The following is a 229629-nucleotide window of genomic DNA, read 5'->3' as shown; positions in this document are numbered from 1 at the left end:
CGAAGTCCACGCTCGCCAGCGACGAGTCGAGGAACAGCCCGAGCTTGCTCGTCTCGAAGAGCGCCTTGCGGGTACGCCCGGGGCGCACCAGCCGCGCCCACCGCAACGTCTGCGCCAGTGAGGCGATCTCGGCCGGCGTGCGACCGGCCGCATACAGCGCACCGACCAGCGCGCCCGCGCTCGTCCCGGTGACCACCGAGGGGGACAATCCGGCCCGGTCCAGCGCGTCCAGGACGCCGATGTGGGCGGCCCCGCGGACCGCACCCCCGCCCAGCGCCAGACCGATCCTGATCGGCTCGTCCACGCTCACGCCGGCTTCAGCTCGACCGGGATGCCGTTCAGCACCGAGTTGCCGGACAGCGGGTCCAGGACCAGCTCGTCGGTCAGCACGTTGGAGTTCACCCCGGGATGCGCCGCGGCCACCGCCAGCCGCACCCCGGACAGCGAGTGCCCCCACCCGTGCGGCAGGCTCACCACGCCCGGCATCACCCGGTCGGTCACCTCGACCGGCGCCGCCAGGCTCCCGGCCCGCGACGACACCGCCGCGGACCCGCCGTCGGCCAGCCCCAGCCGGGACGCGTCGGCCGGATGCACCTGCAGTGTGCACCGGTCGCGGCCCTTCACCAGCGCCGGTACGTTGTGCATCCAGCTGTTGTTGGACCGCAGGTGCCGCCGTCCGATCAGCACCATCTCCGGCCGGGGGCGGTCGACCGCGGCCAGCAGCCGGTCCGCCTCGGCGGCCAGCTCCGGCGGGCACAGCTCGACCAGCCCGCTCGGCGTCCGCAGCACCTCCGGGATCCGCGGCCGCAGCGGCCCCAGGTCCACCCCGTGCGGGGACTCGATCAGCCGCCGCAGGGACAGCCCCTCCGGCGCGGCGCCGAACAGGTCGCCGTACGCCCCGGTCCGCAACGCCACATCGAGCAGCCGCTCCGCCGGGCCGTCCCCGGTGACCAACTCCCGCAGTTCGTCCACCGGCCGTCCGGTCGCCTCGGCGACCTTGCCGAGCGCTCCGCTCAGCAGCGCCTCGTGCAGGTCAGCCGGCTCCCCGTCGCGCCCGGAAACGATCAGCGTCAGCTGCGCCAGGATGTCGCACTCGTCCCGCTCGTCGGGCCGCGGCGGCAGCACCGGCGGCGAGTACGCCGCGAAATTGCGCACCGCGAGGGCCAGGAACGAGAAGTCGTAGTGCCCCTTGCGGGTCGCGTCCAGCGGCGGCAGGATCACGTCGGCGTGCCGGGTGGTCTCGTTCAGATACGGGTCGACACTGACCATGAAGTCGAGGCCGGCCAGCGCCCGGTCCAGCCGCTCACTGTTCGGCGTCGACAGCACCGGATTGCCGGCCACCGTCAGCAGCGCCCGCACCTGTCCGTCACCCGGCGTCTCGATCTCGTCGGCCAGCGTCGCCACCGGCAGCTCGCCCTTGACCTCGGGCAGCCCGCGCACCCGGCTGCGCCACCGCCCGGTGCGGAACCCACGCCCGCCGGACGAGCCGCGCCGCAGATGCGCGGCCAGCGGGAACATCACCCCGCCCGGCCGGTCCAGGTTCCCGGTCAGCACGTTCACCACGTCGACCAGCCAGCTGGTCAGCGTCCCGAACTCGACCGTGCAGGTGCCGATCCGCCCGTAGACCGCGGCGGTCGGCGCAGCCGCCAACTCGCGGGCCAGCCCGCGAATCCGCTCCGCGGGAACATCACAGACCGCGGCGACCCGCTCCGGCGGGAAACTCCCGGCCAGGCGGCGCACCTCGTCGACACCATTGACGTACGACGTGAGCCCGCCCAGCTTCGTCAGCCCCTCGGCGAACAACGTGTGCACGATGCCGAACAGCAGGAACGCGTCGGTCCCCGGCCGGATGAACAGGTGCTCGTCGGCGTGCTCGGCGGTCCGCGTCCGCCGCGGATCCACCACCACGAACCGGCCGCCGCGCGCCTGAATGGCCTTGAGCCGCCCCGGGAAGTCGGCCGCCGTGGCCAGGCTGCCGTTCGACTCCCACGGGTTCGCGCCGAGCACCAGCAGGTAGTCGGTACGGTCCAGGTCCGGCACCGGAATGGCCAGCGGGCTGCCGAACAGATAGCCGCACGAGACGTGCTTCGGCATCTGGTCCACGGTGCTGGCCGAGAAGACGTTCCGGGTGCCCAGCGCTTTCAGCAGCGGCGTCACATACAGCCCGCCGGCCATCGTGTGCACGTTCGGGTTTCCCAGGTATGCGGCGACGGCCTGCGGCCCGTACCGCTCGACAATCGGCCGAAGGCCTTCTTGGACCGCGGCGAACGCCTCAGCCCAGGAGACCTCCTCGTGCCGCCCGTTCCGGCGGATCATCGGCCGGCGGAGCCGGTCGGGATCGTCGGTGAGCCGCCCGAAAGTCGCGCCCTTGGGGCAGAGGAAACCGCCGCTGAAAACATGGTCGCGGTCGCCGCGGACCGCGGTCACCGTGCCCTCGTCGACGGTCAGCTCCAGGCCGCAGGCCGCCTCACAGAGCGGACACGTGCGATACGCCGTGTGGCTCACGTCCACCACCTTCCGATCGGGGTTACCGGCCAGTATCCGCCATGGGAGGCGGGTCCGGGTCATCCCATCGGCCCCGGCTCACGTCTTGACCCGCACCCCGGGGTACAGGTTTAGCGTCACCCCGTGACGACGACCGACATCCGGCCATACCTGCGCGGCCTGGCCGTGTTCGCCGGCGACCTGCCCGGCTTCGACCCGGCCGCCGCCCCGCCGCACCCCGAGACCCTGTTCGTCGACTGGCTCGTCGCGGCGGTCGACGCCGGTGTCCGCGAGCCGCACGCCATGACCCTGTCGACGATCGGAGACGACGGCGTCCCCGCGGCCCGGGTCCTGATCCTCAAGAACGTCGACGCCACCGGCTGGCAGTTCGCCGTCCACGCGGCCAGCCCGAAAGGCCGGGATCTGAGCCGGCACCCGGGCGCGGCGCTCACCTTCTACTGGCCGGCGCAGGCCCGTCAGATCCGGGTCCGCGGAACGGTCCGCCCCGAACCGCCCGACCGCAGCGCCGCCGACTTCCTGGCCCGCCCGGCCGGCTCCCGCGCCGAAGCCTCCCTCGGCCGGCAGAGCCGACCCCTCACCGACCGGGAAACCCTGGACTCGGCCGTGCGGGCGGCCCACGAGCGGATCCTCGCCGACCCCGGACACGTCGTTCCGGAGTGGACGCTGCACACCCTGACCGCCGGCACCGTCGAATTCTGGCAGGGCGACCATCAGCGCCGGCACACCCGCCTCCGCTACACCCGCACCGACCCCACCTGGACCCGCGACCTACTCTGGCCCTGACGATGCGGTTGTCGGAGGGCGCTGTGGACGTGGCCGGTGGCCGGGAGCTCACGTGGGACGGGTGTGTCAACGTTCGCGATCTGGGCGGCCTCGGACGGGTGCGGCCCGGCGCGGTGGTCCGGATGGAGGCGCCGACCCGTCTGAGCCGGCACGGGTGGGCGGCGGCCTGGGCGCACGGGGTCCGCACCGTGGTCGATCTGCGCCATGCGAGCGAGTGCCGGCCGGAGGTCGCGTCGAGACCGCCGGGCATCACCACGGTGCGGGTCCCGCTGGAGCCGCCGGGTACACCGTTCTACGAGCGCTGGCAGAGGATCGACAATCTGGCGTCACCGCTGCACTACCCGGCGATGCTGGCCGAGCACCCCGAACTGGTGGTCGCCGCCGTCCAGGCGATCGCGACCGCCGCCCCGGGATGCGTGGTGTTCCACTGTGCCGGCGGAAAGGACCGTACCGGGTTGCTCGCTCTGGTGCTGCTGACCTTGGCCGCGGCGACACCCGGGGAGATCATCGCCGACTATCTGCTGACTTTCGACCGGATGAGGCGGCGGTATGCCGAACTCGGTGCCGGTGACCAGCTCACCGCTGTCAACGAGCTGCTCAACGGCCACGACACCACCATCGCGGCGTCACTGACCGCAACTGTCGAGGCACTGACAATGCCCGACTATCTCCTCGACAACGGTCTGCCCGAGGCCGACCTCGTGGCCCTGTACGCCCGCTTGACAACATGTTGAGCCGGCATCCGACGGCGGTCGTGTCGCGGGTGAGGTGGTCGAGGAATCCGCTGGTTCGGCGACGGCGGGGGCCAGGGCTGCCAGGCGCCTGCCCCTACCGAGCATGCCGATGGCCGGGCATCGCAGATCCTGTGTCCGGACCCCGGCGGTGGGCTCCGCTACCTCGCGGCCGGCGGGGTGAAATCCTTGGCGAGCAGGGCGTATACCGCTACGTCGCGGGGGCCGTCGGGGAAGCGGACCGCGTCGCGCAGCACGCCCTCGCGGAGGAAGCCGAGGCGGTCCGCCAGACGGTGGCTGCGGTGGTTGGTGGTCAGCGTGCGCATCTCGACCCGGTGCAGGCCGAGGTCGCCGAAGGCGTGGTCGAGCACGGCGTGCAGGGTGCGGCTGACGATTCCACGGCCCTCGGCGGCGGCGTCGACCCAGAAGCCGAGCTCGGCGGATGCGGTCGGCGCATCGATGGTCAGGTTCGTCGCGCCGACCAGGTTGTGGCCGTTGCCGGTGGGCACGCCGATGGCGAGGGGCAGGCGTGTGCCGGCGAGCCAGGCGGCCGCGGCGGTCGCCAGGGCGGTGCGGGTGCCTTCCGGGGTCGGTTCACCGAGACCCGGCGACCAGAGCGCCAGGCGGGCATGGTTGGCGGCCAGCAGGGCGTGGTACGCAATGGCGATCGCCGGGGTGCGCGGCATCAGGACCAGGCCGTCGCCGATCGGCCAGACGAACCGGGCACTGGTAATCGGCATTGCACGGATCCTTTGACGTCCGGCGGACAGGTGCCGCGACCGGGCCGAGATTTCGTTGTCGATCGACACCATAGCGTCCGGTCGGATGGCCGGGCCGCCGCGATGTTGCTCGAGTCTTTTCTTCTTCCCGGATTCCCGGCGGTGGCGACCCCGGGGTTGCATCCGGTACCTGGGTACAGGCTTACCGTCGACGGCATGACCCCTCCTGAAGACGATGCGTGGGTGCCGGAAGCGTGCACCCTGCCCACCGCTGACCGGCCGCTGCGGGTGGCCGAGTTCGACAGGCTGTTCGCCACCGCGCTGCGCGGGCAGCGGCGGCTTTCGCCCACGACGCTGTGCTGGGAGCTGGATCCGGCTGCCGAGGCGGAGGCTCGGGAGGCGGCCGGGCGGGAGAGCGGCTGCTGCTCGTTCTTCACCTTCGCCTTCGAGGCGGATGCGGCGGCGCTGCGGGTGCGGGTCACGGTCCCGGCCGGGCAGATCGGTGTCCTGGACGGGCTGCAGCAGCGGGCCGCCGGACAGGCCGGTGCCCGGGGCGGGCTCCGCCGGCAGGCCGGCGGGCGGGTGCGGGCGTGAGCGGGCTGCGGAGCAGCCAGGTGGCCGAGGCGGCCGGGGTGAACCTGCAGACCCTGCGCTACTACGAGCGGCGGGGGCTGATCGCGGAACCGGAGCGCAGCCTCGGCGGGCACCGGCTCTATCCGGCAGAGGCGGTCACCGTCCTCCGGGTGATCAAGGCGGCGCAGCGGCTCGGGTTCACGCTCGACGAGGTGGCCGAGTTGCTCGCGGCCGGTCGGCATCGGCATGGGCGGCCGGACGCCGGGCTTCAGGAGCGGGCGAAGGCGAAGCTTGCCGAGGTGCAGGCGAAGATCGCCGACCTGGAGGTGATCGCCGGGACGTTGCGGGCGGCGGTCGATGCCGGCTGTGACGATCTGGTCGCCTGCGCCGGGCAACCGTGCTGTCCGATTCCGTTCGTCACCATCGCGGGGGCCGCCGGATCAGCGGCCGGGCCGATGCGGGGAGGAGTCGAGGATGTCTCTCGCTGACCGCGTGCGTCGCCTGCTGCCCGCCGGGCTGGTCGGTCTCGCCGGACTGGCGTGCGCCGCCTGCTGTGCCATTCCGGCGCTGCTCGCCGCCGGTGCCGTCTCCGGGGCCGGCTGGGCGGCCGCCGGAGACCGGATGCCGGGGGCGGCTGTCGTGCTCGCCGTGGCCGCCGGCGGCGCCTGGTGGTGGACGGCGCGGCGACGCCACCGCGCCGGATGCGCCGGCGGCGGATGCGCCTGCGCGACACGGTGACCCAGCCGTCCGGCCCCCGCGCCGTCCCCCGTCCGGGTCGTCCGTCCACGCCGGTCACCCAGCCGACACTCATCGGCCACGGGACCGGCGCACACTCGGCCCTATGGGTGTCGACCTCGGTGGTGGAATCGAGTTCTACGCGGGCCCCCCGGTGTTGGGGGCGCCGGACGACCTGGACGCGGTCATCCGCGGGTTCATCGACGGTGCGACCAGCCGGCTGCTGATCGCGGTGCAGGAGCTGGACTCGCGGCTGATCGCGGAGAACATCCTGGCCGCCCGGGCGCGGCGGGTACGGACGCAGATCATCCTGGAGGGCGACTACCTGCGGGAGGAGAAACCGGTCGCCGACCCGTGGGCGGCCACCGGGGAGAACGAGGGCAACCGGGTGATCCACGCGGCGCTGCTGCGCGCCGGGATCGACCTGATCACCGACCTGAACCCGGACATCTTCCATCAGAAGTTCATCGTCCGGGACCCGGGGAAGCCGACCGCGGCGGTGCTGACCGGCTCGGCCAACTTCACCCACACCGACACCGGCACCAACCCGCCGGACATGCTCGACAAGCCGGGCAACAACCTGAACCACGTGGTGGTGTTGCACGGCAGGCAGGCGACCGACCTCTATCTGGCCGAGTTCGAGCGGTTGCGCAGCGGCACGTTCGGGGCGCTGCACGAGCGGGTCGAGCCGCGCCCGAGCGAGTTCCGGCTCGGCGGGCTCCGCGTCAAACCGGTCTTCGCGCCCGATCAGGGGCCGGAGATGGAGATCATGAAGCAGATGCTGAAGGCGACCGAGCGGGTCGACTTCGCGATGTTCACCTTCGCCCAGTCGTCCGGCATCGACGACACGATGGGCTGGATGCTCAAGGCCGGCATCCCGGTCCGCGGCGTCCTCGACCGGGGGCAGGGGTCACAGAAGTGGGCGGCCACGGTGCCGTTGAAGAAGGCCGGGGCGCAGCTGTACGAGAACACGCCGGGCAACGGGGTGCGCAAAGTGCACCACAAGCTGATGGTGATCGATCGGCGGCTGACCATCGTCGGCAGCTTCAACTACACGGCGCCGGCCGCCACCCTCAACGACGAGAACATCGTCGTCCTCGGCGACCTGGAGGAGACCGACCCGGCCGCGATCGCCGCGCAGGAGAGGCTGGCCGGGTACGCGCTGGCCGAGATCGACCGGATCATCACCGAGCTGGCCCGCCCCGCGTGAGTTTGGCGGTGCGGGAAGACCTTCCCTAGAGTGGGCGGTCGGGCGCCGCGGCCGCGGCGTCCCACGGCGGGGAAGGGACGGCACGATGCGCAAGTTCGTGGCCGGAATGGCGGCCATGACGGCGGCGCTCACGCTGGCGGCCTGCGGCAACGGCAAGAGCGACGAGCCGTACTTCGTCGGCGAGGCAAGCTCGGCGGCGCCGGCCAGCGCCGCGCCCGGCCCCGCGGAGTCGGCCACGGCGGAGAGCAGCAGCGCGCCGGTCACGGCGAAGAGCGCGAGCCCCAAGCCCAGCGCCACCACCCCGGTGAACGTCAAGTACGTGTTCCCGGTGGTCGGCAACAACTCGTACGCGCACACGCACCACGACTACCCGGCCAGCGACGTGATCACCAACTGCGGCAACACGTTCCGCGCGGTCACCGGTGGCACCATCCTCGCCGTCACCCGCGTCGACACCTGGAAGGCCTCGGTCAACGCCGGCGCCACCCGCGGCGGCCTGTCGATCTCGCTGCTCGGCGACGACGGCGTCCGCTACTACGGCTCGCACCTGTCGAAGATCGACGCCAAGGTGCAGGTCGGCGCCCGGGTCACCGCCGGTCAGACGATCGGCAAGGTCGGCGATACCGGCGACGCGAGCGCCTGTCACCTGCACTTCGGCATCTCCCCGCCGTGCGCCCGCACCGGCGACTGGTGGAACCAGCGCGGCACCGTCTACCCGTGGCCGTACCTGGACTCGTGGAAGGCCGGGACGAACAAGTCGCCGGTCGACACGGTCAAGAAGTGGAAGGCCGCGCACGGCTGCCCGACCAAGCCGACCGTCGACGGCTGACCCCGGGCCACCCGGTCAGGCGGGTGACGCGACGGGGGCCGGCCGGCGGGACGGCCAGGTGAGCAGGACGGCCAGGATCGCCACGGTCGCCGCCAGGCCGGCGGTGCCGACCACCAGGCTCGGGCGCAGCGACTCGGCGGCCGCGCCCGCCGCCAGCATGGCCAGGCCCTGGATGCCGCACAGGCCGGACATCGCCACGCCGAACGCGCGGGCCCGGTAGGCGGCCGGCACCGCCCGGCCGAACAGCGAGTTCAGCGGGACGCTGAACGCGCCGGCCAGGCCGCTGACGAACAGCAGTGCCAGCACCACCGGCCGCGGCGGGTGGGCGGCCACCGGCAGCAGAGCGGTGGTGGAGAGCACCGCCAGCGGCACCATCAGGCGCGGAAGGCCAGGGCGACCGCGGTCAGCTGATCGCCGATCAGCGACAGCAGGTTCGCGGCGAAGAGGTGGCGGTATTCGCGGACGGCGAAGATCTCGCGGTATCCGGCCGGCTGTCCGGGCAAGCGATCATCCCTGTGGCATGGGTCGACGGCGGGTCGTCCCAGGTCCAGTTGGGACGTCCCGCCGTCGCTGACGGTCAACTCGGTTCAGCTCCAGGTACGACCACGCATCGGGCACCTCCTTAGACCGGCGTCTCGCCGACGCCGATCACCGTACGATTTCTCAATAATTCCGGCATATCGTCTTTTCGTCCGGCAGGGTGGCAACCGGTCGGATTTCCCGATGCCGGACCGGGCGGCCGCGGCATGCCCGGTCGGGCGGGTGCCAGGATGTCCGGGCGGGCGGGGCCTGAAGGATGCCCGGCGGGCGGGGCCTGAAGGATGTCCGGACGGGCGGACCGGAAGGATGTCCGGGTGGCCCGCGCTCAGGTGGCCGGGCGGGAGGCCGATGGAAACGCGCCGGGCACCGCGGGGTGGCCTGCCGAGAACGACCGAGCCGAGAGAGCGGAGAGCGGATGCGCTGGCCCCGAGCCACCGCGCCGGCGTGGATCGTGCACGCCGGCTTCGTGACGTCCGCGCTCGCCGGCGGCGTCGGGTACGCGCTCGGCGGGGCACATGCCCGGGCGGTCGTCTACACGCTGATCGTGCTGCTGTCGATCGGGCTGTTCGGGCAGGCGCTGCTCGCCGGGCACCTGACCCACCGGCGGCCGTGGCTGGTCGCGATCGGCGGTTTGGTGCTGCTGCTCGTCGACCACCTGATCTGGCCGTACTGGATCATCGACGGCCACCTGGGCCGGGCCGAGGGCCGACCGGCCGACCTGGTGCTGGCCGCCGCGCACGGACTGTTCCTGATCGGCGCGTCGATGGCGGTCCGGCACCGGATGAGCGCGGACGCCGGCGGCATCGTCGAAGCCGCGATCTTCGGGGCGTGCACCGGCGGGGCGCTGTGGGCATGCCTGTTCCAGCCGCACCTGGCGGCCACCGCCACCCCGATCGGGGCGGCGCAGGTGCTGACCGACGTGCTGGTGCTCTGCGCCGTCGCCGGCTGCCTGCTCCGGATGGCCGTGGTCGCCACCGGCCCGGCCCGCGGCACCCTGGGATATCTGCTGCTCACCGTGCTGCTGACCGGGTCGGCGCTGGCCGTGGGGTCGGTCGGGGCACCGCACCGCGGCACGTTGTCCGGCCTGTTGATGCTGATCGCCTTCCTGACCATCGGGTTCGGCGCGGTGCACCCGGGCGCACCCGCCACGGTCGAACCCGACACGGTCACCGAACGCCGCCCCGGCCGCTTCCGGCTCAGCTGGCTCGGCGCCGCGCTGAGCGTCAACCCGGCGATCGCCGCGATCCAGGCCGCGCACGGCGTCGCCGCCCCCGACCCGCAGCTGCCCGTCGCCACCCTGCTGGTCATCCCGCTCGTGATGGTCCGTTTCCGCCAGCTCACCGGCCAGCGGGAACGCGCCGAGGAGGTGCTCGCCTACCAGGCCTCGCACGACGAGCTGACCGGCCTGTTCAACCGCCGCCGGATCATGGCCGAGATCGACACCGCGCTGACCGGTCCGCACGACGTGACCGTCCTGCTCTGCGACCTCGACGGCTTCAAACCGGTCAACGACCGGCACGGCCACGCCGCCGGCGACCACGTGCTGCGCACGGTCGGCGAGCGGCTCACCACCCTCACCGGCCCGGCCCACGCCGTCGGCCGCCTCGGCGGCGACGAGTTCCTGGTCCTCTGCCGCGGCGGCACCCCGGACGAGATCGCCGCGCTGCGCGCCACCATCCAGGCCACGGTGCTCGCCCCGATCACCCTGCCCACCGGATCGGTCGCGGTCGGCGTCACGATCGGCACGGCCCAGGCCCCGGCCGGCGGCCGGACCGACCGGGCGACGCTGATCGCCCAGGCCGACGCCCGGATGTACGACGCCAAACCCCGCCGCCGCCATCCCGCCGCCTGATCCTCCTCCTCACCGCCGTCCGCCCGACCGACGCACCCCACCGCGGTCCGTCTGACCGGCCCGCCACGCCCCGCCCGGCCCCGACCGCGCAGGTCGGAGATTTCCGGCGGCGGGAGGCTATTCGGGTTGCCCGGGATGGGTGGGATCGAGCAGGCTGGCCGGCATGGATGCGCCTGAGATGATCAACGCGGGGGAGCTTGTCCTCAAACGCTGGGAGCCGGAGTGGGCCGGCGAGCTGACCGCCGCGGTGCGGGAGTCGCTGCCCGAGCTGACGCCGTTCCTGCCGTGGGCGCACGACGACTACGGTCCGGAGGACAGCCGGTCGTTCATCGCCAGGTCGGTGGAGAACTGGGACGCCGGGACCGAGTTCAACTATGCGATCTTCACGACCGTCGGCGAGGTGATCGGGGCGATCGGGCTGATGACCAGGCTCGGTCCGGGGACGCTGGAGATCGGCTACTGGCTGCGCACCCCGTGGGCCGGGCAGGGGCGGATGACGGTCGCGGTCGGCGCGCTGACCCGGGTGGCGCTGACGCTGCCGGGAGTGCGGCGGGTGGCGATCTGCTACGACGAGGCGAACAAGGCGTCCGCCGCGGTCGCCGCGAAAGCCGGGTTCGTCGAGGTCGGCCGGGAGCACCGGGAGCCGACCGCCCCGGGCGAAACGAACATCCTGGTCACCGCCGAACGCACCGCCGCCTGACCGGCGTGCGGGGAGCGGGTCGCTGACGAGCCGGGTCCGCAGCGACCACCCGGCCCGTCAGCGCGAGGCGCCACCACCGCGGCGCCGCAAACCGGACAGGATGGTGATCCGCCCGTCCCGGCGGATCCGCGACCCGACCGCCGCGCCGGCAGGCCCGCATTTGTCATGATGCGCGTCCCACCGAAAAAAACGCCAATCACTTCATTCAGGAAGATCAAGGTCGGGCCGGCGAAGAACGGGTCGCCATGGCGTAACAACCTGGGGTGATACTGCAAGCACGGACGGGCCGGCAGGGCGGTGGTTCTCGATGCTGCAGCGTTTGATCCACATCGGAGCGGCGGTGATCATCACCGCGGTCGCCACCACGGGATGCGCCGCCCCGAAATACACCTACGTCAAGAACTCCGAGCAGAAGACGTACTTCAAAGTTCCGCACGAGTGGCACGCGACCGCCACCGGCGACCTGGACGACGTTCTCAGCGGCACCAACCCCGACTCGGCCAACGCGGCCGCCCGCCAGCAGATGTGGTGGTCGGTGGCGTACGACGCGGACGCCGACCCGAACGCCGGGCACCTGCTCACCGGGCGGGTCACCGACCAGCCGATCGTGTACGCGCGGGTCGCCGAGCTCACCGAGCACCAGCGGAACGCGATGTCGCTGGACACGCTGCGCGACCTGTTCCTGCCGGTCACCGCCGACGCCCGGGAGTCGGCCGCGCAGACCAGCACGCTCAGCGGCTTCGAGCTGGTCCGCGACGAGGTGCTCACCCCGGCCGCCGGGCTGCACGGGGTGCGGGTGGTCTTCGACTACGAGCTGTCCGACGGGGTGCTGCACACCTTCGACCAGACCGCGCTGGTCAACAACACCGGTGACAAGCTGTATCTGCTGATCATCCGGTGCTCCACCAGCTGCTACAAGGACCGGTCCGGCGAGCTGGACACGATCGCCACCTCCTTCACGGTGAGGAGCAAGTGATGCCACGCGTCACCCGTAAGCGGCTGCCGTTCTGGGACCGGGTCAAATTCCTGCTGCTGTTCGCGATCGCGTTCTTCGCCCTGGTCTGGACGGACATGGCGGACGACCCGCTGCTGCCGTTCCAGGATGCGCTCTACAACCGGCTGCACAGCGGCGTCGGCGTCGGCATCATCGTGCTGGCCGGCCTGGAGGTGTTGCGCCAGCTGCACTACCTGCACTCCGAGCACGCCGCCTGGTATCACCGACTGTGGACGCACGGCATCTTCGGCGGCGTCGAGCGGCTCACCCACCGGGTGTTCTCCGACTGGACCCGGTTCCGGCTGCTGCGGGTGTTCAAGTGGCTGCTGTTCCTCGGCCTGCTCGCGGTGGTGCTCGGCGCGGTGCTGGACACCTCGCCGGCCATGGCCGTCTTCGGTATCCCGGCCCTGCTGTGGCGGGCCGCCCCGATGTTCCTGCAGGTCATCTTCATCCTGTTCATCGCGGTCGGCCAGTTCGCGGCGATCTTCTGGTTCCTGTCCCGGGGCGGCGTCGAGGTCTACTACCCGGACGACGTGAAGACCCGCTTCACCGACGTGTGGGGTCAGGACCACGTGCTGGAACGGGTCAAGGAGAACATCGTCTACCTGGAGCGGCCGGAGGCGATCGAGGGCCAGGGCGGTTACGTGCCCGGCGGCATCCTGCTGTGGGGGCCGCCCGGCACCGGCAAGACGCTGATGGCCGAGGCGGTGGCCGGCGAGACCGGCCGGCCGTACGTGTTCGTCGACCCCGGTGCGTTCATCAACATGTTCTTCGGCGTCGGCGTACTCAAGGTCAAGGGGCTCTTTCGCAAGCTGCGCAAACTCGCCCTCCGCTACGGCGGGGTGATCGTCTTCTTCGACGAGGCGGACTCGCTGGGCAACCGCGGGGCGCTCGCCCAGGGCGGTCCGGGCGGCGGCTTCCCGCGCAGCACCCCGGCCCCGTTCCGGGACGGCTGCCACGGCTTCTCCTACCTCTCCGACCAGTCCCGCTGGAACCTGACCCGCGACTCGGTGATGTACGGCGGCGGGATGGGTGGCGGCGGTGGCGGCATGGGCACCCTGGAGGCGTTGCTCACCGAGCTGTCCGGCCTGAAGAAGCCACGCGGTTTCGTCAACCGGCACGTGCGCCGGGCACTGGGCATGCGGCCGAAGCCGCCGCCGAAATACCGGATCCTGGTGATGATGGCGACCAACCTGCCGGAGGCTCTCGACGAGGCGCTGCTGCGGCCCGGCCGGATCGACCGGATCTACAAGGTGGGTTACCCGTCGAAGGCCGGCCGGGTGCGCACCTATCAGGGCTACCTGGCGAAGGTGAAGCACGAGCTGACCGAGGAGCAGGTCGACAAGCTGGCCACGATCACGCCGTACGCGACCGGCGCCACCATCAAGGACACCGTGAACGAGGCGCTGATCACCGCGATCCGCGACGGCCGGGACACCATCACCTGGCGCGACGTCATCAGGGCCAAGCAGCTCAAGGAGCTCGGCCCGGCGGAGAACGTGGAGTACATCGAGCGGGAACGGCACGCGGTCGCGGTGCACGAGGCGTGCCACGCGGTGGTCGCGTACCGAACCCGGCACCACATGGAGATCGACATCGCCACGATCGAGAAAGGCAGCGGCTACCTCGGCATGGTCGCCAGCATCCCGCCGGAGGACCAGTTCACCACCTGGCGCAGCCACTACGAGTCGGACATCCTGGTCTCGCTCGCCTCGCTGGCCGGGGAACGGATGTTCTTCGACGGGGACAGCTCGTCCGGGGTCTCCGGCGACCTGGAGTCGGCCACCGCGGTCGCCACCAACATGGAGGGCGTCTGGGGCATGGGCTCGACGGTGTCGTCGTACGCCGCCTCCAGCCGGCTCGGCACCGGTACCCCGGGCGCGCTGCCCAAGGGCGACAAGAACGACCTGTCCGCCCGGCGCGCGCTCGCCGACCGGATCGAGGACAGCCTGGGCGAGATGCTGGAACGCGCCGCGACCATCCTCAAGGAGAACCGGCGCGAGGTGCTGGCGCTGGCCCACGCGCTGGAGACGCACAAGACACTGACCGGTGAGGACGTCATCGCGGTGCTCGAGGGCCGGCCGGGCCCGCTGATCGACGGCACCGTCTACGCCGACGACCGGTTCATCGCCGAGGTGGAGAGCTACCACCGGGCCGCGCTGGCAGCGCATCGCGGGCACGGCCGGCTGAGCACCGCGCTGCCGTCGCGGGCCGTCCCGGAGCCGCTGCCGGTCCCGGTCGACGGGCCGGCCGACCTGCCGACCGGCAGTGAGATCTGGCGCCGCCCCGACCCGGTCGACGCCAACGGCGCCACCCCGGAAATCCCGCAGCAACGAGACTCCGGCCCCTCCTGATCCGCCGATTGCGGGGGTACGGCGCGAGCCCGCCCGGCGTCCCGGCCCCGGCCGCGACGCCGGGCGCGATCATGAATGAGGGTGGCGCCCGGTGGGTAGGGTGACCCGCCATGAGTGCTGATGCGATCGTGACCTACCGGACGAGCGCGGACGGCCGCACGCTGCACGCGCTGCTGCTCGCCCCGGAGCTGGACGTCGACGTCGCCGACGAGCTGCGCGACAGCCTGGAGAAGGCGGTCGCCGGCTCACCCTGCCGGGAGCTCGCGCTGGACCTGGCCGAGGTGACCTTCATCGACTCGTACGCGCTCGGCGCCCTGGTCGGCGCCCGCAACTCGGCGGCCGCCGCGGGCCTGACGATGGTGCTGACCCGGCCCTCTCCCCCGGTCCGTCAGGCGATCGCGGTCACCGGCCTGGCCGAGGTGTTCGGCGTCGAGCCGGTCTGACCGCGGCACGCCGAGCGACCGCGGCGGCGGTCCCGCCGCGCCACGGGAACTGACCGGATCTCGGCAGCCGGGGGCGCCACGGGAACCGACCGGGTCGCGGCAGCCGGGCGCGCCACGGGAACCAGCCGGGTCGCGGCGGCCGGGCGCGCCACGGGAACCAGCCGGGTCGCGGCGGCCGGGCGCGCCAGCCGAGTCGCAGCAGCCGGGTCGCAGCGGCCGGGTCAGAGGGCCTGCGACCAGAGATAGACGGCCAGGCCGGCCGCGGCGACGGCGATCGCGATGCGCAGCGGGCGTTCCGGGGAGCGGCGCACGACGGCCGGGCCGAGGCTGCTGCCCAGCATGCAGCCGACGCCGAGCAGCAGCGCGGCCGGCCAGTCGACCGGCCCGGTCAGCGCATAGAGGACGGCGGCGGTCAGGTTCGCGGCGCCCAGCACGATCGTCTTCACCGCGTTGGTGACCGCGAACGGTTCGCTGGCGGCGACCGCCATCGCGGCCAGCAGCAGCACCCCGGCGGCCGCCCCGAAGTAGCCGCCGTAGATGCCGATCAGGAACGTGGCCAGCCACAGCGGCGGCCGCCGGCCGGGCCGCGTGTACCAGTCCTGCAGTCCCTCGCGGAACAGCAGGGCCAGCGCACCCAGCACGATCAGGAACGGCACGATCAGCGCGAACGCCGACGACGGCGTGATCTTGAGCAGCACCCCGCCGGTGATCCCGCCGGCCGCGCACACCACACTCGCCCGGACGATCCGCGGCCCCTGCCCGCGCAGCTCACGCCGGGCGGCGGCCGCGGTGCCGGCCGGGGCGGCCAGCAGCGCGACCGTGTTGGTCATGCTGGCGGCCACCGGCGGCAGGCCCGCGGCCAGCAGCACCGGATAGCTGACCAGCGAAGCCAGCCCGGCGATCGACCCGGTCAGCCCGGAGCCGACGCCGCCGAGCAGCAGCAGCGCGGCATGTTGGAGATCCACGTCGGCCGAGCTTACGGACCCTCCCGGTCAGGCCCGCGACCACTGCCGGGTCGTCGCACCGGTGGCGCAGGTGGCCTGTTCCAGGTCGACCGCGTCGGCCGCCAGGGTCAGGCATCCGCCCGAATGGCGGGCCTTGAGCTGGTAGTAGCCGCCGGTCGGGAGCCACTGCCACCGCTGGTTGCCGCCGGTGCCGCAGGTGTACTGGATGATGTCGGCGCCGTCCGCGATGGAGCCGGACGCCACGTCCAGGCATCTGCCGCTGTTCCGGTTGATCAGCTGGACCCAGCCGCTGCCGGTGCTACGGAAGTCCCACTGCTGGTTGGCGCCGCCGTTAGACACGTACGTCTCGACTCGGCGCTGTCGCCGCCGATCGTGGTGAGCCGCTGGTCGTAACGCTCCCTGCGGCTCGGTAACAGCACGTGTTCGTGAGCGGTCAGGTTCCCGGCCGGGCCGAACGTAGTCGACGTCACTCTCCTCGGCACGATCATCGAGGCGCCGCGGATGGGAAAATCACGCGGTGCGCCGAGCGATCGTCAGTCTGCTGGTCGTCTGTCAGAGCACCCAGGCGTTGATCTTCGGCGGGATCGCGCTGTTCCTGCCGCTGATCCGGACCGATCTGGGGTTGAGCTTCGGCCAGGCCGGGACCCTCGCCGCGGCGAGCAGCCTGACCTACGCGCTGATGCAGGTGCCGTCCGGCTTGCTGGCCGACCGGTTCTCGCCCCGCGTGCTGTTCCTGACCGGGCTGCTCGGGACGAACCTGCTGGCCGCGGCGTTCGCGGTGCTCACGTCGTACGACATGCTGCTGTTGAATCAGGCTTTCTCCGGGTTCTTCCGGGCGCTGGTCTTCGCGCCGGGCCTGCTGCTGATCAGCCGGGAGTTTCCGGATGATCGACGGGCGACCGCGATGGGCCTCTATGTGGCCGGCGGCTTCTCGTCGAACATCCTGCTCAGCTCGACGGGTCCGCTGCTGGTCGGCCCGCTCGGCTGGCGGCTGCTGTTCGTGCTGTTCGCCGGCGCCGGGCTGCTGGCCCTGCTGCTCTACCGGCGGGCCGCCGGCCCGGCCGAGCCGAGGCCGGCGACCGACCACCCGGCCCGGATCGGCGACCTGCCCGGCCTGCTGCGGCACCGGATCGTCTGGCTGACCGCGGTGATCCAGTTCGCCCGGCTCGCGGTGGCCCAGGGCTTCACCTTCTGGCTGCCCACCTGGCTGGTGGTCGACCGCGGACAGTCCCTCGCGGCGGCCGGCCTGGTCGCGGCGGTCGGTGCCGCCCTGACCGCCCCCTCGAACTACCTGGGCGGTTACGTGTCCGACCGGATCGGGCGGCCGCTGCTGGTGATCAGCGGCTCGCTCGCGGTGCTGGCCGTCGGCTTGACGCTGCTCACCTACGTGCCCGGCCTGCCGGCAGTGCTCGCCGTGGTCGGGGTGATCTCGGTGGTCGTGCAGGTCTATTTCGGACCGTTGTTCGCGCTGCCGATCGCGGTGCTCGGCCCGGAGCGGGCCGGCCTGCTCAGCGGTTTCGGCAACTTCTGCGCCAACCTGGGCAGCTTCGCCTTCGTCTACGCGCTCGGCGCGGTCAAGGACGCCACCGGCTCGTTCCGGGCCGGCTTCCTCAGCCTGGCCGCCCTCTGCGTGCTGGCCCTGGTCGCCGCCGCGGTGGCCCGCCGCGTCCCGGCCCCGGCCCGGCAGGTCTGACGCGCTGCCGAAACTCTCGGTGGATCACGAAAGGTGACCGCCAGTTCAGCTGTTGACGTTTATAGATGCATGGCTATACGTTACCGGGAACGATCGGCATGTCACCGAAAGTTTCGGAACGCTTCATCCACCGGAGGCGTACCCCATGCGAAGCCATCTGGCGGGCGCGGTCGCCGTGCTCGCCGTCCTGTCCCCCGTCCCCGCCCACTCCCCCGCCCCCGCCCCCGCCCCCACCGGCTACCTCTCCACGCACGCCGGGCCGGGCCGTTTCCCGCTGGCCGGCGCTCCCCTCCTGACCGGCGCCGGCGATTACCCGGGGGTGCTCCGGGTGGCGGGTGACCTGCGGTCCGACCTGGCCGCCGCCACCGGCGCCACGGAAAAGGGCGGCCGCGACCCGATCATCGTCGGCACGATCGGCCACTCCACCCTCATCGACAAGATGATCAACGCGGGCCGGCTCGACGTCCGCGGCATCGCCGGCAGGTGGGAGACCTCCCTCGAACAGGTCGTCGACCACCCGTTGCCCGGGGTCCGCCGGGCGTTCGTGATCGCCGGCAGCGACCAGCGCGGCACCATCTACGGCGCGTACGACGTGTCCCGGCAGATCGGCGTCTCGCCCTGGCACTTCTGGGACGACGTGCCGGTGCCGCACGCCGACGCCCTGTACGTCCTGCCCGGCCGGCACAGCCAGGGCACCCCGAAGGTCAAGTACCGGGGTTTCTTCATCAACGACGAGAACCCGGACACCGGCACCTGGGCGCCCGGGTTCTTCGGCCCGGGCAAGGCCCCCGGCCATCCGGGCGGGCTGAACGCGAACTACTACGCCAAGGTCTTCGAGACGATGCTCCGGCTCAAGGCCAACTACCTGTGGCCGGCCGTCTGGGGCCGGGCGTTCGCCGAGGACGACCCGGCCAACCACGCCACCGCCAGCTATTACGGCGTGGTGATGGGCACCTCGCACGAGGCGCCGATGATGCGCGGCATCGAGGAGTGGAACCGGCATCCCGCCGGCACCGGCGAGTGGAGTTTCCGCCGCAACCCGGACGCGATCAAGGACTACTGGCGGGCCGGCATCCAGCGGATGCACGATCAGGACATCGAGGGCGTGGTCACGCTCGGGATGCGCGGCAACGGCGACGTGGGCCTGCCCGACGGCGACGGCATCGACCTGATGGACTCGATCATCAGCAGTCAGCGGCGGATCCTCGCCGACGCGGGCATGCTCGGCGTGCCCCAGGTGCAGACCCTCTACAAGGAGGTGCAGCGCTACTGGGATCAGGGTTACCGGCCGCCGGACGACGTGACCGTGGTCTTCTGCGACGACAACTGGGGCAACATGCGCAAGCTGCCCGACCCGTCGCTCCCGGCCCGTGGCGGCGGCTACGGCATGTACTACCACTTCGACTACGTCGGCGACGGCCGCAACTACAAGTGGGCCGACACCGTGAACCTGACCAACACCTGGGAGCAGCTGAACCGCGCCTACACCGCGGGCGTGGACCGGCTCTGGGTGGCCAACGTCGGCGACCTGAAGAACGACGAGGAGCCCACCCAGTTCTTCCTAAACTACGCGTGGGATCCGGACGCGATCCCGGTCACCGGGATCAACGGCTGGGAGCGCCGCTATGCGGCGGAGAACTTCGGCACGTCACTGTCCGCCCCGATCGCCGAGGTGCTTTCCCGGTACGGCGTTCTGCAGTCCCGCCGCAAGCCGGAGCTGCTCAATCGCCGGATCACGGTCGACCCGGCGGTGGACCCGAGGACGGATCCGAGCGCGGTGCGCTACGACGACCAGGGCAATCCGTTCAGCCTCACCGCCTACCGGGAGATGGACCGGGTGGTCGCCGAGTGGCAGACGCTCGCCGCCCGGACCGAGCGGATCCGGGCCCGGGTGCCGGAGGCCCTGCGCGACGCGTTCTTCCAGCTCGTCTACTACCAGATCAAGGCCACCGCGAACCTCTACGAGCTGCGCCGCGCGGAGTTCACCAACATCGCGTACGCGGCGCAGGGCCGGGCCGCGACCAACGACCTGGCCGACGAGGCGGAGGCCCGGTTCGCCGAGGACCAGGCGCTGAACACCTACTACAACACCGTGCTGGCCGGCGGCAAGTGGAAGGACTGGCAGCTGCAGCCGAAGATCGGCTACGGCAACGTGGCCCGGTACGGCCCGAACGCGCCGTGGCAGCAGCCCGAGAAGAACAACGTGGCGCTGCCCGACGAGATCTACCCCTACCTGAAACGGATCGAGGTGCCGGCCGGGGCGTCGCTGGGTGTGGCGCTGGACGGCGGGGACCCGAGCTCGCTGCCCGAGTTCAGTCCGTGGCAGGCGCAGCCGGGACAGTACCTCGACGTCTACAACAGAGGGACGACGCCGTTCGCCTACACGATCACCGCCGGGCAGCCGTGGGTGCACGTCACCCCGGCCGGCGGGACCGTCACCAAGCAGGTGCGGGCCTTCGTCACGGTGGACTGGCGGCGCGCTCCGGCCGGGGTCACCGACGTACCGCTGCGGGTGGAAGGCGCGGGAGGCGCGGTCGTGCTGCGCGCCCCGGTCCGCAAGCCGGTGACCACGCCGCGGGGCTTCGCGGAGGCCAACGGGTACGTGTCGATCCCGGCGACCGGGTTCGATCACCACACCGGCCGGTGGCGGGTGCTGCCCGGGATCGGCAAGAGCGGGGACGGGATCACCCCGCTCGCCGCCTTCCCGGCCGCCGGGCAGCCGGGCAGCGTCGGTGACCGCGGCCAGCTCGACTACACGATGACGCTGACCAGCGCCGGGCCGGTCACCATCGACACGATGCTGATGCCGCGCAACGGGCGGCAGCGGTACGCGATCTCGGTGGACGGCGCACCCCCGCAGACCGTCGACGCGGTCGCCGCGACCGGGGCGAACGACACCACGATGAACCGCCAGTGGGCCCGCAACACCTCGGACAACGTCACCGTCACCGCCACCACCCACCAGATCGCCGCGGCCGGTCCGCACACCGTGTCGTTCCGGGCGCTCGATCCGGGCGTCGTCCTGCAGCGCCTGGTCGTCGACACCGGTGGCGTCAAGGACAGCTATCTCGGCCCGCCGACCAGCCGGAGGTACCGACCATGAAACGACGTGCCCTGCTGGCCGGCTCCGCCGGAGCCCTGGCCGCCGGCGTGCCGCTCGACAGGCACCGGCCGGAACCCGCCTGGGTGCACACCTGGACCGCGATGCCGCAGCTCACCGAGCCGGGTAACCTGCCGCCGGCGCCGTTCACCGGCAGCGCCGCGGTGCTGGTGGACACCACGATCCGGCAGACCGTGCACACCTCGATCGGCGGCCGCCGGCTGCGGGTCCGGTTCTCCAACGCGTTCGGCACCACCGACCTGCCGATCGACGGGGCCGCGGTCGCGCTCCCGGTGGACGGCCGGGCCGGCGTCGCGGCGATCGTCCCGAACAGCTCCCGTCGGCTCACCTTCGGCGGGCAGCCGTCGGTGGTGGTGCCGGCCGGGGCCCAGGTGGTCTCCGACCCGGTGCCGATGCCGATCGCGGCCCGGGCCGACCTGACCGTCTCGGTCTACTCCGGCGCCGGGCAGGCCGGGTTGAATCTGACCTCGCATCCCGGCTCCCGGACCACCTCGTGGCTGGTCAACGGCGACGCGCTGGAGCAGCCCGACCTGACCGGCGGCGCCGCGGTCGACCACTGGTACCTGGTCAGCGGCGTCGAGGTGATCGCGAGCCGGGCGGCCGGCGTGGTGATCATCGGAGATTCGCTGACCGACGGCCGGGGCTCCACCATCAACGGCAACGACCGGTGGCCCGACCAGCTGACCGCCCGGCTCGGCGACCCGCGGCTGGCCGTGCTCAACCAGGCGGCCGGCGGCAACCGGGTGCTGCACGACGGGCTCGGGCCGAACGTGATGGCCCGCTTCGACCGGGACGTGCTCGGTGTCAGCGGGGCCGCCTGGGTGCTGGTGTTCGAGGGGGTCAACGACATCGGGACGGCCGCGGCCACCGAGGCCGAGCAGGGCCGGGTGGTGGCGGCGCTGACCGCGGCGTACCGGCAGATCGTGCAGCGCGCACACGCCCGCAACCTGCGCGTGTACGGGGCGACGATCACGCCGTTCGGCGGCAACACCGGGTACGACGATCCGGGCGGGCTGCGCGAACGGGCCCGGGTGGCGGTCAACGGGGTGATCCGCGGCGGGATCTTCGACTCGCACGTCGACTTCGCCGCCGCGGTCGCCGACCCGGCCGCGCCGTCCCGGCTGCATCCGGCCTACGACGTCGGCGACCACCTGCACCTGAACCCGGCGGGATACGCGGCGCTGGCCGCCGCCATCCCCCGCCGGCTGTTCTGAGGCGCCCGGCCGGGCTCGGGACGGGCCCGGCCGGCACCGGTCAGACGCGGCGGCTGAGGACCGCGGCAACGACGACCGGGATCATGCAGACCGCCTGGACCGCGGCGTACCAGAGCGGGCAGACGCCGGGGATCAGGTCGACCCCGACGATCGCGATCGGCATGATCACGGTGAGCACGCGGATCCGGTCGAGGGCGCGGGGGGACCCGCCGGCCGCCATCCGGTAGAGGACCACCGCGACGATCGGGAGCAGGGCGCCGCGCACCCACATGAAGGTGTTCACCGTGCCGCCGTGCGCGGCCACGGCGACGGTGCCGGCCAGCGCGACCGTGCTGAGGACGGTGGCGACCTTGGTGGCCGTCTCGACCCGGGCGGCGGTGGGCTGGGCGTTCATCGCGATATCCATGCCGATGAACCTACGGAGCGTGACCGGTCGCGACCATCCGTCTGACCGCCCACCCGGGTGGGGGCAGCCCCACCCTATGCCGGGTGTCACGGTGACCGCCCTCAGATGACCCGGCGGCCTGCCGACTCTACGGGCGTGCCGGACCAAGTGTTCCTGCTGGCCAACCTGGTGATCATGGTCGCCTACGCGGCGATCACGGTGGCCATCGTGGTGCCCGTCCGCCGGGCCGGTCAGCTGCGCAGCAACAAGCTGGCCACCGCGACCGCACTGATCTTCTTCAGCTGCGCGGTGGGGCACGGTCTGCACGCGCTGGGCGGCATCCTGGCCCTGGCGCACGGCTCGCCGCACCCGGCCCGGCACCCCGGCTTCAGCGCCCTCTGGGACGCCTTCACCGCCGGGGTGGCCTGTTACTACTGGAGCCTGCGCCGCAGTTACGGGGTGTTGCTGAGCAAAGGCGCGATCTATCTCGACCCGTGGAGCCGGCACCGGCTGGACGAGGCCGGCGCCCGCGAGCGGGCGGCCCGGGACGTGGCCGAGGCGCACCGGGCCACGCTGGCCACCGTGGTCGAGCACAGCGACGACGCGATCGTCGGACTCGACCCGGACGGCCTGATCACCGCGTGGAACCACGGCGCCGAGCGGATTCTCGGCTACGCCGCCGAGGAGGTGCTGGGCCGGCCGATCACGATGATCGCCGACGACGCGACGGGTGCCGCGGAACAGCGCGAGGTGATGGCGCTGATCCGGGGCGGCGCGCGCGGGCACAGCTACGAGGCACGGCGGCTGCGCAAGGACGGCACCCCGGTCGACGTGGCGCTGACCATCACCGCGATCCGCGACCAGACCGGCACGATCACCGGCTTCTCCACGGTGGCCCGGGACATCACCGCCGCCAAGGAGAGCGCTGAGCGGCAGCGGGCCGTGCAGGAGCGCACCCAGCAGGCGCAGCGGATGGAGAGCCTGGGCAATCTGGCCGGCGGGGTGGCGCACGACTTCAACAACATCCTGGCGATCATCGCGAACTACACCGAGTTCGCGATCGAGGAGACCACCGGAAACCCGGCCGTGCAGGCCGACCTGATCCAGGTGCGCTCGGCCGCGGAGCGGGCCGCCAACCTGACCCGGCAGCTGCTCACCTTCACCCGGGGCGACGCGATCCAGCCCCGGGACGTGCCGTTGGACGCCGCCCTGGCCGAGGTGCACGGGATGCTGGAGCGCACCATCGGCGAGCACATCCACCTGGTGGTCACGCCGCCGCGCACGCCGCTGACCGTGCACGCCGACCCGGGCCAGCTCCAGCAGGTGCTGCTGAACCTGGCGATCAACGCGCGGGACGCGATGCCGGAGGGCGGCACCCTGGTGCTCGAGGCGAACACCGCCGACCTGGACGGCAACGAGGTGAACATGCAGCCGCCGCTGCCGGCCGGCCGGTATGCCCGGCTGCTGATCAGCGACACCGGCGAGGGCATGTCGCCGGAGGTGGCCCAGCGGGTGTTCGAGCCGTTCTTCACCACCAAGCCGCGCGGCAAGGGCACCGGTCTGGGCCTGGCCACCGTGTACGGCATCGTCACCGAGGCCGGCGGGAGCATCAACCTGTACTCCGAGCCGGGGGTGGGCACCACGTTCCGGATCTACCTGCCGATGGTGGACGCGCCGGCCGTCGCCGGGCCCGCCGATCGCCCGGACGACCCGCCGCGCGGTGCCGGCCGCACCGTGCTGGTGGTCGAGGACGAGGTCGCGCTGTCACGGATCATCACCCGGATCCTGACCGGAAACGACTATCATGTGGTGGTCGCCTCAGACGGCCGGCAGGCCCTGGAGCTGGCCGCCCAGCACCCGTGCGACGTGCTGCTGACCGACGTGATCATGCCGGGGATGTCCGGTCCGCGGCTGGCCGAGCTGCTCACCGCACGGCATCCGGGGCTGCCGGTGGTCTACATGTCCGGGTACAGCAACGGTCTGCTGGGCAGCACCCACGTGCTCGACGAGGACATCGCGTTCATCGAGAAACCGTTCACCGCCGCCGACCTGTTGCACAAGCTCGGCGCCGCCCTTGACATCCATCAGCACGTATATCGAGACTGATGTTTGCGTAAACAACAGAAGGGTCACGGATGCGGATCCTGACCGCGGCGCTGCCGGGGCGGCAGGCGCGGCGCGGTTTCAACTGCGCCGGGGCGGGCATGCGCGGCGCATGCCCGCCCTGACCGACACGCCGCCGCTGCCCGCCCACCTGCAGGTTGAGGTCACCTCGGCGTGCAACCTGCGCTGCACCATGTGCCTGGTCCGGTACCGGCCGCCGGTGAACAAGCTGGCCGGCGCGATGCGCCCGGAGCTGTTCCACGCCCTGGTAGCCGAGCTCCCACTGCGGCAGCTGACCCTGCAGGGGCTCGGCGAGCCGCTGCTCTCCCCGTACCTGCCCGAGATGATCGCGAGCGCGGTGCGGCGCGGCGTCCGGGTCGGGTTCAACACCAACGGCACGCTGCTCAGCCGGCGCCGGGCCGACGAGCTGGTGGCCAGCCGGGTGGACTGGCTGCACGTGTCGCTGGACGGCGCCGGCCCGGCGGTGTACGAGGCGATCCGCGAGGGCGCGCACTTCGACACGGTGATCGCCAACCTGGCCGGGCTGGTCGCGGCGAAACGGGCCGCGGGCAGCGCCACCCCGTGGATCCGGGTGGTGTTCGTCGCGATGCGGGACAACGTGGCCGAGCTGCCGGCCCTGGTCCGGCTGCTCGCCGGGATCGGCGTGAACGAGCTCCGCGTGCAGAACCTGTCGCACAGTTTCGACGACGCGACGGCCGACTACACCGAGATCCGGGACTTCACCGCGGCCCAGGCGCTGTGGACCGGGGCCGACCTGGACCGGGCCCGGGCCGCCTTCGCCGAGGCGTCCGCCGCCGCCCGGGACAGCGACCTGAACCTGCGCCTGCCGCACCTGGACGAGCGGGAGGCGACGGGTGGCGGCTGCACCTGGCCGTGGGATGCCGCGTACGTCACCAGTACCGGGGTGGTCCAGCCGTGCTGCATGGTGATGGGTGACGACCGGGTCAGCCTCGGCGACCTGAACACGGCGAGCTTCACCGAGATCTGGCACGGCGAGCCGTACCGCGACTTCCGGCGGCGGTTGAACAGCGCGGAGCCACCGGACGTGTGCCGAGGGTGCTCGCTCTACCGCCACACCTTCTGACCTTCTCTTCGTCCATCCAGGCCGGTGGGGAGTCTGATGCACTCTTCGTGAACGGTTTGCCGGAGTGATCTCTTCACTTCGCCGTGAGTTCTCTTTTTGGCACGCGCACGGTCCGCGAAGAGGACCAGGATGCGGTGGTGACGCTTTTCTCCAGCAACCGTCCCACCACCGTGGACGAGTACACCGAGTGGAACGCCAAGGCGCTGGCCCGCGAATCGGTCAGCCGCCGGTCCGCCCTCAAGGCGGTCATGGCCGGCGCCGGCGGCATCGCCGTCGCCCAGTTCAAGCTCGCCGACGCGGCCTTCGCGGCCGGTGGTGGCACCGCCGGCACGGCCGGTGTGGTGGTCTCCGGCCGCCACCTGTCCTTCGTCCCCGGCCGGGACGGCATCCCGCAGGCCGCCATGGCGGTCACCGCGCAGCTGGTCAGCAAGACCGGCAGCCTGCCGAAGAACCTGCGGGCCTTCGTCGAGGTCGGCATTGCCCCGGGCCACTACGGCGCCCGGCACGAGGCCGACATCCAGCACCTAGTCGGGCAGTACGCGATCCCGGGCGGGCCGATCGGCAGCCAGTTCTACCTCAAGGCGAAGATCACCGGCCTGCGCCCGGACCACATCTACCACTACCGGGTGCGGCTCTCCGACGGCACCGTCTCCGGCGACGCGCACTTCACCACCGCGCCGGGCAGCGGCCACCACAGCGGCCACTTCGGGCTGGAGCCGGCCAAGCCGTTCACCTTCACCGCGTTCGGTGACGTCGGCACCAACAACGCGCCGGTCGACCCGGCGTACGCCTGGGGCCAGGACCCGGCCTCGGTCACCGCGAACGGCGGCGCCTGGCCGAAGGGCGTCTTCGACAACAACTACTACAACGCGGCCGACCCGGTCGGCGGCGCCACCGGCACCGATCCGAAGCCGGCCGTCACCCAGACCAACCTGATGGCCTCCCAGCACCCGGTCTTCACCCTGCTGGCCGGCGACATCTGCTACGCCGACCCGTCCGGCTCCGGCCTGCCGGCGGACAACACCAACGCCCTCGCGGGCGGAGCGGCGCCCGGCACGAACCTGTACAACCCGTACGTCTGGGATGTGTTCTTCAACCAGATCGAGGCGCAGGCCGCCTTCACCCCGTGGATGTTCGCCACCGGCAACCACGACATGGAGGCGCTGTACAGCGAGACCGAGTTCCTCGGCGGCAGTGACACGCACGGCTACGCCGGGCACCTGAAGCGGCTCGACATGCCCGGCAACGGCCCGAAGACCTGCCCCTCGGTGTACCGCTTCGTCTACGGCAACGTCGGCGTCATCTCGGTCGACGCCAACGACCTGTCCGCGGAGATCCAGACCAACACCGGATACTCCAAGGGCGCCCAGCTCACGTGGCTGGAGGACACCCTCAAGGCATGGCGCACCGACGGCGGGCTGGCCGACCGGATCGACTTCATCGTCGCGTTCTTCCACCACTGCGCGTACTCCACCACCAACAACCACGCCTCCGACGGCGCGGTCCGCTCGGCGCTCGACCCGCTGTTCAGCAAGTACCAGGTCGACCTGGTCGTGCAGGGCCACAACCACCTGCTGGAGCGCACCGACCCGATCAAGAACGGACGCCGCACCAAGGGCGCCCCGGACGGCTCGACGATCTTTCCGGCCACCGACGGCGTCACCTACATCACCGCCGGCTCCGGCGGCCGCCCGCGCTACCCGTTCCGGCCGGCCCCCAGCGCCGGCGCCCCCGCACCCACCGGGATCACTCCGGAGGGCGTCGAGCTGCTGCCCGAGGGTCAGCGCTACCGCGGATATCAGCCGGCCGGCGGCGTCAACACCACCGAGAACAACACCGAGAACATCGTGAACAGCTACTACTGGTCGACGGAGGGCACGGCGATCAACGCGTCCGGATACCCGTCCGGGACGAAGGTGCCGGAGACCGTCGACTGGTCCCAGGTCCGCTACGACGACTACGCGTTCATCGCGGTCGACGTCGTCCCGGCCCGGCGCGGCCAGCGCACCACGTTCACCATCCGGACGCTGGCGGACGCGCTGCCGGGCAGCGGCCAGCCGTACAGCGAGATCGACCGGATCACCCTGGCCCGGACCGCCGGCCTCAGCCGGATCCGCACCCTGCACCACGGCCACTGACCAGGTCAAAACCCTTGCGGCGGTACGACGTTCCGCCCGCATCCCGCTCCGATGATCCTCGGCCCGGCACGCCTCGCGCGCCGGGCCGCCCCACGCGTGGCGTCGATCAGTACCGATCCGCCGACGTCGAGGACGCAGCTGCTGTGCCCACAGCGGTCTGCCGGCTTCCCACCATCGGATTAGCCGGATCCGGGTGCCCCCAGGACCCATCGGACATCGGCGTCGGACGATCGATGACATTCGGATGGCCGAACGGTCACCATTGAAGTTGATCTCGATCCACAGTGGCCTGGCAGCCGTGAGTGCTGATGGTGGGCAGGGGCTCACCTATGCAGCAGGGGGATTTCATGTTCAGCACCAAGCGTTCCCGGATCCGCGCTCTGGCCCTGACCGGTAGCCTCGCCGCCGCCGGCGTCACCATCGGCGCGGTCACCTTCGACGCCTCGGCCGCCGAGACGGCCGCACCCGCCCCGGTCGCGGCCGACGCCGCCGCAGCCGGCGGGCCCGCGGAAGCCGCCGCCGGCGCGCCCGCGGCGGCTCAGCTCAAGGCCGTGCCGCCACTGGTCACGGCGGTGCCGAAGGACATCCGGCCGCCGGACGGGTCGCAGCCGATCGGGGCATTCGTGGTCACCGCCGGCACCCAGAACTACACCTGCGTGGTGCCGGCCGGGGCGACCACCGGCGGCTACACCGGCAACTCGGTGCCGGAGGCGCAGCTGCTCGGCACCGGCGGCCGGATCCACCACTTCGCCGGCCCGAGCTGGCAGTCGGAGCGGGACGGTTCCCTGGTCACCGCCACCAAGACCGCGGCGCTGCCGCCGCGCGCCGGCGCGATCCCGGAGCTGCTGCTGCAGGTGAAGACCCACTCCGGCAGCGGCATCCTGGACCGGGCCGACTACATCAACCGGCTCTACACCTCGGGCGGCGTGGCCCCGGCCACCGGTTGCACCGCGGGCCAGACGGTCAGCGTCCCCTACAAGGCCCTCTACGTCTTCTGGGACGCCCCGGCCGCCTGACCCCGACCGGACACCGGCCCGGCGGCCACCGCCGCCGGGCCGATCCGGTCAGACGTCGGGGCGCCCGAACTCCTCGATGAGGAATTCCGGCTCCTGCCCCCAGAACAGCGAGATCTCCGTGACGATCTCCCGCAGGTTGCCCGCAATCTCGGGCGGCAGCGGCTCGCCGTTGTCGTCCCAGCGGGGGCGGGCCGGCAGGCGGTACCTGATCCGATGCGTCCCGCGATCCACACCGATCATCAACGAATGCTCACCGAGCCGGAGGAGCATGTCCTCCCGACCGGCTCCGGCCAGCGTCACGCCGCTCTCGACATGGAGCGCCATCTGCGACATCACCGAACGTACTGTCATGTCGGACGCCTCCGGATCACGGGAACGGATCGATCTCATTGATCTTCGTGATGTTCGGGTTCACTTGCAATGCCGGCTTCTCCCTGGTGTACCAGACACTTCCCGACCAAGCCTCATGGGTCCAGGCGGTCGCCTCGCCGGAGGCGTTCTGCGCGTAACGCTCGGACAACCTCTTCCAGACATCCATCGCCTGATCGCCGTTGACCGGTGAGCCGGACTCGAACAGCTTCATGTCGTCGAACCGCTTGCCGCCCGGCGTCATTTCCAAAGTTAGCGAGGTTGTGCCGTTGACCTGCTTCTCCGCATAGGCGCGCATCTTCTCGCCACCGGGTTGCAACCCGGAGTAGAAGTTCGCGCCATGGAGCGGACTGCGCACGTCAGCGTTCTCGACCTCATGCATCAGACCGCGGAAAGCCGTCCTCTGGCCGCGGACGACGGTCTTCTCGGCGAGGGTTCTGGCGCCGGCCTTCTCCATCATCTTCGCGGCCTTGCGGAGCAGCGTGGCGATCTCGCGCTCGATCAGCGCCATCGCCTCGTGGATGAGCTTCCGCACCGCGACCCGGGTCAGCGCGATCCATCCCGGAATCTCCGCGAGCGTCGCCCCCGCGGTCACGGTCGCCGTCGCGACCGCCTGCCCCACCTCGACGGCCAGCGCGGTCAACTGCGCGATGAACGCCATCTTCAGGGCGAGCGTCACCCCGGCCATCGCGACCAGCGCGCCGCCGATCATCTCCGCGGCGGTCGCCGATTCCTGCAGGTGCCTACCGGGGCCGTCGTCGCCGTTCCACCAGCGTTCGAAAGCGTCGACGCCGGCGCCCTCGTTCTCCAGCCACACCTGGCGGGCGGCGGCGGTGGCCTGGTCGGCGTGCGCCCGCATCCGGGTGCCGTGGTCGATCCACGCCTTGCCGGTGGCCTGGAGCTGATCCTCGTCAGCCTCCGGCCATTCCAGCCCGATCCAGCTGAGCGGCTCGGTGAGCTCGTGCGGCAGCGTCAGCGTCATGACCGTTACACCCCGCTCCTGGCAGCCGCGGGTCCGGCCCCGGACGACGCCGGAGCGGAGGTGGGGCCGGATGAGTACGGTGCCGTGAGCCCGGTTGCGGACGGGGCCGGGCCGGGCGATGAGACAGTGCCCGGCGCGGGGGTGAGGACGCCGGGGGCGGGGGCCGGGGCAGGGGCGGGAGCCGGGTGTGCCGACGACCCGCCGGTGTTTTCGCCGGTGACGCCGCCCGGCGCGTTCGGTGCCGGAGCCGGCGTCGGGGTGGTCGGGTCGGCGCCGGGCACCGGCGGGGTCGCCCCGGGCAGGCCGCTGACCGCGTACAGCGAAGAGGCGGCCTCGGCGTCCGCCGCCGCGACCGACCGCGCCTGCATGACCAGCGCCGCCGCCGCGTAGCCGACCTGTTCGGCGTAGGACGCCATGGCGTCCAACGCCGTCTCCGCCACCGCCCGGTAGGCGAGCGCGAACACGCTTGACGTCTCGTCGGCGCCCCACGGGTGCGCGCCGCCGACCGCCGCTTCGAGGGAGGTCACGTCGTCGGCGATCCGGCCGGCGATCGCGGCCAGGTCGCGCCCCGCGTCGGCGACCCGGTCCGGGTCGAGCCGGAGCCGTCCGGTCACCACGGCCGGTCCGCCCGCCGGCTCAGGTCGTACAAGGCGACGGAGACTTCGGCGAACCGGCGTTCCGCGGTGTCCGACGCCTCGGCCAGCGCGGCCTTCAGCCGGTCCGGGACGACCGTCTCGGCGTACCGGGCGGTGGCCGCCTCGGCCCGGTCCCGCACCGCGTCCTGGGCCATGGTGAACGCGGTGACCAGCGCGTCGCGCAGTTCACCGAGCGGCAGGTGGACGACCCGCGGGTCGAGGTACAGCTCGGCGATCCGGCCGTCGCCGCCGAGTTCGAGCCAGACCCGGCCGTCAGCCGCTTCGCCGACCGCCGGAGGCGCGCTGTACGAGCCGCCCACCGAAGGCCCGCCGTACGAGCCCCCCGCCGGAGGCGCGCTGTACGAGCCGCCCACCGAAGGCCCGCCGTACGAGCCCCCCGCCGGAGGCGCGCTGTACGAGCCGCCCACCGAAGGCCCGCTGTACGAACCGCCCGCGGGCCCCCCGCCGTACGAGCCGCCCGCCGCTCCGCCGTACGAGTTGTCGCCCATGACGCCCCTCCACTTCGGCCGTCCCGGGGAACGCCCTGTGAAGCGACGCTCACCCCCTGTGCTGCCGAATACAGCGCGGGGAGTGAACCAGTTCAATGAAAAAGGCCCCGCGGACCGGAACGGTCCGCGGGGCTTTCCCCGACGGGTGGGTTACTCGGCGGCGTCCGGGCCGCTCGTCAGGTCCATGAGCTGCTGGGTGACGTGGTTGGTCAGCGCCTGTTGGTAGCCGGAGGCGAGCTGGCCCAGCTTGTCGATCTCCTCGACCAGGGCGGCCCGCTTCTCCACGAGGCTGTCCATCGCCTCGGCGTGGTTGCGTCGGGCGTCGCTCTCGATGGTGCCGGCCTTCATCTGCGCCTCGGCGGTGAGCTGCTCGGCCTTGGCACGGGCACCCTCCATCACCGACTCGGACTCGCGCTGCGCGTCACGCATGTGCTCGTCGGCGGTGCGCTGGGCCATCATCAGCACCCGGGCGTTGCGGTCGTCGTCGCCGATGGTCGGCATCGCGCCGGACGGGGCGGCGCTGCGGGCGCGCTCGAGCTGCGACTGCACGTTGCGGGCGTTCTGCTCGGCCCGGGCCCGGGCCTCCTGCAGCCGCTCCAGTTGGGCCTGCAGGTCGGCGAACTCGTTGGTGATGACCATGGTGGCGGCCGGGTTGCCGCCGCCGCGCTGGGCCTGGTTGCGCAGCGCGTTGTTCTCCTCGAGCAGGCGGATCAGCTCCTGCTCGACCTCGTCCAGGAACGCGTCGACCTCTTCCTCGTCGTAACCCCGCTTGCCGATCGGCGGCTTCTTGAAGGCCACGTTGTGGATATCAGCTGGGGTGAGCGGCATCGCATTCCTCGGTTCCCGTCGGCGGACGTGGTGCGGCCCGAAATCCTACGCAACAGCGGCACGTTACCGCCCGTGGGCATGATCACGCGGCCCGGAAGTCGCTGACCAGGCTTGATGTGAGCAGGCGCACGCCCGGGTCCCGGCGTGCAAGTCACGGATAGTACCGGCCCGGGCCGTCCGGCGCACGAGTCGATCATCGAAAATCCAGGTCAACCCGGGCGGAGCGGGCGGCACGCGGCATTGCGGAGGTACATGCGAATCTTCGATGCCCGCGAAATCGGGCATCGACCACCCGCAGCCTCCGGCGACCCGCGGCCGGCCACTCCCGGACCCGACAACGCGCCACCGCCGGCCCACCCGCCGACCCGACAACGCGCCACCGCCGGCCCACCCGCCGACCCGGCGACCCGGCGACCCGGCGACCCGGCGACCCGGCGACCCGCCGGAGCCGGCCACCCGGCGACCCGCCACCGCCGCCCACCTTCAGACCTTGGCGACCCGGATCACCCCGGCCCGGTGCTGGAGCACCCCGGTGATCACTCCACCCACCAGGACGGCCGCGCAGGACGCCAGCAGCGCGACCGGGGACAGCCCGGGCAGCAGGGTGAGGATCAGCACCAACGGCACACCGAGGCCGGGCCAGAGCAGGGCGGCCCGGCGCCGGCCGGAGAGGACGGCCTGGATCACCGCGGCGCTGAGCAGGTATCCGGCCAGTCCGGCGCCGAGCACCGCCCGGGTGCCGGCCGGCAGGTGGTCGTCGGCGCCGTGCCGGATGGCGTGTTCCAGCCCGACCGCGACGGCCGCCAGGCTGATCGCGACCGGCAGGTGGGCGTAGACGTAGAAGTCGTGCACCCCGCGCCGGGTGCGTTCGCCGCCCTCCTGGACGAGGCGGCGTTTCGCGGCGCCGCCGGAGAGGTCGAAGTACGACCACCAGAGCGCGGCCGCGGCGAGGAACCCGCAGGCGGCGGCGACCACCACTGGGGCGGCCCACCGGCCGTCGTGCAGGCCGACCACGGCGGCGGCCACCGACTCGCCGAGCACCAGGATGACGAAGAGCCCGAAGCGGTCGGGCAGGTGTTCCATGTGCAGCGGAGGCGCGTCCGGCACCCGGGTGGCCAGGGTGGGGCCGAGCAGGTCGACCAGGACGCCGGCGGCCCACAGGGCGTAGCGCGCCGGGCCGGGCACGGCCAGTGACACCGCCCAGCAGGCGGCGCCCGCGGCGTGACCCCACAGGTACGGCCGGATCCCGGCCCGGGCGTCCGGCAGATTCCACCAGACCCGCAGGTAGCCGAGCACCAGCATGAGGCGCAGCAGCACGTAGCCGGCGGCGAACCAGCGGGCGTGGGCGCCGATCGCCTGTTCGGCGGCGGCCGCCATGGCGATCACGCCGGCCATCCCGGTCAGGGTGAGCAGCCGGAAGATCGCGTCGTCGGTGTCGAACCGGTTGGCGTACAGCGTGGTGCTGGCCCAGGCCCACCAGCCGGCCACCAGGACGGCCACGAACCGGAATCCGCCACTGAGGGTCTGGTGCTCGGCGAGCAGGTCGGCGCAGCGGCCGACGAACAGCACGAAGGCCAGGTCGAAGAAGAGTTCGAGGCGGGTGGCCGAGCGGTTCGCGGCACGGTTGACGTCCGGCGGGCGAACGAGGTCGCGTTCCTCCTCGTCCTCACGGTTCAGCCTGGCCTGGTCGGTCGTGCCGCTGTTGTCCACCCGGTGCGCCTTACCCCGTACGCAATGATCGAAATCAACGCCGCAACCATCAGGAAAGCGCTTGCCTAGGCGCGATCGAGGTGGTCCGCCCCGGCGGAGAGCTGAAACAGCGCGTGAACACCCGGCGAACTCTATAAGTGCCCTATGGATGGTGGCCGCTGAGCGGGTAAACGCCGTTTCGTGACCCAGACAACCGTGGTCCTCATCCTCGTGGTCATCACCGCCCTCGGATTCGACTTCACCAACGGCTTCCACGACACGGCCAACGCGATGGCGACCTCGATCGCCACCGGCGCGCTGCGTCCCAGGGTGGCTGTGCTCCTGTCCGCCGTGCTCAACCTGGTCGGCGCGTTCCTCTCGGTGCAGGTCGCGCTCACCGTCACCAACGCGGTGGTCAGAATCCAGAACAGCGACGGCACCCCGAAGGCGGATCTGCTCGCCGACGGCGGCCAGGCCCTGCTGCTGATCGTGCTGGCCGGCCTGGTCGGCGGCATCGTGTGGAATCTGCTGACCTGGCTGCTCGGCCTGCCGTCCAGCTCGTCGCACGCGCTCTTCGGCGGCCTGATCGGCGCCGCGGTGGCCGGCCTCGGCTGGAGCGGGGTCAAGTGGACCGGCGACGGCACCAAACTGGACGGCGTGCTCGGCAAGGTGATCCTGCCGGCGATCATGTCCCCGGTGATCGCCGGTGCGGTCGCCGCGGTGGGCACCTGGATCATCTACCGGATCACCGTCGGGGTGGCGCAGCGCTTCACCGAGAACGGCTTCCGCTGGGGCCAGATCGGTTCGGCCTCACTGGTCTCGCTCGCGCACGGCACCAACGACGCGCAGAAGACGATGGGGGTCATCACGCTCGCCCTGATCGCCTCCGGCGAGTGGACCGACACCGGGAACATCCCGCTCTGGGTCAAGGTCGCGTGTGCGCTGGCCATCGCCCTCGGCACCTACCTGGGCGGCTGGCGGGTCATCCGGACCCTCGGCAAGGGGCTGGTCGAGATCACCTCGCCGCAGGGCATGGCGGCCGAGACCGCCTCGGCCGCGGTGATCCTCTCCTCCAGCCATCTCGGGTTCGCGCTGTCCACCACGCACGTGGCGACCGGCTCGATCCTGGGCTCCGGGGTCGGCAAGCCGGGCGCGCGGGTGCGCTGGGCGGTGGCCGGCCGGATGGTGGCCGCCTGGTCGATCACGCTGCCCGCGGCGGCCCTGGTCGGCGCGGTCATGTGGTGGCTCGGCGACCTGGTCGGCGGCCTCGGCGGCGCGCTGCTGATCTTCGCGGTCCTGGTCGCACTCTCCGTGTTCATGTATCTCCGGTCGCGCCGCGAACCGGTCGACCAGCACAACGTCAACGACGAGTGGGACACCCCGGCCGCCCGGCCGCGGGAGACCGCCGGCGCGGCGAGCTGAGGGGACGGACACCGTGCACAATCTGACCCTGGCCTTCGAGGGCGCCTGGAAGGTGCTGCTCGCCGGCCTCATTCTGGGCGCCGGGCTGCCGGCCGTCTTCGCCCTGGGCATCCGGTCGCTCGCCTACGGCGCGGGCGGCGACGCCGAGGTGCACGCGGCCGGCGGGAGCGGGCCGAAACCGCACCGGCTCGGCACGGCCGGCGGATACCTGGCGTTCGCCGTGGTGCTGCTCGGCATCGCGCTCGGCATCACCTTCATCGTGGCCACCGGCTTCGGCAAGGCGCTCAGCTTCGAGCACCTCTACCCGACGATCATCGACAGGAAGCACTGAGGCGGTCGTGAACGAGCAACGGTCGAACTTCGTCACCCGCGCCCTCGGGTGGCTGCGCGCCGGCTATCCGGAGGGTGTGCCACGCCGGGACTACGTGGTGCTGCTGGGGCTGCTGCGCCGCAAGCTCTCCGAGGACGAGGTCCGCAGAATCGCCCAGGAGCTGGCCGCGCAGGCACAACCCGGGGACGGGCCGATCACCGGCGCCGACATCGAGGAGATGATCAGCCAGACGATGCTGCAGGAGGCCACCCCGGCCGACGTCGTCCGGGTGTCGGCGCACCTCGCGGCCGGCGGCTGGCCGCTGGCGGATCCCCCACCGGCCGACTGAGCAGAGGCCGGCTGAGCTTCGCGGGGTGCTCCACGGCGTACCGGCATGGGCGATCGCCCTGCTTCGGGCAGACCTGGCTGCCGCCGTGACGCTTCACCCGGTCGGCGACCGTCGGGCCCGCGTGATTCCCGTCTCCTGGGCCCCTGCCACCGCGAACGTCGTCACTAGGGAAGAATCCGTGCCGGATCTTGTGACGCCAGCCGGCGACAGAAAGGAGGACTGACGTGACGCTCACCCAGCATGCTCCCTCGGTCCGCACACAGCCCGGGCCGACCGACAACCAGGCCGTGCTGATCGTCCACGGCCGGGACCGCACCGGAATCGTCGCCGCGATCAGCGCGGTCCTCGGCAAGCACGACGCCAACATCGTGTCCCTGGACCAGTATTCCGACAATCCGCACGGGGGCGCCTTCTTCCAGCGCACCGTCTTCGCCCTGGACCATCTGAAGGCCCGGCTCCCCCAGGTCGAGGCCGACCTGCAGGCGAAACTCGCCGAGGGTTTCGACCTGGAGTACACACTGCGCGACCTGTCCGTCCCGAAACGCGTCGCGATCTTCGCCTCGAAGGATGACCACTGCCTGCTCGACCTGCTCTGGCGACACCGCCGCGGCGAGCTCCCGATCACCGTGTCGATGGTCATCTCGAACCACGCCGACACCGCCAACGAGGTCCGCTTCTTCGGCGTCCCGTTCTTCCACGTGCCGTCCGCCGGCCCGGACAAATCCGCGGCCGAGGCCCAGCACCTGCAGCTCCTGCAGGGCAACGTCGACTTCATCGTGCTGGCCCGCTACATGCAGATCCTGTCCGGGACCTTCATCGAGCGCGTCGGCGTCCCGATCATCAACATCCACCACAGCTTCCTGCCGTCCTTCATCGGCGCCGGCCCCTACGCCAAGGCCAAGCAGCGCGGCGTGAAGCTGGTCGGGGCGACCGCCCACTACGTCACCGAGGATCTGGACGAGGGGCCGATCATCGAGCAGGACGTGATCCGGGTCTCGCACGCCGACACGGTGGCCGATCTGCAGCGCCGGGGCGCGGATGTGGAGCGGGCGGTGCTCTCCCGGGCGGTCCGGTGGCACAGTGAGGACCGGGTCATCCGGCACGAGAACCACACGATCGTCTTCGCTTAGCACCCGATCGCGGTCGTACGAGCGGGGTCGCGGCCCGGCCTCCGCTCACCGGGGTGCCGGGCCTCGCCTGCCGGGCGGCATCCGCTCCGCTCGCGGCCCGACACGCCACCCACCGCAGGCGGCGGGGCGCGGTTGCTCGCCAGGCCACGCCCGCTCGGGTCATGGCCCTGTCGTCGCCCGGGGCAGGCACCGGGTCGCGGCCGACTGAACCGGGTACCGCCCGGACGTCAGGCGGGCTGGATGGCGGGGACCGAGATCCAGTCGGTGTACTTGCCGGTGCGGTCGTCGCCGGAGGACTGGCCGCGCAGGCGGCGCTGGATCCACGGAAGGACGTGTTCGCGGTAGTAGCGGGCCTCGGCGAGCAGGCCGCCGCGAGCGCCCTGGCCGGGATCGATGACGTGGGCCGGGGTGGGGTGGCCGAGGGCGGTGAGGACGGCGCCGGCTACCCGGCGGTGGCCGTTGGCGTTGAGGTGGAGGCGGTCGGCGGACCAGTAGCCGGGCTTCTGGATCTCCCGGTCGTGGAACATGTCGACGAAGGTGAGGTTCTCGAAGCGGCCGGCGAACGGCGCGACGGCGGCGGTCAGCGCCTCGGCCTTGCGGCGCATCGAGGCGCCGAACGGCAGGTGGTGGGACGGGTCGGCGCCGGAGAGCAGCAGGACGTGGATGCCGTTGTCGAGGCAGCGGCGGATCGCGTTCTCGGTCATCGCGACCAGGGTGGTCATGTCACTGCCGGGACGCATCATGTCGTTGCCGCCACCGTTGAGCGACAGCAGGGTCGGTTTCGGATCGAGGGCGAGCGCGGCGTCCAGCTGGTCGGTGACGATCGGCTGCAGGAGGCGGCCGCGGATGGCCAGGTTCGCGTACCGGATCGGCTCGCCGAGCCCGGCGGCGAGGCCGGCGGCGACCAGGTCGGCCCACCCCCGTTCGCTGCCGTCCGGCTGGGTGTCGCCCATGCCCTCGGTGAAGCTGTCCCCGATCGCGACGTACCGCATCCCCGCACTCCCGCCGTCCGCACCCCAGTTGATCAGCCCCAGCGTAACCAGCGCCGATCCGCGCCTCGCAGGCTCGCGCCGACCGGGTGATCAACGACTCGCCGGGGCGCCGCGGTCCCGCACCACCTCACGATCGAGGACTCGCCGGGAGGCGTGCAGTCAGGTGGACCCCCATCAGCCGGTGCCGGCCTTCTCCGGCCGCACCCCTGGACAAAACCCGCTTTTCCGGTACGTCATGAGCCGTCCCGGCCTGCCCCGCCCACCCCTTTCTGGTACGAGGTGGAACGTGACCGCAACCCTGGATTCGCAGCGCTACTGCCCGCCTCCTCCCGTGACCCACGGTGACCGCATCGCGTGGTGGGACGTGACGGTCGCCGAGGTGCCCGGCTACCGCCCACTCACCCTGGACCTGTTCCGCCCCACCGCCGTCGGCCACCCGCTCCCGCTGATCGTCTGGATCCACGGTGGTGGCTGGCTGTTCGGCGGCAACAAGGACGCCGCGCACGGGCGGATCGCCGACCGAATCCTGGCGGCCGGTTTCGCGGTCGCCCGGGTCACCTACCGCCTCAGCGCCGAGGCGCGGTTCCCGGCCCAGCTGCACGACGTCAAGGCGGCCGTCCGCTGGTTGCGCCGCAACGCCGCCGGGCTCGGCCTGGACCCGTCCCGGTTCGGCGTCTGGGGCGAGTCGGCCGGCGGCCACCTGGCCGCGCTCATCGCGCTGACCGGCGACGACCCGGACCCGGCGCTGACCGGCCGCAGCGGCGTGCCGGGCGTCTCCGACGCGGTGCAGTCCGCGGTGCTCTGGTACGCGCCGAGCAACCTGCTCAGCATGGCGGCGCAGAACCATCCGGAGGGCCGGCCGGACCACGACGCGCCCGGCTCGCCGGAGAGCCGGCTGGTCGGCGGCCCGGTGCAGGAGCTGCCGGCCGAGTCGGCGGCGGCCAGCCCGGTCACCTACGTCACCGGGGACGCGCCACCGATGCTGCTGCTGCACGGGGCCGACGACCGGACGGTGCCGGCCGGGCAGAGCGAGGAGCTGCACGACCGACTGGCCGCCCTGTCCGCGCCGGTCTGCCTGCGGCTGATCCCGGGCGCCGGCCACCGCTTCACCGGGGTGGACCTGGATCCCCTGATCAGCGGCTCGCTGCAGCACTTCACGGCCACGCTCTCGTAAGGCCTGGTTGCCGGCCGGGAGCGACTTCGGGGCAGGTCGGGTCGGGAGTCACCGCGGCATCACCCGGCGCTCTACGGTGGTGACTCCCCGTACCGGCAAGCGAAGGATTTTCTCGTGAACCTGCGCCGTTCCGTCTGTCTCGCCGTCTCGGCCGCCGCCGCCACCGTGACCCTGCTGTCGATGTCGGGCGCCGCGCACGCGGCGTCCGCGCAGACCGTGCAGAGGTCCAAACCGGCCGCCACGAAGGACACCGACCGGGACGGCATGCCGGACCGGTGGGAGATCGCGAACGGGCTGAACCCGAAGAAGAACGACGCCCGCGCCGACCGGGACCGCGACGGCCTGAGCAACCGGGCCGAATACCGGGCGGGGACGAACCCGCGCACCGCGGACACCGACCGGGACGGCATGCCGGACGGCTGGGAGGTCACCAACGGCCTCGACCCGCGCGCCGACGACGCCGACGACGACGCCGACTCCGACGGTCTGACCAACACCCAGGAGTACGACCTCGACGACGACCCGCAGTCCGAGGACAGCGACGACAACGGCGTGCTCGACGGCGACGAGGACGCCGACCGGGACGGGCTCACCAACGCGCAGGAGTACACGCTGCCCGGCTACGACCCCACCGACGCGGACAGCGACGGCAACGGGGTGTCCGACGGCGACGAGGACCTCGACGACGACGGGCTGACCAACGCGCAGGAGTTCCAGCTCGGCGACGACCCGCAGGCCGCCGACAGCGACGACGACGGCGTGCTCGACGGCGACGAGGACCACGACGGCGACGGCACCAGTGACCTCGACGAGCTGACCGACGGCTCCGACCCGCTCGGCGGCGACGACAGCGGCTCCCCGGACGACACCACCGACCCGGCCGGCCCGGGCGACGACGCCCCGGCGAACTGAACCGGTCACGCGGCCGGGTCCACCCTGATCCGGCCGCGCCCCACCCGGGCTGCGCGGCTGGGCCTGGCGCACCCGCAGGAGGCGGCCACGCTGCTGCCCGAGACGCTGGCCCGGCGGGCCGACGCGGCGATCCGCGCCCGGCTCGACAACGCGTCGTACCACCTGCAGGACGGTCACCTCGTCGCCGGAACGGCCGGCGCCGCCCAGGCCGCGAGCAGGCGCAGCGCGGTCTCCGACGGCGAACCCGCCTCGACCGTGTGCGCGACCAGCGCCTGACCCGGGTCGTCCGGCAGGCGCAACGCCTCGAAACCCAGCTCCAGGCGGCCCACGACGGGGTGGAGGTAGACGTACGCCCCATGGGTCTTGTCCTTCAGACCGTGCTCCGCCCAGGCCGCCCGGAACTCACGGCTCGCCGCACCCAACTCGTCGACCAGCGCCCGGGTACGCGGGTCGCCCGGGTGCCGTGCCGCGTCGAGCCGTAGATAGCCGGCGACATCCCGCACCTTCGCCGGCCAGTCCGCGTAGAGCCGGCGGATCCCCTCGTCGAGCACCACCAGCCGGGCCATGTTCCGCACCCGCGGGTCCACCGCGCCGAAGTCGGTGAGCAGCGCGGAGGCCATCGGGTTCCAGGCGAGCACGTCGGCGTTGCGCCCGATCACGTAGGCCGGCACGTCGCCGACCGCGTGCAGCAGCCGCAGCAGGCCGGGCCGCACCCGCTGCCCGCCCGCGCCGCCGCCCGCCGGGAACGGGCGGGCCAACCGGTACAGATGCGCCCGCTCGACCGGGTCGAGGCCCAACGCCCGGGCCACCGCGTCCAGCACCGACTCGGAGAAGTGCAGGGTGCGCCCCTGCTCCAGCCGCACATAGTGGTCGACGCTGACCCCGGCCAGCCGCGCCAGCTCCTCGCGCCGCAACCCCGGCACCCGCCGCTGCCCGTGACTGGCCAGGCCCAGCTCGCCCGGGTCGAGCCGGGCCCGCCGGGAACGCAGGAAGTCACCGAGCTCGGCCCGCCGGTCCAGGGTCATGCCCCCAGTATCCCCGGCTGCTACCGGCGCTGCCTGGTCACGCCGTGCCCTGGCAGCGCCGCCACCGGTCGCGCAGAGTCGGCGGCATGAGAACGCGAGAACTCGGCACCACCGGAATGGAGCTGTCCACCACCGGACTGGGCGCGTGGGTGATGGGTGGCGCCGGCTGGCAGTACGCGTGGGGCCCGCAGGACGACGCCGACTCGATCGCCACCGTGCACGCCGCCGTGGCGGCCGGGGTGAACTGGATCGACACCGCCGCCGCGTACGGGCACGGGCATTCCGAGGAGGTGGTCGGCCGCGCGGTCGCCGCGCTGCCGCCGGCCGACCGCCCGTACCTGTTCACCAAGACCGGGCTGGTCTGGGACGACCCGGCCCGCCGGGACACCCCGCCGCGCCGGCTGATGACCGCCGCCTCGGTGCGCCGGGAACTGGAGGCGTCGCTGCGCCGGCTGCGCACCGACCACATCGACCTGTACCAGGTGCACTGGCCGGGCGACGGGCGGCTGCTCAGCTGGGGCCCGCCGGACGGGGCCGCGCCGGTCGGCGCGACCGAACTGGAGGAGTACTGGCAGACCATGGCCGACCTGCGCACCGAGGGCAAGGTGCGGGCGATCGGACTGTCCAATCATGGCGTCGCCGAGCTGGACCGGGCCGCGAGGGTGGCACCCGTCGACGCGATCCAGCCGCCGTTCTCGGCGCTGGTCCGCGAGCCCGCCGACCAGATCGCCTGGAGCGCGGCGCACGGCACCGGGGTGATCGTCTACCAGCCGATGCACTCCGGTCTGCTGACCGGCGCCGTCGACGCGCGGCGGGTGGCCGCCCTGCCGGCCGACGACTGGCGGCGCGGGCATCCCGACTTCACCACCGGCCTGGACCGCAACCTGCGGGTGGTGGACGCGCTGCGCACCGTCGCGGACCGGCACCGGGTGCCGGTCGCCGCCGTCGCGGTGGCCTGGACGCTGGCCTGGCCGGGCGTCACCGGCGCGATCGTCGGTGCCCGCCGCCCCGGGCAGATCGCCGGCTGGCAACCCGGCGCGGACCTCACCCTGACCGGGCGGGACCTGGACGAGGTCGCCGCCGCCATCACCGCGGCCGGCGTGGGCAGCGGGCCGGCCCGGCCCGGGACTACTGTCGGACCGTGACTGACCTCTTTGTCGAGGAGCTCGGCTCGGGCCCGCTGCTCGGCTACTCCCACGGCATCTTCATGAGTACCCGCGGCGAGGACGAGGCCGGCCTGCTCGACTGGTCCCGGATCACCGGGTCGCGCCGGATCGTCCGCTACCACCAGCCCGGCCACGGCCGGTCGCCCGGCGTGCCCGACCCGGAGCGCTACACCTGGCCGCGGCTCGCCGACGACCTGCTGGCGATCGCCGACGAGGTCAGCCCGGAGCAGCCGGTGGACTGGGCCGGATCCTCGATGGGCGCCGGGGCGCTGCTCTGGGCGGCATCCCGGCGGCCGGACCGCTTCCGCCGGCTGGTGCTGATGATCCCGCCGACCGCCCGGGACACCCGGGAGACCGCACGGCAGGCCTACCGCTCCGGCGCGGCCGGGGTGCAAGCCAGGGGCAAACAGTCCTGGGTGGAGATCATGCGCGGCTTCCCTGCCTCGCAGATCTTCGCCGAGCTCCCCGGCTGGCAGTTCGACGCGGACGTGCCGGAGGGGCTGCTGCCGGCCGTGATGCGCGGGGCGGCGCTCACCGACCTGCCGTCCGACGACGAGCTGCGCCGGGTCACCCACCCGGTGCTGATCCTCGCCTGGGAGGGCGACCCGGTCCACCCGCTCACCTCCGCCGAGCTGCTCGCCCGGGTACTGCCCGACGCCCGGCTGCACGTCTCCGCCACCGCGGCCGACGTCCGCACCTGGCCCGCCCGGATCGACGGGTTCCTCGGCCGATGACGGCGGAGGGCGCCGTCCCGGACGGCGCGGCGGTGCGCTTCCGGGACCCGGCGATCCGGCTGCCGGAGCTGGCCGCCGACGAGATCGACGTGGTGTGCCCGCACTGCGGGTGCCGCGCCGTGGTCAGCGCCGACCCCGTCCAGGGCGCCGTCGCGATGCACTCGCCGCGACGGTTCGTCTGCACCCGCTGCGTCACCGTCGCGCAGTGGCCGCCGAAGGTCGGGGTCTCCCGCTGGGGTGGGCCGATCGATCCGTACTTCCACCTGCCGCTGTGGTTCCAGGCGCGATGCTGCGGCGGACGCACGCTGTGGGCCTTCAACGAGGCACATCTCACCCTGCTGGCCGACTACGTCGGGGCGAAACTGCGGGAACGCCACCCGCGGGAGCCCGGCCTGACGATGGTGGCCCGGTTGCCGGGGTGGTTGAAAGCGGCGGACAACCGCACCGAGGTGCTCCGGACGATCGCCCGCCTGCGCCACCGGCCGACGCGCTAGTGACTGCCCTGGCTCGGTGAGGTGCCGGCGGCGATCAGGTCGGGGACGGTGACCATCCGGAAGCCGCGCTTGCGCAGGCCGTCGAACATGGCGGCCAGGCCGTGGACGGTCACCAGGCGTTTGTCGTCGCCCTCGTCGTGGGCCAGGATGATCGACCCGGGGCGGACCGAGTCGACGATGTCCCGGGCCTGGCCCATCGGGTCGTCGTGGAACAGCTGCTCGCGCATCGCCTTGGACCAGAGCACCACGTCGTAGCCGAGTTGGTCGGCGGCCAGCATGGTGGAGCCGCCGATGTGCCCGAACGGCGGCCGCAGCAGGGTCACCTGGCGGTCGAAGTGCCGGCGGATCTCCTGCTCGGTGCGCTGCAGGTTGCGGGTGACCGCGCCCAGGTCCAGGGTGGCCAGGTCGTCGTGCGCCCAGGTGTGGTTGCCGATCGCGTGCCGGTCCATCCGGCCGCGGACCAGGTCGGCGTGGCGCTCCAGGCGGCTGCCGACCATGAAGAAGGTGGCCGGCACGCCCGCGGCGTCCAGCGCGTCGAGGACCATCGGCGTCCAGTGCGGGGCCGGCCCGTCGTCGAAGGTGAACGCGACCAGTGGCTCGGAGGTGTCGACGAAGTAGCGGACCGCGACACCCGGCTGGTGCAGGCCGTCCAGCTGGTCGGCGGCCGCGGCGTAGCCGCCCAGCACCGGCGGGCGGTCCCAGCCCAGCCAGTGCGGGATCTCCCGGGCCCCGGCCGCGCCGACGGCCACCCCGGCGAGGCCGGCCAGGCCGGTGCGCAGCAGGGCGCGGCGGCTCAGCATCGCACCGAACCGCACCCGCGAAGCGGCACCGCCATGCTGACACCCCCGTTGACCCGGCATGGAAAGTCACCGGATTCTGACTGACGCTGTCAAGGTGATCGGGTGGAATCTTCCCCGCATAAGGATTCTCCCGGTACGAAGTGGACACCTTGAGTCGCCGAACTCACTCCCCGGGGCCAGCGCGTGGGACACCCGCCCGGCCGGAGGACGCGGGATCGGGAACCCGCCGGTAGCCTGTCCGGCATGTACCCCTCGCCGCACGTCCGGGTGTCGGACTCCGACCGGGAGGCGGTCGTCGCCCGGCTCAGCACGGCGACCGCCGAGGGCCGACTCACCATCGAGGAGTTCAGCGAGCGCTCCCGGTCCGCGTATGCCGCCCGCACCTGGGGCGAGCTGTCCCGGGTCCTCTACGACCTGCCCGGCGACGAGCTCGTGGCGACACCGGCCGCGGCCGCCGCCGGGAGCCGGCTGCCGCTGCTCGCCCTGATCGCCGGGGCGCTGCCGCTGCCGCTGGCGCTCTGCGCCCAGGTGGTGCTGCCCGCCCCGATCTGCGCGGTCACCGCGGTGGTGCTGGGCATCATGGCGCTGCGCGGCCCGGCGGACACGGTGCGACACGGCCGCCGGATGGCGATCGGCGGGATCGCGCTGGGCGGGCTCGGCGTCCTGGCCATCGTCACGGGCATCGCGCAGTTCCTCTTCGGGGGCTCCCTCGACGCCTAGCGATCGGCCGGGCGCGGCCCGGGTTGACGTTTCCCGTTACGCGACCAGTTCCCGCAGGCGCGCCATCAGCAGGGCCGCGACGCCGCGCACGTCCCGGATCCGCCGGTCGGAGCCGATCCGGGCGGGGTACGCGTTGCGTTCCATCCCGTCGAGGATGTCCCGGGCGGCCTGGTAGGGGCGGCGCGGATCGGTGGGGAACACCATGGCGACGAACAGGGTGGTCTCGGCGCGCAGCTCGTGGGCGAAGGCCTTCGCCGCGGCCCGGTCGGCGGCCGGCGACCGGCTGTCGGCCACGTGCACCAGGTGCGCCTCGGGCCGCAGTCGCAGGGTGGGCAGGAAGGCGCGGGCCACCACCGGCGTCCCGTCGGGCGCACAGTGGATGACGGCATCGACCTGACCCCAGCGGTCGAGCACGGCCCGCGGCAGCGCCTCGATGCCGGTCGGGGCCGGGCCGGGGCTGAGCAGGTGGGTGGAGAGCAACAGCGGGGCGACCACCTGCCGGGCGGTTTCGCGCAGCTCGGCCGGGTCGGTGTCGACCGCGGCCACCCGGGCGCCGCGCCGGGCCGCTTCGAGGGCCACGGCCCGCCCGATCGCGTCGCCGGCACCGGTGACCACCAGGGTTCTGCCCGCCACTCTCACCCGATCACTCCCCTCTATGCGGTGACTAAGATCACGCTACTGCGCGGCGGGCGAAGCTGGCAACGCCACGACGGGGCGACCGGATCTTCCCGCTTTCGGCCGTCCGGACCGGGCCGGCCCCGTACCCCGCCCACGTCCCCACGCCGAGCACCTGGACCAGGCCGGCAGTCCGGCGCCGGGCAGGGGCGGGATCGGACACCGCGTACCTGAAGCCGGGGTCCGGGATGGCATGCTGCGGCGATGAGGTTGTCGCAGCGCGCCCTGTCGGCCGAGCCGTTCCACGCGATGGCGTTCGGGCGGCGCGCCGGTGAGCTGGAGGCGGCCGGGCACGACGTGGTCCGGCTCGGCCTCGGCGAACCGGACTTCGGCGCGCCGCCCGCGGTCCGCGAGGCGATGCGTCGGGTGATGGACGGGCGGCCGCTGCCGTACACCCCGGCCTTCGGGTTGCCGGCGCTGCGCGCGGCGATCGCCGGGTTCTACCGCGAGCGGCACGGGGTGCAGGTCGATCCGGCCCGGATCGCGGTCACCCCCGGAGCGTCCGGAGCGCTGCTGCTGGTCGCGGCCGCGACCACCGACCCGGGCGACGAGGTGATCGTGGCCGACCCGTCATACCCGTGCAACCGCCAGCTGGTGGAGACGTTCGGCGGCACCGTGGTCACCGCCGCCACCACCCCGGAGTCGCGCTATCAGCTGGACACCGCCGCGGTCGACGCGGTCTGGAGCGAGCGGACCCGGGCGGTGATGGTGGCCAGCCCGGCCAACCCGACCGGGACGTCCCTCCCGTTCGCCGACCTGGTCGAGGTCTGCGCCCGGGCCCGGGCGCGGGACGCCTGGCGCATCGTCGACGAGATCTACCTGGACCTGGCCGACCCGGCCGCGGACGGGACGCCGCCGCGCACGATCCTGTCCGCCGACCCGGACGCTCTGGTGATCAACAGTTTCTCCAAGTACTTCGGGATGACCGGCTGGCGGCTCGGCTGGTGCGTGCTGCCCGAGGCGCTCGTGCCGGCGGCCGAACGGCTGGCGATGAACTACTTCCTGTGCGCCTCCACCCCGGCCCAGATCGCGGCGTTGGAGTGCTTCACCCCCGAGTCCCTGGCGGTGTGCGAGCAGCGGCGGCGGGAGTTGCTGGCCCGGCGGGCCATCGCGCTGGAGGGGCTGGCCGGGATCGGGCTGCCGGTGCCGGTGCCGCCGGACGGGGCCTTCTACGTGTATTTCGACGTCAGCGGCACCGGGCTGGGGGCGTGGGAGTTCTGCCGCCGGGCCCTCGAGGAAGCGTTCGTGTCGGTGACCCCGGGCCGGGACTTCGCAGTGGCCACCGCGGAGAGCCACGTCCGGCTCTCCTACGCGGCGTCCCGGGAGGCCCTGCGCGAGGGCCTGGCCCGGCTCAGTCGGTTTGTTCAGCAACTTCGGCGGGAATCGGCTCCGGGTCGCTGAGCTGCTCGCGCAGATAGTTCCAGATCACCGAGACGATCGCGGCGACCGGGACGGCGAGCAGGCTGCCGACGATCCCGGCCAGGTTGCCGCCCAGGGTCACGGCGAGCAGCACCACGGCCGCGTGCAGGCCCAGCCCGCGGCTCTGGATCATCGGCTGGAAGACGTTGCCCTCCAGCTGCTGCACCAGCAGGATGATGCCGAGCACGATCAGCGCCTTTACCCAGCCGTTGAAGACCAGCGCGATCAGCACCGCGACCAGGCCGGCGAAGACCGCGCCGACGATCGGGACGAACGCGGTGACGAAGGTGAGCACGGCCAGCGGCAGCACCAGCGGCACCCCGACGATCCACAGGCCGAGCCCGATGAAGACCGCGTCGAGCAGCCCGACGAACGCCTGCGAGCGGACGAACGCGCTGAGCGTGTTCCAGCTGCGCCCGGCGATCGCCGGGACGTCGTCGCCGAGCCGGCCCGGCAGCTGACGGGACAACCAGGGCAGGAACCGTGGGCCGTCCTTGAGGAAGAAGAACATCAGGAACAGCGCGAGGATCGTGGTGACCAGGCCGTTCACGATCGTGCTCACCCCGGCCAGGGTGGCGTTCGCGATGCTGCCGACGCTGGCCTGCAGCTTGTCGACGGCACTGTTGAGACCGCTGTTGACCTGGTCGTCGCTGATCCGCAGCGGCGGGCCGGACGCCCAGTCACGGACCGTCTGGATGCCGTCGACCACACCCTGGCCCAGCTTGCCGCTCTGCGCCGAGACCGGCACCGCGATCAGCACCACGATGCCGGCGACCAGGGCCAGGAACAGGATCGTGACCAGCGACGCGGCCAGCGCCGGCGGCCACCCCCGGCCGCGCAGCCAGCGCACCGGCGGCCAGGTCAGGGTGGTCAGCAGCAGGGCCACCACCAGCGGCCAGAGCACCGACCAGGCCATCCCGAGCAGCTCCAGGAACACGTACAGGAGCAGCAGGATCAGCAGGGTCTGCGCGGAGACCCGGGCGGCGTCACGCATCGCCGCCCGGGTCTTGCTGGTGCTCAAGGTGGACGCCATGTTGATCACCTTACGGTGAACCACGTCCGCGGGATTTCTTCCATGCGGCGTGGGTCAGGTCTTTCGCCGCCGTACCCGCGCCGTACCGGTCGGCGGCGGCATCGGTCGGCAGTCGGGCGCGGCCCCGCCGGATCCAGGTCGCCGACCTCGACCACCGGCTGATTTCGCCGGTCCACTTGTGCGCCCTGTTACGGCTCCGTAAATTCCGTAGCACACGGAGTCGTGGCCACCACCCCTGGTGACGACCCCATGGTCCTGGACTCGTCCCGGCGTGACCCGCCGGGATGGTCCGCAGGAATGCCCGGGAGGCATTGCGTGACGTTCTACCGCCAGGTCGGCAGCATTCCGCCGAAGCGGCACACCCAGCACCGGCGGCCCGACGGCGGGCTCTACGCCGAGGAGCTGGTCGGCGAGGAGGGGTTCTCCTCCGACTCCGCACTGCTCTACCACCGGGGCATCCCGTCGGCGATCGTCGACGCGCGCCCGTGGCAGCTGCCCGACCAGAGCCTGACCCCGAACACCCCGCTCGTCCCCCGGCACCTGCGCCTGCACGACCTGGAGTACAAGGACGCCGACCCGGTCACCGGCCGGCGGCTGGTCCTCGGCAACGCCGACGTGCGGATCACCTACGCGGTGTCCAGCGAGGCGTCGCCGTACTACAAGAACGCCATCGGCGACGAGTGCGTGTACGTGGAGCGGGGCAGCGCCACCGTCGAGACGGTGTTCGGCGCGCTCACCGTCGGGCGCGGCGACTACGTGATCATTCCGCGCACCACGGTGCACCGGTGGGTGCCGGACGGCGGCGAGCCGCTGCGTACGTACGCCATCGAGGCCAGCTCGCACATCGCGCCGCCCGCGCGCTACCTGAGCCGGTACGGCCAGTTCCTGGAACACGCGCCGTACTGCGAGCGCGACCTGCGCGGCCCGGTCGAGCCGATGCTCGCCGAAGGCACCGACGTCGAGGTCTTTGTCAAGCACCGCGGCGGCGGCAGCATCCACGTCGTGCCCGAGCACCCGTTCGACGTGGTCGGCTGGGACGGCTGCCTCTACCCGTACGCCTTCAACATCGCCGACTTCGAGCCGATCACCGGCCGGGTCCACCAGCCGCCGCCGGTGCACCAGGTCTTCGCCGGGCAGAACTTCGTGATCTGCAACTTCGTCCCGCGCAAGGTCGACTATCACCCGCTGGCCGTCCCGGTGCCGTACTACCACTCGAACGTCGACTCGGACGAGGTGATGTTCTACGTCGACGGCGACTACGAGGCCCGCAAGGGCTCCGGCATCGGCAAGGGCTCGATCTCACTGCACCCGGGTGGTCACTCGCACGGGCCGCAGCCGGGCGCGGTGGAACGCTCCCTCGGTGCGGAGTTCTTCGACGAGCTGGCGGTCATGGTGGACACGTTCCGGCCACTCGACCTCGGCGAGGCGGGGTTGGCCTCGGACGACGGCCGCTACGCGTGGTCCTGGTCCGGCCGCGGTCCGTCCGCATGACCGCGACCCCCGCGCCGCCCCCGTCGCGGGCCGCCGCCGACGTCCCTGCGCACCCCACCGGCATCCCGCCGCACTCCGGTGCCGACCTTCCTCCGCACTCCGGCGCCCGTCACCCGGACCGCTCCGGCGAGCGCGATCCTGAGTCGGTTTTCGATCCTTTCGCCCTTTTCGCCCGGTTCTTTGACGATGCCGCGCTGTTCCCGCCCGGCAACGCACCGATGGCGGCGGCCGTCCCGGCCTTCCTGGATCGCCTCGCCACGCCGCACGCCCCGCTGGTCGGGCCGTTCATCGCGCCCGCGGCCCGCCTGGCCGAGGTCGCCGCGCACCTGCGGCCCGCCGGTCCGCCGCTGGACATCGCCCTGATCGCCGCCCCCGCCGACCTCCCGGCCGCCGTCGACAAGATCGACAAAACGCCAGGAATGCGCCTGGTCGCGGTCGAGGCGCCGGTCGCGGTCGACGCCGCACACACCCGATCGGCGGTACGCGTCATAGCGGACTCGCTTCCCCCCGGCCTTCCGGCCGCGGTCGAGGTGCCACGCACCGCCGCCCGCGACGAGGTCCTGGACGCCCTGGCCGGCACCCGCTGCCGCGCCAAACTCCGCACCGGCGGGGTCCGTGCCGACCTGTTCCCGCCGGTCGAGGAGCTGGCCGCCACCATCCGCGCCTGCATCACCCGGTCCGTCGCGTTCAAGTGCACCGCCGGCCTGCACCACGCCGTCCGCCACACCGACCCGGCGACCGGCTTCGACCACCACGGCTTCCTCAACGTGCTGCTGGCCGCCGCCCACCCGGACGCCGCCGAGACCCACCTGGCCCGCACCGACGCCGCGCGGATCGCCGCCGACCTGCGCGCCTGGTCGCCCGCCACCGCCGTCCGGGCCCGAGCCGCCTTCACCGGCTTCGGCACCTGCGACCTCGCTGATCCCGTCAACGACCTGGCCCACCTCGGCCTGCTCCCGGAGAGATACCCCGCATGACTTGGCTCCACCTGCCCGAAGCCACCGGTTTCGGCCTCACCAACCTGCCCTACGGCATCTTCTCCACCCCGGCCGGCACCGCCGCCGGCTCTCCCACCGCACCCGGCGCCGCGCCACGCCCGGCCGACACGCCCCGGCCGGCCGGTTCGGCGGCCCCCGTGCCCGGCGCGCGGACCGGTGTCGCGATCGGTGACCACGTGCTGGATCTGGCCGGGCTGACCGGTGATCCGGTGCACGCGACCGGTTCGCTGAACGCGTTCATGGCGCAGGGCCCGGACACCTGGGCCGCCCTGCGCTCGATGATCACCACCTGGCTGACCGATCCGGCCCATCAGGAGCGGGTGACTCCGCACCTGGTGCCCCGCGACGGGGTCACCATGCACCTGCCGTTCGAGGTGGCGGACTACGTCGACTTCTACAGTTCCCGGGACCACGCCGAGAACCTGGGCCGCATGTTCCGCCCGGGTTCACCGGCGCTGACCCCGAACTGGACCCACCTGCCGATCGGCTACCACGGCCGGGCCGGAACGGTGCAGCTGTCCGGCACCCCGGTCACCCGCCCGCAGGGCCAGTCGCTGGTCGACGGCACACCCGCCCTCGGCCCGTCCCGCCGCCTCGACATCGAAGCCGAGGTCGGTTTCGTGGTGGGCACCCCGTCTCCGCTGGGCACCCCGGTCCCCTTGTCCGACTTCCCGGCCCACGTCTTCGGCGTCTGCCTGGTCAACGACTGGTCCGCCCGCGATCTGCAGTCCTGGGAGTACGTTCCCCTGGGCCCGTTCCTCGGCAAGTCGTTCCTGACCTCGATCTCGCCGTGGGTCGTCCCGCTGGCCGCCCTGTCCGCCGCCCGGGTCAAGGCTCCCACCCGGGACGAGCCCCTGCTCCCCTACCTGGACGACAGCGCCGAACCGTGGGGCCTGGACCTCACCCTGGAGGTCCGGCTGAACGGCCACGTCATCAGCCGCCCCCCGTTCGCCGGCATGTACTGGACCCCCGCCCAGCAGCTCGCCCACATGACGATCAACGGCGCCTCCCTGCGCACCGGCGACCTGTACGCCTCCGGCACCATCAGCGGCCCCACCCGCGACCAGCGAGGCTCCCTGATCGAACTCTCCTGGAACGCCTCGGACCCGCTGACCCTCCCGGACGGCTCCACCCGCTCGTTCCTCGAGGACGGCGACGAGATCACCATCACCGCGACAGCCCCCTCCCCCGACGGCTCCCGCCTCTCCTTCGGCACCGTCACCGGCCGCGTCCTTCCCGCCCGGTGACCCGCCGCCGACAACCCGCAGCACCGATCAGTTCGCCGCCACGCCGGTACCGCCCACGGTCGGTACCGGCGCCCACGATCTCGCGCCGTCCTCCGGCACGGCATCGCCGCACCCTCGACCCGGGACTGCGGCGGTATCGGACCTGAAGCCGGCGCCTGTGTCTGACGTTCGTCGGAGCGGGCACCTGTTCGGCCGGTGATCGGGGACCGTTTCGTCGCCGCCTTTGTCGCACGATCGGGCGTTGAAACGATTAATGGCCCGGTTCCCGCCGCTCCTCAACGACGGAAACCGGGCTCCCCCCAGGAAAGTCACATGGGTAGAACGGTCACGCTCTCCTGCGACACGTGAATTCACCAGACATTTAAATAGTCGGCGGAATCACCTTGCATCGATCAGGCACATCAAACCGCCAGAATTCTTCCGGCGCAAAGCAACTCACCCCGAACCGGCAAACCGACGCGCGCCCAGCGGCAAACCGACGCGTACCCAGCGGCAAACCCTGGTTTGCGCCCAGCGGTAAACCCTGAAGCGCGCCTGGCGGCAAGCCCGACCACGCCCAGCGACAAGCTCGAAGCACATCCCGGCCGAGAGCGACCTCCGACGGAGCGGGCGACGGACATCCACCCCATGGCACTCCGCCACCCGCGCCGGTCGGCAGCCTCGGCCCGTCAGCGGACCAGAAGCGTGTAGTTGGGGGCGACGCCGGTGCGGCACCGATAGGTGACCCAGACGTGTTTCGCAACGCCGTCCGCACCGACCCGGTCGCACTCGACATCAGGCCGTGCGACCTGGTTGAACAGGGCAGTGTAGACCGCCGTCTCGGTGGCGGCCGCGGTGTAGCGCGGAGTGTAGGTGACGATCAGGTCGTCACCGGCGATCCCGGACCGGGTGCCGGCGACAGTCCAGACACCGGCTGTCTCGCCGGCGGCGCCGATGGTCGCGGCGCGGCCGAACGCATAAGTCCCGAGAACGTCTGTCGTCGGACACGGCGACGCCTGGGCGGCACCGGGGACGAGAACGGCCGGGATGAGGCCGGCGAGCACCATGCTACGCATTTCCGAATCCTTTTCACTAATCGCCGCGAGGGTCTCCCGCGGGCATCGAGAGGCCACCGGATGGTTCTTCATCCAGCCGGCCCGCATCAACCTTTGAATAGAACCTACACCGGAACCCCGTCCAGAAATCGCGCCGCGCAGAGAACAATATGTTAAGTATTAACGTCGGTTAATATCGAGGATTCCGTCGACCGCAACACGACAAATTCGCACAGCAGACAGATCAACAACCGCCGCGCCGCAGGAAAACAACAGTCGCAAGCAACAAACACACCTGCCGACAACCCGGCGTCGCGGTAGTGGGCAGGGGCGGCGACGAACGCGCGACGGTTCAGCCCCGCAGCGCATCGATCACGGCAGCGACAGGCGCCGGACGGGCAGCGCTTCAGCCCCGCAGCGCATCGATCACGGCGGCGACAGGCGCCGGACGGGCGGAGGCGTGGTTGACACCCGCCCACAGGTTGAGGGCGGAGGCGTCACCACGACGGGCGGCGGCGGCCCGGATCGGGGCGGTGAGGTGGTGGATCGCCGGGTAGCCGATCGGGGCGATCGACGAGTAGGTGTCGACGAAGCGGTTGCGCAGGGCTCGGGCCGGCTGCCCGGTGAAAGCCCGGGTCACCACCGTCTCGCGATGGTCGCCGGAGAGCATGGCGGCGCGCTGGGCGGGACGGGTCCCGGCCTCGTCGGACAGCACGAACGCGGTACCGCACTGGACGGCCGCCGCACCGGCGGCCAGCAACGCGGCGACGTCACCACCGCCGGCCGCGATCACCGGAATGTCGGCGGCGGTGCGGGCGACGGCCAGGACCTCGGCGAGGACGTCGCGCGTGGCGCGGGTGCCGGTGTAGGTGGCCGGGCTGAACGTCGACGCGTGGCCACCCGCCGACCCGCCCTGGGCGATCAGCGCGTCCGGCCCGGCGGCGACCGCCTGCCGGGCCTCCGCGCCGCTGGTCACGGTGATCAGGACGGCGCAGCCGGCGGACCGCAGGGCGGTGACGACGGCGGCCGGTGGGATGCCGAAGGTGAAGCTGACCAGTGGGATGCGATGGCTGACGGCCAGGTCGACTTTCGCCGCGAAGTGGTCGTCGTCGCTCAGCCGCAGCGGCGGGAGGTCGATCCCGTAGCGGTCGGCTTCCGGCTGTAGCGCGGCACGGTACCGCTCAAGGGGTGCCACGTCTGCGGGTGGGGACGACGGGACGAAGAGGTTCACCCCGTACGGCACATCGGCTTTTCGTACTTCCTGGACCTCGGCCTCGACCGCTTCCGGGGGCTTGTAGCCGGCGGCGAGGAAGCCGAGCGCGCCGGCGTGGCCGGCGGCGATGACGAGGCCCGGGGTGGAGGGTCCGCCCGCCATCGGGGCGACGACGATCGGCCGCAGCAGCTCGCGCATGCCGCCCAACCTACCGCGCCGGCCAGCCCGAAGGGGACGGGCGCGGAAGGAGACCGCCCCGCCGGTGCACGCACCGGCGGGGCCGTCACGATCGAGTTACTTGACCACGACCGTGCCGACGATCTTGTCGGCGATGGTCTGCTTCTTCTCGTCCCAGAGCGGGAACAGGAAGCCGACATAGCAGATGATGAAGTCCACGAAGTGCGCCACGCCGCGCAGGAACGCCTTGCCGGCACCGATGGGCTGGCCGGTGGCGGCGTCCACCAGGCGGATGCCGAGGGCCTTCTTGCCCCAGCTCTGGCCCTTGCCGTCCAGGAAGACCCGGTTGTAGAACGACACCACCACAGCGAGCAGCAGGATGATGAAGTACATCGGGCTGAAGTGCGTCTGCAGGGTCACCGGGTCGACCGTCGGCCGGAAGAACAGCGCGACGATGGCGAACGGCAGGATGACCAGCATATCGACGAGGTACGCGCCGACCCGCGCGCCCCAGCTGGCGTAGGTCACGGCCGGGCCGTATCCGGGCGCCGGCGCGCCGTAGGGCTGCTGACCGCCGTACGGCTGCTGCGGGATCGGCTGCCCGTAGGCCTGCTGCTGAGGCTGGCCGTAGGGGTCGTTGGGGGGAGGATAAGACATCGAGAATCCTTAATTCAGGCCCAGCTCACGCCGAGCCGGTGCAGTTGAAAGAGCCAGCTCGCTGCCGCCAGCAGTCCGGCCAGCCGTCCCATCCGTCGGCGCCCGGTGGGCGACCACGGTTGCGGTGCTTCCAGCACGCCCGCGGCGCGGAGCGCGACGAGCGGGCCGACGGCGACCGCGAGGGCCGCCAGACCGAAGATCACGGGGTTGGCCTGGAGGGCGGCCCCGACGTGCCCACGCACGAGGGCGACCGCCGCCGTGGTCAGGCCACAGCCCGGGCACGGGATCCCGGTGAGGGTCCGCATCGGGCAGGGCGCGCCGAGGCCGGTGCCGTCGGTGAAGGCGGGCCACACCGCGGCGGCCCCGGCGACGAGCACGCCGAAACCACCGATCCGCTCAGGAACGGAGAAGGCTCTCACCGGCACACACCTCGTGATCAAGGAACAGCGCACCGATGATAAGGGGGCCGTCGATACCTGGCGAGCCGGTTAAGCAGGCAATTTTCCGACTCAATCGGCCATTACGCGGTTGCGGCCGGCTTCCTTTGCCCGGTACAGGGCGTGATCGGCCCGAGCGAGAAGATCGTCCAGTGCGGTGTCGTCGTCACCCAGTCGAGTCAGCCCGATACTGATCGTGACCGGCAGGGGTCCGGCCTGGGTCGCCACCGGTTCGCCGCCGACCGCCATCCGGACCCGCTCGGCGAGTTCCATCGCCTCACCTTCGTGGTCGGGAAGGACGATCGCGAACTCCTCGCCGCCGTAGCGGCCGAGTACGTCGGAGTGCCGCAGCACGGCCCGGATGCGCCGGGCCACGGTGCGGATCACCTCGTCGCCGACGCCATGACCGTACGTGTCATTGACGCTCTTGAATTTGTCGATGTCCAGCATCGCGGCGGCCAGCGGCCGTCCGTTGCGGGCGGCGGCCTGCACCAGCGCTCCGGCGACGGCGTAGAAGTGCCGCCGGTTGTGCTGCCCGGTGAGCTCGTCGGTGGTGGCCAGTTCCTGCACCCGGCTGAACAGCCGCGCGTTGTCGTAGGCGGTCATCCCCTGGGTGGCCAGCGCGGCCGCGACCTGGCGGCTGGTGTCGTCCAGCGCGGCGCCGCCGAGCAGCACCGTCCCGGCGCGCCCGTCCCGGCCGTCGAGGGGCACGGCGAGCGCGACCGGGTCGCCGGCAAGCAGGCGTTCCCGCAGGCCGCCGGTGCCGGCCGGGTCGAGCAGGGCGGGTTCGGTGAGGCCGCCGACGAGCGCCACCTCGTCCGGAGTGAGCCGGCCGCCGGCGATCTCTGCGGGTTCCAGGACTTCGCCGTCCGGGCTGACCAGGCAGCTGGATCCGGCGCCGAGGGTGCTCTGCAGGGTGCCGCTGAGCCGGCGCAGCAGCCGGTCCGGTTCCAGGATCGAGGTCAGTTCGGCGAGGCTGGCACGCAGCGTTTCGGCGAGCGCCTGCTGCTGCTGCGCGGCCTGCACGGCCAGGTGCAGCTGGGCGGCCCGGGCGGTTTCCAGGGAGATCGCGACGTGGCTGCTGACCGCGGTGAGCACGTCGACGTCGTCGTCGGTGAAGATGCCGCGGGCGAGCCGGCTGTCCAGGTAGACGACGCCGATCAGCCGGCCTTTGAACTGCACCGGGGCGACCAGGATGCTGCGCAGGCCGTGCGCCACGGCACTGCGCGAGCCGAGGGCGGCGCCCTGTTCGGTGCCGGTGACCACGACCGCCTCGCCGGTCTCGGCGACCCGGCGGACCAGGGTGGCGCCGTATTCCATGGTGTCGGTGAGCTCGCCCGCGGCGTCCCGGCCGGCGAACCGGACCGGTTCCCCGGCCTCGTCGAGCAGGAAGAACAGTGCCCGTTCGGCGCCCAGGATGCGCAGCGTCTCGTCGAGCGCCACCTGGGCCAGCTGCTGCGGGTCGAGGACGGTGGCGGCCGCCGTGCTGACCTGCTGCAGGGCCTCCAGCCGCCGGTTGCGGCCGGTTGCCGGGCCACGCCGCTCGGCGACCGTACGGCGATGGGTGCTCGCCCCCTCGTCCACCCCGAACTCGGTGCGGGTCTGCCGCCGCCGCTGCTCCCAGCCGTAGAAGGTGGCCAGCGCCAGCGCGGAGCGGGCCTGCCGGTCGGCCTCGTGGTTCAACCCGAGGGCGCGCAGCGCCCGGGCCCGGATCTTGCAGATCTCGTAGTGGGCCATCGGCGCGTCCAGCGCCCGGGCGGTCTTCTCGGCCTCGTCGGCCAGTTTGAGCCCGCGTTCCTGGTCGCCGCTCATCTGCGCGAGCGACGCCTGGGACAGCCGGTAGGAGAGCTTGATCAGCGGTGAGCCGCCGGCCCGCCCGAGTTCCCGGATCGCGGTGACCGCCTCGGCGAGCCGGGCCGGCCGGTCCTCGTCACTGCTGTACCGCAGCCGGATCAGCCGGGCGTGCGCCGCGAACGCGAGGATCCACTTGTGCTGCACCATCAGATCCCGGGTGCGCAGACCGAGGCCGCGGAACTCGGCCATCACCTCGTCGAACGACTCGCCGATCTCACCCTGTTCGAGGAGCACGGCGGCGGCCGCCACGAGGATGTTGGCGTGCTGCACCCGGGTGCCGGTGCCGGGTGGGATGGCGTCGCGCAGCCGCTTCACGGCGGCCGCCGCCTCGCCGAACCGGCCCTGGTAGGCGGGGACCATCGCGCCCAGCATGGACAGCGACGTGCCGTAGGTGAGCGCCGGGTCGGCGACGCCGCGCAGCCCGCGCTCGTACTCGCGCTCGGCGTCCGCCGGGTAGCCGCGCAGCAGCAGCCGCAGCCCCTGCGAGGCGTACCCGGGCAGCAGCTGGGCCGGCTCGTACCAGCGGGCGTTGCGGGTGATCGCCTTCTCCCAGGTGCTGCCGTCGTCGTACCCGCCGAGCAGCATCGAGCAGCCGTTGATCCAATCCACGTACGCGATCAGCACCGGGTCGCCCAGATCGGTGGCGATCCGCATGGCCCGGCGCTGGCAGCGTTGCCCGGTGCTGCGGAGCCGGATCAGCGAACTGACGTAACCGACCAGGGCGTACACCCGGGCGTACTCCGGGCTGGGGCCGAGCCGGTTCACCGCGTACATGGCCCGCATCCCGAGGATGCCGGCTTCGCGCAGGCGCAGGCCGATGATGGCGGCATACCCTCCGGCGTCCAGGACAGCGGTCAGCGCGGCGAGCACTTCGCGCCGCTGGCCTTCGGCCCGACCGAAACCGATCTTGGTACGCCGGACGACGGCACCCGCGAACGCATAGGCCAGCGTCGACAGGATGAGCAGCAGCGGGTGCCGGGGCAGTGGCCGGCCCAGCTCGGTGAGCGCGTCCCGGGCCGCCTCGAGCGCCCGGGTGTCGTCCCAGATGGTGTGGGCGAGCTCGATCCGGGTCAGGTGCATCCGGGCCCGGGCCACCCGGTCCGGTTCGACCGCCAGCGCCCGGTCCAGGGTCGCCTCGGCCTGCGGGAACCGCCCGGCCCGCAGGTAGGCCTCGGCCAGCGAGTGCAGCATCGCCGCGGCCGGCGCAGGGTCGCCGTCGATCGCCTCGACCAGATAGCCGACCGCCTCCTCGGGCGCCTGGTCGGCGAGGGCGCGCAGGCCGGCGGCGGCCGCGGTGCGCCGTCGGTCGGCGATCGGCGCGGCGTCGCCGGCCCGCTGGTAGTGGCGGGCCACCGCGTACGCGTGCGCCTCGTCCCGCAGCTCCTCGGGAAGCCGTTCCAGGGCGGCGGCGGCCGCGGCGTGCCGCTGCCGCAGCTCGTCCGGGCCGAGCCGCTCCAGCAGGGTGTCACGCAGCTGCGGGTGGACGAACGCGTACCACCCGCCGGCCCGCACCTCGAGCACGTGCCGCTCCAGACCTGCCTCCAGCGCGGTCCTCTCGCCGTCGCCGGGCAGCCCCTCGGGCCGGAACCGGACGCCGGCCACCGCGGCCGTGGTGAGCACGTCGAGAACCGGCTCGGACAGCCCGGCCAGGCGGGCGGCAAGCAGGTCCCGGATCCCGGACGCGGACGGCAGCGCGTCCGCGCCGACGGTGTCCAGGTGCCAGGTGCCCCAGAGCGGGCCGAGCAGCCCGGCGTCGAGCAACCGCATCAGGTAGCTGACCACGGCGAGCGGGGTGCCGTCGGTGCGGACCGTGACGTGCCGGGCCAGCTCGGCGGGGACGGCGGCGCCGGGCAGCCGGGAGGCCACCACCTCGCCGACCACCGGCGGCGGCAGCGGGGTACAGGTCAGCTCCAGGGTGCCGGGCACGCCGAGGTCGGCGGCGCCGTCCCCGGTGTCGGTCATCAGCACCAGCAGGGGCAGGCTGGGCAGGTCCGGGGCGAGCGCGGCGAGCAACTGGCGGGTCGCGTTGTCCAGCAGGTGCGCGTCGTCGATCACCAGGAGCATGCCGTCGGCGCGCCGGGCCAGGTCGCCGAGGAAGGCCGCGCCGGCCGCGAAGACGTGTTCGTCACCGGCGGCCGGCTGGCCGCTCACGTCGAGCAGCCCGAGATCGCCGAAGATCTTGATGACCTGGGCGACGCCGGCCGCGGCGGCCGCCTCGGCGATGTTCTTCTCGGCCGCCGCCCGCGGCTCGTCGGCCAGCCGCTGGACCCGCGCCATCGACGCCTGCACCGCCTCGCGCAACACGGCGAGCGGGGCCGGTTCGTCCGGCCGGCAGGTGCCCCACAGCACCGGCATCGCGCTGACGCTCGCCAGTCCGGCGGCGTGCTCGGCCAACCGGGTCCGCCCGGAGCCGGCCGCGCCGTGGATCAGCACCACCCCACCCAGCCCGGCCCGGGCCCGTTCCCAGCGGCGGGCCAGCCGGTCGGCTTCGGCGTCGCGCCCGCACATCGGCCATCGACTCGCCGCGGGCTCCTCGGCCGACGCGCCGCCCGGGCAGTGCCGCAGGGCGCTGAGCAGGCCGGCCGCGTCCGGGTAGCGGTCGTCCGGGTCCTTGGCGAGCAGCCGGTGCACGACCGCGGCCAACGCCGGGTCGACGTCGGGCCGTTTCTCCCGCACGTCCGGGACCGGCGCCGCCAGGTGCAGACGCAGCAGCTCCCCCACGTCGTCGGCCTCGAACGGCAGCCGTCCGGTCAGGCACTCGAACAGCACCACGCCCAGCGAGTAGAGGTCGGACCGCCCGTCCACCGGCCGGCGCAGCATCCCGGACTGCTCCGGCGAGGTGTAGAGGAAGGTCCCGACCGCCTGGTCGGAGTCCGCATCGGTGTCCCGGCCGAGCTGCGCCAGACCGAAGTCGATCAGCTTGGCCCGGCCGTCCCCGGCGATCATGATGTTGTCCGGTTTGATGTCCCGGTGCACCAGGCCCACCCGGTGCGCGGCGGCCAGCCCGCGGGTCAGCTGCGCGGCCAGCTCGACGCACCGCTCCTGGCTGAGGATGCCGTAGACGAGCAGGTCGGAAAGCGCCCCACCGGACAGATGTTCCAGCACCAGCCCGGGTACGCCGTCGATCTCCCCGACCGCGTGCACCCCCACCACGCCCGGGTCGTCGATGCAGGCCAGCAGCGCCGCCTCGCGCTGGAACGCGGTGCGCAGCTCGGGCAGCTCCCCGGCATCCGCGAGGGGCCGCTTCAGCGCGTAGTCGTGCTCCCCGCGCCGCACGTGATGCACCATGGTGAATGCGCCACGACCCAGCTCCTCGACTATCTCGAGGCCGGACAGCTCAGCGGTCTGCGGCCCGCTGGGGCGCACCTGGGGGGTATCCGTCACCGAAAGCACTCATTCCGTATCTGTCTGCACTCCTGCTCATCGACCGCTCGCCGCCGAATCTGAACGTTCCCGGCCACCGGTTGTCGAACCTTTTGATGGACGTACGGGCCATCCGCGCCCGCCGTGCCTCGTCCATGCCGCAACGTCCTGTTCGTGCTCACCCGACTGCTCGCCGCGCTCCTGACGCTCCCGGCCGCCGCCTCCACCGGTTCGGCCGTCGCCGCGCCCGCCGGCCCACCCCGCACAGCGGTGACCCATCCGGCGGCGCACATCGTCCGCCCCGGCGACACCCTGCCCGCGATCGCCGCCCGCTACGGCCTCAAGGCGCGGCAACTGCAGCGATGGAACGACCTGCCGGCGGATTTCGTACCGCACCCGGACAGCGCCCTGCGCCTGTCCGCCTCCTACCGGCCCCGCCCGCCCTGGCACACCCGGGTCGAACCGGTCACCACCCCCACCGCCCCGAACTGCCCCGTCCCCGCCACCGCCCTGCGCCGCGTCTGGGTCACCTACGAGGACTTCAACGGCGACCCGCACGACGGCAGCCTGATCGTCAACGAGTCGATCGTGCCCGCCACCCAGAACGCCTTCGCCCTCCTGTACGCCTGGCACTTCCCGATCATGGCCATGGAGCCGCTCGCGGAGAACATGCCCGACCTGACCGACCGCGCCGCCCTGACCAGCGGCTACGAATGCCGCAACATCGCCGGCACCACCCGGTGGTCGCAGCACGCCTACGGCTTGGCCATCGACGTCAACCCCCGCCAGAACCCGATGATCCGCGGCGACTACCTGGACCCGCCGAACAGCGCCCCCTGGATCCCCCGAGGCCCCTACCTCCCCGGAATGATCCACCCCGGCGGCGCCGAACTGGCCTTCACGAGCAGCGGCTTCCACTGGGGCGGCCGCTGGCACTCCCTGAAGGACTACATGCACTTCAGTCCCAACAACCACTGACCACCTGGCCATCCGCGGAACAACTCCGGTCCCGGGCCGTCGCCGGGACCTCAGCGTGAAGGCCCGGCGACGGCCTTCACGCCCTGCCCCCTCATCGGGTAGCGCAGCGGCTGGAAGCGCCGGAGAGCATGGCGACCGTTGCCCGACTCCTCGTCCCGCGACCGGAACGGCTCGGAATCCGCGGCGCCGGCGGCGACGGCACCAGACCGGTCAGCGGGTCATGGCGCTCCCGCCGAGCCCGTTCTCAGGACTGGGTGATCTCGATCGGGGCGGTGTCGTTCGCCGGATCGCCCTCCGCCTGGCTGATGTGCGCGGTGACGGTGCCCGGGCCGGACACGGTACCGGTGACCTTCAGCGTGCCGCTCCACAGCTCCGACCAGCCCACGGGATACCCGTCCAGGTCGATGACGCCGAGACCACACTCGTACCGCGCGAATCCCGCCGCGCCGGCACGACTCCGGTCGACAGCGCCGTCGACGAACGGGGCGCATCGGGAATCGATCGACTCGACCTCGGTACCGGACGGCGCGGCGAAGTCGACCCAGACCGGCTCCCCGTTGGACGCGGCTCGCCCGCTGGTCGGGTCGATGAACGCCGGGCCGTCGTTGCGGACTCCGAACGCGATCGGGACCGACTCACCGCCGGTTGCGCTCACCTGCGTACCGACCGCCACGATGTCCGTGGGGTTCGGACCGGTGCGGAACGTGATGGTGCCGGCGTTGTTCCGGTCGTCCGCGGGTTTCGCACCCGGTCCTGCGACCAGCACCAGTGAGGGTCCGTCACCCTGCCGGGTGTCCCACGGCGGCTGGTCGTCCTCGCTGCTCATGGCGTGGACCGAGTACAGCACCCGGGCGTTCTCGAGTTCCGGGGTGTCCGGGGCGACCCGGTACGCCAGCGGTGTCTCCGGACTGAGCGCGTATCGATCGCCGGGCGCGACGACGACGCCCGGAAACCGGCAGGTGGTGCTGTAGGCGCCGTACCAACAGTTGTCATGCCGGGTCACGAAGCTGTCGGCGCCGGCCATGATGCTGATCGAAACGCCGTGTGCGGTGGTGCCCTCCTCACCCGCCCGGGCCACGTTGTCCACGATCACCGGGAGGTCGATCGTGCTGCCCGCCTGCACCACGTCGGTGAGCTGGGTGGACTCGGCGCGCAGGTCCGGAGAGGCCGACGCCAGCGCGGCGTGCGGTGTGACGGCAACGGCGAGGGTGACACCCACGGCACCCGCCGCCCAGGTCTTCAGAGAACCGGCGGCACGCCGTCCACGGTGTTCGGTCGAGATCATGCGCCGCATGATAGCCGCGACGCGCTGGGGCGATAGCGGGATGCGTCAATGCCGTCAGCGTTCGGCAGAGAGATGTCGCAGTGCGATCGCGGTCAGTACTCGTTCTTGATGACGAAGTAGGAGCCGCGGATGGTGCCGGCCAGCTTGGACTTCTGGCGGGCGAACTTGAACGCGCCGAGTTCCTCCGGGATGTCCATGCCGTCGGAGAGTTTGAAGCCGACGGCACGCTTGCCGCCCTCGTCGACGGTGTACATCACGTTGATCGACAGGCCGCTCCGGTAGAAGACGTACGCCATCTTGATGTTCTCGACCTGGAACCGGGTGGCTTCCAGGGGCGGGGAGGCGATCACGATGCCGCGCTCCGCTTTCAGGATGTGGCTGACCCAGTCGACGGTCGCCGTGGCTTCGGTCGCCGGCTCGACCGTGAAGACGTGGTCGTACTTGTTCTTGAAGTAGCGGGCCTCATTGGCGCGCAGGCCGGCGAGCGCGTCGGCGACCGGTGACGATTCCAGGCCGGTGGTCGAGACGGTGGTGAAGTCAACGGCGTAGCTCATGGTGGGATCCCCTGCCGAACGACGATGCCGGACCTCCGACTGTAACGGCTCACCCGGCCGGCTATCGGTGGAAGGTGAGGAACAGGGCGACGACCAGGAACCACAGGTTGGTGGTGGCCAGATAGATCCGTTCGGCCAGGCCGAAGAACGGGCGCAGGGCCGGGGCCAGCATGGTGATCACGACCGCGGCCAGGCCGAAGGCGGCCAGCCAGCGCAGGGTGAGCAGCAGCAGCCCGACCGTGTCGCTGGTGAAGCTGGTCAGCGGGGTGGTCAGCTGGGCCACCGAGAGGTAGACGAAGGTGAACGAGAGGATCGCCAGGATCAGGTGGATGCGGCCGGTCCAGGTGGTCCGGGTGCTGTCCATGCCGGCCGGGAAGAAGGCCAGGGCCAGCCGGGTGATCGGGATCAGCAGCAGGATGACGTAGTCGCTGTGGGTGAAGCCGAGCAGGCCGAGCTCGTCGGCGAGGGCGCCGGTCATGGCCAGGATGCCGAGGCTGTTGGCGATCACCGCGATCCGGAACCGGCCGGCGGTGGGCCCGACACCGTAGTCGCTGACCGCGTCGCGCAGCGGGTGGTGCCGGGTGTCCCGCACGTGCAGCGCGACCAGGATCGCGAAGTAGGTGAGCAGCAGGATGACGGCGATGAGGGCCAGCAGGTTCGCGGACAACGGGGGCAGCCTCGAATCAGTAGTGCTCGCTACGACGAGAGCCGATCTTAAGTGCCAGCAGTTGTTCCGCGGCGGCCCGGACGGCGGCGATCTGCGCGGCGTGCGCGGCGGCCAGCCGGTTCAACAGGTCCTGCGGGTCGACGGCGGTGAATCGAATCGGCGGGCCGGGCGCCTGCTCGGCGGCGCCCCGGGCGACCAGGCGGCGCAGCGTCTCGTACACCTTGGGTTGCGGAACGCCGGTGAGTTTCGCGACCGCGTACCCGGTCAGCGGACCGGCGCCGAGCAGGCCGGCGTAGCAGCGCGCCTCGTACGGCGAGAAGCCCAGCTCCCGCAGATGTGCCACCAGGCGCTGGGTCGGCATCCCTCCACAATAGGCAGCCGATGCGGCAGGCATGGCGGATGACCGCTTCCGGATCAGCCGGCGCCGTCTGTTCGTCACCACCGGAGCCGGGGTTGTCCACCCTCGACGTGCGGGCGATCCTGCCCGGGCACGGCGAGCCGCTGCCGGCCGGGGCGAAGGAGATCCTGCAGAAACCGGCGGCGTCGATCTGACGCCGCCGTTCCCTCACGGTCCGCTATCGCTGATGCTGAACCTTGCGGACGGCGGTCCGCGTGATCGTCTCCAGTTCGTGCTGGTCCGGCGGCTCCAGGTTGGCCAGCAGCACGGTGACCACCACGCCGCGCACGGAGACCGCGATCATCTTGCCGTGCACGGTCACCCGCGGGCTGGTCATGTCTACCTCGAAGTGCACGCCCGCCGACCGGTTGCCGAGCTTCGGCACGCTGAGCGGCATCGTCACCATGTGCAGCGCGTCCGGCGTGCCCGGCTTGCCCTCGTCGTAGGAGGGACACCGGCGCGGCGCCTGCGCCACCTGGCCGACGATGTCGCGGGCGGCGCGGTCCCCGGCCGGGTTGATCACCTCGATCAGGACCGGCCCGGCGTCGCCTTTCATGAACGCGGCCCGGACCGTGGGGTCCGCCGGTTTCGCGGGCGGGTTGTCGGCGGGCGGCGGGACCGTCGGCTTCTGCGGCGGCGCGACCGGCTGCTGCGGCGGCGCGACCGGCTGCTGCGCGGGTGTCGCGGTCTGGCCGGGCGGCGGGCTGATCGGGTTGACCGGCGGCGGCGCGACGGCGGCCCGCGGGCCGGGATGCGCCGGCATGCCGGCGCCGGGGCCGACCGGCGGCTTGGTGCCGGTGGGCGGGGTGTCGGCGGGCTTGGTGTCGCCGGGCTTGGTGTCGGCAGGCTTGGTGCCGCAGTCGCCGACCTTGGAGCCGGTGTCGCTGAACGCCTTGAGCGCGTCCGGCACCGGCTGATACCCCTCCGGCAGGTCTTTCCCGGTGAGCAGGGCCTTCTTCAGCCAGCCGGGCACCGGTCCGGCGGGTGACCCGGACGGCAGCAGCCGGGCGCCGGCCACCCCCGCGGGTAGCAGCGTGGTGCCGGTGACCAGGGAGGGCGCCGCCGCGTCGGTCATCAGCTGGGCCAGCGCGGTGTTCTTCACCGGCGTCCAGACGGAGGCGGCGGAGGCCGGTGCGGCGACGGCGAGTCCCATCCCGGCGCTGACCGAGAAGGCGAGTGCCATTTTGAGCGATTTATGCCGAATCATCTGCATTTCCTCACCCTAGCCGCGGCTCCTCCGGACCACCGTGACCTTCGCGGGATTTCGCCGGGAGGGTCGGACCGGGCGGGCGCCCGGCGTCAGCATCCGCACTCGCGAGCGCCCGGTCGCTATGGTCCGAGGATGAGCGCTCTGCCGAAGGAACTCCGCGATCTGATCGAATCCGGACCCATCGCCCATCTGAGCACCACCAACGCGAACGGCAGCCCCCAGGTGTCCGCCATCTGGATCGGGCTGGACGGCGACGACGTCGTCAGCGGCCACCTCGGCTGGCGGACCAAGCTGCGCAACATCGAGCGGGACCCGCGGGTCGTGCTCTCCTTCGACGCCCCGCGCCGGCCCGGCGTCTTCCTGGCCGAGCATGCGGTGCTGCGCTGCCACGCCACGCTCGAACACACCGGCCGGGCATGGGACCTGCTGGATCGGCTGGCCAAGGTCTACCTCGGGCCGGAGCAGACGTTCCCGGCACCACGCGCCGAGGGGTGGATCGCCCGTTACCGGGTCGACCGGGTCGGCGGCGTCGGCCCCTGGACCGCCTGACCGCTTCCGGTCCGCCGGCGTTCCGGCCGCTTCCGATCGGCCGGTACGTCGGTCAGCTCCGCCCGGGGCCGCCATCGTACCGGCGTGGGCGGCGTAGGCTCGTCGACTGCAAGCGGGAGAAGAGGCCCTGGGTATGGACCACGCACACGAGCACGAGCACGAGCACCATGATCACGGCCATGACCATGACCACGGCGGGCACAGTCACGGGGTCGCCGCCGACGCCGACCGGCGCTGGCTGAGCCTCGCCCTCGGCCTGATCGGCGCGTTCATGATCGGCGAGGTGGTGGCCGGTCTCATCGCCCACTCGCTCGCCCTGCTCTCCGACGCCGCCCACATGCTCACCGACGCCGGCGCGATCGTGCTCGCCCTGGTCGCGATGCGGCTGGCGGCCCGCCCGCCGCGAGGCGGCTACACCTTCGGCCTCAAACGCGCCGAGATCCTGTCCGCCCAGGCCAACGGCCTGACCATGCTGATCCTCGCGGTCTGGCTCGGCGTCGAGTCGATCCGCCGCCTGATCGAAGCGCCCCCGGTCGCCGGCCGCCTGGTCCTGATCACCGCGCTGGTCGGGATCGTGGTCAACCTGGGCGCCGCCTGGGCGATGAGCCGGGCCAACCGGTCCAGCCTCAACGTCGAAGGCGCCTTCCAGCACGTCCTCAACGACCTGTTCGCCTTCATCGCCACCGCGATCGCCGGCGTGATCATGGTGACCACCGGTTTCACCCGGGCCGACCCGATCGCCACCCTGATCGTCGTGGTGCTGATGGTCAAGGCCGGGGTGGGCCTGATCCGCGAATCCGGCCGGATCTTCCTGGAGGCCGCGCCCACCGGCATCGACCCGCCCGCCCTCGGCGCCCGCCTGGCCGGCGTCCCCGGCGTCGTCGAACTCCACGACCTGCACGTCTGGCAGATCACCTCCGGCCAGCCGGCGCTCTCCGCGCACGTGCTGGTCGCCGAAGGCCTGGACTGCCACGCCGTCCGCTCCGATATCGAGAGCCTGCTCCGCCGCGACTACAAGATCACCCACAGCACGCTGCAGGTCGACCACGCCGACACCGACCCCACCCGGTCCACCGGCTACGAGGTCGACCTCGCCGACCCGGGCGGGCACTGCGTCGACTCGCACGGCGAGTCGTACCGGGTGTAGCCGCCGGCCGCTACCGTGGACGACCCCGCGCCGAGAAGTGAAGGAACCCGATGGCCGACCCGTTGAATCCGACCCTGATGACCCGGATGCGCGCCACCCTCGGCCGGGAACGCGACGCGTCCCTGCTGGAGGCGTTGCGCACCGCGGGCCGGGTGGCCTACGACGAGCTGATGGCCGCGGAGAAGGTTCGCGAGCAGCTCGGCGCCGACGGGACCTCGGTGTGGAACGCCCCGGTCGCGATCGGCAGCCAGCTGCTGGCCGCATGGAACGGCTTCGTTCTGCAGACCCTCGGCGAAACCTTCCTCGACGCCGACTACGCCGCCAACCCGGGCACGGTCGGCTACGTGCCGCCGGTCACCTACGAGCAGACCGCGCGCTGGTTCAGCGCCGTCGAGGGTTGGGTGTCCCGGGCCCGGCAGGCCCGCGTCAACCCGGACTACGACATCAGCGCCGAGCTGGGCCTGCCCGCCGGACTGCCGATGTGGGCCGAGGTCGAACCGTGCCCGCCGGAACACCTCAGCGCGTTACTGGCCGCCGTCCCCCCGGTCCGCGAACACGTCGACGTCGCCCTGTTCGCCCTGGAGAAGGCCGGCGTCCCGGACAACCGCCGCAAAGCCTTCAACCGGCTCAAGCAGCTCGTCGCCGAAGCCGCCGCGGCCGCCGACTACGCGGTCGGCCTGCGCACCACCCAGCACAACCCCGCCCTGCACGAGCTGATCGAGAACAACCTCAAGCAGGCCCTGGAACTCTGGTTCCACGCCGGCCAGCTGGCCGCCATGCCCGGCCTCCTCGACAGCTACCGCGCGCTGCGCCCCATCGCCCGCCCCGACCCGGCCACCCTCCCCGGCGGCGCCCGCTTCGACCCGTGGTGCCTCACCGACCGCGTCACCCTCCCCCGCTGGCAGCGCGACCACCGGGCGATCCAGGCCATCAGCGAACTCTGGGAATACGACCCGGACCCGGCCGCGACCCTCGCCGTCAAAGCCGACATCGACGCCGCCCTCGCCGCCGGCGACATCACCCCGCTGCGCACCCCCGGCGGCGGCACCTGCTACTACGAATGCCCGTGGTCCGCCCTGTACGTGGTCCGCCGCCCGGTCCGGATCGCCGGTCGCCGCCTGCAGGTCCTGCAGCAGTTCACGATGGAGGCGGCGGCCGACGACATGCCCCGCGGCCTGCCCTTCCGCCGGGGCATCCTGATCGGCCCGTTCTTCCCGACGAACGAGGTCGAATACTGCGACCCCGACGGCCGGCACTGACCCCGGGTGACGCCTTCTTCGGCCTGCTCCCGGACGGTCGAGGAGCAGTACCGGCCGCCGCGGGTCGTGGGGGGGGTGACCCGATGTTGTATCAACTGAGCTGTGGATGTGAACCTGTGGGTCTGCGGTCGCCGTGGACATCTGACGTATGCGCCGGTCGAGGAGGAGTTCCGGGCCCGGCTGCACGCGGAGACGGCGCTCGGCCCGGTGTGGCGGTGTCTGCGCTGCGGGGATTTCGTGCTGGGTGAGCCGCGGCTGTCGGGTCCGGCCGCTGACGCGCCGCTCGTGCCGCGGGGGCGGGCGCTGCGGGATGCGATCGTGTTGCGGCTGCTGGCGGTGGAGCGGTTCGTCAAGGGGATCCTGGTTCTCGCCGCCGGCTGGGGGGTGATCCAGTTCCGGGGCAGCCGGGACGCCGTGCAGCGGGCGTTCCACGAGGATGTTCCGCTGCTCAAGCCGTTCACCGACAAGATCGGCTGGGATCTGCAGCATTCGGCGGTCGTGGACACCATCCGGCGGGTTGTCGAGGCCCGGTCGGACACGCTGTTGTGGGCCGGGATCGCGCTGATCGGGTACGGGGTGTTGCAGCTCGCCGAGGGCACCGGCCTGTGGCTGCTGAAGCGCTGGGGCGAGTATTTCGCGCTGGTGGCCACGTCGCTGGGGCTGCCGATCGAGATCTACGAGCTGACCGAGCGGTTCACCTGGTTCCGGATCGCCACCCTGGTGATCAATGTGGCGGCGGTGGTCTACCTGCTGGTGTCGAAGCGGCTGTTCGGTCTGCGGGGCGGGCACCGGGCCTACGAGGCGGAGCGCCACGAGATGAGCCTGATGGAGGTGGCGGACGCGGCCGGGGACCCGATCCGGGTCGGCGGCTGAGCCCACCACCATGCGGCGACCGGCCACCGCCATGCCTTCGCGTGATTGACTCGTGTCAAATCGCGCTGGTAGGCACGGAGTGTGACCTTTCTGTGGTCGTACACCGAGGCGCTGGCCGGTGGGGATGTGGGCTGGTGGCGCGCGGCGACCCGGCATGCCGCGGATCTGCTGGAGGCGGATCACTGGTGGCTGGATCCGCCGGCGCTGGTGCCGGTGCAGCACCTGCTGGTGGAGACGACCGCGTTGCTGTCCTATGCGCTGGCCCGCAGCGTGGACGGCGATCCGGGGGCGGTGACCGGGGCGCAGCTGGGCGGATGGGCGGCGGCGCGGCCGTTGCCGCTGCTGGACGAGACGGTGCCGGATTCGCTGGAGGGGTCGTTGTCGCTGCTGCAGTGGAGCCGGATCTTCGAGGAGCAGCGGCTGCGCCAGCAGAACGACTTCGCCCGGCTGCTGGTGGCGGCCGGGCACCGGCTGCCGGCGACCGGCGATCCGGTCGCGGACCTCTGGCAGGACCTGGTGGACCGGGAGAATTCGGGCCGGCGGTACGGGTTGGCCGGTCGCCTGCCCGGCCCGGCCCTGGCGCTCGGTCTGGGCGCCGTCAGGCAGCAGTTCGTGAGTGCCGGCGGAGCAGCAGGTGGGCGGTGAGCCCGGCGGGCAGGATCAGCCAGAAGGAGATCAGGCGGTAGATGAGCACCGCCACGGCGGCGGCCGCCTGGGTGGTCCCGGCCGCGATCAGCCCGGCCAGCATGCTGGTCTCGATCAGTCCGATACCGCCCGGGGTGAGCGGGATCTGCCGGACGATCTGCACGGTCAGGTAGATCAGCGCCAGCCGGTCCCATCCGATCCCGGCGTGCGCCGCGTCGGCGGCCAGCAGCAGGCATCCCATATCGAGCAGCCAGTTCACCAGCCCGGCCAGCAGCACGGCGATCCAGGTACGCGGTTCGACGGTGCGCGCGTCCCGCAGCGCCCGGCGGACGGCCGGCCGGCGCAGCAACGGGAGGGCGGTCAGCCGCCGGGACAGGGCCGGGCGGCGGCGGATCCACGGGACGGCGGCGGCCGCGGCGAGCAGGGCCGCGGTCAGCGGCACCGACCAGGTCGCGGCGCAGAGCAGGCCCAGCGACAGCGCCGTGACCACGCTGGAGATCAGGGTGGCGGCGGCGGAGACGGCCGAGGTCGCGCCGTGCCGGCGGTAGATCTGGAAGGCGTAGGCGGCGGACGCCGCGGCGCCGGCGGGCAGCGCCATGCTGAGAGCACTGCGGACGTACGTCATGGCCACCGCGCGCCGCGGCGGGACGTGCACGGCGAAGGCGGCGAGCAGGCGGCGCTGCTGTTCGGCGTAGGCGAGCTGGGACAGCAGGCCGGCGGCGAGCGCGGACACCGCCCACCGCCGATCGGCGCCGCGGAGCGCCCCGAGGATCGACACCGGGTCCGGCAGCCGGGTGCGCAGCATCGCCACGGCGAGCAGGGCGACCGGTGCGAGCAGCGAGTATCGGGCCCATCGCCGCCACGCCCGGTGCGGGCCGGGCGTGGCGGGAGCGGTCGACGTCACCCGTTCAGCGTTCCGGATCGGATCGCCGCCGTCGTCCTCCCCGGGGAGGCCTAGGGGATACTGCGACGGCGGTAGGGGAACGCCGGCGACTCGGGGTCAGAGGTTGATCATGTGCCCGGCCAGGCCGTGGACCGCCTCCTTGACCGCCTCGCCGAGGGTCGGGTGGGCGTGCACGTTGCGGGCCACCTCGGTCACCGTCAGGTCCCACTGCTGGGCCAGGGTCAGCTCGGGCAGCAACTCGGTCACGTCCGGTCCGATCAGATGCGCGCCGAGCAGCTCGCCGTACGCCGCGTCGCTGATGATCTTGACGAAGCCGGCGGCATCACCGAGCCCGTGCGCCTTGCCGTTCGCGGTGAACGGGAACTTCGCGACCTTGACGTCGAAGCCCTGCTCGCGGGCCTGCGCCTCGGTCCATCCGAAGCTCGCGACCTGCGGCTGGCAGTACGTGGCGCGCGGAATCATCCGGTAGTCCAGCGCCATCGTCTCGGCGCCGGCGATCGTCTCGGCGGCCACGATCCCCATCGACTCGGCGGTGTGCGCGAGCATCAGCTTGGCGGTCACGTCGCCGATGGCGTAGATGCCGGGCACATTCGTACGGCAATAGTCGTCGATCTCGACCGCGCCGCGGTCCGAAACCCGGACGCCGGTCGTCTCCAGGCCGTAGCCCCGGGTGTTGGGTTGGAAACCGATCGCCTGGAGCACCCTGTCGGCCTCCAGAATCTCGGTCCGGCCGTCCTTGGAAACGGTGACCCGAACCGATGCGGCGGTCTCCTCGATGCTGTCGACCCGGGTGCCGACCCGCACGTCGACGCCGAGCCGGCGATAGTGCCGGAGCAGTTCCTTGGAGACGTCCTCGTCCTCCAGCGGGAGCATCCTGTCGAGAAATTCCACGATCGTCACGTCAACCCCATAATTGCGGAGTACGTACGCGAACTCGACCCCGATCGCGCCGGCACCGACGATGACGATGCGTTCCGGCAGCTCCGCGTCGAGGATCTGCTCCTCGTAGGTGACGACCCGATCGGTGACGGTCGTGCCCGGGATCAGTCGCGTGCTCGCGCCGGTCGCCAGAATGCAGTTGTCGAAGGTGATCGTGCGGTCACCGGCCCGCAGGGTGTGCGCGTCGACGAATTCGCCGCGGCCCTGGATCTCGGTGATCCCGTTCTTCTTCATCAGGTAGTGCACGCCCTTGACCCGGCCGTCGGCCACGTCCCGGCTCCGGCGGTGCGCCACCCCGAAATCGAAGGTCACTTTTCCGTCGATGCCGAACGTGTCCGCCTGGTGCTGGAAGATGTGCGCCAATTCGGCATTGCGCAGCAGCGCCTTCGACGGGATGCAGCCCACGTTGAGGCAGACGCCACCCCAGTATTTCTCCTCGACGATGGCGGTGGAGAGCCCGAGCTGGGCGCCGCGGACCGCCGCGACGTAGCCACCCGGCCCGGCACCCAGCACGACAAGATCGAAATGTTCACCCATGAGCGAACAGTAATCGTTGCAGAGAGCTCCCGGGGCCGGGCCGAGCTCGCGGCCCGTCACCGGCTACCCGCCGGCGGGTGTGTCGCTTCGCGACTGTCCTTCGAGGGAGGTGCCGACCTCTATGGACAGAGGCGTCCATTCGCCGATCGAATCACTGGAATCGGTCGAATCGACAGGGTAGGCCGCTCCTACCGGAGAGCTTCCCGCGCGCCCGGCCGGTCAATTCCTGTGGAGGAGCCAGATCACGCCGGAGAGCACCAGGCAGCCGGACACGATCTTGATGGCCAGTTCGCCGTGGGGCTCGTGCCGCTTCTTGCCGAAGCCGGCCAGAGCCAGGCCGATGATCGCCGTGAACGGGGCGCCGAGGACCACGGCGAGACCGCCGAAGACGTACGACACAATGGTGTAGACCTGGGACGGCGCCGGGCCGGGACCCGGGTAGGCGGCATAGGGCGGGCCGTACTGCGGCTGGCCGGGCGGGCCGTAAGCGGCCGGCTGGCCCGGACCGGCGGGCTGACCGTAAGCAACCGGCTGGCCCGGACCGGCGGGCTGACCGTAAGCAACCGGCTGGCCCAAACCGGCGGGCTGACCGTAAGCAACCGGCTGGCCTAAACCGGCGGGCTGACCGTAAGCAGCGGGCTGGCCGGGCGGGGCGTAACCGGTGGGCTGGCCCGGCGGGGCGTACGGCGGCGTGGCCGGCGGCGTGGCCGGCGGCGAATACGCCGGCGGAGCGTAGCCCGGCGCGCCGGAGGTGGGGCCGCTGTAGGCGGCGGGCGGGGTGGCGGCGAAGGGGTCGCCGGTGGTGGGGCCGGTGTACGGGTCGACCGGGACGCCGTAGGGCGAGGTGGGCATGGCGCGGGTCGCCGGGTACCGCGGATCGGTCAGGCTCCCGCCGAGCGCGGTGGTGGGCGGGGCGGCCAGCGGGTCGGGGAACATGCCGGCGGCGGGATCCGGGGTGGGCCGGCCGCAGCCCGGGCAGGGGCCGGCCGTGGGCGCCGCGGTGGAACCACAGTTGGTGCAGATCATGGATACCCCTCCGGGTGCTCGCGGCGGCGCCGTCGAGCTCCCGGAACGGGAACCGGTCAGCGGTGGCTGGTCAGCCTAGCGCCTCGTCGTAGAGCCGCTCCAGACCGCGCGTCTGCTCGGTCAGGTCGAAATGCGCGGTCACGTGCTTGCGGCCCTGCTCGCCCAGGCGCTGCCGAAGCTCCTCGTCGGCGAGCAGCCGGCGCAGCGACGCGGCCAGCGCGGCCGGGTCCCCCTCGGGGCTGAGCAGGCCGGTCTCACCGTCGACGACCGCCTCCGGGATGCCGCTGTGCCGGGTGGCGACCACCGGCAGGCCGAGCGCCGCCGCCTCCAGGATCGTGGTGGGCAGACCCTCGGTGTCGCCGTCCGGTGCGGTCTTCGACGGGCAGGCGAGCAGCCGGGACTCCAGCAGGTGACGGCGCACCTCGTCGGGCGGCAGACTGCCGGCGAACGTGACGTCGACGCGCGACTCCCGCGCCCGGTCCCGCATCGCCGGGAGCAGCTCGCCGTCGCCGATCAGCAGCACCCGGGGGCGCGGCTCGTCCAGCATGGACAGTGCGGTGAGCAGGTCGTCGACGCCCTTCTTGGCGACGAACCGGCCGATGAACACGACGTCCCACCGCTTCGGCAGCGGCTCGACGGTCGCCGGCACCGCGATGCCGGTGTAGTGCACCCTGACCTTGGCGGGGTCGGCGCCCCAGCGGATCGCCTGCTGACGGATCACCTCGGAGACCGCGATCACCGTGGTGGCCCGCTGGAAGACGCTGTGCAGGTTGCGGCGGTACCGCACGCCTTTCGCACCGGGGCTGGACGGCTGACGGGTGACGTCGTGCCCGTGCGCGGTCACCACGAGCGGCACCCCGAGCTCCCGGGCGGTGTGGCTGACCAGCCAGCCGTCGCCGCTGAAGTGGGCGTGCACGAGATCGGGTCGTACGCCGGCAAGGGTGTCGCGCAGTTGCGGTGAGGTGCCGGTGAGCCGCAGCCGCAGGAAGCCCTTGCCGCCCGGAAAGGCGATCACGTCGTCGGGGCGGGAGAGCACCGACTCCATCCGGGTGGCCCCGACGTAGGTGGGCCGCCAGCGGGTCAGCGCGTCGCCCTGGTTGCGGATGAAGGTCTCCGACCCGGGCAGCATCGCGCTGCGCCAGATCGCGACCCGGCGCTCAGTTGCCATCGGTGGCGACCGGCTGCTCCGGCGCCTTGCGGCCGACGACGAGGTCACGCAGGCGGTGGCGCATGCTCGGCGGGAGGGCCCAGATCTGCATGTGGGTAAGGTAGTCGACCGCGCCGGGCCGGCCGTGGCCGCGGGCCTCGGCGAGCAGCTCGCGGAACAGCTTGGCGTTGCGGGTCGGCGCGGCCATCGAGCTGAGCACGCTGAGCGTGAAAGCGGCGTACGCCCGGGGGGTGAACAGCTCGCGGTTGGCGCGCAGCCAGTCGAGCTGCTCCTGCCACGGGTTCTCCAGGCTGATCCGCTCGCGGTTCTCGTCCTGGTGCCAGAGGACCAGCGGCTCGGCGGCGTAGACCAGCTCGGTGCCCGGCTCGCGCAGCGCCCGCAGGGTCCAATCCAGCTCCTGCTGGCGGCGCAGGCCGACGGTGAACGGCACCTTCAGCCAGAGCTCGGTGGGGGCCATGATGCAGGAGGTCTGCACGAAACCGTCGCCGTAGAACAGGCCGCGGCGGACCACCAGATACTCGCTGATCGGCTCGCCCGGCTCGGGCAGCCGGCGGGGCATCACGTTGTCGGCGCGCGGGGTGCGGCTGATCATCCGGCAGGCGATCACCGGACGCTCGCTGGTGGCGGCCGTGGCGAGCGCCAGCTGCCGCTCGATCTTGGCGGGCAGCCACTCGTCGTCGTCGTCGAGCATCGCCGTCCAGCGGCCGCGGGCGTTGCGGGCGCCGGTGTTGCGCGCGTTCGGGGCCTTGCCACGCTCGGGCAGAACGATCACCCTGAGACGGGAGTCGCCGATCTCGTCGAGGGCCGCCACGGTCGCCTCGTCCGGGCCGTCGACGACGACGATCACTTCGAGGTTCTGATGGGTCTGGCCGAGCGCGCTGCGGACCGCGCGAACGGCTAGCTCGGGCCGGTTACACGTCGGAATGACGACACTGACATCCGGCTCTGAAGACATGGCGACTCGCTAACGGCGGGGATGGTACGGCCCGTACCGTAGGGTCTCGGGCGGCGCAATGGATAACAGCAGGAAGATAGTCGGTGGGGAACGGGGTAGCAACAACCGTCGCCACAGCGTCACCCAGCGTCACCTTCATCAAAACGTAATCAGGCGCACAGGAAAATTCCATCTCGCGAAGGCAATCTTTCGCCCTGCGGCGCCCGTCTTCAAGGGTGGAACTGCCGTCCTAGATTTCATGGGGCGGAACGACCGCCCGGAGACTAGGAGACCCCTCTTGAGCAAGACCAGCAAACGTCGCAGACGTGCACCCCGCTGGGCCTTCTGGACCGTGGTCTTCGGCACCGTGCTGCTCGTCGGCGGCGGTGGCGGGGCGATCGGCCTCAAGGCGACCGTGGCCGCCGCGACGTCCTCGATCGACCAGACCACCCTGATCGGCTCGGCCGCCCCCGCCGAGGAGAAGGCCAAGGTCTCCCTCGACGGGCCGAAGAACCTGCTCCTCGTCGGCATCGACCAGCGGCCCGACCAGACCAACGGCGAGCCGCTGCGCTCCGACTCGATCATCCTGCTGCACATCAACAAAGACCACACCAGTGGTTACATGATCTCCCTCCCCCGCGACAGCTACGTCAACATCCCGGCGTACGACAACGGCGCGCAGAAGTGGGGCGGCGGCCGGACGAAGATCAACGCCGCGTTCGCCTTCGGCACCCGCGGGCTCAAGGGCGACGACGCGCTCAAGCACGGCTTCGAGCTGCTGACCATGACGGTGAAGGAGCTCACCGGGATCACGCCGGACGCCGGCGCGATCATCGACTTCCAGGGCTTCCGCGACGTGGTCAACGTGCTCGGCCGGGTCTGCATGTACGTGGACACCACCACCAAGTCGATCCACCTGGGCAAGGACGCCAAGGGCAACACCGCGCACCCGTACGCGATCAACCCCAACGGCACGCTGAACCACAAGATCGCCGGAGTCACGCCGAACATCTACAAAAAGGGCAACCAGTGCTTCTCGCCCTCCCAGGCACTCGACTTCGTCCGCCAGCGTGACCTGCTCGAGGACAACTCCGGGGACTACGGGCGCCAGCGGCATCAGCAGCAGTTCTTCCGGGCGATCATCAACCAGGCGATGAAGGACGGGCTCGACTCGCCGACCAAGCTGCCGAAGCTGCTGGGCGCCTTCGGTAAGGCGATGACCGTCGACACCCGCGGCGTCGACCTGGCCGACTGGGCGCTGTCGATGCGCAGCCTCAAGCCGGACAAGCTGATCACCATCAAGAGCAACGAGGGCAAACTGAACTCGCAGACCATCCCGGGCGTCGGCAGTGCCGAGATCCTCTCCCCGGACACGATGGACCTGCTCAAGTCCCTCAAGCGCGACGACGTGGCCACGTTCCTGCTCGGCCACCCGAAGTTCGTCGCCACCAGCTGACCGCAGCCCTTTCCGCACGGCGCCCGCACCCCCTCGGGGGACCGCGGGCGCCGTCGTTTTCAGCCACCCGGCGGCCCGGCCCCCACTCACGTGCGCCCACCCCGGGCACCCCGGCCCACCGCGGCCCGCGGCCCACCCGGCAGCCCCGAGCCACCACAGCCGGCGGCCCACCCAGCGACCTCAACCCACCACAGCCCGCGGCCCACCCAGCGGCCTCGCGCCAATCGTCCGCGGCGCTTCAAGCGATGGCGAGTCACCCACCGCGCGGGATCCATCCATAGATCCTGGGCGATCAGCCGATCGCGACTGAACCGGCGATCGGCGGCACACGCAGCGCTCAGCGCATCGGATCGACGTGCGGCACTATACCGATTTATCCGCTCTTCGCGGGTGATGTCCTCATGCGGTGGCCGGCGGTTCGGGGGTCACCGTGGCGGCGCGGTCGGAGTGGCCGAGGTCGCGGCCCGGAGCCACCCGGTCACGGACCAGGCGCTTGAGTTGCGGCAGGTCGGGGAAGCCGTCGGGTTTGCGGCTCCAGAGCGTTTCGTCGTCGAGGCGTACCTCGAAGACTCCGCCGATGCCGGGCACCAGGGCGACCTCGCCGAGGTCGCGAGGAAACGTGGTGAGCAGCTCCTGCGCCAGCCATGCGGCGCGGAGCAGCCAGCGGCATTGGGTGCAGTATTCGATCTCGAGGCGCGGCGTCCGGTTCGTCACAACACGCGAGTATGCCGGGAGACAACCGGCGCCCACCCGCGGAGCAACCGGTGCGACCCCGAATCGGGCCGACGCCGCAAGGGCGGACCCCAAGCGGGCCGACGCCGCAGCGCGCGGACCCCAAGCGGGCCGACGCCGCAGCGCGCGGACCCCAAGCGGGCCGACGCCGCAGAGCGCGGACCCGAAGCCGACCGAACGACGCGTAGGCCGGCCCGAGGTGGGGCCGGCCTACGCGGTGGGGCGGTGGGTCAGTTCATGCCGGGGGGCTGGGTGGCGGTCATGCCCCGCCAGGAGGCGGTCTCGTACGGCGCGAGGACGAGGGCGCAGACCGGGTCGCCGGTGCAGACGGCGCCGTGGACGACGAAGTCGGGGCCGTCGAACTCGTCCTCGTGACCCTTCACCAGGTCGCCGAGGCTGGCCTTGATCTGTTCGCGGACGAAGGCCTCGCTGGTGCCCTCGTGTTCGACGAACAGGCCGCCGCGGCCGTCGCGGCGCTGGACCCAGCCGATGCCGGCCCAGGCTTCCTCGCCGATCTGGGTGGCGTGCTGCTCGGCGTACACGCAATAGAGCTTGTCGCCCCAGGCGCCGACCGGGACCGGGGCCTTGCCGGATGCGTCGACCGTGGTGGACGGCGGGATGACGCTGGACAGGCGGACCAGGTTGTAGAAACCGCACTCCATGGTCACCAGCGCGTCGTGGAACGCGGCCAGCGAGGTGGTGCCCCGCCCGATGGCGCGAACGACGGGGATCTGGTCGTAGACGACGGAGTCAGCCATGGGTCTCCCTCTGCGGAAAGCACGGAAAGATAATGAGAAATCGCCCGAAGGCGCGAGTGCGTGACAGCTCGACACGGGGCGCCGAGACACCCCGCCATGCACACCGCGACCGGCCCAGTCAGGGCGAACCGGCGTGCTCACTTAGTGTGCCGACTACGCCACGCTCCGCAGATCCCCCGCAGAGACCGTGAGAAATGACCGACCGTTACCTAAAGTCGCGGCGGCTCACGTGTTCCAGCCAGCGTTCGATGACCGCCACCTCGGCCTCGTCGAAGCCCGCGGTGAGCTGCTGGTTCAGGTCGTCGACCAGGTCGCGGGCCCGGGTGACGGACTCCCGGCCGCGAGGCGTCAGGGTGAGCCGTACGGCGCGGGCGTCCGCCGGGTCCGGGGAGCGGCTCACGCACCCACTGCGTTCCAGGCGGTTGACCAGGCCGCTCATCCCGGACGGGGAGGCGCCGAGGGCCGCGGTCACGTCGCCGATCAGGGCGTTCTCGTGGCCGGCCAGGTAGAAGAGCACGCCGGCGCCGGACGCGCCGATGCCGGTGTCGGCAGAGCGGGCGTCGATCCAGCGCCGGACCGCGCGGTCGGCGTTGAAGAGCAGGAAGATCAGGCGAGGCAGGCGCACGCGGTCATCTTGTCAACATCAAGCGAGCCGGCCGTACGCGGTGCACAAGCCCACGCCCCACAAGCCCACCCCCCACAACCCCACGCCCACAAGCCCGACGGCCCACAAGCTGCGCGGCACAGCGGGCCGAGCGCCGAGTGCCCCAGCCAGACGACCCGGCGGCGGCCCGGCGGCGGCCCGGCGGCGGCCCGGCGGCGGCCCGGCGTGGGCCCGGCGGCGGCCCGGCGTGGGCCCGGCGGCGGCCCGGCGTGGGCCCGGCGGCGGCCCGGCGGCGGCCCGGCGGACAGCCATCGCCTCGCCCGGGCCGCGACAGCGGGACAGGCGAGACCCGCGAGACCAGCGAAACCAGCGAGACCGGCGAGAACCGCGAGACCCGCGATCCGCGGGACCGGCGAGACCGAGATGGTGGACGGCGAAGAGGCGGCGGGAGGCAGGCCGGGCGGTCACTTCCTCGCCCGCGCCGCGTGGGCGCGGAGCCAGGCCAGCAGGTCGGGCCAGACCGCTTCGCTGAGGGTGCGGCGCAGCAGCCCGTGGTGGCCGATCATCGGGACGCCGGCGGCGGCCGGCGTGTAGGTGCGGCGTTCGACGTCGGCGCCGGTGAGGTGGGTGGTGAGGACGTCCATCTGTGGCGGGGTGGACCACGGGTCGTCGGCGGCGCCGACCGCCAGGACGGGGCCGGTGAGGGTGGCGGTGCGCTCCCGGGCCCGCATCGACGGATCGTCGAAGAAGTAGTTGCCCATCCGGACCCATCGGCCCCAGTCGGCCATCGCGGCGGCCGGCAGGTCTTCGCCGAGGCCGAGGCGGCTGGCCGGTACGTATCCGAGCAGACGGGCGGAGGCCGGCCCGAGCAGGTGGAGCAGCAGGCGGACCCGGGCGCGCTCGAGGCGGGACGGGATGGTGGTGATGGCCGCGAGGTGGGAGGCGACGATCACCGAGGCGGCCGGGTCGGTGCCGGCGGCGCCGAGGGCGATGGCGTGCCCGCCCAGGCTGTGGCCGACGGCGAGCCGGGGCAGGCCGGGGAAACGGTCGCCGGCCCAGGCGGCGACGGCGGGGGCGTCGACGCCGATCCAGTCGCGCATGCCGACGTCGCGGTGGTCGCGCGGGGACCCGGACCGACCGGTGCCCCGGTAGTCGTAGGTGATCGCGGCGATCCCGTCGGCGGCGAGGTATTCGGCGAAGGCGGCGTAGAAGCCCTGCGGGGTGGCCGTCGCGGAGTGCACGACGAGCACGGCGGCCGGCTCCTCGGGCGTGAACACCGTGGCGGTGATCGCGCCGCCGGTGGTCACCGGAATCCGGACCGTCTCCTTAGTTCGCATGCGAAATAAGATAACCCACCGGCGCGAACCGTGCCGCAGCCCAGGGTGGTGGGCTGCGGCACGCCGCCGGGGGTCAGTTCCGCGATCTCCGGGCGCGGACCAGGTACGTCTGTGCCACCACCACGACGGCCAGGAACGCCCCGCTGATCACCTGCTGCCAGTTGCTGTTGACGTTGCCCACCTGGTTGATCAGGTTCTGGATGACCCCGAGCAGCAGCACCCCGGCCACCGTCCCGGCGACCGATCCGGAGCCCCCGGTCAGCAGCGTCCCGCCGATCACCACGGCGGCGATCGCGTCCAGTTCCATGCCGCTGCCGAGCACGGTGACACCGGAGCCGAGCTTGGCCGCGTTGATCGCGCCAGCCAGGCCGGCGAGCAGGGCGGACAGCACGTACACCGCGACCTTGATCCGGCGGACCGGGAGGCCCATCAGCGCCGCGGCGTCCTCGCTGCCGCCGATCGCGTGCACCGCGTGGCCGAAGCGGGTCCGGTTAAGGACCACGATGCCGGCGCCGACCAGCACGGCCCCCACCCAGACCGGCAGCCCGATGCCGAGCACCGCACCGGTGCCGAGATCGTGGAAGGCGGAGCTCCTGACCAGGTAGGTGGTCGAGCCCTCGTCGCTGATGCTGCGCATCAACCCGCGGGCGCCGAGCAGGGCGGCCAGGGTCACGATGAACGGCGCCATGCCGGTGCGGGAGATCAGGACACCGTTGAGTACGCCGATGGCCCCGCACACCAGCAGTGGAGCCGCCAGCGCCGCGGCGAAACCGTACTGCGACGCCCAGGCGGCGACCACCCCGCCGAGCGCGTAGAGCGAGCCGACCGACAGGTCGATCCCACCCGTGATGATCACGAAGGTCATGCCGAGCGCGATCAGCATCGGCGGTGCCGCGGCGACCAGGATGGTGCCGGCGTTGTCGGCGCTGCGGAATCCGGGGAACGCGGCCAGGCTGATCACCACGACGGCGACCAGCACGGCGAGCGCACCCTGACGCCGGACCACCGCGGCGAGGCGACCGGGTTCGCGGCCGGCCGGCAGGGGGACGGACATGGTCACCGGGTCCTCCTCTCCCGGGCCGCGTACACCGCGACCAGGATGATCACGGCCTGCACCATCTCGGTCGTGGACGGCGGGAGATCGTGTTTGATCATGGTGGCGACCACCAGTTGCATGAGCAGGGCGCCGGCCACGGTGCCCAGCACCCGCACCCGGCCGCCGGTGAGCGGCGTGCCGCCGACCACCACGGCGGTGATCGCGGAGAGCTCGATCAGCAGGCCGACCGCGGACGCGTCACTGGACTGGATCCGGGAGACCGACAACAGTCCGGCGATCGAGGCGAGCACGGCGCAGAAAACGTACACACCGATCAGGACTTTTCTGACCGGCAGTCCGGCGAGCTCGGCGGCCGGCCGGTTGCCGCCGATCGCGAGCAACCGGCGGCCGAAGACGGTGCGCCGGATGACGAAGGCGACGGCCAGCACGAGCAGCGCGGCGATCCAGACCAGGACCGGGATGCCGAGCAGGTCACCGGAGCCGAGGTAGAGGAAGTCGTCGTTGCGGATGTCCTTGAGCCGGCCGCCGGAGACGACCACGGCCAGGCCGCGGCCGCCGACGAACAGTGCCAGGGTGGCGACGATCGGCTGCAGGCCGACCCGGGCGACCAGCACCCCGTTGATCAGTCCGACCGCGACGCCGGCGAGCAGCGACACGAGGATCGCGGCGACCACGCCGTAGCCCAGGTAGAGCGGGATCAGCGCGGCGGCCAGGGCCATCACCGAGCCGACCGACAGGTCGATGCCCTCGGTGCCGATCACCAGGGCCATGCCGAGCGCCACGATCACCACCGGCGCCGCCTGGATCAGCTGGATGCGCAGGTTGCTCAGGGTCAGGAAGTACGGCGTGAACGCGACGTTGTAGGCGGCCAGCAGCAGGATCGCCGCGTACACGCCGTATCGGGGCAGCCAGGCCGCGCTGACGGCGGCCCGGGGGCGGCGGGTCAGGGTCTCAGTGCTCATCCGCGGCCTCCGCGATCGTGGCCATCAGGTCCTCGGTGGTCACCCGGTCGCCGGACAGGATGCCGACGACCGCGCCGTCGCGCAGCACCACCACCCGGTCGGCGCCCTCGACCAGTTCCTCGGCGTCCGAGGAGACCAGCACCACGCCGAGCCCCTCGGCCGCCAGCTCGTCGATCAGCGCCTGCACCTCGGCCTTGGCGCCCACGTCGATGCCCCGGGTCGGCTCGTCGAGCAGCAGCACCTTCGGCCCGGTGGCGAGCAGCCGGGCGAGCAGCACCTTCTGCTGGTTGCCGCCGGAAAGGTCGCCGACCGGCTGGTCGGGGCTGGACGCCTTGATCCGCAGCCGGCTCATGTAGGTCCGCACGACCTCGTCGATCTTCTTGTCGCTGACCAGGCCCATCCTGGTCATCCGGGGCAGGACGGCCAGCGCGATGTTGTCCCGGATGGACAGGCCGGGCACGATCCCCTCGGCCTTGCGGTCCTCGGGCTGGGTGGCCACACCGGCCCGGACCGCGCGGACCGTGCTGGGCCGGCCGAGTTTCGTCCCGCCGACCTCGATGTCGCCGGCGTCGATCGGGTACGCCCCGCCGATCGCCTTGATCGTCTCGCTGCGACCGGCGCCGAGCAGGCCGCCGAGGCCGACCACCTCGCCGGGTCGCACGTCGAAGCTGATGTCGTCGAGCCGCGGCCGACTGGTCAGGCCGCGGACCCGCAGCACCGGCTCGCCGGTCGGCTCGGCGCTCTCGGCCGCGCCGGTGAAGCTGGTGAAGTCGTCGCCGAACTCGCGGCCCAGCATCAGGGAAACCAGCCGGCGCCGGTCCAGATCGGCCATCCGGCCGGTGTGCACGAGTCTGCCGTCGCGCAGGATCGTCACCGCGTCGCACACCTGGTAGAGCTCGTCCAGCCGGTGCGAGACGTAGACGATGCCGATCCCCCGGGCGTGCAGGTCACGGATCACCCCGAACAACGTCTCCACCTCGCGGGGTTCGAGCGACGAGGTGGGCTCGTCCATGATGACCACCTTGGCGTCGATCATCACGGCCCGGGCCAGCGCCACCATCTGCTGCGCGCCGAGCGCCAGGGTGCCGAGACGCCGGCGTACGTCGGTGCGCACCCCGTAGCCGGCCAGCAGCTCACCGGCCTCGCGGACCATCCGCGCCTCGTCGAGCAGACCGAACCGGTTGCGTGGTTCGCGCCCGAGGAACAGGTTGTGCGCCACGCTCATCAGCGGGACGAGGTTGACCTCCTGGTAGATGGTCGAGATGCCGGCCCGCTGGGCGTCCAGCGGGGTGCCGAACCGCGCCGGTTCGCCCTGGTACCGCACCTCGCCGCCGTCCGGCTGGTAGACGCCGGTGAGCACCTTGATCAATGTGGACTTGCCGGCGCCGTTCTCCCCCACCAGGGCGTGCACCTCACCGGGCTGCAGCGTGAACGACACCCCGTCCAGCGCGCGCACTCCGGGGAAGGCCTTCGACACGCCGGCCACTTCCAGCAGCGCCATGCGGCGCCCTCCTCACAAGCCGGTCCGCCGCCCGGGCACGGTTGTCGCCGCGACCGGACGGCGGGCGATCACTCAGTACGCGCTGCCGACATCCGTCTTGGCGTTGCTCTCGTCGTACGCCCGGTCCTGGATCACGATGTCCTGGCCGACCGGCTTGCCGCCGAAGAAGTCGGTGGCGGTCTGGAAGGCCAGCGGGCCGAAGCGCGGGTTGGACTCGATGACCGCGGAGAACCAGCCGTCCACGATGCCCTGCACGGCGCCCTTGGTGCCGTCGATCGAGACGATCTTGACGTCGCCGGCCTTCTTGCCCGCGCCCTTGAGCGCGGTCACCGCGCCCAGGGCCATCTCGTCGTTCTCGCCGTAGATGCCGTTGATGTTCGGCTTGGACTGCAGCAGCTGCTCGGCGACCTTCTGCCCGTCCTCGCGGGAGAAGTTGCCGGTCTGCTCGAACGAGATCTTGATGTCCGGCGCGACCTTCGCGATCTCGTCCTTGAACCCGCTGGTCCGCAGCGTCGTCACGTTGTTGCCGGGCGCGCCCAGCAGGATCGCCACCTCGCCCTTGTTGCCCAGCGCCTTGGCCATCGCGTCCGCGGCCCGCTTGCCCTGCTCGGCGAAGTCGGACCCGATGAACGTCAGGTAGTCCTTGCAGGCCGTCGCGTTGATCTTCCGGTCGATCGTGATGATCGGGATGTGCTTGGCCGAGGCCTTGGCGAACACCGAGTCCCAGCCGTCGGAGTTCAACGGGGCGATGACCAGCAGTTGCACCCCGCCGTCGATCATCTGCTCGACGTCCGCGACCTGCTTGGTGAACTGCGAGTTCGCGTTCGTCGTCTTCAGGTTGGCGATGCCCAGCTTGGCCGCCTCGTCCTTGATGGACTGCGTCTCGGCGATCCGGAACGGGTTCGCCTCCTTCTCCGACTGGGAGAAGCCGACCTGCGCCGTCTTCAGGTCGAGTTTGGCGGCGCCGTACTGCTCCAGGGTGCAGGTGGGGCCGCTCGCGGCGGCGGACTGGACGACCTGGCTGGCGGCCGGACCCGCGCTGGCCGTGCCGGCGGTGCCGGAGTCCTCGGCCTTCGAACAGGCGCCCGCGCCGAGCAGCAGGGCGGCTGCGGCGAAGGTGGCGGCGACGGACCTAGGGCGCACGAAAGCGACGTTTCTGAACATGGGAGCCCCCTCAAAGCCTCACGGCTTCACACGCAAACGCTAGTTGATCAATCACTGGTCCGATCAGGATTGAACACATTCACCCATCGACGCTAATAATCTGTCAAGACCCCGAACGGTAACCCGGGCGAAACGTGACATCACCGCAACGTGAGCGTTCACATACGGACGGCGCGGGCGGCCGGGGCGCTGGCGGGCCGCGCTGCGACAAGAGCGGGGTCGGGTGCGCGGGAGCGAGTGGCGAATGATCCGGCCGCCGATAAACGCGGTGGGCCGCCGTCACATATCGACAGTGGGTCCATCTCCGCTGACCACGACGGATCTTGCGAAAAGCGGCGACGCCCAGGGAAAACGATGAAGGTTGATCAAGGCGCTGCTCACCAGGCCGGCGCGACCCGCGCACCGGCCGGCAGCTCGGCGCGTACGGAGAGCGAGGTCGAAATGAGCCGAGGCGGAAATCGCCCTCCGGAATAGAGCGCTCTCTCACTCATATGGCGATCACAAAATCGCACATCGACGATGTGGTGAGCGTTCAGATCTGAATGTCCGCCGCGCGGTCGACCCCGGCCGGGCCAGGCAGGCTCCCGATGGTTAACGCAACCATGGCGAGTCTCTCGAAGATCGCCATGGCCGGGCCGGGCCGCCGCGGGATCGAGGGAAAAACGGACAAAGCGCTCAGCCGCCTGGCCGGTGACCGGTCAGGCGGCTGAGCGCTTCTTCCCGCGACAGGTGCCGACCGGGCTTCACGGCGACGGCCGGCGAACCGTGATCGGCAGCTTCGGCTCGCGGCCGGCGAGACCCCGTCCGCCACGTCACCGGATCAGCGACGCGGAGCCGTTCCTAGAGCTGGTTGATCCGGATCAGGTTGCCGGCCGGGTCCCGGAAGGCGCAGTCGCGGATCCCGTACGGCTGGTCGGCCGGCTCCTGCACCACGTCGGCGCCGCCGGCCACCAGCCGCTCGAACACCCCGTCGAGGTCCTCGGTGGCCAGCGTGACCGCGGCGTAGCTGCCCTTGGCCATCATCTCGGCGATCACCCGGCGCTCATCGTCGGTGATGCTCGGGTCGGCGGCCGGCGGGTGCAGCACGATCGACACCGGCTGCCCTTTGGCACCGACCGTGATCCACCGCATGTCCTTGAAACCGACGTCCTTGCGCACCTCGAAGCCGAGCACGTCACGGTAGAAGCCGATGGCCGCCTCGGCGTCGTCGTGCGGCAGGAAACTGGCCTGAATCCGAATGTCCATGCGGCCCATGCTAGGAACGACCGGCGGTCCGGGCTTCTCGATTCCTGACCGGTCTGGTGACCTGTTTCGCCACACAGTTCGGCATCCCGTCGGTCGCGTCCGCGGCGGTCCGCCGGTACGCGCTCGGCGAGATCCCGACCAGCTCGGTGAACCGGGTGCTGAACGTTCCCAGCGACGAACACCCCACCGCGAAACAGACCTCGGTCACACTCAGATCGCCGCGCCGCAGCAGCGCCATGGCCCGCTCGATCCGCCGGGTCATCAGATAGCCGTACGGCGACTCCCCGAAGGCGCTCCGGAACTCCCGGCTCAGATGCCCCGCCGACATGTGCGCCCCGCGTGCCAGCGCCTCCACATCGAGCGGCTGAGCATAGTCCCGATCGATCCGATCCCGCACCTGACGCAGCCGTTTGAGATCACGAAGCCGCTGCTCAAGACCGCCCATCCGGCCATGGTGCCATGCCGCGGGGCCGGCGCGGGTCACCCGGCCAGGCCGAGGTCCGCCAGCAGCTCGGTCAGGTCGGCGGCGGTCAGCTCGTCGATCGGCTGGCCGGGCTGCCGGAGCGAGCCGTCGGCGATGAACCCCCGCCGCCGCAGGATCTCCTTACGGACCGCCAGCCCCACCCCGGCCTGCTGCTCGAAGACCAGCAGACGGAGGAATCGGGTGTACGTCGATTTCGCCCGCGCGACGTCCCCATCCGCCCAGGCGCGACAGATGTCGATCAACGCCTCGGTGTAGGCGAAACCGGTCATCGTGCCGGCCGACCCGTGCCGCAGCTCGTCGAGCAGATACATCCCGCCCATGCCGCCGAGGATGGTCCGACCCGGCGGCAGCAGCGCCCGGGTGCGCGCGGTGCGGACCGGTGTCGGCAGACTCTCCAGTTTGATCGTGGTGATCAGCGGGACCGCCGCGACGAGCTCGGCCATCTGCTCCGGGGTGAGATCGACACCGCTGGCCGCCGGGAAGTCCTGCAGCACGATCGGCAGGCCCACGCTGTCGGCCACCTCACGGTAGTGCGCGGTCAGCGCCTCCCCCGCGGTCCAGCCCTTCGGCGGGGCGATCATCAGCCCGGCCGCGCCCAGCTTGCGCGCCTCGGTCCCGGCCTGCACCACCGTGGCCGTGTCGTCGTGGCTGGCTCCGACATAGACCGGCACCCGACCGGCCACCGCCTCGACCGCCGTGGCGACGACCAGGCTCCGTTCCTCGGCGTTCAACCTGTGCGCCTCACCGGCCACGCCGAGCACGGTCACCCCGTCGACCCCGGTCGCCAGCACCCCGTCGACCAGGGTGCCGATGCTCGCGGTGTCGACCCCCAGGTCCGCGGTGAACGGTGTGGCGAGAATGTTGAAGACTCCACGAAGACCGGTCTCGGTCACGACGGCTTCCCTTCCACGACTACTAGATGTCGTCCAACGGATCGAAATCGACCAGCAGCATGTCCCGGACCGCGCCGGGGCCGAGCGCCCGCACCGGGCTCACCTCGTGTTCCACCCGGCGGTCGTCGACGATCAGGGTATCCAGGCGCCCGGTCAGCGTCGTGCTGAACACGGGCTTGTCATCACCTGGCATGAAAACGAGGGAGGACCCGCCGGAGCACGACTCCCGGCCGATCAGGTGCATCGCCACATAGAGATGTCCATCGAAGTGCCGACCTTCGGGGGCCGGATTCTCGGGATGATCCGGGCCGACGGTCACCCGGATGAGGTGGATACCGATGCCGAAGGCGCGCGGCTCGAGCCGGCCGATCACGTCCAGGTCGAATCGGAGCAGCGTGCGCAGGGCGGATGAGCGCAGGAACGACGTACCGACCGGCGCGAACCGGCGAGCCGCACCCCGGTACAGCGGGATCGTCGCGGCCGACTGGGTGAACGGCGCGCCGGGCAGGTCGTCGAGCCGGTATTCGCCGTCCGCGCCGGGCACCGCCGCGATCCGGCCGTACCGCCGGCGGCGGAAGGTCGACCCGCCGGGCAGATAGGCGTCGGGCTCCAGTCTGGACCACGCGGCCAGGAAATCCGGCACTGCCGCCGGCGGCATCAGGGGCAGCAGACCCGTCCCGGCGACCGCCGCCACACCGGTGCCGGCCAGCGCCTCGGCCGCTGCGCCGCGCAGGTCAGCCACTCGCGCTCCCGGCCACCTCGGCCGCGGCCAGCTCCTCCAGATCGACCAGCTCGACCCCGGTGTACCGGTCGAAGGACTCGGAATACTTGAGCTGCTCCTTCTCGATGTCGAGGAACTCGCGGAGCCGGTCCGACGGGTGCCGGTAGATGACCTGGACGCCGGTCGTGTCCACCGCCTCCAGGCTGTCGAAGATGGTCAGGTCGCGCACCAGCTTGCGATGCGGCGGCAGGTTGTCCAGCTCCAGGTCCTCGGCCCAGACGATGCGCACCGCGATGCCGGCCTCGGTCTGCGCCCGCAGCGTGCGCCAGCTGCGCTCGTCCCACCGCCCGTCCGGCGCGATGATCTGTCGGCGGCTGAGGAAGAACGTGCGCGTGAAGGTGACGCCCTCGGCCGAGCGACGCCCGCTGACCTCGACGATCCGGCGGAACCGGGCCAGTGAGTCCCATCGGTAGAGCATCGGCCGGGTCAGGCTGACGTTGGACGCGTACACCGTGGAACGCGCCCGGTCGTAGAGCATCGGGGTGCGGATCGCGGCGATGTGCGACGGCACCTCCCCGATGCTCAGCCTGCGGGCCAGCAGGAACACCTCGGCGCGCAGCTGGGGATCGTCGATCTCGTCGATCATCCGGAAGAGGTCCAGCTTCTCCGCCATCTCGGCGGTGATGTGCGCGCGGAACTCCTTCTGATCGCTGTTCATCCGCTGTTCGATCAGCGCCACCGCCAGCGAGACCACGGCACCGGTGGACACCACGATGAACGTCTCGTTGTTGGACAGCTTGAACACGATGTCGGAGAGCAGGCCGATCACCACCGTCACAGAGGCGCTGATCAGCGACATGGCGTAATTCCGGAACGCTGACATCTGAACCTCAAGCTCGCTCGCGGACGGACCCTGATGGCCGCATGGTAACGGCGCGGCGCTCCCAAACCGTGATCAATTCCCGCAGTATCCCGGGCTGCGCGGCCTCGGTCACGGCGGCGGCGGAGCACAGCTCGGCGACCGTCGAGCGGCCGTCCGCCAGCGACAGCACGCGGTGCAGGCCGGCGGAGACGTCCACCCGCTGCTGGACGAAGTGCGCGCTGGCGGTCGCCTCGATCGAGTGGTGGAAGCCGGACCCGTCCGGGGCCGGGCGGGAGACCAGCTTGCGGCTCAGCGGCACGCCGGGGCACAGTGTCCGGGCCTGCTCCGCCAGATCCAGGCCGGGCCGGCGGCGAACCAGGAAGTCGTCGACCACCAGCAGGTCGATTCCCGTGGTCAGGAAGCAGACGACGCTGTCGTCGACCGAGTCGGCGATCGGCTCCGCATTGTTGTTGAACGACGTGTTCAGCAGCGCCGGCACACCGGTCAACTCGCGGAACGCGTCGATCAGCGCCCAGTACCGCGGCTGCCGGCTCCGGGAGACACTCTGCACCCGGGCGCTGCCGTCGACGTGGGTGACCGCGCCGAGCAGCTCCCGGTGCTCGGCCCGGATGGTCAGCGTGTAGGTCATGAACGACAGGTCGGCCCGGGCGGCGGGCATCTCGACGAGACCGGCCAGGTGTTCCTGCAGCACCGAGGGAGCGAACGGCCGGTAGCCCTCCCGTTTCTTGACCATCTCGTTGATGCGCGATTTGTTCCCGGCCGGCCGCGGATCGGCCAGGATGCTGCGGTTGCCGAGAGCGCGCGGGCCGAACTCGGACCGGCCGTGCACCCAGCCCACGACCGCGCCGCCGGCCAGCTCGCGGGCCGTCGTGCCGATCGGGTCGGTCAGCCGGGTCACCTCGACGAGCCCCGACCACGCCGCGAGCCGATCGGCGATCCGCGATGCCGATGGCAGGTCGGTGCCCAGCGACAGGTGCGGCATCGCCGCCCGGCCGCCGCCGCCCAGCACGTGGTCGGCGTGCAGTGCGGCGCCCAGCGCCCCGCCCGCGTCGTGCGCGGCCGGTTGGACGTAGACCTCGTCGAACAGCCCCTCGTGCAGTAACCGCCCGTTCAGGGTGCAGTTGTGCGCGACACCGCCGGCGTAGACCATCCGGCGCAGTCCGGTGCTCGTCGCGAAATGCCGGATGACGTGCAGCACCACGGTTTCCAGGGCCTCCTGCAGCCCGGCCGCGAAGTCGGAGTGCAGGGTGGTGAACGGCTGGCCGGACCGGCGGGCCAGCGGCAGCAGCCCGGCGTCGTGGATCAGTCCCCAGCGCTCGGCCCGGGTGGCGAGCCGGAACCCGCCCTCCGGCCGCAGCTCGTAGAACTGCTCGAACAGCGACCGGAACCGCCGCGGATCACCGTACGGCGCGAGTCCCATGACCTTGTACTCGTCGAACCGCCGGTAGCCCAGGAGACGGATGCTGTCCGAGTAGAGGTCGCCGAGCGAATGCGGGACCGGCCACTCCCGCAGCACCTCCAGGCCCGCCTCGCCGGCCCGGGCGACCATCCCGGACAGCGCGTCGCCGGACCCGTCGATCGAGACGCCGAGCGCCTCCGGGAATCCGCTCGGCCCCCAGGCGCTCCACAGATGCGCCTGGTGATGGTGGCAGAAGTGCAGACGGTCGGCGACGTCCGTGGCGAAGTGCCGGTCGAAGATCTCCCGCAGGGCGTCCCGCACCGTCGGGGTCCCGCTCGACGGGTCGTCCAGGAAGGCGTTGGGCGACGGCAGACCGGCGTCCGCCGGAAAGATCTCCCGGGTCCGCTCCTGGAAATTCATCGCCACCACGTCGACGTCCGGAAGGCGGACGCCCCCGATCTCCAGGCATCGGGCGATGGCCCGGGCGGGGAAGAAGTTCGAGTGTTTGACCCGGTTGAGGCGTTCCTCCTCGACGGCCGCGACGATCTGCCCGTCCCGTAGCAGCACGGCTGCGCCGTCGTGGGTCGACCAGCCGGGCCCGAGATCGTCCCACTCCGGTCTGATCCCGCCATGCCACCCGAGTATGAGCACCCGGCCTCCCGTCCCGATGTCCGTCCGATCAGGACGGCAGTCGGAACAGGATCGCAGACGCAGGCGGATCGCGACCACCCCCCGGCCGTTCAGCGGCGGCGGCGCCAGCGGGGGTCCCGGCTCCAGCGGGGGCCGACGACGCGCCATTCACGGGCCCAGGATGCGCAGCGGTGGCGGTCCAGCAGGGCGCGGGTGGTGCGGTGCAGGCCGGCCAGGAAGGCGGCCAGGCAGAGGATGGCGCAGAGGGCGACCAGGATGCCCTGCGAGGTGGGGCTGTGCCGCAGGGGTGGCGCCTGCAGGCGGCCGGTGTCGTCGACCCAGATCGCGATCCGGGCGCCGGCGTGGACCTCGGTGGGAGTCTGGACCAGGCCGCTGTGGGCGGTGCCGTCCGGGGCGATCCAGGTGGCGCGGGCGGCCTGCGGGGCGGCGGTGCGGGTGCCGATGGCGCCGTACGTGCCGGAGTCCTCGACCAGGACCGCGTCGACCTGGAAGACGTGCGCGCGTTCCCAGTCGCGGGCCCGCACGTCCGCGCGGTAGCTGGCCGCGCCGGCCCACCAGGCCAGCAGCGGGGCGCCCGCGAGGAACGTGAGGACCAGAACGAACATCACCAGGCTCTCGACCCGGTCCGAGGTGCGGCGCAGGAGGTTCCGTTCCCAGCCGAGCCGGCGCGCGATCATTCCCGAAGCCTCTCCCGGAAACAAGCCCGGACGACGCACATCCTCGCACTGTCCGGCCCGGTGACCGCCGGAAACGAAGCGCCACGCCGGGCGGCGGCGCCGGTCGATCAGGACAGCGTGAGCACGTGGAAACCCCACGCCGGCAGATCGACGTAGAGCCCCTCGGCCGCCAGCTCGCTGCCGGACCGTTCGAAGACCCGCCCGTCCAACCGGTCGACCAGCCGCCACGCCCGCCCGGCCAGCGACGGCCAGGGCAACTCCACCCGGCCCTGCGCCGGCCGCCCGGAATAGTTGACCACCACCAGCGCCGCCTCCCACGCCCAGGCGAGCAGGTCCTGATGGGACTCGTTGTCGGCCCACCCGGACGTGCCGAGCAGCCGCCACCGCCCCCGCCGGACGGCCGGCGCCAGCCGGACCAGCCGGCGGTGAAAGTCGCGCAGGCCCGGGTCGAGATGCTCGTCGCGATAGCGGGCCAGGAACACCGGCAGGTGCGCGCGCCGGCCGTCGAACTGCCCGTCGTGCCACAGCGTCGCCCCGGGCAGGGTGGCCATCGCCACCGCCGCCGCCCGGTTCCGCCCGCCCGGCAGGGTCGCCGCGGCCCGCGGCTCGTCATGGTTCTCCAGGAACCGGATCAGCCGCTCCTGATAGCCCAGCCCGGCCGCCAGGTGCCGGCGCACCGACCCGGCGTCCTCGTGGGCGAGGCGGTCGTAGAGCCGCTTGTCGTAGCAGAAGTCGAAGCCCTGCTGCTGCAGCAGCCACTCGGTCTCCCAGTACACCTCGGCGATCAGCACCACCTCCGGATGCCGGCGCCGCAGCTCACCGATGAGCGCCGGCCAGAACTCGTCGTCCGGGCGCGGACCGGCCCAGCGACCCCAGGTGCCGGCGAAGATGTCGTTGGTGAGCAGCATCGCCATGTCGCAGCGCATCCCGTCGCACTGCTCGGCGATCTGCGACATGACGGCCAGGGTCGCGGCCCGCATCCCGGGGGCGAACGCGTTCAGCTGGGCGACATCCGGCCACGGCGGAAAGTACGGGTCGCGGCCGTGCGCGATCACCCGCCCGCCGGCGTGGAACCAGCCGGTCGGGTCGGCGGCCAGATCGTCCTCGCTGCCCCGGATGAACCAGTCCGGATGCCGGACCACCGCGGGATGGTCCGGCGCGACATGGTTCGGCACGTAGTCCAGGACCAGCTTCAACCCGCGTCTGTTCAGCTCGGCGCGGGCGGCGGCGAGCCCGGCCGGGCCACCGAGGCGATCGTCGGCACGGTAGCGGCGCACACAGTACGGCGAGCCGACCACGTCCTCCGGCGCCAGATCGGGCAGCGCCTGCCGGAACGCCCGCTGCAGCCCGTCGTTGACCCGGGCCACCGCCAGGCCCGCCGGGCTGCGCTCCCAGACACCCATCAGCCAGACCGCGTCCATGCCGGGCGCGGCCACCTCGTCCCAGACCTCGGCCGGCACGTCACCGAGGGTGACCGGACGGCCGAAACGGCGGGTCAGGCCGGTCAGCCACGGCCAGGTGTCGATCTCGTAGATCGCCGGAGCGGCCGGCCAGCCGGTCATCACGCAACTCCTCTACCGGAACGGTCCCTGGCCACCGTATCGTGCCACGCCGTCCGACGACCGACTGATGGCCGCCGCCGGACGGACGGCCCGCGCCTCATCGGCGACGCTCACCGCCCCCAGCACCACGAGGCCGATCAACCCGGTCCTGAAGATCCCCCGCATCCTCATCCTTCCCTTGCACGAACCCCCAGGTAGATCAACGAACGAACCCCCGGAAAATCAGGTTCATGAGGCAGATGTCGTGCGCTGCGGCCGACAACTGACCGTCGCTCATCGGGGGGCGAGCGGGTCCGGCGATGCGGCCGCTGCGCGTGGCGAACAATCGCCAGGCCGTTCCACATCCGCTGTCGGTCACGAAAGAGCTTTCACCAGGCTCTGCGCCGCGGCGAGATCCCGCGCCTCGGCGGCGGCGGGGTCGTTGCCGGCTCGGGGGCCGCGCGGGCGCAGGGCCAGGATCTCGTCGACGGCCCGCGAGTCGACCCGCATCGTGTCGTACGCGGGTGGGTCGGCGAGGAAGGCCAGAGCGGCGGCGGGGAGGACGGCGCGGACGTCGGTCAGCGCGCTGCCGAGGCCCCGGAGCAGCCCGGCCGCGCCGACCTCGGCCCTCGCCACATCCGGATGGGTCAGCACGTCGCGCAGGCTACGGTCGCCCAGGCCGGCGTACCGCGCCGTCGCCATCCGATGGCCCACGGACCCGGCCGGAGAGTCGGTCCGGTCGTCTCCGGCCGCGCCGCGGCAGAGATCGAGCCGGTCGGCGGGCGGCGGATAGGACTCGGCGCCCGCGCCGTCGCCGGCGTCGCGCAGGGCCTCGGCGAGGATCATCGGGTAGGCGGGGCCGCAGGCGACGGTGGCGACGACGTCGGCGAACGCCTCGCCCAGCCAGGGGGTCCACCGCGCGGCGGTGCCGGCGTCCAGACCGGCGAGCGCGGCGGGAAGGTCCGCGGTCAGGCCGCAGTCGTCCTCGACGTGGTGCCCGGCCTCGTGCGCGACCAGCAGCACCCCGGGCAGGTGGCCGGTGAGATACCACGGGATGCCGATCACCGGGACCGGCAGTTCGCGGACCGCCGTCAGCCCGGCGGTCGTGCGCACCCCGCGGGGCAGCAGGTCGCGGTAGCCGGCGCCGCGGGCCGCCGCGAACGGGACCGCGCCGCGGTCGAGGAAGACCAGCGGCGGCTCCTTGCGGCCGGCGGCGACGCCCGCGGCCAGCACCGAGGGCCGGTACACCGCCCAGGCCAGCTCGTCGGCGACGGCCAGGATCCGGCTCAGCGGGCCGACCCGGCGCAGCAGCAGTTTGGCGCGGAAGAAGTCCCAGACGTGGAACAGGTCGAGGACCAGCTCGAAGGTGTCCGCCCGGTCGAGGCCGGCGCCGAGCAGCCGGGTGATCGCCTCGATCTGGCTGGTGTGTTTCGCCATCGGCTCGGTACCGGCCAGCTCCGCCCAGTACGCCCATTCGTCGCGCAGCCCCCGCACCGCGTGCACCAGCTCCGCCTCGCGCAGCACCGCCGGCGAAACCTCCCGCGGGACCGCCGGCGCAGCCTCCCGCGGGACCGCCGGCGCAGCCTCCCGCGGGACCGCCGGCGCAGCCTCCCGGGACATCGCGGGGAAGGCCTCCCCCGGCGTGGTCACAGCAGCGCCGTCGGGGCGGCGAACAGCGTCGTCGACCGGGCCGCCAGCAGCTCGTCGTCGCGTTTGAAGTCCAGCGGCCGGCCATCCGGCACCCCGGCCGGCCGGATCGCCCGCACCAGGTCGAGCGGTGACCGGCCGTGCGCCAGCCCGTCCGCGATGGTCAGCACATAGTCACCGCCGCTGCGGATCAGCCCGGTCGCCAGCACGGCCGGTACGCAGCCCTCGGCGAACACGTGCGCGGCGAACAGGTTGCGCAGCACGATCTGCCACGGCACGTCGTAGGGCGACCCCGGGTACGGCGGGTCGAGCACCAGCACCGGCTCCCGCCCGGGCCGCCCGGACCGCAGCAGCCGGACCACGTCGGAGGGCTCCAGCACGCTGCCCGGCCCGAGCCGGAAGTGCGGCCCGGAGTCCCGGTAGTCGAGCCGGCCGCACACGTGCAGCACCGCCGGCTCGTCGGCGAGCACCTGCTCCAGGCCGGGCACCGAGCGCACCTGATAGCCGCACCGCTGGTACAGATCGGCCACGTGGTAGCCGTAGTCCTCGTGCGAGGTTCCGGCGACGGCCTGCACCACCACCGCGCTCAGCCGCCGGGCGCCCCGGTCGCGGGCCACCGACCCGCGCAGCCGGGCGAGCGGCTCCCCGCGCAGCGGCGGGGTCAGGTCCCGGCAATCGAGCGCCGCCCCGGTCTCCGGGCCGAGCACCCCGTCCACCTCGACGACCGCGCCGAGTGTGGTCAGCGCGTACTGCAGCCAGCGCACGTCGGCCGGCCGGGCCCGGGACGGCATGGCCCGCCACAGCGCCGGGGCGGCGGGCGTGGCCAGTTCCCAGGGCAGGCCGTGAAGGAGCACGTCGTCGGAGTCCAGTCGGTCCGGCGGGACGGGCGCGGCGAGGGCCCGGCCCAGCTCGAGGGTGAGGGCACGCCAGTCCTGCACGAGCCGCACCTGCAGCTCGTAGAAGGTCTGCGGGACCCCGGCCGGCCAGGTCAGCGGGTGCGCCGCCAGGGCCGCGACGGCGACCAGCGACTCCGGTTCGGGGCCGCCGAACATCCGGCCGAGCCGCCAGTCCAGGTCGGTGGCGGCGGCCCGCAGCCGCGGGTCACCCAGGTGCTCCGCGGCCTCGCGGTAGATGTCGATCGCCCAGCGGGACGGCCGGTCGACCGAGCGGCACAGCCGGACCGCCTCGGCGTACCACGCGGCCGCGCCGGTGCCGAGTGCCAGCCGGCGCAGCCCGACCGCCCGCAGCAGCGGGTACGACGGCACCGGGAGCAGCGTCTCGGGCTGAGCCAGCCGCCCGGCCGCGGCGTCCAGCATCCGCGAGCCGAGCAGCGGGTCGGCCCGGCTCACCGGCTGCAGCACCACGGCGGCGCGGTCCGGATCGCCGGCGAGGCGTTCCAGCACGGCCAGCAGAGGCAGTTGGGCGGGCCCGTCGTCCGGGTGGTCGGGCGGCCAGGTGAGCACCTCGCGCAGCCGGGCCACCTCCTCGGCCGGGGCCGGGCCGGGGTGCCGGGCCAGCTCGGCCAGCACCCCGAGCCGGGCCGACGGCGGACTGATCCGGCCCATCGCCTCGGCCAGCGGGCCGAGCAGGTGCCGGTGCGCCGCCCAGTCACGCGCCAGCCGGGCCGCGATCACGACGGCCACCTGCTGCGGTGGGCCGGTGACCGGCTCCGGCCGGTCCTGGTCGAGCCGTTCGGCGACCAGCTCGTCCCACAGCACGCCGATCCGGTCGTCGGCCGGCACCGGCGGCCGCTGCAGCGCGGCCGCCGCCCGCAGGTCACCGACCTGCCGCACCAGGAAACGATGATGGAGGTACGCCGATTCGGGGTGCCCCTCGGTGAACCCGGCCTGGCTCCACAGGGCGGCGGCCAGCTTGAGGTCGTGCTCGGCCTCGTCGAGCAGCAGCAGGTCGCCGAGGACCAGCGCGCGTTCCTGGTGGACCCGGGCGAGCAGGGCGGCCCGGCGGCCGTCGGTCACCTCGCCGGCGGCCTCGACCGCGGAACCGAGGTAGCCGACCGCCGCCTCGCTGATCCCGAGCCGCCCGCAGGCCCGGCCGCACAGCCGGTGCCGTTCCACCCGCTCGGCCGGGGCGTCCGGCCGGACCCGGGCGAGCACCTCCAGCGCGGTCCCCGGCTGGTACGCCGAGATGAGCAGCTCGGCCTCGCGCAGCCGGGCCCGGACACCCCCGGCTCGGCGGCACCAGTCGAGCGCCCGGTCGAACCGACCGGCTTTCTCGGCGTCCCGGGCCAGGGCCAGGGCCAGCGGCTCCACCTGGTCCGGCCGGCGCTGCCCGGCCAGGTCCAGCGCCTCCGCGAAGATCACCCCGGAGGCGTGGCCGGCCGCGTCGGCGAGGACCCGGAGCAGGTCGATCCGGTCGTCGGCGCTCGCCTTCGGCAGGGCGGCGACGACCAGGGAGGCTGCCTCGGTGGATCGGTCACCGACGCAGAGGGTCGCGGCGTACATGGCAACCGCCAGCCCACCAGCCGGCAGCTGGGCCGCGGTCCGGAGCCGGTCGGCGCGGGCCAGGAAACCCTCGGCCTCGTTCCACAGCGGGTCGGCGGCGGGCGCGCCGGCCCGCCGGGCGCGCTCGATCGCCGCGTAGGCGAGCCAGACCAGCGCGTCGGCCCGCTGCCCCGGTTCGATCACGCCGTCCGGGTAGTCGCCGGTGAGTACGTCGCGGGCCAGTCCGGCGAGTCCGTCCAGGTCGCCGGCGGCGCGCCGGGCCCGGATCCGCGCGTCCCAGTACCGTTGCGCGCCGGGGTCACCGAGCTGCACCCGGTGGTAGTAGGCCTCGCGCTCGAACGGCGCGGGAGCCTGCGGGTGCGCCGCGGCCAGGTCGTCGAAGCGCTGCCGGAACGCGGCGTGCAGGTCCAGCGCGACCGGCTGGGCGGCGATCAGCTCGCGCATCGGGGCGCGCACCTTCTGGTGGAAGACGACCAGCCGTCCATCCCGATCCGGTTCGGACACCCAGGAGCGTTGCGCCGCGTAGTCGAGCAGCCGCCGCCAGACCGCCTCCTTGGCCGACACCTCACCGCCGACCGGGAAGACGCCGTCGTCGCCGGCGAGGTGGTGCCGGTCGGCGCGCGGGTCGTCGCGGTCGGTGACGCCGGAGCGGCCGCTGACCAGGAACGGCCACATCATGTGGAGGTCGGCGTAATACAGCCGGCGCGGGACCACCCCGTAGCGGACCAGCCAGCGCACATCCGGATCGGGGATCCGGCGGATCACCCGGTCGATCAGCAGCCGCAGCGCCGGATCCCGGTAGGCGCGCAGGTCGGCCGGGCTGGTCGCCGGCTCCTCCGCGATCAGGTCGGCGAACATGGCGACCAGGAACGGGTGCCCGCCGGTCCGCTCGACCACCGCGGCGACCAGGTCCGGATCGGTGATGTGCCGGATCTCCCGCAGATATCGGCCGGTCTGCTCGGGGGTGAAGTCGCCGAGCGCGACCGGCCGCACGTCGCCGAACGCGGCCAGCGCCGCCCCGGCCCGCTCGCGCAGGTCGTAGCGCCCGGCCAGGATCAGCCGCAGCGACGGGCACTGGGCGACGATCCGGGCCAGCGCGCGCAGCAGGTCGTCGGCGCCCGGGCCGAGCAGCACCTCCTCCATCGTGTCGACGACCAGCAGCACCGGTCCGGCGCCGGCCGCGTCGTTGAACCGGCGGACGAAGATCTCCGAGACGGCCCGTTCCAGCCGCTCCGGGTCCTGCGCGGTGAGTCCCTCGGCGGCCGCCCGGGCCTGTTGCGAATCCTGCCGGTCGAGCAGGCCGCGGTACGAGGCGAAGCGGTCCAGCCGTTCGAAGACCCGCCGGGCCCAGCGGCGTTCCAGCTGCTCGGCGATGTCCAGCAGGAGCAGCCACGGGTAGCGGGCGCTGACCACCGGGTCGACCACGTCGAAGTCGATCCGGGCGCACGGGATGTCGAACTCGGCCGGGACGCAGCGGCGGGCGATCAGCCACTGCAGCTGCACGGTCTTGCCGGTGCCGGTCGGCGCGAACACCTGCCAGACCCGCGGCCCGCGGCCGTCGAGCAGCGCGTCGGCCTGCCCGGCCAGCCCGTCCGGCTCCAGATACTGCGCCGAGCGGCTCCACGTCGCCGACCAGAACAGCCGGGCCCGCAGATAGCCGGCGCGTTCCAGCCGCAGCGCCGCCACCTCCGGCCCGGCGTAGGTGAGCCGCTTCGGGTCGCCGAGCACGTCGATCAGGTCCTGGCAGCGGGCGAAGTCCCGGTTCCGGTCGGCGGCCCGGAACTCCGCCTCGAACAGTGCGATCGCGGCCGCCGGGTCGGCCACCAGCAGGTGCCGCAGCCGCTCGATCTGTGGGCCGCGCCCGGCCAGCCAGGCCGCGATGTCGGCCTCCAGGGCGGCCAGCCGGTCCCGGGCCGGCTGCCACTCGCCCATCCAGGCGACCGCCTCCGACCGGCGGATCCGCCAGCGGTCGTCGCCGGCCCGCTCCAGCAGGCCACGGCCGGTCAACTCGTCGAGGGCCGGGGCGTCCGGGGCGCCGTGCGCGGCCAGGACCGTGTCGTACAGCGCGCGGTCGAAGTCGCCGGCCGCGGCGCAGACCCGCAACGCCCGACGCCAGCTCTCCGGCAGGCAGTCCCGCTGGATGTCCTCCAGGGAACGCCCGGCGGCCAGCAGCCGGACGATCTCGGCGAGCCGCTGGTCGGTCACGGCGCCACCGGCCCGATCACGTCGAGCACCTCGTCGAACCGGGTCACCCAGGCCTGCGGGCTCACCCCGCAGATCGCCCCGAACACCGGCTTGAGCAGCTCGAACGGTAGCCCGCGGCGGCGGCAGTAGTCCCGGGCCAGGCGCATCATCTGGGGTGCCTCGAAATCGCCGATGGTGACCACCGGACCCCAGTAGGCCTGGTCCCGGCCGGGCAGCCGGGCGGCCAGCCAGTCGGCCTTGCCGACCAGCATCAGCCGCAGCCCGCCGCCGGCCGCGGCGACCGGGCGCAGCAGGCTCGGATAGATCGCGCTGTCGAACGACTCGGGCAGCACCTGCTCGGCGTTGTCCAGCGCGATCACGTGCGGCCGGTCACCGGCCGCGGCGGCCAGCGCGGTGCGGAAGCCGTCCAGGATCCGGTCGCGCTGCTCGGCGGCGCGCGGCCGGTTCTCGTCGAACCGCCACCGCTCCCCCGACCAGCCGGCCGGCTCCCCGGCGAGGGTGCCGAACAGCGCGTCGAAGCCGGCGAACGCCGCGGCCGGCAGCGGCTCCGCCTGCCCCGGATCGGTGCACGCCTCGCGCATCATCTGCAGCACGTGCAGCCACGTCTTGGTGAGCGCGTGCTCGCCGTCCGGCCGGGCCAGCGGCACTCCCAGGTCCACATAGGTGACCCGGTAGCCGCGCAGGAAGTAGGTGAGCAGGCTGAACCGGGTGAACCAGGTCTTCCCGGTCGGCTTGTGCGGGTTGCCGGAGCGGCCACCGACCACCAGCAGCGACCGCGGCGGGGTCGCGGTCAGCGGGTCCAGGGCCCACCAGGCGTCCCGCCGGCCGGGCGCGTGGTCCAGGAAGTTGCGGAGCATCTGGTACTCCGGGCGGGCGGTCAGGCCGGCGATCTGCTCGGCCGGCCGGCGGAACCCGGTGCGCACCACATCGGCCGGGTCGGTGCGGCAGGTCAGCACCGGGATCGCCCACTCGCCGGTGTCGCCGGTCGTGCGGGCCAGTTCGGTCCGGGCCGCGGCGACCGCCCGGTCCAGCCCCAGCCCGGCGAAGATGCCCTGATAGAGCAATCCGGCGAAGGTGGCGGCGGCCGGCGACTCGACGTCGGCCTGCATGGCCACCACAGCGCCGGCGCCGGCCCGCAGGAACGCCTCGGCCACGCCGCCGACCTGGTCCAGGGCGTCGGCCGCGGTCCGGCAGGCGTTGACCACGACCAGCCGCGGCGTCCAGTCGTCCGACATCATCAGGCCGACCTCGGTGCTGGCCAGCTCCCACCCGGCGCCCTGTGGCCGCCCGGCGGTCACCCAGTTGAAGGCCAGCGCGGCGGCCCGGCCCGGGACCCGCGGCATGCCGTGGCCGATGAAGTGCAGCACGTGCGGCCGCAGCCGGTCGATCTCCTTGGCCAGCCGGTCCCGGTCCGGCCCGTCGACGATCTCGATGTGCGCGCGGGCCGGGCACTCGGCGGCCGCCCCGGTCAGCCCGGCCAGCTCCTCGTCGCCGAGCACCTGCCGATCGGTCGGGTTGCAGACCACCACCAGCACCCGCAGCGGGCCGTCCACCTCGGCGCCGGCCCGCGGCGGACCGCCCCGCCAGAGGGTGCCGCCGCGGCGCAGCGCCAGCCGGTCCGCCCCGGAGGCGAGCAGCTCCCAGGGCAGGCCACGCAACGGCGGCGGGATCCGCAGGCGCAGCCGCAGCGGGGTGCCGTCCTCGTCGACCTCGTTCCACAGCCGGGCGGTGTCCTCCCGGATCACCGCGTCGAACAGCTCGCGACCCAGCTTGCCGCGGGTCTCGGCCGGGATCCGGCGGTCCAGCGCCCCGTCGAAATGCGCCGGATCGAGCACACCGGTGATCGTCGCGGTGGCCGGCGGGCGACCCGCCACGGTCAGCGTGACGGTCCGCTGGTCGGCGGCGACGGCCAGCTCGGCGTCCACCGTGCTCACAGCGGCTCCAGCACCGCATCCGGGTCGTCGCGGGCCTCGTCGACCAGCAGCGGCGGCACCGCCTCGGGTGCGGCGCCCCGCCCCGGCTGGCGCGGCCCGTAATCCGTCGCCACCCGGTGCAGCCACGTCCGGCGCAGCCGGAACACCCGGTAGAACGGGGTGACCTCGGTGCCGGACCACTCCAGGCCGACCCGGCTGGACCGGGCCACCGCGACGTTCCCGGCCAGGTCGGCCAGTTTCAGCGGGCCGGCGCCGACTGTCGCGTCCACCCGCAGCTCGGCCGAGGCGTCCGTGTCGGAGGCGGCCAGCACGGTACCGGCCGCGGCCGTGACCACGTCGGTGACCCCGGCCAGTTCCGGCGCCCACACGCCGTTCCAGAACTGCTTGACCAGATTGCCGGCGACCGCCCGGGTGTCGGCGAAACGGTCCTGGGTCAGCCCGGTGAACAGCGCCAGCACACTGGTGTCGCCCTTGAAGCTGACCAGCGCACCGGCGTCGGCCTGGGCCAGCGCCGAGAAGCCCGGCGGGGTGGTGCCGGACAGTTTGAACGTGACCTGGGCCGAGCCGTTCGCGTCGTACAGGAAGTCGGCCGGTGGCGCGGCCGCCGCCGCAGCGCCGGCCACCCCGTATTTCGTCAGGTCGCCGGCGGGCCGGATGGTGCCGCCGGACGTGTCCAGCACGTCGCCCACCCGGACCCGCTGCGACAGCGGCCAGTTGATCCACCAGCCGTGCCAGGCATCCCGCATCGCCGACCGGTAGCTGCCGAGAGAATCGCCCATGATCGCCCCCTATGGCACCTCATCGTCCTCCGCGGGGGCGGGCGGGCGGTATTACCGGATCAACCGAGGCCCGGCCGCCGATCATCGGGCTGATACCGCCTCACAGGTTGGTCATCCGCTCCATCTTTTCCGGATAGCGCTCGCCCTGCACCCCGGCCCGGTCCGCGGCCGACCCGATCTCGGCCAGATCTGCCGGGCTGAGCTCCACGTCGAGGGCACCCAGGTTCTCCCGCAGCCGCTCCAGCCGCCGCGTCCCCGGGATCGGCACGATCCACGGCCGCTGCGCGAGCAGCCAGGCCAGCGCGATCTGCGCCGGCGTCGCACCCTTGCCGGCCGCGATCCGGCCGATCAGCTCGACCAGCGCCTGATTCGCCGCCCGCGCCTGAGCCGAGAACCGCGGCAGCCCGTTGCGCATGTCGTTCTCGGCGAACACGGTGTCCGCCCCGATCTTCCCGGTCAGGAAGCCCCGCCCGAGCGGGCTGAACGGCACGAACCCGATGCCCAGCTCACCGAGGGTGTCCAGCAGCTCCTCCTCGGGCCGCCGCCACCACAGCGAATACTCACTCTGCACGGCGCTGACCGGCTGCACCGCGTGCGCCCTGCGCACGGTCGCCGCGGACGCCTCGGACAGCCCGAACGCCCGCACCTTCCCGGCCGCGATCAGCTCCCGCACCGTCCCGGCCACCTCCTCGATCGGCACGTCGGGATCCACCCGGTGCTGGTAGAACAGGTCGATCGTGTCCACCCGCAGCCGCCGCAGCGAGGCGTCGGCCACCCGCCGGATGTTCTCCGGCCGACTGTCCACCCCGGCCCCCTGCCGCCCGTCCGCCCCGATCACGAAGCCGAACTTGGTGGCGATCACCACCTGCTCCCGGACCGGCTGCAGTGCCTCCCCGACCAGCTCCTCGTTGACCCACGGCCCGTAGACCTCGGCGGTGTCGAAGAAGGTCACCCCCCGCTCGACGGCGGCCCGGAGCAGTCCGATGTTCGCTTCCCGGTCCGGACCCGGCCCATAGCCGTGGCTCATCCCCATCGCCCCGAACCCGAGCGCCGAGACGGTCAGTTCCCCCAGTTTCCTCTGCTGCATACCCGGCACGCTACCGATCGCCCCGCCGCCCCCACCTGTGATCTTCACCCTCCCCGGTGCACGCCGTGCCGGCTCCGGATGCCGTCCGCAGCACCGGCCGATCGACTCGATGGGGTGACCACTATCGGTCAGCGGCGCGCGAGCACCTAGGGTGGCGGGATGCGTACGGTGATTCGTGGGATCGTGGTGTTGGCGCTGGTGGCCGGGGGTGGCGCCGGCATGGTGGGGCCCGCCGGAGCGGCGCCGGCGGTGACGTTCAAGAACTGCACTGAGCTGAACAAGAAGTACAAGCACGGGGTCGGCAAGCGGGGCGCCGAGGACAGGGTGAGCGGGTCCACCAAGCCGGTCACCACCTTCTCCGTGAACAACGATCTCTATGCGGCGAACAAGAGGCTGGACCGTGACAAGGACGGGATCGCCTGCGAGAAGCGGTGAGCGGGGTGATCGCGGGGAGTGGCGGCTCGGCCGCTACCTGAGGCCCTCCGAGGCCCGGGCCTCGGTCGGCGCCAGCGCGCTGGTCAAGGTCCGGGCCGTGTCGATCAGCGGGACGTGACTGAAGGCCTGAGGGAAGTTGCCGACCAGGCGGCCGGTGGTGGTGTCGTACTCCTCGGCGAGCAGACCCACGTCGTTGCGCAGGGCCAGCAGGCGGGCGAACGTCTCCCGGGCCTCGTCGTGGCGACCCATCAGCGCGTAGTTGTCGGCCAGCCAGAACGTGCAGGCCAGGAACGCGCCCTCGCCCGGGGGAAGGCCGTCGACGTCGGCGTCCGGATGTTGGGTGTACCGCTGGACGAAACCGTCGACCAGCAGGTGTTGCTCGATGGCGGCGACCGTGCCGGCGACGCGTTCGTCATCCCCGGGGAGGAAGCCGACCAGGGGGACCATCAGCATCGCGGCGTCGAGCTCATCGGAGCCGTAGTACTGGGTGAAGGTCTTGCGGACCGGGTCGTAACCCTTGTCCAGGATGTCCTGACGGATCTCGTCGCGCAGGCGGCGCCAGCGGTCGGCGGGGCCGTCCAGGCCGAACTCCTCGACGGCCTTGACGGCGCGGTCGGCGGCGACCCAGGCCATCAGTTTGGAGTGGGTGAACTGGCGGGGGCCGCCGCGGACCTCCCAGATGCCCTCGTCCGGGTCCTGCCAGTGCTCCTCGACGAACTCCATCAGTTTGACCTGCAGGCCCCAGGACGGGTCGTCGGCTTTGAGGCCGGCCCGGCGGCCCTGATGCAGGGCGTCCATCACCTCGCCGTACACGTCCAACTGGAACTGCTCGGCGGCGGCGTTGCCGATCCGGACCGGGTTGCCGTCGTAGCCGGTGAGCCAGTCGGCCAGATACTCGTCGAGGCGGCGTTCGCCGGCGACGCCGTACATGATCTGCAGCTCGGCGGGGTTGCCGGCGATCGCGCGCAGCAGCCATTTGCGCCAGGCGATCGCCTCACTCTGGAAACCGGAGAAGAGCAGCGACTGCAGGGTGATGGTGGCGTCGCGGAGCCAGCAGAAGCGGTAGTCCCAGTTGCGGACGCCGCCGAGTTTCTCCGGGAGGCTGGTGGTGGCGGCCGCGACAATGCCGCCGGTGGGTGCGTAGGTGAGGGCTTTCAGAGTGAGCAGCGATCGGACGACGGCGTCCCGCCACTCCCCCTCGTACGTGCAGGCGGACACCCAGCCGCGCCAGTAACCCTCGGTCACGCCGAGCTCGTGGGCCGGGTCCAGCGGGGCGGGCGAGGGCAGATGCGACGGGCGCCAGGTCAGGGTGAAGGCGGCGCGTTCCCCCGCCCGTACCCGGAAATCGGCTTTGGTGGTCAGATTCTCGCCCCGGGTCGGCACGTCGGTGCGCAACCAGGCCGCGTCCGGACCGGCGACCGCGACGAGCGCCCCACCCTCGCGGTAGACCCATGGCACGACGTGTCCATAGTCGAAGCGCAGCCGCAGCTCCATGCCGAAGTCCACCTGCCCGCGGACGCCCTCGACGATCCGGATGACGGACGGCGAGTCGGTGCGCGGCGGCATGAAGTCGATCAACCGGGCGACGCCGCCGGCCGTCTCGAACTCCGTCTCCAACACCAGCGTGTCGTCCCGGTAGCGGCGGCGGGTGGTGACCACCTCGCCGGACGGTGCGATGGTCCAGTGGCCGTTCTCCGCCTCGCCGAGCAGCGCCGCGAAGATCGCGCCGGAGTCGAAGCGGGGCACGCAGAGCCAGTCGATCGATCCGTTGCGACCGACCAGGGCCGCGGTCTGGGTGTCGGCGATGATCGCGTAGTCCTCGATCGGCAGGGCCATGCCGAGCCTGTACCCCGACGCGAAACGCGAAAACAAACCGCCGCCGGGGGCAGTGCCCCCGGCGGCGGCGCATCCGATCAGGCTGGTCAGACCCGATCGGCGGCGATCAGAAGGTAGTGGAAACTGCCTTCTGAGTACGCCGTGAGGAAAGCCTGTTCGATCCCGGTCGCCACCTCGGACCGGGCGCGCAGCTCCCAGTACGGGATGGTGGCCGCGGTCAGGTCGGTGACGGCGATCGGCACGAGATCGTGGGCGGCGAGCGCCTTGAAGTAGTCGCTGCGCGGGTGGATGTCACAGGTGTAGTGCTCGTTGATCCTGTTGACCGCCTTGGAGCGCCGGCCGGTCACGTCGTTGGCGCAACCGGTGATGCACACGTAGCGGCCGCCGAAGCCGAGCATCCGGGCGAACTCCGCGTACAGGTCGAACAGGTCGACGTACATCGTCGTCTCGTTCGTCCAGATCGCCTGCCGTGACCCGGTCGCGAATCCGGAGTCCAGCATGTTGCGGAAGTGGAAGCGCACCCTGTCGGCGACGCCGCGCTGAGCGGCCTGCTCGTTGGCGAAACCCACCTGGTATTCCGAGATGGACACCCCGTCGACCCGGCAGCCGAACCGCGCGTTGGCCATGATGCTGGTGCCGCCGCGGCCGGACCCGCCGTCGAGCAGCGCGTCGCCCGGCCGGATCGGGCCGAGGTGGTCGAGCAGCAGGTCGGCCTGGGCGTTCTCCAGCCGGTGCAGCTCGGCGATGATCCGCTGCTCGCGGGTGTCGGCCGGGCCGTCCAGCACGCTGAGGTCGGGCTCGCCGACGCCGTAGTGGTGGTGGTACAGCCCGTCGACCTCGCCGAGGCGCAGGTTGACCGGGTCGGCCCGGTTGGTGTTCCAGTAGCTGGCGACCGAGCGCTCGAAGTCGGTCCGCAGTGGCGAAGCAACAGCACTTGTCATGATGAATCCTGTTCAGTTGGATGAGTGGTAGCGGCCGCTCGTGGCGTGCCACTCGCGACTTCCGCCCAGCCAGGCCCAGGTGTCCGCGAGAAACCGGCGCAGCTGCGGCGAGCCGGACGCGCTCAACGACGCGGCCGAGGTCACGAAGGTGTGCATCAACTCGTTGTGGATCTCCACGGTGCGCCGGACCGCGGCCCGCGGCGTGAGCCGCTCCCCGGACACCAGCACGGTCGGCAGGTTGTGATCGGTCTCGGACTCGTTCCTGCCCGAGTAGAGGTCGTTGACCAGCACGGCGGCGTTGCCTGCGGTGGTGAACGCCGCGCGGACCCGCGGATCGAAGAACTCGGCCGGCGACAGCTCGTACCCGGCCAGCACGTCGACCAGGATCATCGGCGGCAGATAGCTGTTCAGGTGCCGCTGCACCAGATACTCCCAGACCGGCGGGGTGCGCCGGTTGGCGTGCCAGTCGGCCTCCTGCGACCAGGCGACGAACAGGATCGCCATCTGGTGCTGGAACCGGGCCAGTTGGGTGACCGAGGCGTACTCGGCCAGGTGTTCCATCGCGGTGCGGAACGCCACCGAGATCGGCTGCAGGCGGTGATGCTTCTCGAAGTCGGCCTGATAGCGCGGGGTCAGCGAGGCCGGGTCGACCACCGAGTAGAGGTTGGCCAGCCGCGAGCCGACCACCATCGGATCCGCGCCCAGGGACACCTCGTCGACGTAGTAGTCGTCCGCCGCCCACTCGGCGACCAGACACTTCGTCGCGGCGAGCAGCCGGTCGGGATCGCTGGTGGCCGGGTGGGCGAGCATCATGAAGCGGCCGAAGTTCGCCCCGCGCAGCTTGTCCAGCCGGCCGGGGTAGATGCCGGCCTTCTCGGCCCACTGGACCACGGCGTCGTTGACCCGCTCCCCCAGCGCCCGGTCGTCGCGCAGCGGCGCCGGGCAGAAGAGCTCCGGCTCGTCCCGGTCCACCCGACCGAAGAGACGGGCCGCGGAGGTGCCCAGGCCGGTGGGCCCCGAGGCGATCACTGTGCTCACCATGTCAGTGGGACAGCTCGACGTGGTCCAGGATGCCCAGCGCGTCCGGCACCAGCACCGCGGCCGAGTAGTACGCGCTCACCAGGTACGACATGATCGCCTGCTCGCTGATCCCCATGAACCGCACGGACAGGCTCGGCTCGTACTCGTCCGGGATCCCGGTCTGGTGCAGCCCGACCACACCCTGGTCGCTCTCCCCGGTGCGCATCGCCAGGATCGAGGTGGTGTGCGTCTCGGTCACCGGGATCTTGCCGCACGGCAGGATCGGGACCCCGCGCCAGGACAGGAAGGTGCCGCCGTCCTGTTCCAGCATCGGTGGATAGATGCCCCGCTTGGTGCACTCCCGGCCGAACGCGGCGACCGCCTGCGGGTGGGCCACGAACATCCTGGTGCCGCGCCGCATGCTGAGCAGCTCGTCGAGGTCGTCCGGGGTGGGCGGGCCGCCCCGGGTGTGGATGCGCTGCCGCAGGTCGGCGTTGTGCAGCAGGCCGAACTCGCGGTTGTTGATCATTTCGTATTCCTGACGCTCGCGCAGCGCCTCGACGGTCAGCCGGAGCTGCTGCTCCACCTGGTTCATCGGCTCGTTGTAGAGGTCGGCGACCCGGGTGTGCACGCGCAGCACGGTCTGCGCGACGCTCAGCTCGTATTCGCGCGGCGTCAGCTCGTAGTCGACGTACGTGCCGTCCAGCTTCGGTTCGCCGGTGTGCCCGGCGGCCACCGAGATCTCCGCCTCGCCGTGCTTGTTCTGCGGCCGGCGGTTCTTGGCCCGGAACTGCTCGACGTGCGTGCGCAGGTGGTCACTCTGGCCGAGCAGCGCGGTGAACGCCGAGCGCGGCATGGCCAGCAGGGTCACCGCGGTCATCGCCTTGGCGGTGTAGTCCCAGATCCGCTCCTCGTCGGTGAGCGACTTCTCGCCGAACGCCTCCCCGTCGGCGAGCACCCCCAGGTTGACCGGGTCGCCGTAGTTGCCGACGCCGACCTTGTTCACCTTGCCGTGCGCGATCACGTACACGTGGTCGGCGACCGAGCCGAACTCGACGATCACCTGACCGGGCTGGTACTCCTGCTGCACGAACTTGTCGGCCATGGCGGCCAGCACGTCCGCGTCGTCGAACTCGCTGAGCACCGAGAGTTCCCGCAGCTCGGCCGGGACGACCCGGACCTGCGCACCGACGTTGGTGAAGCTCAGCCGGCCGTCGCCGATCCGATAAGTCATCCGCCGGTTCACCCGATACGCCCCACCGGCGACCTGAACCCAGGGAAGCTTACGGAGCAGCCATCGCGAAGTGATCTCCTGCATCTGCGGCGCGGTCTTGGTGGTGGTCGTGAGGTTGCGGGCCGCCGCCGTGCTCAGGCTCTGCCGCTGCTCTTCGTGCTCTTCCTCGCGGATCTCGGACTGCGTGGGAGTCGCCACCGCTCGTACCCCGTTCGTCGGTTCTGATGCGTCGCACTTAAGGCCCGTTCTATCGCATTGCAGGGGCCTTTGTCGGGTTTCACGGAATATGCACACATGCTCTGAGCAGCGTTAATAGCCTCAGCAGCACCATCCACGACAGGAAGGAAAAGCCGGTGCTTCGTCTGTTCACCGCCGCCTCGCTGGCGGCGGGCGTCCTGGTCGCCCCGGGCGCGGCCTGGGCCGCCGACACCACCACGTCACTGACCAGCGCCGAGATGTACGCGGCGCTCAAGAGCGTGGCCGGCACCACCGCACCCGCCGAGATCAACGGTTACGGCGGCGACTTCAGCGTCACGGCCAGCCTGAGCGGTGCGACCCAGACCGGCTCGGCCCTGTTCGCCGCCGACCCGGCGACCGGCCTCGGCTACTACACCACCACCGGCACGGCGGTCGGCGGGACCGGCGGCGGATACGGCGCCGCCGGCAAGGGCGACTACCACTACCTGGACGACCCCACCACGCGGGCCGCCGCCAAGATGGCCGGCTACGCGTCGGCGAAATACGTCTTCGCGGCCGACAGCAAGCTCACCCTCGACTCCTGGGCCGGCGAGAACCTGCCCGCCCCGTCGAGCATGGTGGTGTCCGACCCGCGGCACGCCGGTACCAAGGTGGCCCACGACGACGGGACCACCGACTACAGCTACGTCGACGACGACAAGATGACCTGGACCTTCACCGTCAACACGGCCGGTGCGGTGACCGCCGGCAAGATGAGCGGGAGCGGCCTGGAGGACACCTTCCGGTACAACTACGGACCGCAGACCATCACGCTGCCCGCCGGCGACCAGGTGATCGCCCAGGCCACCCTGATGAAGGCGATGGCCTACCTGACCATGGCCGCCGACGTGAAGCGGGTGGCGACCACGGCGGCCAAGACCACCGAGAAGAAGGCGGCCGGCAAGACCGTCACGGTGTCGGCGGTGCGCAAGTACGCGGCCAGTGAGGCCTCGGCGTACAACCGCAATGCCGAATTCAAGGTCATCGCCGTCACCAACATCAAGGGTGGCGCGCACGTCAGCGCGAAGAACCCGTTCACCAAGGTCTCCGTGAGCTACACGATCAAGGCCGCCGGCAAGCACGCCGTCGTCACCAAGGGCTGAACGGCGACGGCAGCCGCGCGGTGGCGTCCCGGCCCGTACCGGGTGCCACAACGCGGCTGCCGTTCTTCGGCAAACCCTCAGGACACCTCACCGTTGCCCGATGGTCAGGCCATGAGCGACGCCGTCCACGACGAATCCCGGCTCGCCGCGCTCCGCACCTACCAGGTGCTGGACCGGCCCCGGCCCGCGGTGCTCGACGACCTGACCCGGCTGGCCGCCACCATGTTCGACACCCCGATGGCGGCCGTCTCCCTGGTCGACCGGGACCGCCAGTGGTTCGCCGGCAACGTCGGCCTGGCCGACGCCGAGACCCCGCTCGACGTGTCGTTCTGCGCCCGGCTCGTGCCGACCCGCAAACCGCTGATCGTCCCCGACGCCACCCGCGACCCGCACTTCCGGGCCTACCGCAACGTGACCGGGGACCCGCACATCCGGTTCTACGCCGGCGCACCCGTCATCGACGGCGAAGGCCACGTGCTCGGCGCGATGTGCGTCATCGACGACGAGGCCCGGGAGATCGGCGACCGGCAGATCGACGCGCTCACCTCGTTCGCCGGGCAGGCCGCCACCCACCTCACCGCGATCCGCGGCCGGCTGCGCCTCGCCGAACTCGGCGACGAACTGGCCCGCGCCGCCCAGCGCGAGGAGGACCTGGTCGCCACCATCACGCACGAGCTGCGCACCCCGGTCACCAGCATCCAGGGATACCTGGAACTGCTCGCCGAGAACGACGACCTGGAACCGTACCGCCGCCTGATCGAACCGATCCACCGCAACGGGCGCCGCCTGGTGACGATGGTCGACCACATCCTGGCCGGCACCCGGCCGCACGACGCCCCGCTGCCCGCCCCGGTCGGCCCGATCGACCTGAACACCGCCGTCGCCGCGGCCCTCACCGCCTGCCGCGCCCTGACCGGCCTGCGCACCACCCCGGTCACCATCCACCCGGCGTCACCCGCCCCGATCCTGGCCGACCTGGCCCGGCTCGCCGGCGCCATCGAACAGCTGCTGCGCAACGCGCTGCTGTTCACCCCGGCCGACCGGCCGATCACCGTGCGCGTCACCGGCGGCGGCCGGCCGGCCGTCGAGGTGCGGGACAGCGGCGTGGGCATTCCGCAGGACGAGCTGCCGTACGTCTTCGACCGCTTCTACCGCGGTCAGCACGCCCGCGACCAGGCGGTGCCCGGCGTCGGCCTGGGCCTCACCATCGCCCGTGCCACCATCCTGGCCCACCTCGGCACCCTCGAGGTGACCAGCGACCCGCACGGCACCACGGCCCGCATCACCTTCCCCGCCCTGGACTGAACCCCTGCCCGGACTGACCCGCCCGCAGGGCCCCGCCGCGGACCGCGCCCCGATACGGTGGGTGGATGGAGCGGCCGATGTCCCCCGACGACGTCGTCGCGGTGATCATGCAGCGGCTCGCCGACCAGCACCGGGTGGTGCCCGCCTATGTGATCCGGGACGCCGTCGAGGCCGCCCTGCGCCGCCGCTTCCCGGACGGCCCGCTCGCCGAGATCCGGATCCCGCCCGACCTGGCGGCCGACCTGGTCGCCGGCTTCGGCAGCGGCGCGGCCACCGCCGAGGACGACTCCGCCACCATGCCCGCGGTCCTCAGCGGCGACGAGACCGGCCGGCTGCTGGCCGCACTCGGCCTGGCCGTACACGTCGCCGCGTTCAACCTGGACCGCGACCGCCTGCACGTCGCCCAGATCCTCAACGGCGCGGCGGCCGCCCTGGTCGCCCTGGGCGCGGCCTCCCGGGCCGCCCACGCCGACGGCACCTCGGCGGTGCTGCTCTCCCCGGCCACCCTGCGCACCGTGCGCACCGTGATGGTCGCCGTGCTGCAGGGCATCCGCGGCCGCAGCTGGCAGGCCGAACACCTCGACCCGGTCACCACCACGGCCATGTTCACCGACGTGCTGACCATGCTCGGCGCCGTCCCCTGAACCGGGCCGGCCCTTGCCGCTGACGAACATGTTCGCTACGATCACGTTATGAGTCCACGACGCGTACCGGTCAGCCGCCGGGATCGGCCGGCCAAACCGCCGCTGAGCCGGGCGGGCGCGGTCGCCGTGGGCCTGCGGATCATGCGCGAGGAGGGTCTCGAGCGGCTCACCATGCGCCGACTCGCGGCCGAGCTCGACACCGGCCCGGCGTCCCTCTACGTCTACGTGCAGAACACGGCCGAGCTGCACGGCGCGATCCTCGACGAACTGCTCGCCGACCTACCGGTTCCGGCCGCCGGCGACGGCTGGCGCGGCGAGCTGATCGAGCTGCTGTGCGGATACACGCGGACCCTGTTCGCCCATCCGAGCCTGGCGCGCTCGGTGCTGACGCTACGCCCGTCCGGGCCGCACTACCTGCGCCTGGTCGACGCGATCCTGGGCCTGCTGCTCGCCGGCGGCGTGCCGTCCACGCAGGCCGCCTGGGGCGTCGACCTCCTGCTGCAGCTCGGCACGGCCACCGCCGCCGAGCAGGGCACCCGCGACGAGACCGCCGGCGCCGACGACGAGACCGCGCTGTTCACGATGGCCGTGCGGGAGGCCCCGGCCGGCGAGTTCCCGCACCTCGCCCAGACCCGCGACCACCTCTTCACCGGCACCGGCGTGGAGCGCCTGAAGTGGGCATTCTCCGCCCTGATCACCGGCATCGAGACGGTTGCCACGACCGATCCCACCCACCCTGCATGAAACGGCCCGCCCTCGGCGGCGGCCCCGCACACCCTTTACGAACATGTTCGTCACGAATGAGTTCGTCATGATCAGGAGGAACGCCATGACCACCCCCGTCACCATCGTCGGCGCCGGACTCGGCGGGCTGACGCTCGCCCGTGTGCTGCACCTGCACGGCATCGCCGCCACCATCTACGAGCTCGACGCCTCCCCACAGGCCCGGACCCAGGGCGGCATGCTCGACATCCACGACTACAACGGCCAGGTGGCGCTCCGGTCCGCCGGCCTGTTCGACGAGTTCCAGAAGATCATCCACTCGGGCGGGGCGGCGACCCGGATCCTGGACAGGCACGGCGTCGTGCACTCCGACGAGTCCGACGCGGGCGACGGCAGCCGCCCCGAGGTGGACCGCGGGCAGCTGCGGCAGGTGCTGCTGGACTCGCTGCCGGAGGGGACGATCAGGTGGGGCAGCAAGGTCACCGCGGTCACCGGCATCGGCGGTGGGCGGCACGAGCTGACCTTCGCCGACGGTGCGACGGTCCGCACGGACCTGCTGGTCGGGGCCGACGGCGCGTGGTCACGGGTGCGACCGCTGCTGTCCGGCGCGCAACCCTCGTACACCGGAATGTCCTTCGTTGAACTCGATCTCCTCGATGCGGATGTGCGGCACCCCGGGCCGGCCCGAACCGTCGGCGACGGGATGCTGTTCGCGCTCGGGCCCGGCCAGGGTTTCCTGGCGCACCGGGAGACCGACGGCAGCCTGCACGTCTACGTCGCGCTGCGGAAACCCGCGGAGTGGATTGACGGCATCGACTGGGCCGACACCGCGCGGGCCAAGGCGCTGCTGACCGGCGAGTTCCCCGGCTGGGCGCCGGAGTTGCACGCGCTGATCACCGAGGCGGACGGCCCGCTGGTGCCACGCACGATCCATGCGCTGCCGACCGGGCACCGGTGGCAGCGGGTGCCCGGCGTGACCCTGCTCGGCGACGCCGCGCACGTCATGTCCCCGTTCGCCGGCGAGGGCGCGAACCTCGCCATGCTGGACGGCGCGTCGCTCGGCGAGGCGATCGCGGCCCACCCCGGAGACCTCGACAAGGCGCTGGCATCGTACGAGGGTGAGCTCTTCCCGCGCAGTGCCGCAGCCGCCGCGGAGACCGCCCGCAACCTGGTCCTCTGCTTCGACGACAACGCGCCGCAGAGCCTGCTGGACCGGTTCGCCGCCGACCACGACGCCCGGTGACCGCGGGCCGTCACGGCCGCAGCTGTACCATATGGGTGTTTTAGGATATCTCGCGCTCAATTATCGGCCGGGTGTGCCGAACAGCGGGACATGGTGGTCCAGCGGCGGGTCCAGGATCCGGAGCGCGTGGCCGCGGTACGCGCGACCGGGCTGCTGGACGGCGCGGAGTCCGCCGGGCTGCGGCGGCTGACCCGGCTGGCATCCCGGCTGCTGGGTGCGCCGACTGCGCTGGTGTCGCTGGTGCTCGACGATCGGCAGGTGTTCGCCACCCAGCTCGGGTTGCCGCGGCCGTGGGCGGAACAGGGCGGGACGCCGCTGACCCATTCGTTCTGCCGGCACGTGGTGGACGGCGACGAGCCGCTGGTGGTGGCGGATGCTCGGGAGCATCCGCTGGTGCGGGACAACCTGGCGATCGAGGAGATCGGGGTGGTCGCGTACGCCGGGATGCCGATCCGGGTGGACGGGCAGACGCTGGGGGCGTTCTGCGCGATCGACCAGGTGCCGCGGATCTGGTCGGAGAGCGAGCTGGCGATCCTGGAGGATCTGGCGGCCGCGGTGTCGTCGGAGATCGAGCTGGCGCGGGCGGTGCAGCTGGCCGAGGAGACGTCCGCGGTGGTGCGGCGGATCCTGGACGTGTCGCAGGACGCCTACGTGTCGATCGACGCGAACGGTCTGGTCCAGGAGTGGAACCCGGCGGCGGAGCGGCTGTTCGGCTGGGTGCGCGACGAGGCGGTGGGCGCCGACCTGAGCAAGCTCATCGTGCCGGAGGCGCACCGGGAGGCGCATCGGCACGGACTGGACCGGGTGCGCGAGAGCGGGCGGTCGCGACTGGCCGGGCAGCGGCTGGAGCTGCCGGCGGTGGACCGGGAGGGACGGACGTTCCCGGTGGAGTTCACCCTGCAGACGACGAGCATGTCCGGTGGGCGGCCGGTGTTCCACGCGTTCCTGCACGACATCAGCGACCGGCGGGCGGCCGAGGAGCAGTTGCGTCGGCAGGCCGAGCTGATCGACGCGGCGCCGGCGGCGATCATCGTGCGGGATCCGGACGGGACGATCCGGTTCTGGAACCGGGGCGCGGAGCAGATGTACGGGTGGCCGGCGGCCGCCGCGGTGGGGCGCAACATTCACCGGCTGCTGTCCACCGTGTTCCCGAAGCAGGTGGCGGAGGTGGATCAGGCGCTGGAGGAGGTGGGCTTCTGGGAGGGCGAGCTGGTGCACCGGCGCGCCGACGGGCGGACCGTGGTGGTGCTGAGCCGGCACGTGTCGCGGCCGGCCGCGGGCGGCGGCGGCCGGGAGATCATCGAGACGAGCACCGACATCACCGAGCGGCGGCGGGCCGAGCAGGCGCGCGAGGAGAGCGAGCGGCGGTTCCGGGTGCAGTTCCACCAGTCGACGATCGGGCAGGTGATCGTCGGGCTGGACGGGAACATCCTGCACGTCAACGACGCCTACGCGCGGATGGTGGGCCGGTCCGCGGCCGAGCTGACCGGGTACGGCGTGATCCAGCTGACGCACCCGGACGACCGCGACGGCGACACCGAGGCGCTGGCCGGGCTGTTCGCCGGGGAGGGCGACTCGTACGAGCGGATCAAACGGCTGGTGCACGCCGACGGGCACAGCATCGACGTGCAGACCGGGGTACGCCTGATCCGGGACGCCGACGGGCGGCCGCTGCACCTGATCGGGATCGTGCAGGACATCACCGAGCAGGTCCGGGCCGAACGGGAACGGGACGCGGCGCAGGTCGTGCTGGCCGAGCGCAACGACCAGTTGCAGCGCGCCAACCAGCTGAAACTGGACCTTATGGGGATGCTCTCGCACGACATCGGAACCCCGCTGACCGCGATCCTGGGCTATGGCGAGGTGCTCAGCGAGGCGGAGCTGCCGCCGCAGCTGTCGAATCTGACCGCCCGGATCATCACCGGCGCGCACCGGATCGACGAGCTGCGCCACAACGTGCTGGCGATGTGCAAGCTCGACGCCGGGGAGCTGACCACGGTCCGGCAACCCGTGCCGCTGGCCGCCGCGCTGCGCGACGCGGCGGACGGGGCCGACGCCGCGGTCCCGATCGACTGCCCGGCCGATCTGTGCGTGCTGGCCAATCCGGCGCACCTGCGGCAGATCGTGGTCAACTTCCTGACCAACGCCCGCAAGTACGGCGGCGGGGCCACCCGGGTGACGGTGACCGTGGCCGGCGGCGAGGTGGTGGTCGGTGTGCACGACGCCGGCGCCGGCGTGCCGGAGCAGTTGCGGGCACACCTGTTCGAGCGGTACACGCAGGCCGCCGAGAACGCCGCCGAGGGGCACGGCCTGGGCCTGCACATCGTGGCGAGCCTGGCCGAGGCGAACGGCGGCCGGGTGTCGTACGAGCCGGGTGATCCGGCCGGCAGCGTCTTCCGGCTGCACCTGGAAATGGGGTGACGGCCGGCGCCGGATGTGCGAGGGTCCGGCCTCATGGAACCGATCAGCGAGGCCGGGATCCGGGCCTCGTTCGTCAACTGCAGCAAGGGTGAGGCAGGCCGGATCAAGCTGCCGCCCGACTTCCGCGACACCCCCTGGGGCGATCTCGACTTCTACGGCTTCGTCGACCCGTCCGCGCCGCAGCGCGCGGTGATCGTGGTGCCCGGGGGTGATGCCGGCCCGATCGGCATCCTGTTACGCAAGGCGGAGAGCGGCCGGGCCGGCGCCGGCCGCTCCAGCATGTGCCAGGTCTGCCTGACCGATCACGCGGCCGGCGGGGTCAGCCTGTTCACCGCACCCCTGGCGGGGGCGGCCGGCCGCAACGGCAATTCGGTCGGTGAGTACCTCTGCTCCGATCTGGCCTGCTCGCTCTATCTGCGGGGCAAGCGCCAACCGAAGCTGCGCCTGGTCCGCTTCGAGGAGACGCTGACCGTGGCGGAGAAGATCGACCGTGCGCTGCTCAAGTTGATCGCGTTCACCGCGCGGGTGTCGCGCGCCTGAGCCGTTCGAAACCGTCGAGCAGCAGGTCGAGGGCGAACTCGAAGTGGACCTTCCCGCTCGCCGAGGCGGCCGCGGCGATGCGCCACCCGGAGGTGGAGCACGCCCGCGCCAAGGTCGTGCTCACCGTTTAGGGTCGGGTGATGACCGCGGTACGGGATCGTTTCAGGGAATTGCACGAGGCCGGCACGTTCGTCATGCCGAACCCGTGGGACGCCGGGTCGGCGCGGCTGCTGGCCAACCTCGGGTTCGCGGCGCTGGCCACCACCTCGTCCGGATTCGCCGCCACCCTCGGCAAGCTGGATCAGCAGGTCACCCGGGACGAGCTGGTCGCGCACGTGGCGGCGTTGACCGCGGCGGTCCCGCTCCCGCTGAACGTGGACGCCGAACGGTGTTTCGCCGACGACGCCGCCGGCATCGCGGAGACGGTGGACCTGCTGGCCGCGGCCGGGGCGGCCGGCCTGTCGATCGAGGACTACGACCCGGCGGCCGGCCGGGTCGAAACGCTGGAGACCGGCGCCGAGCGGGTGGCCGCGGCGGCGCGGGCCTGCCGCCGGCACGGGATCGTGCTCACCGCCCGCGCGGAGAACCTGCTCTACGGCATCGACGATCTCGACGACACGATCGCCCGGCTGCGGGCCTACCGGGAGGCCGGGGCGGACGTCGTCTACGCCCCCGGCCTGCGAACGGCGGCGGACATCACCCGCGTGGTGACCGACGTGCCGGCACCGGTGAACGTGCTGGCGCTGGCCGGCGCGCCGAGCGTGCCGGAGCTGACCGAGCTCGGGGTCCGCCGCGTATCGACAGGCGGCGCGCTGGCCTGGGCCGCCTACGGCGCCCTCCGCGACGCGGCCCGCGAGCTGCTCACCTCCGGAACCACGGCCTTCCGCGACCGCGCCCTGCTCGAGGCTGAGCGGGAGGCCGCATTCCAGGACTGAGCGGTGCGGTGACTCGGGCGGTCCCGCTCGCCCCCCGGCCCGGACGAGGCGGATTCCGGCAATGCCGACGCGGGTGGCCGCGGGATCAGGACGGCGCCGCGCGTCAGAGTTCCGGGTAGGGGCCGGCGGCCGGCAGCGACAGGGCGATCGTGGTGCCCTGGCCCGGGCTGCTCACGATGGTGACCTCACCCTCGTGTCCCTCGGTGATCGCCTTGACGATGCTCAGCCCGAGGCCGAGTCCCTGGACCTCGGCCCGTTCCGCGTCCGCCGACCGCCGGAACGGTGCCAGCACCCGGGCCTGGTCGGCCGGGCTGATGCCGATTCCGGTGTCCTGGACCAGCAGCATCGACCGCCCGTCCCGGCTGGCCGCGGTGACCGTGATGGTTCCGGTGGCGGTGAACTTGATCGCGTTCAGGATGAGGCGTTCCAGGGCCTGGCCCATCCGCCGCGGGTCCACGTCGGCGAAGACCGGGGCGGCCGCGTCCGCGACGATGCTGAGGCCCTTGGCCTCGGCCAGCGGTCGGTTCGCCGCGGCCGAGGTGCGGGCCAGCACGGCCAGGTCGGCCGGCACCCGGTGGAACTCCCGGCTCTCCGCGTTCACCTGTGCGGCCAGCAGCATGTCGTCGACCAGGGCGAGCAGCCGGTCGGAGTTGCGCTGGACGCGCTGCAGGAAGCCGTCCCGGTTGGCCGTGGGCAGCTCCGGGTCGCCGAGCATCTCGAGGTAGCCGTGGATCGAGGTGAGCGGGGTGCGGAACTCGTGGTTGACCCGGGCGATGAACTCGTCCTTGATCTGCTCGGCGGTCTGCACCCGCTGGTGCAGGGCGTGCACGTCCCGGGCGTATTTGCGCAGCTCCAGCTGGGTGACCACGTGCCGGGCCAGGACCCGCAGGCCGTGCCGCTGGGCGTCGGTGAGCCGGCCGGGCTCGGGGTCGGCGACGCAGAGCGTGCCGAGCGGTTTGCCGAGCGGGCTGATCAGCGGCGCGCCGGCGTAGAACCGGATGTGCGGCGCGCCGGTCACCGTCGGGCAGGCGGCGAAGCGGGGGTCCCGGCGGGCGTCGCAGACCTGCAGAACGTCCTCGTCGTACATGGCGTGCGAGCAGATGGAGCCGGCCCGCGGGCCCTCGCACAGATCGGTGCCGTACCGGGCCTTGAACCACTGCCGGTCGGCGTCGATCAGGCTGATCAGGGCGATCGGTTTGTCGCAGAGCTGGGCGGCCAGCATCACGATGTCGTCGAAGTCGTGCTCGGCCTCGGTGTCCAGCACCTCGTAGGCTTGCAGGGCGGCGAGGCGGTCCCGCTCGATGTCGCCGACGTACTGCGTGGCCGCCATGAGACTCCCCCTCGAGACACACTTCCCTTACCGCTATCAGTCGGTCGGCCGGCCCGGCTGATGAGTCCTACCTCGGGTGCAGGGCGGTCGCGCCGGGCTGCTGCGCCCGCGGCGACTGCGTCTGCTGCCACTGGTTCTCCAGGGTGCGGGCGTACGCGGAGCGCCCGGCCGGCAGCGTGAACGTCATCCGGGTGCCGCTGCCGTACGGGTTGGGAATCGCCTCGATGGTGCCGCCGTGCCGCTCCACGATCCGTTTGCAGACGGCCAGCTCCAGTCCGGAGCCGCCGGTGCCCTCGCCGCGGTGGAAGTTGGTGAAGACCGCCTGGCTCAGCCCGGCCGGGATGCCGCGGCCGTTGTCCAGGATGTCGATGCGCAGCATGCCGTTCGGCGCGGGCTGGGCGGAGACGCCGATCTGCGGCGGGACGCCGGGCATCGCCGTCTCCAGGGCATGGTCGATCAGATTCTCCAGCAGTTGCCGGGTGAGCACCGGGTCGGCCTCGACCGCGTCCAGCGGGCCGAAGGCGAACTGCGGTGGCGTGGTGCCGTTGCTCTCCGCCTGGTCGTACCGGCTGTTGGCGATGTCGGTGAGCAGCAACTGCAGGTTGATCGTGGTGGGCATCAGCTTGCCGTCGCGGGCGGCGGTGTAGGCGAGCAGCCCGTTGAGGAAGGTGCGCATCCGGGCCGCGGCCCGCTGGATCCGGCTGACCCGCTCGGCCGGCTTGTATCCGGCGAGTTCCGCCTCCAGCACCTCGGCCCAGCCCTCGATCGTGGTCAGCGGGTTGAGCAGGTCGTGCGCGACCACTCCGGCGAACGACATCAGCTCGTCGCGGTGCCGACGGTCCGCGGTGACGTCGTGGAAGACCACCACCACGTGCTGCGGGCCGCCGGAGCCGGCCAGCCGGGCCACATTGAACCGGACGATCCGGCCCTCCGGGACGGCGGCGTTGCGGATCAGCACGTCCATCGGCTGCACGTCCTCGCCGGCCAGCGCCCGCTGGTAGGGCAGCTCGGCGTCGGCCAGCGGGGCGCCGTCCGGGTGGAAGAAGCCGTAGTCGCTGCCCAGCGCCGAGCCCGCGGTGACCTGGCTGGTGCTGCCCAGCAGGCGGCCGGCGGCCGGGTTGCGCAGCACCAGGTGGCCGGTCTGGTCGAGGATGGCCAGGCCCTCGGTCATCGAGTTGACGATCGTGGTCATCAGGCCGGCCTTCTCGGTGGCCTCGTGCTCGCTGGCGCGCAGCCGTTCGATCAGCGCGGTCCGCTCGTCCCGGCTGAACGCCAGGGCCAGCCCGACCAGGGCCAGCACGGCGATGTAGAGCTGGACGATCAGGCCGGGCACGCCCGGGTCGGTGGTCCGCATCAGCGCGTACGGGCCGTGGCCGTGCAGGGTGAACACCGCGGCCGTGGTGCCGAAGAGCATGACGTGCCCGATCACCAGCACGGTGGGCAGCCGCAGCGCCACCCAGACGGTGATGGCCATCAGCGCGAAGCCAATCGGCAGGGTCTCGTTGACCGAGAAGACGTAGAAGTAGGCGCCCGCCGAGAGCGCGCAGACGATCACCGTCTCCGGCCAGGCGTCCCGGTCGAGCCGCAGGTCGGCCAGCCGGCGCGCGGCCGCGCCGAAGAGCAGCACGCTGACCACGTCGCGGACCAGCCACATCGCGATCGAGGTGGGCGCGTAGTCGTGGGTGAGGAACTGCTCGCCGAGGCCGCCGATCGCCGCACCGGCGAGGCCGGCGAACACCGCCATGATCAGCACCCGCAGCAGATCGCGCAGCGTGGTCATGGGCCGGGCGCCGCCGCGCTCGGCGACCGGCGCCCAGAGCCCGGGCAGCCAGCGGGCCGCGGCGCCCGCGAAGATCAGCGCCTCGATCATCGCGGACAGGCCGTGCACCAGCGCCACCCGCAGGTCGGCGCCGGCGGCGGCCAGCGCCAGCGTGGTGAGCCCGAACAGCACGCCGGCGTCGGCCCACCGCCGCACCGGGTCGGTGCGGCTGATCAGCCAGACCGCGGCGACCGCGGTGGCCGGCCAGACCACCGGCAGAGCCCCCGGCATGCCGAGCACGCTGAGCTGGCCGGCACCGACCGCCACCAGGTAGAGCAGCGCGAAGCGGACGGTGCTGGGCAGCATGCGGAGGTTCATCGGGGTCGCCTCGGGTCGGGGTGGGTGCACTAACCACCCGTTCGGCACGGACGGCGAATCGCTGAACATCGGGGACGGGAGCACCCGATCACCTGATCGGCGCCGGGTCCGACGAGCTACGAGGTGGTCGGCTCCAGCAGCGGCGGACGGGCGCCGGAAGGACCGCGCCGATCCGGCGGGCCGGCCGGCGGCTGCCGAAGGAGCCTCAATGACGCCGGCCCCGCTCCGATAGGGGAAGGGTGAGCCGGTGGCGTGATCGACCGTGGTTCCGGGCCACCGCGCTCAGTGCGCTGGTGGCCCTGGCCGGCTGCGCCGGGTCGCTGGGCGTCGGCACGGTGCTGCGCCGCAACGAGAAGGCCACCACCGACGTGCAGATGGACCGGCGCACGGCGGCTGCGGTCGCCGCGGTCCAGGCCGAGACCCGGCGGTACGTCGACACGCTGCGCACCACCGCGGCCTCGGTCGGGGCCCAGCAGACCCTGCAAGCCGACGAGTACGCCGCGATCACCGCCCCGTTGCACTCGATGAAACTGGCCGGGGCCACCTCGATCGCCCTGGTCGTGCCGGCCGCCGCCGACCAGGTGGCCCGAGTCCAGCAGACCTGGCGCGACCGCGGCGCCACCGGCCTGACCCTGCACCCCGGCCCGAGCGCCGACCACGACTTCTCGGTTCTGGTCGCCGAGCTGGACGGGCGCAGCGGCACGACCGGCATCGACCTGATGCGGGCCGCCGCGCCGGCCGCCGCCCTCGCCGAGTCCCGGCGCACCCGGCAGATCGCCGTCTCCGACACCTACCAGCTGCTGGTCGACCAGAGCCTGCCACCGGAGCGGCGGCAGAACTCGTTCGTCCTGGCCGCACCCGTCTACCGCGGAATCCAGCAGGACTTCCTCGGCTGGCTCCTGCTCGGCGTGCGCGGCCAGGACTTCATGGGCGCCACCCTGAACGCGGCCGGGCCGGGCCTGGCCGACCTGCGGCTCACCGCGAACCGCGCCGACGGCCAGCCGGTCACCGTCGCCGCCATGCGGCACGGTGCCGGCGACGACCTGCGGCGGGTGGTGGACATCCCGGTCGCCGACTCGACCTGGACGTTGCACGTCACCGGGTCGCGCCGCGGCCTCCCCGGTGCCGGCAACGCCCTGCCGGCCGCGGTGACCGGCGCCGGCCTGCTGCTCAGCCTGCTGCTCACGGTGCTGATCTGGGTGCTGGTCACCGGCCGGGAACGCGCCCGGCTGACGGTCCGGTCGAAGACCGCCGAGCTGGTCACCGAACAGGCCGAGGTGAACCGGCAGGCCGGGCTGCTGCGGGCGGTGCTGGACGGGATCAGCGACGGGGTCGGCGTGGTCGGCCCGGACGGCGCGTTCCTGCTGCACAACCCGGCGGCCCGGGAGATCCTGGGACGCGACGAGGAGGACACCGACGGCGCCGGCAGCTGGCAGGAGCACTTCGGGCTGTTCCGGCCGGACGGGACCACCCCCTTCCCGACCGATGACATGCCGCTGGTCCAGGCCCTCGCCGGGGAACGCGTCGATCAGGTCGAGATGGTCGTCCGCAACGCCGCGCACCCGGACGGGCGGATGATCAGCGTGTCCGCGCGGCCGGTGGAGACGGGCGAGGGGCAGCGGGGCGCGGTCGCGGTGTTCCACGACATCACCGAACGCAAACGGGTGGAGACCGAACTGCGCGGCTTCGCCGGAGTGGTCGCGCACGACCTGAAGGCCCCGCTCACCATCGTCACCGCCTACGCCGACCTGGTCTCCGACGCCCTCGACGACCTGGCCGCGGGCGCCGGCGTGCCGACCCTGGAGCAGGCCCGCCACGGCACCGCCAAGGTGCTGCACGGCGCGGGCCGGATGCAGCGGCTGATCACCGAGCTGCTGGACTACACCGCGGCCCGCGACGCCACCCTGCGCGTCGAACGTCTCAGCCTGCGCGCCCTGGTCGACGACGTGGTGACCACCCGTACCGACGCCCCCGACCAGGAGGCGGACGCCCGGCCGGACGTGTTCGTCGGCCCGCTGCCCGACGTCGAGGCGGACCCGGTGCTGCTGCGCCAGGTGGTCGACAACCTGGTCGGCAACGCCATCAAGTACACCCCGCCGGGCCGGGCGGCGCGCATCGACATCACCGCGCGCACCGGCGCGGACGGCGAGGTCCGGGTGCGCATCGCCGACCGGGGCATCGGCATCCCGGACGGCGAGCACGCCGCCGTCTTCGGCACCTTCCACCGGGCCAGCAACGGGGCCGCCCATCCGGGCACCGGTCTCGGCCTGGCCATCTGCCGCCGGATCGTGGAGCGCCACGGCGGCCACATCGAAGCCGCCCCGAATCCCGGCGGTGGCACCGTCTTCACCTTCACCCTGCCCGCCACACCGCCGGGCGAGCCGTCCCGGACGACCCCGGCCCGTGCATCAATCCCGACCGGATAGCTCTTGCCTGTTCACGTGCACATGTCCTAGATCACCTTGTTCGCCCATAGGATTTCTGCGAGCATCACCGCCATGAATCGCCGCAGCCTCCTCCAGCTCGCCCTCGGCACGGGCGCCGCCTCCGTCCTGGCCGCCTGCGCCGGGCCCGGCGGATCGTCGTCCTCCTCGTCGCACCCCTCCGGCGGCGAGCTCTCCTTCGCCCACTGGCGGGCCGAGGACAAGGACGTGTTCGAGAAGATCATCAAAGATGCCGGTCTGGCGGTCCGGCAGGACATCTCCCCGTCGAACGACTACCAGAGCACCGCGCTGCAGAAGATCCGCGGTGGCAGCGTCGGCGACGCGTTCACCGCTTTCCGGGGTGCGCAGTTCCTCGACATCGCCAAGGCCGGCATCTGGTCCGACCTGACCGGCAAGCCGCTGGTGCAGAAGTTCGCGCCCACCCTGATCACCGCCGGCGCGCGGGACGGCAAGCAGCTCGGCCTGCCGTACCAGCTGGTCTTCAACACCCCGCTGGCCAACACCGACCTGCTCGCCAAGGCCGGGGTGAACGCCGCGCCGAAGGACTGGGACGGGTTCCTGGCGCTGCTCGAAGCGCTCAAGGGCAAGGGCGTCACGCCGATCGCCTGGCCGGGTGGCGACGCGGCGAACGCCGGTCAACTGCTCAACGTGATGGTGGTCAACAACGCGCCGACCGACGATGCGCTCGGCAGGATCGAGACCGGCGAGGCGAAGGTCACCGACGACTGGTTCCTCACCGTGCTCAAGCAGTACCAGCAGCTCAAGCCGTACTTCCAGCAGGGCGCGACGGGCACCGGCGCGGACGCGGCGCTGGCACTGTTCGCGCAGGGTAGGGCGGGTCTGCTGGCTACCGGGTCGTTCCAGGTGGGCGGGGTCCGCAAGCTCGGCGGCACGTTCCCGATCGACCTGCTCGCGCCGATCACCACCACCGCGGACAAGGCGAGGTACGAGGGCGTCTTCAACGCGACGTTCATCCTCGGCGTGAACACCGGGTCGGCCCGGCAGGACGCCGCGCTGGCCTGGCTCACCCATCTGTCCGACCCGGCGGTCGCCGGCGTGTACGCCAACGGCACCTCGCAGCACGTCACCGTGCAGGGCGTCGAGTACACCAACCCGGACCTCAAGGCGCTCGCGCCGTGGCTGACCAGGAAGACCACGCTCGCCCCGCGCTTCCAGTTCACCAACCTGGACGTGCGCGGCGCCGTCGAGAACGCCGCGATCCAGGTGGTCGGCGGCAAGAGCCCGGAGGAGGCCGCCGAGGCGGCCCAGAAGATCGTCGATCAGAAGAAGAAGTAGATGACCGTACGCAAGATCGGGCTGCTGCTCTTCGCCCTGCCCGCCCTTGTCCTGTACGGCGGCTTCTTCCTGCTGCCCGCCGTGCAGGGCCTGCGGTATGCGACCACCGACTGGGACGGGTTCAGCCCCTCGTTCCGGTCGGTGGGCGCGGCGAACCTCACCGCCGTGGTCGACCACGACGACCTGTTCCGCAACGCGCTCACCAACAACCTCAAGTTCCTGCTGGTCGTGGTGCTCGGGCAGACCGCCCTGGCGCTGCTGCTCGCGGTGCTGCTGGCCGCCCGCAGCCGCGGCTCGACCTGGTTGCGGGCGCTGTTCTTCCTGCCCACCGTGCTGTCGTCGGTGTCGGTGGCGTTCATCTGGAAGTTCGTCTACGACCCGAACTTCGGGCTGGTGAACACCCTGCTGAGCGCGGTGGGACTGGATCGTTTCCGATCGGCGTTCCTGGGCGACGAGGGCACCGCGATCCTCTGGGTGGCGGTCGCGCAGATCTGGTTCCACGCCGGGCAGATGATGGTCATCTACATCGCCGGACTCCATCAGATCCCCGAGGAGCTGTACGACGCGGCGCGCACCGACGGGGCCGGCCGCTGGCAAGTCTTCCGGCACGTCACCTGGCCGATGGTCGGCCCGGCCACGGCGCTGGTCATCGCGTACACCACCATTCAGTCCTTCAAGGCCTTCGACCTGATCCTCGGTCTGGCCGGCAATCCGCCGCGGTCCGGGCTGGATGTGCTGAGCACCCGGATCTACAGCACGTTCGCGAATTCGCAGCTCGGATACGCCGCCGCCGAATCGATCGTTTTCATGGCCGCGATCGCGCTGGTCACCATCCTGCAGAATCGGGCCGCGAAATGGGTGCACGGGTGACACGACGCCTGATCCTCACCACGTACGCGCTGCTGATCGTGGTGCCTCTGCTGGTGATCGCCGGCGGCAGCCTGAAGACCAGCCGGGAACTGTTCGACTCGCCGTTCGGCCTGCCCGCGCATCCCACCCTGGCCAACTATGCCAAGGTGCTGGCCGACGGCGATCTGCTCGGCGTGCTCGGCAACAGTGTGCTGGTGGCCGCTGTCTCGGTGCCGCTGACCCTGTTCCTCGGCAGCCTCGTCGCGTACGCGGTGGCCCGGCTGCCACGCTGGCCGTCCCGCGTGTTGTTCGGCATTTTCGCGATCGGTCTCGCCGTGCCGGCGCAGGCGGTGATGATTCCGCAATACGTGCAGTTCGACCGGCTCGGCCTGCGGAACAGCCTGATCGGGCTGATGCTGGTCAACATCGTGGTGACCCTGCCGGTGGCGGTGTTCATCCTGACCGGTTTCCTGCGCACGCTGCCGGCCGAGTTGTACGAGGCCGCGGAATTGGACGGGGCGGGACTGTGGGCCACCTACCGCCGGATCACCGTGCCGGTCTCGGCGCCCTCGCTGGCCGCCACCGGCATCTTCCTGGTCGTCATGCACTGGAACGATCTGCTGTATCCGCTGCTGTTCATCGACGACCCGGCGAAACGCACCCTGCCGCTGGCGCTGCTGGATTTCCAGGGCGAATACCTGACCGACTATCCGCTGCTGTTCACCGGGGTGATGGTGGCGTCGCTGCCGATGGTGCTGGCCTACGCGTTCCTGCAGCGGCACTTCGTCGCGGGCATCACCGCGGGCGCGGTCAAGGGCTGACCGAACGGCCCGGGCCCCGCGCCGGTCTCCGGCACGTTCGTCGTGGTGGTGTCCCTCCGCATGCGGCAACCGGGCCGTTCGGCTTTCCGGGAAACCGGGCGGCCGAAGCGGGACACTGGGGGCATGTGCGATTGCGGCCGCCGATCCCCCGGACGTCCCTGATGTTCCCGCGCCCGGTGGGCTAGGGTTCCGCCGTGGGATTGCTCGACCGGTTCGTCTCGCCCCGACGCCGATTCGCGGCGCTGGCCGTCCGCGTCGCCCGGCGCACCCCGGGGGTCGACCGGGCGGTGAGCCGCCCCGACGACTTCTCGATCGCGATCTACCGCACCGGCGCGACCGGCCCGGCCCACCTCTATCTGGCCAACATCTTCCGCGAGACGGAAGGCGCGACGCCCGCCGAACGCCGGGAACGTCTCGCGAAACTGGTCCGGATCATGGCGGCTCCGCCGCCGCAGGACGATTGGGAGACGGTACGCCCGAAACTCCGCCCGGTGCTGCGCCCGGTCACGTTCGGGTCGGCGGGCCCGCCGGGGATGCGTCCACCCATCTCCCGAGCCGCCCTGCCGTACCTGAAGGAACTGGTCGTGGTCGACCAGCCGGAAGCGATGGCGTACGTGGTGCCCGACCGGGTCGACGAGTGGGGCGTCTCCGCCGAGGAGGTCTTCACCCAGGCCCGGGAGAACCTGGCCGGGATGGCCCGCACCTCCCTCGACCAGCCGTGGCCCAGCGGCCAGCCGCTGATCAGCATGCTCGACGACGGCGACGCCTACTTCACGTCGCTGCTGCTCGCCCCCGGCTGGCTCGCCGAGGTCGGCGAACGCCTCGGCGGCCCGGTCCTCGCCTTCGCCCCGGACAACAACACGCTGCTGCTCTGCCCGCTGCCCGAGACCACCGCGGAACCGTTCTACGCCCTGGTCGACCAACATTTCAAGGAGGCCCCACGCAGCCTGTCCCCGGTCGGCTACGTGGCCGGCCCGCAGGGGCGCACCATCGCCTACACCCCACCCCTCGGCCACCCGCACCACCTCTCCGCCCGCCGCGCGGAGATGGTCCTCGCCCTCACCGAATACCAGGGCCAGACCAACTGGCTCGCCGAGCAGTACGCCCAGGCCGGTGTCGACGTGCACATCGGCGGCCTGCTCTCCGCCGAACCGATCGGCGGCCTCCCGGAAACCATCGCGGTCTGGACGGCCGGGGTCAGCACCCTGCTCCCCAAAGCCGACGCCATCGTCTTCGTCCACCCGGACTCGGGACCGCAGTTCAGCGCCCCGTGGGACGCGGTCGCCCGACGCGTCACCCTGGAAGCGGAGCCCCTGCTGGCCCCGGCCCGCTACCGCGTCGACGACTGGCCCGCCCCGGACATCCTGGCCTCCCTCCGCCAGGAGATCGCCTGACCCGCATCCCGCCCGCCCGGCGTGCTCGCGGGCCCGACCAGGTTTGTCGACGGTGCTGAGCCCGATGGGGTGGGGGCGGCCGGGGTTCGGCAGACTGGCGGGCGAGCGGAGGGGAGGCCGAGTGGCGCCGATTGATGAGGAAGAAGCCGGGCTACGGGTCGGGGCGCCGGCGGATCATGCGGCGGGGCTTGCGGCGGTGCGGCTCAGTCTGACCGATGCGGTGCGCAAGATGGGTGTGGGCAAGGCGGTCCGCAACCTTCGTACGCTCAATCAGGTCGACGGTTTCGACTGTATGAGTTGTGCGTGGCCGGATCCTCAGGGGCATCGGCATGCGGCGGAGTTCTGTGAGAACGGGGCCAAGGCGGTCTCCTGGGAGGGGCAGCGGGAGACGGTCGGGCCGGAGTTCTTCGCGGCGCACTCGATCGACGACCTGAGCGGGCGGAGCGATCACTGGCTGGAGAAGCAGGGCCGGCTGACGCATCCGATGGTGCGACGCGAGGGTGCGACGCACTATGCGCCGATCTCCTGGGACGATGCGTTCGCGCTGATCGGCGCCGAATTCCGGAAGCTGAGCGACCCGAACGAGGCCGTCTTCTACACCTCGGGGCGGGCCAGCAACGAAGCGGCGTTCGTCTACCAGTTGTTCGCGCGGGCGGTGGGGACCAACAATCTGCCGGACTGCTCGAACATGTGCCACGAGTCGACCGGGACGGCGCTGTCGCGGACCATCGGGATCGGCAAGGGGTCGGTCACCCTCGAAGATCTGCACCGGGCGGATCTGATCGTGGTCTCCGGGCAGAATCCGGGCACCAACCATCCGCGGATGCTGACCGCCCTGGAGATCGCCAAACGGGACGGCGCCCGGATTCTGGCGATCAATCCGCTGCCGGAGGCGGGGCTGCTGCGCTTCGACAATCCGCAGAAGGCGCGCGGGCTGGCCGGTTCGGGGACCGCGCTGGCGGACCGGCTGCTGCGCATCCGGTCCAACGGCGATCTGGCACTCTGGCAGGCGATCGGCAGCCTGCTGCTGCGGCGCGGGGTGGCCGATCGGGAGTTCATCGAGTCGTCGACCGTCGGGTTCGACGCGTGGGCGCGGCACGTGGCCGCCGTGGACCGGGACGCGGTGCTGACGGCGACCGGGTTGACCTGGGCCGAGATCGAGGCCGCGGCGGACATGCTGGCGTCGGCGACACGGATCGTGCACTGCTGGGCGATGGGCATCACGCAGCATCGCAACGCGGTGGCGACGATCAAGGAGTTCGTCAACGTGGCCCTGCTGCAGGGCATGATCGGCAAGCCGGGCGCCGGACTGTGCCCGGTGCGCGGGCACTCCAACGTACAGGGCGACCGCAGCATGGGGATCTGGGAGAAGCCGCCGGCGGCGTTCCTGGACCGGCTGCGCGACGAGTTCGGCTTCGAGCCGCCCCGCGAGCACGGGGTGGACGCGGCCGATGCGGTGCGGGTGTTCCGGGACGGGCGGGCGAAGATCTTCCTGGCGCTGGGCGGCAACTTCGTGGCCGCGATGTCGGACACCGAGGTGACCGCGGCCGCGATGCGCAACGCCGCGCTGACCGTGCAGATCTCCACCAAGCTCAACCGCAGCCACCTGGACGCCGGGCGGACCGCGCTGATCCTGCCCACGCTGGGCCGCACCGAGCAGGACCACACCGGCGGGCGGGTGCAGCGGATCACCGTGGAGGACTCGATGTCCGCGGTGCACGCCTCCCGCGGCCGGTCGGCGCCGGCCGGGCCGCTGCTGCGCTCCGAGGTCGACATCGTCTGCGGGATCGCCGCGGCCACGCTCGGCGACCGGCACGGCATCCCGTGGGCGTCGTTCGCCGAGGACTACGGGCGGATCCGGGAACGGATCGGGCGGGTCGTGCCGGGCTGCGACGACTACGCGCACCGGGTCGACAACGGCGGCTTCACGATGCCGCACCCGCCGCGCGACGAGCGCCGCTTCCCCACCCCGGAGGGCCGGGCGGTGTTCACGGTCAGCCCGCTGCAGGTGATGAGCGTGCCCGCGGGGCGGCTGGTGCTGCAGACGCTGCGCAGCCACGACCAGTTCAACACCACGATCTACGGGCTGGACGACCGGTACCGGGGCATCAGTTCGGGGCGGCGCGTCGTCTTCATCAGCGCGGCCGACCTGGCCGAACTCGGCTTCGCCGACGGTGACCGGGTGGACCTGGTCTCCGAGTGGGACGACGGCGAGCGGCGAGCCGAGCAGTTCCGGCTCGTCGAGTACGACACGCCGAAGGGCTGCGTGGCCGCCTACTACCCGGAGACGAATCCGCTGGTCCCGCTCGACTCACAGGCCGAGGAGAGCGGCACACCCACCTCGAAGTGGGTGATCGTGCGCCTGGAACGCCGGTGAACCCGGCCGCGGCCGGCTGGGCGGAGACGGCGGCAGCCCGGGTCGTCGCCTGGGCGCGCACCCTGCCGGCGGGGCCGGCGGGGCGGCGGGTGCTGGTGATCGAGGGCCGGTCCGGGTCCGGCAAGACGACGCTGGCGGTCGCGGTCGCGGCGCGGCTCCCGGCGCCGATCATCCACATGGATCAGCTGTACGCGGGATGGGACGGCCTGGCGGCCGGCGTGGAGGCGCTGCGTGACCGGGTGCTGGAGCCGCTCGCCCGGGGCCGGCCGGCGGTGTGGCGGCAGTGGGACTGGGCGGCCGGCCGCTACACCACCGAACACCGGGTGCCGGACGGGGACTGGCTGATCGTCGAGGGGGTCGGCGCCGGCGCGACCGGCTGCCCGATCGCCGGGACGGTGTGGCTGGACAGTCCGGACGACCTGCGCCGGGAGCGGGCGCTGGCCCGTGACGGGGACCTTTACGCGCCGCACTGGGAACGCTGGGCGCGGCAGGAGGAGAAGCTTCCCGACGTGCGCGGGCAAGCCGGCCTGATCATCGCGAACGGGGCATGATCTGAGGCATGACGGAGCAGCGGATCGGGGTCAGCGGGGCGACCGGGCAACTCGGCGGGCGGGTGGCTCGGCGGCTCGCCGACCTCGGCGTACCGCAGCGGTCGCTCGTGCGGGACGTGTCCCGCGCGCCACGACTGCCTCTCGCCGAGGCCGCCGCGGCGCCGTTCCACGACCGGGACGCGTGCCGGGCGGCGATGGCCGGGCTGCGGACCGTGCTGATGGTGTCGGCGTCCGAGACGCCGGACCGGGTGGTGCAGCACCGGACGTTCGTGGACGCCGCGGCCGAGGCCGGAGTGGAGCATCTGGTGTACATCTCGTTCTACGGGGCGGCCCCGGAGGCGACGTTCACGCTGGCGCGCGATCACTGGGCGACCGAGCGGCACATTCTCGGGTCCGGGATGGCGGCCACCTTCCTGCGGGACAACCTGTACGCGGACTTCCTGCCGATGCTGGCCGGCGAGGATCGCGTGATCCGCGGGCCGGCCGGGGACGGACGGGTCGCCGCCGTCGCGCAGGACGACATCGCGGACGCCGCGGTGGCGGTACTGCGCGACCCGGGACGACACGCGGGACGGGTGTACTCGCTGACCGGGCCGGAGGCGTTGAGCCTCGCCGAGGTCGCGGAGATCGTCGGGGCCCGCTATCACCCGGAGACCATCGACGAGGCGTACGCGTCGCGGGCCGGCTACGGGGCGCCGCAGTGGCAGGTCGACGCGTGGGTGTCGACGTACACCGCGATCGCGGCCGGCGACCTCGCCGGGGTCACCACCGACGTGGCGGAGTTGATCGGGCGGGCGCCGATCACGGTGGCGGAACTTCTGGCCCGGCCCCGTCGATGAGGCGCAGCCGCCTCTCGGCGTGCGCGACGAACTCCCGGACGCCCCGGTCGCGCCCGCTGCGGCGCAGGTCGGTCAAGACCTCCCGGAGCAGGTGTGCGCCGCGACGCGACCGGACCCGGTCCCACCGGTCGAGCACCGTGCGTCCGGCCACGCAGGCCTGCTCCAGCTCACCGCTGATCACGTGCCCACCGGCGAGGTAGATGCCCTCGTAGAGGGCGGCCCGCGGGTGCGGATGGTCCGGTTCGAGCAGGGTCGGTGGACGCAGCAGCGAGATCCCCCGGCGGACCAGCGTCCGGGCGCTGGCCCGGCGGCCCCGGGCGCGTTCGTCCCGGGCCAGCTGCAGCAGAGTCCGGGCAGCCATCGGCCCGGCCGTGTCGGCGGCCACCCGTCGCACCCATTCCGGCTCGTCCCCGCCGGGGGTCGCGGCGATCCATCCGGCAGCCTGGTCCGCCGTCCGGCACGCCGAGCGGGTGTCGCCGGCGAGGGCCTGCGCGTACGCGAGCTGTCCCGCGGCGAACGCCCCGGTGGCCCTGGTACCGGCGGCTGCGGCGAGGGCCGCCTCCCCGATGGCCACCGCATCGGCGTGACGCCCCTGCAGGGCCATGTTGGCCGAGAGGTCTCGCAGGAGGTGCGCCAGGAGCCGGCGGCTGCCGCCCTCGTGGGCGGCGCGCAGGCCGGTGACCAGGTAGCGCCGGGATTCCCGGTGCCGGTCGGCGTCAACGGCCAGCCACGCGGCGAGCTGCGCCAACTCCGCCAGGACGAGCAGCAGCCGCCGGTTCAGCCCGTCGCTGCGGCCCCCTTGCCCGAGGAGCAGCCGCGTCGCCTGGAACTGCGCCGCCACGTAGCCGAGCGCGTCCAGGCCCTCGGCCCCCGCGGCAGCCTCGCGCAGCGCGTCGACGCCCCGCTCGGCCGACCGCACCAGCTCGACGCCGGAGCCGTGCTCGCGGGCTCGGGACAACGGGCCCGGTTCCCGGCACAGGTATTCTCGCGCGACGTCGGGAAGCCGCTCGCCGTCTGACGCCGCCCGGTCGAGGATGTCCAGGAGTCCGCGGCTCGCCGCCTCCGGCGAGTCCGATGCCCTCGTCCACAACGCGTCGGTGGCGATCGGCCGGCCCAGCGCCTCGGCGATGACCCGGGCCGCGTATTCCGCCACCGGCGGATAGGGCACCCGCCCGCGGTCGCGCCAGTGGTACGGCGCCGACTCGGAGATGGTGCCGGGGCCGTAGGCGGCGTTGATCCGCCGGGCCAGGGTCCGGGGACTCCAGCGGAGCTCGGCGAGGCACCGGGCGAGCACCTCGTTGGACGGTCGTGTCCTGACCATCGTCGAAGGTTAACAACCTTGACGGGATAGACGTATGGCTATGGATTACGGGCTTGGCTTGAATCCGGGAGGGAAGGCACGAACCCCCACCTGAAAGGGCACCCGATGGATCACGACCACCACGACGACATCTTCGACCGCGGCCTCCAGTTCGACCTGAAGACGCTGCTGGGCCGCAGGCGGATGCTCGGCCTCGCCGCCGGCGTCGGACTCGCCGGTCTGGCGGCCGCCACTCCCGCGTTCGCGAAGGCGTCGGACGACTCCCCGCTCGCCGCGGACGCCGCCGCCTGCCGGACCATTCCCACGGAGACCGGCGGGCCGTTCCCCGGCGACGGCACGAACGGTCCGAACATCCTCACCAGGAGCGGCATCGTCCGCAGTGACCTGCGCACCAGTTTCGACACCGGGTCCGCCACCGCCGGCGGCGTCACCCTGACCCTGCGCCTCACGGTGCTGTCGGCCGCCACCTGCGCCCCGTACGACGCGGCCGCGGTCTACCTCTGGGGATGCGACCGGGAGGGCCGGTACTCGATGTACTCCGCCGGTGTCACCCAGGAGAACTACTGCCGGGGTGTACAGGCGGCCGGCTCCAGCGGCCAGCTGACGTTCACCACGATCTTTCCCGGCTGCTACCCGGGCCGCTGGCCGCACCTGCACTTCGAGGTCTACCCGAGCCTGGCCCGGGCCACCTCGGCGAGCGGGAAACTCAAGACCTCGCAGCTGGCGTTCCCGGCCGACGTCTGCCGCACCGTCTACCAGAGCGCCGGCTATCAGGCCAGCATCCCCAACCTCGCCCGGGTCTCGCTGTCCACCGACGGGGTCTTCCGGGACGGATACAGCCAGCAGATGGTCACCATCTCGGGCAGCCCGCAGTCCGGATACCTCGCGAGCCTGACGATCACCGTGTGATCCGCGGTGCGGTGTCCGTCCGGTTCCCGCCGGGGCGAAACTCCGGGCGGACAGGCGCACACGAGGAGCGGCCCGGGTCGGATGCCCGGGCCGCTACCGCCGGATCAGGGCCGCGAGGCGGTCACCACCGCGTCCCGGCCGGCCTCCTTGGCGCGATAGAGCGCCGCATCGGCGTGGCGCAACATCTCGTCCGGATCGGTCACTCCGGTGCCGTCGGCGACCCCGATCGAGATGCGCACCGCGAGCCCGGGGGTGAGCTGCTGCCACGGATGGCGGCGTACCGCCTCGAGCAGGCGGTGGCAGGCCCGGAGGGCGCCCTCCACGGTGAGGCCGGGCATGATGATCACGAACTCGTCACCGCCGAGCCGGGCCGGCAGGTCGATGACCCGCAGGTGATCCGCCATCAGCCGGCTCAACGCGACCAGGACACGGTCACCCACCTCGTGCCCGTACCCGTCATTGACGCTCTTGAATCTATCCACGTCGAAGACGGCGATGGCGACCGGCGGTGCGTCGTACCGGTGGTTGCGTTCGGCCAGCGCGGTGAGGTGCTCGGTCACCCGCCGGCGGTTCGCGATGCCGGTCAGCGGGTCGGTCCGGCTCAGGTGCAGCACCTCTTCGTTGAGCCGCTGGAGATCGGCCATCTGGCCGGCGAGCGTCGCCCGGGCCTGCTCCAGTTCGGCGATGATCGCGGCCTGCGCCTCGGCCTGCCGGCGGTAGCGTTCCGCCTCCCGCTGCGCCTGCGCGACCTCGAACCGCACCCGAAGAGCCTGGGTGCGGCGTTCCTGCGCACCGCGCGTGGCGGCGTCGGCGAGCTCCCGGCAGCGAAGGAGGTGGTCGTAGGCCCCGGCGTCGTCACCGGTCGCGTGCAGCACCTCGGCGAGCAGTGACTCGGCCAGCGCCTCGGAGCGCTGCGAACGCAGCCCGCCGGCCAGGGCGATGACGCGCTCCAGCGTTTCGCGAGCCGCATCCCAGCGCATCGAGGGGTTCAGCACCGAGCGCACCAGGACCAGGAGCCGATGCATCTCATACCCCTGGTTGGCGATGGCGCCGTCGGGCAGCCTGTTGTGCGCCCCCGCCCGGCCGAGCCACCGCTCGGCGTCGTCCAGGCGGTTCAGGTCCGCCAGGACGTGCGCGTACGCCGTCATCGCCCGTTGTGCGTCCACCGGCATCCCCGCGTCGCCGAAGAGCCGCAGGGCGCGCTCGCCGGTCTCGGCGGCGGTGACCGGATCACCGATCTCACGCTGACCATCCGCCATCATGGCGAGCATCGTCGCGGCGCCGCTCGCGTCGGCACAGGCCAGGAACAGACCGTGTGCCTGTTCCAACAGCTCGAGCGCCTGTCGCCGGTCGCCCATCTCCGCCAGGAGCGTCGCGACCAGGCTGAGCACCCGGCCCTCACCGTAGGCATCGCCGGACTTCCGGTACGCGTCCAGCGCCTCGTACCCGTGCTCCATCGACTCCGGGACGCAATCGAGAAGGTGCAGACACATCGCCGCCGTGTGATGCGCCTGCGCGGTCGCCAGCGGGTCGCCGAGAACAACGGCCTCGCCGATCAGGCTCAGCGCCGTGGACAGGGCGTCCACCGGTTGGCCGTGGCGGGCGGTGAACTCCGTGACCATCGCGGTGCAGCGCACGCGGGCGACCTCGTCACCCAGCGCGGTGGCCCGCTCGATCCCGTCACGGGCGAGCGCCACCCGACGCTGCGGATCCCGCACCAGGCGAGCGGCCCTGTCGACGAGCATCGCCAGCTCACCGGCGGCGGTGAGGGGAGTCTTCACGTCCGCATTCATCGGCAGTCCCGCGGCTCAGGTGAGCCCTCCGGAAGACGGTGGCGGTTCCGGACCGCCGGCGCCCGGGTGCTTCCGTCGGCAGACCCGGGCACGGCGGATGACGGTGTCGTCAGATCGGCTGCTGGAGCAGCGCGCCGTAACGGACGACCGGGTCGCCCGGACCGGTGGCGAGCACGGCCTCGGCGCCGGCCCCGCCCGGTGGCTGCCACGCGAATCCGCTCGCGGTTTCCGCGCCCGTACGCCTGACGACGGGCACGATCGTATCGCCCTACCCCATCGCGGCTCCCCAACCGGGAAAATCCAGTTTTTTCCCCCGATCGGGGGAAGTGATCGTGGTTTCCGTGGTCAGCTGTCCCGGACATGGCAGCAACCTTAGGAAGGGACACAATGCGTAAAACGACACGGAGCCTGACCCTCGCCGGAGCGGGAATCCTGGCCGCCGCACTGGCCTCACCCGCCCAGGCGTCGCCGGTGAACGTGCCGGACGCCGGCGGCGCATCGGGGCAGGCCCAGCGCTCCGACGACGTGGCCGGCTTCTACAACACCCGGGCCGCCTGCGAGGAGATCAGCCGGATCGGGTCCGCGATCGGGGCGTGGGATGCCCCCGACTGCAGGACGGCATTCCACGGCGTACGGCGAATATTCGTCCTGATCGTGGACTTCAACGATGATGGGCAGCCGGTCCCGGCCGGCGGGCCGGGGACCGGCTTCCCGGGCGGGGGGCAGCAAGGGCCGGGTGCGGGGCCCGGCGGCGGCCAGCAAGGACCCGGTGCGGGGCCCGGCGGCGGCCAGCAAGGACCCGCGGCCGGACCCGGCGGCGGCCAACAGGGGCCCGCGGCCGGACCCGGCGGGTCGCAGGGACCGGCGGGTGGCGGCTCGGCCACTCCGGAGCCCACCGCGAGCGGGTCCACCCCGCCGGCCGCCGCCGAGCCGACGCCGTCCGCCAGCGTCGAGCCGACCCCGTCCGCCAGCGTGGAACCGACCCCGTCGGCGGCGACCGAGCCGACGCCGGCCGCGAGTGAGCAGCCCGGTCCTTCCGCGAGCGAACCGGGCACGGCCGCCGAGCCCACCCCGTCCGCCAGCGAACCGGGCACAGCCGCCCAGCCCACCCCGTCCGCCAGCGAACCGGGCACAGCCGCCCAGCCCACCCCGTCCGCCAGCGAACCGGGCACAGCCGCCCAGCCCACCCCGTCCGCCAGCGAACCGGGCACAGCCGCCCAGCCCACCCCGTCCGCCAGCGAACCGGGCACGGCCGGTGAGCCGGGAACCGCGCCGGGCGCCGGGCAGCCGGGAACCGCGCCGGCCTCGTCGGTGAGCATCGGCGTGCAGTCCGCGGCCAATGGTTCGGCGACCGGCACCACGACCGGCACCACGCTGAGCGGCACGGCGACCGGCACGGCGACGATCGGCACCGGGCCGATCGCCCGCCGCGCGCTCTGACCTTCGGGAAGGCGGCCGCCCGCGGTTCCCGGACGGCCGCTTTCCGCGAAAGCCCGGAACCACCCCCGACCGCCGTGGTCAGCTGGAATTTTCCAGGCGCAGCAGCCGAGGAGGGGATGACATGAGAACGGCGACGAAACTGGCCGTGATCGGCGGCGGGGCGCTCACCGCGCTCGCGATGACGGCACTGCCGGCCCAGGCCGGCGGAAAGCCGGACACCGGGTCGGCCTGTGCCGACTTCAACCGGATCGGGGCCGAGACCGGCCTGTGGGGCCGTTACGACTGCGCGGACTGGCGGGTCGACCACAGCGACCGGGTGCTGATCGTGCGACACCACGGTGCGGCCACGGTCCGGGTCGACGACCGCTGGCCGGTCATCGACATCGGCCGGGATCTGCCGCGGGCGGGCGACCTGCCCCAGGTGATCAACATCAACGGGCCGTCGGGCGCCTACACCATTCCGGTACGGCCACCCCGGTAGGCCGGGGGCGGCCGGGGCGTGCTCCCCGGCCGCCGCCACCCGGGCCCTCAGCCGCCGGCCATGGCGCCCACCACCATGAAGGGTTCCTGTCCGGCGGCGACGCGCTCCGGCAGGGGCGCGTCCGGCGGCTCGTTCGACAGGTCCTCCTCGCAGGCGAAGAAGCGGACCAGCGGCCGCCGTCTGCCGCTCACCCGGTCCCGGATGGTCCCGGTCAGCATCGGGTAGTCGCGTTCCACCGCGTCCAGCACCGCCCGCTGGGTGACCGTCCCGCTGACGCTCACCGTGACCTCTTTCCCGACTCCGGCGAGGGTCCGCAGGTGCACCGGCAGGATCACCCGGATCACGGCAGCACCTGGACTTCGACGGAGAGCACCGGCGGCAGGTCGCGCACGATCGCGGCCCAGGTGTCGCCGCTGTCGGCCGACGCGTACACCTGGCCGCCGCTCGTCCCGAAGTAGACGCCGCAGTCGTCGAGCGTGTCGACCGCCATGGCGTCCCGCAGCACGTTGACGTAGCAGTGTTCCTGGGGCAGTCCCGCGGTCAGCGGCTCCCACCGCTCTCCCCCGGTCCGGCTGCGGTAGACACGCAGCCGGCCGTCCATCACGTAGTGCAGCGAGTCGCTGGTGATCGGGACGACGTAGATCGTCTCCGGTTCGTGGGCGTGTACCGCGATCGGGAAGCCGAAGTCGGTGGGCAGGTTTCCGCTGATCTCGCGCCAGCGGCCGCCGGCGTCGTCGGTGCGCATCACGTCCCAGTGCTTCTGCATGTACAGGGTGTCGGGCCGGGACGGGTGCAGGGCGAGCCGGTGGACGCAGTGGCCGACCTCGGCGTCCTCGTCGGGCAGGCCGTCGGAGCGGAGCCCGGCGTTGATCGGCTGCCAGGTGGTGCCGCCGTCGTCGGTGCGGAAGGCGCCGGCGGCGGAGATCGCGACGTACATCCGCTGCGGGTCGGTGGGGTGCAGCAGGATGGTGTGCAGGCACATGCCGCCGGCGCCGGGCTGCCAGGTGGGACCGGTGGAGTGCTGGCGCAGCGCGGTCAGCTCCGCCCAGTTCCGGCCGCCGTCGGTGGACCGGTAGAGCGCGGCGTCCTCGGCTCCGGCGTAGACGGTGTCCGCTTCGGTGCGGGACGGTTCGAGATGCCAGATCCGTTTGAATTCCCACGGTCGGGGGGTGCCGTCATACCAGAGGTGGTCGCCGACCGGCGGGGTGTAGGTGAAGTCGTTGCCGGCCGGCTCCCAGGTGCGGCCGCCGTCGTCGGAGCGCTGGATCACCTGGCCGAACCAGCCGGACGACTGGGACGCGTACAGGCGGTCGGGGGCGACCGGCGAGCCGTTGAGGTGGTAGATCTCCCAGCCCGCGAAGTGCGGGCCGTCGACCCGCCAGTCCTTGCGCGTCCCGTCCGAGGTCAGGATGAACGCGCCTTTGCGTGTGCCAACCAGCAGCCGAATATGGGTCATTCGTCCAAGCTAGCCCTGCAGGGCCCGGGCCATCTCCGCCTGCTCGGCGAGTACCTCGTTCATCCGGATCTGCACGGCGTCCATCTTGCCGATCGTCTCGCTGGTGGTGTGGATGCCGGTGGCCACCGTCTCCGCGCTGGCCTGGATGCCGGCGATCTGTTCGGCCACCTTCTGGGTCGCCTCGGCGGTCTCCCGGGCGAGTTCCTTGACCTCCCCGGCGACGACCGCGAAGCCCTTGCCGGACTCGCCGGCGCGGGCCGCCTCGATGGTGGCGTTGAGGGCCAGCAGGTTGGTCTGCTCGGCGATCGACTCGATGATCTTGATGACGTCGCCGATCGCGGCGGACGCCTGGCCGAGCGCGGCCACCTCGGTGGTCATCGCGGAGGCCCGGCTGACCGCCTGTTCGGCGACCGCGGTGGCGTCGCCGCTGGCGTTGCGGAGCCGGTCGACGCTGTCCAGCAGGGCGCGCGCGTTGGCGGCCGAGCTCTCGCCGGCCCGCAGCACCGCGAGACGCTGGTTGACCAGCTGCTGCACGTTGCGCAGGGCGGCCGCCCGGGATTCGGACAGCTCGATGTAGTCGCTGGTGAAGAAGTCCATGGTGCCGACCACCCGGTCACCGCTCATGATCGGAAAGCAGACGCCGGAGCGGACCCCGGCGCGCCCGGCCGCGGGAGCCCGCACGCAGTCGGTGAGCTCCTGCAGGTCGCGGACGAAGACCAGGTCGCGGGAGCGCCAGGCGCGGCCGGAGAGCCCGACCCCCTCGGCGAAGGTGGCGGCCAGCGTGACCCGGCGGAACTCGTCGCCGGCCGAGCCGGACTCGACCTGGAACTTGAGCACGTTCTCGTCCGGGTCGACCTCCCAGTACGACCCGTAGGCCCAGCCGAACGCCGACCGGACCGCGTCCAGGGCGGCGCGCAGGGCGGTCGCGCTGTCCTGGGCCGCGCCGAGCCGGTTGACCACGGTGGTGATCGCGTTCCGGTCGTCGGCCGCCTGGCGCAGCTCGGCCGCGGCGACCGCGCTGGTCCGGGCGCGTTCGGCGATCCGGGTGATGGCGCCGAACTTCTCCCGGCGGGCCGCGTCCAGGTGCAGCGGGCTGGCCGAGTAGTACTCCAGCACGGCAAGCACCTCGCTGCCCCTGGTGACCGGCAGTGCCACCCCGGCCACCATCCCGGCGCGCATCGCCGCCTCGCAGCGTCGGCAGTCGCGGCAGTCGGCGGGGTTCTCGGCGACCGCCGCCTGGCGGGTGCGGAACGCCTGCCCGATCAGGCCGGTGTCGCCACGTGTCACCGTGCCGGCGCCGGCCGCCTGCACCTGCCCGCTGATCCGGCCCACCTCGTGCAGCAGGCGCAGCTGGCCGCCGTCGGCCAGCCAGACGGCGCCGTAGCCGAAGTCGTACGACTCGACCGTGCTGGCCACCGTGATCCGCCAGGCGGTGACGTCGTCGATCGCCGCGTCGAGAGCCAGGATCAGCTCTTCGAGGGCTTCGACGTCGCGCGGGGTGGGCCGGGAGACTTCCGGGGCCGTCTGCCGGGATCCGAACAACCGCACGGTGTTCCACCTCTCGCCGATTAGCGCCGACATCCTCCCCATCGGCGCATCGGCCGGGAGATGTAGTGGAAACCTCCGGGCTGGAAGCGGTATCCCGTCCCCGGCTCGGTCAGCAGGTGCCGCGGCCGGGCCGGGTCGTCCCCCGGTTCGCGGGGCAGCCGCCCTCTGCCGGCTCGTCGACGACGGCCGGCTCGCCGAGCTCGACCACGACGCCGTCCTGGCCCGCCGACGCCGGGCGCCGCGCCCAGGTAGATTCTCAGCTCGCCGCGGCCCATGAGGAGAGTCCTCATAATCCGTCTCGAGGGTGCGCGCGGGGAGACCTGCCGACACCGCGCAGACGCCCGGCCCGTCGTTTTTGACGCGCTGTTCACGCTGGGGCCCGGATCCACGATTCCTGGGAGTGCCGTTCAGGTTCGCTGGGTAGGTTGACTGACTCGGGCCCGGAACTCCGGCGTCCGGGGTCAGGACCCAGCGAAGGAGTTGATGTCCGCCGTGGGCGGATATGGGTGGCAAGTCGTCCTCGTCGTGGTGCTCGTGCTGCTCAACGCGGCTTTCTCGGGCAGCGAGATGGCGCTGATCTCACTGCGCGAGAGTCAGCTGCAGCGTCTGGAGAAGCAGAGCCGTTCCGGGGCGACCCTGGCCCGGCTGGCCCGGGATCCGAACCGGTTCCTCGCGACCATCCAGATCGGGATCACCCTGGCCGGGTTCCTGGCCTCGGCGGCCGCGGCGGTCTCCCTGGCACAGCCGTTGATCAAGCCGCTCGGGTTCCTGGGGGACGCGGCAAAGCCGGCCGCGATCGTGGTGGTCACCATCGTGCTGACGTTCTTCACCCTGGTCATCGGGGAGCTCGCGCCGAAACGGATCGCGATGCAGCGGGCCGAGGGGTGGGCGCTGCTGGTGGCCCGGCCGCTGGACGTGCTGGCCTCGCTGTCGCGACCGGTGGTCTGGCTGCTCGGCAAGGCGACCGACCTGGCGGTCCGCGGGGCCGGCGGGGATCCGGACGCCGGCCGTGAGGAGGTCTCCGCCGAGGAGATCCGCGACATGGTGGCCCAGCAGCAGGAGTTCACCCCGGAGCAGCGGACCATCATCAGCGGGGCGTTCGAGATCGCCGACCGGACCCTGCGGGAGATCCTGGTGCCACGCCGCGACGTGCTGATCCTGCCGGCCGACCAGCCGGCCCCGGAGAGCCTGCGGCGGCTGGTCGAGGGCGGGCATTCACGGGCGCCGGTGACCGGGCCGCTCGGCCTCGACGACGTGCTCGGGGTGGTGCACCTGCGCGACCTGATCGGGTCGGACGGGCCGGTGCGCGAGCACATGTTCACCCCGCTGTTCCTGCCCGAGACACTGAAGATCGCCGACGCGCTGCGCCAGCTGCGCACCCAGCGGCAGCAGTTCGCGCTGGTCGTCGACGAGCGCGGGTCGATCGACGGGATCGTCACCATGGAGGATCTGGTCGAGGAGGTGGTCGGCGAGATCTACGACGAGACCGACCGGGACGTGCAGTCGGTGGTGCGCGAGGAGGACGGCGCGATGCTGCTGCCCGGCACCTTCCCGATCCACGACCTGCCGGACATCGGCGTGGAGATCGACGAGGCGGACGAGGGCGACTACACCACGGTGGCCGGGCTGGTACTGGCCCGGCTGGGGCACATCCCGACGGTGCCGGGCGAACTGGTGGCGATCGACGGGCACACCGCCGAGGTCGTGGAGATCACCGGCCGGGCGATCACCCGGCTGCGGCTGCGCCCGCTGGACCAGGAGACGGTCGACGCCTGAGCCCGGCCGGTTTGCCGGGCGGCCGCACGGGGCAGAATGCCGCGGTGCTCACGATCATCGCGCTCGCGCTGCTGGGCGTGGTGCTCGGTTTCGCCGTACTGCGCCCGCGCGGCCTGCCGGAGGCGGTCGCCGCGGTCCCGGCCGCCCTGCTCTGTGTCGCGCTAGGGCTGGTCCCGGCCGGTGCCGCCGTCGCCGAGGCCCGCGAGCTGCTGCCGACCGTGCTGTTCCTGGCCGCCGTACTGGTCCTGGCGTTCCTCGCCGAGGAGCACAACGTCTTCGGGTACGCGGGTGCCGTGGTCGCCCGGATCGGCCGGGGCCGGCCGGGCCGCCTGCTGACCGCGGTCTTCGCGGTGGCCGCGGTGACCACCGCGGTGCTCAGCCTGGACGCCACCGTGGTGCTGCTCACCCCGGTGGTGCTGACCGTCGCCGCGCGGGCCGGGGTGCGGCCCCGCCCGCACGTCTATGCCTGCGCGCACCTGGCGAACTCGGCGTCGCTGCTGCTGCCGGTGTCGAACCTGACGAATCTGCTGGCGTTCGCGGCCAGCGGGCTGAGCTTCGCCGGGTTCGCGGCGCTGATGGCGGCCCCGTGGCTGGCGGTGATCGCCGTCGAATACCTGATCTTCCGGTGGTTCTTCGCCCGGGACCTGGCCGGCACCGCGCAGACCCCCGGCGACCCCGGCCCGGCCCCGCGATACGCCCTGATCGTGCTGGCCGTGACCCTGGCCGGGTTCGCCGCCCTGCAGCCGCTCGGCGTGCAGCCCGCCTGGGTCGCCGCGGCCGGCGCGGCAGCCCTGGCCGTGCCGCTGTTGCGCCGCCGCATGATCGGTGTGCCGGCCCTGGTCGCCGAGACCAACCCGGCGTTCTGCGCGTTCGTCCTGGCGCTGGGCGTCGTGGTGCTGGCGGTCCGCTCACACGGGCTCGGCGACCGGATCGACGCGCTGGTGCCGCACGACGCCGGCCTGTCCGCCCTGCTGGCGGTCGCCGGGCTGGCCGCGGTGCTGGCGAACGTGCTGAACAATCTGCCGGCCACCCTGGTGCTGCTGCCGGCCGCCGCGCACTCGCCCGGCCTGCTGCTGGCGGTCCTGATCGGGGTGAACGTGGGGCCGAACCTGACCTACACCGGGTCGCTGGCCACCCTGCTCTGGCGACGGATCCTGCACGTGCGGGACGCGGCGCCGCGTACCCGGCAGTTCCTGTTGCTGGGTCTGGCCACCGTGCCGTTGTGCATGCTCGCCGCGGTCCTGGCGCTGTGGGTGGGGTTGCGGGTCAGCGCGCTGTGACGGCGCGCAGGGCGCTCAGCGTCTCGCGCATCAGCGCGCCCAGGTCGCTGGGCTCGGGCCGGGACACCCACTGTCCGAAGGCGACCCGCAGCGTCACGATGCCGACCTCGGCGGCCAGGGTCGCCTCCGGGTCGGGCACGCCGCGCCGGCGCAGCCCCTCGGCGAGTGCGGCGCCGATCCGGGCCATCTTGATCAGCTCGCGTTCGCGCAGCTCGGGGTTCGCCTCGACGACCGACTGCCGCTGCCGCGAGTGCGGGTGGTCGCGCCCGAGCCACTCGGCCGCCACCTCCAGCGCCGCCTCCACGGCGCCCAGCGCGCCGGTCGCCGGCGGCGCGGCCCGCACCGCCTGGGCCAGCCCGTCCTGCAACTCCTGCGACCCGGCGAACAGCACCTCCCGCTTGTCGGCGAAGTGCCGGAAGAAGGTCCGCGCGGTCACCCCGGCCCGCTGGGCGATCTCGGCCACCGTCGTCTGCTCGTAGCCGCGCTCGACATACAGCTCCAGCGCCGCCTCCCGCAGCCGCCCGCCGGCTCCCGGCTCCCATCGCACCATGCCCGTGATCGTAGTCATGTCACAGGCTGACATCACGTGCGCTATGGTCATGTCACCAAGTGACATCACGTTTCGTGGAGGCAGTCATGCACGTCTTCGTCACCGGCGCCAGCGGCTGGATCGGCTCCGCCACCGTCACCGACCTCCTGCGGGCCGGCCACCGGGTCACCGGCCTGGCCCGCTCCGACGCGGCCGCCGCCCGGATCGCCGCGCTCGGCGCCACCCCGCTGCGCGGCGACATCGAGGACCTCGCCGGCCTGCGCGCCGCGGCCGCCGCCGCGGAGGGTGTCGTCCACCTCGGCTACAACCACGACTTCTCGCAGATGGCCGCGGCCGCCGCCACCGACCGCGCGGCGATCGCCGCGCTCGGCGACGGCCTGGCCGGCACCGGCCACCCGCTGCTGATCGCCTCCGGCGTCGCCGGCCTCGGCGACGGCAGCGGCACCCCGGTCACCGAGTCCGCCGTCCCGGCCACCGCCGCCCACCCGCGGATCGCCGGCGCCGCCCTCGCGCTGTCGCTGACCGGGCGCGGCGTCCGCCCGCTGGTCGTGCGCTTCGCGCCGACCGTGCACGGCGCCGGCGACCACGGCTTCCTCGCCACCCTGGTCACCATCGCCACAACCAGGCAGGTCGCGGCGTACGTCGAGAGCGGCGCCAACCGCTGGCCCGCCGTGCACGTCGAGGACGCCGCCGCCCTGGTCCGTCTCGCCCTCGAGGCCGCCCCGGCCGGCACCGTCCTGCACGCCACCGCCGAGCAGGGCGTCCCCACCCGCGACATCGCCACCGCCATCGGCGCGGGCCTCGGTCTCCCGGTCGCCTCGATTCCGGCGGACCGGGCCGACGAGCACTTCGGCTGGATGGCCCGCTTCTTCACGATGGACGCTCCGACCTCCAGCGAGGCCACCCAGCAGCTGCTGGGCTGGAAACCCACCGGCCCCACCCTGCTGGAGGACCTCAGCGCCGGCCACTACTTCGCCTGACCGGCCCGCACCGCCCGGGCCTCAGCGGTCGGCGTCCTGCAGGACCTTCTGCCAGGTGATGGTCTTGCCGAAGATGTAGGCGGTGGTGGCGATGATGGTGGTGCCGGCCAGCAGCAGGACCGGGCCCCACGCCGTGGCGTTGTAGGAGCAGACGTCCTTGAGCGGTGTCGTCGGCAGCGACAGCGCCCAGACCAGATAGGCGGCGGTGGCCGCGGCGGGTTCGACGAGCGGGACCTTGAAGCGGGCGGTGGGGGCGACCTGTTTCTGGCTGCGGTAGGCCAGGCCGATGGTCAGCAGGACGGTGGCGACGGCGAGCAGCAGCAGCCACACCCAGCGGGAGGTGAAGTCGGCCTCGCACTCCGGGTGCCCGGGCGGGGCGGCCACGGTGCCGAGGGCCGCCTGGACGGCCAGGTAGACCGAGATGGTCTCGGTGGGGACGTACTTGACGAGTTGGGTGAGGACCGAGCCGGTGACGCTGGTGCCGGCGGAGAGGCGGGCGGCGTTCTCACCGGCGGTCTTGGCGTCGTCGGGCGGGGCACCCTTGACCATTTCCTCGGCGGTGACGGCGGCCGCGGTGGCGGCGGCCGCCTTCGGGGAGACGCCCGGGGTGCCCTGCAGGCGCAGGGCGCTGTCCTCGGCCATCGATGACAGGCTCATGCCGGCATCCTTCGCACGGTAACGGTCAGCAGCACAGATCGGAGCGGGATCGGCGGGCGGTGATACCCGATGAAGATCAGGAAAACGAAGCGAGATTAGGCGTGACCGGTATACGTGTCAATGAATGGGACATGTCCGGTAGGCGACCTGATGGATAGGAAGATCGGGCGATTGACACCGTCTCCGGCCGCGGTGTTGGATTTTCGGCATGCCGATCAAACGGTACGGCGTTCTGCGGGCCGCCGTGATCGATCGAAGGATCGAGACCTCTGACACTCCGCATTATCAGATTCAGTTGCGCGCCGGCGGTATCGATTATCGGGCCGCGGTGAATGTGCGCTCCCAGCAGTCGCCGCCGGAACTGCTCTACCTGGCGGTCGACGCGTTCGCGCACCCGGTTCTCGACCAGCTGCGCCGGCTTCCGGACGGTTTCACCGAGCTGGAGAGCCGGTCGGGTGGGCCGGCCCTGGACTACATCCGGAGCAATCTGTTCCAGCGGCCGGACATGCGCCCGGTGCCGACCGCCGAGCCGGGCCCGGAGAATGATCTCGGCGATTTCCTCGACCACCATGTGCGGCGGGCACTGGGGGATGCCGACGCCCGGGCCTACGTTTTCGGTCAGGCCTGGGGGCCGGAGGCGATCGAGGACAAGATCTTCCACTTCTCCCCCGGCAACGGTGTGCACGATGTGCACATGAACCAGGGCAACGAGGGCCGGTTCGCCGGTGACGACGGTGTCTATCAGGACGGCGCGCTGCTGCTGCAGTTCGGTGACGCGTGGGTGGCGATCTTCCTGGCCTTCCAGTCGCAGGCCTGGCACACCGACGACATCACCGGCCACAAGCTCCCGGACGTGCCCGGCCCCGGGCCGGCGTCCACCGACCGCCGGGTGCGCATCGTCGCGGCGCTGGCCGATCCGGCCGGCCCGGCCCCGGAGCGGGAGACGGTCACCCTGGTCAACGCCGGGCCGTCCGATCAGGACCTGTCCGGCTGGGCGCTGCTCGACCGCGCCGGCAACCGGCAGGCACTGCGGGGCGCGTTCCCGGCCGGCGGCGCCTTGCAGGTGACGCTCACCGCCCCGGTGGCGCTGGGCAACCGCGGCGGCACGATCACCCTGCTCGACGCGGCCGGCCTCAAGGTCGACGGGGTCGCCTACACGGCCGACCAGGCCGGCCGGGAGGGCTGGACGATCGTCTTCTAGATGAAGACGCCGTCCAGCATCAGATCGACCGAGCGATCGGCGGCCGCGCGCGCGGCCGCCGCGTCCGCCGCCGCCTCGGCGACGCCCTGCACCATGGTGAACAGCAGGGTCAGGTCGGCGGGGACGAGATCGGCGCGGACGTAGCCGTGCTCCTGCGCGCGCCGCAGCGGCCCGCCGAGGGCGGCGAGGGCCCGCTGCCGGTACCGGTTCTGGGCGGCGACCGACAGCCGCCGGATCAGCACGACCAGGCCGCGCATGGCGATCTGGGCGTGCAGCACCGAGCGCAGCAGGTTCCGGAAGTGCTCCGGGTGGGCGAGCAGCACCGAGGCGGCCTCTTCCAGGCGCTCCAGCTGATACTCGATGACCGCGGCGATGAGCGTCGGGCGGTCCGGGAAATGCCGGTAGAGCGTGGCCTGTCCGACGCCGGCCCGCCGGGCGATCTCCGGCATCAGTGACACCGGGTCGCCCTCGGTGAGCACCTCGCTGGCCGCCAGGACGATGGCCGCGCGGTTGCGCTGGGCGTCCCGGCGGCGCGTAGTCGGGGTTCCGTAGAGCAAGCGTCCCACCCCCTTACCGACCAGTCACGTTACCGGTCGGTAACGAGAATGTCATCACCTTCACTTTCTCGGTACGGGTGCCGCGCGCTTCTCGGTGGGCGGACCGGTCACCATCGCCGGCGGCTGCTCGGCGGACGAGCCGGCGGCTCCTCGGCGGACGAGCGGATGGGCCGGCGGGCCGGCGGGCCGGCGGGCCGACGGGCCGACGGGCCGACGGGCCGACGGGCCGACGGGCCGACGGGCCGACGGGCCGACGGGCCGAAATGGACGTGCCGCCGGGCCGGTCGGGCCACAGGAGACGGACCCCGGGCACGTCGGTACGCCGCGGTGCGTTCGTGATACGGCCGGAAACCCGACAGGCCCGGTATGCCTACGCAAGGTAGCGTCATGATTACTGTTGGCCCACATCGGGGGGTGCGGCATTGGTCACGGTGGAAACGGTCACGACCCCGACCATCATCGCCGGACGCTATCGAATCATCCGTCCGCTCGGATCCGGCGGGATGAGCCACGTGTGGCTCGCCCACGACGCCGTCCGGCACGTCGACGTCGCGATCAAACAGTGCACCGTGCCCGGCGGCCTGCACCCCGACCAGCAGGAGGTGGCGCGCACCTGGGCGGTCGGCGAGGCGCAGGCCGCGGCCCGGGTCCGGCACCCGCACGTGATCCGCACCCTGGACGTGCTGCCCGCCCCGGGCGGCCCCTGGCTGATCATGGAATACGTCGCGGGCCGTTCGCTGCAGCAGGTCATCCAGGACGACGGCCCGCTGCCCCCGGCCCGGGTCGCCGAGATCGGCCTCGCCATCCTGGACGGCCTGGCCGCCGCCGGCCGGGCCGGGCTGCTGCACCTCGACGTCAAGCCGGGCAACGTGCTGATCGGCGACGACGGCCGGATCGTGCTGATCGATTTTGGCCCAGCGGTCACCGTGCCCGGGGTTGCCGCCCTCACCGAGGCCCGGGTGATCCTCGGCTCGCCGAAATACATCGCCCCGGAACGCCTGTTCGACCGCGCCTCGACGGCCCGCTCCGACCTGTGGTCGCTCGGCGCCACCCTCTATCACGCGGTCGAGGGACATCCGCCGTACGCCCGCAGCAGTATCGCCGCGACCCTGCGTTCACTGGCGGCCGGCCCGCCGGACGCCCCGCGCCGGGCCGGGCCGCTCACCCCGGTGCTGGCCGGCCTGCTGCGCCACGACCCGGCCGACCGGCTCACCCCGGCCGAGACCGCCGACCTGCTGCACCGGGCCGCCCACCCGCCCCGCTCCCGGATCCGCCGCCGGGTGCCGGCCCTGGCCGCCGCCTGCGCGCTGGTCGGCACCCTGATCGTCGGCGGCAGCGCGCAGGGCGGCGTGGCCCCGCCGGCCGCCCCGGCCGGTTACACCTGGTGGCCCGATCCGACCGGCTTCCAGCTCGCCGTCCCCGCCGGCTGGAAGCCGGCCCGGATGCTCGGCACGGTCACCTTCACCGACCCGCACGGCCCGGGCACCCTGCGGGTGAGCCGCTGGCCGCACCCGCCCGCCGACGTGGCCGCCGCCCTGACCGCCGAGGAACGCTCGATCCGGCTGCCCGGTTACCACCGCACCCGGATCGACGACACCGTCTGGGAGTACACCTGGACCGACCCGGCCGCCGGCCCGATGCGCGGCGTGCGCCGGGCGGTGCCCACGACCACCGGCACCTACGTCGTCGAATGGCGCACCCCACGCAACCAATGGGCAGCTGACCTGCCCAAACTCGCGATTGTCCTGGAGACGCTCGACTAGGCAGAATGTGCGTCCATGTATGTCGGGATCACCGGGGTGGGCGCGTACCTTCCGGAGCGCGAGGTCACCACGGACGAGCTGCAGGACGGCGTGGCCCGCTCCGGCGGCATCCGTCTGCCCGGTGGCCTGTTCCGCCGGCTCACCGGCATCCAGCGGCGCCGGATCGCCGGGCCCGACGAGTACGCGTCGACGCTGGGCGTGCACGCCGCCCGGGCCGCGCTGCACCGGGCCGAGCTGGACCCGCTCGACATCGACCTGCTGCTGTTCGCCTCGGCGTCGCGGGACATGGTCGAGCCGGCCACCGCGCACATCGTGCAGACCGAGCTCGGCAGTCGCGCCCACGCGCTGGACGTCACCAACGCCTGCAACAGCTTCGTCAACGGGATCGACATGGCCCGGGCGATGATCCTGGCCGGGCGGGCCCGGCGGGTCCTGGTGGTGACCGGGGAGACCCCGAGCCGGGTGATGCGCGGCCGGGTGGACAGCATCGACCAGGCGCGCCGCTCGTTCGCCGGGTTCACCTTCGGCGACGCCGGCGCGGCCGTGGTGGTGGAGCCGGTGGCGCGCGGCGGGATCCTGGACGTCGACACCGAGACACAGTCGCAGCACTGGGCGGTCGGCGGCATCCCCGGCGGCGGGTCCCGGCATCCGCGCGGCGACGAGCACACCTACTTCGCCGGGGACGGGCACCGGCTGCGCGGCGTGTTCGAGAAGGTCGGGGCGAGCATCCTGGACCGGGTGCGGGCACGGACCGGGCTGGAGCTCACCGATTACGCCAAGGTGCTGGTGCACCAGGTGACGCTGCCCTACCTGGACCGGTTCGTCGAGGTCACCGGGGTGCCCCGGGACCGCCTGGAGATCACCGTGGACGGGGTGGGCAACGTGGCGAGCGCGACCCTCGGCGTACAACTCGATCTGGTCTTCGATGATCTCGCCCCCGGGGAGCGGGTGCTGCTCATGGGCCTCGGCGGCGGGGTCAGCATCATGACCATGGTGTGGGAGCGGTCGTGACCCCGCTCTGGGTCATCGTCCCGGCGTTCGACGAGGCCGCCCGGATCGGCGCCACCCTGGACGCCCTCGCCGCGCAGACCGACCGCGACTTCACCCTGCTGGTCGTCGACAACGCCTCGACCGACGCCACCGCCGGCATCGCCCGCGACTTCGCCCGCCGGGCCCCCTTCCCGGTGCACGTGCTCAGCGAACCGGAGAAGGGCGTCGGCTGCGCGGTCGACACCGGCTTCCGGCACGCCATCGCGGCCGGCGCCCGGATGCTCGCCCGCACCGACGCCGACTGCCTGCCCCGGCCCGGCTGGATCGCCGCCGCCCGCCGGGCACTCAGCGCCGGCGACGTCCTGGTCTGCGGCCGGATCACCGCCCGGCACGACGAACACGGACCGCTCGGACGCGCCGCCTTCGCCGGGCTCGTCGGCCTCGCCGCGGCCTTCGGCCGGATCCGCCCGGCGCACCGCGGCGACGCCTACCTCGCGCCGTACCGGATGCACGCCGGCAACAACATGGCGATCACCGCCCGGCTGTACGAGGCGTGCGGCGGGATGCCGCGCCGCCCCTCGCCGACCGACCGCACCTTCCTCAACCGGGTCCGCGCCACCACCGACCGCATCGTGCACAGCCGCGACATGGTGGTGGAGAACTCCACCCGGCGGCTGCGCGCCTACGGCGTGATCCGCACCGCCCGCTGGTATCTCGACCGCGGCAGCGGCCCGCTCACCCCGGACCCGCGGTGACCCGTCATGCTCGATGAACTCGACGCCGGCCTGCGGCCCGGCGACGACACCACGGCGTTGCTGCGCCGCCGCCGGATCACCCGCGGAGACCTCGCCGACCTACGGCTGCGGTACGCGGCGGCCCTGCACGCCCGCGGCCTGCGCCCCGGCGACACCCTCGGCGTGGCGGTCCGCCCCGGGCCGCGCGCGCTGGCGGTCCTGCTCGCCGCCTACCGGATCGGGCTGCGGATCGCCGTGCTCGACCCGTCCGCCGGCCCCGACGTACTGCTCGCCCGCCTGAGCCTGGCCCGCCCGTCGCTGATCCTGGCCGACGCCGCCGCCCAGGCCGTCGCCGGCTGGGCCGCGCCCCTGGCCCGCCGGGCCGGCCTGGCCCTGCCCGACCTGTCCCGACTCGCCCCGGTCGCCACCGTCGGCCGGCGACTCCCCGGATCCGCGCCGGCGCTGGCCCCGGGCCACACCCCGCCACCGGTCTTCGACGGCGACGGCGACGCGGTGGTGATCTTCACGTCCGGCACCACCACCAGCCCGCGCGCGGTCGTGCACACCCGGGCCGGGCTGGGCGCCGGGATGCGCGCGGTGACCGCCCTGGTCCGGCCACGCCCGAGGGTACCGGTCCTCGGCGGCATGTTCTTCGTGATGGTGCCCGCCCTCGCCGGCGGCGCGCCGGTCGCCGTACCCGCCCGCCGGCCCCGCGACCTGGCCCGGCAGATCACCGGGTTGTGCCCGCAGGCCACCTACCTGACCCCGCCGCAACTGCGCGCCGCCCTCGACGCCGGGGTGCCGATGCGCGGCCGCGTCTACAGCGGATCGGCACCGGTCACCGCCACCCTGCTCAACCGGGTCCGGGCCGCCGGCGCCGACGAGGCCTGGTGTGTGTACGCGCTGACCGAGGTCTTCCCGGCCGCCGCCGTCGAAGCGGCCGAGAAGGCGGCCCACTCCGGCGACGGCGACCTGGTCGGCACCCTGCTCCCCGGAGTCCGCGCCCGCCTCACCGACCGGCGGGAACTCCAACTCGCCGGAACCGGCGTCTGCGACCGCTACCTCGGCGCCGAACCCCACGCCTGGGTGTCCACCGGGGACATCGCCCGCCTCGACGGAGACCGGGTGGTACTCGCCGGCCGGGCCAAGGACATGATCCTGCGACGCGCCGAGAACATCTACCCCGGCCTGTACGAACCGTCCCTGCACGTACCCGGCGTCGCCCTCGCCGTCCTCGTCGGGGTGCCGGCCGGCGACGGCGACGAGGAGGTCGTGGCGATCGTGGAAACCGCGCCCGGAGCCGACGAGACAGCGGTACGCGCCGCCCTGCGCGAACCCCTGCACCGGATGGGATCGGCCCGCCCCGACCGGATCGTCTTCGCGACGGTGCCGCTCACCGGGCGCTCCCGGAAACCCGACCGGGCCGCGGCGGCGGCGATGTGCCGATGAGAACCCTCGCGGTGATCGTGCCCGCCTACAACGAGAGCACCTCGATCCGGGCCACTCTGGCGGCGCTGGCCGCCCAGACCGACCGGGACTTCACCCTGGTCGTGGTCGACAACGCGTCGACCGACGACACGGTGGCCGTGGTCCGCGCCTTCCCGACGCCGTTCCCGGTCGAGATCGTCACCGAGCCGGAACGGGGCGCCGGGACCGCCGCGGACACCGGCTTCCGGCATGCCATCGCGAACGGGGCCACCCTGCTGTCCCGCACCGACGCCGACTGCCGGCCGGCCGCCGACTGGGTGGCGACCGCGCGACGCCACCTGACCGCGGGAGCCGACCTGGTGTGCGGGCGCAGCACCCCCCGCCGCGACGAACAGCCGACCCTCGCCGAGCGGTACGTCTTCCCGGCGGCGGTCCGGGCGGCGGCACTCTACGGGAGATACCGGAAGGCACACCGGCAGGCCGGATTCCGTACGCCGTACGTACTGATCCACGGCCACAACCTGGCCCTGACCGCCGACCTGTACCAGCGCTGCGGGGGCACCGCCCGGGAAGCCCTCGAAGCCGGATCCGAAGACGTCACCCTGCTCAACCGGGCCCGCCGGCACACCTCCCGCATCGTGCGCGCCGAAGACCTCGTGGTCGAGGCCAGCCTGCGCCGGCTGCGAGCATGGGGCGCGCGCCGGACCCTGCTCTGGTACTGGGACCGGCGGTGGCGCCCGGACACCACCGCGGAGGTGCACGTCCGATGAGCCGACGCGACCGACGGGTCTACCTGTCCAGCCACCCGCTGCTGTTCGCGCTGCTCGCCGCCACCCGCGGCCGCGGGGTGCGCCGGATCGGCGCGACGGTGCTGGCGCACTCCACCACGGCGTTCCGGGACGGCCTGACCCGGGTGCCACTCGACCGGACCGCGGCGGGAACCACCGGCGGGGCGGCCGGCGAACTCACCGGCGGCGATCTGTTGTTCAACCAGGACGGCAGCGAGCATCGAGGGGCCCGGCGCGGGCTGGCACTCGGCGCGGGCGAGGTGGACCGGCTGCGGCCGGTCTGGAACGCGGTGCTGGACCACGGGCTCGCACCGCTGGCCGGCGGAGGGACGATCGAACTCGTCGAGCTGGCCGCCGAGATGGCGGGAGCGACGGCGGCGGCGCTGCTGCGGGTCGACGTGGCGCCGCGGGAACTGGCGACGGCGGCCCGGGCCGCGGCGGCCGCCGCCGCCCGCGAACATCTGCCGGGGCTGCCGCGGCCGTGGCGGCGTGACGCCGCCCGGGTCGCCACCGAGCGCCTGACCGGCCTGCTGGCGGCCGCCCCGCCCGCGGTCTCGCCGTCGGTCGGCTCTTCGTCCGCCGTTCCGGGCGCCACTCCGGCTGCCTTTCCGGCCGACACTTCCACCGCCGTTCCGGACGCCACTCCGGCCGCCTTTCCGGCCGACACTTCCACCGCCGTTCCGGGCGCCACCCCGGCCGCTTTTCCGGCCGGCGCCTCCACCGCCTTTCCGGGGGCCGCTTCGCTGTCCGGCGCCGCGTCGGCTCCCGCCGCCTCCGGGGAGGTGGCGCTGTCGGCGATGCTCGCGGTGGCGGCGATCAACACCACGGTCGCGGCAGTCCCCCGGGCGGCGGCCTGGTGCGCCGACTCGGACCTGTGGCACTACGCCGAAACCCACCTCGAAGCGCTGACGTCGGAAATGCTCCGGGTGACCGCGCCGACCCCGCTGCTGCCCCGGGTCGCCGCGGCGGACGGCGTGATCGACGGCTGCCCGGTGCGGGCCGGCGACCGCCTGATCCTGGTCACCCGGCACGCCGTCGACGCGCACCGCCGCCAACCGTGCCCGGCCGACCCGGCGCCGGCGCAGACCGCGCAGCTGGTCTTCGGCACCGGACCGCACGCCTGCCCCGGGGCGCGGCTGGCCCGCCTGCAGCTCAGCGACGCCCTGCAGGCCCTGGCCAGGTTCCGGCCGCGGGTGGTCAGCGCTCGCGTCGACCGGCGAAGCGCTCTCCCCGCCTGGTCCCGTCTCACCCTGGCGCCCACCCGATGACCGACCCGGCGGGCTGGAACGGACGCACCGGCACGCCCCCGGCGGCCGGGAACGAACCCACCGGCACACGCGTAGCGGGCGGGGACGGAGCCGCCGGCACGCGCCCGGCGGCCTCGAACGGACTTGCCGGCACGCGCGTGGCGGTCACCGGCGCCAGCGGATTCTGCGGCTCGGCGGTGGCCCGCGCCGCCGCGGCCGCCGGCGCCGACGTCATCTGTCTCGGCCGCCGCCCCGGCCCGGTCGGCGAGCACCGCTTCTGGGACGCCACCCGCACCCTGCCCGACCTGACCGGCGCCGACCTCATCCTGCACCTGGCCGCCGCGGTCGGCGACCCGCCCCCCGGCCGGGTCGCGGCGGCCGCCTTCCACGCGGTCAACGTGGACGGCACCGCCCGGCTCCTGGACGCCGCCGCCGGCCGTCCCCTGGTCTGGGTGAGCAGCGCCAGCGTGTACACCCCCAGCCCCCACCCGATCCGGGAGGACCAACCACTGGGCGGGCTCACCGCGTACGGCCGATCGAAAGCCGCCGGCGAACGCCTCGCCTCGGCCGGCGGCGCCGTGATCCTGCGGCCCCGAGCGGTCTACGGCCCGGGCGACCCGCACCTGCTGCCCCGGCTGCGCCGCGCCGTGCGCGGCGGCCGGGTGCTGATGCCGGGCCCGGACATTCCGCTCAGCCTGACCGCTGTGGAGAATCTGGCCGACGCCTGCCTGGTCGCACACCGGTGGCCCGCCGGCGCCTACAACGTCGCCGACGCGGAACCGTACCGCCGCGACGCCATCATCGCTGCCGCCTGCGGGGTGCCGGTCCAGCACGTTCCGCTCGGCGCGGCCCGCGCGGCCGCCACCGTCGCGACGGCGATCTCCCGCCTGACCGGGGGCGAAGCCGCCCTTTCCCGGTACGCCCTGGAACAACTGACCACCCCGGTCGTCCTGAACATCTCCCGAGCGCTGTCCCAGGGCTGGCGACCGGCCCGCACCTTCGCCGACTTCCTGCGATGAACCACCCGCCGCGAGAAGCTCCGCCCGCGCCCGCGCCTCGCGCGTCCAGCTCCATGTCGTCGCGCCCGCGCCTCACATGTCCCGCCACGTCGTCACGGCCCCGCCTCGCGCGTCCCGCCTCACCTCACGGCCGCCAGGCATCCTAGGAAGATAGGATCCATCCTCCCTCTCCGGCGGCCCACCCCCACGCCTCACCCTGCCGCCATCAGGAAACGGCGGGTTTCGGAAATCCGCGAGGTTTTCCAACGCTTGGGACACCTCCGGGAAACCCGCTGTTCCGTTATTGACACCCGCGATCACGTCGGCATGATGGTCACCTGACCCCCGCCTTCCCCCGAGGAGTCGTCATGATCCCGACGAGCGCCGCGGAGGCCGAGCCCGTCGGCCGCCGCCGGGGCCGCCCGCCGGACCCCCATGCCCGTTCCCGCATTCTCACCGCCGCCGAGACCCTGCTCGACGAGGCCGGCTATCTGAACGTCACGATCGACGAGGTCGCCACCCGGGCCGGTGTCTCGAAGAAGACCGTCTATCGCTTCTGGCCGCACAAACCGGCCCTGATCAGCGATCTGATCGTCGAGCGTTCCGCGGTCCTGCCGGTGCCGGACACCGGTGACACCCGCCGCGAGCTGGCCACCCTGTTCGGCATGATCATCGAGTACCTGACCGCCGGTCACGGCCGCACGATGGCCCTGCTGGTCGCCGCCACGCACGACGATCCGGCCACCCTCACCCGCCTCCGCGAGCAGGTGGTCGCCCCGCGCCGGGACATCGCCCGCAATGTCCTGCAGCGGGGCATCGCCCGTGGTGATCTCCCGGCCGACGTCGACGTCGACGCGCTGCTGGATCTGTGGCATGGCCTGGTCGCCTACCGGATCAGCGGGCGCCCCGCGGCCCTGCACCGGCACACCGTCGACCAGTTGGTCGATCTGGCGTTGACCGGCCACGTCCCGCGCCTGCCGCAAACCTGACCCGCCGGCCCGGGCCGCCGCCCACCTCCGGGTGCGCTGAGCTTCACCAGACGATTGCGGCGTACGACGTCAGCCCCGTCCCGCGATGTGACATCCCTGATCGGAAACGACGGGGTAACGGCGAGGTTGCAGTATGCGCTGAGGCACGCGCGTCGGGCCCGGCAATGCCGTACCGCAAATCCGGATCTTCTACCCTGAAACCGTCCGGGAAATCGGACAGAAGCCACCTCACAGTGCCACCGAACGATGGCACTGGGTAACCCGCGTCACCCTGTCAACGTCGTTGACACCGGCAGTCAACGATGTTGACACTACGGCGGTAATCGTCGCTGTCCGAAAGCGTTCAGTCATGCCCACTCCATCCGGACGGCTCGCCCGCCCACCCGCGTGGAACGCGACCGTGCCCCGCCAGCTCCTCTGGTTCATGCTGGTCGGCGCGTTGAGCACGGTCCTGCAGACGATCGTGTACGTCTCGGTCCGCGACGTCCTCGCCGCCACCTGGGCCAGCTGGCTCGCGCTGCTGGTGGTCACCCCGGCCAACACCGAGGCGCACCGCCGCATCACCTTCAACGTCAAGACCACCGCGGTCGCCCGCCTCCACGGCGAGGCCGGCCTCACCTCGGTCGTGGTGTACCTGGCCAACCTGGCCGTCGCCCCATGGTTCGCCGGCATCGCCGGCCCGCACCCGGCACCGCTCACCGAATCCCTGATCCTCGCCGTCACCGGCAGCCTGATCGGCGGCGCCCGCTACGTCATCCTCCGCGGCTGGGTCTTCGCCGCCCGCCGCCACACCCCCGTACCCTCCACCACCGCAGCCCCGAAACTCACGGACCCGCGCGCCGCCGGCCTGAAGGCTGCGGGTGCGGGTGCTTCAGGTACCGGGGATCTGGACGATCTCGACACGGTGGATCCCGGCGCCCTTGTCACCGCGGATCGGGGCACCGGAGATTTCGCCGTCGGTGGCCTCGCCCCGGAGGCACCCCCGTCGCAGCTCGTCGGCGCGGCCACGTCAGCCGGGACCGCGGGCGCCTCCGACGACAGGCGCCGCAATGCGCCGCGCCACGGTCGTCCCCCTCGCATCATCCCGGGCGAACCGGCCGCACCCCACAGCACCGCCCAGCAGTGCGTCCCGGGACAGGCCGCCGACGGATCTTTCGCCGGCACCCTCCCACTGGCCGCACTGGCCTGCCTGGGCACCATGGCTCCGATCCCGGCCGCCCGCCTGTGCCTCGGCCAGCCCGGCACAGGGGTCCTCAATCAACGCCCACCCGGCCGTCTCCGAACCTGGCACCGCAACCGCCGCCGGCACCTCACCGCCCGCAGCTGAGACCAGCCGCCGTCTCCACCGCGTCCACCGGAAGCAGCCCGCCACCAGCGTGCCCATACCGGGAACAGCCCGACGGTTGTCATCCCGCTCGGCCCACACCTCGAACGGGTGGCGTCCGACACGGTCCCCGGACGAGGCAACTTACGCATACGCCACGTTCTGCCCACCCGGGACCACCATTCGCCATCGACACCCGTATAAAGGATCTCCCGGCATCAGGTACTCGTCGACAGGAGCCGTCCGGTGGCACTCGCACTCCCGATCGCCGCGTCGTTCGCCGTCATCTCGGCGCTCGCCCTGATCATGGCCCGGCTCGTCGACACCGACCGGCTGGATCGCAACGCGGCCTTCGGCATCCGCACCGCCGGCACCAAACGCAGCGACCAGGCCTGGAAAGCCGGCCACCGCGCGGCCCAGCCCCTCACCCGCGCCCTCGGCATCACCGGCCTGTGCTTCGCGATCCTCATCCTCGGGGTGGCCTTCACCGGCGCTCGCACCGTCGTGACGGTGACTGCCGTCCTCGGCTACGCCGGCATGGTCACCCTGCTCGCCTTGATGGCCCACCGGGCCGACACCGCCGCCCGTTCCTCATCCTGACCACCCCGAGCGCAGAAGCACCCCCACGGAAAACCCTGACCCCGCAGACGCAAGGCACCGGCGTCACCGAACGCGCCGCGCAGTCAGACCGTGGGGGCGGGATCGTCGCAGGTGAGCAGACGCTGGATGGCGTCGCCGTAGAGGGTGATCACGGCGTCGCGGTCGGCGTCGGCCAGGACCGGGTCGCCGACCAGCCAGAAGGCGTTGATCAGCCCGGCGAACTGGGCGGCGGCGAGGCGGGCACGGAGCTCGGGGTAGGCGCCGCCGATGCGTTCGGCCAACGGGCTGACGAAGACGTCGTGCATGGAGGCGCGGAGGCGATCCTTGATCTCCGGGCGGTCGGAGGCACTGAGCAACGCGCGGTAGACGCCGGCGACCGGGCTGCCGGCGCCGTCCAGAACGTAGCGGACCAGCTCGCGGCCGATCGTGTCGAGCGGGGCGGCGAGGATCGCGGTGAGGTCGCCGGACACCGAGACGGTGGCCAGGAACAGGCCCTCTTTGGACCCGAAATGCCGGATCACCAGCGCCGGGTCGCACCCCGCCGCCGCCGCGATGGCCCGCACCGTGGTGGCGCCGTAACCGTCCCGGACGAACAGGTCCCCGGCCGCACGGCGGATCGCGTCCCGGGGCGGGAGGTTCTGCGGTGGCACACGATCATCTTATGGCGGAATCCTCACCATCCATCGGGCCCCGTCACCCTCAGCCCGGGACCTCCGACCCCGGACGACCCCGGCGCCGTCCGCCTGAACCTTCGGATCCCTGATGAGCCGACTCGTCTGCCCGGGACCGCCGGCCGGATGGGTCAGCCCGTACGCGTCGATCGGTGAAGGCAACCGCCGGCGGTCGCGCCCGAAAGCAGGACCGGAGGCGGAGCGGGAAGAAGAGCCGGCGGCCGGCCACCGGAGCGAATCCCCACGAATGTGGGGCGGTGGCCGACCGCCGGAGTCGATCGCCGGGGTGGGTTCGGTCGCCGGCCTGCCGACGACGCCGACATCCGTCCGGCTCAACGAGAGACCGTTCCGGGTGGATGCGGACCCAACCATGCCACGCGTCACGAGGCAACACCCGACGGCATTCCTGCGCCCCGCCCCCGCCACGGGTCAAGGCGGCAGCGAGCCGAGGCAGAAGCCGGTCACGACGGCGATCGGCCGAAGCGGGGACAAGGCGGCAGTGGAGCGAGGCGGAGGGGTCAGTGCTTGGCGGTGTAGCGGCGCCGGGTGAAGAAGAGGGCGGTCAGGCCGCCGGCGATGAGCGCCAGGCCGCCGAGGCCCACCGCGGCGACGTTGGAGCCGGTCAGGGCGAGGGCGCCGGATCCGGATCCGGGTGTGCCGGGTTGCGGGGTGGTGGTCGCGACCACCTGGGTGGCGGGGGTGGTCTGCTGCGTGTCGCCCGGGGTGTCGCCCGGCTGGCCGGTGGCGGGAACCCGGTCGCGGGGCACCGGGGCGCCGATCCGGCACGGTGCGGTGGCGGCGACGGTCAGGTAGCCGAGCGCCACGTCGAGCAGGTGTGCCGAGCCGAGCTTGACCTCGACGCGCAGCGATGCGGCTTCGGCGCGGACCACGGTGTCGCTGAGGTGCCGGGTGACCTTGCCGACGGAGATCCGTACCGACAGCGGTGACGCGGGGCGGTCCGCGGCGAGGCGGCCGAGCAGGTTGAGGCTGACGCTGGTCTGGTCGCCGGTGAGGCCGGGGACGGGTTTGCCGGCCGAGGTGACCGCGAGGGTGGCCGGTTGGTAGGTGACGGTGGAGTGTTTCCGGTCGCCGCCGGCGACCACTTCCAGGGTGGGCTGGTTGATCACCTTGGCGGTGATCTCCTGCGGGGTTCCCGAGAACAGGATCACGTCGCCGAGGGCGACGCCGGCCCCGGAGCGTACGCCGATCCGGCCCCCGCCGAGCTTGACCAGGGCGGTGGCGCTCCGCGTGGATCCGGTCGGGCCGACGGTGAGCAGGCTGGTCCGCCGGGTGAGGTGGGTGAGGGCGTCGACCGCCTGGATGGCCGGGACTCCGCCGGCGCCGCCGAGCAGGCTGAGTCCCTGGACCATGGTGGTGGCGCGGGTGAGCGGGCCGGTGCGGCCGCAGTGGTACCCGTCGGTCCAGGTGGCGGCGGCGGTGGCCGTGCCGAGTCGGGCGGTGGCCAGGCCGCCGGCGTTGAGGGTGGCCAGGGTGACGTCGACCGGGCCGCGTGGGCCGCCGGGGGCGTGCTGGGCGGCGACCGCGTCGTGCAGCGGGAGGCCGGGCAGGTGCATGCCGAGCAGCTTGGCGTCGGCATAGCTCGCGGTGGCGTCGCTGCGCCCGGTGTGGTTGCCGGCGACGACCTCACCAGTGGCCGGGGCGAGCCGGACGTCGGCGAGGGCGGGCAGGTCGGGGGCGAGCGGCCCCGGATCGAGCACGGTGATCTTCGCGAGGTCGGCTTCGGACGTGGCCGCGAATTTCCCGATGCCGCAGGCCGCCTCGGTAGCCGCCGCCGGCGTGCCCGCCGCAGACCCAGCCGCCCCGGACTTGGCCGCCCCTGTCCCGGCCGCCCCGGACGCAGCCGTTCCAGAACCAGCCACCCCAGACGCAGCCGTTCCAGAACCAGCCACCCCAGACGCAACCGCTCCAGAACCAGCCGCCCCAGATGCAGCCGCATCGGAACCAGCCATTCGGAGAGCTGCCGACCCGGGGAGAGTCGATCCGGGCAGGGCTGCCGCGGCGGGGGCTGCCGGCAGGGTCAGCGCGGCGAGGGCGACGGCCGCGGCTGCGGCGACGGCGGGCGCGGCGGCTCCGACGGCGGGTGCGGCACCCCGGGGACGGGACGCCCGGTTGGCGCGGCGGGGCGCGGTCAGCGACGGAACATTCTTCGCCGCACGAGCGATCGGCATGAAACGTCCTTCCGGACATAGGAGGAAGTGTCCGACGTTTCATCGGACCACTCCTAAATCCGGCTACGGTCACCCGACCAACCCCGCATCATCCGGTCATACCGGCAAATGCTGCTATCACCTGCTTTAGTCCGAATTGCGCTTGTGGTGCCGGCCCGGTTCGAGCCCACCCTCCAGCTGCTCCCCCCGCAGCAGAGACCCCTCCTCCGGCGTCCCGCCGGGCCCCTCCACCGCCAGTTCCGGGAATTTCGCGTCGAACGCCGGCCGCTCCGACCGGATCCGCGGCATCCGGTCGAAGTTGCGCAGCGGCGGCGGGCACGACGTCGCCCATTCCAGCGAGTTCCCGTGCCCCCACGGGTCGTCGACGGTGACGAGTTCCCCGACCCGGTACGACTTCCAGACGTTGTAGAGGAACGGCAGGGTCGCCGCCCCGAGGATGAACGAGCCGATCGTCGAGATGGTGTTCAGCGTGGTGAAGCCGTCGCCGGGCAGATAGTCGGCGTACCGCCGGGCCATCCCCTCGGCACCCAGCCAGTGCTGCACCAGGAAGGTGGTGTGGAAGCCGATGAAGGTCAGCCAGAAGTGGATTTTGCCGAGCCGGTCGTCGAGCATCCGGCCGAACATCTTGGGGAACCAGAAGTAGATGCCGGCGAAGACGGCGAACACGATCGTCCCGAACAGCACGTAGTGGAAGTGGGCGACCACGAAGTACGTGTCGTGCACGTGGAAATCGACCGGCGGCGAGGCGAGCAGCACCCCGGTCAGCCCGCCGAGCAGGAAGGTGACCAGGAAGCCGACGGAGAACAGCATCGGCGATTCGAAGCTGAGCTGGCCGCGCCACATGGTGCCGATCCAGACGAAGAACTTCATCCCGGTCGGTACGGCGATCAGGTAGCTGAGCAGGCTGAAGAAGGGCAGCAGCACCTGGCCGGTGGCGAACATGTGGTGCGCCCACACGCTCATCGACAGCCCGGAGATCAGCAGGGTGGCCGCGACCAGCGGCTTGTAGCCGAACACCGGCTTGCGGCTGAACACCGGGATGATCTCGGTGACGATGCCGAAGAACGGCAGGGCCACCACGTACACCTCGGGATGGCCGAAGAACCAGAACAGGTGCTGCCAGAGCATCGGCCCGCCGGTGGCGACGGCGAACACCTGGGCGTCGAGGATCCGGTCGGCGGCGAGCGCGAACAGGGCGGCCGCCAGGAACGGGAAGACCAGCACCACCAGCAGGCTGGTGAGCAGGATGTTCCACGTCATGATCGGCATCCGGAACATGGTCATGCCGGGGGCGCGCAGGCACAGGATCGTGGTGATCATGTTGACCGCGCCGAGGATGGTGCCGACGCCGGAGATCGCCAGGCCGACGACCCACATGTTGCCGCCGACGCCCGGGGAGTGACCACCGCCGCTGAGCGGCACGTACGCCGTCCAGCCGAAGTCGGCGGCGCCGCCGGGCGAGAGGAAGCCGCCGAGCGCGATCAGGCCGCCGAACAGGTAGAGCCAGTAGGCGAACGCGTTCAGCCGCGGGAAGGCGACGTCGGGGGCGCCGATCTGGATCGGGACGACGAAGTTGGCGAAGGCGAACACGATCGGCGTCGCGAAGAACAGCAGCATGATCGTGCCGTGCATGGTGAACAGCTGGTTGTACTGCTCCGGGGAGAGCAGTTGCAGGCCGGGGCGGGCCAGCTCGGTGCGCATCAGCAGGGCCAGGATGCCGCCGATGACGAACCAGCCGAAGGCGGTCGCCATGTACATGATGCCGATCTGCTTGGCATCGGTGGTGCGGATGGTGCGGGCCAGCCATGACCCACGCACCTGGCGGCGGACCGGCCAGGAACGGGTCTGCACCGGCCGCGGCGCGACGGTCGTCATTCAGGCCTCCTGCGAGAACGCACTCGATCCGTTCGTACTCCCCCCAAATCGCCTTGCCAACCCGCGCCACAGCCATCGTTCTCGGTCAACCCCGCCGCGGTGCGCCATTCGCACAACCACCCCCAAGATCAACATAGTTGCCCGGTACGTCGTTCATCCCCCGTCCGCGCCCGGCCCATCCGCCGGGTCACCCGCTGTCGGCCCCGAATCGTCCGCCCGATCCGGCGGCTCCCCCGGCCGCGGCTGCGGATCGGCCACCCACTCCGGCGGCTCGCCGGGGTGCAGCCGCGGGTCGTCCACGGCGAACGTCCGCACCGGCCCGCGCCCGGTCAGCGGCCCCTCGAACCGCACGGTCACCCGCCCCAGCCCGCTGCCCTGCACCCAGCCGGCCCCCATCGCGTCGTGCACCACGTCCTGCCCCGGCCGCCACACCACCGGCCCGGCCGCCGGCTCCGCCGCGGGGACCGCCGGCTCCGGCTCCTCGGGCGCCGCGATGGCCGGCTCGTCGGGCACCGTGGCCGCCGGCAGCAGCCCGATCAGCGCCCCTCGACCGGCCGCGGCGTGCTCCTCGGCGAACAGGTCGTCCTGGGCGAAGTCGGCCAGCGTGGAGACGCCCACGCCGAGCAGCCGGATCCCGCCGGACGTGTCCAGCTCGGCGAGCAGCCGGCGGGCCAGCTGCGCCACCAGTCGGCCGTCGTCGGTCGGGTGGTCGCGGGTGAACGCCCGGGTCAGCGTGGTGAAGTCGCCGTGCCGGACCTTGATGTTGACGGTCCGCCCGGCCAGGCCGCCGGAGCGCAGGCGGCCGGCCACCCGGGCGGCGAGCAGGTCGAGCTCGTGGCGCAGCCGGACCGGGTCGGTGACGTCGACGTCGAAGGTCTCCTCGGCGGACACCGATTTCGCCTCGCGCTCGCTGACCACCGGCCGGTCGTCCTGCGCACGGGCCAGCCGGAACAGGCCGGCGCCGTGCGACTGGCCGAACCAGTCGGTCAGGTGTTCCAGGGAGACCGCGGCCAGGTCGCCGATGGTGCGCACGCCGGACCGGTGCAGGCGCTGCTCGGTGGCCGGGCCGACGCCGCCCAGCCGGTTGACCGGCAGCGGGTGCAGGAAGGCCAGCTCGTCACCGGGAGCGACGACGGTGAGGCCGTCCGGCTTGTGCAGGTCGGACCCGATCTTGGCGAGCAGTTTGGAGGAGGCGGCGCCGATCGAGCCGGTCACACCGCCGGTGGCGACCGCGATCCGCGCCTTCAGGTCCGTGGCGAGCTCGGTGACCGCCCGCACGCTCAGGTCGCCGCCGACGGCCGCGAGATCGACATAGGCTTCGTCGATGCTGACCTGCTCGACCAGCGGGGACACCTCGGCCAGCAGGCGCATCACCACCTGGCTGGTGCGCTTGTAGGCGGCGAAGCGGGGCGACAGGTAGGCCGTGCTCCACGGGGCGAGCCGGCGAGCCTGGGCCATCGGCATGGCCGAGCGCACCCCGAAGACCCGCGCCTCGTACGACGCGGTGGAGACCACGCCGCGCCCGGCGACCCCGCCGACGACCACCGGCTTGCCGCGCAGCGAGGGCTTGTCCCGCTGCTCGACCGCGGCGAACATCGCATCGAGGTCGACGTGCAGAATGCTCGGATCCCCCCTCACGATCCGCAGCCTAACCACCGGGTACGACATCATTCCCGGTACGACATTCCCGGTACGACGGGAGCGAAGGAGCCGACTGATGGCGCAGGACGGACTGACCCGCCAGTCGACCCTCTACCGGGCCGGCACGGTGGGCCGCCGCCCCGTGGTGCCGGCCGACTTCGCCGAGCTGGAGCGCCGGGCGCGGCGCGTGAGCAGCGCCGCGGCCTGGGCCTACGTGGCCGGCGGTGCGGGCGAGGGCCGGACCATGCGGCGCAACCGGGCGGCCTTCGACCGCTGGGCGATCGTGCCCCGGATGGCGGCCGGCGCGGTCGACCGGGACCTGTCGGTCGACCTGTTCGGCACCCGGCTGCCCAGCCCGCTGCTGGTCGCCCCGGTCGGCGCCGGCGCGCTGATGGGCCCGGACAGCGACGTGGCGATCGCGACCGGCGCGGCGGTCACCGGAACGCCGTACATCTTCTCCAATCAGGGTTGCAACCCGATGGAGGAGAGCGCGGCGGCGATGGGCGACACCCCGCGCTGGTTCCAGCTCTACTGGAGCAAGGAGGAACGGCTGGTCGACAGCCTGATCGCCCGGGCCGAGGCGATCGGAGCGGGCGCTCTGGTCGTCACCCTGGACACCACCGTGCTGGGCTGGCGCCCGCGCGATCTGAACCTGGGCTCGCTGCCGTTCGCCCGGGGCCTGGGCATCGCGCAGTACACGTCCGACCCGGTCTTCCGGGAGATCGTCGCGGAGCGGGCACGGCAACCGCAGGACCGGCCACGGGTCACGCTCGGCGCGATCCGGGCGCTGCTGCGGATGTCCCGCAACCATCCCGGCCCGTTCTGGGCGAACCTGCGCTCGCCGATCCCCCGGGCCAGCGTGGAGACCTTCCTCGACATCTACTCGAACCCCGGGCTGAGCTGGGAGCACCTGGCCACGCTGAAGGGGCGCACCCGGCTGCCGATCGTGCTCAAGGGGATCCTGACCGCCGATGACGCGCGGCGGGCGCTGGCGGTCGGCGCCGACGCGATCGTGGTGTCCAACCACGGCGGCCGGCAGGTGGACAACGCGGTCGCCGCGCTGGACGCGCTGGTCGAGATCCGCGCGGCGCTCGGGCCGGAGCCGACGCTGCTGTTCGACAGCGGCATCCGGACCGGCGCCGACGTGTTCACCGCGCTCGCCCTGGGCGCCGACGCGGTGCTGCTGGGCCGCCCGCACCTGTACGGTTTCGCCCTGGCCGGCGCGCACGGTGTGGCCGAGGTGATCCGCAACGTGATCGCCGAGCTCGACCTCACCATGGCCCTGACCGGGGTCCGGACCATCGCGGAGATCACCCGCGACCGGGTCCGGGCTGAACCGGCCGGGCCGCTCGGCGGTATCCCCTCGATGAAGGAGGTCGACTGACCATGGAACTGTTCTTCCGGCTGCTGATGAACTTCGGGGCGCTCGGGTTCTTCTTCGGGGTGGTGGCACTCTTCGATCACCAGTGGCTGGTCGGAGGTCTGCTGATCGCGATCGGCCTGCCGACCGCGGTGATCCCGGTCGCGATAGCGACCCTGCGGTCACTGCGCAGCTGGGGAACGCAGGGCGCGGCGTACGGTTCGCTGGACGACCCGGTGCTGCGCCGGCGGATCAAGGCACTGGGCGCCGTGCTGGTCGTGCTGGGCCTGGTCGCGTTCCTGTCCGGGGCGACCATCGAGGCGCTGATCTACGCCGCGAACCACGCGCACCCGCCGATCCCGCTGCCGCTGATCCTGCTGTTCGGGCTGATCCCGTCCGGCCTGCTGATGTTCCTCGGCTATTCAATGGTCAACGCCGGCCGGCTGACCCTGGCCGGGGACGCGGAGGGCACCGATGCGGGCTTCCGGCTGGGTTGGATCCTGACCGGTTTCTGCGTGGTGTTCGGCGGCGCGGTCACCGATCCGCGGCCGTTCTGGCACATCGCCGGCCTGATCGCGATCCCCACCGGGGTGACCGCCGTGCTCTCCTGTCTCGCACTGCGCGCGTTGCGCAAGCCGATGACCGAGGCCCGCCACCGCTACTTCGAGGCGCGGGAGGCCCAGCTCCGGGCCGAAAGAGCCCAGCCCTAGCACCACCGCTGGCAGCAGACCGTCCCCGCGTTCCGGTCCGTCGACGCCACGACCGCGCCATCCGCGCGTACGTCCACCGGGGCGCTGCCGGGCACCAGCTTCCCGGCTACCACGAACGGCGCCGGCGCATCGATGGACAGCGGCGATTAATCGGCTGCAGGGCGGGTCGGGGTGGCGGCAGACTGTCCGCCATGCACTCCGCGTTCACGGTGACCCCGGCTCAGCTGCCCGCCCTGCTCCTGCAGGTCGCGGTGGTCCGGCCGGTGTTCCTGTGGGGCGCGCCGGGCATCGGCAAGAGCTCGCTGGTCCGCGACTTCGCCGCCGCGCTGGGCCTGGAGTGCGTCACCCTGGTCGGCACCCAGCTCGCCGCCGAGGACCTGATCGGCGTCCCCGAGCTGCGCGACGGCCGCAGCCGGTTCGCCCCGCCCGAGGCGATCGCCCGCGACGAGCCGTACTGCCTGTTCCTGGACGAGTTGAACGCGTCGTCGCCGGAGGTGCAGAAGGCGTTCTACTCGCTGATCCTCGACCGGCGGATCGGGTCGTACGAGTTGCCGCCCGGCTCCATCGTGATCGGCGCCGGCAACCGGACCAGCGACAACGCGCTCGCCCGGCCGATGGCCTCGGCCCTGGTCAACCGCATGATCCACGTGCACCTGCGGGCGGCGTGGGCGGACTGGTCGCGGTGGGCCGCCGACGCGGGGATCCACCCGTGGGTGCTGGGCTACCTCACCGAACGGCCCGATCACCTGTGGGCAACGCCGCCGAAGACCGAGGAGACGTTCTCGACGCCGCGCAGCTGGCACATGCTCTCCGACGCGCTGCACTCGTGCGGGGACACGGTCGACGAGGACACGCTGCGACTGCTGGCCGGGGGCACGCTGAGCCCGGGCCACGCCGGGGCGTTCAGCGGCTACGTCAAGATCGTCCGGCACCGGTACGGGCTGGACGCGATCCTGCGCGGCGACGCCGGCTGGCCGAGCGCTCCGGGCGACCGTGACCTGCTGTATTTTCTGGCCGAGGCGTTCCGGGCACGCCTGGTCAAAGATCTCCCGGCCGCCAAGGACCGGGCTCCCGCGTCCGTCCGGCAGTTCGCCCACCAGGCCAAGGCGCTGCTGGTCGAACTCGCCGAGCTGAATTTGGAGTGCGGCCGCCTGGTCATCGCGGCCGACCCGGACGGCGCTCCGGTGCTGCCCGCGTGGTTTCTGGTCGAGGTCAGCCGCGACCTGCCGCGCCTGGTCGCAGCGCGCGCCGCCTGACGTGTACCACCCACGGATGGTAGGGCTCGGCGATTCGTCCTGGTCGCGCCAGCGACCTGAATCGCCGGGCCCGGGAGCGGCGGGAGCAACGACCAGTTATCGGCCGCAGCGCACGACATCTGATTGACGAATTTGGATCTGATCATGGGAAAGAAATCTGCTCAGGTCGATCCCCAGGTCGCGGCCTTTCAGGCGGCGGCCGGGTCGCTGCGCGCGCATCCGATGTTCGAGCAACTGTTCCGCGGGTTTCAGCAGCCGAGCGCTACGGTCACGCTGGTGGAGGATTCCGGCATCGGGTTCGCCCTGGTGGATGCCGGTGGGCGGATCCGGGCCAACCGGACGAAGCGCCTCGACGTCGCCGAATGGACCTGGGTGATCGCGCACTGTCTGCTGCATCTGGGATTCGGGCACCTCGATCCGTCAGCGGCTCGTGATCCGGCCTATCAGCATGTCGCGTGCCTCGCGGTGACCCGCTTTCAGCGCGCGGTGAAGCTGGGTCGGGAGCCCGGGCAGTTCCCGGCCGTGCTGCCGTCCGCCGACGAGCATCGATTGCTGGCCGCTTGGCGGCGTTCCGGGGTGCCGGCCGCCTTCGCCGGTTGCGGCGCGGGCACACCCGACCTCGGCGCGCCCGCGCCGGAGAGCACCGCCGGCTGGACGGACCGGTTCGCGCGCGGATTGTCCGCGGCGGCGACCGCGGCGGTCGACGTGGCCGGCGGCGCCCGCGGGTCGCTCACCGGGCCGGCCGCGCCGAAAGCCGCCTGGGATCGCGCGATGAGCTGGTTCACCGGGTCGTTCCCGCTGCTCGGCGGGGTGGCGGCGGGGTTCACCGTGGTGGCCGACGCGGAGCTCGCGCGGGGCTGGGACATCGCGGTGGCGGCGGTCTCGCCGGAGGCCGGGGAGATCTACGTGAATCCGCGCTGCGGGCTGGACGGGCAGCAGTGGCGATTCGTGCTCGCCCACGAGATGCTGCACGCGGCGCTGCGGCACGGCGACCGGGTCGGCCCACGCGACCCGTATCTGTGGAATGTCGCCTGCGACTACGTGATCAACGGTTGGCTGGTGGAGATGGGCGTCGGCGTGATGCCCGACGGCCTGCTGTACGACCCGGCGCTGGCCGGGTCGTCGGCCGAGGCGGTCTACGACCTGATCGCCGGGGACCTGCGGCGGATGCGGAAACTCGCGACGCTGCGCGGCAGGGGACGGGGCGACGTGATCGGCGAGCCGCTGCCGTGGGCCGGGCGGCGGGCCGGCGGGGTCGACCTGGACGAGTACTACCGGCGGGCGCTGCTGACCGGGCATGCCTATCACCACAGCGGCGGGCGCGGGCTGCTGCCGGCCGGGCTGGAGGCGGAGATCCGGGTGCTGGAGCAGCCGCCGCTGCCGTGGGACGTGCGGCTGGCACGGTGGTTCGAGGAGCACGTGCCGGCGGCGGTCCGGCAGCGGTCGTACGCGCGGCCGTCCCGGCGGCAGGCGTCCACGCCGGACATTCCGCGGCCGGGCTGGCACCGGCCGGAGCAGGTCGTGCCGCGCGGCACCTTCGGCGTGGTGGTGGACACCTCCGGGTCGATGGACGAGCGGCTGATGGGCAAGGCGCTGGGGGCGATCGCGTCGTACGCCACCGTCCGGGAGGTGCCGGCCGCGCGGGTGGTGTTCTGCGACGCGGCCGCCTACGACGCCGGATATCTGCCGGTCGACGACATCGCCGGGCGGGTCCGGGTGCGCGGTCGGGGCGGCACGATGCTGCAGCCGGCCGTCGACCTGCTGGAGCGGGCGGCGGACTTCCCGCGGGACGGGCCGCTGCTGGTGATCACCGACGGGGAGTGTGACGCGCTGCGGATCCGGCGGCCGCACGCGTTCCTGATGCCGCGCGGCGCGCGGTTGCCGTTCACACCGCGCGGCGAGGTGTTCAGCCTGCGGTGAGTGCCTCCGGGATGCGGTAGCCGGGGTGCGGCTCGGTGTCCGGCTCCCGGGTCGGGCCGCCGGCCGCGGTGGCCCGGATCAGGAATGCCGGGCCGTCGGCGCAGGTGATCCGCACGCCGAGCGGCACCTTGCCGCGGGCGTCGGCCGGGCCCAGATCGGGCAGCGCGAGCAGCTCCCAGGAGCGGAACGCGGCCGGGCGGGCGGCGTCCAGCAGCTGGGCGGCGAAGGCGGCCGCCCGGGCGGCGCGCAGCGACGGCGGGGGCAGGATCTCCGGCACCGGCAGCGGCGTCTCACCGGGCCAGACGGCGCCCCACAGGTACGCCTCGGAACCCGTGTCGTAGCGCACCCGCAGACCGGCCGGGGACGGGCCGCCGGGCGCCGGGTCGGTGCCGAACCGGTCCACCGCGGCGATCTCCGGATGGGCGCTGGTCAGCAGCAGTTGTCGCAGGATGTCGAGTACTTGGGCGAGCTGCACGGCGGTAGCTCACCCGAGATCGCGGCGGATGCGGCGTCCACCTTGTGCGACCGGCTCCGGGCGTACCCCTACGGGTGGCCCAGGAGGGTCATGCTGTGCCTGTGCGTTTCCTTCTCAACGTTCTCTGGTTCGTCTTCGGCTCCGGGTTCCTGCTCGCCATCGGCTACGGGATCGCGGCCCTGATCTGTTTCGCCCTGGTCGTCACCATCCCGTTCGGGATCGCCGCGGCCCGGCTGGCGGTCTACTCGCTGTGGCCGTTCGGCCGCACCGTGGTGGACCGGCCGGGCGCCGGCGCCGCCTCCGGGCTGGCCAACATCCTCTGGGTGGTCCTGTTCGGCTGGTGGATCGCGCTGCACCACCTGGTCGTCGGGATCATGCAGTGCGTGACGGTCATCGGCATCCCGTTCGGGATCGCGAACTTCAAGCTGGTGCCGGTGGCCTTCTGGCCGCTCGGGCGGGAAATCGTGGACGTCCCCTGACGGATCCGGACTGATCGGACGGAGTGGCAATGGAGATCAACGGCCTGTTCACCGGCATCGTCTTCGGCCTGATCATCGGCGCGCTGGGGCGCCTGGTCGTGCCGGGCAAACAGCACCTGCCGATCTGGGTGACCCTGCTGGTCGGCGTCGTCGCCGGGCTGCTCGGCACCTTCGTGGCGACCGCCTTCGGGGTGGACGACACGCCCGGCATCGACTGGATCGAACTCGCCCTGCAGGTCGGTCTCGCGGCGCTGGGTGTGGCGCTGGTCTCCGGAGCCGGCCGGCGGCGCCGCCTCTGACCTCTTCACCGACAGCCGACCGGGCGGCACGGTAGGTTTTCGGTCATGGCTCGCGTACGCGCCGCACTCTATCTGGACTTCGACAACGTGTTCAGCGGACTGATCAAGCAGGACCCGGACGTGGCGATCCAGTTCGCCAAGGATCCGGGCGCGTGGTTGGTCCGCCTGACCACGTCGCTGACCGTCGACGGCCCGCGCCGCTGGCTGATCCTGCGCTGCTACATGAACCCGGGCGGCTGGGTGCCCAACCCGGACACCGAGGCCAACCAGCCCCGGCTGTACTACTCGCAGTTCCGGCCGTTCTTCGTGAACGCCGGCTTCGAGGTGATCGACTGCCCGCGGCTGACCCACACCAAGAACGCCGCGGACATCCGGATGGTGGTCGACGCGGTCGACGCGCTCGCCGACCCGGTGCCGTACGAGGAGTTCGTGATCGGGTCCGGCGACTCGGACATGACCCCGCTGCTGGTCCGGTTGCGCCGGGCCGACCGGCGCACCACGATCGTCTCGCCGTCCGATGCGGCCGAGGCCTTCACCGCGGTCGCCGACCGCCTGATCACCAGCCAGGAACTGCTCGAACTGGTGCAGGGCGAGCCGGTCGACAGCGACGAGGCGCCGGTCGACCCGGAGCAGCCGGTCTCCTACGAGCAGTTCCGCGACCTGGTCACCTGGCGGTACACCGCGGCCACCGGCCCGCTCAACCTGGCCTCGCTCGCCCACGACCTGCGCCGCCAGCTCGGCCCCAGCGTCGATGAGACGAGCTGGTTCGGCAACGGCGGCTTCGTCCGCGCCCTGGAGAGCCTCAGCCTGCCGAACGTCAAGTTCTCCAACCACTTCCTGTGGGACGCCGCCCGTCACGACCCACCGGAGGCCGGGGTCAGCACCGGCCCCGCTCCGGAACCGGTCGGCCGCCTGTCGGCGCTGCTCAGCCTGCCCCGGCTGACCCGGGAGATGTGGCCGCCGATCTACCAGTCACTCGCCGAGTACGCCGCGGCCCACCACTTCAACCTGACCGAGGCGACCCGCTGGGCGCGCGACCAGCTGGCCGCCCAGGGCGTCGACGTGAGCCGCAGCGCCATCGCCTTCGTCACCCGGGGCACCGCCTTCGGTGGCGCCCCGCTCTACCGCCAGCCGCCGCCGAACGCCACCGAGATCGCCGCGGCGTTCGCCGACAACGTGCTGAGCCGTGCCGAGGCCGCCGCGATCGCGCTGAGCGACGAGGAGACCGCCGAGGTCCGCTCCTGGCTCGGCGCCGCTTAGCGGTTCATGTCCCGTCGTAGTGGCCGGTGATCCTCGGATCGCCGGCCACTTTGTTGTATCCGCTTGCCATAGTGTGTGAGACACACTATCGTTTCTGACATGACAATGGATGCGACGCTAGCGGGGCATCTGCAGGAGTTGCGGCGCGGCACCGTCGTCGTCGCCAGCCTCACCGTCCTGCGCAGCCCCGGCTACGGCTACTCCCTGCTGGAGACGCTCAGCCGGGCCGGCTTCGAGGTCGAGGCCAACACGCTCTACCCGCTGCTGCGCCGGCTCGAGGCGCAGGGCCTGCTGACCAGCGAGTGGAACACCGACGAGCCACGGCCGCGGAAGTTCTACCGGACCACCGCGCAGGGCGATGCCATCGCCGAGACCCTGCGCGGCGAGTGGGCACGACTCGACACCGCCATCGGCGACCTGGACCTGAACGGGAGCGCGAAATGACCAACCTCGTCGACCGATACGTCTTCACCGCCCTGCGTCGCATCCCCGAGCAGCAGCGCGCCGACATCGACCGGGAGCTGCGCGCCTCCATCGAGGACGCGGTCGACGCCCGGGTCGACGCCGGCGAAACCCGGGAGGCCGCCGTCGAGACCACGCTCACCGAGCTGGGCGACCCGGAGCGGCTCGCCGACCGGTATGCCGGGCGCCCCGGCCACCTGATCGGGCCGGATGTCTATCCGCTGTGGCGACGGCTGGTCACCACCCTGCTCTGGACCGTGCTGCCGATCATGGCGACCATCTCGGTGGTCGTCCAGCTCTTCGAGGACGCCGACATCGGCAAGATCATCGGCGGGGTGGTCGGCACCACGCTCACCGTCGGCACCCACATCGTCTTCTGGGTCACGCTGATCTTCTGGATCGTCGACCGCAGTGGCGCCGCCAAGGGGCTCCGCCCCCGATGGAGCGTCAAGGACCTGCCGAAATACGAGGCGGCCCGGGCCACCATCGGCCAGCTGATCACCGGCGTGGTGTGGTCGGCGCTGCTGATCCTCGCCCTCGTGCTGCAGCAGTTCACCTTCACCGACGTGCCGCTGCTCGACCCGGCGAACTGGACCTTCTGGTGGCCGCTGATTATCGCCCTATTCGTGCTGCGCGCCCTCTACCATGTCGGGGTGCACCGGGTCGGCGGCTGGACGCGGACGGTGGCGGCGGTCAACCTGCTGCTGACCGCGGCGTACACGGTGCCGTTGGTGTGGCTGGTCAGCAGCGGCCACTTCTTCAACCCGGCCTTCCACGGCTTCCTCGACGTCCACGGCGGCGATGTCCGCGACTGGACCGGCACGGCGATCATCGCGGTCCTGGTGGTCGGCGGCGCCTGGGACGTGATCGACTCGGTGGTGCGCGCCGAGCGGTCCCGGCGGGGGCTGGCCCCGGCCAGGGTTCCCGGGTCCGGCGGGGGTTACGGCCTCGGCTGCTGACGCCCGCCGCCGGGCCGCAAGCCGCTCCCCTGTGCATCCCACCCGAACTCGGCGAGTCACGGCTGCGGCTCGCCGAGGTCGCATGCTCCCGCCTCCGGCCGCAGCCCCATCCTGGGCCCTCGGCAAGTCGCGGCAGTCTCCCGCCACGGATCGCCGAAGTCGCGCACTCTCGCCATCTCCGGCCGCGCACTCCTGCACACCGCCCTCCCCCGCTCGCCGCGACGCGTCCGCCGCGGTCAGGTGCGGGTGCGGGTGAGCAGGGCCTGGATCCGGGAGACCAGCTCCCGCGGACTGAACGGCTTGGTCACGTAGTCGTCGGCGCCGGCGCTGAACCCGCCCTCGACATCCTGCTCCTGTACCCGGGCGGTCAGCATGATGATCAGCATGCCGGCGGTGGACGGATCGGCCCGCAACATCCGGCACACATCGATCCCGGACAGCAGCGGCATCGAAACGTCGAGCACCGCAAGGGTGGGATGATGCGCCCGCGCCTGCTCCACGGCGGCCTGACCGTCGCCGACCGTGATCACCTCGAGCCCGGCCTGCTCCAACTTGAAGGCCACCAGGTCCCGGATGTCAGCGTCGTCGTCAGCCACGAGGACCGTGGTCACGGCAGCTCCCCTCGATCGGCATCACTACCAACCGACCATAACCGGTTGTTTACCCATATGTCGGTCGGTCACCAGCTTTGCCTCAGCCTCCACTTTCGCGGCCGCCGCCGTCCTCGCCGCCATCCCGGCATTCGCGGCGGGTTCGGCACCGGTTTCGGCCGCAACCGTTCCGCAACCCGGGTGCGCCTGGGCTGCATCCCGGCAGCGGTGTCCTGGTTTCCAAGCAACCACCGCGCTACCTCGAACGGCCCGGGAGGACCGATGACCGCCCTGATGAACGACGTCCGCACCGAGGCGCTCTTCGTCTCGGACCTGCAGCGCTCGCAGCAGCCGACCGCGGAGCTGATCCGCGAAGCGGTGTCCGCCACCGTCGACCGCCTCGGCGAGAACGGCTGCGCCGCCCTGGTCGCCCAGGAATTCGGCGAACACCCGGACTGCGCGATCGGCCGCATGCGCTGGGCCCGGTCCGCGGTACGGCTCGCCTTCGCCGCCTGACACCGCAAGCCCGCCCAGGCCCACCGGCAACCCACCGCCCACTGGACACAACCCGCCCACCCAGGGGGCCGCCCGCCCACCACGGATTGTGGCAGGAAATCAGCGGATCGACGGACGCCCTGTGGACAACCCGGAGGGGCATGTCGCCGCCGAAGCTCCTCAGCGGCATCGCCACCGCCGCGTTCAGCGGGCGACACGAATGCAGCGCCCGTTCAGGCGACGCCTTCCCGGCGAAGCGGTGTCCCATCACGGCACGTACAGCGCGAAATGCCCTGCCGCCGGGAGCTGGACAGCGGCGCGCAACCACCATGCGTACAGCGCGAAATGCCCTCCCAGCGGAAGTCGACAGCGGCGCGCAACCACCGCTCGTACCATCAAATGCCCTTCCACCGGGAGGCGAGCAACGGCGCGCAACCACCGCACGTACCACCAAATGCCCTCCCACCGGAAGTGGACAGCGGCGCGCAACCACCGCACGTACCACGAAATACCGGTTCGACCGGAAGTGAACAGCGGCCCGTCATAGGGAAACGCCGGGAACAAGGGCTGGCGCAGCCGCGTCCAGCGCCGCTATCGTGTCGGCATGGATGCGCGCTTGAGCATGTGGTGGCCCGCCTGACGGCGGTCACACTTCGCGCGCTTCACAACCGCGGCCGCCTCGTCGAGGCGGCCGTTTCGCATGGTCCGGTCTCGGGGAGCGGTCGCCCGGCCCGGAATGAGGGACCATGCCTTTCGCCTACCTGCACCGTGACGGTGCCGACCATGTCGAGGTGCTCACCGGTGACGTGATCACCGTCGATGTGCTTGCCGACATTCCGCTGGACCCGGGGCGGCCGGTGCTCGCGGTGGTGCCGTACCGGCAGATCGCCGAGCGCGGATTCGATTGTGTGGATGACGGGGCGCCGCTGGAATGCCTGCTGGTGGATGCGGTGACGACCCGGCCGTTGAGTGATTTCCCGGCCGGTGAGCTGCGGGTTTCCGGAGGTGCGTTCGATCGGGACGACGCGGAGTACGGGCAGATCGTCGAGGAGGTGCTGCGGGACGAGATCGGGCACGGGGAGGGCGCCAATTTCGTGATTCACCGGGTGTTCCAGGCCTCGGTGGAGGGGGATCCGGTGGCGGCGGCGCGGGCCGCGTTCGGGCGGTTGCTCGCCCATGAGCAGGGGACGTACTGGACGTTCCTGGTGCACACCGGGCAGCGGACGTTGGTCGGGGCGACGCCGGAACGGCATGTCAGCGTGACCGACGGCATCGTGATGATGAATCCGATCAGCGGCACGTTCCGGCACGGGTCGGGCGAGTTGCTCGACTTTCTGCGGGATCCGAAAGAGGTCGAGGAGTTGTACATGGTCCTCGACGAGGAATTGAAGATGATGGCCACGGTGGCCGAGCACGGCGGCCAGGTCGCGGGTCCCTATCTGAAGCAGATGTCGCAGCTGACGCATACCGAATACCTGCTGGCCGGGCGTGGTTCGCTGGATGTTCGGGACGTACTTCGGGAGACGATGTTCGCGCCGACGGTGACCGGCAGCCCGATCGAGAACGCGTGCCGGGTCATTGCCCGCCATGAACGCCGCGGGCGACGTTATTACTCCGGCGTCCTGGCGCTGCTGTCCGTTTCTGATGATGGGACGCAGTCGCTGGACGCACCTATTCTGATTCGCACCGCGGAGATCACCGCCGACGGCACCCTGCGGGTGCCGGTCGGCGCGACGCTGGTCCGGCATTCGACGCCGGCGGGCGAGATCGCCGAGACCCACACGAAGGCCGCCGGCATTCTGGCCGCTCTCGGCGCGGCGACCATTGCGGTACGTACGCAGCCCCCACCCGCCCCGGGCGATGAGGCGCTGCGCCTGCTGGCGGCCCGCAACGTGGATCTGGCCCGGTTCTGGCTCGACTCGCGGGAGGCCGGGGCGCTGGTCGTCCCGGCGCTGGCCGGCCGGACCGCGGTGATCGTCGACGGTGAGGACACGTTCACCGCGATGCTGGCCCACCAGCTCAAGGCGCTCGGGCTGGCCGTGTCGGTGGTGCCGTGGTCGTCCCCGGTTCCGGCGGCGGACCTGCTGGTGGTCGGGCCCGGCCCGGGTGATCCGGCGGACCCGGTCGATCCGAAGATGGTCGCGATGCGCGCGGTGGTGGCCGACCGGCTGGCCGTCGGGTTGCCGCTGTTCGCGGTCTGCCTCGGGCAGCAGATGCTCGCGCTGCGGCTCGGGTTGCCGCTGATCCGGCGGGACTCGCCCTATCAGGGGCTGGCCCGGGAGGTGGAACTGTTCGGGGTGCGCCGCCGGGTCGGTTTCTACTCCAGTTTCGCGGCGGTGTCCCCGGCCGGTTCGCTGGATTCCGTGCACGGGCCGGTGGAGATCGCCCGGGATCCGGTGGACGGGACGGTGCACGCGGTGCGCGGGCCCTTCTTCGCCGGGGTGCAGTTCCACCCGGAGTCGGTGCTGAGCCGGGACGGCATCGACGTTCTTCGTGAACTTCTGCCGCCTTTGCTGGCCGATGTGGTTAGCCCGCTCCCGAACGGGTAGCGATAGGGCGTCGGTGGTCCAAGGTGATCGAGAGCCTCACCTTGGACCACCGCCCCGCGTCGAGTCCCCCTGCCGCCCCCGCTGCGGGCCGCGCCGCAGGTCGGCTGCCCGGGTCCCTGCGGCGTTGTTCACAGGGGTAGAAATCGCAGGTCACCGCGCGAATGCTGGACGCATGCCGATCGAAGAGCGCACCGCCCAGGCCGTCGACGCGATCCTCCTCCGCCAGCACGGCGTGATCACCTGGCAGCAGGCCCGGCGGCACCTCAGCGAGAAGGCGATCCGCCATCGCGTCCGGTCCGGCCGGTGGAGACGGGTGCACCGGGGCATCTATCTCGCCCACAGCGAGAGCTGCACCCGGCAGCAGTATCTGTGGGTCGCCAGCCTCGGCGCCGGCAACGGGCGGCCCGCACTCCTCGCCGGCGTCACCGCGCTGCAGGTCCTCGGGCTGCAGCGGCTGCCCGCCGACCCGCTCCCGATCCACGTGCTGGTCCACATCAGTCGGCCCGACCGCGACCCGCCGCCCGGGGTGCGGGTCCACCGCACCCGTCGGTTGAGCATGGTGGACGTCTGTCCGACGATCGCCCCGCCGTGCACCACCGCGGCCCGCGCGCTGGTGGACGCGGTGGAGTGGGCCACCGACGGCGACGACGCGACCCGGGTGCTCGCGGCGGCGGACGGCCAGCGCCTGGTCAGCCCGGAGCAGGTGCGGCCGGTGCTGGCCCGGCTCCCGCGCCTGTCCCGCCGGCGGCTGCTGGAGCGTGCCTTGGCGGCCTGAGCAGACGCCGGCCGGCGCAGCGCCGGTAGCGGCGGAACACCCGGCGAAGCACCGGTGGCCGGGGGAAACATCCGGCAAAGCAGCGGCGGCCGGCGGAACACCCGGGAGAGCACCGGTGGCCGGGGGCTGCCGCGTGCGACGGGCGCCGAGGCGGTGGCGATCCTAGGATCGAGGAATGGAGGCGATCTACTATTTCGATCCGGCTTGTCCGTTCACCTGGACCACCTCGCGGTGGCTGACCTCGGTCGCCGCGGAGCGTGGGATCCAGGTGCACTGGCGGGCGTTCAGCCTGTCGATCCTGAACGGGGACAACACGCCCGAGCAGTACCGGCCGATGATGGCGGCGTCCAGCCGCGCGTTGCGGCTGGTGGAGGCCCTGCGGGCGGATGGCCGCGAGGACCGGATCGGGGCGTTCTACACCGCATTGGGCGACCGTACGCATGAGGCGGGCACCCCGATCACCGACGCGATCGTGGCGGAGGCGGCGGAGGCGGCCGGCGTGGAGAAGGCGGGCGAGATCCTCGACGACCCGGCGTGGGACGAGGCGGTGCGGGAGTCGCACGAGACCGCGTTGCGGCTGGCCGGTCCGGGCATCGGCTCCCCCGTGCTGCACCTGGCCGGGGCGGCGCGTGGGCTGCACGGCCCGATCATCGGCGAGGTCCCCGACCGGGCGGAGTCGCTGGCGATCTGGGACGCCACCGCGGCCCTGATGCGGATCGGCACGTTCTTCGAGGTGAAGCGCGGCCGCGGCTGACCGCGGAACCGACGGGGGGTGCGGAAAACGGACGGAAATCCTTCTTCGGGGTGAAAAGGCGGTGCGGGGGCGGGTCGGCGGGGTTTACTGAGCGTTGGTCGACGGGTATCCGCACGGCGTCGTTGACCTCCGGAGGGACACCTTGGCCGAGCCGCACGTCACCCTCGACCCGCTTTCGCTGAACCCGGTGGAGCAGAAGCTGCGTGGTCCGTTGGAGGACCAGCTCAGTTCGGCGCTGCAGGCCGCGACGGTCAAAGTCCGGCAGCGCTATTCCGGGGAGAGCGTGGAGCAGGTCACCACGATGCTTCTCGATCAGGCGAGGGCCGGGCTGCACCCGGACATCGCCGCCGGTTTCCACCCCGACCACGAGCAACTGCGCCACGTGGCCGAGGCGATCGTGAGCACCGCGAACTGAACACCCCTGAACTGATACACCGCGACTGACCGGTCCGCCCCGGCGACAGGACCCGGGCCGGTCAGTCGTGCAGGGTCAGGATCAGGTCGACGACCAGCGCACTCCAGCCGGTCTGGTGCCAGGCGCCCAGGCCCGCGCCGTTGTCGCCGTGGAAGTATTCCGGGAAGACGATCAGGTCTTTCCAGTCCGGGTGGGTCTGGAAGAGTTCCGTCATGCCGTAGATCGGCCGCCGCCCCGTCGAGTCCGGGACGAACAGGGCGATCAGCCGGCGAGCCAGGTCGTCCGCCACCTCGTTCAGCGACACCTTCGTCTGCGACCCGGTCGGATACTCCACCCGCAGGTCTTCGCCGTAGAACTCGGCGAACTCCCGCAACGCCTCCACCAGCAGGTAGTTGACCGGCATCCAGACCGGCCCCCGCCAGTTCGAGTTGCCGCCGAACAGGCCGCTGGTGCTTTCCGCCGGCTCGTAGCCGACGGTGAAGTCGGAGCCGCCCAGCGACACCGTGAACGGTTTCTCCAGGTGGGCCCGGGACAGGGTGCGCAACCCGTACGGCGAGAGGAATTCCTCCGGGTCCAGCAACCTGGCCAGGATCCGCAGCAGTTGCTCCTGGCCGACCATGCTGAGCAGCCGCTGGCGGCGGCGGTCGGCGCCGCCGAGCCGGCGGGCGCTGATCACGTCGCCGTAGTCGGTCTGGTTGTGCAGCATCCAGCGGACCCGGGCGTTTACCTCGGGCAGCCGGTTCAGGGTATCCGAGGTGAGCCGGGTGGTCGCCGCGAGCGGCAGCAGGCCGACGATCGACCGGGCCTTGAGCGGGACCTTGTGCCCGTCCGGCAGCCGCAGCACGTCGTAGAAGAAACTGTCCTCCTCGTCCCACAGGCCCTGCCGGTACGCCGCCTCGGCGATGTACGTGAAGTGCTCGAAGAACTTGGTGGCCATGTCCTCGTAGGCCCGGTCGTGCAGCGCCAGATTGATCGCCATGTCCAGCAGGTTGAGGGCGTACATCGCCATCCAGCCGGTGCCGTCGGACTGTTCGAGGACACCGGCGACCGGCAGCGCGGCGGAGCGGTCGAACGGGCCGACGTTGTCCAGGCCGAGGAAGCCGCCCTCGAACACATTGTTGCCGCCGACGTCCTTGCGGTTGACCCACCAGGTGAAGTTGAGCAGCAGCTTGTGCATCACCCGGGACAGGAAGTCGTAGTCGCGGCCGCCGTCGATCTCGAAGACGCGCAGCGCCGCCCACGCGTGCACCGGCGGGTTCACGTCGGCGAACGACCATTCGTACGCCGGAATCTGGCCGTTGGGGTGCATGTACCACTCGCGGAGCAGCAGCAGCAGCTGCGATTTGGCGAAGCCGGGGTCGACACGGCTGATGCTGACACAGTGGAAGGCCAGGTCCCAGGCGGCGTACCAGGGGTACTCCCACGGATCGGGCATGCTGATCACGTCGAAGCTGTTCATGTGCCACCAGCCGTTGTTGCGGCCGTGGCGCCGGCCCGGTGGCGGCGGCGCGTTGCCCGGGTCGCCGACCAGCCACTGCTTCACGTCGAAGTGGTAGAACTGCTTGCCCCACATCAGACCGGCGATGCCCTGCCGGGCGACCGCGGCCTCCTCCTCGGTGGCCGCCGCCGGGATGATCCCGGCGAAGAACGCGTCGGCTTCGGCCTGCCGGTCGCGCATCACCGCGGTCCAGCCTCGGCCCAGGTCGAGCGGGGCGGGCGGGGCGTCGCTCTGGGTGAGCCGCAGCCGGATCGTCCGGGTCGCGCCGGGCTTGAGGGTGACCAGGTAGTGCAGGGAACCTTTGGTACCGGTCCCGGCCGGGTTGACCGTCGGCGCGTCGTCGACCAGGAAGTCGTTGATCCCGTCCTTGGGGTACGGGCTGCGCCCGGGCAGTCCCCACAGCCGCTGCGCGTTGGTCTCGTTGTCGCAGACCAGGGCCGGCGGCTTGCCCTCGGCGTCGAGGGTGATCTGGCCGATCGAGCGGTGCCGGCCGGTGAGCCGCCCGGGAGTGCCGGTCAGCTCCGGGACCGGACGGTTCGGCAGGCCCCACGCCCAGGTGTTGCGGAACCAGAGGGTGGGCAGGACGTGCAGGCTCGCCTTCTCCGGGCCGCGGTTGGAGACGGTGATCGCGATGCACATGTCGTGCGGGCCGGCTTTCGCGTAGTCGACGGTCACCGCCCAGAACCGGTCGGAGTCGAAGATGCCGGTGTCGACCAGTTCGTATTCGCTTTCGGTGCGGGACCGCTGGCCATTCACGCGAACCAATTGATCGTACGGGAATTCAGCCTGCGGATAGTGGTATCGCCAGCGCATCCAGGAGTGGGTGGGAGTGGAATCCTGATACCACCAGTAATCCTTGGCGTCCTCGCCGTGGTTGCCGCCGTCGCCGCCGAGGCCGAACATCCGCTCCTTGAGGATCGGATCCTTGCCGTTCCACAGCGCGAGGGCGAAGCAGAACGTCTGCCGGTCGTCGCAGACGCCGGCCATGCCGTCCTCGTTCCACCGGTAGGCCCGGGACCGGGCGTGATCGTGCGGGAAGTAGTCCCACGCCGTCCCGTGCTCGCTGTAGTCCTCACGAACCGTTCCCCAGGCCCGCTCGGAGAGGTAGGGACCCCAGGCTCGCCACGGCTGCTCGCCGGAGTCGGCCTGGGCCAGCCGATCCCGCTCCGACACGTCCGTTCTCACCATCCCCACCAATTACGACCAGGAGTCGATCACACTGAGACTGTCACGGTCTGGTGTCAAGTGTGTCGGCTCCGCCGATTCTGCCCATAGGTCGGAGGTCCCCATCCGTGTCCACCGTGCGCCCGATCACCTTCGGACCGCAGGTCTGTACCGATCTGACCAGTGGATCGTCTCGTGAATGGCTGGTACCCGACGGGGTGGGGGGCTATGCCATGGGCACCGTCACAGGGCTGCGGACACGGCGATATCACGGGTTGCTGATGGTGGCCGGGGACACCCCGGCGTCCCGCATGTTGGGCCTGGCTTCTCTCGATCCGGTCGTGACGCTGCCGTCCGGAGCGCGGGTGCGGCTCGCCTGCCACGAGTGGGCGGGCGGCGCGATCGAGCCGCAGGGGCACACCCTGTTGTCCGGTTTCGCCCTGATCGACGGGATCCCACGCTGGCGGTGGCGGATCGGCGACGTGGTGATCGAGCGGGAGCTGGCGATGGTCACCGGCCGGCCGGCGGTCGCCGTCGTGCACCGGCTGATCTCCGGCGGGCCGGTGCAGCTGGCCGTCGAGGCGCTGTGCACCTGGCGGGACCAGCACTCGTCGGGCTTCTCCGGCATGTCGCTCCCGGTCGCGGACGGCTGCGTCTTCGCCGGCGCCTACCGGATCGCCGGGCCGGGCTTCGCCGCGGCCGGCGAACGCTTCCGCAAGGTCCACTACCGGGCCGAGGCGTCGCGGGGCCTGCCGGCCGAGGAGGACCTGTGGTACGCGGGCAGCTTCCACGCCGCGCTCGACGCCCCCGGGAACATCTGCGAGATCGCCGCCTGGGCCGGTGAGCTGGACGATCCGCCGCCGCCGGCGGCCCGGGTGGTGGACGGGGCACGGGCCCGCAACCGGCGGATCGGCACGGATCCGCTCACCCTGGCCGCGGACGCGTTCGTGATCCGCACGCGCACCGGACCGGACGTGATCGCCGGCTACCCGTGGTTCGGGGCGTGGTCCCGGGACACGATGATCAGCTACGAGGGGCTCTTCCTCGCGACCGGGCGGGTTGCCGAGGGGCGCGAGCTGCTCACGGCGTACGCCGCACATCTGTCTGAAGGGATGGTGGCGAACACCGCGGACACCGGCCGCGTCGAGTACAACACCGTCGACGGCACGCTGTGGTTCATGCACGCGGTCGACCGGCACGTCACCGTCACCGGCGACACCGATCTCGCCGCGGAACTTGGTCCTTCCCTCAAAAGCATCATTCACCACCATATTGCCGGTACGCGGTACGGCATCCGTGCCGACCCGCACGACGGCCTGCTCCGGCAGGGCGCCCCGGGCGAGGCCCTGACCTGGATGGACGCGCGCGTCGACGGCGTGCCGATCACCCCGCGCTCGGGCAAGGCGGTCGAGGTGAACGCGCTGTGGATCAACGCGCTGGCCACCCTCGACGACAGTTTCGCGCCGCTGCTGCACCAGGCGCGGGACAGCTTCGCGCGGTCCTTCCCGACCCTGTCCGGGCTGCTCCAGGACGTGCTCGGCGAGCACACGCTGCGCCCGAACCAGCTGCTCGCCTGGTCGCTGCCGCACGCGCCGCTGCGCCCCGACCCGGCGGTGCTGACCCGGATCGGGGCGGCCCTGCTCACCCCGATGGGGCTGCGCTCGCAGGCGCCCGGCACTCCCGGCTACCACGGGCGGCACCGGGGCGGGCCGGCCGAGCGGGACACCGCGTACCACACCGGAACGGTCTGGCCCTGGCTCACCGGGCCGTACGTGTCGGCCTGGCGCCGGCTCGGCCGTGACGTCCCCGACGTGCTGGCCGACATCGACCACCACCTGGCCGAATACGGGCTCGGGTCGATCTCGGAGACCGCTGACGGGGACGCCCCGCACACCGGCACCGGCTGCCCGTTCCAGGCCTGGTCGGTCGCCGAGCACCTGCGGGTCCGTAAATTCTGACCATTGCCGGAAACCGTCCGCTGCCCGGAATCGCACCCGAATCGCAACCGGGGGTCGCGACGATGAGCGGATGGATCGCACCCGGCTGTGGCGGCTCTGGCTCGCCTTCGCCGCTCTCTGCGCGCTGTTCCGCTGCGCGGGGCAGCTCGCCGGCCTGCCGTTCCACGTGTACGAGATCCCCTACATGATCGTCACCTGCGGCGCCCCGCTGGCGATCTTCGCCGGTATCGCGATCAACCGGCCGGCCCGCCGGTCCGGCTGGGTCGTGCTGGCCCTGGGACAGGTCTCGTACGCGGTGGCGGACGTCATCTTCAGCTACAACGTGTTGAACAACAGCGAACAGGCCGAGCCCGCGCTCAGCGACGTCTTCTACCTGACCAGTTACGTGCTGATCGGCGCGGCGGTGCTGGTCTTCATCCGGCGCCGCACGCCCGGCTGGCACCTGGCCAGCGCGGTCGACGCGCTCGTCCTCGCGCTGTCGAGCGGCCTGCTCAGCTGGGTCTTCCTGGTCGGGCCGGTGGCTTTCGACCCGACCATCTCGTTGCCGGCGAAGCTGACCGAGGCGGCATACCCGGTGCTGGACCTGGTGATGCTGCTGCTCGCCGTACGGCTGGTGCTCGGCTCGGGCGCCCGCAGCGTCGCCCTGGGCCTGCTCTTCGCCTACCTCGGCACCATGTTCGTGGCCGACACCGGATACGCCGTCCTGGGCATCCTCACCGCGCAGAACGCCAGCGAGCCGTTCACCGGTGGCCTCTACGCCACCTCGATCGGCCTGTTGGCGGCATGCACGCTGCATCCGTCGATGCGGGACTTCGAAACGCGCAGCCAGGTCGCGCCGCCGGACGCCACCCCTGCCCGCCTGACCATGCTGACCTGCGCCGTGCTGATGGTCCCCGGCCTGCAGTTCGTCGAGCACCAATACGGCCGCGACCTGAGCATCCCCCTCACCAGCTCCACCTGCGCCGTGATGTTTCTGCTGGTCATGGTGCGGATGGCGGGCCTGGTCGCGGCCCAGCGCCGGGCCGCCGACACCGACGGCCTGACCGGCGTGTGCAACCGCCGCCACTTCGAACAGGTCCTGGCCGCCGAATGCCGCCGCGCCGCCCGGGTCGGCTACCGGATCGCCCTCCTCATGATCGACATTGACCACTTCAAGAAGATCAACGACACCTACGGCCACCCCGGCGGCGACCGCGTCCTGCGCGAACTCGCCCAGCGCCTGGCCACCGGCGCCCGGGCCGGCTCACTGATCGCCCGCTACGGCGGCGAAGAATTCATCGCCCTCGTCCCGCACATCACCGGCGACGACCTGCCACTGATCGCCGAACGTGCCCGCCTGGCCGTCAGCGGCCTGCCCATCCCGGTCACCGGCCAGACCCTGATCACCGTCACCGCGTCGATCGGGGCGGCCGCGGCCACCGGACCGCTCGCCGACCCGGCGGAACTGCTGCGGGCGGCGGACGAGGCCCTCTACGCGGCGAAGTCGGCGGGCCGCAACCGGTCGGTGATCGCACCCGAGGTCCGCGCCCCGGCCCCGGCCGCCTGACCAGGCCGCGCCCGACCTTTGCGCCGAGAATCCGCCCGGCCACGGCCACGCCGCCGCACTGCCGACTCGCTGCGCCCTGCGTGACCGCGGACCTGGCCCGGCCGCCTTTGAGCGCCGCCGCCCCGAGCCACGAAGTCGGCCTCCGTTTGACGGCACCGCGGCACGCAGACTCGCCGCGGCCGCTGGTCGGCCGGGTGGCGTTGGTTGGCCGGATGGCGTTGGTTGGCCGGATGGCGTTGGTTGGCCAGGCGGCAGGCGGCGCTGGCCGGCCAGGCGGCGCGCCCGTCGCGGCGACGTTCACGCCGCGGCAACCGCCCGCCGATAGGGTCCGGGAATGCCTGCCTCCGATTACGTCCGGAACCTTCGCGACCGCGTCGGCCAAGAGCTGATCATGTTCCCCACAGTGTCCGCGATCGTCCTCAACGACCGCGGCGAGGTGCTGTTGCACCAGCGCAGCGACAACGCCCGCTGGCACCTGATCGCCGGCCTGATGGACCCCGGCGAGCAACCGGCCGACGCGGTGGTCCGCGAGGTCGAGGAGGAAACCGCGGTCCAGATCAAGATCGAACGTCTGGCCGGCGTGGTCTCACACGACGTCACCTACCTCAACGGTGATCAATGCCAAATGGTCAACGTCTTCTTCCGCTGCCGCGCGACCGGTGGTGAGGCCCAGGTCAACGACAGCGAGTCGCTGGCGGTCGGTTGGTTTCCGCTGGACGCCCTCCCCGAGCTCGACAGTTTCACCCAGCGCATGCTCGCGTTGGCTCTTGACGAGAACGCGCCTCCCTATTTCGCCGCTCCCGGTGAAGGCGGTTTCTGAGGTCGCACCTCCCTGTTTCATCATCCGGCAGGACCGCATCTGATTCGTTCTCCGTTCGGCCCCCATCGTGGCAGAAAAAGGCCGTCGGAGGTTCGGCCTGTGGATAACTCGAACTGTTCGGTTGTCCACAGTGCAGCGGCGGGCCCAGCACATTCCTGCGATGATTGCTGGAGGCGGGCGGCCCCCTGGGTGGGCGGGTTGTGTCTGGGGCGGTTCGAGGGCGGCAGGCATCTGGACTCCCGGCATGCGGTCTGCCCACGGCACCCGGTCGGCTGGGCAAGGCAGTCAGCTTGAGCAAGGCAGTCGGCTTGGACAAGGCCGTCGGCTTCAGCAAGGCAGTCGGCTTGGACAAGGCCGTCGGCTTCAGCAAGGCAGTCGGCTTGGACAAGGCCGTCGGCTTCAGCAAGGCAGTCGCCTTAGGCAACGCGGTCACCTTGGCGCACGCGATCCCTGGGCAGGCGATCGCCTTGGGGCACGCGATCGGCTGGGTCAGGCGAGCCAGCCGGGCCGGATCAATCCCGCCTCGTAGGCGTAGACGACAAGCTGAGCCCGATCCCGCGCCCCCAGCTTGATCATCGTTCGGCTGACGTGGGTTTTGGCGGTGGCCGGGCTGATCACCAGGCGGGCAGCGATCTCGTCGTTGGAGAGGCCTTCGGCGACCAGGGCCATCACTTCGCGTTCCCGGTCGGTCAGCTGGTCGAGTTCGCGGGGCGGTTCGGGCCGGCGGCCGGTGCCGGAGCCGGCGAATTCGCCGATCACCCGGCGGGTCACGCTCGGGGAGAGCAGGGCGTCGCCGGCGGCGACGGCGCGGACTCCGCGGAGCAGTTCGACCGGTTCGGTGTCCTTGACGAGGAAGCCGGAGGCGCCGGTGCGGAGCGCTTCGAAGACGTATTCGTCGAGTTCGAAGGTGGTCAGGATGACCACCCGGGTGTCGGCGCAGACCGGGTCGGCGACGATCCTCCGGGTGGCTTCGAGGCCGTCGACGCCGGGCATGCGGATGTCCATCAGCACCACGTCGGGTCGGGTGGCTCGGACGAGGGTGACGGCCTGGACGCCGTCGGCGGCTTCGCCGACGACCCGGATGTCGGGTTCGGCGTCGAGTAGTGCGCGGAATCCGGCCCGGACCAGCGCCTGGTCGTCGGCCAACACCACCGAGATCATCGATTCCCCTTTGTGGTCACACGGTTGTCGGTGGTGTCCGGGGCCGCCGGTTCGTCGGGTTCCGGCCGGCCGGTGGGCAGGATGACCGTCACGAGGAAGCCGCCGGTCGGCGGCCGTCCCGCTTCGAGGCGCCCGCCGAGCGCCTCCGCCCGGGCGCGCATGCCCACGATGCCGCTGCCGCTCTCGCCGTCACCACCCGGCGGCGACGAGGGAGCCCGCACACCCACGACGCCGTTCCCATCGTCGCCGGCCGGCGCCGGCCCCGAGACCCGCACGCCCACCATGCCATCGCCGGCCAGCGGCAACGCCGGGGGCCCGGGAGGCGCCGGGGACGGCGCCGGACCGCCGTTACGGATCGACAGATACAGCGCGGCCGGCAGATAACTGACCGCGACATCCGCTTCGGGTTGCGGTCCGGCATGGCGGCGGACGTTGGTCAGGGCTTCCTGGACTATGCGGTACGCGGCCCGGTCGACCTCCGCGGGCAGATCCCGCGGTTCGCCGGTGATGGTGGTGCGGACCGGGATGCCGGCCGTGGCGGTGAGTTCGCCGAGCCGGTTGAGGCCGAGGGCGGGTTGGCGGGGCGCGGCTTCGCCTTCGGTGCGGAGCACGCCGAGGACGGAGCGGACTTCGCGGAGGGCTTCGGCGCTGGCGCTCTTGATCGCGGTGAGTGCTTCGCGGGCCTGTTCGGGTCGCTGGTCCATCAGGTGCAGGCCCACGCCGGCCTGGACGTTGATCAGGGACAGGTGGTGGCCGAGGACGTCGTGCAGCTCCCGGGCGATCCGCAGGCGTTCTTCGGAGGCTTGGCGGCGTTCCTGCTCCTCGCGGGCGCGCGCCTGTTCGGCCCGGGTGCGGGCCTGTTCGGCGTAGTTCTCGGCACGGATGCGGGCGGCGCCGCCGAGCAGGACGGCCAGGCCGAGCAGGACGGCGACCAGGCAGGTCTGACCGGCGACCGGGCGGACGCCGGGGTTGAGGCCGAGCCGGCCGGAGAGGCCGACGGTGACGCCGACCCAGCCGGCCCAGGCGGTGACGCCGCAGATCAGCGCGGCTTGGCGGCGGCCCTGGCGGGCCACCCAGTAGAGGGCGACGGCGGCAGCCGCGGCATAGGCCAGGTGCGGCATGGCGTGGGTGGCGAAGATGATCGTGGCGGTGGCGGCGACCGTGAAGACCAGGATGGGGGCCTGCCGGCGCCAGAACAGGGCGAGTGGGCCGGCCATCAGCGTGAGGGTGGTCAGGACGTCCCAGGGGCGGTAGAGGCCGCCGTGCGCGATCAGGTTGCTGACGCCGCCCAGGTGGACGACCGCGGTGATCACGGTGGCGCCGGGTGGCCAGCCGCGGTGCGCGTCGCGGATGCGGCGGCGCCAGGGCGGCCCACCGGGCTCGACCGGCGGCCCGCAGGCCCGGGTTGCCCGCTTCCGCCGCTTCCTCATGCAGCCGAAACTACGTCACTGCGACGCGTCCCGGCATCGGCCTCGGATCTGTTTCGGGGGTACGCCCGCGGGCGTACGCCGAGGCACTCCGGTACGCCCCACGACGTACCGCCGGCCGGCATCGATCCCGGGACCACTCCCCGCGATTGCGCCGCCCGGACGACGTCGCCGGGCAGCCCGGCGGGGACTCTGGGAGGCAGGCACCACCCGAGGAGGACATCGTGCATCCCGAACAAGTCACCCCGCCCCGGCTGCGGACCTCCGACTCCGAGCGTGAGCAGATCGCCGGGCTGCTGCGGGAGGCGATGACGGAGGGGCGGCTCACCCTGGACGAGGGTGAGCAGCGGCTGGGCGCCGCGTATGCCGCGACGTTCCGCGACGATCTGGACGTGCTGGTCCGGGACCTGCCCCGCGGGGATCGGGGGACGGGCGCGACACGCCGGTCCATGCAGCGCCATCTCCGTCTCGTGGTGATCGCCGCCGGGCTGCTGGTGGCTCTGTGGACGCTGTCCGGCGCCACCTTCTTCTGGCCGGTCTTCCCGCTGTTCTTCCTGCTGACGGGTTTGTTCCGGCACGCCCGGTGGCACCGTCACGGCGTACCGGCGCGGCCCCGTTTCTGAGCGCCGGCTGTCGGGTGGCCGACTCCACTCCGGTGTGGACCCCCCGGTCGTTGATCTTCATGCCCGGCTCTGCGAGAGTGTCGCAGCTTGTTCGGGGAGGGACGACGCACATGATGGGTCCGTCGCACGCACTGTCGGGGGCGGCCGCCTGGCTGGCCGGCAGCTGGGCGCTCGACCAGTTCGCCGATTATCACCAGTCACCGCTGATGATCGGCGTGGGCACCGCGATGGCCGCCGGGGGTGCGCTGATGCCCGACTTCGACCTGTCCGGCAAGGTGACCACCAATCAGGGCGGGGCCACGGTGGCCCGCACCTTCGGGGTGTTCTCGCTGTTCGTGGCCGAGGTGATCGAGAAGATCTCGCTGGGCATCTACACCGCGACCCGGCAGTCCCGGGACCCGAAGCGGGATCACGGGCACCGGACCTTCACGCACACGCTGCCGTTCGCCGCGCTGGTCGGCTGGGGCACCACCGCGCTGGCCGCGCACTACGGCAAGTGGGCGGTGGTCGGCATCATCTTCTTCATGGCCGGTCTGGCGCTGCGCGGCCTGTTCGAGAAGTGGGCGGAGAAGGCCGGCTGGCTGATCGTCACCCTGGCCGCCGCCGCGATCGCCTGGTTCACCGCGGCGAACCTGCCCGGCGACCGGGGTTATCCGCTGCTCGGTTTCGCGGTCGGCGCCGGCTGCGTGGTGCACCTGCTCGGCGACATGATCACGAAGAACGGTGTGCCGATCTTCTGGCCGATCCCGACCGGCCGGGGCCGGATGTGGCGGATGGTCGGCATCCCGAACCGCTTCGCGGTGAAGGTCGGCGGCAAGACCGAGACGGTGATCCTGAGCACCGCCTTCACCATCGTCTCGGTGGTCTCGCTGATCGGCCTGTTCGCCCCGGTCCTGCTGGACCGTCTCCACCTGAACCTCTGGGCGTCCCGGTAGAGGCGCGACCGTCAGGTGCCCCGCAACGCCGTGATCAGGCCCAGTGCCTGGTGCAGCGCGGGGCGCATGACGGGTAGCCGCGACAGCTTGACGACCTTGTCGATCAGCGGTACGGCTCCGTCGATGAGCATGCGGGTCCGTCGTTGGTCCGGCGAGCCGTCGTGCACCCAGAAGAGGATCACCCCCATCCAGCCCAGCCACAGCAGCTCGGGGAGCTGGGCGCGAAGCTGCGGGTCGAGGCGCAGCCCGGACGAGCTCACGACCTCGCGAAAGAGGCCGATCGCGGCTTCCCGGGACGGCGCCGACGCCGGGGAGAAGGGGCTGAGCGGTGACGACGGATCCGCTGCCGTCTTGAAGAACGTCCCGGCGAAGGCGTGGTACGGCGCGTTGACGTCGATCCCGGCGTGCAGCACCCCCCGCAGCCGGCCCGCGAAGGTCCGCTCCGAGGCGAAGACCCGGGCGGCCGCGGAGCGGTGGGCGAGCTGGTTCTGATCGTAGAAGCCCTGGATCAGGTGTTCCTTGGAGTCGAAGTAGTAGTACGCGTTGCCGACCGCCACCCCGGCCTCCCGGGCGATGGCCCGCATGGTCGTCTCGGCGTAGCCCCGCTCCTGGAACAGACGCAGCGCGGTACCGAGGATGAGTTCGCGGGTCTGCTCGCCCCGGACCCGGCGGGGACGACCCGCCGGCCCGGCGGGCGGCGTCTCCCCTGCCGAGGCCGGGTCGGCCGGCGATGTGGAGCCGTCGGGCGGCGGATCGGGCGGGGAGGCGGCGTCGGCGGCGGTCGTCACATCCGTCACGGTAGTGGCCGCCCGGGTGCCGGACGCCGCCGGTGTACGGCCCCCGGCGGGAGTCATGCCGGCGTTCCCTCGGCCGCCGGCGCCGCACTCCCGACCGTGCTCTGCTGCGGTGCCGGAGATCGCGCGGGCGCCGCGGCGTACGGGGGCGGGGGGTACGCGGCCGGGTGGCCGGCGGCGTACGGGTAGGCGACCGGGCCCACCGGGGGGACGACCAGGCCCGGCATGACGCCGGGCGGGTACGCCGGGAACGGGGTGCGGCCGGGTGTGGGCGCCGCCGGACGCAGTCGGCCACGCCGGTAGCGACCGAGGAAGAAGACGTTGCTCAGGTGCAGCGCGCCCAGCACCAGCAACACCCAGCCGATCTTCCCGGAGAGCTTCTCCAACGCCTCGGCGGCGTTGCCGATGCGATCGCCGGTGCGCATGGCGATGGCCAGGTAGCCCAGGTTGAGCAGGTAGAACCCCATGACCAGGAGCTGGTTGACGGCCCGGGCCAGCCGGTCGTCGGCGAAGACGTCGGTGAGGAAGACCATTCCGTTGCGGGCGAGGGTGGTGCCCACCCAGATCGTCAGGGCGACGCTGACGACGAGGTAGCCGAGGTACATCCACATCTTCGGGTCCATGTCGGCCCCTTTCTTGAACGTGTTCAACAACGCTGAGCATAGGACTGTTGTTGAACGTGTTCAAGTACTGTGAGCGGGGTCGCCGGCGTCGGCGCCACGCGGCCGACAGGTCACGGAATGCGGACTATCGCGGATCGACTCCCGGGCGGGCGAGGCCCGGCACCCGGGTTCCGCCAGTGGACGCCGGACGGCACGAACCTAGGCCAGCCGCCCCAGCACCCGGTTGATGATCTTGTCGAGTGGCAGGGTCGCGTCGACGCCCAGCCCGTTCTCGTCCGGCGCCAGCGGCTCCAGCGTGGCGAACTGGGAGGCGACCAGCGTGCTCGGCATGAAGTGCCCGGCCCGGGCGCTCACCCGGGCGGTCGCCACCTCCGGCGTCAGCACCAGGTGCACGAAGAACGTCCGCGGGTCCGGTCCGCGCAGCACGTCGCGGTAGGCGCGTTTGAGTGCCGAGCAGGACACCACCAGCCCCTGCTCCCCCGCCGTCGCGATCCGGGCGGCGATCGCGGCGAGCCACGGCGCCCGGTCGGCGTCGGTCAGCGCCAGCCCGGAGTGCATCTTGGCCACGTTGGCCGCCGGGTGGAAGTCGTCGGCCTCGCCGTACGGCACGCCCAGGCGTGCCGCCAGGGCGGCGCCGACCGTGCTCTTGCCGCAGCCGGCGACCCCCATCACCACGATCGGCACCATTCCCGCGAACCCCTGTCAGTCGATCGGATACGCCAGGTTGGGGCGCAGCCAGCGTTCCACCTCGCCCACCGGCACGCCGCGCCGGGCAGCGTAGTCTTCGATCTGATCTTTACCCAACCGGCCGACGGTGAAGTACTTCGCGTCGGGGTGGGCGAAGATCAGGCCGCTGACCGCGGCGGCCGGGGTCATCGCGTACGACTCGGTCAGGGCGACCCCGATCCGGCCGGTGTCGAGCAGCTGGAACAGGTCCTTCTTCTCGCTGTGGTCGGGGCACGCGGGGTAGCCCAGGGCCGGGCGGATGCCGCGGAACCGCTCGGCGTGCAGATCCTCCAGTTTGGGCTGGGCGTCCGGCTCGAACCACTCACGACGGGCCTTGAGGTGCAGGTATTCGGCGAAGGCCTCGGCCAGGCGGTCGGCCAGCGCCTTCACCATGATCGCCCGGTAGTCGTCGTGCTCGGCCTCGTATCGCGCGGCCAGTTTCTCCGCGCCGTGGATGGCCACGGCGAAGCCGCCCAGGTGGTCGCCGGCCGGCGCGATGTAGTCGGCCAGGCAGCGGTTGGCGCGGCCGGCCGGTTTCTCGGTCTGCTGGCGCAGCATCGGGAAACCGTGCCCGTTGTCCAGGAGGATGTCGTCGCCCTCGGCGTGCGCGGGCCAGAAGCCGTAGAGCCCCCGGGCCTGGAACGAACCGTCCGCGATGATCTGGTCGAGCATCGCGGTGGCGTCGTCGAACAGCTCCCTGGCCACCGGCTCGTTGAGGATCGCCGGGTACTTCCCCTTGAGCTCCCAGGCCAGGAAGAGGAACTGCCAGTCGATCATCTCGCGCAGCTCGGCGATGGTCGGCTGCACCTCGCGGACCCCGGTGAAGGTCGGGGTGGGCAGCCCGGTGAAGTCGACCCGTTCCCGGTTGGCCCGGGCCTGGGCGAGGGTGAGCAGCGGCTGGGCGTGCCGCTTCTCGTGCTGCTCGCGCAGCCGCTCCTGCTCGGCCCGGTTCGCCTCGTCGAGCTTGGCCGACCGCTCCGGGTCGAGCAGGTCGGAGACCACGCCGACGACCCGGGAAGCGTCCAGCACGTGCACGGTGGCGCCGTCGTAGGCCGGGGCGATCCGGACCGCGGTGTGCTGCTTGGAGGTGGTGGCGCCGCCGATCAGCAGCGGCAGGGTCATCCCCCGGCGCTGCATCTCGGCGCCGACCGCGACCATCTCGTCGAGCGACGGGGTGATCAGGCCGGACAGGCCGATCGCGTCGGCGCCCTCGGCGATCGCGGTCTCCAGGATCTTCGCCGCCGGGACCATCACGCCGAGGTCGATCACCTCGTAGTTGTTGCAGCCGAGCACCACGCCGACGATGTTCTTGCCGATGTCGTGGACGTCGCCCTTGACCGTGGCGAGCACCACCCGGCCCTGGCCGCGGGAGCTCTCGGTCTTGTCCTTCTCCATGTAGGGCAGCAGGTAGGCGACCGAGCGTTTCATCACCCGGGCGCTCTTGACCACCTGGGGCAGGAACATCTTGCCGGCGCCGAACAGGTCGCCGACCACGCCCATGCCGTCCATCAGCGGGCCCTCGATCACGTCGAGCGGCCGGGGCAGCTTGAGCCGGGCCTCCTCGGTGTCCGCCTCGATGAAGTCGACGATGCCGTGCACCAGGGCGTGCGAGAGCCGCTGCTCGACCGGGGCGTCCCGCCAGGACAGGTCGACCTCGCGTTTGGCGCCGCTGCCGGTGACCGTGGAGGCGAAGGTGACCAGGCGGTCGGTGGCGTCCGGCCGGCGGTCGAAGAGCACGTCCTCGACCAGCTCCAGCAGGTCGGCCGGGATGTCCTGGTAGACGGCGAGCTGACCGGCGTTGACGATGCCCATGTCCAGGCCGGCGCGGACCGCGTGGAACAGGAACGCCGAGTGCATCGCCTCGCGCACCACGTCGTTGCCGCGGAAGGCGAACGACAGGTTGGAGATGCCGCCGCTGGTGCGGGCACCCGGGCAGCGCTGTTTGATCAGCGGGAGGGCGTCGATGAACGCCTTGGCGTACCCGTTGTGCTCGGCGATGCCGGTGGCGACCGCCAGCACGTTCGGGTCGAAGATGATGTCGGTCGGGTCGAAGCCGTCCTCGACCAGCAGGTCGTAGGCACGGCCGCAGATCTCCACCTTGCGCTCGGTGGTGTCGGCCTGGCCCTGCTCGTCGAAGGCCATCACCACGACGCCGGCGCCGAAGTCACGGATCCGCCGGGCCTGCCGCAGGAAGAGGTCGGGGCCCTCTTTCAGGCTGATCGAGTTGACCACGGCCTTGCCCTGCACGCACTTGAGGCCGGCCTCCAGCACGTTCCACTTCGAGCTGTCGATCATGATCGGAATCCGGGCCACCTCGGGCTCGGTCGCGATCAGGTTGAGGAACGTGGTCATCGCCCGCTCGCTGTCCAGCAGGTCGGCGTCCATGTTCACGTCGAGCAGGTTGGCGCCGCCGCGGACCTGGTCCAGCGCGACGTCGACGGCGGCCTGGTAGTCGTCGGCCTCGACGAGCCGGCGGAACCGGGCCGAGCCGGTCACGTTGGTCCGCTCGCCGATCATCACGAAACCGGTGTCCGGGCCGATCGCGAACGGCTCCAGGCCGCTGAACCGGGTGGTCGGCGCGGGCGGGGCGACCACCCGGGGCGCGGCGCCGGCGACCGCCCGGGCGACCTCGGCGATGTGCGGCGGGGTCGTGCCGCAGCAGCCGCCGACGATGTTGACCAGGCCGGACGCGGCGAACTCACCGATCAGCGCACCGGTCTCCGCGGGGGTCTGGTCGTAGCCACCGAACGCGTTCGGCAGGCCGGCGTTCGGGTGGGCGGCGACGAACGTGTCCGACAGCCGGGCCAGCTCGGCCACGTGCGGGCGGGCCTCGGCCGCGCCGAGCGCGCAGTTCAGCCCGACGACCAGCGGTCGGGCCCGCTCGATCGAGCGCCAGAAGGCCTCCACGGTCTGCCCGGACAGGGTGCGGCCGGACAGGTCGACGATCGTCACCGACACCCAGAGCGGCAGGTCCGGGGCGACCTCGCGGGCCGCCGCGATCGCCGCCTTGGCGTTCAGCGTGTCGAAGACGGTCTCGATCATCAGCAGGTCGACGCCGCCCTCGGCGAGCGCCGCGATCTGCTCCGCGTACGCGGTCTTCACCTGGTCGAAGGTGACCGCGCGGTAGGCCGGGTCGTCGACCTTGGGCGACAGCGACAGCGTCACGTTCAGCGGGCCGACGTCGCCGGCGACGAAGCGGGGCCGTCCGTCGGCGGCCTCGGCCTCGTCGGCGGCCTGCCGGGCCAGCCGGGCGGCCCGCACGTTCATGTCGCGCACCAGGTGCTCCAGCCCGTAGTCGGCCTGGGCGATGGTGGTGGCGGTGAAGGTGTTCGTGGTGATGATGTCGGCGCCGGCCGCCAGATACTGCCGGTGGATGTCGAGGATGACGTCCGGGCTGGTGAGGTTCAGCAGGTCGGGGTCGCCGGTGACGTCCTGCTCGTGATCGGCCGGGATCAGGTCGGCCCGGTAGTCGGCCGGGCTGAGCCGGGCGCCCTGCAGCATGGTGCCGGCGGCACCGTCCAGCACCAGGACCCGCTCGGCGAGGAGCTCGCGCAGCGTGGCGACAGACTGGGTCACGGGTACACCTCCGAGAGAAGTCGGAGGCGCCCTTGCTCGCGGATCACCGGTCGAGCGTGACGGGTGATCCCGCTGCAGCGCCTCTCGGCCGGACCCATAACGATACCCACTTCCTCACTTGGCTTCCGCGTAGCAACCAACCACTGAGACGTCCAGCGGGAAGCGCACCTCGCTGGCGCCGAACAGCATCCGCCCGGCCCGCGCGGCGCACTCGCGGATCGTCTCGGCGACCTGTTCCGCCTGGTCAGCCGGGCAGTGCACGACCACCTCATCGTGCACGAACAGGACCAGCTCGGCCGGCGTCCCGGCCAGCGCGGTGCGCAGGGTGGCCAGCAGCACCAGGGCCCACTCGGCGGCGGTGGCCTGGATCACGAAGTTCCGGGTGAATCGGCCCCTCGCCCGTCCGGGTGGCGGGGCCACCTCATCGGGCGGGTCGAGCCCGGCGTCGCGGCCCGGGCCGGCCGCCGGCGGGCAGGTGCGGCCCAGCCAGGAGCGGACCAGCCCGCCGTTCTCCCCGACCCGGGCGGCCTGCTCCACGTACTCGAACGCGGTGGGATAGTGCCGGCGCAGCACGGCCAGGGCCGGGATGGCGTCGCCGCCGGTCTGCCCGTACATCGCGCCGATCAGGGCGATCTTGGCCTTGGCCCGATCGCCGTCGAAGGAGTCGCGGGCCAGCTCGGCGTAGAGGTCGCCGCCGGCCGCGGCGCGGGCCAGCCCCCGGTCGCCGGAGACCGCGGCCATCACCCGCGGCTCCAGCTGGCCGGCGTCGGCGACCACGAACCGCCAGCCCGGATCGGCCAGCACCGCGCGGCGCACCACCTTGGGGATCTGCAGGGCGCTGCCGCCGCGGGCGCCCCAGCGGCCGGAGACGACGCCGCCGGCGACGTATTCCGGATGGAAGCGGCCGTCGTGGACCCAGGAGTCGAGCCAGGACCAGCCGTGCGCGGTCCAGATCCGGTAGAGCTCCTTGAACTCCAGCAGCGGGGCGACCGCCGGGTGGTCGACCCGGCGGAGCACCCAGCGGCGGGTGTTCGGGATCTGGATGCCGGCCCGGGCGAACGCGCGGACCACCTCGGCCGGCGAGTCGGGGTGCAGCCCGTGGGTGCCGAACGCCTCGTTGATCGCCGCGGTGAGCTCGGCCAGCCGGCGCGGCGGGCCGACCGGCTGCGGCGGCCCCAGCAGCTCGCGTAGGAGCCGGTCGTGCACGTCGGCGCGCCACGGCAGGCCGGTGTGGCCCATCTCGGCGGCGATCAGGGAACCGGCCGACTCGGCGGCGGCCAGCATCCGGAACCGTCCGGGGTGGCCGGTCTGCGCGAGGCGGCGCTGCTGATCCGCGTACACCGCAATCAGGTCCTCGGCGGAGACCGCGACGGCCGTGGGGAACGTCGCGAAGAGCGCGCCCTGGGCGAAACCGGGCGGCTCGGCCTCGGGCCGGGGCCGGTCGGCCGGGACCGGGAGGCCGCGCAGCCGGGCGGTCGCGGCGGCGAGCCCCCGTGGCTCGCCCCAGCGACCGGCGTGCCCGAGCAGCAGCGCTTCGGTCAGCTCCAGGTCGTGGCAACGGGCCACCCGGACGCCGGCGCGCAGCAGCGCGGGATAGGTGTCGGCGGTGGCCGCCCAGATCCAGCGCGGCTGCTCGGCGGCCTCGCGCGCGGCGATCGCCGCCGGCAGGTCGGGCGCCGGGTGGGGCGCCCCGACCGGCCGCCCGTCGGCACGCAGATCCTGCAGCCGACCGTCAGGGAGTACCGCTACGAGCACATGGTCATTCTGCTCGCGGGGTACGACAACCTACTTGACGGCACCGGCGGTCAGACCCGCCTGGATCTGCCGCTGGAAGATGCCGTAGACGACGATCATCGGCAGGATCGACAGGGTCAGCGCGGCGAACAGCGTGGACCACTCGGCGTGGTAACCGGCTGAGGTGCTGATGTTCGCGACGCCCTGGGTGAGCACCCACTTCGAGTCGGCGCCGGCACCCTGCATGATCACCACCGGCAGCAGGTACTGGTTCCACTGCCCGACGATGTTGAAGATCGTGATGCTGACCAGGCCGGACTTGGCCATCGGCATCATCACCTGGAAGAACCGGCGCAGATGCCCGGCGCCGTCCATCATCGCGGCCTCGTCGATCTCGGCCGGCAGCGTCTGGAAGAACGCGGTCAGGAAGAACACCGTGAACGACAGCGAGTACGCGATGTAGACCAGGATCAGGCCGGTGTACGTGTTGAGCAGGCTCAGGCTCTGCAGGATGCCGAACAGCGGGCCGATCGCCATGAACGTGGGGAAGGCCAGGCCGGAGACGAACAGGTAGTACAGCGCCCGGTTGCCCGGGAACCGGTAGCGGGCCAGCACGTACGCCGCCATCGCGCCCAGCAGCATGGTGCCGGCCGTGCTGACCACCACCACGAACACGCTGTTCAGGAAGTACTGCCCGATGTGCGCCTCGCTCCAGGCGTCGGCGTACGTCTTGAACGAGAAGTGCGCGGGCAGCGAGAACGGCTTGCCCAGGAAGATCTCGGTGTTGTCCTTGAACGAGGCCAGCACCACCCAGATCAGCGGGCCGGCGGTGGCCAGCGCCCAGAGGAACAGCGCGATGTGCGCCACGCCGTTGAGCGGGCTGATTCTGCGTTCCTTGTCCGCGGCGGCGGGTTTCGCGGCGACCGCGGGTGCGTTGGTTACCAGGTTGGTCATGGTGATCTCCGCGGTCAGGCGTTTGCGGCGTCGCGACGGGTGACCCGCAGGGTCAGGGCGGCGAACGTCAGGGTCAGGAAGAACAGCACGACGCCGATCGCGGAGGCGTAACCGGCCTGCGAGTTCTGGAAGGCGTTCAGGAAGATCTGGTAGCTGAGCACCTGGGTCGCGTTGTTCGGGCCGCCCTTGTTCACCGACATGATGTTGACCAGGGCGAACGCGTCGAAGGCGGCGATACCGAGGTAGACCCAGGCGACCTGCAGGGTGCCCCAGAGCAGCGGCAGGGTGATCCGGAAGAACAGGGTGATCTTGGTAGCGCCGTCCAGCGCGGCGGCCTCGTAGATCTCCTGCGGGATGTTGCCCATGCCGGCCGAGAAGAGCACCACGTAGAAGCCGACCGCCTGCCAGACCAGCACCGCCAGGATGCAGGTCAGCGCGAACCGCTCGTCGGCCAGGAACAACCAGGGCGACCAGGAGGACGGGAACAGGCCGTTGAGCATGCCGCCGTGGTCCGAGCCGAACACCCGGCCGAAGATCACCGCGACGATGGCCAGGGCCAGCAGCTGCGGGAAGAAGAAGATGATCCGGTAGACCTTGGAGCCCCAGATGCCCCGGGTCACTCCGCCCTTGCTGCGGCCGCCGACGTTCAGCAGGAACGCGAAGAACAGCGCGATCGCGATCGTCACGATCGGCAGGAAGATCAGCAGGAAGACGTTGTGCCGCAGGGCGATCCAGAAGACCGGGTCGTCCCACAGCTTCACGAAGTTGTCGAAGCCGATGTACTTGAACCCGCCGAAGCCCGACCAGTCCGTGAAGGACAGCTGGAACATCTGCAGGTAGGCACCGACCACGAAGGTCAGATAGAGCGCCAGCGGCACGACAAGGAAACCGATGATGAAGGGATACTTGCCGTGCCGCATGACGTCCTACCTAGGGGTGAGAATAAGCCGGATCAGGAACGGGTGAACTTGGTGATCGAGGAGTCCTTCGCGACGGCCTGCGAAGCGGCCTCCATCGTGTCGCAGAACTTCTGCGCGTCGCCGCCCTTGAACATCAGCTGGTTGGCGGCCTCGCGGGAGGCGTCGTCCAGCTTCTTGTACCAGGTGTCGAACAGGTAACCCATGAAGACGTCCTGGCCGGCCTTGCTGAGCGCGTCGTTCGCGCTGGTCAGACCGGGGCTGATGACGACGCCGTCAGCGGCGCCGGCCACCACGGTCAGCGACTTGGTGAGCTTGGTGAACTCCAGCGCCGCCTTCTTCGACAGCATGGTGCGCAGGTACTCCTTGCCACCCTGCGGGTTCTTGCCCTTGGCCGCCGCGAAGTAGATCTCGCCGGCCGCGGCGTTGATCGCGGTCGCCGGGAGCTTGTCCGAGGTGGTGACGCTCGGGAACGCCATCATCGCGTACTCGAAGGTGGCCGGGGTGCTGGCCGCCTGCTCGTTCTCCAACCAGGAGCCACAGGGGTAGAACGCGACCTTGTCCTGGTCCTGCTGCAGCTGGACCTCGGTGTGCTTGAGGCCGAGGAAGGACTTGTCGATGTACTTGTTGCCGACCTCGCCCCACGCCTTGGCGGCCTGCAGGACCGCGTCGTTGGTCCACGCGCCCGGCTTCAGGTTGTCGATGTCCTTGAGCACCTGCTCGGTGCCGATCTTCGCGGCGCTGGTCATGATCGCGCGGACCATGTAGTACGACGCGTTGGCGCCCGCGTAGCCGAACGGCGTGATGCCGGCCGCCTTGATCTTGTCCAGCAGCGCGGTGAAGTCGGCCCAGGTGGTCGGGATGGTCCAGCTGTTCTTGGCGAACAGCTTCTTGTTGTACCAGAGGCCGAAGACGGTGAAGGAGTAGTTCACCGCGAACGGCTTGCCGTCGTAGGTGCCCTGCTGCACGGCGCCCGGCACCAGCGTCTCGGCGACCGTCTTGCCGGTGATGTCCAGCGACGGGGCGGCGAACAGGTCGGTCAGGTCGGCGGCCTGGCCGGCCTTGACCACGGCGCCGAAGTCCATGATGTCGGAGCCCGAGTTGTTGATCATGTCCGGCGGGTTGCCGCCGTTGAGCCGCGGCTTGATCGTGGTGGAGACCTGCTGGGTCGCCGAGTAGGTGACCTTGGCGTCCGGCCACTTGGTGTTGAACAGCGGGGTGTCGACATCGGTGGCGTACTTGGTGCCCAGACCACCGTCGAAGATCACGATCTCGACGCCGGCCTTCGGGTCGATGCCCAGCGGGTTGTCGGCCGACTTGGTGCCGGTCGCCTGCTTGGTGGTGCCGGAGTCGTCGGAGCCGGCACAGGCGCTCAGGAAGCTGACGCCGGGGGCGGCCACCAGACCGACCGCGGCGGCACGGCGGAGCAGCGTACGACGGGAGGTCGTTATCTCAGACATCGGTGTCCCTTCAGAAAATCGTTGGTTGATTCAGCCCTTGACCGCGCCCGCGGTCAGTCCCGAGGCGATGTTGCGCTGGACGGCGAGGAAGAAGATCACGACCGGGATGGAGGTGATGATCGAGCCGGCCATCAGCGGACCCCAGTAGGTGCCGTGGCTGGTCTGGTTCTGCATCAGCCAGGCCATCAGGTTCTGGTGGTCGTTGTCGTTGAGGGTGTTGATGATGATGAACTCGTTCCAGACCTGGATGAACCCGTAGACCGAGGTCGCCACCAGGCCGGGGCCGGTCAGCGGCAGGATGATCCGCCAGAAGACCTGACCGCGGGTGCAGCCGTCGATCATCGCGGCCTCGTCCAGCTCCCGCGGGATGCCGGCGATGAAACCCCGGAGCGTCCACACCGTGTAGGGCAGAAGCAACACCACGTAGACCAGTGTCACACCGATGATCTTGTTACCGATCAGATCGGCCTTCTGCAGCATCAGGAACAGCGGGATCAGCAGGGCGACGAACGGTACCAGTTGCACGGCCAGGACCACCAGGATGATCGCCCGCCGGCCGTAGAACTTGAACCGGGCCACGGCGAGCGCCGCCAGGAAGCCGACCACCAGTGCGGCGAGCACCGCCATGCAGGTGATCTCGATGCCGTTGATCAGCGAGGTCTTGAAGCCCGGGGCGTTGAACGCGGACTTGTAGTTGTCCAGCGTCGGCGATTCGGGCAGGAACGTCGGCACGAAGCTGGACCACTCGGTCTGCGGCTTGAACGAGGTGATCAGCACCCAGTACACCGGGAAGAACATCACGATCGCGAACAGCAGGCCGCCCGCGTTGGCCAGGAAGTTGCCCAGCGGGGTGCGCCCGACGGTCATCGTGCCGTCGGCGTGCCGGTCGGCCTTCTTGCGACGCGGCACCGTGGTGGCGACGACTGCCATCAGTCCACCTCTCCGATCTTGAACATCTGCCGGATGTAGACCGTCATGGCGCCCAGCAGCAGCAGGATGGTGAGCACCGCGATCGCCGAGCCCAGGCCGTACTTGTTCTGCGCGAACGCCTGCGCGTACAGGTAGGTCGCCAGCGAGTGGAACTCCGGCTCCGGCTTGCCGTCGCGCAGCACCCAGCTCTGCGTGAAGAGCCCGAAGTTCCAGATCACCGAGAGGGTCGTGACGATCACCAGCAGCGGCTTGAGGATCGGCAGGGTGATGTTGCGGAACGACTGCCAGGCGTTGGCGCCGTCGACCGTCGCGGCCTCCATCAGCTCCTTGGGCACCTGGGTCAGGCCGGCGTTCAGGGTGATCGCGAGGAACGGGATACCGGCCCACAGCACGCAGGCGGTGATCACGATCCAGCCCTGCGTGGGCGTGTAGAACCAGGAGTGGTTCTCGAAGCTCACCCCGGGCAGCTTGTCGATCAGATAGTTCAGCACCCCGACGTCGGAGTCGGTCATCATCTTGAAGATCTGCGCCTGGACCAGCGCGGGCAGCGCCCAGACGAACATCATCGCGATGATCATGAGCAGTCGCACGGTCCTGCCGACCCGGCGCATCAGCAGCGCCACCCCGAGGCCGGACAGCACGCTGAGCACCACCGACACCGCGGTGAACAGGACCGTGTGCCCCACGACCGACCAGAACGCGGAGTCGGAGAGCGTGTCGATGTAGTTGTCGATCCCGGACCACGGCGCCGCTGCCCCGGTCCAGAGCTGCTTGACACCGAACTTCTGGAACGAGATGACCAGCATCCGTCCGAACGGATAGGCCAGCAGAGCGGCCAGCAGCAGCAGGGCCGGGGTGGAGAGCAGCCACGGCAGGCCGGAGCCTTCCTCGCTGCCGCGTCGCGCACGGCGCCGGCCGACCGGGCGCTTCGCGCCGGATCCGGCCGGCCCGGTGGGCGTGCGGGTCGCCGGAGAATCGACCGCGTACATCAGCTTTCCTTTCTGACCGAAGGAACCGAGGGGGTACGCCGCCCGCCCGTCTCGCGACCGGCGGGCGGCGTCCGGATCAGCCGTTGAGCGTGTCAGCGATCTTCTGGTCCGCGGCGGCGGTCGCGTCCGCGAGGGACTTCTTGCCGGTCAGGATGTCCGACAGCATGTCCTTGAGGATGTTGGCCTTCTCCACGTCGGCCCACTTGCCGGAGGCCGGCACGGCCCAGCTGTTCTTGGCGGCCTCGGCCGGGACGGCGAGCGTCGGGTTCGCGGAGGCGGCGGCGTCGAGCACGGCGGTCGCGTTCGGCAGTGCGCCGGCCTTGGCCAGGCCGGCCATCGAGGTGCTGTCGGTGAAGTACTTGATCCACTGGGCGGCGAGCTCGGAGTTCTTGCTCTTCACCGGGACACCGACGTTCGAGCCGCCGAGCAGCGACGGGATGCCCGGCATCGGGGCGGCGGCCAGCTTGCCCTTGACCTTGGTCGGGACCAGCGCCGAGTTCGGGTCGTTCGGGTCCTTCTTGACCTGCTCGGCCGAACCCTGCTCCCAGCCGTTGCCGTAGAACATGCCGGCGTTGGCCTGGCTGAACACCAGGTACTGGTCGGCCTCGTCCTTGGTGACGTCCGCCTTCGAGTACTTCTTCACCAGCTCGACCCACTTCTGCAGACCGGCCTGCGAGGCCGGGCTGGAGAGCTGGCCGGTCCACTTCTCGCCGTCCTTCTTGGCGATGTCACCACCGTTGGCCTTGACCCAGGACATCGCCGAGTACCAGTAGCGGCCCGGCATGTAGACGGCGCCGAACTTCGGGTCCTTGTTCGCGGCCTGCACCTTGTCGGCGTCGGCCAGGAACTCGTCGTAGGTCTTCGGCGCGGCGGTGATGCCGGCCGCCTTGAACAGGTCGGTGCGGTAGATCAGGACCCGGGCGCCGGCGTAGTACGGCACGCAGTAGGTCTTGCCGTCCGACTCGCACGGGCCGGAGAGACCGGTCAGCCAGCTGTCCGAGTTCTCGAAGCTCTTCTTGTCCAGCGGGGCGAAGGCGCCGGCGTCGACGTACTTCGGGAACTGGGTGTTGCCGAGCTCGACCACGTCCGGGACGTCGGTGCCGGCCAGCGTGGCGTCCAGCTTGGTGAGCACGTTCGCCCACTGCTGGTACTCGACGGTCACGTTGGCGCCGGTGGCGTCGGTGAACCGCTTGGTGGCGTCGTCGACGACACCCTTCCAGCCGCTCTGGGCGTCGACCATCAGCCAGACCTTGATGGTCTTGCCCTTGCCGTCGACCTTGCCGTTGGCCGAGGTGGTCGAGCTGTCGTCGGACTTGCTGCCACACGCGGCGGCGCCCAGCAGCGTCGCGGCGAGAGCCGCGGCGACGGCGATCTTGCGCTTCACAATTCCTCCAGGAGGGGTGTCATTCAAAGGCGGTGCTGAGTCAGGTGTCTTTGACCGCTTTGTGCCCATGGACCGCCTGAGCGGTGCGCTGGAAAGCGGCGTGCGAGCGTTCGTGGGTCCGCTGCGCGACGGCCACGTACAGCAGATCGAGGACCACCAGCTGGGGGTGTCGCGCGGAGAGCGCATCCGGCCGGAAGGTGGTCGCCTGGGTGGCGGTGAGCAGGACGATGTCGGCGAGCTCGGCCAGCGGGGAACGGGGGAAGCTGGTGAGCGCGATGGTGGTGGCGCCCCGGCTGCTCGCCTCGGCGAGCAGCTCGATCGTCTCGCCGGTCTCGCCACTGTGCGAGATGCCGAGCGCGACGTCGCCGGGCCGGGACAGCGCGGCGCTGGCCAGACCGTTGTGCACGTCGGTCCAGGCCCACACCGGGATGCCGATGCGGTGCAAACTGAACTGCATCTCCTCGCCGACCAGCGCGCTGCCGCTGGCGCCGAAGATGTTCACCCGCGGAGCGGCGGCGATCGCCACCGCGGCCCGCTCCACCTCGGCCAGGTCCAGCAGCGAGGCGGTGTCGTGCATGGCCCTGGTGTCGGCGGCCATGATCTGGCCGAGCACCCGCTCCAGGGGGTCGTTGGGCTGGATCTCCCGGCCGATGTCCACCGTCCAGCCGGCCGACCGGGCGCGCCCGGTCTCGGCGGCGATGCCCAGCCGCAGATCCGCGTAGCCGTCGAAGCCCAGCGCGCGGCAGAACCGGGTCACCGTGGCCGGGGACGTCCCGCTGCGCTCGGCGAGCTCGACGATGGTGGCCCGGGAGGCCGCCGCGGGGTCGGTGAGGACCTGCTCGGCGACGCGCTGCAGGGCACCGGTGAACTCCGGCAGCAGGGTGCGGACCCGCACCAGCACGCCGTCGGAGGCCGGATGATCCATGGGGTCGCTCTTCTCCTTGGCGGCCCTGGGTTCGCCGCGCACCCAGAAACCCTGTTCCAGCCGGTCCCGCGAGGTGTGGTCGCTCCCGCCCGGGGCAGCCTGGTCGCGGGCCGGTGAGAACGCGACCGCGGTCTTCGCGGTGCCGTCCATCTCCGGCTCAGCCATCGGACACCCTTTCAGGAAGGACTGTTTACTGTCGCGGTAAAAGTTCTTACTAACCGCCCCCCTGTGTCAAGACCGTGGGTGAAGTTTTCAAACCGTTACCTGACCTGGGCCGATGAACGCGTGTTTCGGCGGAGCCGGATGACGGCCATCGATCCGGAAATAACCCTTACGGCGTGAGCCGTATCACATGACCCAGAAAGAACCGATTTGTGGCCCACCATTCGGCCCCGCACAGGCCGATGAACGGGCGGCTGGACCTCCCCCGATCGGGCGAATACCGTGACTCCGCGAAATCTCGCCGTTACTCTCGAAACAAGATCAAAATTATTTCCGGTACGAGCGGTCCCACCTGCCCCTTCGCGCCACCGATCGTCCCTTCGCCGGTCATCGGCGCGATGCGACGCCGGTGATGGCAGCGCTCCCACCCGCCGCGGGCAGGAAAAAGCCGCCCACGATGTCGTGGGCGGCGGGACGGTGAAGTCAGGAAGCGGTGGCCCGGATCGCCTCGGCGAAGGCCTCCGAGCGGTGCTCGAAGTTGCGGAAGCGCCCGTAACTGGGCGCGGCCGGGGACAGCAGCACCACCCCGCCCGCCGGCGTCACCTCGCGCGCGAGCCGCACGGCGTCGGCCAGATCCTCGGCCGGCAGCGTGGTGACCTTCGGCAGGCCGGACAACTCGGCCAGGATCCGCGGCCCGCTGTCCGGAAGTCCGATCACGGTGAGTTCCCGGGACGCGAGGAATTCTCGCAACGGAGCGTAGTCAAGACCGCGGTCGGTGCCGCCGAGCAGGACGGTCAGCGGCCGCCCCTCGTAGGCCTCCACGGCGTGCATCGCGGAGTACGGCGAGGTGGACAGGGTGTCGTCGACGAAGGTCACCCCGGACGGGTCGGCGATCTCGGTCAGCCGGTGCGGCAGGCCCGGGAACGACCGGACCGCCGCCTCCAGGTCCGCCCGCAGGCCCACCACGTCGACGCCCATCCCGTCCAGCACCGCGAGGGCCACGCACAGGTTCCGCTCGTTGTGCCGGCCCACCAGCGCCAGCGCGGACCGCGGGAAGAGCGGGTCGTCGCTGCAGAACACGGTGCCGTCCTCGACCCGGAACCGGGAGTCGTCCGCCGCGGCCGGGACCGGCGGGAAACCGCTCCGGTCGCTCACCCCGCGGATCTCGTCGCGCAGCCGCTCGTCGGCCCCGTTGACCACGATCAGCTCCGGCCCGTGGGCCAGGATGTTCAGCTTGTCGCGGTAGTACTCGCGCTCGCCGCCGTGCGCGTCCAGGTGCTCGGGGAACAGCGAGGTGACCACCGCGACCCGGGGCGAGTCGGTCAGGTCGGCGCACTGGTAGCTGGACAGCTCCAGCACGTAGAGCTCGGCCGGCGGCAGGTCGAGCAGCGGCACCCCGATGTTCCCGCCGTACGCGTTGGGCCGGCCGACCGCCGCGAGCAGGTGGCTGATCAGGCTGGACGTGGTGCTCTTGCCCTTGCTGCCGGTCACCCCGACGGTCGCCGCCGCGTGGTCGGCCATCCAGAGGGCGCTGCCACCGGTCACCGGCACGCCGCGGGTCCGCAGCTCGGCCATGAAGGGGTGGGTGGACGGCACCCCGGGCGAGCGGACCACCACGTCGGCGCTGGCCAGGGCGGCGAAGGCGTGCTCGCCGCCGGCCAGCGGGGCGCGCGGGTCGTTCCACGGGTCGTCCAGGTAACCGGCGCCGTCGTTGACCGCAATCAGCCGGGACGGCTCGTGGGCGGCGATCGCGCCGACCGCGGCCCGGCCCTCCCGGCCGGTCCCCCAGACCGCCACCGATCGGCCGCGCAGGTCTGCCAGGCGCACGTCGTCCCCCTCACCATCGTCCAAATCCGGCTTATGCCGAGAAAATCGAGCGAAACGGCCCAGCCGTGCCGCTCGCCGAACCGAACTAATATTGCCCGTCGGCCAGAAGACAGGAGTTCCCGGGTGCAGTTCGACGTCATGCGCTTCCCCTCGTCCGCGTTCGACGAGACGACCGGGGTCGCCACGTTCGACTACGTGCTGGACGGGCCGGAGCCGCTGCGCTTCACCGAGACGATCACGCTGCCGGTGCCCGCGGCGCCGCGCGACACCGCCGCCCTGCGCCGGGTGCTGGAGCTGCTGCACGTGGTCGCCGGGGTGAGCTACTACAAGGTCGGCGCCCCGCCCCGGGTGGTGGCGCCGCGCCCGGTCGCCCCCGCGGTGGCCACCTGGTTCACCCGGGTCTACACCGACGGGCTCGCCGAGTACGCGTACCGCAACCGGCTCCCGCACGTGCTGGAGCTGACCGTCGAGACGCCCGGCACGCTGCCCGCGGCCGCCCCGGTCGAGGCCGGCGGGCGGCCGCTGTCCGCGGTCGGCGGCGGCAAGGACTCGATCGTCACCCTGGAGATCCTGCGCGCGGCCGGCCTCGACCCCGTGCCGTTCTCGGTGAACCCGAACCCGGTGATCGAGAACGTGAACGCCGCCTCCGGTCTGCCCGCCCTGGCCGCCCGGCGCCGCCTCGACCCGCGGCTGTTCGAGCTGAACAGGGCCGGCGCGCTGAACGGGCACATCCCGGTCACCGCGATCAATTCGCTGATCGCGATCGCCACCGCCGTCTGGCACGGACTGGGCCCGGTGGTGATGTCGAACGAGCGCTCCGCGTCCGACCCCAACCTGATCTGGAACGGCCACGAGGTGAACCACCAGTGGTCCAAGGGAGTACTCGCCGAGGGGCTGCTGCGGGACGCGGTGACCGCGCACACCGGCCTCGTCGACCCGTACTTCTCCCTGCTGCGCACGCTCTCCGAGCTCCACATCGCGCAACTGTTCGCCGGTCACACAGCGTACGATGATGTTGTTACCAGCTGTAACAAAGCGTTCAAGCTTCACGACCCGACGGCCCGCTGGTGCGGCGACTGCCCCAAGTGCCGCTTCGTGTTCCTGGCGATGGCCCCGCACATGCCGCGCGAACGCCTCGCGCACATCTTCGGCCATGACCTGTTCGCCGACGCGGCGCAGACACCCGGCTTCCTCGAACTGCTCGGCATCGACGCGCACAAACCCTTCGAGTGCGTCGGCGAGGCCGAGGAGTGCCTGGTCGCCCTCTCCCTGCTCACCGACGACGCGCCGGTGCTCGTCGCCCTGCGCGCCGCGGTCCCCCCGTCGGCGTGGGACGACGTCTCGCACAGCAACGTCTTCACCCCGGGCGGCGAGCACCACATCCCGCCCGCCTACCTGAAAATCCTGACCGCCGCGCTCTGACCACCATGGAGATCCGGATGACCTTCAGCCGCACCGAGGGCCACGCCTTCACGGTGTGGGTGGAACCGGAAGGTGACTGCGTCGAACTGCCGCAGGCACAGCGCGCGGTGTTCTCCTTCCGGGGGCCGGACGGCATGGACGCCCAGTTGACCCACCACCCCGACCGGCTCGTCATCTGGCGGCCACCGGACACCGAGGTGTGGCTGTCGGTCGACGGCGACGAGTTCCACCAGGTGGCCGGGTTCGCCGACATCCCCGCGCCCGGCCTGGACTCCTCGGGTGCGGGGCTGAGCGTGCCGATCCGGGACATCGTCGAAGACCTTTTCCACTGAGCCGCGGTCAGGGGCACTGCAGGACGAGCCAGGTGCGGTGGAAGGCGTGGGCGGCCAGATCCCGGTGGCGGATCCAGAAGTAGAGGCGGCCGGCGTCGGCCCACGCCCAGTCCATGGTGTCGTCGGTGTCCAGCTGACACAGCAGCAGCCAGTCGGCCGCGCCCGGGGTCAGTTCGGCGACCCGGGCGGCTTCACGGCCGGCCGGATTGCCGTGGTGGACGCCGTTCGCGGCGAGCTGGCACTCCAGGCGCATCGGGCCCTGCAGCGCGTCGGGCCAGCCGAAGACGCGGTGCAGCGGGACGCCGTCGTCGTTCTCCAGGGAGCCGTAGAAATCCTGGACCCGGTCGTGGCGCTGCCACCGGTGGTGCTCCCGGGTGGCGTCGACCGGCGGCTCGTCGATGGCGGGAATGGTGAGGACGGGGGTCAGGCGGGCCTGATGGGCGACGAACGACTCCGGCTCATCCGCCATCGCTGTTGTGGAGAACGAATCCGTCGTTGCGGTGAGCCCCGCGGCGAGCGGCGGCGCGGTGGCGCAGGACAGCGGGGTGCTGGAGACGTGCCAGTGGCCGGCATCCGCCGGATCGAAGCCCCAGCGCTGCTCCCGCCAGTCGTAGAAGAAACCGAGCAGCGTCCCCGGCGGCAGCAGCGGCTCCCCGAGGCGGGCGTTGACCTCGTCGGTGTTCAGCTGACCGAGGAACGACTGCGGGTTGCCCGACGGCGAATACGGCCAGGCCGCGCCCGGCGGGAGCAGGGGTACGCCGCCGAGCCGGGTGTCGGTGGTGTCCGGGGCGCATTCCGGGCCGGTGGTCAGGCGCAGCGAGGACAGGGCCGCGGCGGCCAGGACCGGACGCACCGGGTCGGGGGCCGCGCCCAGCAGGTGGTCGTCGATCTCCACCGCCAACCCCCTCCGGCCGGGGACGGACGGCCCGGCACGAAGCTGAGTCTGCCCCGCCCACGGAGGGCGGGTGGAGAAATCGGGTGCTGTCGACGTACCCGAGCGGCGGTGACGGACCGCGCCGTCATTCCGGGGCGTCGTGGTGGATGCGGGCCGGGGAGACACCGAGCTGGTGCAGCGCGAGGGCGGTGGCGGCCAGCATCAGCGGCGGCCCGGCCAGATAGACCTCGTGCCGGGACCACTCGCCGTAGGTCGCGACCGCGTCGGTGACCAGGCCGAACGGGTACGGTCCCGGGTCGCCCTCGGAGATCACCGGGATCACCGTGGCACGCGGGGCCTCCCGGGCGATCGCCATCAGCGAGTCGACGTCGTAGAGCTCCCGCAGGTTGCGGACGCCCCAGAAGAGCACCGCCGGGCGCGGGTCGCGGACCGCCGCGAGCTGGGCCAGCATCGCCTTCATCGGGGCCACCCCGGTATCCCCGGCGATCATCAGCACGCCGCGGCCCGGCTCGGCCGGCAGACCCATGTCGCCCTCGGCGCGGGTCACCCGGACCCGGTCGCCGACCCGGGTGTCGTGCACCAGCGTGCCGCTCACCCCGGTCTCGGTTTTCGCCCGCACGTGCAACTCGATCACGTCGTCCAGCTGCGGGGCGCCGGCCAGCGAATACGGCCGCCAGATGCCGGGGACCGCGTCGACCTCGACCCGCGCGTACTGCCCCGGGCGGTACGGCATCGGCAGGAACGGGCGCAGCCGGACCACCGCCAGGTCGGGTCGGCGCAGCTCGTGGCTGATCACCTCGGTGTCCCAGACGGTCGGTTGGTAGGCGATCAGCGTGCCGCCGTGCACCAGCCACTCGTAGACGTGCTGCCACGTCCACCGCCACGCCTGATCGAAATCCTGCCGCCAGACGCCCGGCGCCATCCCGGCCCGCACCGCCTCCGCCAGCGCCGCGCCGACCAGCTGCAACTGCTTCCACTGCACGCCGCACTCGGCCAGGGCGGCGCCGAGCCGGCCGCACCCGGCGACCACCGCGGGCGGGTCGTCGAGCCGGTGGACCAGCCAGGTCAGCGCGCGGGCCAGCTGGCCCGCCTGCGAGCCGGCGGTGCCGGGCAGCGCGGTCAGCAGGTCGGGCTGGGCCTGCAGCAGCGCCTCCCACAGCCGGGCGGCCACCTCATCGGTGCCACCGGCGAACGTCAGACTGGTGCTGAGCAGGCGTTGGGTGTCCCGCAGGGCCATCGTGTCGCCCGGGTCCATGCCGTCCGCGGCGGCGCTGCGGCGGGTGGTGTTACGGGCGAAATGCGCGGCGTACTCGGCCGGGGTGACCGACGGGAACTCGGTGCCGGCGCCGCCGATCGGCCGTGCCTTCGGCACGCCGGGCACGCTCGGCACCGGGGTCGCCGGCCCGGCGGGGTTGACGCCGGTGATGGGGTTGACCCGATTGACGGGTACGCCGTAGGCGGCGCTCGCCCCGGCCCGATCCGGCTGCCCCGGGGTGCCCGGGCGGCGGCCGCCCAGCCCGGACCGGCCGAGCGCGGCGCCCTGACCGCCGCGCCAGAGCAGCTCGGAGCCGACCCGCGGCGGGGTCGGGCCCGGTTGCGGCGTGGACCCGCCGGTCTGCGGAGCCGGCCCGGCCGACGGTGGTGGGGTGGCGGAGCGGCCGGCGGCGCCCACGCCGCCGACCCGGCCGCCGGGGCTCTCCGGGACGGTGTCGCCGGACACGACCGGATGGCCGATGCCCGACGGGTATGCCGGTGTCCCCGACCGGGCGGCCGCCGGGCTGGGCGCCGGCTCCGGGTCCGGATCCCGTTTCGCCGCGGCGATCTCGGACAGGGCGGCGGCGGTGTCGGCCGCACCCGCGGCGGCCGCGTCGGGGGCGCTCTGGCGCAGCCGGATGGCGCGCAGCAGGGCCAGCAGATGCGGGTCTGATCCCGGACCAGACGACATCTGACACCCCCCGATCAGCGGAACAACGCGAACCGTACAACCGTACTGCGGCCGGCGCCGGGTGGCCCGGCGCCGGTGGTGGCACCTGCGCCCATCTTCCCGCACGTCCCGCCGATCGACATCCACTCGGCCGCCACAGATCTCCCTATTCAGGGTCTCCGGCCCGACCCGATAGACCACGCACGGCCGCAACGGGCCGGGCGGGACGGTCCGGTCCTCGAAGTCGGCGGCCGGATCGTGGACCATGCCGAGCCGCTCCATCACCCGGCGGGAGCGGACGTTGCCGCGCACCGTGATCGCCAGGATCTCCGGCAGGTCCAGCTCGCCGAAGCCGAAGCGGAGAACGGCCCGGGCCGCCTCGGTCGCATACCCGTGCCCCCACGCGCCGGCGGCCAGCCGCCAGCCGACCTCCACCCCGTCCACCGGGGCGTCCTCGTCGACCGGGTCGAGACCGGCCATCCCGACGAACTCGCCGGTCGCGGTCACCTCGACCGCCCACCAGCCCCAGCCCCGGGTCACCATGGCCCCGCGGAAATACTCGATCGACGCGGCGGACTCGGCCAGCGTCAGCGTGCCGGGGAAGAACTCGCGAACCCGCGGGTCGGCGTTCATCGCCGCCCAGACCGGCAGGTCGGCGTCCGTCCACTGGCGCAGCCGCAGCCGCTCGGTGATCAGTTCGGTGGTCATGCCGGACGTTTCTACCCCCGGTGCGGCGGGGGCGATCGGCGGGGTCGGCAGAATGATCGTGTGCCCGCCATCGTTATCACCGACCCCGACGACCCGCGCATCGGTGACTACCGCGCCCTCACCGACCTCGAACTGCGCACCCGGTGGGAGCCGCCGAACGGGCTGTTCATCGCCGAGGGTGAGCTGGTCATCCAGCGGGCGCTGCGGGCCGGCTACCGGCTGCGGTCGGCCCTGGTCGACGAGAAACGCGCCGACCAGCTCACCGGGCTGCCGCCGGACGCCCCGCTGTACGCGGCGGCCCCCGCCGTCCTGGAGTCGATCACCGGGTTCCACGTGCACCGCGGCATCCTCGCCTCGTTCCACCGCCGCCCGCTGCCCGAGCTTCCCGACCTGCTCGCCGGCGCCCGCAACCTGGCCGTGCTGGAGGGCCTGAACACGCACACCAACCTGGGCGCCCTGTTCCGCAGCGCGGCCGCGCTCGGCATCGACGCGGTGGTCCTGTCCCCCAGTTGCGCCGACCCGTTGTACCGCCGGGCGGTGCGGGTCAGCATGGGCGAGGTGTTCGCCATCCCGTACACCAAGACGGAAACCTGGCCGGAGCCGCTCACCACGATCCGCGACGCCGGCTTCACCCTGCTGGCCATGACCCCGGCCCCGGACGCGGTCGCCCTCCGCGACCTCACCGCGGCGCAGCGGGACCGCCCGGCGCTGCTGCTCGGCGCCGAGGGTCCGGGCCTCACGCCGGCCGCCCTCGGCGCCAGCGACGTCCGGGTCGCCATCCCCATGCACAACAACGTCGACTCGCTCAACGTCGCCACCGCCGCCGCCATCGCCTTCTACGAACTGACCCGCTGAGCCGGCCGATGACCGACGGCCGGCGCCCCGCCCACGGCCAGCGGATCGGAACGCACAACACACAACACGACCACTTCCACTGCCGGGCCTCGATCACCCGGCCACACCGGGTCGACGCGGTCCCGCCCGCCGAAGACCGGCGCACCGGCCGCCACCCGGACCGGGAACCGGCCGCGGCGGCCGGGGGACGGCGGCCCGGGCACCCGGCCGCCGCCGGCAACCACCGCCGGCTCGTCCCTGACACCGCGGTGTCCGCCCGTCGCCCGCGGGAGGCCGGCTCGCGAAACAACCAACCGGTCAGGTTCGGGGGACCAGCCGGCCACCCGTCCAGGCCAGGCCCATGCCGGCGGCGAGCAGCAGGAGCGCGCCCACCGTCGGGAGCGGCTTGACCGCGTAGTTGCCGGCGCCCAGGGCGACCGCGGCCAGCATCAGCAGGACGCCGTCGGCCGGGTTGACCAGCTGGGAACGGAACACGGCCCAGCCGAGGAGCAGCATGCCGCCGCCGCAGACGGCGCGGGCGACGTCGAGCAGGATGCGGACCTGGCCGGTGGTGATGGACACGGCGGCGGTGGCGGTCTGTTCCGGGAGGGCGACCAGCGGCAGCAGCAGGGTGGCGCCGGCCAGGGTGACGAGCAGGCCGGTGAGGGCGACGCGCCGGGTGCGGGAGCCGGCGAGCAGGCCGGCCAGGGCGATCAGCGCGATGCTGGTCAGCCAGCCGGCGAGGAGTCCCACGGGGAGCGGACCGGGCGGGACGTTGACGCCGAGGGTGAACCAACCGTAGAGGACCGCGGCGGCGGGCAGCGCCCACAGGGCGAGCCGGGCGAAGCGCCGGACCGACCAGATCCAGACGGCGTCGCGGACCGGTAGGAGGTGATGGTCGGTGGCCCGGCCGGTCGGGGTCGCGGCGCCGACCCACGCGGGGGCGACCCGCAGGGGGCGGCCGGACGCGGTCTGACGATGGCTGATGCTCATGGTTCCGCCTCGCTCGCAGGGGCAACACGCCGAGCGGCCGGGGGAAACCGGTCGGAAATCCGAGTCGAAGCATGCCAAATTCGCAGGGAACTGTGAGGCGTATCTCAGGAAATTCCTGGAAATGCCGGGCGGCCTGCCCGCTTCGGACAGGCCGCCGACGAAAAGACCGGACCGGTGGGCTCAGGCCTGGTGCTGCTGCCCCTGGTAGTCGGCCCCACCCAGCGCCGACGACGGCGGCACCTGCGGGGACGCGCCCAGCGCCGCGGTGACGTCCGGATCCGCCGAGACCTGGGCCTCCGCCTCCCGCACCTCGTCGTTCACCCGGGCCGCCTCAGCCGCCGCCGCCTGGGCCGCGGCCGCCGCCTCCAGCGCCACCTCGTCCGAGTGCACCTCGGCCAGCGGCACGTCCCCGACCATGTTGGCGAGCCCGCCGAGCGCACCGCCCAGCCCCTCCAGGGCCTTGGTCAGCTCGGTCGGCACGATCCACACCTTGTTCGCGCTGCCGTTCGCGATCTGCGGCAGCGCCTGCAGGTACTGGTAGGCCAGCACCTTCTGCGACGGGTTCGCCTGGTGGATCGCGTCGAACACGGTCCGGATCGCCTTGGCCTGGCCCTCGGCCTGCAGCACCCGGGACTGCCGGTCACCGTCGGCGCGCAGCACCGCGGCCTGCTTCTCACCCTCGGCGGTGAGGATCTGCGCCTGCTTGTGACCCTCGGCGTTCAGGATGGTGGCGCGGCGCTCCCGCTCGGCGCGCATCTGCTTCTCCATCGAGTCGCGGATGCTGGGCGGCGGCTCGATCGCCTTGATCTCGACCCGGGTGACCTTGATGCCCCAGCGGCCGGTGGTCTCGTCCAGCACCGTGGACAGGTGCCGGTTGATCTCCTCGCGGCTGGTCAGCGCGCGCTCCAGGTCGAGCGAGCCGATCACGTTGCGCAGGGTGGTGACGGTGAGCTGCTCGATCGCCTGCAGGAAGTTGGCGATCTCGTAGGTGGCCCGGACCGGGTCGACGACCTTGAAGTAGAGCACCGTGTCGATCGAGACCACCAGGTTGTCCGAGGTGATCACCGGCTGCGGCGGGAACGACACGACCTGCTCGCGCATGTCGACCTTGCTGCGGACCGCGTCGATGAACGGCACCAGCAGGTTCAGGCCGGGGCTCAGGGTGCGCTGGTATTTGCCCAGGCGCTCGACCACGTCCATCCGCTGCTGCGGGACGATCCGGATGGACCGGACGATGGTGATCACCGCGAACAACGCGATGACTATGACCAGAACTGCGATGACAGCTCCCATGGCGCCTCTCTATGAAAAAACGAACACGAAGTCGATCAAACGTCGGGCAGGTCATCGTGCCAGACCAGCGCCGTGGCGCCGCGCACGGTGACGACTCGGACGCGCTCGCCGGGCTCGAAGGTCTCCTTGCCGTCGAACGGCCGGGCCTGCCAGATCTCCCCGTCGATCCGGATCTGACCGTGGCCGGCGTCGACGGTCTCCAGCACGGTGCCGTGGTGGCCCTCCATCGCCTCGATCCCGAAGGCCGTGTCACCGGTCTCCAGGGCGGGCCGGGCGTGCCGGACGATGATCGGGCGGACCGCCGCCACGGACAGCCCGGAGACCACGGCGAAGACGATGACCTGCAGGAGCACCGGGGCACCGAGGGCGGCGGCGAGGGCGGCCGCGCCGGCTCCCGCCGCGAAGAAGATGATCAGGAAGGTCGCGGTGAAGGCTTCGCCGATCGCCAGGGCGATGGCGAGGATGATCCAGAGTACGGCTGCCACATCAACGATCGTGTCACGTCCGCGCATCCGCGGCGATGCCTCGTGCACACGTAGCCGATCGCCGTCCGGCCAGTTAGACCCGTCAGTCGCACTGCAGGAGGATGCCGACCGTGACACTGCTTCCGGAGACCGCCCGCCGGGTCGACGAGATCGCCGCCCGGGCCCAGGCGCAGGGCCGGGCGCCGTCGCTGGCGCTGGCGGTGGTGCGCGACCGCGCGGTGCTGCACTTCGCGGGTGCCGGGGAGACGCCGCGGCCGGATCCCAAGACCCAGTACCGGCTCGGCTCGATCACCAAGACGATCACCGCGACGCTGGTCATGCAGTTGCGCGACGAGGGGTTCTTCGCCCTCGACGACCTGCTCTACCGCCATCTGCCGGGTACCCCGATCGGCGGCGTGACGCTGCGCCAGCTGCTCGGGCACATCTCCGGGCTGCAGCGGGAACCGGACGGGCCGTGGTGGGAGCGGCGGGACGGCGGTGACGTGGCGCAGTTGCTGGCCGGCTTGACCCACGAGAAGCTGACCGGCCCGCCGTTCCGCCGCTACCGGTATTCGAATCTGGCGTACGGCCTGCTCGGCGCGGTGGTGTCCCGGGTCACCGGGCAGAGCTGGACGGATCTGGTCACCAAGCGCGTGCTGGATCCGCTGGGCATGAAGCGGACCAGCTATCTGCCGGTGGAGCCGTTCGCCCGCGGCTACGTGGTCCACGCGCTGGGCGGCACGTTGCACGAGGAGCCGCGCCCGGACGCCGGCGCCATGGCCCCGGCCGGCCAGCTGTGGTCGACGGTGACCGACATGGCGAAGTGGGCCGGCTTCCTGGCCGATCCGGCGCCGGCGGTGCTGGCCCGGGAGACGGTCGACGAGATGTGCAGCCCGGTGACCATCGACGATCTGGAGTCGTGGACGTCCGGGCACGGACTGGGCCCGCAGCTGTTCCGGGTGGGTGAGCGGGTGTACGCCGGGCACGCCGGCTCGATGCCCGGCTATCTCGCGCATCTCGCCGTGCACCGGCGCAGCCGGTTCGGGGTGGTGGTGTTCGCCAACACGTACGCCCTCGCCGGCGGCTCCCTGATCAAGGAGCTGAGTCTGCGGACGCTGACCACGGTGCTGGACAGCGAGCCGGCGGCGCCGGTCCCGGCCTGGCAGCCGCCGGCGGCGCCGACCGGCGAGGCCGCGGAGATCAGCGGCCGCTGGTGGTGGATGGGCGGCGAGTTCGACATCGCCCCGGACGGCGACGGCCTGACGATGACCGGCCGCCTCGGCCGGACCCGGTTCCGCCGGGAGGCGCCGGACCGCTGGCGTTGCGTCTCGGGCAGCGACGAGGGCGAGGTGCTGCGCATCCTGCGGGCTCCGGACGGCACGGTCGACAAGATCGACATTGCCACCTTCGTCTACAGCCGCGACGCCCGGGATCTGGCCTGACTTCCGATGGCGGCGGTACGCCGTTCGCCGCGCCCGTCCGTGCCCGCCCGGCCCGCCCGCGGCGGTGCGCCGGCATCACCCGCCCGCCGCTGCCGGAGCCCGCCCTGATCGCGGGGTGATCGCCGACTCCCGCCCGCGGCTGCCGGAACCCGCCCCGATCGCGGAGTGATCGCCGACCCCCGCCCGCGGCTGCCGGAACCCGCCCCGATCGCGGGGTGATCGCCGACCCCCGCCCGCGGCTGCCGGGCGGTCAGGCCGGGCGGTCAGGCCGAGGGCGAGCCCGGCCGCCACGGTCGCCATGCCGAGCCAGACCAGCGGCCGCGGCGCCGGCCCGCCCAGCCCCATCCCGGTCAGCGCCGCGGCGATCGGCGCGAGTCCGGTGAGCAGCCCGGCCCGCCCCGGCCCGATCCGGGTGACGCAGGTGTACCAGAGCACGAACGCCACCGCGGTGACCGCGACCGCCAGGTACGCCCCGGCCAGCACGTCGCCGGCGTGCAGCCGGAGCACCGCGCCCGGCCCCTCGGTGACCAGCCCCGCCGCGCCGAACAGCACGACCGCCATCCCGGTGGCGTGCACGGACACCCCGAGCGGGCCGTGCCGCCCCAGCACCGGCACGGCGAGCAAGGTGAACAGGGCTTCGCAGAGGAACGTGACGACGGCCCAGAACACCCCGATCCGATCGGCCCGGCCGAGCCCCTCGACACCGATCGCGCCGAGCGTGACCACTCCGGCGGCGAGCAGGGTGCGGGCGGCCGGCCGGTGGCCCTGCAGCAGCGGGCCGCCCGCGGCGAGCAGGATCGGGACGCAGGCGACCGCGACGCCGAGGACCGCCGGTTCGGCGTGCCGGGCGCCGTGCATCAGGGCGATGTTGAAGACCAGCAGGCCGGCCACGGTGACGCCGAGCAGCCACCGCCATTCGGCGCCGCGCGGGCGGCGCACCGGGGTGCGGGTGCACGCCGACCAGCCGAGCAGCAGCAGGCAGGCCACCGCGTAGCGCAGCGCCTGCACGGTGAGGGCGGGCGCGCCGGCGAGGTGGCCGGAGACCGCGACGCTGCCGCCGACGAAGGTCATGCCGGCCGCGCCGGCGAGGATCGGTAACGCCTTCATGCGGTTCATGCTTCTCCGGCGTATGGTCCTTTTCGAGGACCAATGGCGAGGCGATGGAGGGGACCAATCTCCGGTTCGGACTTCCTGCAGTTGCGCACCGCGGACGCCCCGGCCAAGGGGTTGACCGGCTGGCTGGCCGACGGCCTGCGGTCCGCGATCGCGGCCGGCCGGCTCGCCCCGGGCAGCCGGCTGCCGGCCACCCGGCTGCTCGCCGCCGAGCTGGGCGTCTCCCGGGGCGTGGTGGTGCAGGCCTACCAGCGGCTGGTCGACGAGGGGCTGGCCGGCGCGCGCACCGGGTCCGGCACGGTGGTGGCCCGGGACGCCGCGGTCGCGCCCCGGCCGGCCGCCGACCGCCGGCGCACCCTGCACGAGCTGCGGCTGCCCCTGTCCACCCCGGACGGCATCGACCTCAACCTCTCCCCCGGGGTTCCCGACCTGGCCGCCTTCCCCCGGGCGGCGTGGCTGCGGGCGGAGCGCGCGGTGCTGGACCGGGTCACCGCGGCCGACCTGGGCTACGGCGACCCGGGTGGCACACCGGTGCTGCGGGCCGCCCTGGCCGGCTGGTTACGGCGTACCCGGGCAATCCGCGCCGAGGCGGACGACATCCTGGTGTGCGGCGGCGTCGCGCAAGGTCAGGCGCTCCTCGCGCAGGTTCTGCGGGTTCGCGGCGAAGCCGTCGTGGCCGTCGAGGACCCCGGCTCCCGGGGCAGCCGGGACCAGCTGGCGTACTGGGGGGTGCGCGGCGAGCCGGTGCCGATCGACGAGAGCGGCTTGATCGTCGAGCAGCTGCGGCGAACCGGGCTGGCGACCGCGCTGCTCACCCCGGCGCACCAGTTTCCGACCGGTGTCGTGCTCGCCCCGGAACGCCGCCGCGAGCTGCTCGCCTGGGGCGGCCTGATCGTCGAGGACGATTACGACGCCGAACACCGGTACGACCGTGCCCCGGTCGCCGCGCTGCAGGGCAGCGCCCCGGAACGGGTCGCGTACCTGGGCAGCGTCTCCAAGTCCCTGGCACCCGGGATGCGGCTGGGCTGGCTGATCGCGCCGCGCCGGATGCAGGCCGGCCTGCTGGCCGCCAAGCACGCCAGCGACCTGGGCAGTTCGGCGCTGCCCCAACTGGTGCTGGCCGAGCTGATCGCGACCGGCGACTACGAGCGGCACCTGCGGACCGTGCGGGCCCGGCAGCGGGCCCGCCGCGACGCGCTGCTGGCCGGGCTCCGGGCGCACCTGCCGCGGGCCCGGGTGCGCGGCGTGGCGGCCGGGCTGCACCTGCTGGTGGAACTGCCCGCCGGGACCGACGACGTGGCGGCCGCCGAGCGGATCCGGGAGACCGGCGTGCTGGTCCACCCGCTCACCTGGCACCGCCTGCTGCCCGGCCCGCCCGGCCTGGTGATCGGCTACGCCGGTCACACCCCGGACCGCCTCCTCGACGGCGCGGCGCGGATCGGGCGCGCTATCCCAGCACGGTGACGTGGTCGATCAACCGCTCCATCGCGTTGATCAGGGGCGTCTCGACGTCCTTGTAACTGTGGACGCAGGAGAGGATGCGACGCCACATGTCGGCCGGCTCGCGGACGCCGGCCGCCTCGCAGACGCCCTCCTTCCACGGACGGCCCGGCGGGATCACCGGCCATGCGCGCAGCCCGACCCGCTCGGGTTTGACCGCCTGCCAGACGTCCACGTACGGGTGCCCGGTGATCAGCACATCGGGGTGGGTGACCGACGCCACGATCCGGCTCTCCTTGGAGCCCGGCACCAGGTGGTCGACCAGCACCCCGAGCCGTCGTTGCGGCCCCGGCCGGAACTCCCGGACGTGCGCGTGCAGGTCGTCGATGCCGTCCAGCGGCTCCACCACCACGCCCTCGATCCGCAGGTCGTCGCCCCAGATCCGCTCGACCAGGGCGGCGTCGTGGATGCCCTCCACCCAGATCCGGCTGGCCTTGGCCACCTGGGCGGTCACCCGGGCCACCGCGATCGACCCGGACGCGGTCACCCGGCGCTGCGGCGCGACCGCCCGCGGAGCCGGTCTCCGCAGCGTGACCGTCTGCCCGTCGAGCAGGAACGCGGCCGGGGCGAGCGGGAAGTTGCGGCGCTTGCCGAACCGGTCCTCGAGCACCACCGCACCCAGCTCGAACCCGACGACCGCACCGCAGAAACCGGAGTCGGCGTCCTCGACCACCAGGTCGGGCTCGGCATCCACCTCCGGAATGGTCTTCCGCCGGCGCCAGTTGCCGGCCATCACGTCCTCCCCATACATGACCCGCACGGTAATACGTCCTTTCGGACACGCCCGGGTGACGCTCCGAGTCGCGACAAGGTTCCGGGATGCCACGTACCCTTGCTCGCATGTCACCCGCAGCAGATGCGGCCACCCGCACCGCACACCGGTCCACCCGTTTCGTGGCCTGGGTGCGGGCCTGGCGGGCCGGGCTGGTCCCGTTCGACGACCTGGCCGCCGAGATCGCCGAGGACGAGGAGCACCTCGTCGCCGAAGCCCCCGGCACCTGGACCGACGTGCCGCTCGGCCAGGGCCTGCCGATCTTCGCGAAGCTGCACCCCGACGACATCCGGCTGGTCCTGCCGGTCCCCGGCGACCCGCGCGGGCTGCCCGGCCCCGGGCCGCTGACCGGCGCCGCACTGCTCGCCGGCGAGGCCGTGGTCACCCCGGAGTTCGGCGTGGTGCCCGAGGTGCGGCGGCACACGTCCGGCTCCGGTGTGGAGTTCGAGACCGTGGTGTGGCGGGTGCTGCCGGCCCCCGGGCACCGGCCGGTGTTCCAGATGGGTGCCGCCGAGGCCGAGGCGCAGCTGACCGCCGCGCTCGCCGAGGCCACCACCCGGCTGACCAGACTGGACGTCGCGCAGTGGAAACCGGAGCTGGCCGGTGCCCTGCAGCAGCTGCGCCGGCCGGAGAGCACGGCCACCCTGCCGCCCGGCTTCGACCCGCGCTCGCGCCGGCTGTTCGCGCGGGCGAGCGTGCTCGCCCAGGTCCTCGCGCTGGCCGGGACGAACGCGCCGGGCGGCGCGGTCAACGGCTACGAGGCGCAGCAGCGCGACGAGGCGCTGCGGCCGCTCACCGCGGCCTGCCGGCAGGCCCTGGTCGCGGCCTGCAACGCGCCGCTGCACCCGTGACCGCCGACCGGCACGCGCACTGCACCTACTGCGGGGCCCGGTTCGTGCCGGACCAGGCGTGGCCCCGCCGCTGCGCGGCGTGCGGCGAGACCACCTACCGCAACCCGGCGCCGGTCGCGGTCGCGCTGCAGCCGATCGGTTCCGGACTACTGGTGGTACGCCGCGGCATCCCCCCGGCGCACGGCAGTCTCGCGCTGCCCGGCGGCTTCATCGAATACGGCGAGAGCTGGGCCGCGGCCACCGTCCGCGAGCTGGCCGAGGAGACCGGGCTCGAGGCCGATGCCGCGGAGGTACGCCTCTTCGACACCCGCAGCGCGCCGGACGGGACACTTCTCATCTTCGGCCTGCTGCCTGAACTCGCGGACGGCAGCGGGCTCCCCACGACGCCGCCGCCCGAGGAGGCGCTCGGGCTCGAGGTGCTGCACGAGCCGGTGCCGTTGGGCTTCAGCCTGCACACCGAGGTCGCGGGGCGATGGTTCGACCTCAGTCGATCCGGCCGGCTCTGACCAGCTCGCCGAGGACCAGCCGGATCGCCGGAGCGCACCGGTCCGCGTCCGCGGAGCTGAACCAGGCCAGTTCGGCGATCTCGTTGGCCGGCGCCGGGACGCCGTCCGCCTCCCCGGTGAAACACACCAGGCGGACCCGGGTGCCGGGCGGCCGGTTGTGGGCCGGCGCCTCGAAGGTCCGGAAGAACCGCGGGTCCCCGACCGTCAGGCCGACCTCCTCGGCGGTCTCCCGGACGGCCGCCTCGGCGTCGGTCTCTCCCGGCTCCGGTTTGCCGCCGGGCAGGTAGAACGCATCCGACCCGTGCGCCCGCACCACCAGCAGGCGCCGATCGCGCACGCACACCCAGGCGGCGGCGACCACCTCACCCGTGCCCCTGTCCGTCATGCCGATCTCTCCCTCAGGCCAGCGTGAACGGGGCGCCGGCCTCGAAGCGGGCCAGGTCGTCCAAAGTCCGCCGGGTGTTCGGCCCGGCCGTCTCGGGCAGCTCGCCGACCGGGTAGAACGCCGCGTCGATCGTCTCGTCGGTCTCCCGCAGCAGCTCCCCCGACCAGATGTCGGCCCGCACCGCGAGAGTGACGTGCTGGTAGGGCTGCCCGTACGCGCTGATCGTCAGCTGCTCCCCGGAGTACAGGGCGAACGGCGTGATGGCGTGCACGGTCAGCCCGGTCTCCTCCCTGACCTCCCGGATCGCGCACTCGCCGAGCGTCTGGCGCAACTCCATGGTCCCGGCCGGCAGTGCCCACCGCCCATTGTCGCTGCGCCGGATCAGCAGCACCCGGCCGCCGGGGTCGCGCAGTACGGCACGCGCCCCGACGGTGATCAGCACCCGCTCCGGGCCGACCGACCCGCGCAGCTGCCCGAGGTAAGACTCTTCCCACGCCGGCATGCGGCCGAACGTACCTTATGGCGGTTTTGGCCCAGGGACCGGCGCGGCGCCATCGTCATGATGGTCCATCTCCGCGGCAACGCGGGCCCGGCGTGGGCGAGCATGAGATCGTGCGCACACCCGGCCGGGCCGCCCGGCGTCGCCGCGGCGTCCCGGCGTTGTTCTCCCTCGGCGCGACCGGCCTGCTGGCCGCCGGCGGCGTCCTGTTGCTGTCCACCCTGATCCCGCCGCTGTTCGGCTGGTCGTCGTCGGTGGTGATGAGCGGCTCGATGTGTCCGGCGATTCAGCCGGGCGACGTGGTGGTGACCTCACCGCCGGCGCCGCGGGACATCCGCGCCGGGTTCGTGGTCCGGTTCCACGACCCGAGCCGGCCCCGGCGGCCGATCCTGCACCGGATCCTCACCATCGACGAGCACGGCATGCTGGTCACCAAGGGCGACGCGAACCGGGTGGTGGACTCGGCGCCGGTGCCGCGCAGCGCGGTGACCGGGCTGGGTCGGCTACGGGTGCCGTACGTGGGACTGCCGGTGCTCTGGTGGGTGCGGCGGGACTATCTCCGGCTGATCGTGACCGGCCTGGTCCTGCTGGTGCTGTGCGCGCTGACGTCGGTGGGCCGCACGGCCCGGCCTCCGCTGCCCGGCCGGCGCCGAGCGGGGACGGCGAGGGCCGCCGGCCGTCCGACAACCTGACCCTGATCGGACGACCGGCCGGGACGCTCGGCTCAGATCTCGTCGATCAGGTCGGCGACCGAGTTGACGATCCGGGACGGGCGGTACGGGTACGTCTCGCTCTCCATCCGGCTGCTGATCCCGGTGAGCACCAGGATCGTCTCCAGCCCGGCCTCCAGGCCGCAGAGGACGTCGGTGTCCATCCGGTCGCCGATCATCGCGGTGGTCTCGCTGTGCGCGCCGATCGCGTTCAGCGCCGAACGCATCATCATCGGGTTGGGCTTGCCGACGAAGTACGGCTTCACCCCGGTGGCCCGGGAGATCATCGCGGCCACCGAGCCGGCCGCCGGGAGCAGGCCCTCGGTGGACGGGCCGGTCGCGTCCGGGTTGGTGCAGATGAACCGGGCACCGCCGTTGATCAGCCGGATCGCCTTGGTGATCGCCTCGAAGCTGTAGGTGCGGGTCTCGCCGAGCACCACATAGTCCGGGTCGAACTCGGTCAGCACGTACCCCGACGCGTGCATCGCGGTGGTCAGGCCGGCCTCACCGATCACGTACGCGGTGCCGCCGGGCCGCTGGTCGGCGAGGAACTGCGCGGTCGCCAGCGCGGCCGTCCAGATCGACTGCTCGTCCACCTCGAAGCCCATCCGGGTGAGCCGGGCCTGCAGGTCGCGCGGGGTGTAGATGGAGTTGTTGGTGAGGATCAGGAACGGCTTGCCGGAGGCCTTCATCCGGTTCACGAACTCGGGTGCGCCGGGCACCGGCTCACCCTCGTGGACGAGCACACCGTCCATGTCGGTGAGCCAGCTCTCGATCGCCTTGCGTTCCTTCATGCGGGGGCTCCAGGTCGCGGTGCGGAGGGTCGGGTCGCCGGGGGGCAGCACTCCGTCGGGCAGACGTCCCAGGTCGGCAGCGTACCGAGCCGGTTGTGGGGTTGCTCACCCAGCCGCTCCTCGACCAGCTCGCGCACCATGCTGACGAACCGCGGGTGGACGCCCGGCGTGGCGGCCCGGGCGTAGCCCAGACCCAGCCGCTCGGCGGTCTCCCTGGCCTCGTTGTCCAGGTCCCAGAGCACCTCGAGGTGGTCGGAGACGAAACCGATCGGGCTGACCACCACGTCGGTGATCCCCTTCTCGGCGAGGGCCGTCAGGTGGTCGTTGATGTCCGGCTCCAGCCACGGCACCTGCGGCGGGCCGGACCGGCTCTGCCAGACCAGGTCCCACGGCACGTCCTCGGCGGCGCGGGCCTGGACCAGCCGGGCGGTCTCCTCCAGCTGGGCGGTGTAGCGGCCGCCGGTGGGGCCGGCGTTGCGGGCCATGCCGGTCGGGATGGAGTGGGCCGTGAAGGCGATCCGGGTGCTGGCCCGGCGGGCCGGGTCGAGCGTGCCCAGAGCGGCACGGACCGCCTCGGCGTGCGGCTCGACGAAGCCGGGATGATCGTGGAACTGCCGCAGCTTCATGATCACCGGCGCTTTCGGCCCGACCGCCTTGCGGGCCGCGGCGATGTCCTCCCAATACTGCTTGCAGGACGAATATCCGCCGTACGCACTGGTGGCGAAGCCGAGGGCGCGTTCGACACCGTCGTCGCGCATCTGGGCCACGGTGTCGGCCAGCATCGGGTGCCAGTTGCGGTTGCCCCAGTACGCCGGCAGGTCGATGCCGTGCCCGGCGAACTCGGCCCGCACCGCGGCGAGCAGGTCGCGGCACTGCTGGTTGATCGGGGAGACCCCGCCGAAGTGCATGTAGTGCTCACGCACCTCGGCGAGGCGCTCGTCCGGGACGCCCCGCCCGCGCACCACGTTGCGCAGGAACGGCATCACGTCATCGGGCTTTTCGGGGCCGCCGAAGGAGAGCAGGACGAACGCGTCGTAAACCACCCGCCAATCCTGCCACCGCACTAAGCGGCGATGGCGTGGTAACCCCCGTCAACGTGCACCATCTCACCCGTGGTGGCCGGGAACCAGTCGCTGAGCAGGGCGCAGACCGCGCGGGCGGTCGGCTCCGGGTTCTCCAGCTCCCAGCCCAGCGGCGCGCGCCGGGTCCAGGCATCCTCGAAGTCACTGAAGCCCGGGATCGACTTGGCCGCCATGGTGCGCAGCGGCCCGGCCGACACGATGTTGCTGCGGATCCCGTGCTTGCCCAGGTACATCGCGAGGTACCGGGAGGCGGACTCGAGCCCGGCCTTGGCCACGCCCATCCAGTCGTAGAGCGGGTAGGCCTTGGTCGCGTCGAAGGTCATCCCGACGATCGAGCCACCCTGGTCCATCAGCGGCAGACAGGCGGTCGCCAGCGACTTGTAGGAGTACGTCGAGACGTGCAGCGCCTGTGCCACGTCCTCCCACGGGGTCTCGAGGAAGGTGCCGCCGAGGGCGCTCTGCGGGGCGAAGCCGATCGAGTGGACAACGCCGTCCAGCCCGTCGACGTGCTCGCGGACCCGGGACGCCAGCGCGTCCAGGTGCTCCTGGTTGGTCACGTCCAGCTCGATGACCGGAGCGGTCTCGGGGAGCCGCTTGGCGATCCGCTCCACCAGCGAGAGCCGGCCGAAGCCGGTGAGCACGACGGTGGCGCCGTTCTCCTGCGCGAGCTTCGCCACCGAGAAGGCGATCGAGGCGTCGGTGATGACGCCGGTGACGAGCAGCCGTTTACCGGCCAGCAGTCCAGACAACATTCTCTCCTGAAAAGAATTCTCGGAAAAACTCAGTGCCCCATCCCCAAGCCCCCGTCGACGGGGAGCACGGCGCCCGAGATGTACGCCGCACTGTCGCTCGCCAGGAAGGTCACCGCCGCGGCGACCTCTTCCGGGCTGGCGAGACGACCGGCCGGGACGGCCTTGATGATCTCGGCCTTGCGCGAGTCGGGCAAGACGTCGGTCATCTCGGTCTGAATGAAGCCGGGCGCCACCACGTTCGCCGTGATGTTCCGCGTGCTCAGCTCCCGCGTGATGCTACGGGCCATGCCGACCAGGCCCGCCTTCGACGCGGCGTAGTTCACCTGGCCGGGACCGCCGTACAGGCCGACCACCGAGGAGATGAAGATCATCCGGCCCCACTTGGCCCGCAGCATCTTGCCACTGGCCCGTTTGGCGACCCGGAAGGCGCCGGTCAGGTTGGTGTCCAGGACCCGCTCGAACTGCTCCTCGGACATCCGCAGCAGCAGCGTGTCGTCGGTGATCCCGGCGTTGGCGACCAGCACCTCGATCGGGCCGATCTCGGCCTCCACGAAGCTGAACGCGGCGTCGACCGACGCGGCGTCGGTGATGTCGCACTGCACGCCGAACAGGCCCTCGGGCGCGCCCGAGCCACGGTGGGTGATCACGACGCGGTCGCCCTGCTTGGCGAAGGCCTGGGCGATGGCCAGCCCGATCCCGCGGTTCCCGCCGGTCACCAACACGGTGCGAGGCACAGCGCTACTCCTTAGGTAGGGGGTACCACAGGGTCACGACATGGCCCGCACAGCGCCTTACCCTGCTGGGGATGGAGACTACTGGCCCGAGGCGGCGAAACGGGGCAATGGGGCCGCTGGTCCGGCTCGCGGTCGGCCGCGAGACCGCCCGTCCGCCGGTCCGCGGGCGCCTCCGGTTCACCCTCCCGCTGATCCTGTTCGTGCTGGTCAGTCTGGGTCTGGCGGCGTGGGAGGAGCTCAGCACGACCCGGGAGATCCCGGCCCTGCTGGTCGGGATCATCGCGGTGGGATCGGTGTTGCCGGTCGCGGTGTCGTACCGGTGGCCGGTGAACGCCTGGCGGCTCACCTTCCTGATGATCTTCCTGGGCTGGGTCGACCACGCGCCCGGCGACCCCTGGCCGTGGAACGCCGTGCAGATCCTGGCCACGCTGTTCGTGCTGGGCCGGCTCGCCGCGGTCAGCGCCTCCCCGGTCACGCTCGGGGCCACCACCCTCACCGTGATCGCGGTGCTGCTGCTCGGCGGGGCGAACTCCGGGGGCGCCGCGGTGCTGATCGTGGCGATCACCGCGCTCGGGAACATCGCCTCGCACCGCCGCCGCACCCGCGAGCTGCTCGCCGAGCAGACCGAGCTGAATGAGCAGGAACGCGCGAAACGGGCGGTGCTGGAGGAGCGCACCCGGATCGCCCGGGAGATGCACGACGTGGTGGCGCACCACATGTCGATGATCGCGGTACAGGCCGAGACCGCCCCCTACCGGCTGCCGGCTCTGCCCGACGAGGCCCGCGACGAGCTGGCGTCGATCGCCGGAGCGGCCCGCGAGGCCCTCGCGGACATGCGACGGCTGCTCGGCGTGCTGCGTGCCGAGCACCAGGAGGCGGACCGGGCGCCGCAGCCGGGGTACGCCGAGATCGCCGCCCTGGTGATCACCGCGCGCCGGGCCGGGCTGCCGGTCACCGGCGAGCTGGGCGAGGTGGCCGGGGTGGGCGAGGCGGCCGGGCTGGCGGCGTACCGGATAGCTCAGGAAGCGCTGGCGAACGCGGCCCGGCACGCGCCGGGCGGCCCGGTGCGGCTGACCGCCCGCGCCGCCGGCGACG

General features: G+C 72.2%; 209 protein-coding genes (2 of these 209 only partly in view). 103 read left to right on the top strand and 106 right to left on the bottom strand.

Annotated features, from left to right (window positions below; all coding sequences use genetic code 11):
• Positions 1-310, bottom strand: the start of a protein-coding gene (locus ACSP50_RS10180; protein WP_014689093.1) for a patatin-like phospholipase family protein. Its footprint begins 506 nt before the window's first position; only the first 310 of its 816 coding nucleotides appear in the window; its start codon is at positions 308-310; its stop codon lies off the left edge, out of view.
• The gene (locus ACSP50_RS10175) at positions 307-2505 is read right to left on the bottom strand and encodes a molybdopterin oxidoreductase family protein (protein WP_043513866.1); all 2199 of its coding nucleotides are present in this window, start codon (positions 2503-2505) and stop codon (positions 307-309) included. Before ACSP50_RS10175 ends, ACSP50_RS10180 begins: the two co-directional genes overlap by 4 nt.
• Before the next feature lie 123 nt (positions 2506-2628).
• Here ACSP50_RS10175 and ACSP50_RS10170 point away from each other — a divergent pair, with 123 nt between their 5' ends.
• Both ACSP50_RS10170 and ACSP50_RS10165 read left to right on the top strand, forming a co-directional pair.
• The gene (locus ACSP50_RS10170) at positions 2629-3288 is read left to right on the top strand and encodes a pyridoxal 5'-phosphate synthase (RefSeq protein WP_014689091.1); all 660 of its coding nucleotides are present in this window, start codon (positions 2629-2631) and stop codon (positions 3286-3288) included.
• Positions 3289-3290: 2 nt separating this feature from the next.
• The gene (locus tag ACSP50_RS10165) at positions 3291-4022 is read left to right on the top strand and encodes a tyrosine-protein phosphatase (RefSeq protein ID WP_043511135.1); all 732 of its coding nucleotides are present in this window, start codon (positions 3291-3293) and stop codon (positions 4020-4022) included.
• 158 nt (positions 4023-4180) lie between these two features.
• Here the strand turns inward: ACSP50_RS10165 and ACSP50_RS10160 are convergent, their stop codons facing one another.
• Positions 4181-4759, bottom strand: coding sequence for a GNAT family N-acetyltransferase (locus ACSP50_RS10160; protein ID WP_014689089.1), 579 nt, complete (start codon positions 4757-4759; stop codon positions 4181-4183).
• A 195-nt stretch (positions 4760-4954) separates the two neighbouring features.
• Between ACSP50_RS10160 and ACSP50_RS10155 the strand changes: the two genes are divergently transcribed.
• From ACSP50_RS10155 to ACSP50_RS10135, 5 genes are all read left to right on the top strand, one after another.
• Positions 4955-5332 carry a hypothetical protein gene (locus ACSP50_RS10155; RefSeq protein ID WP_052311547.1) on the top strand — a complete coding sequence of 126 codons (378 nt, stop codon included), beginning with the start codon at positions 4955-4957 and terminating at the stop codon, positions 5330-5332.
• The gene (locus ACSP50_RS10150) at positions 5329-5799 is read left to right on the top strand and encodes a MerR family transcriptional regulator (RefSeq protein ID WP_014689087.1); all 471 of its coding nucleotides are present in this window, start codon (positions 5329-5331) and stop codon (positions 5797-5799) included. The genes ACSP50_RS10155 and ACSP50_RS10150 overlap by 4 nt, the downstream gene beginning before the upstream one ends.
• Positions 5786-6049, top strand: a complete 264-nt coding sequence (locus tag ACSP50_RS10145; protein ID WP_014689086.1) for a hypothetical protein — start codon at positions 5786-5788, stop codon at positions 6047-6049. Before ACSP50_RS10150 ends, ACSP50_RS10145 begins: the two co-directional genes overlap by 14 nt.
• Before the next feature lie 103 nt (positions 6050-6152).
• The gene (locus ACSP50_RS10140; protein ID WP_014689085.1) at positions 6153-7256 is read left to right on the top strand and encodes a phosphatidylserine/phosphatidylglycerophosphate/cardiolipin synthase family protein; all 1104 of its coding nucleotides are present in this window, start codon (positions 6153-6155) and stop codon (positions 7254-7256) included.
• 85 nt (positions 7257-7341) lie between these two features.
• On the top strand, positions 7342-8085 hold the full coding sequence (locus tag ACSP50_RS10135) for a M23 family metallopeptidase (RefSeq protein ID WP_014689084.1): 744 nt from the start codon (positions 7342-7344) through the stop codon (positions 8083-8085).
• A gap of 15 nt (positions 8086-8100) precedes the next feature.
• Here the strand turns inward: ACSP50_RS10135 and ACSP50_RS10130 are convergent, their stop codons facing one another.
• Together ACSP50_RS10130 and ACSP50_RS44570 are read right to left on the bottom strand one after the other, a co-directional pair.
• The gene (locus ACSP50_RS10130; RefSeq protein WP_014689083.1) at positions 8101-8460 is read right to left on the bottom strand and encodes a hypothetical protein; all 360 of its coding nucleotides are present in this window, start codon (positions 8458-8460) and stop codon (positions 8101-8103) included.
• Positions 8460-8588 (bottom strand): hypothetical protein, encoded by a 129-nt coding sequence (locus tag ACSP50_RS44570; RefSeq protein WP_255344726.1) that lies wholly within the window; start codon positions 8586-8588, stop codon positions 8460-8462. Before ACSP50_RS44570 ends, ACSP50_RS10130 begins: the two co-directional genes overlap by 1 nt.
• A gap of 452 nt (positions 8589-9040) precedes the next feature.
• Here ACSP50_RS44570 and ACSP50_RS10125 point away from each other — a divergent pair, with 452 nt between their 5' ends.
• The 5 genes from ACSP50_RS10125 to ACSP50_RS10105 all read left to right on the top strand — a co-directional run bounded on the left by ACSP50_RS10125 (position 9041) and on the right by ACSP50_RS10105 (position 14968).
• Positions 9041-10477, top strand: coding sequence for a GGDEF domain-containing protein (locus ACSP50_RS10125; RefSeq protein ID WP_014689081.1), 1437 nt, complete (start codon positions 9041-9043; stop codon positions 10475-10477).
• A gap of 163 nt (positions 10478-10640) precedes the next feature.
• Positions 10641-11177: a GNAT family N-acetyltransferase gene (locus ACSP50_RS10120; protein ID WP_014689080.1), complete on the top strand. Its 537-nt coding sequence runs from the start codon at positions 10641-10643 to the stop codon at positions 11175-11177.
• A 307-nt stretch (positions 11178-11484) separates the two neighbouring features.
• A complete protein-coding gene (locus tag ACSP50_RS10115) occupies positions 11485-12153 on the top strand; it encodes a hypothetical protein (RefSeq protein ID WP_014689079.1) in 669 nt (222 codons plus the stop codon).
• Entirely contained in the window at positions 12153-14525 is a 2373-nt protein-coding gene (locus ACSP50_RS10110) for an AAA family ATPase (protein ID WP_014689078.1), read from the top strand. Before ACSP50_RS10115 ends, ACSP50_RS10110 begins: the two co-directional genes overlap by 1 nt.
• A gap of 110 nt (positions 14526-14635) precedes the next feature.
• Positions 14636-14968 carry an STAS domain-containing protein gene (locus ACSP50_RS10105; protein WP_014689077.1) on the top strand — a complete coding sequence of 111 codons (333 nt, stop codon included), beginning with the start codon at positions 14636-14638 and terminating at the stop codon, positions 14966-14968.
• Between the two features lie 221 nt (positions 14969-15189).
• Here the strand turns inward: ACSP50_RS10105 and ACSP50_RS10100 are convergent, their stop codons facing one another.
• Positions 15190-15933 (bottom strand): sulfite exporter TauE/SafE family protein, encoded by a 744-nt coding sequence (locus tag ACSP50_RS10100; RefSeq protein WP_014689076.1) that lies wholly within the window; start codon positions 15931-15933, stop codon positions 15190-15192.
• A gap of 27 nt (positions 15934-15960) precedes the next feature.
• Positions 15961-16272, bottom strand: a complete 312-nt coding sequence (locus ACSP50_RS10095) for an RICIN domain-containing protein (protein ID WP_014689075.1) — start codon at positions 16270-16272, stop codon at positions 15961-15963.
• Between the two features lie 178 nt (positions 16273-16450).
• On the opposite strand from ACSP50_RS10095, the gene ACSP50_RS10090 reads away from it, so the two are divergent.
• From ACSP50_RS10090 to ACSP50_RS10080, 3 genes are all read left to right on the top strand, one after another.
• Positions 16451-17626 carry an MFS transporter gene (locus tag ACSP50_RS10090; protein WP_014689074.1) on the top strand — a complete coding sequence of 392 codons (1176 nt, stop codon included), beginning with the start codon at positions 16451-16453 and terminating at the stop codon, positions 17624-17626.
• Between the two features lie 145 nt (positions 17627-17771).
• Positions 17772-20729 (top strand): glycosyl hydrolase 115 family protein, encoded by a 2958-nt coding sequence (locus ACSP50_RS10085; protein ID WP_014689073.1) that lies wholly within the window; start codon positions 17772-17774, stop codon positions 20727-20729.
• The gene (locus tag ACSP50_RS10080) at positions 20726-21961 is read left to right on the top strand and encodes an SGNH/GDSL hydrolase family protein (RefSeq protein WP_014689072.1); all 1236 of its coding nucleotides are present in this window, start codon (positions 20726-20728) and stop codon (positions 21959-21961) included. Before ACSP50_RS10085 ends, ACSP50_RS10080 begins: the two co-directional genes overlap by 4 nt.
• A 40-nt stretch (positions 21962-22001) precedes the next feature.
• On the opposite strand, the gene ACSP50_RS10075 is transcribed toward ACSP50_RS10080, so the two are convergent.
• Positions 22002-22367 (bottom strand): hypothetical protein, encoded by a 366-nt coding sequence (locus tag ACSP50_RS10075; RefSeq protein WP_014689071.1) that lies wholly within the window; start codon positions 22365-22367, stop codon positions 22002-22004.
• Positions 22368-22472: 105 nt separating this feature from the next.
• Between ACSP50_RS10075 and ACSP50_RS10070 the strand changes: the two genes are divergently transcribed.
• The 4 genes from ACSP50_RS10070 (at position 22473) to ACSP50_RS10055 (ending at position 28708) form a co-directional block, all read left to right on the top strand.
• Complete coding sequence (locus ACSP50_RS10070) at positions 22473-24452, top strand: PAS domain-containing sensor histidine kinase (protein ID WP_014689070.1); 1980 nt, start codon at positions 22473-22475, stop codon at positions 24450-24452.
• Positions 24453-24561: 109 nt separating this feature from the next.
• Entirely contained in the window at positions 24562-25554 is a 993-nt protein-coding gene (locus tag ACSP50_RS10065; RefSeq protein ID WP_014689068.1) for a radical SAM protein, read from the top strand.
• Between the two features lie 134 nt (positions 25555-25688).
• Positions 25689-27692 (top strand): metallophosphoesterase family protein, encoded by a 2004-nt coding sequence (locus tag ACSP50_RS10060; RefSeq protein ID WP_014689067.1) that lies wholly within the window; start codon positions 25689-25691, stop codon positions 27690-27692.
• Between the two features lie 347 nt (positions 27693-28039).
• Positions 28040-28708: a DUF3455 domain-containing protein gene (locus tag ACSP50_RS10055; protein WP_099344027.1), complete on the top strand. Its 669-nt coding sequence runs from the start codon at positions 28040-28042 to the stop codon at positions 28706-28708.
• Between the two features lie 48 nt (positions 28709-28756).
• Here the strand turns inward: ACSP50_RS10055 and ACSP50_RS10050 are convergent, their stop codons facing one another.
• From ACSP50_RS10050 to ACSP50_RS10025, 6 genes are all read right to left on the bottom strand, one after another.
• On the bottom strand, positions 28757-29059 hold the full coding sequence (locus tag ACSP50_RS10050; RefSeq protein WP_014689065.1) for a hypothetical protein: 303 nt from the start codon (positions 29057-29059) through the stop codon (positions 28757-28759).
• Between the two features lie 16 nt (positions 29060-29075).
• Entirely contained in the window at positions 29076-30059 is a 984-nt protein-coding gene (locus tag ACSP50_RS10045) for a hypothetical protein (protein ID WP_014689064.1), read from the bottom strand.
• A 5-nt stretch (positions 30060-30064) separates the two neighbouring features.
• A complete protein-coding gene (locus tag ACSP50_RS44770; protein ID WP_172898742.1) occupies positions 30065-30673 on the bottom strand; it encodes a PE domain-containing protein in 609 nt (202 codons plus the stop codon).
• Positions 30670-31203, bottom strand: coding sequence for a YbaB/EbfC family nucleoid-associated protein (locus ACSP50_RS41710; protein WP_014689062.1), 534 nt, complete (start codon positions 31201-31203; stop codon positions 30670-30672). Before ACSP50_RS41710 ends, ACSP50_RS44770 begins: the two co-directional genes overlap by 4 nt.
• Positions 31204-31353: 150 nt before the next feature.
• Positions 31354-32031, bottom strand: coding sequence for a DivIVA domain-containing protein (locus ACSP50_RS10030; RefSeq protein WP_014689061.1), 678 nt, complete (start codon positions 32029-32031; stop codon positions 31354-31356).
• Between the two features lie 483 nt (positions 32032-32514).
• The gene (locus ACSP50_RS10025; protein WP_014689060.1) at positions 32515-33741 is read right to left on the bottom strand and encodes a low temperature requirement protein A; all 1227 of its coding nucleotides are present in this window, start codon (positions 33739-33741) and stop codon (positions 32515-32517) included.
• A gap of 180 nt (positions 33742-33921) precedes the next feature.
• Here ACSP50_RS10025 and ACSP50_RS10020 point away from each other — a divergent pair, with 180 nt between their 5' ends.
• The 4 genes from ACSP50_RS10020 (at position 33922) to purU (ending at position 36931) form a co-directional block, all read left to right on the top strand.
• On the top strand, positions 33922-35142 hold the full coding sequence (locus tag ACSP50_RS10020) for an inorganic phosphate transporter (RefSeq protein WP_014689059.1): 1221 nt from the start codon (positions 33922-33924) through the stop codon (positions 35140-35142).
• Positions 35143-35155: 13 nt separating this feature from the next.
• Complete coding sequence (locus ACSP50_RS10015; protein WP_014689058.1) at positions 35156-35473, top strand: hypothetical protein; 318 nt, start codon at positions 35156-35158, stop codon at positions 35471-35473.
• Between the two features lie 7 nt (positions 35474-35480).
• The gene (locus tag ACSP50_RS10010; RefSeq protein WP_014689057.1) at positions 35481-35801 is read left to right on the top strand and encodes a DUF3349 domain-containing protein; all 321 of its coding nucleotides are present in this window, start codon (positions 35481-35483) and stop codon (positions 35799-35801) included.
• Positions 35802-36025: 224 nt separating this feature from the next.
• On the top strand, positions 36026-36931 hold the full coding sequence (gene purU, locus ACSP50_RS10005; RefSeq protein WP_014689056.1) for a formyltetrahydrofolate deformylase: 906 nt from the start codon (positions 36026-36028) through the stop codon (positions 36929-36931).
• Between the two features lie 227 nt (positions 36932-37158).
• On the opposite strand, the gene ACSP50_RS10000 is transcribed toward purU, so the two are convergent.
• On the bottom strand, positions 37159-37923 hold the full coding sequence (locus ACSP50_RS10000) for an SGNH/GDSL hydrolase family protein (RefSeq protein ID WP_014689055.1): 765 nt from the start codon (positions 37921-37923) through the stop codon (positions 37159-37161).
• A 286-nt stretch (positions 37924-38209) separates the two neighbouring features.
• On the opposite strand from ACSP50_RS10000, the gene ACSP50_RS09995 reads away from it, so the two are divergent.
• Together ACSP50_RS09995 and ACSP50_RS09990 are read left to right on the top strand one after the other, a co-directional pair.
• Positions 38210-39097 (top strand): alpha/beta hydrolase, encoded by an 888-nt coding sequence (locus ACSP50_RS09995; RefSeq protein ID WP_014689054.1) that lies wholly within the window; start codon positions 38210-38212, stop codon positions 39095-39097.
• Positions 39098-39211: 114 nt separating this feature from the next.
• Positions 39212-40009: a hypothetical protein gene (locus tag ACSP50_RS09990; RefSeq protein ID WP_014689053.1), complete on the top strand. Its 798-nt coding sequence runs from the start codon at positions 39212-39214 to the stop codon at positions 40007-40009.
• 173 nt (positions 40010-40182) lie between these two features.
• On the opposite strand, the gene ACSP50_RS09985 is transcribed toward ACSP50_RS09990, so the two are convergent.
• On the bottom strand, positions 40183-41034 hold the full coding sequence (locus tag ACSP50_RS09985; RefSeq protein WP_014689052.1) for a helix-turn-helix transcriptional regulator: 852 nt from the start codon (positions 41032-41034) through the stop codon (positions 40183-40185).
• Between the two features lie 86 nt (positions 41035-41120).
• On the opposite strand from ACSP50_RS09985, the gene ACSP50_RS09980 reads away from it, so the two are divergent.
• From ACSP50_RS09980 to ACSP50_RS09970, 3 genes are read left to right on the top strand one after another with little or no spacing between them, the layout of a single operon-like run.
• The gene (locus ACSP50_RS09980) at positions 41121-42179 is read left to right on the top strand and encodes an aldo/keto reductase (RefSeq protein WP_014689051.1); all 1059 of its coding nucleotides are present in this window, start codon (positions 41121-41123) and stop codon (positions 42177-42179) included.
• A complete protein-coding gene (locus tag ACSP50_RS09975) occupies positions 42176-42934 on the top strand; it encodes an alpha/beta fold hydrolase (protein ID WP_014689050.1) in 759 nt (252 codons plus the stop codon). Before ACSP50_RS09980 ends, ACSP50_RS09975 begins: the two co-directional genes overlap by 4 nt.
• Positions 42931-43428, top strand: coding sequence for a hypothetical protein (locus tag ACSP50_RS09970; protein WP_014689049.1), 498 nt, complete (start codon positions 42931-42933; stop codon positions 43426-43428). Before ACSP50_RS09975 ends, ACSP50_RS09970 begins: the two co-directional genes overlap by 4 nt.
• Here the strand turns inward: ACSP50_RS09970 and ACSP50_RS09965 are convergent.
• Positions 43425-44228 (bottom strand): polysaccharide deacetylase family protein, encoded by an 804-nt coding sequence (locus ACSP50_RS09965; RefSeq protein ID WP_014689048.1) that lies wholly within the window; start codon positions 44226-44228, stop codon positions 43425-43427. The genes ACSP50_RS09970 and ACSP50_RS09965 overlap by 4 nt on opposite strands.
• Positions 44229-44471: 243 nt before the next feature.
• Between ACSP50_RS09965 and ACSP50_RS09960 the strand changes: the two genes are divergently transcribed.
• Positions 44472-44948 (top strand): DUF1707 domain-containing protein, encoded by a 477-nt coding sequence (locus ACSP50_RS09960; protein WP_014689047.1) that lies wholly within the window; start codon positions 44472-44474, stop codon positions 44946-44948.
• A gap of 36 nt (positions 44949-44984) precedes the next feature.
• Here ACSP50_RS09960 and ACSP50_RS09955 read toward each other — a convergent pair whose 3' ends face one another.
• A complete protein-coding gene (locus ACSP50_RS09955) occupies positions 44985-45587 on the bottom strand; it encodes an SDR family NAD(P)-dependent oxidoreductase (protein ID WP_014689046.1) in 603 nt (200 codons plus the stop codon).
• Positions 45588-45827: 240 nt separating this feature from the next.
• On the opposite strand from ACSP50_RS09955, the gene ACSP50_RS09950 reads away from it, so the two are divergent.
• Positions 45828-47024 carry an aminotransferase class I/II-fold pyridoxal phosphate-dependent enzyme gene (locus ACSP50_RS09950; RefSeq protein ID WP_014689045.1) on the top strand — a complete coding sequence of 399 codons (1197 nt, stop codon included), beginning with the start codon at positions 45828-45830 and terminating at the stop codon, positions 47022-47024.
• On the opposite strand, the gene ACSP50_RS09945 is transcribed toward ACSP50_RS09950, so the two are convergent.
• The gene (locus ACSP50_RS09945) at positions 46975-48075 is read right to left on the bottom strand and encodes an AI-2E family transporter (protein ID WP_014689044.1); all 1101 of its coding nucleotides are present in this window, start codon (positions 48073-48075) and stop codon (positions 46975-46977) included. The genes ACSP50_RS09950 and ACSP50_RS09945 overlap by 50 nt on opposite strands.
• A 315-nt stretch (positions 48076-48390) precedes the next feature.
• Here ACSP50_RS09945 and ACSP50_RS09940 point away from each other — a divergent pair, with 315 nt between their 5' ends.
• From ACSP50_RS09940 to fahA, 3 genes are read left to right on the top strand one after another with little or no spacing between them, the layout of a single operon-like run.
• On the top strand, positions 48391-49566 hold the full coding sequence (locus ACSP50_RS09940; RefSeq protein ID WP_014689043.1) for a homogentisate 1,2-dioxygenase: 1176 nt from the start codon (positions 48391-48393) through the stop codon (positions 49564-49566).
• Complete coding sequence (locus tag ACSP50_RS09935; protein ID WP_014689042.1) at positions 49563-50543, top strand: hypothetical protein; 981 nt, start codon at positions 49563-49565, stop codon at positions 50541-50543. Before ACSP50_RS09940 ends, ACSP50_RS09935 begins: the two co-directional genes overlap by 4 nt.
• A complete protein-coding gene (gene fahA / locus ACSP50_RS09930) occupies positions 50540-51811 on the top strand; it encodes a fumarylacetoacetase (protein WP_014689041.1) in 1272 nt (423 codons plus the stop codon). The genes ACSP50_RS09935 and fahA overlap by 4 nt, the downstream gene beginning before the upstream one ends.
• Before the next feature lie 668 nt (positions 51812-52479).
• Here the strand turns inward: fahA and ACSP50_RS09925 are convergent.
• The 5 genes from ACSP50_RS09925 to ACSP50_RS09905 form a co-directional block, all read right to left on the bottom strand.
• Positions 52480-52866: a hypothetical protein gene (locus ACSP50_RS09925; RefSeq protein ID WP_099343725.1), complete on the bottom strand. Its 387-nt coding sequence runs from the start codon at positions 52864-52866 to the stop codon at positions 52480-52482.
• A 385-nt stretch (positions 52867-53251) separates the two neighbouring features.
• Entirely contained in the window at positions 53252-54256 is a 1005-nt protein-coding gene (locus tag ACSP50_RS09920) for a nitronate monooxygenase family protein (protein WP_014689039.1), read from the bottom strand.
• A gap of 96 nt (positions 54257-54352) precedes the next feature.
• Complete coding sequence (locus ACSP50_RS09915) at positions 54353-54892, bottom strand: RDD family protein (protein WP_014689038.1); 540 nt, start codon at positions 54890-54892, stop codon at positions 54353-54355.
• Positions 54893-54906: 14 nt separating this feature from the next.
• Positions 54907-55311, bottom strand: a complete 405-nt coding sequence (locus ACSP50_RS09910; RefSeq protein ID WP_014689037.1) for a DUF2752 domain-containing protein — start codon at positions 55309-55311, stop codon at positions 54907-54909.
• Between the two features lie 90 nt (positions 55312-55401).
• Complete coding sequence (locus ACSP50_RS09905) at positions 55402-60567, bottom strand: diguanylate cyclase (RefSeq protein WP_014689036.1); 5166 nt, start codon at positions 60565-60567, stop codon at positions 55402-55404.
• Positions 60568-60720: 153 nt separating this feature from the next.
• Here ACSP50_RS09905 and ACSP50_RS09900 point away from each other — a divergent pair, with 153 nt between their 5' ends.
• On the top strand, positions 60721-61524 hold the full coding sequence (locus tag ACSP50_RS09900; RefSeq protein ID WP_014689035.1) for a M15 family metallopeptidase: 804 nt from the start codon (positions 60721-60723) through the stop codon (positions 61522-61524).
• A 244-nt stretch (positions 61525-61768) separates the two neighbouring features.
• Here ACSP50_RS09900 and ACSP50_RS09895 read toward each other — a convergent pair whose 3' ends face one another.
• The 4 genes from ACSP50_RS09895 to ACSP50_RS09880 form a co-directional block, all read right to left on the bottom strand.
• A complete protein-coding gene (locus tag ACSP50_RS09895; RefSeq protein ID WP_043511114.1) occupies positions 61769-62809 on the bottom strand; it encodes a hypothetical protein in 1041 nt (346 codons plus the stop codon).
• Between the two features lie 92 nt (positions 62810-62901).
• Positions 62902-63363 carry a hypothetical protein gene (locus ACSP50_RS09890; RefSeq protein ID WP_014689033.1) on the bottom strand — a complete coding sequence of 154 codons (462 nt, stop codon included), beginning with the start codon at positions 63361-63363 and terminating at the stop codon, positions 62902-62904.
• Positions 63364-63424: 61 nt separating this feature from the next.
• Positions 63425-64030: a DUF998 domain-containing protein gene (locus tag ACSP50_RS09885; protein WP_014689032.1), complete on the bottom strand. Its 606-nt coding sequence runs from the start codon at positions 64028-64030 to the stop codon at positions 63425-63427.
• A 16-nt stretch (positions 64031-64046) separates the two neighbouring features.
• Positions 64047-64391: a TrmB family transcriptional regulator gene (locus tag ACSP50_RS09880; protein WP_014689031.1), complete on the bottom strand. Its 345-nt coding sequence runs from the start codon at positions 64389-64391 to the stop codon at positions 64047-64049.
• 38 nt (positions 64392-64429) lie between these two features.
• Here ACSP50_RS09880 and ACSP50_RS43335 point away from each other — a divergent pair, with 38 nt between their 5' ends.
• Positions 64430-64582: a hypothetical protein gene (locus tag ACSP50_RS43335; RefSeq protein ID WP_197688125.1), complete on the top strand. Its 153-nt coding sequence runs from the start codon at positions 64430-64432 to the stop codon at positions 64580-64582.
• Positions 64583-64605: 23 nt separating this feature from the next.
• Here the strand turns inward: ACSP50_RS43335 and ACSP50_RS43800 are convergent, their stop codons facing one another.
• The gene (locus tag ACSP50_RS43800; protein ID WP_231957100.1) at positions 64606-65640 is read right to left on the bottom strand and encodes a hypothetical protein; all 1035 of its coding nucleotides are present in this window, start codon (positions 65638-65640) and stop codon (positions 64606-64608) included.
• A 129-nt stretch (positions 65641-65769) separates the two neighbouring features.
• Between ACSP50_RS43800 and ACSP50_RS09870 the strand changes: the two genes are divergently transcribed.
• From ACSP50_RS09870 to ACSP50_RS09850, 5 genes are all read left to right on the top strand, one after another.
• Entirely contained in the window at positions 65770-66186 is a 417-nt protein-coding gene (locus tag ACSP50_RS09870) for a PPOX class F420-dependent oxidoreductase (protein ID WP_014689028.1), read from the top strand.
• Between the two features lie 133 nt (positions 66187-66319).
• Entirely contained in the window at positions 66320-67333 is a 1014-nt protein-coding gene (locus tag ACSP50_RS09865; RefSeq protein ID WP_014689027.1) for a cation diffusion facilitator family transporter, read from the top strand.
• 50 nt (positions 67334-67383) lie between these two features.
• Complete coding sequence (locus ACSP50_RS09860) at positions 67384-68592, top strand: hypothetical protein (RefSeq protein WP_014689026.1); 1209 nt, start codon at positions 67384-67386, stop codon at positions 68590-68592.
• Between the two features lie 102 nt (positions 68593-68694).
• Positions 68695-69465 carry a DUF2127 domain-containing protein gene (locus tag ACSP50_RS09855; RefSeq protein ID WP_043511109.1) on the top strand — a complete coding sequence of 257 codons (771 nt, stop codon included), beginning with the start codon at positions 68695-68697 and terminating at the stop codon, positions 69463-69465.
• 81 nt (positions 69466-69546) lie between these two features.
• Positions 69547-70110: a hypothetical protein gene (locus ACSP50_RS09850; protein WP_014689024.1), complete on the top strand. Its 564-nt coding sequence runs from the start codon at positions 69547-69549 to the stop codon at positions 70108-70110.
• Here the strand turns inward: ACSP50_RS09850 and ACSP50_RS09845 are convergent.
• From ACSP50_RS09845 to ACSP50_RS09825, 5 genes are all read right to left on the bottom strand, one after another.
• A complete protein-coding gene (locus tag ACSP50_RS09845) occupies positions 70064-71014 on the bottom strand; it encodes a TIGR00374 family protein (RefSeq protein ID WP_014689023.1) in 951 nt (316 codons plus the stop codon). The two genes, ACSP50_RS09850 and ACSP50_RS09845, sit on opposite strands and share 47 nt — an antisense overlap.
• A gap of 96 nt (positions 71015-71110) precedes the next feature.
• Complete coding sequence (lpdA, locus tag ACSP50_RS09840) at positions 71111-72490, bottom strand: dihydrolipoyl dehydrogenase (RefSeq protein ID WP_043511108.1); 1380 nt, start codon at positions 72488-72490, stop codon at positions 71111-71113.
• A 219-nt stretch (positions 72491-72709) separates the two neighbouring features.
• A complete protein-coding gene (locus tag ACSP50_RS43330; RefSeq protein WP_014689021.1) occupies positions 72710-73516 on the bottom strand; it encodes a hypothetical protein in 807 nt (268 codons plus the stop codon).
• Between the two features lie 70 nt (positions 73517-73586).
• Positions 73587-74684, bottom strand: coding sequence for a glycosyltransferase (locus ACSP50_RS09830; protein ID WP_014689020.1), 1098 nt, complete (start codon positions 74682-74684; stop codon positions 73587-73589).
• On the bottom strand, positions 74674-75639 hold the full coding sequence (locus ACSP50_RS09825) for a glycosyltransferase family 2 protein (RefSeq protein WP_014689019.1): 966 nt from the start codon (positions 75637-75639) through the stop codon (positions 74674-74676). Before ACSP50_RS09825 ends, ACSP50_RS09830 begins: the two co-directional genes overlap by 11 nt.
• 277 nt (positions 75640-75916) lie before the next feature.
• Between ACSP50_RS09825 and ACSP50_RS09820 the strand changes: the two genes are divergently transcribed.
• Complete coding sequence (locus ACSP50_RS09820; protein WP_014689018.1) at positions 75917-77074, top strand: LCP family protein; 1158 nt, start codon at positions 75917-75919, stop codon at positions 77072-77074.
• A 399-nt stretch (positions 77075-77473) separates the two neighbouring features.
• Here the strand turns inward: ACSP50_RS09820 and ACSP50_RS09815 are convergent, their stop codons facing one another.
• The 21 genes from ACSP50_RS09815 to ACSP50_RS09720 all read right to left on the bottom strand — a co-directional run bounded on the left by ACSP50_RS09815 (position 77474) and on the right by ACSP50_RS09720 (position 103797).
• Entirely contained in the window at positions 77474-77788 is a 315-nt protein-coding gene (locus ACSP50_RS09815) for a SelT/SelW/SelH family protein (RefSeq protein WP_014689017.1), read from the bottom strand.
• Positions 77789-78036: 248 nt separating this feature from the next.
• The gene (locus ACSP50_RS09810) at positions 78037-78564 is read right to left on the bottom strand and encodes a pyruvoyl-dependent arginine decarboxylase (RefSeq protein WP_014689016.1); all 528 of its coding nucleotides are present in this window, start codon (positions 78562-78564) and stop codon (positions 78037-78039) included.
• Between the two features lie 205 nt (positions 78565-78769).
• Entirely contained in the window at positions 78770-79189 is a 420-nt protein-coding gene (locus ACSP50_RS09805; RefSeq protein ID WP_014689015.1) for a MarR family winged helix-turn-helix transcriptional regulator, read from the bottom strand.
• Positions 79190-79632: 443 nt separating this feature from the next.
• Positions 79633-80505 (bottom strand): alpha/beta fold hydrolase, encoded by an 873-nt coding sequence (locus ACSP50_RS09800; protein WP_014689014.1) that lies wholly within the window; start codon positions 80503-80505, stop codon positions 79633-79635.
• Positions 80506-80578: 73 nt separating this feature from the next.
• Positions 80579-81559, bottom strand: a complete 981-nt coding sequence (locus ACSP50_RS09795) for an ABC transporter permease (RefSeq protein WP_052311544.1) — start codon at positions 81557-81559, stop codon at positions 80579-80581.
• A gap of 2 nt (positions 81560-81561) precedes the next feature.
• On the bottom strand, positions 81562-82524 hold the full coding sequence (locus tag ACSP50_RS09790; protein WP_014689012.1) for an ABC transporter permease: 963 nt from the start codon (positions 82522-82524) through the stop codon (positions 81562-81564).
• Positions 82514-84025, bottom strand: a complete 1512-nt coding sequence (locus ACSP50_RS09785) for a sugar ABC transporter ATP-binding protein (RefSeq protein WP_014689011.1) — start codon at positions 84023-84025, stop codon at positions 82514-82516. The genes ACSP50_RS09790 and ACSP50_RS09785 overlap by 11 nt, the downstream gene beginning before the upstream one ends.
• 72 nt (positions 84026-84097) lie before the next feature.
• Positions 84098-85168, bottom strand: coding sequence for an ABC transporter substrate-binding protein (locus tag ACSP50_RS09780; RefSeq protein ID WP_043513831.1), 1071 nt, complete (start codon positions 85166-85168; stop codon positions 84098-84100).
• A gap of 861 nt (positions 85169-86029) precedes the next feature.
• Positions 86030-86434 (bottom strand): VOC family protein, encoded by a 405-nt coding sequence (locus ACSP50_RS09775; RefSeq protein WP_043513829.1) that lies wholly within the window; start codon positions 86432-86434, stop codon positions 86030-86032.
• Between the two features lie 10 nt (positions 86435-86444).
• Entirely contained in the window at positions 86445-86879 is a 435-nt protein-coding gene (locus ACSP50_RS09770; RefSeq protein WP_014689008.1) for a helix-turn-helix transcriptional regulator, read from the bottom strand.
• 35 nt (positions 86880-86914) lie between these two features.
• Positions 86915-87811 carry a dihydrodipicolinate synthase family protein gene (locus tag ACSP50_RS09765; RefSeq protein WP_014689007.1) on the bottom strand — a complete coding sequence of 299 codons (897 nt, stop codon included), beginning with the start codon at positions 87809-87811 and terminating at the stop codon, positions 86915-86917.
• Positions 87812-87833: 22 nt separating this feature from the next.
• Positions 87834-88553: a 2OG-Fe dioxygenase family protein gene (locus tag ACSP50_RS09760; protein ID WP_014689006.1), complete on the bottom strand. Its 720-nt coding sequence runs from the start codon at positions 88551-88553 to the stop codon at positions 87834-87836.
• Positions 88546-89415, bottom strand: coding sequence for a hypothetical protein (locus ACSP50_RS09755; protein ID WP_014689005.1), 870 nt, complete (start codon positions 89413-89415; stop codon positions 88546-88548). The genes ACSP50_RS09760 and ACSP50_RS09755 overlap by 8 nt, the downstream gene beginning before the upstream one ends.
• Before the next feature lie 7 nt (positions 89416-89422).
• Complete coding sequence (locus ACSP50_RS09750; protein ID WP_014689004.1) at positions 89423-91465, bottom strand: carbamoyltransferase C-terminal domain-containing protein; 2043 nt, start codon at positions 91463-91465, stop codon at positions 89423-89425.
• Between the two features lie 89 nt (positions 91466-91554).
• Positions 91555-92142, bottom strand: a complete 588-nt coding sequence (locus ACSP50_RS09745) for a hypothetical protein (protein WP_014689003.1) — start codon at positions 92140-92142, stop codon at positions 91555-91557.
• 107 nt (positions 92143-92249) lie between these two features.
• On the bottom strand, positions 92250-93704 hold the full coding sequence (locus ACSP50_RS09740; RefSeq protein WP_014689002.1) for an alpha-amylase family glycosyl hydrolase: 1455 nt from the start codon (positions 93702-93704) through the stop codon (positions 92250-92252).
• A 354-nt stretch (positions 93705-94058) separates the two neighbouring features.
• A complete protein-coding gene (locus ACSP50_RS09735; RefSeq protein WP_014689000.1) occupies positions 94059-95333 on the bottom strand; it encodes a hypothetical protein in 1275 nt (424 codons plus the stop codon).
• Positions 95330-99997, bottom strand: a complete 4668-nt coding sequence (locus tag ACSP50_RS09730) for a hypothetical protein (protein ID WP_014688999.1) — start codon at positions 99995-99997, stop codon at positions 95330-95332. The genes ACSP50_RS09735 and ACSP50_RS09730 overlap by 4 nt, the downstream gene beginning before the upstream one ends.
• On the bottom strand, positions 99994-101931 hold the full coding sequence (locus tag ACSP50_RS09725; protein ID WP_014688998.1) for a CHAT domain-containing protein: 1938 nt from the start codon (positions 101929-101931) through the stop codon (positions 99994-99996). Before ACSP50_RS09725 ends, ACSP50_RS09730 begins: the two co-directional genes overlap by 4 nt.
• Complete coding sequence (locus tag ACSP50_RS42955) at positions 101928-102710, bottom strand: hypothetical protein (protein WP_014688997.1); 783 nt, start codon at positions 102708-102710, stop codon at positions 101928-101930. Before ACSP50_RS42955 ends, ACSP50_RS09725 begins: the two co-directional genes overlap by 4 nt.
• Positions 102711-102810: 100 nt before the next feature.
• A complete protein-coding gene (locus tag ACSP50_RS09720; protein ID WP_014688996.1) occupies positions 102811-103797 on the bottom strand; it encodes an aldo/keto reductase in 987 nt (328 codons plus the stop codon).
• 159 nt (positions 103798-103956) lie between these two features.
• On the opposite strand from ACSP50_RS09720, the gene ACSP50_RS09715 reads away from it, so the two are divergent.
• Positions 103957-104232: an excalibur calcium-binding domain-containing protein gene (locus ACSP50_RS09715; protein ID WP_014688995.1), complete on the top strand. Its 276-nt coding sequence runs from the start codon at positions 103957-103959 to the stop codon at positions 104230-104232.
• Positions 104233-104265: 33 nt separating this feature from the next.
• Here ACSP50_RS09715 and ACSP50_RS09710 read toward each other — a convergent pair whose 3' ends face one another.
• The 4 genes from ACSP50_RS09710 to ACSP50_RS09695 all read right to left on the bottom strand — a co-directional run bounded on the left by ACSP50_RS09710 (position 104266) and on the right by ACSP50_RS09695 (position 109461).
• Complete coding sequence (locus ACSP50_RS09710; RefSeq protein WP_014688994.1) at positions 104266-106068, bottom strand: glycoside hydrolase family 15 protein; 1803 nt, start codon at positions 106066-106068, stop codon at positions 104266-104268.
• Between the two features lie 86 nt (positions 106069-106154).
• A complete protein-coding gene (locus ACSP50_RS09705; protein WP_014688993.1) occupies positions 106155-107009 on the bottom strand; it encodes a geranyl diphosphate 2-C-methyltransferase in 855 nt (284 codons plus the stop codon).
• Between the two features lie 12 nt (positions 107010-107021).
• Positions 107022-108050, bottom strand: a complete 1029-nt coding sequence (locus tag ACSP50_RS09700; protein WP_014688992.1) for a family 2 encapsulin nanocompartment cargo protein terpene cyclase — start codon at positions 108048-108050, stop codon at positions 107022-107024.
• 1 nt (position 108051) lies between these two features.
• Entirely contained in the window at positions 108052-109461 is a 1410-nt protein-coding gene (locus tag ACSP50_RS09695; RefSeq protein WP_014688991.1) for a family 2B encapsulin nanocompartment shell protein, read from the bottom strand.
• Positions 109462-109616: 155 nt separating this feature from the next.
• Here ACSP50_RS09695 and ACSP50_RS09690 point away from each other — a divergent pair, with 155 nt between their 5' ends.
• The 7 genes from ACSP50_RS09690 to ACSP50_RS09660 all read left to right on the top strand — a co-directional run bounded on the left by ACSP50_RS09690 (position 109617) and on the right by ACSP50_RS09660 (position 117479).
• Positions 109617-110603 carry a hypothetical protein gene (locus ACSP50_RS09690; protein WP_014688990.1) on the top strand — a complete coding sequence of 329 codons (987 nt, stop codon included), beginning with the start codon at positions 109617-109619 and terminating at the stop codon, positions 110601-110603.
• A gap of 111 nt (positions 110604-110714) precedes the next feature.
• Entirely contained in the window at positions 110715-111908 is a 1194-nt protein-coding gene (locus ACSP50_RS09685) for a GAF domain-containing sensor histidine kinase (protein WP_014688989.1), read from the top strand.
• A 65-nt stretch (positions 111909-111973) separates the two neighbouring features.
• Entirely contained in the window at positions 111974-112552 is a 579-nt protein-coding gene (locus ACSP50_RS09680) for a hypothetical protein (protein WP_099343722.1), read from the top strand.
• Positions 112553-112600: 48 nt separating this feature from the next.
• Entirely contained in the window at positions 112601-113296 is a 696-nt protein-coding gene (locus tag ACSP50_RS09675; RefSeq protein ID WP_014688987.1) for a TetR/AcrR family transcriptional regulator, read from the top strand.
• Between the two features lie 85 nt (positions 113297-113381).
• The gene (locus ACSP50_RS09670; RefSeq protein ID WP_014688986.1) at positions 113382-114518 is read left to right on the top strand and encodes an NAD(P)/FAD-dependent oxidoreductase; all 1137 of its coding nucleotides are present in this window, start codon (positions 113382-113384) and stop codon (positions 114516-114518) included.
• A gap of 90 nt (positions 114519-114608) precedes the next feature.
• Positions 114609-116939 (top strand): PAS domain S-box protein, encoded by a 2331-nt coding sequence (locus tag ACSP50_RS09665; protein ID WP_014688985.1) that lies wholly within the window; start codon positions 114609-114611, stop codon positions 116937-116939.
• 33 nt (positions 116940-116972) lie between these two features.
• Positions 116973-117479 (top strand): FBP domain-containing protein, encoded by a 507-nt coding sequence (locus ACSP50_RS09660; protein WP_014688984.1) that lies wholly within the window; start codon positions 116973-116975, stop codon positions 117477-117479.
• On the opposite strand, the gene ACSP50_RS41685 is transcribed toward ACSP50_RS09660, so the two are convergent.
• Positions 117454-117603, bottom strand: a complete 150-nt coding sequence (locus tag ACSP50_RS41685; protein ID WP_155123463.1) for a hypothetical protein — start codon at positions 117601-117603, stop codon at positions 117454-117456. The genes ACSP50_RS09660 and ACSP50_RS41685 overlap by 26 nt on opposite strands.
• A gap of 16 nt (positions 117604-117619) precedes the next feature.
• Between ACSP50_RS41685 and ACSP50_RS09655 the strand changes: the two genes are divergently transcribed.
• Positions 117620-118414, top strand: coding sequence for an isocitrate lyase/phosphoenolpyruvate mutase family protein (locus ACSP50_RS09655; protein ID WP_014688983.1), 795 nt, complete (start codon positions 117620-117622; stop codon positions 118412-118414).
• Positions 118415-118517: 103 nt separating this feature from the next.
• Here ACSP50_RS09655 and ACSP50_RS09650 read toward each other — a convergent pair whose 3' ends face one another.
• Complete coding sequence (locus ACSP50_RS09650; protein WP_014688982.1) at positions 118518-119744, bottom strand: GAF domain-containing sensor histidine kinase; 1227 nt, start codon at positions 119742-119744, stop codon at positions 118518-118520.
• A 67-nt stretch (positions 119745-119811) separates the two neighbouring features.
• Positions 119812-121881, bottom strand: a complete 2070-nt coding sequence (locus tag ACSP50_RS09645) for an ATP-binding protein (protein WP_014688981.1) — start codon at positions 121879-121881, stop codon at positions 119812-119814.
• A gap of 239 nt (positions 121882-122120) precedes the next feature.
• On the opposite strand from ACSP50_RS09645, the gene ACSP50_RS09640 reads away from it, so the two are divergent.
• The 8 genes from ACSP50_RS09640 to ACSP50_RS09605 all read left to right on the top strand — a co-directional run bounded on the left by ACSP50_RS09640 (position 122121) and on the right by ACSP50_RS09605 (position 132452).
• Positions 122121-124307, top strand: a complete 2187-nt coding sequence (locus ACSP50_RS09640; protein ID WP_014688980.1) for an ATP-binding protein — start codon at positions 122121-122123, stop codon at positions 124305-124307.
• A gap of 72 nt (positions 124308-124379) precedes the next feature.
• Positions 124380-125621: an ABC transporter substrate-binding protein gene (locus ACSP50_RS09635; protein ID WP_014688979.1), complete on the top strand. Its 1242-nt coding sequence runs from the start codon at positions 124380-124382 to the stop codon at positions 125619-125621.
• The gene (locus ACSP50_RS09630; protein ID WP_014688978.1) at positions 125622-126491 is read left to right on the top strand and encodes a carbohydrate ABC transporter permease; all 870 of its coding nucleotides are present in this window, start codon (positions 125622-125624) and stop codon (positions 126489-126491) included.
• On the top strand, positions 126488-127291 hold the full coding sequence (locus tag ACSP50_RS09625; RefSeq protein WP_197688124.1) for a carbohydrate ABC transporter permease: 804 nt from the start codon (positions 126488-126490) through the stop codon (positions 127289-127291). The genes ACSP50_RS09630 and ACSP50_RS09625 overlap by 4 nt, the downstream gene beginning before the upstream one ends.
• 194 nt (positions 127292-127485) lie before the next feature.
• Complete coding sequence (locus tag ACSP50_RS09620; protein WP_014688976.1) at positions 127486-128685, top strand: hypothetical protein; 1200 nt, start codon at positions 127486-127488, stop codon at positions 128683-128685.
• 121 nt (positions 128686-128806) lie between these two features.
• Positions 128807-131062, top strand: coding sequence for an FdhF/YdeP family oxidoreductase (locus ACSP50_RS09615; protein ID WP_014688975.1), 2256 nt, complete (start codon positions 128807-128809; stop codon positions 131060-131062).
• On the top strand, positions 131059-131613 hold the full coding sequence (locus tag ACSP50_RS09610; protein WP_014688974.1) for a dephospho-CoA kinase: 555 nt from the start codon (positions 131059-131061) through the stop codon (positions 131611-131613). The genes ACSP50_RS09615 and ACSP50_RS09610 overlap by 4 nt, the downstream gene beginning before the upstream one ends.
• A gap of 8 nt (positions 131614-131621) precedes the next feature.
• Positions 131622-132452 (top strand): SDR family oxidoreductase, encoded by an 831-nt coding sequence (locus ACSP50_RS09605; RefSeq protein WP_014688973.1) that lies wholly within the window; start codon positions 131622-131624, stop codon positions 132450-132452.
• Here the strand turns inward: ACSP50_RS09605 and ACSP50_RS09600 are convergent.
• On the bottom strand, positions 132415-133773 hold the full coding sequence (locus tag ACSP50_RS09600; protein ID WP_014688972.1) for a hypothetical protein: 1359 nt from the start codon (positions 133771-133773) through the stop codon (positions 132415-132417). The genes ACSP50_RS09605 and ACSP50_RS09600 overlap by 38 nt on opposite strands.
• Positions 133774-133878: 105 nt before the next feature.
• Between ACSP50_RS09600 and ACSP50_RS09595 the strand changes: the two genes are divergently transcribed.
• The gene (locus ACSP50_RS09595; RefSeq protein ID WP_014688971.1) at positions 133879-134682 is read left to right on the top strand and encodes an intradiol ring-cleavage dioxygenase; all 804 of its coding nucleotides are present in this window, start codon (positions 133879-133881) and stop codon (positions 134680-134682) included.
• A gap of 104 nt (positions 134683-134786) precedes the next feature.
• On the opposite strand, the gene ACSP50_RS09590 is transcribed toward ACSP50_RS09595, so the two are convergent.
• Together ACSP50_RS09590 and ACSP50_RS41680 are read right to left on the bottom strand one after the other, a co-directional pair.
• Positions 134787-136463, bottom strand: coding sequence for a diguanylate cyclase (locus tag ACSP50_RS09590; RefSeq protein WP_155123462.1), 1677 nt, complete (start codon positions 136461-136463; stop codon positions 134787-134789).
• Between the two features lie 121 nt (positions 136464-136584).
• A complete protein-coding gene (locus ACSP50_RS41680) occupies positions 136585-136731 on the bottom strand; it encodes a hypothetical protein (RefSeq protein WP_155123461.1) in 147 nt (48 codons plus the stop codon).
• A gap of 131 nt (positions 136732-136862) precedes the next feature.
• On the opposite strand from ACSP50_RS41680, the gene ACSP50_RS09585 reads away from it, so the two are divergent.
• The gene (locus ACSP50_RS09585; protein WP_014688969.1) at positions 136863-137915 is read left to right on the top strand and encodes a Triple functional domain protein; all 1053 of its coding nucleotides are present in this window, start codon (positions 136863-136865) and stop codon (positions 137913-137915) included.
• Between the two features lie 121 nt (positions 137916-138036).
• A complete protein-coding gene (locus tag ACSP50_RS09580) occupies positions 138037-138396 on the top strand; it encodes a hypothetical protein (RefSeq protein ID WP_014688968.1) in 360 nt (119 codons plus the stop codon).
• A gap of 47 nt (positions 138397-138443) precedes the next feature.
• Here ACSP50_RS09580 and ACSP50_RS09575 read toward each other — a convergent pair whose 3' ends face one another.
• From ACSP50_RS09575 to ACSP50_RS09565, 3 genes are read right to left on the bottom strand one after another with little or no spacing between them, the layout of a single operon-like run.
• On the bottom strand, positions 138444-138740 hold the full coding sequence (locus tag ACSP50_RS09575) for a MoaD/ThiS family protein (RefSeq protein WP_014688967.1): 297 nt from the start codon (positions 138738-138740) through the stop codon (positions 138444-138446).
• Positions 138737-139852 (bottom strand): hypothetical protein, encoded by a 1116-nt coding sequence (locus ACSP50_RS09570; RefSeq protein ID WP_014688966.1) that lies wholly within the window; start codon positions 139850-139852, stop codon positions 138737-138739. Before ACSP50_RS09570 ends, ACSP50_RS09575 begins: the two co-directional genes overlap by 4 nt.
• A 9-nt stretch (positions 139853-139861) precedes the next feature.
• Positions 139862-141433: a GAF domain-containing protein gene (locus ACSP50_RS09565; protein WP_014688965.1), complete on the bottom strand. Its 1572-nt coding sequence runs from the start codon at positions 141431-141433 to the stop codon at positions 139862-139864.
• A 450-nt stretch (positions 141434-141883) separates the two neighbouring features.
• Between ACSP50_RS09565 and ACSP50_RS09560 the strand changes: the two genes are divergently transcribed.
• Together ACSP50_RS09560 and ACSP50_RS09555 are read left to right on the top strand one after the other, a co-directional pair.
• Positions 141884-143176: a hemolysin family protein gene (locus tag ACSP50_RS09560; protein ID WP_014688964.1), complete on the top strand. Its 1293-nt coding sequence runs from the start codon at positions 141884-141886 to the stop codon at positions 143174-143176.
• Positions 143177-143220: 44 nt separating this feature from the next.
• Positions 143221-144456, top strand: coding sequence for an SLC13 family permease (locus ACSP50_RS09555; RefSeq protein WP_043511096.1), 1236 nt, complete (start codon positions 143221-143223; stop codon positions 144454-144456).
• Here ACSP50_RS09555 and ACSP50_RS09550 read toward each other — a convergent pair.
• A complete protein-coding gene (locus ACSP50_RS09550; RefSeq protein WP_043511093.1) occupies positions 144443-145006 on the bottom strand; it encodes a TetR/AcrR family transcriptional regulator in 564 nt (187 codons plus the stop codon). The two genes, ACSP50_RS09555 and ACSP50_RS09550, sit on opposite strands and share 14 nt — an antisense overlap.
• A gap of 86 nt (positions 145007-145092) precedes the next feature.
• On the opposite strand from ACSP50_RS09550, the gene ACSP50_RS09545 reads away from it, so the two are divergent.
• A complete protein-coding gene (locus ACSP50_RS09545; protein ID WP_014688961.1) occupies positions 145093-145986 on the top strand; it encodes an SDR family oxidoreductase in 894 nt (297 codons plus the stop codon).
• Between the two features lie 21 nt (positions 145987-146007).
• Here the strand turns inward: ACSP50_RS09545 and ACSP50_RS09540 are convergent, their stop codons facing one another.
• Complete coding sequence (locus tag ACSP50_RS09540; protein WP_014688960.1) at positions 146008-146643, bottom strand: hypothetical protein; 636 nt, start codon at positions 146641-146643, stop codon at positions 146008-146010.
• Positions 146644-146851: 208 nt separating this feature from the next.
• Here ACSP50_RS09540 and ACSP50_RS09535 point away from each other — a divergent pair, with 208 nt between their 5' ends.
• A complete protein-coding gene (locus tag ACSP50_RS09535; RefSeq protein ID WP_014688959.1) occupies positions 146852-147844 on the top strand; it encodes a DUF2278 family protein in 993 nt (330 codons plus the stop codon).
• On the opposite strand, the gene ACSP50_RS09530 is transcribed toward ACSP50_RS09535, so the two are convergent.
• A complete protein-coding gene (locus ACSP50_RS09530) occupies positions 147841-148410 on the bottom strand; it encodes a TetR/AcrR family transcriptional regulator (protein ID WP_369793905.1) in 570 nt (189 codons plus the stop codon). The two genes, ACSP50_RS09535 and ACSP50_RS09530, sit on opposite strands and share 4 nt — an antisense overlap.
• 494 nt (positions 148411-148904) lie before the next feature.
• Between ACSP50_RS09530 and ACSP50_RS09525 the strand changes: the two genes are divergently transcribed.
• From ACSP50_RS09525 to ACSP50_RS09480, 10 genes are all read left to right on the top strand, one after another.
• Entirely contained in the window at positions 148905-150164 is a 1260-nt protein-coding gene (locus ACSP50_RS09525) for a serine/threonine-protein kinase (protein WP_155123460.1), read from the top strand.
• Between the two features lie 15 nt (positions 150165-150179).
• Positions 150180-151175, top strand: a complete 996-nt coding sequence (locus ACSP50_RS09520; RefSeq protein ID WP_014688956.1) for a 3-oxoacyl-ACP synthase III family protein — start codon at positions 150180-150182, stop codon at positions 151173-151175.
• Positions 151172-151909 carry a glycosyltransferase gene (locus ACSP50_RS09515; protein WP_014688955.1) on the top strand — a complete coding sequence of 246 codons (738 nt, stop codon included), beginning with the start codon at positions 151172-151174 and terminating at the stop codon, positions 151907-151909. The genes ACSP50_RS09520 and ACSP50_RS09515 overlap by 4 nt, the downstream gene beginning before the upstream one ends.
• Positions 151910-151915: 6 nt before the next feature.
• Positions 151916-153337 carry a class I adenylate-forming enzyme family protein gene (locus ACSP50_RS09510; protein WP_014688954.1) on the top strand — a complete coding sequence of 474 codons (1422 nt, stop codon included), beginning with the start codon at positions 151916-151918 and terminating at the stop codon, positions 153335-153337.
• Complete coding sequence (locus ACSP50_RS09505; RefSeq protein WP_014688953.1) at positions 153334-154086, top strand: glycosyltransferase; 753 nt, start codon at positions 153334-153336, stop codon at positions 154084-154086. Before ACSP50_RS09510 ends, ACSP50_RS09505 begins: the two co-directional genes overlap by 4 nt.
• Positions 154083-155372, top strand: a complete 1290-nt coding sequence (locus ACSP50_RS09500; protein WP_014688952.1) for a cytochrome P450 — start codon at positions 154083-154085, stop codon at positions 155370-155372. Before ACSP50_RS09505 ends, ACSP50_RS09500 begins: the two co-directional genes overlap by 4 nt.
• A gap of 137 nt (positions 155373-155509) precedes the next feature.
• Positions 155510-156370, top strand: a complete 861-nt coding sequence (locus tag ACSP50_RS09495; RefSeq protein WP_043513813.1) for an NAD(P)-dependent oxidoreductase — start codon at positions 155510-155512, stop codon at positions 156368-156370.
• Between the two features lie 347 nt (positions 156371-156717).
• The gene (locus ACSP50_RS09490; RefSeq protein WP_014688950.1) at positions 156718-157338 is read left to right on the top strand and encodes a TetR/AcrR family transcriptional regulator; all 621 of its coding nucleotides are present in this window, start codon (positions 156718-156720) and stop codon (positions 157336-157338) included.
• Positions 157339-157687: 349 nt separating this feature from the next.
• Positions 157688-158665 carry a GtrA family protein gene (locus ACSP50_RS09485; RefSeq protein WP_155123459.1) on the top strand — a complete coding sequence of 326 codons (978 nt, stop codon included), beginning with the start codon at positions 157688-157690 and terminating at the stop codon, positions 158663-158665.
• A gap of 243 nt (positions 158666-158908) precedes the next feature.
• A complete protein-coding gene (locus ACSP50_RS09480; RefSeq protein WP_014688948.1) occupies positions 158909-159262 on the top strand; it encodes an SdpI family protein in 354 nt (117 codons plus the stop codon).
• An 83-nt stretch (positions 159263-159345) separates the two neighbouring features.
• Here ACSP50_RS09480 and ACSP50_RS09475 read toward each other — a convergent pair whose 3' ends face one another.
• The 4 genes from ACSP50_RS09475 to ACSP50_RS09460 all read right to left on the bottom strand — a co-directional run bounded on the left by ACSP50_RS09475 (position 159346) and on the right by ACSP50_RS09460 (position 165635).
• Entirely contained in the window at positions 159346-159912 is a 567-nt protein-coding gene (locus ACSP50_RS09475) for a TetR family transcriptional regulator (RefSeq protein WP_014688947.1), read from the bottom strand.
• A 539-nt stretch (positions 159913-160451) separates the two neighbouring features.
• Complete coding sequence (locus tag ACSP50_RS09470; RefSeq protein ID WP_014688946.1) at positions 160452-161651, bottom strand: hypothetical protein; 1200 nt, start codon at positions 161649-161651, stop codon at positions 160452-160454.
• A 597-nt stretch (positions 161652-162248) separates the two neighbouring features.
• Entirely contained in the window at positions 162249-163997 is a 1749-nt protein-coding gene (gene ctaD / locus ACSP50_RS09465; protein WP_014688945.1) for a cytochrome c oxidase subunit I, read from the bottom strand.
• Positions 163998-164150: 153 nt separating this feature from the next.
• Complete coding sequence (locus tag ACSP50_RS09460; RefSeq protein WP_099343719.1) at positions 164151-165635, bottom strand: DNA polymerase IV; 1485 nt, start codon at positions 165633-165635, stop codon at positions 164151-164153.
• 79 nt (positions 165636-165714) lie between these two features.
• On the opposite strand from ACSP50_RS09460, the gene ACSP50_RS09455 reads away from it, so the two are divergent.
• The 4 genes from ACSP50_RS09455 to ACSP50_RS09440 all read left to right on the top strand — a co-directional run bounded on the left by ACSP50_RS09455 (position 165715) and on the right by ACSP50_RS09440 (position 170884).
• Positions 165715-167022, top strand: a complete 1308-nt coding sequence (locus tag ACSP50_RS09455) for an alpha-hydroxy-acid oxidizing protein (protein WP_014688943.1) — start codon at positions 165715-165717, stop codon at positions 167020-167022.
• 2 nt (positions 167023-167024) lie between these two features.
• On the top strand, positions 167025-167708 hold the full coding sequence (locus ACSP50_RS09450; RefSeq protein ID WP_014688942.1) for a hypothetical protein: 684 nt from the start codon (positions 167025-167027) through the stop codon (positions 167706-167708).
• 209 nt (positions 167709-167917) lie between these two features.
• The gene (locus ACSP50_RS09445; RefSeq protein ID WP_197688177.1) at positions 167918-168964 is read left to right on the top strand and encodes a MoxR family ATPase; all 1047 of its coding nucleotides are present in this window, start codon (positions 167918-167920) and stop codon (positions 168962-168964) included.
• A 144-nt stretch (positions 168965-169108) separates the two neighbouring features.
• A complete protein-coding gene (locus ACSP50_RS09440) occupies positions 169109-170884 on the top strand; it encodes a hypothetical protein (RefSeq protein ID WP_014688940.1) in 1776 nt (591 codons plus the stop codon).
• Here ACSP50_RS09440 and ACSP50_RS09435 read toward each other — a convergent pair.
• The gene (locus ACSP50_RS09435) at positions 170871-171359 is read right to left on the bottom strand and encodes a hypothetical protein (RefSeq protein ID WP_014688939.1); all 489 of its coding nucleotides are present in this window, start codon (positions 171357-171359) and stop codon (positions 170871-170873) included. The genes ACSP50_RS09440 and ACSP50_RS09435 overlap by 14 nt on opposite strands.
• Before the next feature lie 95 nt (positions 171360-171454).
• Between ACSP50_RS09435 and ACSP50_RS09430 the strand changes: the two genes are divergently transcribed.
• The 5 genes from ACSP50_RS09430 (at position 171455) to ACSP50_RS09410 (ending at position 174818) form a co-directional block, all read left to right on the top strand.
• Positions 171455-171838, top strand: a complete 384-nt coding sequence (locus ACSP50_RS09430) for a YccF domain-containing protein (protein ID WP_014688938.1) — start codon at positions 171455-171457, stop codon at positions 171836-171838.
• A 29-nt stretch (positions 171839-171867) separates the two neighbouring features.
• Complete coding sequence (locus tag ACSP50_RS09425) at positions 171868-172137, top strand: GlsB/YeaQ/YmgE family stress response membrane protein (RefSeq protein WP_014688937.1); 270 nt, start codon at positions 171868-171870, stop codon at positions 172135-172137.
• Between the two features lie 45 nt (positions 172138-172182).
• A complete protein-coding gene (locus tag ACSP50_RS09420) occupies positions 172183-173397 on the top strand; it encodes an NYN domain-containing protein (protein ID WP_014688936.1) in 1215 nt (404 codons plus the stop codon).
• 99 nt (positions 173398-173496) lie between these two features.
• The gene (locus ACSP50_RS09415; protein ID WP_014688935.1) at positions 173497-173841 is read left to right on the top strand and encodes a PadR family transcriptional regulator; all 345 of its coding nucleotides are present in this window, start codon (positions 173497-173499) and stop codon (positions 173839-173841) included.
• Positions 173838-174818, top strand: coding sequence for a permease prefix domain 1-containing protein (locus tag ACSP50_RS09410; RefSeq protein WP_014688934.1), 981 nt, complete (start codon positions 173838-173840; stop codon positions 174816-174818). Before ACSP50_RS09415 ends, ACSP50_RS09410 begins: the two co-directional genes overlap by 4 nt.
• A 236-nt stretch (positions 174819-175054) precedes the next feature.
• Here ACSP50_RS09410 and ACSP50_RS09405 read toward each other — a convergent pair whose 3' ends face one another.
• Positions 175055-175429 (bottom strand): response regulator transcription factor, encoded by a 375-nt coding sequence (locus ACSP50_RS09405; protein ID WP_014688933.1) that lies wholly within the window; start codon positions 175427-175429, stop codon positions 175055-175057.
• 261 nt (positions 175430-175690) lie between these two features.
• Here ACSP50_RS09405 and ACSP50_RS09400 point away from each other — a divergent pair, with 261 nt between their 5' ends.
• From ACSP50_RS09400 to ACSP50_RS09380, 5 genes are all read left to right on the top strand, one after another.
• Positions 175691-175924, top strand: a complete 234-nt coding sequence (locus ACSP50_RS09400; RefSeq protein WP_014688932.1) for a hypothetical protein — start codon at positions 175691-175693, stop codon at positions 175922-175924.
• A gap of 725 nt (positions 175925-176649) precedes the next feature.
• Positions 176650-178452 (top strand): anthranilate synthase family protein, encoded by a 1803-nt coding sequence (locus tag ACSP50_RS09395; RefSeq protein ID WP_014688931.1) that lies wholly within the window; start codon positions 176650-176652, stop codon positions 178450-178452.
• Positions 178453-178624: 172 nt separating this feature from the next.
• Positions 178625-179227, top strand: coding sequence for a type IV toxin-antitoxin system AbiEi family antitoxin domain-containing protein (locus ACSP50_RS09390; protein WP_014688930.1), 603 nt, complete (start codon positions 178625-178627; stop codon positions 179225-179227).
• Between the two features lie 175 nt (positions 179228-179402).
• On the top strand, positions 179403-179981 hold the full coding sequence (locus tag ACSP50_RS09385; protein ID WP_014688929.1) for a DsbA family protein: 579 nt from the start codon (positions 179403-179405) through the stop codon (positions 179979-179981).
• Between the two features lie 142 nt (positions 179982-180123).
• On the top strand, positions 180124-180396 hold the full coding sequence (locus ACSP50_RS09380) for a hypothetical protein (protein WP_014688928.1): 273 nt from the start codon (positions 180124-180126) through the stop codon (positions 180394-180396).
• Between the two features lie 61 nt (positions 180397-180457).
• On the opposite strand, the gene ACSP50_RS09375 is transcribed toward ACSP50_RS09380, so the two are convergent.
• The gene (locus ACSP50_RS09375) at positions 180458-183082 is read right to left on the bottom strand and encodes a glucosidase (RefSeq protein ID WP_014688927.1); all 2625 of its coding nucleotides are present in this window, start codon (positions 183080-183082) and stop codon (positions 180458-180460) included.
• A gap of 113 nt (positions 183083-183195) precedes the next feature.
• Between ACSP50_RS09375 and ACSP50_RS09370 the strand changes: the two genes are divergently transcribed.
• The 3 genes from ACSP50_RS09370 to ACSP50_RS09360 all read left to right on the top strand — a co-directional run bounded on the left by ACSP50_RS09370 (position 183196) and on the right by ACSP50_RS09360 (position 187382).
• A complete protein-coding gene (locus ACSP50_RS09370) occupies positions 183196-185016 on the top strand; it encodes an amylo-alpha-1,6-glucosidase (RefSeq protein WP_043513803.1) in 1821 nt (606 codons plus the stop codon).
• A 70-nt stretch (positions 185017-185086) separates the two neighbouring features.
• Complete coding sequence (locus ACSP50_RS09365) at positions 185087-186562, top strand: diguanylate cyclase (RefSeq protein ID WP_014688925.1); 1476 nt, start codon at positions 185087-185089, stop codon at positions 186560-186562.
• A gap of 334 nt (positions 186563-186896) precedes the next feature.
• The gene (locus ACSP50_RS09360) at positions 186897-187382 is read left to right on the top strand and encodes an NUDIX domain-containing protein (RefSeq protein WP_014688924.1); all 486 of its coding nucleotides are present in this window, start codon (positions 186897-186899) and stop codon (positions 187380-187382) included.
• Positions 187383-187871: 489 nt separating this feature from the next.
• Here ACSP50_RS09360 and ACSP50_RS09355 read toward each other — a convergent pair whose 3' ends face one another.
• Both ACSP50_RS09355 and ACSP50_RS09350 read right to left on the bottom strand, forming a co-directional pair.
• On the bottom strand, positions 187872-188543 hold the full coding sequence (locus ACSP50_RS09355) for a response regulator transcription factor (RefSeq protein ID WP_014688923.1): 672 nt from the start codon (positions 188541-188543) through the stop codon (positions 187872-187874).
• Positions 188540-189973 carry a sensor histidine kinase gene (locus ACSP50_RS09350; RefSeq protein ID WP_014688922.1) on the bottom strand — a complete coding sequence of 478 codons (1434 nt, stop codon included), beginning with the start codon at positions 189971-189973 and terminating at the stop codon, positions 188540-188542. Before ACSP50_RS09350 ends, ACSP50_RS09355 begins: the two co-directional genes overlap by 4 nt.
• 221 nt (positions 189974-190194) lie before the next feature.
• Between ACSP50_RS09350 and ACSP50_RS09345 the strand changes: the two genes are divergently transcribed.
• Together ACSP50_RS09345 and ACSP50_RS09340 are read left to right on the top strand one after the other, a co-directional pair.
• Positions 190195-190593 carry a DUF1707 domain-containing protein gene (locus tag ACSP50_RS09345; RefSeq protein ID WP_014688921.1) on the top strand — a complete coding sequence of 133 codons (399 nt, stop codon included), beginning with the start codon at positions 190195-190197 and terminating at the stop codon, positions 190591-190593.
• 110 nt (positions 190594-190703) lie between these two features.
• Complete coding sequence (locus ACSP50_RS09340; RefSeq protein ID WP_014688920.1) at positions 190704-191528, top strand: metal-dependent hydrolase; 825 nt, start codon at positions 190704-190706, stop codon at positions 191526-191528.
• Positions 191529-191539: 11 nt separating this feature from the next.
• On the opposite strand, the gene ACSP50_RS09335 is transcribed toward ACSP50_RS09340, so the two are convergent.
• The 13 genes from ACSP50_RS09335 to murD form a co-directional block, all read right to left on the bottom strand.
• Entirely contained in the window at positions 191540-192316 is a 777-nt protein-coding gene (locus tag ACSP50_RS09335) for a TetR family transcriptional regulator (protein WP_231956890.1), read from the bottom strand.
• A gap of 62 nt (positions 192317-192378) precedes the next feature.
• Positions 192379-192945 carry a hypothetical protein gene (locus ACSP50_RS09330; RefSeq protein WP_014688918.1) on the bottom strand — a complete coding sequence of 189 codons (567 nt, stop codon included), beginning with the start codon at positions 192943-192945 and terminating at the stop codon, positions 192379-192381.
• A gap of 198 nt (positions 192946-193143) precedes the next feature.
• Positions 193144-193632, bottom strand: coding sequence for a gluconokinase (locus ACSP50_RS09325; RefSeq protein WP_014688917.1), 489 nt, complete (start codon positions 193630-193632; stop codon positions 193144-193146).
• Between the two features lie 15 nt (positions 193633-193647).
• Positions 193648-197247 carry a methionine synthase gene (gene metH / locus ACSP50_RS09320; RefSeq protein ID WP_014688916.1) on the bottom strand — a complete coding sequence of 1200 codons (3600 nt, stop codon included), beginning with the start codon at positions 197245-197247 and terminating at the stop codon, positions 193648-193650.
• 114 nt (positions 197248-197361) lie between these two features.
• Positions 197362-199002, bottom strand: coding sequence for a bifunctional 3'-5' exonuclease/DNA polymerase (locus tag ACSP50_RS09315; protein ID WP_014688915.1), 1641 nt, complete (start codon positions 199000-199002; stop codon positions 197362-197364).
• A gap of 30 nt (positions 199003-199032) precedes the next feature.
• Positions 199033-199935 (bottom strand): carbohydrate ABC transporter permease, encoded by a 903-nt coding sequence (locus tag ACSP50_RS09310; RefSeq protein WP_014688914.1) that lies wholly within the window; start codon positions 199933-199935, stop codon positions 199033-199035.
• A gap of 14 nt (positions 199936-199949) precedes the next feature.
• Positions 199950-200855, bottom strand: a complete 906-nt coding sequence (locus tag ACSP50_RS09305; RefSeq protein ID WP_014688913.1) for a carbohydrate ABC transporter permease — start codon at positions 200853-200855, stop codon at positions 199950-199952.
• 32 nt (positions 200856-200887) lie between these two features.
• Complete coding sequence (ngcE, locus tag ACSP50_RS09300) at positions 200888-202312, bottom strand: N-acetylglucosamine/diacetylchitobiose ABC transporter substrate-binding protein (protein WP_014688912.1); 1425 nt, start codon at positions 202310-202312, stop codon at positions 200888-200890.
• Between the two features lie 30 nt (positions 202313-202342).
• A complete protein-coding gene (locus tag ACSP50_RS09295; RefSeq protein WP_014688911.1) occupies positions 202343-203242 on the bottom strand; it encodes a carbohydrate ABC transporter permease in 900 nt (299 codons plus the stop codon).
• Positions 203242-204231 (bottom strand): carbohydrate ABC transporter permease, encoded by a 990-nt coding sequence (locus tag ACSP50_RS09290; protein ID WP_014688910.1) that lies wholly within the window; start codon positions 204229-204231, stop codon positions 203242-203244. Before ACSP50_RS09290 ends, ACSP50_RS09295 begins: the two co-directional genes overlap by 1 nt.
• Positions 204232-204307: 76 nt before the next feature.
• Complete coding sequence (locus tag ACSP50_RS09285; protein WP_014688909.1) at positions 204308-205615, bottom strand: extracellular solute-binding protein; 1308 nt, start codon at positions 205613-205615, stop codon at positions 204308-204310.
• A gap of 40 nt (positions 205616-205655) precedes the next feature.
• Positions 205656-206540: a MurR/RpiR family transcriptional regulator gene (locus tag ACSP50_RS09280; RefSeq protein ID WP_231957016.1), complete on the bottom strand. Its 885-nt coding sequence runs from the start codon at positions 206538-206540 to the stop codon at positions 205656-205658.
• Positions 206541-207185: 645 nt separating this feature from the next.
• A complete protein-coding gene (murD, locus tag ACSP50_RS09275) occupies positions 207186-208529 on the bottom strand; it encodes a UDP-N-acetylmuramoyl-L-alanine--D-glutamate ligase (protein ID WP_014688907.1) in 1344 nt (447 codons plus the stop codon).
• A gap of 138 nt (positions 208530-208667) precedes the next feature.
• Between murD and ACSP50_RS09270 the strand changes: the two genes are divergently transcribed.
• Both ACSP50_RS09270 and ACSP50_RS09265 read left to right on the top strand, forming a co-directional pair.
• A complete protein-coding gene (locus tag ACSP50_RS09270; RefSeq protein WP_052311890.1) occupies positions 208668-209951 on the top strand; it encodes a hypothetical protein in 1284 nt (427 codons plus the stop codon).
• Between the two features lie 17 nt (positions 209952-209968).
• Positions 209969-210283 (top strand): hypothetical protein, encoded by a 315-nt coding sequence (locus ACSP50_RS09265; RefSeq protein ID WP_014688905.1) that lies wholly within the window; start codon positions 209969-209971, stop codon positions 210281-210283.
• Positions 210284-210290: 7 nt separating this feature from the next.
• On the opposite strand, the gene ACSP50_RS09260 is transcribed toward ACSP50_RS09265, so the two are convergent.
• Both ACSP50_RS09260 and ACSP50_RS09255 read right to left on the bottom strand, forming a co-directional pair.
• Positions 210291-211178: a YwqG family protein gene (locus tag ACSP50_RS09260; RefSeq protein WP_014688904.1), complete on the bottom strand. Its 888-nt coding sequence runs from the start codon at positions 211176-211178 to the stop codon at positions 210291-210293.
• Positions 211179-211302: 124 nt separating this feature from the next.
• Positions 211303-213810 (bottom strand): GNAT family N-acetyltransferase, encoded by a 2508-nt coding sequence (locus ACSP50_RS09255; protein WP_014688903.1) that lies wholly within the window; start codon positions 213808-213810, stop codon positions 211303-211305.
• Between the two features lie 60 nt (positions 213811-213870).
• Here ACSP50_RS09255 and ACSP50_RS09250 point away from each other — a divergent pair, with 60 nt between their 5' ends.
• Positions 213871-214665 carry an RNA methyltransferase gene (locus ACSP50_RS09250; RefSeq protein ID WP_014688902.1) on the top strand — a complete coding sequence of 265 codons (795 nt, stop codon included), beginning with the start codon at positions 213871-213873 and terminating at the stop codon, positions 214663-214665.
• Positions 214666-214962: 297 nt separating this feature from the next.
• Here the strand turns inward: ACSP50_RS09250 and ACSP50_RS09245 are convergent, their stop codons facing one another.
• From ACSP50_RS09245 to ACSP50_RS09235, 3 genes are all read right to left on the bottom strand, one after another.
• Complete coding sequence (locus tag ACSP50_RS09245; protein WP_014688901.1) at positions 214963-215637, bottom strand: hypothetical protein; 675 nt, start codon at positions 215635-215637, stop codon at positions 214963-214965.
• 180 nt (positions 215638-215817) lie between these two features.
• Complete coding sequence (locus ACSP50_RS09240) at positions 215818-216930, bottom strand: SPFH domain-containing protein (protein ID WP_014688900.1); 1113 nt, start codon at positions 216928-216930, stop codon at positions 215818-215820.
• Positions 216931-216965: 35 nt separating this feature from the next.
• Positions 216966-217442, bottom strand: coding sequence for an NfeD family protein (locus tag ACSP50_RS09235; RefSeq protein ID WP_014688899.1), 477 nt, complete (start codon positions 217440-217442; stop codon positions 216966-216968).
• 83 nt (positions 217443-217525) lie between these two features.
• On the opposite strand from ACSP50_RS09235, the gene ACSP50_RS09230 reads away from it, so the two are divergent.
• On the top strand, positions 217526-218836 hold the full coding sequence (locus ACSP50_RS09230) for a serine hydrolase (protein WP_014688898.1): 1311 nt from the start codon (positions 217526-217528) through the stop codon (positions 218834-218836).
• A gap of 75 nt (positions 218837-218911) precedes the next feature.
• Here ACSP50_RS09230 and ACSP50_RS09225 read toward each other — a convergent pair whose 3' ends face one another.
• Entirely contained in the window at positions 218912-219943 is a 1032-nt protein-coding gene (locus ACSP50_RS09225; RefSeq protein WP_099343718.1) for a DMT family transporter, read from the bottom strand.
• 42 nt (positions 219944-219985) lie between these two features.
• Between ACSP50_RS09225 and ACSP50_RS09220 the strand changes: the two genes are divergently transcribed.
• Positions 219986-221413 (top strand): PLP-dependent aminotransferase family protein, encoded by a 1428-nt coding sequence (locus ACSP50_RS09220; RefSeq protein WP_014688896.1) that lies wholly within the window; start codon positions 219986-219988, stop codon positions 221411-221413.
• On the opposite strand, the gene ACSP50_RS09215 is transcribed toward ACSP50_RS09220, so the two are convergent.
• A complete protein-coding gene (locus ACSP50_RS09215; RefSeq protein ID WP_043511080.1) occupies positions 221397-222200 on the bottom strand; it encodes a DUF3097 domain-containing protein in 804 nt (267 codons plus the stop codon). The genes ACSP50_RS09220 and ACSP50_RS09215 overlap by 17 nt on opposite strands.
• A gap of 89 nt (positions 222201-222289) precedes the next feature.
• Here ACSP50_RS09215 and ACSP50_RS09210 point away from each other — a divergent pair, with 89 nt between their 5' ends.
• Together ACSP50_RS09210 and ACSP50_RS09205 are read left to right on the top strand one after the other, a co-directional pair.
• Positions 222290-223072: a hypothetical protein gene (locus tag ACSP50_RS09210; RefSeq protein WP_014688894.1), complete on the top strand. Its 783-nt coding sequence runs from the start codon at positions 222290-222292 to the stop codon at positions 223070-223072.
• A complete protein-coding gene (locus tag ACSP50_RS09205) occupies positions 223069-223578 on the top strand; it encodes an NUDIX domain-containing protein (protein ID WP_014688893.1) in 510 nt (169 codons plus the stop codon). The genes ACSP50_RS09210 and ACSP50_RS09205 overlap by 4 nt, the downstream gene beginning before the upstream one ends.
• Here the strand turns inward: ACSP50_RS09205 and ACSP50_RS09200 are convergent.
• Together ACSP50_RS09200 and ACSP50_RS09195 are read right to left on the bottom strand one after the other, a co-directional pair.
• Positions 223556-223963 (bottom strand): NUDIX domain-containing protein, encoded by a 408-nt coding sequence (locus ACSP50_RS09200; RefSeq protein WP_014688892.1) that lies wholly within the window; start codon positions 223961-223963, stop codon positions 223556-223558. The two genes, ACSP50_RS09205 and ACSP50_RS09200, sit on opposite strands and share 23 nt — an antisense overlap.
• A 13-nt stretch (positions 223964-223976) precedes the next feature.
• A complete protein-coding gene (locus ACSP50_RS09195) occupies positions 223977-224465 on the bottom strand; it encodes an NUDIX domain-containing protein (protein WP_014688891.1) in 489 nt (162 codons plus the stop codon).
• Positions 224466-224575: 110 nt separating this feature from the next.
• Here ACSP50_RS09195 and ACSP50_RS09190 point away from each other — a divergent pair, with 110 nt between their 5' ends.
• Complete coding sequence (locus ACSP50_RS09190; protein ID WP_157432768.1) at positions 224576-225154, top strand: signal peptidase I; 579 nt, start codon at positions 224576-224578, stop codon at positions 225152-225154.
• A gap of 32 nt (positions 225155-225186) precedes the next feature.
• Here ACSP50_RS09190 and ACSP50_RS09185 read toward each other — a convergent pair whose 3' ends face one another.
• From ACSP50_RS09185 to ACSP50_RS09170, 4 genes are read right to left on the bottom strand one after another with little or no spacing between them, the layout of a single operon-like run.
• A complete protein-coding gene (locus ACSP50_RS09185) occupies positions 225187-226038 on the bottom strand; it encodes an HAD-IIA family hydrolase (RefSeq protein WP_043511076.1) in 852 nt (283 codons plus the stop codon).
• Positions 225963-227009 carry a ferrochelatase gene (locus tag ACSP50_RS09180; protein ID WP_014688888.1) on the bottom strand — a complete coding sequence of 349 codons (1047 nt, stop codon included), beginning with the start codon at positions 227007-227009 and terminating at the stop codon, positions 225963-225965. Before ACSP50_RS09180 ends, ACSP50_RS09185 begins: the two co-directional genes overlap by 76 nt.
• Positions 227010-227029: 20 nt before the next feature.
• Complete coding sequence (fabI, locus tag ACSP50_RS09175; protein WP_014688887.1) at positions 227030-227797, bottom strand: enoyl-ACP reductase FabI; 768 nt, start codon at positions 227795-227797, stop codon at positions 227030-227032.
• Between the two features lie 32 nt (positions 227798-227829).
• Positions 227830-228534 (bottom strand): beta-ketoacyl-ACP reductase, encoded by a 705-nt coding sequence (locus ACSP50_RS09170; protein WP_014688886.1) that lies wholly within the window; start codon positions 228532-228534, stop codon positions 227830-227832.
• A 107-nt stretch (positions 228535-228641) separates the two neighbouring features.
• Here ACSP50_RS09170 and ACSP50_RS09165 point away from each other — a divergent pair, with 107 nt between their 5' ends.
• A protein-coding gene (locus tag ACSP50_RS09165; protein WP_014688885.1) for a sensor histidine kinase crosses the window boundary here: on the top strand, positions 228642-229629 show its 5' portion. Its footprint extends 185 nt past the window's final position; the window shows 988 of its 1173 coding nt (coding positions 1-988); it begins with the start codon at positions 228642-228644; its stop codon lies beyond the right edge, outside the window.

It is taken from the genome of Actinoplanes sp. SE50/110, assembly GCF_900119315.1.
GTDB lineage: Bacteria > Actinomycetota > Actinomycetes > Mycobacteriales > Micromonosporaceae > Actinoplanes.
This window is presented reverse-complemented; position numbering and strand designations above follow the sequence as displayed.

Bases quoted from the DNA above. Each gene is read 5' to 3' on its own strand.
- ACSP50_RS10165 (WP_043511135.1), top strand. From the start codon at position 3,291: ATGCGGTTGTCGGAGGGCGCTGTGGACGTGGCCGGTGGCCGGGAGCTC.
- ACSP50_RS10160 (WP_014689089.1), bottom strand. From the start codon at position 4,759: ATGCCGATTACCAGTGCCCGGTTCGTCTGGCCGATCGGCGACGGCCTG.
- ACSP50_RS10155 (WP_052311547.1), top strand. From the start codon at position 4,955: ATGACCCCTCCTGAAGACGATGCGTGGGTGCCGGAAGCGTGCACCCTG.
- ACSP50_RS10145 (WP_014689086.1), top strand. From the start codon at position 5,786: ATGTCTCTCGCTGACCGCGTGCGTCGCCTGCTGCCCGCCGGGCTGGTC.
- ACSP50_RS10140 (WP_014689085.1), top strand. From the start codon at position 6,153: ATGGGTGTCGACCTCGGTGGTGGAATCGAGTTCTACGCGGGCCCCCCG.
- ACSP50_RS10135 (WP_014689084.1), top strand. From the start codon at position 7,342: ATGCGCAAGTTCGTGGCCGGAATGGCGGCCATGACGGCGGCGCTCACG.
- ACSP50_RS10130 (WP_014689083.1), bottom strand. From the start codon at position 8,460: ATGGTGCCGCTGGCGGTGCTCTCCACCACCGCTCTGCTGCCGGTGGCC.
- ACSP50_RS10125 (WP_014689081.1), top strand. From the start codon at position 9,041: ATGCGCTGGCCCCGAGCCACCGCGCCGGCGTGGATCGTGCACGCCGGC.
- ACSP50_RS10120 (WP_014689080.1), top strand. From the start codon at position 10,641: ATGGATGCGCCTGAGATGATCAACGCGGGGGAGCTTGTCCTCAAACGC.
- ACSP50_RS10115 (WP_014689079.1), top strand. From the start codon at position 11,485: ATGCTGCAGCGTTTGATCCACATCGGAGCGGCGGTGATCATCACCGCG.
- ACSP50_RS10110 (WP_014689078.1), top strand. From the start codon at position 12,153: ATGCCACGCGTCACCCGTAAGCGGCTGCCGTTCTGGGACCGGGTCAAA.
- ACSP50_RS10105 (WP_014689077.1), top strand. From the start codon at position 14,636: ATGAGTGCTGATGCGATCGTGACCTACCGGACGAGCGCGGACGGCCGC.
- ACSP50_RS10085 (WP_014689073.1), top strand. From the start codon at position 17,772: ATGCGAAGCCATCTGGCGGGCGCGGTCGCCGTGCTCGCCGTCCTGTCC.
- ACSP50_RS10080 (WP_014689072.1), top strand. From the start codon at position 20,726: ATGAAACGACGTGCCCTGCTGGCCGGCTCCGCCGGAGCCCTGGCCGCC.
- ACSP50_RS10075 (WP_014689071.1), bottom strand. From the start codon at position 22,367: ATGGATATCGCGATGAACGCCCAGCCCACCGCCGCCCGGGTCGAGACG.
- ACSP50_RS10070 (WP_014689070.1), top strand. From the start codon at position 22,473: ATGACCCGGCGGCCTGCCGACTCTACGGGCGTGCCGGACCAAGTGTTC.
- ACSP50_RS10065 (WP_014689068.1), top strand. From the start codon at position 24,562: ATGCCCGCCCTGACCGACACGCCGCCGCTGCCCGCCCACCTGCAGGTT.
- ACSP50_RS10055 (WP_099344027.1), top strand. From the start codon at position 28,040: ATGTTCAGCACCAAGCGTTCCCGGATCCGCGCTCTGGCCCTGACCGGT.
- ACSP50_RS10050 (WP_014689065.1), bottom strand. From the start codon at position 29,059: ATGACAGTACGTTCGGTGATGTCGCAGATGGCGCTCCATGTCGAGAGC.
- ACSP50_RS10045 (WP_014689064.1), bottom strand. From the start codon at position 30,059: ATGACGCTGACGCTGCCGCACGAGCTCACCGAGCCGCTCAGCTGGATC.
- ACSP50_RS41710 (WP_014689062.1), bottom strand. From the start codon at position 31,203: ATGGGCGACAACTCGTACGGCGGAGCGGCGGGCGGCTCGTACGGCGGG.
- ACSP50_RS10030 (WP_014689061.1), bottom strand. From the start codon at position 32,031: ATGCCGCTCACCCCAGCTGATATCCACAACGTGGCCTTCAAGAAGCCG.
- ACSP50_RS10000 (WP_014689055.1), bottom strand. From the start codon at position 37,923: ATGCGGTACGTCGCGATCGGGGACAGCTTCACCGAGGGCATGGGCGAC.
- ACSP50_RS09985 (WP_014689052.1), bottom strand. From the start codon at position 41,034: ATGACCCTGGACCGGCGGGCCGAGCTCGGTGACTTCCTGCGTTCCCGG.
- ACSP50_RS09980 (WP_014689051.1), top strand. From the start codon at position 41,121: ATGAGAACGCGAGAACTCGGCACCACCGGAATGGAGCTGTCCACCACC.
- ACSP50_RS09970 (WP_014689049.1), top strand. From the start codon at position 42,931: ATGACGGCGGAGGGCGCCGTCCCGGACGGCGCGGCGGTGCGCTTCCGG.
- ACSP50_RS09965 (WP_014689048.1), bottom strand. From the start codon at position 44,228: ATGCTGAGCCGCCGCGCCCTGCTGCGCACCGGCCTGGCCGGCCTCGCC.
- ACSP50_RS09960 (WP_014689047.1), top strand. From the start codon at position 44,472: ATGTACCCCTCGCCGCACGTCCGGGTGTCGGACTCCGACCGGGAGGCG.
- ACSP50_RS09950 (WP_014689045.1), top strand. From the start codon at position 45,828: ATGAGGTTGTCGCAGCGCGCCCTGTCGGCCGAGCCGTTCCACGCGATG.
- ACSP50_RS09945 (WP_014689044.1), bottom strand. From the start codon at position 48,075: ATGGCGTCCACCTTGAGCACCAGCAAGACCCGGGCGGCGATGCGTGAC.
- ACSP50_RS09935 (WP_014689042.1), top strand. From the start codon at position 49,563: ATGACCGCGACCCCCGCGCCGCCCCCGTCGCGGGCCGCCGCCGACGTC.
- fahA (WP_014689041.1), top strand. From the start codon at position 50,540: ATGACTTGGCTCCACCTGCCCGAAGCCACCGGTTTCGGCCTCACCAAC.
- ACSP50_RS09925 (WP_099343725.1), bottom strand. From the start codon at position 52,866: ATGCGTAGCATGGTGCTCGCCGGCCTCATCCCGGCCGTTCTCGTCCCC.
- ACSP50_RS09920 (WP_014689039.1), bottom strand. From the start codon at position 54,256: ATGCGCGAGCTGCTGCGGCCGATCGTCGTCGCCCCGATGGCGGGCGGA.
- ACSP50_RS09915 (WP_014689038.1), bottom strand. From the start codon at position 54,892: ATGTCTTATCCTCCCCCCAACGACCCCTACGGCCAGCCTCAGCAGCAG.
- ACSP50_RS09895 (WP_043511114.1), bottom strand. From the start codon at position 62,809: ATGATCTCGACCGAACACCGTGGACGGCGTGCCGCCGGTTCTCTGAAG.
- ACSP50_RS09890 (WP_014689033.1), bottom strand. From the start codon at position 63,363: ATGAGCTACGCCGTTGACTTCACCACCGTCTCGACCACCGGCCTGGAA.
- ACSP50_RS09880 (WP_014689031.1), bottom strand. From the start codon at position 64,391: ATGCCGACCCAGCGCCTGGTGGCACATCTGCGGGAGCTGGGCTTCTCG.
- ACSP50_RS43335 (WP_197688125.1), top strand. From the start codon at position 64,430: ATGACCGCTTCCGGATCAGCCGGCGCCGTCTGTTCGTCACCACCGGAG.
- ACSP50_RS43800 (WP_231957100.1), bottom strand. From the start codon at position 65,640: ATGCAGATGATTCGGCATAAATCGCTCAAAATGGCACTCGCCTTCTCG.
- ACSP50_RS09870 (WP_014689028.1), top strand. From the start codon at position 65,770: ATGAGCGCTCTGCCGAAGGAACTCCGCGATCTGATCGAATCCGGACCC.
- ACSP50_RS09865 (WP_014689027.1), top strand. From the start codon at position 66,320: ATGGACCACGCACACGAGCACGAGCACGAGCACCATGATCACGGCCAT.
- ACSP50_RS09860 (WP_014689026.1), top strand. From the start codon at position 67,384: ATGGCCGACCCGTTGAATCCGACCCTGATGACCCGGATGCGCGCCACC.
- lpdA (WP_043511108.1), bottom strand. From the start codon at position 72,490: ATGGGTGAACATTTCGATCTTGTCGTGCTGGGTGCCGGGCCGGGTGGC.
- ACSP50_RS43330 (WP_014689021.1), bottom strand. From the start codon at position 73,516: ATGATCTGCACCAACTGTGGTTCCACCGCGGCGCCCACGGCCGGCCCC.
- ACSP50_RS09830 (WP_014689020.1), bottom strand. From the start codon at position 74,684: ATGGCAACTGAGCGCCGGGTCGCGATCTGGCGCAGCGCGATGCTGCCC.
- ACSP50_RS09825 (WP_014689019.1), bottom strand. From the start codon at position 75,639: ATGTCTTCAGAGCCGGATGTCAGTGTCGTCATTCCGACGTGTAACCGG.
- ACSP50_RS09810 (WP_014689016.1), bottom strand. From the start codon at position 78,564: ATGGCTGACTCCGTCGTCTACGACCAGATCCCCGTCGTTCGCGCCATC.
- ACSP50_RS09800 (WP_014689014.1), bottom strand. From the start codon at position 80,505: ATGCGAACTAAGGAGACGGTCCGGATTCCGGTGACCACCGGCGGCGCG.
- ACSP50_RS09795 (WP_052311544.1), bottom strand. From the start codon at position 81,559: ATGTCCGTCCCCCTGCCGGCCGGCCGCGAACCCGGTCGCCTCGCCGCG.
- ACSP50_RS09790 (WP_014689012.1), bottom strand. From the start codon at position 82,524: ATGAGCACTGAGACCCTGACCCGCCGCCCCCGGGCCGCCGTCAGCGCG.
- ACSP50_RS09785 (WP_014689011.1), bottom strand. From the start codon at position 84,025: ATGGCGCTGCTGGAAGTGGCCGGCGTGTCGAAGGCCTTCCCCGGAGTG.
- ACSP50_RS09775 (WP_043513829.1), bottom strand. From the start codon at position 86,434: ATGGACATTCGGATTCAGGCCAGTTTCCTGCCGCACGACGACGCCGAG.
- ACSP50_RS09770 (WP_014689008.1), bottom strand. From the start codon at position 86,879: ATGGGCGGTCTTGAGCAGCGGCTTCGTGATCTCAAACGGCTGCGTCAG.
- ACSP50_RS09755 (WP_014689005.1), bottom strand. From the start codon at position 89,415: ATGTCAGCGTTCCGGAATTACGCCATGTCGCTGATCAGCGCCTCTGTG.
- ACSP50_RS09745 (WP_014689003.1), bottom strand. From the start codon at position 92,142: ATGATCGCGCGCCGGCTCGGCTGGGAACGGAACCTCCTGCGCCGCACC.
- ACSP50_RS09740 (WP_014689002.1), bottom strand. From the start codon at position 93,704: ATGACCGGCTGGCCGGCCGCTCCGGCGATCTACGAGATCGACACCTGG.
- ACSP50_RS42955 (WP_014688997.1), bottom strand. From the start codon at position 102,710: ATGGGCGATTCTCTCGGCAGCTACCGGTCGGCGATGCGGGATGCCTGG.
- ACSP50_RS09720 (WP_014688996.1), bottom strand. From the start codon at position 103,797: ATGCAGCAGAGGAAACTGGGGGAACTGACCGTCTCGGCGCTCGGGTTC.
- ACSP50_RS09715 (WP_014688995.1), top strand. From the start codon at position 103,957: ATGCGTACGGTGATTCGTGGGATCGTGGTGTTGGCGCTGGTGGCCGGG.
- ACSP50_RS09710 (WP_014688994.1), bottom strand. From the start codon at position 106,068: ATGGCCCTGCCGATCGAGGACTACGCGATCATCGCCGACACCCAGACC.
- ACSP50_RS09705 (WP_014688993.1), bottom strand. From the start codon at position 107,009: ATGACAAGTGCTGTTGCTTCGCCACTGCGGACCGACTTCGAGCGCTCG.
- ACSP50_RS09700 (WP_014688992.1), bottom strand. From the start codon at position 108,050: ATGGTGAGCACAGTGATCGCCTCGGGGCCCACCGGCCTGGGCACCTCC.
- ACSP50_RS09685 (WP_014688989.1), top strand. From the start codon at position 110,715: ATGAGCGACGCCGTCCACGACGAATCCCGGCTCGCCGCGCTCCGCACC.
- ACSP50_RS09680 (WP_099343722.1), top strand. From the start codon at position 111,974: ATGGAGCGGCCGATGTCCCCCGACGACGTCGTCGCGGTGATCATGCAG.
- ACSP50_RS09675 (WP_014688987.1), top strand. From the start codon at position 112,601: ATGAGTCCACGACGCGTACCGGTCAGCCGCCGGGATCGGCCGGCCAAA.
- ACSP50_RS09670 (WP_014688986.1), top strand. From the start codon at position 113,382: ATGACCACCCCCGTCACCATCGTCGGCGCCGGACTCGGCGGGCTGACG.
- ACSP50_RS09665 (WP_014688985.1), top strand. From the start codon at position 114,609: ATGGTGGTCCAGCGGCGGGTCCAGGATCCGGAGCGCGTGGCCGCGGTA.
- ACSP50_RS09660 (WP_014688984.1), top strand. From the start codon at position 116,973: ATGGAACCGATCAGCGAGGCCGGGATCCGGGCCTCGTTCGTCAACTGC.
- ACSP50_RS09655 (WP_014688983.1), top strand. From the start codon at position 117,620: ATGACCGCGGTACGGGATCGTTTCAGGGAATTGCACGAGGCCGGCACG.
- ACSP50_RS09650 (WP_014688982.1), bottom strand. From the start codon at position 119,744: ATGGCGGCCACGCAGTACGTCGGCGACATCGAGCGGGACCGCCTCGCC.
- ACSP50_RS09645 (WP_014688981.1), bottom strand. From the start codon at position 121,881: ATGAACCTCCGCATGCTGCCCAGCACCGTCCGCTTCGCGCTGCTCTAC.
- ACSP50_RS09635 (WP_014688979.1), top strand. From the start codon at position 124,380: ATGAATCGCCGCAGCCTCCTCCAGCTCGCCCTCGGCACGGGCGCCGCC.
- ACSP50_RS09630 (WP_014688978.1), top strand. From the start codon at position 125,622: ATGACCGTACGCAAGATCGGGCTGCTGCTCTTCGCCCTGCCCGCCCTT.
- ACSP50_RS09605 (WP_014688973.1), top strand. From the start codon at position 131,622: ATGACGGAGCAGCGGATCGGGGTCAGCGGGGCGACCGGGCAACTCGGC.
- ACSP50_RS09600 (WP_014688972.1), bottom strand. From the start codon at position 133,773: ATGGTCAGGACACGACCGTCCAACGAGGTGCTCGCCCGGTGCCTCGCC.
- ACSP50_RS09595 (WP_014688971.1), top strand. From the start codon at position 133,879: ATGGATCACGACCACCACGACGACATCTTCGACCGCGGCCTCCAGTTC.
- ACSP50_RS09585 (WP_014688969.1), top strand. From the start codon at position 136,863: ATGCGTAAAACGACACGGAGCCTGACCCTCGCCGGAGCGGGAATCCTG.
- ACSP50_RS09580 (WP_014688968.1), top strand. From the start codon at position 138,037: ATGAGAACGGCGACGAAACTGGCCGTGATCGGCGGCGGGGCGCTCACC.
- ACSP50_RS09570 (WP_014688966.1), bottom strand. From the start codon at position 139,852: ATGACCCATATTCGGCTGCTGGTTGGCACACGCAAAGGCGCGTTCATC.
- ACSP50_RS09565 (WP_014688965.1), bottom strand. From the start codon at position 141,433: ATGTCGGCGCTAATCGGCGAGAGGTGGAACACCGTGCGGTTGTTCGGA.
- ACSP50_RS09560 (WP_014688964.1), top strand. From the start codon at position 141,884: ATGTCCGCCGTGGGCGGATATGGGTGGCAAGTCGTCCTCGTCGTGGTG.
- ACSP50_RS09550 (WP_043511093.1), bottom strand. From the start codon at position 145,006: ATGGTGCGATGGGAGCCGGGAGCCGGCGGGCGGCTGCGGGAGGCGGCG.
- ACSP50_RS09545 (WP_014688961.1), top strand. From the start codon at position 145,093: ATGCACGTCTTCGTCACCGGCGCCAGCGGCTGGATCGGCTCCGCCACC.
- ACSP50_RS09540 (WP_014688960.1), bottom strand. From the start codon at position 146,643: ATGAGCCTGTCATCGATGGCCGAGGACAGCGCCCTGCGCCTGCAGGGC.
- ACSP50_RS09535 (WP_014688959.1), top strand. From the start codon at position 146,852: ATGCCGATCAAACGGTACGGCGTTCTGCGGGCCGCCGTGATCGATCGA.
- ACSP50_RS09525 (WP_155123460.1), top strand. From the start codon at position 148,905: ATGAGCCACGTGTGGCTCGCCCACGACGCCGTCCGGCACGTCGACGTC.
- ACSP50_RS09520 (WP_014688956.1), top strand. From the start codon at position 150,180: ATGTATGTCGGGATCACCGGGGTGGGCGCGTACCTTCCGGAGCGCGAG.
- ACSP50_RS09510 (WP_014688954.1), top strand. From the start codon at position 151,916: ATGCTCGATGAACTCGACGCCGGCCTGCGGCCCGGCGACGACACCACG.
- ACSP50_RS09505 (WP_014688953.1), top strand. From the start codon at position 153,334: ATGAGAACCCTCGCGGTGATCGTGCCCGCCTACAACGAGAGCACCTCG.
- ACSP50_RS09500 (WP_014688952.1), top strand. From the start codon at position 154,083: ATGAGCCGACGCGACCGACGGGTCTACCTGTCCAGCCACCCGCTGCTG.
- ACSP50_RS09490 (WP_014688950.1), top strand. From the start codon at position 156,718: ATGATCCCGACGAGCGCCGCGGAGGCCGAGCCCGTCGGCCGCCGCCGG.
- ACSP50_RS09485 (WP_155123459.1), top strand. From the start codon at position 157,688: ATGCCCACTCCATCCGGACGGCTCGCCCGCCCACCCGCGTGGAACGCG.
- ctaD (WP_014688945.1), bottom strand. From the start codon at position 163,997: ATGACGACCGTCGCGCCGCGGCCGGTGCAGACCCGTTCCTGGCCGGTC.
- ACSP50_RS09455 (WP_014688943.1), top strand. From the start codon at position 165,715: ATGGCGCAGGACGGACTGACCCGCCAGTCGACCCTCTACCGGGCCGGC.
- ACSP50_RS09450 (WP_014688942.1), top strand. From the start codon at position 167,025: ATGGAACTGTTCTTCCGGCTGCTGATGAACTTCGGGGCGCTCGGGTTC.
- ACSP50_RS09440 (WP_014688940.1), top strand. From the start codon at position 169,109: ATGGGAAAGAAATCTGCTCAGGTCGATCCCCAGGTCGCGGCCTTTCAG.
- ACSP50_RS09425 (WP_014688937.1), top strand. From the start codon at position 171,868: ATGGAGATCAACGGCCTGTTCACCGGCATCGTCTTCGGCCTGATCATC.
- ACSP50_RS09420 (WP_014688936.1), top strand. From the start codon at position 172,183: ATGGCTCGCGTACGCGCCGCACTCTATCTGGACTTCGACAACGTGTTC.
- ACSP50_RS09415 (WP_014688935.1), top strand. From the start codon at position 173,497: ATGACAATGGATGCGACGCTAGCGGGGCATCTGCAGGAGTTGCGGCGC.
- ACSP50_RS09410 (WP_014688934.1), top strand. From the start codon at position 173,838: ATGACCAACCTCGTCGACCGATACGTCTTCACCGCCCTGCGTCGCATC.
- ACSP50_RS09400 (WP_014688932.1), top strand. From the start codon at position 175,691: ATGACCGCCCTGATGAACGACGTCCGCACCGAGGCGCTCTTCGTCTCG.
- ACSP50_RS09395 (WP_014688931.1), top strand. From the start codon at position 176,650: ATGCCTTTCGCCTACCTGCACCGTGACGGTGCCGACCATGTCGAGGTG.
- ACSP50_RS09390 (WP_014688930.1), top strand. From the start codon at position 178,625: ATGCCGATCGAAGAGCGCACCGCCCAGGCCGTCGACGCGATCCTCCTC.
- ACSP50_RS09385 (WP_014688929.1), top strand. From the start codon at position 179,403: ATGGAGGCGATCTACTATTTCGATCCGGCTTGTCCGTTCACCTGGACC.
- ACSP50_RS09375 (WP_014688927.1), bottom strand. From the start codon at position 183,082: ATGGTGAGAACGGACGTGTCGGAGCGGGATCGGCTGGCCCAGGCCGAC.
- ACSP50_RS09365 (WP_014688925.1), top strand. From the start codon at position 185,087: ATGGATCGCACCCGGCTGTGGCGGCTCTGGCTCGCCTTCGCCGCTCTC.
- ACSP50_RS09360 (WP_014688924.1), top strand. From the start codon at position 186,897: ATGCCTGCCTCCGATTACGTCCGGAACCTTCGCGACCGCGTCGGCCAA.
- ACSP50_RS09355 (WP_014688923.1), bottom strand. From the start codon at position 188,543: ATGATCTCGGTGGTGTTGGCCGACGACCAGGCGCTGGTCCGGGCCGGA.
- ACSP50_RS09350 (WP_014688922.1), bottom strand. From the start codon at position 189,973: ATGAGGAAGCGGCGGAAGCGGGCAACCCGGGCCTGCGGGCCGCCGGTC.
- ACSP50_RS09340 (WP_014688920.1), top strand. From the start codon at position 190,704: ATGATGGGTCCGTCGCACGCACTGTCGGGGGCGGCCGCCTGGCTGGCC.
- ACSP50_RS09330 (WP_014688918.1), bottom strand. From the start codon at position 192,945: ATGGACCCGAAGATGTGGATGTACCTCGGCTACCTCGTCGTCAGCGTC.
- ACSP50_RS09325 (WP_014688917.1), bottom strand. From the start codon at position 193,632: ATGGTGCCGATCGTGGTGATGGGGGTCGCCGGCTGCGGCAAGAGCACG.
- ACSP50_RS09310 (WP_014688914.1), bottom strand. From the start codon at position 199,935: ATGACCAACCTGGTAACCAACGCACCCGCGGTCGCCGCGAAACCCGCC.
- ACSP50_RS09305 (WP_014688913.1), bottom strand. From the start codon at position 200,855: ATGCGGCACGGCAAGTATCCCTTCATCATCGGTTTCCTTGTCGTGCCG.
- ngcE (WP_014688912.1), bottom strand. From the start codon at position 202,312: ATGTCTGAGATAACGACCTCCCGTCGTACGCTGCTCCGCCGTGCCGCC.
- ACSP50_RS09295 (WP_014688911.1), bottom strand. From the start codon at position 203,242: ATGGCAGTCGTCGCCACCACGGTGCCGCGTCGCAAGAAGGCCGACCGG.
- ACSP50_RS09290 (WP_014688910.1), bottom strand. From the start codon at position 204,231: ATGTACGCGGTCGATTCTCCGGCGACCCGCACGCCCACCGGGCCGGCC.
- ACSP50_RS09280 (WP_231957016.1), bottom strand. From the start codon at position 206,540: ATGGATCATCCGGCCTCCGACGGCGTGCTGGTGCGGGTCCGCACCCTG.
- ACSP50_RS09270 (WP_052311890.1), top strand. From the start codon at position 208,668: ATGCGCTTCCCCTCGTCCGCGTTCGACGAGACGACCGGGGTCGCCACG.
- ACSP50_RS09265 (WP_014688905.1), top strand. From the start codon at position 209,969: ATGACCTTCAGCCGCACCGAGGGCCACGCCTTCACGGTGTGGGTGGAA.
- ACSP50_RS09255 (WP_014688903.1), bottom strand. From the start codon at position 213,810: ATGACCACCGAACTGATCACCGAGCGGCTGCGGCTGCGCCAGTGGACG.
- ACSP50_RS09245 (WP_014688901.1), bottom strand. From the start codon at position 215,637: ATGAGCATCAGCCATCGTCAGACCGCGTCCGGCCGCCCCCTGCGGGTC.
- ACSP50_RS09240 (WP_014688900.1), bottom strand. From the start codon at position 216,930: ATGGGAGCTGTCATCGCAGTTCTGGTCATAGTCATCGCGTTGTTCGCG.
- ACSP50_RS09235 (WP_014688899.1), bottom strand. From the start codon at position 217,442: ATGCGCGGACGTGACACGATCGTTGATGTGGCAGCCGTACTCTGGATC.
- ACSP50_RS09225 (WP_099343718.1), bottom strand. From the start codon at position 219,943: ATGAAGGCGTTACCGATCCTCGCCGGCGCGGCCGGCATGACCTTCGTC.
- ACSP50_RS09220 (WP_014688896.1), top strand. From the start codon at position 219,986: ATGGCGAGGCGATGGAGGGGACCAATCTCCGGTTCGGACTTCCTGCAG.
- ACSP50_RS09215 (WP_043511080.1), bottom strand. From the start codon at position 222,200: ATGTATGGGGAGGACGTGATGGCCGGCAACTGGCGCCGGCGGAAGACC.
- ACSP50_RS09210 (WP_014688894.1), top strand. From the start codon at position 222,290: ATGTCACCCGCAGCAGATGCGGCCACCCGCACCGCACACCGGTCCACC.
- ACSP50_RS09200 (WP_014688892.1), bottom strand. From the start codon at position 223,963: ATGACGGACAGGGGCACGGGTGAGGTGGTCGCCGCCGCCTGGGTGTGC.
- ACSP50_RS09195 (WP_014688891.1), bottom strand. From the start codon at position 224,465: ATGCCGGCGTGGGAAGAGTCTTACCTCGGGCAGCTGCGCGGGTCGGTC.